This window comes from Stagnihabitans lacustris, assembly GCF_025950525.1.
Classification (GTDB): Bacteria; Pseudomonadota; Alphaproteobacteria; order Rhodobacterales; family Rhodobacteraceae; genus Stagnihabitans.
Map to the genome: position 1 here is coordinate 731,317 of NZ_JAPDGS010000001.1, position 225,449 is coordinate 956,765.

212 protein-coding genes and 2 tRNA genes (2 of these 214 only partly in view) are annotated in these 225,449 nt (G+C 65.1%); 122 read left to right on the forward strand and 92 right to left on the reverse strand.

What is annotated here, in order from left to right; genetic code table 11:
* Window positions 1–367: the final stretch of a trimethylamine methyltransferase family protein gene (locus tag NX862_RS03515; protein WP_264492479.1), read on the forward strand. The gene continues 1,178 nt to the left of window position 1, outside the view; only the last 367 of its 1,545 coding nucleotides appear in the window; the start codon falls outside the window, past its left edge; the stop codon is at window positions 365–367.
* Window positions 368–515: 148 nt separating this feature from the next.
* On the opposite strand, the gene NX862_RS03520 is transcribed toward NX862_RS03515, so the two are convergent.
* Entirely contained in the window at window positions 516–824 is a 309-nt protein-coding gene (locus tag NX862_RS03520) for a DUF6477 family protein (RefSeq protein ID WP_264492480.1), read from the reverse strand.
* A gap of 228 nt (window positions 825–1,052) precedes the next feature.
* Between NX862_RS03520 and NX862_RS03525 the strand changes: the two genes are divergently transcribed.
* Window positions 1,053–2,165 (forward strand): DUF6456 domain-containing protein, encoded by a 1,113-nt coding sequence (locus tag NX862_RS03525; protein ID WP_264492723.1) that lies wholly within the window; start codon window positions 1,053–1,055, stop codon window positions 2,163–2,165.
* Between the two features lie 173 nt (window positions 2,166–2,338).
* Here NX862_RS03525 and NX862_RS03530 read toward each other — a convergent pair whose 3' ends face one another.
* Window positions 2,339–3,274, reverse strand: a complete 936-nt coding sequence (locus NX862_RS03530) for a hypothetical protein (RefSeq protein WP_264492481.1) — start codon at window positions 3,272–3,274, stop codon at window positions 2,339–2,341.
* Between the two features lie 120 nt (window positions 3,275–3,394).
* Between NX862_RS03530 and lipA the strand changes: the two genes are divergently transcribed.
* A complete protein-coding gene (gene lipA / locus NX862_RS03535; protein WP_413694530.1) occupies window positions 3,395–4,342 on the forward strand; it encodes a lipoyl synthase in 948 nt (315 codons plus the stop codon).
* On the opposite strand, the gene NX862_RS03540 is transcribed toward lipA, so the two are convergent.
* The 6 genes from NX862_RS03540 to hpt form a co-directional block, all read right to left on the reverse strand.
* Complete coding sequence (locus NX862_RS03540; RefSeq protein ID WP_264492482.1) at window positions 4,339–5,022, reverse strand: hypothetical protein; 684 nt, start codon at window positions 5,020–5,022, stop codon at window positions 4,339–4,341. The two genes, lipA and NX862_RS03540, sit on opposite strands and share 4 nt — an antisense overlap.
* Window positions 5,023–5,138: 116 nt before the next feature.
* The gene (locus NX862_RS03545) at window positions 5,139–5,621 is read right to left on the reverse strand and encodes a c-type cytochrome (RefSeq protein ID WP_264492483.1); all 483 of its coding nucleotides are present in this window, start codon (window positions 5,619–5,621) and stop codon (window positions 5,139–5,141) included.
* 122 nt (window positions 5,622–5,743) lie between these two features.
* Window positions 5,744–6,337: a glutathione S-transferase family protein gene (locus tag NX862_RS03550; RefSeq protein ID WP_264492484.1), complete on the reverse strand. Its 594-nt coding sequence runs from the start codon at window positions 6,335–6,337 to the stop codon at window positions 5,744–5,746.
* Window positions 6,334–7,221, reverse strand: coding sequence for a cytochrome c (locus NX862_RS03555; RefSeq protein ID WP_264492485.1), 888 nt, complete (start codon window positions 7,219–7,221; stop codon window positions 6,334–6,336). The genes NX862_RS03550 and NX862_RS03555 overlap by 4 nt, the downstream gene beginning before the upstream one ends.
* A gap of 202 nt (window positions 7,222–7,423) precedes the next feature.
* Window positions 7,424–7,588 carry a hypothetical protein gene (locus NX862_RS03560; protein ID WP_264492486.1) on the reverse strand — a complete coding sequence of 55 codons (165 nt, stop codon included), beginning with the start codon at window positions 7,586–7,588 and terminating at the stop codon, window positions 7,424–7,426.
* On the reverse strand, window positions 7,585–8,124 hold the full coding sequence (hpt, locus tag NX862_RS03565) for a hypoxanthine phosphoribosyltransferase (protein ID WP_264492487.1): 540 nt from the start codon (window positions 8,122–8,124) through the stop codon (window positions 7,585–7,587). Before hpt ends, NX862_RS03560 begins: the two co-directional genes overlap by 4 nt.
* Before the next feature lie 80 nt (window positions 8,125–8,204).
* Here hpt and NX862_RS03570 point away from each other — a divergent pair, with 80 nt between their 5' ends.
* Window positions 8,205–8,645, forward strand: a complete 441-nt coding sequence (locus tag NX862_RS03570) for a type II toxin-antitoxin system RatA family toxin (protein WP_264492488.1) — start codon at window positions 8,205–8,207, stop codon at window positions 8,643–8,645.
* A gap of 160 nt (window positions 8,646–8,805) precedes the next feature.
* Window positions 8,806–9,465 (forward strand): VPLPA-CTERM sorting domain-containing protein, encoded by a 660-nt coding sequence (locus NX862_RS03575; protein WP_264492489.1) that lies wholly within the window; start codon window positions 8,806–8,808, stop codon window positions 9,463–9,465.
* A 36-nt stretch (window positions 9,466–9,501) separates the two neighbouring features.
* On the opposite strand, the gene NX862_RS03580 is transcribed toward NX862_RS03575, so the two are convergent.
* Window positions 9,502–10,578 carry an anhydro-N-acetylmuramic acid kinase gene (locus NX862_RS03580; protein ID WP_264492725.1) on the reverse strand — a complete coding sequence of 359 codons (1,077 nt, stop codon included), beginning with the start codon at window positions 10,576–10,578 and terminating at the stop codon, window positions 9,502–9,504.
* 82 nt (window positions 10,579–10,660) lie between these two features.
* On the opposite strand from NX862_RS03580, the gene tyrS reads away from it, so the two are divergent.
* Window positions 10,661–11,911, forward strand: a complete 1,251-nt coding sequence (gene tyrS, locus NX862_RS03585) for a tyrosine--tRNA ligase (RefSeq protein ID WP_264492490.1) — start codon at window positions 10,661–10,663, stop codon at window positions 11,909–11,911.
* A 361-nt stretch (window positions 11,912–12,272) separates the two neighbouring features.
* Here the strand turns inward: tyrS and NX862_RS03590 are convergent, their stop codons facing one another.
* Window positions 12,273–12,713, reverse strand: coding sequence for an iron-sulfur cluster assembly scaffold protein (locus tag NX862_RS03590; protein ID WP_264492491.1), 441 nt, complete (start codon window positions 12,711–12,713; stop codon window positions 12,273–12,275).
* A 237-nt stretch (window positions 12,714–12,950) separates the two neighbouring features.
* Here NX862_RS03590 and hisI point away from each other — a divergent pair, with 237 nt between their 5' ends.
* Window positions 12,951–13,316 (forward strand): phosphoribosyl-AMP cyclohydrolase, encoded by a 366-nt coding sequence (hisI, locus tag NX862_RS03595; RefSeq protein WP_264492492.1) that lies wholly within the window; start codon window positions 12,951–12,953, stop codon window positions 13,314–13,316.
* On the opposite strand, the gene NX862_RS03600 is transcribed toward hisI, so the two are convergent.
* Window positions 13,262–13,507, reverse strand: a complete 246-nt coding sequence (locus NX862_RS03600; protein WP_264492493.1) for a hypothetical protein — start codon at window positions 13,505–13,507, stop codon at window positions 13,262–13,264. The genes hisI and NX862_RS03600 overlap by 55 nt on opposite strands.
* A 318-nt stretch (window positions 13,508–13,825) precedes the next feature.
* Between NX862_RS03600 and NX862_RS03605 the strand changes: the two genes are divergently transcribed.
* From NX862_RS03605 to NX862_RS03615, 3 genes are all read left to right on the forward strand, one after another.
* Window positions 13,826–14,461, forward strand: coding sequence for a protein-L-isoaspartate O-methyltransferase family protein (locus tag NX862_RS03605; protein WP_264492494.1), 636 nt, complete (start codon window positions 13,826–13,828; stop codon window positions 14,459–14,461).
* 83 nt (window positions 14,462–14,544) lie between these two features.
* Complete coding sequence (locus tag NX862_RS03610; protein ID WP_264492495.1) at window positions 14,545–15,927, forward strand: TolC family outer membrane protein; 1,383 nt, start codon at window positions 14,545–14,547, stop codon at window positions 15,925–15,927.
* 122 nt (window positions 15,928–16,049) lie between these two features.
* On the forward strand, window positions 16,050–17,006 hold the full coding sequence (locus tag NX862_RS03615) for a hypothetical protein (RefSeq protein WP_264492496.1): 957 nt from the start codon (window positions 16,050–16,052) through the stop codon (window positions 17,004–17,006).
* Between the two features lie 272 nt (window positions 17,007–17,278).
* Here NX862_RS03615 and NX862_RS03620 read toward each other — a convergent pair whose 3' ends face one another.
* Window positions 17,279–17,605 (reverse strand): DUF6280 family protein, encoded by a 327-nt coding sequence (locus NX862_RS03620; RefSeq protein ID WP_264492497.1) that lies wholly within the window; start codon window positions 17,603–17,605, stop codon window positions 17,279–17,281.
* 254 nt (window positions 17,606–17,859) lie between these two features.
* On the opposite strand from NX862_RS03620, the gene NX862_RS03625 reads away from it, so the two are divergent.
* A complete protein-coding gene (locus NX862_RS03625) occupies window positions 17,860–18,672 on the forward strand; it encodes an inositol monophosphatase family protein (protein ID WP_264492498.1) in 813 nt (270 codons plus the stop codon).
* 8 nt (window positions 18,673–18,680) lie between these two features.
* On the opposite strand, the gene NX862_RS03630 is transcribed toward NX862_RS03625, so the two are convergent.
* Entirely contained in the window at window positions 18,681–19,460 is a 780-nt protein-coding gene (locus NX862_RS03630) for a gamma-glutamyl-gamma-aminobutyrate hydrolase family protein (protein WP_264492499.1), read from the reverse strand.
* Between the two features lie 144 nt (window positions 19,461–19,604).
* On the opposite strand from NX862_RS03630, the gene NX862_RS03635 reads away from it, so the two are divergent.
* Window positions 19,605–20,672, forward strand: a complete 1,068-nt coding sequence (locus NX862_RS03635) for a DmpA family aminopeptidase (protein ID WP_264492500.1) — start codon at window positions 19,605–19,607, stop codon at window positions 20,670–20,672.
* Here the strand turns inward: NX862_RS03635 and NX862_RS03640 are convergent.
* Window positions 20,655–21,842 carry a pyridoxal-phosphate-dependent aminotransferase family protein gene (locus NX862_RS03640; protein ID WP_264492501.1) on the reverse strand — a complete coding sequence of 396 codons (1,188 nt, stop codon included), beginning with the start codon at window positions 21,840–21,842 and terminating at the stop codon, window positions 20,655–20,657. The genes NX862_RS03635 and NX862_RS03640 overlap by 18 nt on opposite strands.
* A gap of 111 nt (window positions 21,843–21,953) precedes the next feature.
* Here NX862_RS03640 and NX862_RS03645 point away from each other — a divergent pair, with 111 nt between their 5' ends.
* The gene (locus tag NX862_RS03645; protein ID WP_264492502.1) at window positions 21,954–22,640 is read left to right on the forward strand and encodes a fused DSP-PTPase phosphatase/NAD kinase-like protein; all 687 of its coding nucleotides are present in this window, start codon (window positions 21,954–21,956) and stop codon (window positions 22,638–22,640) included.
* A 9-nt stretch (window positions 22,641–22,649) separates the two neighbouring features.
* Window positions 22,650–23,396 (forward strand): CAF17-like 4Fe-4S cluster assembly/insertion protein YgfZ, encoded by a 747-nt coding sequence (gene ygfZ / locus NX862_RS03650; protein ID WP_264492503.1) that lies wholly within the window; start codon window positions 22,650–22,652, stop codon window positions 23,394–23,396.
* Window positions 23,397–23,573: 177 nt separating this feature from the next.
* On the opposite strand, the gene NX862_RS03655 is transcribed toward ygfZ, so the two are convergent.
* From NX862_RS03655 to NX862_RS03685, 7 genes are all read right to left on the reverse strand, one after another.
* Window positions 23,574–24,242 carry an SDR family NAD(P)-dependent oxidoreductase gene (locus NX862_RS03655; protein WP_264492504.1) on the reverse strand — a complete coding sequence of 223 codons (669 nt, stop codon included), beginning with the start codon at window positions 24,240–24,242 and terminating at the stop codon, window positions 23,574–23,576.
* Between the two features lie 247 nt (window positions 24,243–24,489).
* Window positions 24,490–24,855 carry an iron chaperone gene (locus NX862_RS03660; RefSeq protein WP_264492505.1) on the reverse strand — a complete coding sequence of 122 codons (366 nt, stop codon included), beginning with the start codon at window positions 24,853–24,855 and terminating at the stop codon, window positions 24,490–24,492.
* Window positions 24,856–24,904: 49 nt separating this feature from the next.
* Complete coding sequence (purF, locus tag NX862_RS03665; protein WP_264492506.1) at window positions 24,905–26,386, reverse strand: amidophosphoribosyltransferase; 1,482 nt, start codon at window positions 26,384–26,386, stop codon at window positions 24,905–24,907.
* A gap of 76 nt (window positions 26,387–26,462) precedes the next feature.
* Window positions 26,463–27,056 carry a CvpA family protein gene (locus NX862_RS03670; RefSeq protein ID WP_264492507.1) on the reverse strand — a complete coding sequence of 198 codons (594 nt, stop codon included), beginning with the start codon at window positions 27,054–27,056 and terminating at the stop codon, window positions 26,463–26,465.
* A gap of 11 nt (window positions 27,057–27,067) precedes the next feature.
* Window positions 27,068–28,426: a DNA repair protein RadA gene (gene radA / locus NX862_RS03675; RefSeq protein ID WP_264492508.1), complete on the reverse strand. Its 1,359-nt coding sequence runs from the start codon at window positions 28,424–28,426 to the stop codon at window positions 27,068–27,070.
* On the reverse strand, window positions 28,423–28,851 hold the full coding sequence (locus NX862_RS03680; RefSeq protein WP_264492509.1) for a paraquat-inducible protein A: 429 nt from the start codon (window positions 28,849–28,851) through the stop codon (window positions 28,423–28,425). Before NX862_RS03680 ends, radA begins: the two co-directional genes overlap by 4 nt.
* 63 nt (window positions 28,852–28,914) lie before the next feature.
* Window positions 28,915–29,700 (reverse strand): DNA repair protein, encoded by a 786-nt coding sequence (locus tag NX862_RS03685; protein ID WP_264492510.1) that lies wholly within the window; start codon window positions 29,698–29,700, stop codon window positions 28,915–28,917.
* Between the two features lie 221 nt (window positions 29,701–29,921).
* Between NX862_RS03685 and NX862_RS03690 the strand changes: the two genes are divergently transcribed.
* A complete protein-coding gene (locus tag NX862_RS03690; protein WP_264492511.1) occupies window positions 29,922–30,542 on the forward strand; it encodes a hypothetical protein in 621 nt (206 codons plus the stop codon).
* Here the strand turns inward: NX862_RS03690 and NX862_RS03695 are convergent.
* The 4 genes from NX862_RS03695 to NX862_RS03710 all read right to left on the reverse strand — a co-directional run bounded on the left by NX862_RS03695 (window position 30,539) and on the right by NX862_RS03710 (window position 35,235).
* On the reverse strand, window positions 30,539–31,285 hold the full coding sequence (locus tag NX862_RS03695) for an ABC transporter ATP-binding protein (RefSeq protein WP_264492512.1): 747 nt from the start codon (window positions 31,283–31,285) through the stop codon (window positions 30,539–30,541). The two genes, NX862_RS03690 and NX862_RS03695, sit on opposite strands and share 4 nt — an antisense overlap.
* A complete protein-coding gene (locus tag NX862_RS03700) occupies window positions 31,282–32,058 on the reverse strand; it encodes an MlaE family ABC transporter permease (protein ID WP_264492513.1) in 777 nt (258 codons plus the stop codon). Before NX862_RS03700 ends, NX862_RS03695 begins: the two co-directional genes overlap by 4 nt.
* On the reverse strand, window positions 32,055–33,101 hold the full coding sequence (gene alr / locus NX862_RS03705) for an alanine racemase (protein WP_264492514.1): 1,047 nt from the start codon (window positions 33,099–33,101) through the stop codon (window positions 32,055–32,057). The genes NX862_RS03700 and alr overlap by 4 nt, the downstream gene beginning before the upstream one ends.
* Before the next feature lie 91 nt (window positions 33,102–33,192).
* Window positions 33,193–35,235, reverse strand: a complete 2,043-nt coding sequence (locus NX862_RS03710) for an OmpA family protein (RefSeq protein ID WP_264492515.1) — start codon at window positions 35,233–35,235, stop codon at window positions 33,193–33,195.
* Between the two features lie 159 nt (window positions 35,236–35,394).
* Here NX862_RS03710 and NX862_RS03715 point away from each other — a divergent pair, with 159 nt between their 5' ends.
* A complete protein-coding gene (locus NX862_RS03715) occupies window positions 35,395–36,390 on the forward strand; it encodes a glycosyltransferase family 2 protein (protein WP_264492516.1) in 996 nt (331 codons plus the stop codon).
* A 161-nt stretch (window positions 36,391–36,551) separates the two neighbouring features.
* Window positions 36,552–37,481, forward strand: a complete 930-nt coding sequence (locus NX862_RS03720) for a phosphoadenosine phosphosulfate reductase (RefSeq protein ID WP_264492517.1) — start codon at window positions 36,552–36,554, stop codon at window positions 37,479–37,481.
* Window positions 37,482–37,506: 25 nt separating this feature from the next.
* Here the strand turns inward: NX862_RS03720 and NX862_RS03725 are convergent, their stop codons facing one another.
* The gene (locus NX862_RS03725) at window positions 37,507–37,887 is read right to left on the reverse strand and encodes a lysozyme inhibitor LprI family protein (RefSeq protein WP_264492518.1); all 381 of its coding nucleotides are present in this window, start codon (window positions 37,885–37,887) and stop codon (window positions 37,507–37,509) included.
* A 101-nt stretch (window positions 37,888–37,988) separates the two neighbouring features.
* Here NX862_RS03725 and pyrC point away from each other — a divergent pair, with 101 nt between their 5' ends.
* Window positions 37,989–39,014 carry a dihydroorotase gene (pyrC, locus tag NX862_RS03730; protein ID WP_264492519.1) on the forward strand — a complete coding sequence of 342 codons (1,026 nt, stop codon included), beginning with the start codon at window positions 37,989–37,991 and terminating at the stop codon, window positions 39,012–39,014.
* A gap of 78 nt (window positions 39,015–39,092) precedes the next feature.
* Window positions 39,093–39,767 (forward strand): orotate phosphoribosyltransferase, encoded by a 675-nt coding sequence (locus tag NX862_RS03735; protein ID WP_264492520.1) that lies wholly within the window; start codon window positions 39,093–39,095, stop codon window positions 39,765–39,767.
* A gap of 104 nt (window positions 39,768–39,871) precedes the next feature.
* On the opposite strand, the gene NX862_RS03740 is transcribed toward NX862_RS03735, so the two are convergent.
* Both NX862_RS03740 and NX862_RS03745 read right to left on the reverse strand, forming a co-directional pair.
* Window positions 39,872–40,489, reverse strand: coding sequence for a VPLPA-CTERM sorting domain-containing protein (locus NX862_RS03740; RefSeq protein WP_264492521.1), 618 nt, complete (start codon window positions 40,487–40,489; stop codon window positions 39,872–39,874).
* Between the two features lie 306 nt (window positions 40,490–40,795).
* Entirely contained in the window at window positions 40,796–43,810 is a 3,015-nt protein-coding gene (locus NX862_RS03745) for a valine--tRNA ligase (protein WP_264492522.1), read from the reverse strand.
* Between the two features lie 281 nt (window positions 43,811–44,091).
* Here NX862_RS03745 and NX862_RS03750 point away from each other — a divergent pair, with 281 nt between their 5' ends.
* Window positions 44,092–44,718, forward strand: coding sequence for a winged helix-turn-helix transcriptional regulator (locus NX862_RS03750; RefSeq protein WP_264492523.1), 627 nt, complete (start codon window positions 44,092–44,094; stop codon window positions 44,716–44,718).
* A gap of 59 nt (window positions 44,719–44,777) precedes the next feature.
* On the opposite strand, the gene NX862_RS03755 is transcribed toward NX862_RS03750, so the two are convergent.
* Entirely contained in the window at window positions 44,778–45,209 is a 432-nt protein-coding gene (locus tag NX862_RS03755; protein WP_264492524.1) for an Lrp/AsnC family transcriptional regulator, read from the reverse strand.
* A 223-nt stretch (window positions 45,210–45,432) separates the two neighbouring features.
* Between NX862_RS03755 and NX862_RS03760 the strand changes: the two genes are divergently transcribed.
* Window positions 45,433–46,593, forward strand: coding sequence for a type III PLP-dependent enzyme (locus NX862_RS03760; protein WP_264492525.1), 1,161 nt, complete (start codon window positions 45,433–45,435; stop codon window positions 46,591–46,593).
* Window positions 46,594–46,609: 16 nt separating this feature from the next.
* Here NX862_RS03760 and NX862_RS03765 read toward each other — a convergent pair whose 3' ends face one another.
* The 3 genes from NX862_RS03765 to gltX form a co-directional block, all read right to left on the reverse strand.
* A complete protein-coding gene (locus NX862_RS03765; protein WP_264492526.1) occupies window positions 46,610–47,797 on the reverse strand; it encodes a hypothetical protein in 1,188 nt (395 codons plus the stop codon).
* Window positions 47,798–47,861: 64 nt separating this feature from the next.
* A complete protein-coding gene (locus NX862_RS03770; RefSeq protein ID WP_264492527.1) occupies window positions 47,862–49,148 on the reverse strand; it encodes a citrate synthase in 1,287 nt (428 codons plus the stop codon).
* An 85-nt stretch (window positions 49,149–49,233) separates the two neighbouring features.
* A complete protein-coding gene (gene gltX / locus NX862_RS03775) occupies window positions 49,234–50,622 on the reverse strand; it encodes a glutamate--tRNA ligase (protein WP_264492528.1) in 1,389 nt (462 codons plus the stop codon).
* Between the two features lie 95 nt (window positions 50,623–50,717).
* On the opposite strand from gltX, the gene NX862_RS03780 reads away from it, so the two are divergent.
* Window positions 50,718–52,868: a ComEC/Rec2 family competence protein gene (locus tag NX862_RS03780; protein ID WP_264492529.1), complete on the forward strand. Its 2,151-nt coding sequence runs from the start codon at window positions 50,718–50,720 to the stop codon at window positions 52,866–52,868.
* 279 nt (window positions 52,869–53,147) lie between these two features.
* Here NX862_RS03780 and lexA read toward each other — a convergent pair whose 3' ends face one another.
* The 6 genes from lexA to NX862_RS03810 all read right to left on the reverse strand — a co-directional run bounded on the left by lexA (window position 53,148) and on the right by NX862_RS03810 (window position 59,166).
* Window positions 53,148–53,849 (reverse strand): transcriptional repressor LexA, encoded by a 702-nt coding sequence (gene lexA / locus NX862_RS03785; RefSeq protein WP_264492530.1) that lies wholly within the window; start codon window positions 53,847–53,849, stop codon window positions 53,148–53,150.
* A gap of 162 nt (window positions 53,850–54,011) precedes the next feature.
* The gene (locus NX862_RS03790) at window positions 54,012–55,178 is read right to left on the reverse strand and encodes a molybdopterin molybdotransferase MoeA (protein WP_264492531.1); all 1,167 of its coding nucleotides are present in this window, start codon (window positions 55,176–55,178) and stop codon (window positions 54,012–54,014) included.
* Complete coding sequence (moaC, locus tag NX862_RS03795) at window positions 55,175–55,648, reverse strand: cyclic pyranopterin monophosphate synthase MoaC (protein ID WP_264492532.1); 474 nt, start codon at window positions 55,646–55,648, stop codon at window positions 55,175–55,177. The genes NX862_RS03790 and moaC overlap by 4 nt, the downstream gene beginning before the upstream one ends.
* A complete protein-coding gene (gene trpC / locus NX862_RS03800) occupies window positions 55,645–56,466 on the reverse strand; it encodes an indole-3-glycerol phosphate synthase TrpC (protein ID WP_264492533.1) in 822 nt (273 codons plus the stop codon). Before trpC ends, moaC begins: the two co-directional genes overlap by 4 nt.
* Entirely contained in the window at window positions 56,463–58,013 is a 1,551-nt protein-coding gene (locus NX862_RS03805) for an ABC transporter permease family protein (RefSeq protein WP_264492534.1), read from the reverse strand. Before NX862_RS03805 ends, trpC begins: the two co-directional genes overlap by 4 nt.
* Window positions 58,000–59,166, reverse strand: a complete 1,167-nt coding sequence (locus NX862_RS03810; protein WP_264492535.1) for an ABC transporter substrate-binding protein — start codon at window positions 59,164–59,166, stop codon at window positions 58,000–58,002. Before NX862_RS03810 ends, NX862_RS03805 begins: the two co-directional genes overlap by 14 nt.
* A 198-nt stretch (window positions 59,167–59,364) precedes the next feature.
* On the opposite strand from NX862_RS03810, the gene NX862_RS03815 reads away from it, so the two are divergent.
* The 3 genes from NX862_RS03815 to clpX all read left to right on the forward strand — a co-directional run bounded on the left by NX862_RS03815 (window position 59,365) and on the right by clpX (window position 62,158).
* Entirely contained in the window at window positions 59,365–59,961 is a 597-nt protein-coding gene (locus tag NX862_RS03815) for a CDP-alcohol phosphatidyltransferase family protein (protein ID WP_264492536.1), read from the forward strand.
* A 182-nt stretch (window positions 59,962–60,143) separates the two neighbouring features.
* Window positions 60,144–60,776: an ATP-dependent Clp protease proteolytic subunit gene (locus tag NX862_RS03820; RefSeq protein ID WP_264492537.1), complete on the forward strand. Its 633-nt coding sequence runs from the start codon at window positions 60,144–60,146 to the stop codon at window positions 60,774–60,776.
* A gap of 116 nt (window positions 60,777–60,892) precedes the next feature.
* On the forward strand, window positions 60,893–62,158 hold the full coding sequence (gene clpX / locus NX862_RS03825) for an ATP-dependent Clp protease ATP-binding subunit ClpX (protein ID WP_264492538.1): 1,266 nt from the start codon (window positions 60,893–60,895) through the stop codon (window positions 62,156–62,158).
* A 405-nt stretch (window positions 62,159–62,563) separates the two neighbouring features.
* Here the strand turns inward: clpX and NX862_RS03830 are convergent, their stop codons facing one another.
* The 3 genes from NX862_RS03830 to mazG all read right to left on the reverse strand — a co-directional run bounded on the left by NX862_RS03830 (window position 62,564) and on the right by mazG (window position 65,769).
* Entirely contained in the window at window positions 62,564–63,511 is a 948-nt protein-coding gene (locus tag NX862_RS03830; protein ID WP_264492539.1) for a nucleoside hydrolase, read from the reverse strand.
* Between the two features lie 236 nt (window positions 63,512–63,747).
* A complete protein-coding gene (locus NX862_RS03835) occupies window positions 63,748–64,743 on the reverse strand; it encodes a Fe(3+) ABC transporter substrate-binding protein (RefSeq protein ID WP_264492540.1) in 996 nt (331 codons plus the stop codon).
* A 228-nt stretch (window positions 64,744–64,971) separates the two neighbouring features.
* On the reverse strand, window positions 64,972–65,769 hold the full coding sequence (mazG, locus tag NX862_RS03840) for a nucleoside triphosphate pyrophosphohydrolase (RefSeq protein ID WP_264492541.1): 798 nt from the start codon (window positions 65,767–65,769) through the stop codon (window positions 64,972–64,974).
* Between the two features lie 51 nt (window positions 65,770–65,820).
* On the opposite strand from mazG, the gene NX862_RS03845 reads away from it, so the two are divergent.
* Both NX862_RS03845 and NX862_RS03850 read left to right on the forward strand, forming a co-directional pair.
* Window positions 65,821–66,984: a M20 aminoacylase family protein gene (locus tag NX862_RS03845; RefSeq protein ID WP_264492542.1), complete on the forward strand. Its 1,164-nt coding sequence runs from the start codon at window positions 65,821–65,823 to the stop codon at window positions 66,982–66,984.
* Window positions 66,984–67,742 (forward strand): DUF6636 domain-containing protein, encoded by a 759-nt coding sequence (locus tag NX862_RS03850; RefSeq protein ID WP_264492543.1) that lies wholly within the window; start codon window positions 66,984–66,986, stop codon window positions 67,740–67,742. Before NX862_RS03845 ends, NX862_RS03850 begins: the two co-directional genes overlap by 1 nt.
* Here NX862_RS03850 and NX862_RS03855 read toward each other — a convergent pair.
* The 3 genes from NX862_RS03855 to kynU all read right to left on the reverse strand — a co-directional run bounded on the left by NX862_RS03855 (window position 67,739) and on the right by kynU (window position 71,305).
* On the reverse strand, window positions 67,739–69,169 hold the full coding sequence (locus NX862_RS03855) for a calcium-binding protein (RefSeq protein ID WP_264492544.1): 1,431 nt from the start codon (window positions 69,167–69,169) through the stop codon (window positions 67,739–67,741). The genes NX862_RS03850 and NX862_RS03855 overlap by 4 nt on opposite strands.
* Before the next feature lie 85 nt (window positions 69,170–69,254).
* Window positions 69,255–69,983 (reverse strand): L,D-transpeptidase, encoded by a 729-nt coding sequence (locus NX862_RS03860; RefSeq protein WP_264492545.1) that lies wholly within the window; start codon window positions 69,981–69,983, stop codon window positions 69,255–69,257.
* 131 nt (window positions 69,984–70,114) lie between these two features.
* The gene (gene kynU / locus NX862_RS03865; RefSeq protein ID WP_264492546.1) at window positions 70,115–71,305 is read right to left on the reverse strand and encodes a kynureninase; all 1,191 of its coding nucleotides are present in this window, start codon (window positions 71,303–71,305) and stop codon (window positions 70,115–70,117) included.
* Between the two features lie 235 nt (window positions 71,306–71,540).
* Between kynU and NX862_RS03870 the strand changes: the two genes are divergently transcribed.
* Window positions 71,541–73,115 carry a Re/Si-specific NAD(P)(+) transhydrogenase subunit alpha gene (locus NX862_RS03870; RefSeq protein ID WP_264492547.1) on the forward strand — a complete coding sequence of 525 codons (1,575 nt, stop codon included), beginning with the start codon at window positions 71,541–71,543 and terminating at the stop codon, window positions 73,113–73,115.
* Between the two features lie 12 nt (window positions 73,116–73,127).
* On the forward strand, window positions 73,128–74,564 hold the full coding sequence (locus NX862_RS03875; RefSeq protein WP_264492548.1) for an NAD(P)(+) transhydrogenase (Re/Si-specific) subunit beta: 1,437 nt from the start codon (window positions 73,128–73,130) through the stop codon (window positions 74,562–74,564).
* Window positions 74,565–74,656: 92 nt separating this feature from the next.
* Here NX862_RS03875 and NX862_RS03880 read toward each other — a convergent pair whose 3' ends face one another.
* Window positions 74,657–75,253 (reverse strand): VPLPA-CTERM sorting domain-containing protein, encoded by a 597-nt coding sequence (locus NX862_RS03880; protein WP_264492549.1) that lies wholly within the window; start codon window positions 75,251–75,253, stop codon window positions 74,657–74,659.
* A gap of 197 nt (window positions 75,254–75,450) precedes the next feature.
* On the opposite strand from NX862_RS03880, the gene NX862_RS03885 reads away from it, so the two are divergent.
* Both NX862_RS03885 and NX862_RS03890 read left to right on the forward strand, forming a co-directional pair.
* Window positions 75,451–76,731, forward strand: coding sequence for a DUF3422 family protein (locus tag NX862_RS03885; RefSeq protein ID WP_264492550.1), 1,281 nt, complete (start codon window positions 75,451–75,453; stop codon window positions 76,729–76,731).
* Window positions 76,732–76,789: 58 nt separating this feature from the next.
* Entirely contained in the window at window positions 76,790–78,568 is a 1,779-nt protein-coding gene (locus tag NX862_RS03890) for a calcium-binding protein (protein ID WP_264492551.1), read from the forward strand.
* A 56-nt stretch (window positions 78,569–78,624) separates the two neighbouring features.
* On the opposite strand, the gene NX862_RS03895 is transcribed toward NX862_RS03890, so the two are convergent.
* The 5 genes from NX862_RS03895 to NX862_RS03915 are packed head-to-tail and all read right to left on the reverse strand — an operon-like array spanning window position 78,625 to window position 84,296.
* Entirely contained in the window at window positions 78,625–79,539 is a 915-nt protein-coding gene (locus NX862_RS03895; RefSeq protein WP_264492552.1) for an ABC transporter permease, read from the reverse strand.
* Window positions 79,532–80,539, reverse strand: a complete 1,008-nt coding sequence (locus tag NX862_RS03900) for an ABC transporter permease (RefSeq protein WP_264492553.1) — start codon at window positions 80,537–80,539, stop codon at window positions 79,532–79,534. Before NX862_RS03900 ends, NX862_RS03895 begins: the two co-directional genes overlap by 8 nt.
* Window positions 80,540–80,594: 55 nt before the next feature.
* A complete protein-coding gene (locus NX862_RS03905) occupies window positions 80,595–82,292 on the reverse strand; it encodes a peptide ABC transporter substrate-binding protein (protein ID WP_264492554.1) in 1,698 nt (565 codons plus the stop codon).
* Window positions 82,289–83,314: an ABC transporter ATP-binding protein gene (locus NX862_RS03910; protein ID WP_264492555.1), complete on the reverse strand. Its 1,026-nt coding sequence runs from the start codon at window positions 83,312–83,314 to the stop codon at window positions 82,289–82,291. Before NX862_RS03910 ends, NX862_RS03905 begins: the two co-directional genes overlap by 4 nt.
* The gene (locus NX862_RS03915) at window positions 83,307–84,296 is read right to left on the reverse strand and encodes an ABC transporter ATP-binding protein (protein WP_264492556.1); all 990 of its coding nucleotides are present in this window, start codon (window positions 84,294–84,296) and stop codon (window positions 83,307–83,309) included. Before NX862_RS03915 ends, NX862_RS03910 begins: the two co-directional genes overlap by 8 nt.
* A gap of 233 nt (window positions 84,297–84,529) precedes the next feature.
* Between NX862_RS03915 and NX862_RS03920 the strand changes: the two genes are divergently transcribed.
* The 3 genes from NX862_RS03920 (at window position 84,530) to NX862_RS03930 (ending at window position 87,670) form a co-directional block, all read left to right on the forward strand.
* Window positions 84,530–85,876 carry an NAD(P)/FAD-dependent oxidoreductase gene (locus tag NX862_RS03920; protein ID WP_264492557.1) on the forward strand — a complete coding sequence of 449 codons (1,347 nt, stop codon included), beginning with the start codon at window positions 84,530–84,532 and terminating at the stop codon, window positions 85,874–85,876.
* Window positions 85,877–86,124: 248 nt separating this feature from the next.
* Window positions 86,125–87,276 carry a M20 aminoacylase family protein gene (locus NX862_RS03925; protein ID WP_264492558.1) on the forward strand — a complete coding sequence of 384 codons (1,152 nt, stop codon included), beginning with the start codon at window positions 86,125–86,127 and terminating at the stop codon, window positions 87,274–87,276.
* 52 nt (window positions 87,277–87,328) lie between these two features.
* Window positions 87,329–87,670, forward strand: coding sequence for a DUF1304 domain-containing protein (locus NX862_RS03930; protein WP_264492559.1), 342 nt, complete (start codon window positions 87,329–87,331; stop codon window positions 87,668–87,670).
* 7 nt (window positions 87,671–87,677) lie between these two features.
* Here the strand turns inward: NX862_RS03930 and NX862_RS03935 are convergent, their stop codons facing one another.
* From NX862_RS03935 to rocF, 3 genes are all read right to left on the reverse strand, one after another.
* Window positions 87,678–88,193: a hypothetical protein gene (locus NX862_RS03935; protein WP_264492560.1), complete on the reverse strand. Its 516-nt coding sequence runs from the start codon at window positions 88,191–88,193 to the stop codon at window positions 87,678–87,680.
* A gap of 1 nt (window position 88,194) precedes the next feature.
* A complete protein-coding gene (gene moaA, locus NX862_RS03940; protein ID WP_264492561.1) occupies window positions 88,195–89,187 on the reverse strand; it encodes a GTP 3',8-cyclase MoaA in 993 nt (330 codons plus the stop codon).
* A gap of 301 nt (window positions 89,188–89,488) precedes the next feature.
* On the reverse strand, window positions 89,489–90,403 hold the full coding sequence (gene rocF / locus NX862_RS03945) for an arginase (RefSeq protein WP_264492562.1): 915 nt from the start codon (window positions 90,401–90,403) through the stop codon (window positions 89,489–89,491).
* A gap of 527 nt (window positions 90,404–90,930) precedes the next feature.
* Between rocF and NX862_RS03950 the strand changes: the two genes are divergently transcribed.
* A complete protein-coding gene (locus NX862_RS03950; RefSeq protein ID WP_264492563.1) occupies window positions 90,931–92,898 on the forward strand; it encodes a heme lyase CcmF/NrfE family subunit in 1,968 nt (655 codons plus the stop codon).
* Window positions 92,899–92,924: 26 nt separating this feature from the next.
* On the forward strand, window positions 92,925–93,386 hold the full coding sequence (locus NX862_RS03955; protein ID WP_264492564.1) for a cytochrome c-type biogenesis protein: 462 nt from the start codon (window positions 92,925–92,927) through the stop codon (window positions 93,384–93,386).
* On the opposite strand, the gene NX862_RS03960 is transcribed toward NX862_RS03955, so the two are convergent.
* From NX862_RS03960 to NX862_RS04000, 9 genes are all read right to left on the reverse strand, one after another.
* Complete coding sequence (locus tag NX862_RS03960; protein ID WP_264492565.1) at window positions 93,375–94,427, reverse strand: DUF1513 domain-containing protein; 1,053 nt, start codon at window positions 94,425–94,427, stop codon at window positions 93,375–93,377. The two genes, NX862_RS03955 and NX862_RS03960, sit on opposite strands and share 12 nt — an antisense overlap.
* Window position 94,428: 1 nt before the next feature.
* Window positions 94,429–95,391 carry an imelysin family protein gene (locus tag NX862_RS03965; protein WP_264492566.1) on the reverse strand — a complete coding sequence of 321 codons (963 nt, stop codon included), beginning with the start codon at window positions 95,389–95,391 and terminating at the stop codon, window positions 94,429–94,431.
* Window positions 95,391–96,902 carry a di-heme oxidoreductase family protein gene (locus tag NX862_RS03970; RefSeq protein ID WP_264492567.1) on the reverse strand — a complete coding sequence of 504 codons (1,512 nt, stop codon included), beginning with the start codon at window positions 96,900–96,902 and terminating at the stop codon, window positions 95,391–95,393. Before NX862_RS03970 ends, NX862_RS03965 begins: the two co-directional genes overlap by 1 nt.
* 88 nt (window positions 96,903–96,990) lie before the next feature.
* Window positions 96,991–98,238 (reverse strand): imelysin family protein, encoded by a 1,248-nt coding sequence (locus NX862_RS03975; protein WP_264492568.1) that lies wholly within the window; start codon window positions 98,236–98,238, stop codon window positions 96,991–96,993.
* Between the two features lie 199 nt (window positions 98,239–98,437).
* Entirely contained in the window at window positions 98,438–99,229 is a 792-nt protein-coding gene (locus NX862_RS03980) for an inositol monophosphatase family protein (protein WP_264492569.1), read from the reverse strand.
* A 2-nt stretch (window positions 99,230–99,231) separates the two neighbouring features.
* Window positions 99,232–100,125, reverse strand: coding sequence for an ROK family protein (locus NX862_RS03985; protein WP_264492570.1), 894 nt, complete (start codon window positions 100,123–100,125; stop codon window positions 99,232–99,234).
* Window positions 100,125–101,162, reverse strand: coding sequence for a ligand-gated ion channel (locus NX862_RS03990; RefSeq protein ID WP_264492571.1), 1,038 nt, complete (start codon window positions 101,160–101,162; stop codon window positions 100,125–100,127). Before NX862_RS03990 ends, NX862_RS03985 begins: the two co-directional genes overlap by 1 nt.
* Before the next feature lie 82 nt (window positions 101,163–101,244).
* Window positions 101,245–102,699 carry a caspase family protein gene (locus NX862_RS03995; protein ID WP_264492572.1) on the reverse strand — a complete coding sequence of 485 codons (1,455 nt, stop codon included), beginning with the start codon at window positions 102,697–102,699 and terminating at the stop codon, window positions 101,245–101,247.
* A 121-nt stretch (window positions 102,700–102,820) separates the two neighbouring features.
* Window positions 102,821–103,357 carry a VPLPA-CTERM sorting domain-containing protein gene (locus tag NX862_RS04000; RefSeq protein WP_264492573.1) on the reverse strand — a complete coding sequence of 179 codons (537 nt, stop codon included), beginning with the start codon at window positions 103,355–103,357 and terminating at the stop codon, window positions 102,821–102,823.
* Window positions 103,358–103,440: 83 nt separating this feature from the next.
* Between NX862_RS04000 and NX862_RS04005 the strand changes: the two genes are divergently transcribed.
* The 21 genes from NX862_RS04005 to NX862_RS04105 all read left to right on the forward strand — a co-directional run bounded on the left by NX862_RS04005 (window position 103,441) and on the right by NX862_RS04105 (window position 129,876).
* Entirely contained in the window at window positions 103,441–103,644 is a 204-nt protein-coding gene (locus tag NX862_RS04005) for a hypothetical protein (protein WP_264492574.1), read from the forward strand.
* A 161-nt stretch (window positions 103,645–103,805) separates the two neighbouring features.
* Window positions 103,806–104,831, forward strand: a complete 1,026-nt coding sequence (gene tssA / locus NX862_RS04010) for a type VI secretion system protein TssA (RefSeq protein ID WP_264492575.1) — start codon at window positions 103,806–103,808, stop codon at window positions 104,829–104,831.
* Window positions 104,832–104,891: 60 nt separating this feature from the next.
* Window positions 104,892–105,395, forward strand: coding sequence for a type VI secretion system contractile sheath small subunit (gene tssB / locus NX862_RS04015; protein WP_264492576.1), 504 nt, complete (start codon window positions 104,892–104,894; stop codon window positions 105,393–105,395).
* A gap of 3 nt (window positions 105,396–105,398) precedes the next feature.
* A complete protein-coding gene (gene tssC, locus NX862_RS04020) occupies window positions 105,399–106,886 on the forward strand; it encodes a type VI secretion system contractile sheath large subunit (protein ID WP_264492577.1) in 1,488 nt (495 codons plus the stop codon).
* 89 nt (window positions 106,887–106,975) lie between these two features.
* Complete coding sequence (locus tag NX862_RS04025) at window positions 106,976–107,467, forward strand: Hcp family type VI secretion system effector (protein ID WP_264492578.1); 492 nt, start codon at window positions 106,976–106,978, stop codon at window positions 107,465–107,467.
* A gap of 69 nt (window positions 107,468–107,536) precedes the next feature.
* On the forward strand, window positions 107,537–108,325 hold the full coding sequence (locus NX862_RS04030) for a type VI secretion system accessory protein TagJ (RefSeq protein WP_264492579.1): 789 nt from the start codon (window positions 107,537–107,539) through the stop codon (window positions 108,323–108,325).
* Window positions 108,326–108,328: 3 nt separating this feature from the next.
* Window positions 108,329–108,826: a type VI secretion system baseplate subunit TssE gene (tssE, locus tag NX862_RS04035; RefSeq protein WP_264492580.1), complete on the forward strand. Its 498-nt coding sequence runs from the start codon at window positions 108,329–108,331 to the stop codon at window positions 108,824–108,826.
* A complete protein-coding gene (tssF, locus tag NX862_RS04040; protein WP_264492581.1) occupies window positions 108,826–110,703 on the forward strand; it encodes a type VI secretion system baseplate subunit TssF in 1,878 nt (625 codons plus the stop codon). Before tssE ends, tssF begins: the two co-directional genes overlap by 1 nt.
* Window positions 110,667–111,734 (forward strand): type VI secretion system baseplate subunit TssG, encoded by a 1,068-nt coding sequence (gene tssG / locus NX862_RS04045; protein ID WP_264492582.1) that lies wholly within the window; start codon window positions 110,667–110,669, stop codon window positions 111,732–111,734. The genes tssF and tssG overlap by 37 nt, the downstream gene beginning before the upstream one ends.
* Window positions 111,731–114,451, forward strand: a complete 2,721-nt coding sequence (tssH, locus tag NX862_RS04050; RefSeq protein ID WP_264492583.1) for a type VI secretion system ATPase TssH — start codon at window positions 111,731–111,733, stop codon at window positions 114,449–114,451. The genes tssG and tssH overlap by 4 nt, the downstream gene beginning before the upstream one ends.
* A gap of 59 nt (window positions 114,452–114,510) precedes the next feature.
* On the forward strand, window positions 114,511–115,149 hold the full coding sequence (locus NX862_RS04055) for a hypothetical protein (RefSeq protein WP_264492584.1): 639 nt from the start codon (window positions 114,511–114,513) through the stop codon (window positions 115,147–115,149).
* Window positions 115,150–115,194: 45 nt separating this feature from the next.
* Window positions 115,195–116,925, forward strand: a complete 1,731-nt coding sequence (locus tag NX862_RS04060; RefSeq protein ID WP_264492585.1) for a type VI secretion system contractile sheath domain-containing protein — start codon at window positions 115,195–115,197, stop codon at window positions 116,923–116,925.
* Window positions 116,926–117,032: 107 nt separating this feature from the next.
* A complete protein-coding gene (locus NX862_RS04065; RefSeq protein WP_264492586.1) occupies window positions 117,033–119,375 on the forward strand; it encodes a type VI secretion system Vgr family protein in 2,343 nt (780 codons plus the stop codon).
* An 8-nt stretch (window positions 119,376–119,383) separates the two neighbouring features.
* Window positions 119,384–119,980, forward strand: a complete 597-nt coding sequence (locus tag NX862_RS04070) for a DUF6931 family protein (protein ID WP_264492587.1) — start codon at window positions 119,384–119,386, stop codon at window positions 119,978–119,980.
* Complete coding sequence (locus NX862_RS04075; protein ID WP_264492588.1) at window positions 119,980–120,264, forward strand: PAAR domain-containing contractile injection system baseplate protein; 285 nt, start codon at window positions 119,980–119,982, stop codon at window positions 120,262–120,264. The genes NX862_RS04070 and NX862_RS04075 overlap by 1 nt, the downstream gene beginning before the upstream one ends.
* 10 nt (window positions 120,265–120,274) lie before the next feature.
* On the forward strand, window positions 120,275–121,900 hold the full coding sequence (gene tagH, locus NX862_RS04080) for a type VI secretion system-associated FHA domain protein TagH (protein ID WP_264492589.1): 1,626 nt from the start codon (window positions 120,275–120,277) through the stop codon (window positions 121,898–121,900).
* Between the two features lie 18 nt (window positions 121,901–121,918).
* Window positions 121,919–123,259, forward strand: a complete 1,341-nt coding sequence (tssK, locus tag NX862_RS04085; protein WP_264492590.1) for a type VI secretion system baseplate subunit TssK — start codon at window positions 121,919–121,921, stop codon at window positions 123,257–123,259.
* Between the two features lie 12 nt (window positions 123,260–123,271).
* On the forward strand, window positions 123,272–124,759 hold the full coding sequence (icmH, locus tag NX862_RS04090) for a type IVB secretion system protein IcmH/DotU (protein ID WP_264492591.1): 1,488 nt from the start codon (window positions 123,272–123,274) through the stop codon (window positions 124,757–124,759).
* 1 nt (window position 124,760) lies between these two features.
* Window positions 124,761–128,360, forward strand: coding sequence for a type VI secretion system membrane subunit TssM (tssM, locus tag NX862_RS04095; protein WP_264492592.1), 3,600 nt, complete (start codon window positions 124,761–124,763; stop codon window positions 128,358–128,360).
* Window positions 128,342–129,169, forward strand: a complete 828-nt coding sequence (gene tagF, locus NX862_RS04100; RefSeq protein ID WP_264492593.1) for a type VI secretion system-associated protein TagF — start codon at window positions 128,342–128,344, stop codon at window positions 129,167–129,169. Before tssM ends, tagF begins: the two co-directional genes overlap by 19 nt.
* Window positions 129,166–129,876: a PP2C family protein-serine/threonine phosphatase gene (locus tag NX862_RS04105; protein ID WP_264492594.1), complete on the forward strand. Its 711-nt coding sequence runs from the start codon at window positions 129,166–129,168 to the stop codon at window positions 129,874–129,876. Before tagF ends, NX862_RS04105 begins: the two co-directional genes overlap by 4 nt.
* Before the next feature lie 57 nt (window positions 129,877–129,933).
* On the opposite strand, the gene NX862_RS04110 is transcribed toward NX862_RS04105, so the two are convergent.
* Window positions 129,934–132,306 (reverse strand): serine/threonine protein kinase, encoded by a 2,373-nt coding sequence (locus NX862_RS04110; protein ID WP_264492595.1) that lies wholly within the window; start codon window positions 132,304–132,306, stop codon window positions 129,934–129,936.
* Window positions 132,307–132,329: 23 nt separating this feature from the next.
* Window positions 132,330–132,914, reverse strand: a complete 585-nt coding sequence (locus NX862_RS04115; RefSeq protein WP_264492596.1) for an OmpA family protein — start codon at window positions 132,912–132,914, stop codon at window positions 132,330–132,332.
* A gap of 162 nt (window positions 132,915–133,076) precedes the next feature.
* On the opposite strand from NX862_RS04115, the gene NX862_RS04120 reads away from it, so the two are divergent.
* Window positions 133,077–133,934 carry a M15 family metallopeptidase gene (locus NX862_RS04120; protein WP_264492597.1) on the forward strand — a complete coding sequence of 286 codons (858 nt, stop codon included), beginning with the start codon at window positions 133,077–133,079 and terminating at the stop codon, window positions 133,932–133,934.
* The gene (locus tag NX862_RS04125) at window positions 133,931–134,536 is read left to right on the forward strand and encodes a YdeI/OmpD-associated family protein (RefSeq protein WP_264492598.1); all 606 of its coding nucleotides are present in this window, start codon (window positions 133,931–133,933) and stop codon (window positions 134,534–134,536) included. Before NX862_RS04120 ends, NX862_RS04125 begins: the two co-directional genes overlap by 4 nt.
* A gap of 7 nt (window positions 134,537–134,543) precedes the next feature.
* Here the strand turns inward: NX862_RS04125 and NX862_RS04130 are convergent, their stop codons facing one another.
* Window positions 134,544–135,536 (reverse strand): aldo/keto reductase, encoded by a 993-nt coding sequence (locus tag NX862_RS04130; protein WP_264492599.1) that lies wholly within the window; start codon window positions 135,534–135,536, stop codon window positions 134,544–134,546.
* Between the two features lie 92 nt (window positions 135,537–135,628).
* On the opposite strand from NX862_RS04130, the gene NX862_RS04135 reads away from it, so the two are divergent.
* Window positions 135,629–136,525, forward strand: a complete 897-nt coding sequence (locus NX862_RS04135; protein WP_264492600.1) for a LysR family transcriptional regulator — start codon at window positions 135,629–135,631, stop codon at window positions 136,523–136,525.
* Here the strand turns inward: NX862_RS04135 and NX862_RS04140 are convergent.
* Window positions 136,512–137,228: a siderophore-interacting protein gene (locus NX862_RS04140; protein WP_264492601.1), complete on the reverse strand. Its 717-nt coding sequence runs from the start codon at window positions 137,226–137,228 to the stop codon at window positions 136,512–136,514. The genes NX862_RS04135 and NX862_RS04140 overlap by 14 nt on opposite strands.
* Before the next feature lie 167 nt (window positions 137,229–137,395).
* Between NX862_RS04140 and NX862_RS04145 the strand changes: the two genes are divergently transcribed.
* Window positions 137,396–139,045: a subtype B tannase gene (locus NX862_RS04145; RefSeq protein WP_264492602.1), complete on the forward strand. Its 1,650-nt coding sequence runs from the start codon at window positions 137,396–137,398 to the stop codon at window positions 139,043–139,045.
* A 6-nt stretch (window positions 139,046–139,051) separates the two neighbouring features.
* Here the strand turns inward: NX862_RS04145 and NX862_RS04150 are convergent, their stop codons facing one another.
* The 3 genes from NX862_RS04150 to NX862_RS04160 form a co-directional block, all read right to left on the reverse strand.
* Window positions 139,052–139,999, reverse strand: coding sequence for a nucleoside hydrolase (locus tag NX862_RS04150; RefSeq protein ID WP_264492603.1), 948 nt, complete (start codon window positions 139,997–139,999; stop codon window positions 139,052–139,054).
* A gap of 101 nt (window positions 140,000–140,100) precedes the next feature.
* Window positions 140,101–141,099, reverse strand: coding sequence for a Gfo/Idh/MocA family protein (locus tag NX862_RS04155; protein WP_264492604.1), 999 nt, complete (start codon window positions 141,097–141,099; stop codon window positions 140,101–140,103).
* 109 nt (window positions 141,100–141,208) lie between these two features.
* Window positions 141,209–141,281, reverse strand: a tRNA-Ile gene (locus NX862_RS04160).
* A 98-nt stretch (window positions 141,282–141,379) separates the two neighbouring features.
* On the opposite strand from NX862_RS04160, the gene purM reads away from it, so the two are divergent.
* Complete coding sequence (gene purM, locus NX862_RS04165) at window positions 141,380–142,438, forward strand: phosphoribosylformylglycinamidine cyclo-ligase (protein WP_264492605.1); 1,059 nt, start codon at window positions 141,380–141,382, stop codon at window positions 142,436–142,438.
* On the forward strand, window positions 142,438–143,025 hold the full coding sequence (gene purN / locus NX862_RS04170) for a phosphoribosylglycinamide formyltransferase (RefSeq protein ID WP_264492606.1): 588 nt from the start codon (window positions 142,438–142,440) through the stop codon (window positions 143,023–143,025). The genes purM and purN overlap by 1 nt, the downstream gene beginning before the upstream one ends.
* 257 nt (window positions 143,026–143,282) lie before the next feature.
* Here the strand turns inward: purN and NX862_RS04175 are convergent, their stop codons facing one another.
* On the reverse strand, window positions 143,283–144,176 hold the full coding sequence (locus NX862_RS04175; RefSeq protein WP_264492726.1) for a LysR family transcriptional regulator: 894 nt from the start codon (window positions 144,174–144,176) through the stop codon (window positions 143,283–143,285).
* A gap of 152 nt (window positions 144,177–144,328) precedes the next feature.
* Here NX862_RS04175 and NX862_RS04180 point away from each other — a divergent pair, with 152 nt between their 5' ends.
* From NX862_RS04180 to NX862_RS04245, 14 genes are all read left to right on the forward strand, one after another.
* A complete protein-coding gene (locus NX862_RS04180) occupies window positions 144,329–145,141 on the forward strand; it encodes a glutamate racemase (protein WP_264492607.1) in 813 nt (270 codons plus the stop codon).
* Between the two features lie 63 nt (window positions 145,142–145,204).
* A complete protein-coding gene (locus NX862_RS04185; RefSeq protein WP_264492608.1) occupies window positions 145,205–145,795 on the forward strand; it encodes a dual specificity protein phosphatase family protein in 591 nt (196 codons plus the stop codon).
* Window positions 145,792–146,535, forward strand: a complete 744-nt coding sequence (locus NX862_RS04190; RefSeq protein ID WP_264492609.1) for a DUF1684 domain-containing protein — start codon at window positions 145,792–145,794, stop codon at window positions 146,533–146,535. The genes NX862_RS04185 and NX862_RS04190 overlap by 4 nt, the downstream gene beginning before the upstream one ends.
* Window positions 146,536–146,774: 239 nt before the next feature.
* A complete protein-coding gene (argC, locus tag NX862_RS04195) occupies window positions 146,775–147,803 on the forward strand; it encodes an N-acetyl-gamma-glutamyl-phosphate reductase (protein ID WP_264492610.1) in 1,029 nt (342 codons plus the stop codon).
* A 49-nt stretch (window positions 147,804–147,852) separates the two neighbouring features.
* Window positions 147,853–148,302, forward strand: a complete 450-nt coding sequence (ccmE, locus tag NX862_RS04200) for a cytochrome c maturation protein CcmE (RefSeq protein ID WP_264492727.1) — start codon at window positions 147,853–147,855, stop codon at window positions 148,300–148,302.
* A gap of 67 nt (window positions 148,303–148,369) precedes the next feature.
* Window positions 148,370–148,981, forward strand: a complete 612-nt coding sequence (locus NX862_RS04205; RefSeq protein WP_264492611.1) for a holin-associated N-acetylmuramidase — start codon at window positions 148,370–148,372, stop codon at window positions 148,979–148,981.
* Window positions 148,982–148,992: 11 nt separating this feature from the next.
* The gene (locus NX862_RS04210) at window positions 148,993–149,436 is read left to right on the forward strand and encodes a 3TM-type holin (RefSeq protein WP_264492612.1); all 444 of its coding nucleotides are present in this window, start codon (window positions 148,993–148,995) and stop codon (window positions 149,434–149,436) included.
* Between the two features lie 356 nt (window positions 149,437–149,792).
* Window positions 149,793–151,535: an arginine--tRNA ligase gene (gene argS / locus NX862_RS04215; RefSeq protein WP_264492613.1), complete on the forward strand. Its 1,743-nt coding sequence runs from the start codon at window positions 149,793–149,795 to the stop codon at window positions 151,533–151,535.
* A 90-nt stretch (window positions 151,536–151,625) separates the two neighbouring features.
* Complete coding sequence (locus NX862_RS04220; protein ID WP_264492614.1) at window positions 151,626–152,567, forward strand: SPOR domain-containing protein; 942 nt, start codon at window positions 151,626–151,628, stop codon at window positions 152,565–152,567.
* Window positions 152,564–153,580 carry a glycoside hydrolase family 3 N-terminal domain-containing protein gene (locus NX862_RS04225; protein WP_264492615.1) on the forward strand — a complete coding sequence of 339 codons (1,017 nt, stop codon included), beginning with the start codon at window positions 152,564–152,566 and terminating at the stop codon, window positions 153,578–153,580. The genes NX862_RS04220 and NX862_RS04225 overlap by 4 nt, the downstream gene beginning before the upstream one ends.
* Entirely contained in the window at window positions 153,567–154,334 is a 768-nt protein-coding gene (locus NX862_RS04230) for a segregation and condensation protein A (protein ID WP_264492616.1), read from the forward strand. The genes NX862_RS04225 and NX862_RS04230 overlap by 14 nt, the downstream gene beginning before the upstream one ends.
* Window positions 154,331–154,981, forward strand: coding sequence for an SMC-Scp complex subunit ScpB (gene scpB, locus NX862_RS04235; protein WP_264492617.1), 651 nt, complete (start codon window positions 154,331–154,333; stop codon window positions 154,979–154,981). Before NX862_RS04230 ends, scpB begins: the two co-directional genes overlap by 4 nt.
* Before the next feature lies 1 nt (window position 154,982).
* Window positions 154,983–155,177 (forward strand): hypothetical protein, encoded by a 195-nt coding sequence (locus NX862_RS04240; protein WP_264492618.1) that lies wholly within the window; start codon window positions 154,983–154,985, stop codon window positions 155,175–155,177.
* Complete coding sequence (locus tag NX862_RS04245; protein WP_264492619.1) at window positions 155,174–156,274, forward strand: cystathionine gamma-lyase; 1,101 nt, start codon at window positions 155,174–155,176, stop codon at window positions 156,272–156,274. The genes NX862_RS04240 and NX862_RS04245 overlap by 4 nt, the downstream gene beginning before the upstream one ends.
* A gap of 398 nt (window positions 156,275–156,672) precedes the next feature.
* On the opposite strand, the gene NX862_RS04250 is transcribed toward NX862_RS04245, so the two are convergent.
* Window positions 156,673–158,523 (reverse strand): ABC-F family ATP-binding cassette domain-containing protein, encoded by a 1,851-nt coding sequence (locus NX862_RS04250; protein ID WP_264492620.1) that lies wholly within the window; start codon window positions 158,521–158,523, stop codon window positions 156,673–156,675.
* Window positions 158,524–159,216: 693 nt separating this feature from the next.
* On the opposite strand from NX862_RS04250, the gene NX862_RS04255 reads away from it, so the two are divergent.
* The 5 genes from NX862_RS04255 (at window position 159,217) to NX862_RS04275 (ending at window position 165,116) form a co-directional block, all read left to right on the forward strand.
* A complete protein-coding gene (locus NX862_RS04255) occupies window positions 159,217–161,964 on the forward strand; it encodes a [protein-PII] uridylyltransferase family protein (RefSeq protein ID WP_264492621.1) in 2,748 nt (915 codons plus the stop codon).
* The gene (locus tag NX862_RS04260; RefSeq protein ID WP_264492622.1) at window positions 161,954–162,247 is read left to right on the forward strand and encodes a hypothetical protein; all 294 of its coding nucleotides are present in this window, start codon (window positions 161,954–161,956) and stop codon (window positions 162,245–162,247) included. The genes NX862_RS04255 and NX862_RS04260 overlap by 11 nt, the downstream gene beginning before the upstream one ends.
* 263 nt (window positions 162,248–162,510) lie before the next feature.
* A complete protein-coding gene (locus NX862_RS04265; RefSeq protein WP_264492623.1) occupies window positions 162,511–162,960 on the forward strand; it encodes a hypothetical protein in 450 nt (149 codons plus the stop codon).
* Window positions 162,961–162,976: 16 nt separating this feature from the next.
* Window positions 162,977–163,465, forward strand: a complete 489-nt coding sequence (locus NX862_RS04270) for a hypothetical protein (RefSeq protein WP_264492624.1) — start codon at window positions 162,977–162,979, stop codon at window positions 163,463–163,465.
* 364 nt (window positions 163,466–163,829) lie between these two features.
* Window positions 163,830–165,116 carry a PAS domain-containing protein gene (locus NX862_RS04275; protein ID WP_264492625.1) on the forward strand — a complete coding sequence of 429 codons (1,287 nt, stop codon included), beginning with the start codon at window positions 163,830–163,832 and terminating at the stop codon, window positions 165,114–165,116.
* A gap of 494 nt (window positions 165,117–165,610) precedes the next feature.
* Here NX862_RS04275 and NX862_RS04280 read toward each other — a convergent pair whose 3' ends face one another.
* Genes NX862_RS04280 through ccmI form a run of 3 tightly spaced genes read right to left on the reverse strand, consistent with a single transcriptional unit; the run spans window position 165,611 to window position 167,521 of the window.
* Window positions 165,611–165,841, reverse strand: a complete 231-nt coding sequence (locus NX862_RS04280; protein WP_264492626.1) for a DUF1289 domain-containing protein — start codon at window positions 165,839–165,841, stop codon at window positions 165,611–165,613.
* Window positions 165,834–166,334 carry a Holliday junction resolvase RuvX gene (gene ruvX / locus NX862_RS04285; protein ID WP_264492627.1) on the reverse strand — a complete coding sequence of 167 codons (501 nt, stop codon included), beginning with the start codon at window positions 166,332–166,334 and terminating at the stop codon, window positions 165,834–165,836. Before ruvX ends, NX862_RS04280 begins: the two co-directional genes overlap by 8 nt.
* Window positions 166,331–167,521, reverse strand: coding sequence for a c-type cytochrome biogenesis protein CcmI (ccmI, locus tag NX862_RS04290; protein WP_264492628.1), 1,191 nt, complete (start codon window positions 167,519–167,521; stop codon window positions 166,331–166,333). Before ccmI ends, ruvX begins: the two co-directional genes overlap by 4 nt.
* Before the next feature lie 216 nt (window positions 167,522–167,737).
* Between ccmI and NX862_RS04295 the strand changes: the two genes are divergently transcribed.
* The 7 genes from NX862_RS04295 to rarD all read left to right on the forward strand — a co-directional run bounded on the left by NX862_RS04295 (window position 167,738) and on the right by rarD (window position 175,257).
* Complete coding sequence (locus NX862_RS04295) at window positions 167,738–169,006, forward strand: sarcosine oxidase subunit beta family protein (RefSeq protein WP_264492629.1); 1,269 nt, start codon at window positions 167,738–167,740, stop codon at window positions 169,004–169,006.
* A gap of 76 nt (window positions 169,007–169,082) precedes the next feature.
* The gene (locus tag NX862_RS04300; protein WP_264492630.1) at window positions 169,083–169,406 is read left to right on the forward strand and encodes a sarcosine oxidase subunit delta; all 324 of its coding nucleotides are present in this window, start codon (window positions 169,083–169,085) and stop codon (window positions 169,404–169,406) included.
* Window positions 169,403–172,402, forward strand: a complete 3,000-nt coding sequence (locus tag NX862_RS04305) for a sarcosine oxidase subunit alpha family protein (protein ID WP_264492631.1) — start codon at window positions 169,403–169,405, stop codon at window positions 172,400–172,402. Before NX862_RS04300 ends, NX862_RS04305 begins: the two co-directional genes overlap by 4 nt.
* A complete protein-coding gene (locus NX862_RS04310; RefSeq protein WP_264492632.1) occupies window positions 172,395–172,943 on the forward strand; it encodes a sarcosine oxidase subunit gamma in 549 nt (182 codons plus the stop codon). The genes NX862_RS04305 and NX862_RS04310 overlap by 8 nt, the downstream gene beginning before the upstream one ends.
* Before the next feature lie 83 nt (window positions 172,944–173,026).
* Entirely contained in the window at window positions 173,027–173,461 is a 435-nt protein-coding gene (locus NX862_RS04315; RefSeq protein ID WP_264492633.1) for a hypothetical protein, read from the forward strand.
* A gap of 120 nt (window positions 173,462–173,581) precedes the next feature.
* Window positions 173,582–174,181, forward strand: coding sequence for a superoxide dismutase (locus NX862_RS04320; protein ID WP_264492634.1), 600 nt, complete (start codon window positions 173,582–173,584; stop codon window positions 174,179–174,181).
* Between the two features lie 212 nt (window positions 174,182–174,393).
* A complete protein-coding gene (rarD, locus tag NX862_RS04325) occupies window positions 174,394–175,257 on the forward strand; it encodes an EamA family transporter RarD (protein WP_264492635.1) in 864 nt (287 codons plus the stop codon).
* On the opposite strand, the gene NX862_RS04330 is transcribed toward rarD, so the two are convergent.
* Window positions 175,212–175,769: an LOG family protein gene (locus NX862_RS04330; protein ID WP_264492636.1), complete on the reverse strand. Its 558-nt coding sequence runs from the start codon at window positions 175,767–175,769 to the stop codon at window positions 175,212–175,214. The genes rarD and NX862_RS04330 overlap by 46 nt on opposite strands.
* A 103-nt stretch (window positions 175,770–175,872) precedes the next feature.
* Between NX862_RS04330 and NX862_RS04335 the strand changes: the two genes are divergently transcribed.
* From NX862_RS04335 to der, 5 genes are all read left to right on the forward strand, one after another.
* Window positions 175,873–177,633 carry a LysM peptidoglycan-binding domain-containing protein gene (locus NX862_RS04335; RefSeq protein WP_264492637.1) on the forward strand — a complete coding sequence of 587 codons (1,761 nt, stop codon included), beginning with the start codon at window positions 175,873–175,875 and terminating at the stop codon, window positions 177,631–177,633.
* Window positions 177,634–178,177: 544 nt separating this feature from the next.
* Window positions 178,178–180,001, forward strand: a complete 1,824-nt coding sequence (locus NX862_RS04340; RefSeq protein WP_264492638.1) for an ABCB family ABC transporter ATP-binding protein/permease — start codon at window positions 178,178–178,180, stop codon at window positions 179,999–180,001.
* Between the two features lie 77 nt (window positions 180,002–180,078).
* The gene (locus NX862_RS04345) at window positions 180,079–180,759 is read left to right on the forward strand and encodes a tetratricopeptide repeat protein (RefSeq protein WP_264492639.1); all 681 of its coding nucleotides are present in this window, start codon (window positions 180,079–180,081) and stop codon (window positions 180,757–180,759) included.
* A 9-nt stretch (window positions 180,760–180,768) separates the two neighbouring features.
* Window positions 180,769–182,115: an outer membrane protein assembly factor BamB family protein gene (locus NX862_RS04350; protein ID WP_264492640.1), complete on the forward strand. Its 1,347-nt coding sequence runs from the start codon at window positions 180,769–180,771 to the stop codon at window positions 182,113–182,115.
* A gap of 44 nt (window positions 182,116–182,159) precedes the next feature.
* The gene (der, locus tag NX862_RS04355; RefSeq protein WP_264492641.1) at window positions 182,160–183,617 is read left to right on the forward strand and encodes a ribosome biogenesis GTPase Der; all 1,458 of its coding nucleotides are present in this window, start codon (window positions 182,160–182,162) and stop codon (window positions 183,615–183,617) included.
* A gap of 634 nt (window positions 183,618–184,251) precedes the next feature.
* Here der and NX862_RS04360 read toward each other — a convergent pair.
* From NX862_RS04360 to dddP, 3 genes are all read right to left on the reverse strand, one after another.
* Window positions 184,252–185,313 (reverse strand): flagellar motor switch protein FliG, encoded by a 1,062-nt coding sequence (locus NX862_RS04360; protein WP_264492728.1) that lies wholly within the window; start codon window positions 185,311–185,313, stop codon window positions 184,252–184,254.
* Window positions 185,314–185,487: 174 nt separating this feature from the next.
* Complete coding sequence (gene purB / locus NX862_RS04365) at window positions 185,488–186,789, reverse strand: adenylosuccinate lyase (RefSeq protein WP_264492642.1); 1,302 nt, start codon at window positions 186,787–186,789, stop codon at window positions 185,488–185,490.
* A gap of 263 nt (window positions 186,790–187,052) precedes the next feature.
* Window positions 187,053–188,384, reverse strand: a complete 1,332-nt coding sequence (dddP, locus tag NX862_RS04370; protein ID WP_264492643.1) for a dimethylsulfonioproprionate lyase DddP — start codon at window positions 188,382–188,384, stop codon at window positions 187,053–187,055.
* Window positions 188,385–188,491: 107 nt separating this feature from the next.
* On the opposite strand from dddP, the gene NX862_RS04375 reads away from it, so the two are divergent.
* Window positions 188,492–189,253 carry a heme-dependent oxidative N-demethylase family protein gene (locus NX862_RS04375; RefSeq protein ID WP_264492644.1) on the forward strand — a complete coding sequence of 254 codons (762 nt, stop codon included), beginning with the start codon at window positions 188,492–188,494 and terminating at the stop codon, window positions 189,251–189,253.
* Here NX862_RS04375 and NX862_RS04380 read toward each other — a convergent pair.
* From NX862_RS04380 to NX862_RS04390, 3 genes are all read right to left on the reverse strand, one after another.
* On the reverse strand, window positions 189,250–189,945 hold the full coding sequence (locus tag NX862_RS04380) for a hypothetical protein (protein ID WP_264492645.1): 696 nt from the start codon (window positions 189,943–189,945) through the stop codon (window positions 189,250–189,252). The genes NX862_RS04375 and NX862_RS04380 overlap by 4 nt on opposite strands.
* Window positions 189,946–190,403: 458 nt before the next feature.
* On the reverse strand, window positions 190,404–191,813 hold the full coding sequence (glnA, locus tag NX862_RS04385) for a type I glutamate--ammonia ligase (protein WP_264492646.1): 1,410 nt from the start codon (window positions 191,811–191,813) through the stop codon (window positions 190,404–190,406).
* Between the two features lie 110 nt (window positions 191,814–191,923).
* On the reverse strand, window positions 191,924–192,262 hold the full coding sequence (locus tag NX862_RS04390; protein ID WP_264492647.1) for a P-II family nitrogen regulator: 339 nt from the start codon (window positions 192,260–192,262) through the stop codon (window positions 191,924–191,926).
* A 252-nt stretch (window positions 192,263–192,514) separates the two neighbouring features.
* On the opposite strand from NX862_RS04390, the gene NX862_RS04395 reads away from it, so the two are divergent.
* Complete coding sequence (locus NX862_RS04395) at window positions 192,515–194,026, forward strand: NAD(P)H-hydrate dehydratase (RefSeq protein ID WP_264492729.1); 1,512 nt, start codon at window positions 192,515–192,517, stop codon at window positions 194,024–194,026.
* Window positions 194,027–194,353: 327 nt separating this feature from the next.
* Here NX862_RS04395 and NX862_RS04400 read toward each other — a convergent pair whose 3' ends face one another.
* Window positions 194,354–194,830 (reverse strand): Hint domain-containing protein, encoded by a 477-nt coding sequence (locus NX862_RS04400; protein WP_264492648.1) that lies wholly within the window; start codon window positions 194,828–194,830, stop codon window positions 194,354–194,356.
* Between the two features lie 322 nt (window positions 194,831–195,152).
* On the opposite strand from NX862_RS04400, the gene NX862_RS04405 reads away from it, so the two are divergent.
* The 3 genes from NX862_RS04405 to NX862_RS04415 all read left to right on the forward strand — a co-directional run bounded on the left by NX862_RS04405 (window position 195,153) and on the right by NX862_RS04415 (window position 197,314).
* Window positions 195,153–195,237: transfer RNA gene (locus NX862_RS04405), tRNA-Leu, on the forward strand.
* Between the two features lie 25 nt (window positions 195,238–195,262).
* Complete coding sequence (gene tig / locus NX862_RS04410; protein WP_264492649.1) at window positions 195,263–196,597, forward strand: trigger factor; 1,335 nt, start codon at window positions 195,263–195,265, stop codon at window positions 196,595–196,597.
* 192 nt (window positions 196,598–196,789) lie between these two features.
* Window positions 196,790–197,314, forward strand: coding sequence for an HD domain-containing protein (locus NX862_RS04415; protein WP_264492650.1), 525 nt, complete (start codon window positions 196,790–196,792; stop codon window positions 197,312–197,314).
* On the opposite strand, the gene NX862_RS04420 is transcribed toward NX862_RS04415, so the two are convergent.
* The 6 genes from NX862_RS04420 to NX862_RS04445 all read right to left on the reverse strand — a co-directional run bounded on the left by NX862_RS04420 (window position 197,311) and on the right by NX862_RS04445 (window position 201,533).
* A complete protein-coding gene (locus NX862_RS04420; RefSeq protein WP_264492651.1) occupies window positions 197,311–198,225 on the reverse strand; it encodes a DMT family transporter in 915 nt (304 codons plus the stop codon). The two genes, NX862_RS04415 and NX862_RS04420, sit on opposite strands and share 4 nt — an antisense overlap.
* A 73-nt stretch (window positions 198,226–198,298) precedes the next feature.
* Window positions 198,299–199,189, reverse strand: coding sequence for a M10 family metallopeptidase C-terminal domain-containing protein (locus NX862_RS04425; protein WP_264492652.1), 891 nt, complete (start codon window positions 199,187–199,189; stop codon window positions 198,299–198,301).
* A gap of 107 nt (window positions 199,190–199,296) precedes the next feature.
* On the reverse strand, window positions 199,297–199,881 hold the full coding sequence (gene rplI, locus NX862_RS04430) for a 50S ribosomal protein L9 (protein WP_264492653.1): 585 nt from the start codon (window positions 199,879–199,881) through the stop codon (window positions 199,297–199,299).
* 10 nt (window positions 199,882–199,891) lie between these two features.
* Window positions 199,892–200,119: a 30S ribosomal protein S18 gene (gene rpsR / locus NX862_RS04435; protein ID WP_002720283.1), complete on the reverse strand. Its 228-nt coding sequence runs from the start codon at window positions 200,117–200,119 to the stop codon at window positions 199,892–199,894.
* Window positions 200,120–200,134: 15 nt separating this feature from the next.
* The gene (gene rpsF, locus NX862_RS04440; RefSeq protein WP_264492654.1) at window positions 200,135–200,590 is read right to left on the reverse strand and encodes a 30S ribosomal protein S6; all 456 of its coding nucleotides are present in this window, start codon (window positions 200,588–200,590) and stop codon (window positions 200,135–200,137) included.
* Window positions 200,591–201,104: 514 nt separating this feature from the next.
* On the reverse strand, window positions 201,105–201,533 hold the full coding sequence (locus NX862_RS04445) for a PACE efflux transporter (RefSeq protein WP_264492655.1): 429 nt from the start codon (window positions 201,531–201,533) through the stop codon (window positions 201,105–201,107).
* Between the two features lie 221 nt (window positions 201,534–201,754).
* Between NX862_RS04445 and fabD the strand changes: the two genes are divergently transcribed.
* The 5 genes from fabD (at window position 201,755) to NX862_RS04470 (ending at window position 205,693) form a co-directional block, all read left to right on the forward strand.
* Window positions 201,755–202,687, forward strand: coding sequence for an ACP S-malonyltransferase (gene fabD, locus NX862_RS04450; RefSeq protein WP_264492656.1), 933 nt, complete (start codon window positions 201,755–201,757; stop codon window positions 202,685–202,687).
* A gap of 108 nt (window positions 202,688–202,795) precedes the next feature.
* Window positions 202,796–203,311: a hypothetical protein gene (locus tag NX862_RS04455; protein ID WP_264492657.1), complete on the forward strand. Its 516-nt coding sequence runs from the start codon at window positions 202,796–202,798 to the stop codon at window positions 203,309–203,311.
* Between the two features lie 137 nt (window positions 203,312–203,448).
* Window positions 203,449–204,186, forward strand: coding sequence for a 3-oxoacyl-ACP reductase FabG (gene fabG, locus NX862_RS04460; protein WP_264492658.1), 738 nt, complete (start codon window positions 203,449–203,451; stop codon window positions 204,184–204,186).
* A gap of 185 nt (window positions 204,187–204,371) precedes the next feature.
* Window positions 204,372–204,605 (forward strand): acyl carrier protein, encoded by a 234-nt coding sequence (locus NX862_RS04465; protein WP_168772853.1) that lies wholly within the window; start codon window positions 204,372–204,374, stop codon window positions 204,603–204,605.
* Window positions 204,606–204,754: 149 nt separating this feature from the next.
* Window positions 204,755–205,693, forward strand: a complete 939-nt coding sequence (locus NX862_RS04470; protein ID WP_264492659.1) for an arginase family protein — start codon at window positions 204,755–204,757, stop codon at window positions 205,691–205,693.
* Here the strand turns inward: NX862_RS04470 and NX862_RS04475 are convergent.
* The 4 genes from NX862_RS04475 to NX862_RS04490 form a co-directional block, all read right to left on the reverse strand.
* Window positions 205,690–207,390, reverse strand: a complete 1,701-nt coding sequence (locus NX862_RS04475; RefSeq protein ID WP_264492660.1) for a M10 family metallopeptidase C-terminal domain-containing protein — start codon at window positions 207,388–207,390, stop codon at window positions 205,690–205,692. The genes NX862_RS04470 and NX862_RS04475 overlap by 4 nt on opposite strands.
* 212 nt (window positions 207,391–207,602) lie before the next feature.
* Window positions 207,603–210,881: an efflux RND transporter permease subunit gene (locus NX862_RS04480; protein WP_264492661.1), complete on the reverse strand. Its 3,279-nt coding sequence runs from the start codon at window positions 210,879–210,881 to the stop codon at window positions 207,603–207,605.
* Window positions 210,882–210,889: 8 nt separating this feature from the next.
* Window positions 210,890–211,972, reverse strand: coding sequence for an efflux RND transporter periplasmic adaptor subunit (locus tag NX862_RS04485; RefSeq protein ID WP_264492662.1), 1,083 nt, complete (start codon window positions 211,970–211,972; stop codon window positions 210,890–210,892).
* Between the two features lie 67 nt (window positions 211,973–212,039).
* On the reverse strand, window positions 212,040–212,678 hold the full coding sequence (locus tag NX862_RS04490) for a TetR/AcrR family transcriptional regulator (protein WP_264492663.1): 639 nt from the start codon (window positions 212,676–212,678) through the stop codon (window positions 212,040–212,042).
* 273 nt (window positions 212,679–212,951) lie between these two features.
* Between NX862_RS04490 and fabF the strand changes: the two genes are divergently transcribed.
* From fabF to NX862_RS04580, 18 genes are all read left to right on the forward strand, one after another.
* Window positions 212,952–214,208, forward strand: a complete 1,257-nt coding sequence (gene fabF / locus NX862_RS04495; RefSeq protein WP_264492664.1) for a beta-ketoacyl-ACP synthase II — start codon at window positions 212,952–212,954, stop codon at window positions 214,206–214,208.
* Entirely contained in the window at window positions 214,208–215,365 is a 1,158-nt protein-coding gene (gene mltG, locus NX862_RS04500; RefSeq protein WP_264492665.1) for an endolytic transglycosylase MltG, read from the forward strand. The genes fabF and mltG overlap by 1 nt, the downstream gene beginning before the upstream one ends.
* A gap of 252 nt (window positions 215,366–215,617) precedes the next feature.
* Window positions 215,618–215,890, forward strand: coding sequence for a hypothetical protein (locus tag NX862_RS04505; RefSeq protein WP_264492666.1), 273 nt, complete (start codon window positions 215,618–215,620; stop codon window positions 215,888–215,890).
* Window positions 215,829–217,184, forward strand: a complete 1,356-nt coding sequence (locus NX862_RS04510) for a DNA-packaging protein (protein ID WP_264492730.1) — start codon at window positions 215,829–215,831, stop codon at window positions 217,182–217,184. Before NX862_RS04505 ends, NX862_RS04510 begins: the two co-directional genes overlap by 62 nt.
* Window positions 217,185–217,481: 297 nt before the next feature.
* The gene (locus NX862_RS04515; protein WP_264492667.1) at window positions 217,482–218,666 is read left to right on the forward strand and encodes a phage portal protein; all 1,185 of its coding nucleotides are present in this window, start codon (window positions 217,482–217,484) and stop codon (window positions 218,664–218,666) included.
* On the forward strand, window positions 218,663–218,908 hold the full coding sequence (locus tag NX862_RS04520) for a GTA head formation protein, RCAP_rcc01685 family (RefSeq protein ID WP_264492668.1): 246 nt from the start codon (window positions 218,663–218,665) through the stop codon (window positions 218,906–218,908). The genes NX862_RS04515 and NX862_RS04520 overlap by 4 nt, the downstream gene beginning before the upstream one ends.
* Window positions 218,909–218,917: 9 nt before the next feature.
* On the forward strand, window positions 218,918–219,478 hold the full coding sequence (locus NX862_RS04525; protein WP_264492669.1) for an HK97 family phage prohead protease: 561 nt from the start codon (window positions 218,918–218,920) through the stop codon (window positions 219,476–219,478).
* Window positions 219,479–219,515: 37 nt separating this feature from the next.
* Window positions 219,516–220,709: a phage major capsid protein gene (locus NX862_RS04530; RefSeq protein ID WP_264492670.1), complete on the forward strand. Its 1,194-nt coding sequence runs from the start codon at window positions 219,516–219,518 to the stop codon at window positions 220,707–220,709.
* A gap of 72 nt (window positions 220,710–220,781) precedes the next feature.
* Window positions 220,782–221,381 (forward strand): head-tail connector protein, encoded by a 600-nt coding sequence (locus tag NX862_RS04535; protein WP_264492671.1) that lies wholly within the window; start codon window positions 220,782–220,784, stop codon window positions 221,379–221,381.
* Window positions 221,378–221,713: a head-tail adaptor protein gene (locus NX862_RS04540; protein WP_264492672.1), complete on the forward strand. Its 336-nt coding sequence runs from the start codon at window positions 221,378–221,380 to the stop codon at window positions 221,711–221,713. Before NX862_RS04535 ends, NX862_RS04540 begins: the two co-directional genes overlap by 4 nt.
* Window positions 221,710–222,108, forward strand: coding sequence for a DUF3168 domain-containing protein (locus NX862_RS04545; RefSeq protein ID WP_264492673.1), 399 nt, complete (start codon window positions 221,710–221,712; stop codon window positions 222,106–222,108). The genes NX862_RS04540 and NX862_RS04545 overlap by 4 nt, the downstream gene beginning before the upstream one ends.
* A gap of 24 nt (window positions 222,109–222,132) precedes the next feature.
* Window positions 222,133–222,546 (forward strand): phage major tail protein, TP901-1 family, encoded by a 414-nt coding sequence (locus NX862_RS04550; protein WP_264492674.1) that lies wholly within the window; start codon window positions 222,133–222,135, stop codon window positions 222,544–222,546.
* On the forward strand, window positions 222,546–222,866 hold the full coding sequence (locus NX862_RS04555; RefSeq protein ID WP_264492675.1) for a gene transfer agent family protein: 321 nt from the start codon (window positions 222,546–222,548) through the stop codon (window positions 222,864–222,866). The genes NX862_RS04550 and NX862_RS04555 overlap by 1 nt, the downstream gene beginning before the upstream one ends.
* Complete coding sequence (locus NX862_RS04560) at window positions 222,866–223,087, forward strand: rcc01693 family protein (RefSeq protein ID WP_264492676.1); 222 nt, start codon at window positions 222,866–222,868, stop codon at window positions 223,085–223,087. Before NX862_RS04555 ends, NX862_RS04560 begins: the two co-directional genes overlap by 1 nt.
* Window positions 223,044–223,691: an RcGTA-type gene transfer agent tail tape measure protein gene (locus NX862_RS04565; protein ID WP_264492677.1), complete on the forward strand. Its 648-nt coding sequence runs from the start codon at window positions 223,044–223,046 to the stop codon at window positions 223,689–223,691. The genes NX862_RS04560 and NX862_RS04565 overlap by 44 nt, the downstream gene beginning before the upstream one ends.
* Window positions 223,692–223,698: 7 nt before the next feature.
* Window positions 223,699–224,331, forward strand: a complete 633-nt coding sequence (locus NX862_RS04570; protein ID WP_264492678.1) for a DUF2460 domain-containing protein — start codon at window positions 223,699–223,701, stop codon at window positions 224,329–224,331.
* Window positions 224,328–225,215 (forward strand): phage/gene transfer agent baseplate hub protein, encoded by an 888-nt coding sequence (locus NX862_RS04575; protein WP_264492679.1) that lies wholly within the window; start codon window positions 224,328–224,330, stop codon window positions 225,213–225,215. The genes NX862_RS04570 and NX862_RS04575 overlap by 4 nt, the downstream gene beginning before the upstream one ends.
* A protein-coding gene (locus tag NX862_RS04580) for a C40 family peptidase (protein WP_264492680.1) crosses the window boundary here: on the forward strand, window positions 225,212–225,449 show its 5' portion. The gene runs 212 nt beyond the window's last position; only the first 238 of its 450 coding nucleotides appear in the window; the start codon lies at window positions 225,212–225,214; its stop codon lies beyond the right edge, outside the window. The genes NX862_RS04575 and NX862_RS04580 overlap by 4 nt, the downstream gene beginning before the upstream one ends.

Here is a 225,449-nt window from a genome sequence, read left to right on the forward strand (position 1 = left end):
TGAGAAGTTCGTGATGGATGCCGACCAACTGGGCACGCTGCACCACATGGCCAAGGGCATCATCATGGATGAGAACGGTCAGGGCATGGACGCCATCCGCGAAGTGGGTCCGGGCGGTCACTACCTTGGCTGCGAACACACGCAAGCCAACTTCAAGACCGCGTTCTGGCGCACCGACCTTCTGGACTACAAGCCCTTCGAGACCTGGGCCGAGGAAGGCTCTCGCGATACGATGCAGCTGGCGAATGAGCGCGTGAAGAAGATGCTGAACGACTATGTCCAGCCCGAGCTGGACGTGGCCAAGGCCGAGGCGCTGGAGGCTTTTGTGGCCGAGCGCAAGGCGTCGGAGCCCGACGCCTTTATCTGAGGCGGAATGTCGTGAAATGGAAAGGCCCGCGGGATCGGTGATCCGGCGGGCCTTTTGCTTTTCGAACCTTGGACTGTCGCCAGGCTGGCGACAGTCCTTGGCGGCTGATTGTTGCCTTGGTCGGGACAATCAGACCCGCTGGGCCAGGTCAAACAAGGCGCAGATCGGGCGGATTGCGCGGCAGAAGGCTGACCTCGGCCATCAGGGCGATCATGACCTCGATATGACGGGCCACCGAATAACCGGCGTCGCCGCGCTGGCGGGTGGCCTCCATCCGCTCTTCTTCCGACAAAAGTCGGGGGACAGACCGGTCAGGCGCCGGTTGCCCGTCGATCAACCGCTTCAAATCGCGGTCACGGCGGTATTCCACAAGGCCCAGACGGGCGGCGCGAATCAGCAGCTGCGGCCGGCGCAGGTCAGCCAAGAGGGTGCGGAAATCGGTGCGGTTCGCAGACATGGGCAACACTCCGTTTCGATTCTGGATACAATCACCATGCCACAACTCAACCGGGCGTTGCGCAACCGCCGTTTCAACCGTGCGATGGTTACTAAGTTGTTTAAGATTTCGAAACAATTATAGCGATTGTCTTGGATTTTAACTCTTGGGTAACCAATGCCACTCACGGTTGCAGAAGTGCACAAATCGAACATGCGGTTGGAAGGGCCCATGCCGGAAATGATCCCCATGCAAAATCCGAGCCTCCGTTCCGACCTGCCTGCCTGGGTGCCAGGGGCCGTGCGCCTCTACCTGGACCACACCGAACAGGGCCTCTCGTTGCGCGCCATTGCCCGCCGCGACGGGTGCCATGCCTCGACGGTCCTGCGCCAGGTGCGCCGCTATGAGGGAAGACGCGACGATCCTTTGCTGGATGAAGCGCTGTCCTCCCTGGTTTGCCGGGACGGGGAAAGCCCCCATTCATCCACGAAGGAAGATCCCATGTCCGCTCCGATCCGCCACCAGATCCTTGACGACAAGCAAATCGCCCGCGAGGGGCTGCGCGTGCTGCGCCGCCTGGCGGAACCCGGCGCGGTCCTGGCCGTGGCGCCCGATATGGAAAAGGCCGTCGTCATGCGCGAATTCCCCGATGGGCGTTCGGCGCGCACCGGGGTCGTTGACCGCGCCTTTGCCCAGGCCTTTGCGCTGAAAGACTGGATCTCGATCCGCAAGGCGGGGCGGGTCACAAGCTATGAGCTGTCCACGGTGGGGCGCATGGCCTTGAAGCGGATGCTGGAGACGGAGGAGGGCCACAAGCAGGGCCTGGCGCAGGGGATGGCCGAGGCGCCCATGGTCTTTGGCCACCAGCACCGCGAATGGGCCACGCGTGAGATCGCGACCGAGGAGGGTCCGCGGCGGATGCGGTATAATCTGGCGGAAAGCCCGGTGGCGGTGCTGGGGCGGCGGCGTGACAAGGATGGCAAGGTGTTCTTGCCGCCCGAACTGGTTGATGCGGCCGAACGCCTGCGCGAGGATTACGAGCTGGCCCAGATGGGCCCCCGCGTGGCGCAGAACTGGGAGCGGTTCCTGACCGGCTCTGACCGCGGCGGCTTTCGCAGCGATGGCCTGGCCGAGGGTCCGCGGGCGGCGCGCGACCGGGTGGCGGCGGCTTTGCGCGACCTTGGTCCGGGCTTGGGCGATGTGGCGCTGCGGGTCTGCTGTTTCCTGGAGGGCATCGAGGCGGCGGAGCGGCGGATGGGTTGGGCGGCGCGGTCGGGCAAGATCGTCTTGCGCATCGCCCTGCAACGCCTGCGCCGCCACTATGACGAGACCTATGGCCGCTCTGGCCCGCTGATCGGGTAGGGCCAAAGGGGGGGGGAGGATCAGCCCCCCCGCTATCCGCTCCCCGGATCAGCCCCCCGCGTCGCACACCCCCGCCATGCCTGACCGGCCCGTCTCCGGTCGAAGAATTGGCCATCATCCCCCGCGTCGCACACCCCGCCATGCCTGACGCCAGACGTCTCCGGTCATGCCTGCTATTTCTTCTTGGACATCGCCGCCTTGAAATCATCCGCGATGGTCTTGAAGTCGGCCCCCGCGCCCTCGGAGATTTCGGCCACCTCTTTCAAATAGCCCTGCAAAGTCTTCGCATCCTTGGCGGCGGCTATCTCTTTCTTCTTCTTCTCGCCCAAGGCTTTGACTTCGGCCGCGAATTTCTTGATCTTGGCCAGCTCGGACTGACCCTGCTTGACGAAATCAGCCGCCTTTTTCAGGTCGGTTTCAAAGGCCTCTTGGGCGGCCATCAGCGGCTTTTCCATCTTGAGCCGCATCTTTTCGATGGTCGCCACCGCAGCCTTCAGGCTTTTATCGTCGATCCCCGCGACGGCCGCCGCCTTCTCGGCCTCTTTCGCGGCCCCCGCCTTGCCGCCCTTGACGGCCTCGGTCACGATCAGCTTGATCCAGGCCGGATATTGCTTGGGCAATTCCCGCAAAAAGGCATCGACCTTGAAATGCAGGTCCGCGGATTCGCCCAGCTCTTTGCGCTTGGTCTCGATGGTCTCGAACAGCTTTTTCGCCTTGTCGCGTTCGGCTGATTTTTCCTTGGTCGACTTGATCGCCTTGCCCATGGCATCGGTCAGCTTGTCGATGGGCTTGAACAGCGCGTCGCACTCTTTGCAATAAAGGTTGACCTCGTTGACCTCTTGGGCGACCAGCCGGACGTCCTCGTCCAACAGCGCCTTGGCCTGGGGGACGCCCTTCTTGCCCTCAAAGGCCTTGTAGTCGGTGCCCGCGGCGCCCGCCTCGACCGCGGCCTTCAGCACGGCGCGAAAGTCTTTTTCGTGCTTTTCCAACAGCTTGTCGCGGGCCTTCAGAATATCAAGCAGCTTTCTGCCCCGCGCCAGTGTCAGGTTGCGCGTCTTGGGCTCGATCTTGTCCCATTCCTTTTGCCACTTGCCCCAATCTTCGGCCATCGCTGTGGTCCCCCCTGAAATGCATGGCAGCCAACCATCTTTACGGAACACCTTTTCGTCTCATGGGTCAAAGGCTATGTAACGGGGAATAATCGCGAGGCTTCGGCCCAAGGAGTGGCGATGCGTGACCTGAAGAACCCCGAAGAGCGTCACCCCGAAAAGGCGCATCGTGCCGACAATCCGCAGCCGAAAAAGCCCGAATGGATCAGGGTCAAGGCGCCGACCTCCGAGGGCTACAAGAAGACCCGCGACATCCTGCGCGAGAAAAAGCTGGTGACGGTCTGCGAAGAGGCCGGTTGCCCCAATGTCGGCGAGTGCTGGAGCCAGGGCCACGCGACCATGATGATCATGGGCGAGATCTGCACGCGGGGTTGCACCTTTTGCAACATCGCGACCGGCAAGCCCGCGTCGCTGGATGCCTTCGAACCCGGCCGCGTCGCCCATGCGGTGGCGGAACTGGGGTTGAACCATGTGGTTGTGACGTCCGTTGACCGCGACGACCTTGCGGATGGTGGGGCCGATCACTTCGCCCAGACGATCCGTGCGATCCGCCATCGCTCCCCTTCGACCACGATCGAGGTCCTGACCCCCGATTTCCTGAAATGCCCGCCCTCCGCGCTGGAAGCGGTCGTCGAGGCCCGCCCCGATGTCTTCAATCACAACCTGGAAACCGTCCCCGGCCTTTACGCCGAGGTCCGCCCCGGCGCGCGCTATTTCCACTCGCTGCGGCTGTTGCAGCGGGTCAAGGAGCTGGACCCGTCGATCTTCACCAAATCCGGCATCATGGTGGGTCTGGGAGAGGATGCGGCGGGGGTGAAACAGGTCATGGACGACATGCGATCCGCCGATGTCGATTTCCTGACCGTGGGGCAATATCTGCAACCGACGCCGAAACACCATGCGGTGGCGCGGTTTGTCACGCCTGACGAGTTCAAGGCCTATGAGACGGCGGCTTGGGGCAAGGGCTTCCTGATGGTCTCGGCCACACCTTTGACGCGGTCGAGCTACCATGCTGGCGACGACTTTGCGCGGCTGCGGGCGAACCGTCTGGCAGCCTTGGGGCGTTAAGTCCCCGGGCCGCTGCGGCTGATCATATAAAACATCATCGCGGCCTTCTCGCCAATAGGACCGGGAACAACGCCGACGTCCAGCGTCAGGATTTGCCCTTGGGGTCCGGGCTTGCCCCCCTGAAACTGTGCTTGGAACAGCGACGGAGCCTTGGTTTCGAAGTCCGGCGCGAGGCGGGTCACAAGATAGTCGATCGCCCCGTCTGTCGTGTCGATTGGCTGGCTCAGGGTGCATTGCATCAAGATACCGCCCTCGGCCCCATGGCGGCGCGCCAAGCCCCCCAAAAGGCGCAGGGTGTCATCATCTTCGGGCAGGTCCGGTGCCGAGCCTGTCCCATTGGCATCGACATCGGAGAATCCTTCGAACCTGCCACCGGCCCGCATCAGGGCAAGGCCCTGGGGGCCAATCCGGGTGCAATCCAGCGAGCTGATACCCTCCCCAGTGTCGCGCGCGGCCGAGAGGGAGAGGAAAGCGGGGTCGACCAGTTCGGGAAACAGGCTGCGGTAAAGCCAGCCCCCCTGGGTCTGGCCGTCCCAAATGCGCGCCTGATATCCCTCCGCCGTGCTGGAGAAATCCAGCGCCGTGGCGCGGGCGATCTGCCAGGCGCGGTCGATGTCAGGTCGGTCTTCGGCCAGGGCAGGGGAGGCGACGAGAAGGGCGGCAAGAACGAGGCGGCGCAAGGGATGTCTTTCGCAAGTTGGCTTTGGCCGCAGGTAGCGATCCGGGCGCTGCCCCGTCAAGGCCGGGCCAAGAAAAAGGGCGCCCGAAGGCGCCCCGTCACCGACAAGAACGCGGCTTAGCCCTCGGGTTGGCGATAGGTTTCGTGGCAGGCGGCGCAGGCCTTGCCGACCATGCCAAGGCCGGCCTTGGCCGTATCCAGATCGGTGCCTGCGCCCGCCACCAGCGTGGCTGCGGCGGTGTTCAGATCGGCCAGCTTGCCCAGGAAATCATCGGGCGTCGCCCAAAGTTCGGCCTTGGCGAAGCTGTCGGCCGATTTGCCGACTTCCGATCCGGCCGGGAATTGCTCCAGCGAGATGACAGAGGCCACGGCTGCGACATTGGCCGCGGCTTTGGCTGCGGCGGCGGAGTCATAAGCCACCTCGCCCTTCACCATGGCGCCGATCTTGCCAAGGTCCGAGGCCATCTGCAGCATCAGCCCATGACGGGTTTCCACCGCATCGGCAAAGGGGTCCTCTTGCGCCCAAAGGCCGGAGGTCGACAACAGCAGGGCCACGGCGGCACCGGTCAGCTTCAGGGGAGTCAGTTTCAGACGTGTCATGGCGAATCCTTTCGCAGTCTCGCGGTGCTTGCACAAGGCACCCGGGCCGGCCCCATGGCCAGAGCCATTTTGCGCGCGATTCTAACCTTATGCCGCGGGTTTAGCAGGCCTATCAGCTTTGCTTACGGCGCCTGGAAGGGTTGGCATATCTCGGCAAAGACCGGCAGGGCCTCGGCCCGGATGGAAAAGGCCGCGAGGCCCGGCGGCAGGGTCATGCCATGCGCCTCGGTCACGAAGCGCAGGGCGCAGGCGACCGCGATATCGGCATGGCCAAGCGCGCCGAACCACCAGGCGGCGGGACATTCGGACTCTAGCGCGGCAAGGACCTGACCGATCTGACGCGCACAGCGCGCCTCCCAATCGGGTGCTGTCACCTCATGCAAGCGGCGTTCGTAAAACAGGCTGACCGCCTTTTCGGCAAGCCCGGTGCCCAACGTGGCCAGCCTCAGGGCCCGCGTCCGCGCCATGCCCGTGCGGGGGAAAAGCGGCGCATCGACCAGCCGGTCCAGGTGGTCCAGCATCATGTGGCTGTCGGTCAGGACCAAGCCGTCCTCCAGCACCAGGGTCGGCACCCGCATCAGGGGGTTCAGCGCCGCCACCTGATCGGCCTGGCCAAAGACCGACCAGGGCCGATGGTCGAAGCCCATCCCGTAAAGCCGCAGCGCAATGCCGACGCGGCGGACAAAGGGGCTGTCGTATTGGCCGATCAGGATCATGGGCTGACCGGAGGCACCGCCTTGAGATAGGCCACCAGCGCCCGGACGTCGCTTTCGGGCAGGTGGCCCATATTGTCCACGACATGGGCCATGGCGCCGCCAACAAAGTCGAAATCGGGCGTGGCCCCGGTGGTGAGGTAGTTCAGGATATCGGCCTCGGACCAGTCAAGGCCGCCCGGCGTGACATTGGGCACTTTGGCCGTCCCGTCGATCACCCCGCCGCCCAGCCATTTCGCGGTATCAAGGCCCCCCAGCGCATTGCGCGGCGTGTGACATTCGCCGCAATGGGCCATGGCTTCGGCGATATAGCGGCCGCGCTCGACCTCGGGGGTCATGGTGCCGGTCAGGACATAGGCCGGATTGCCGAACAACAGCTTCCAGCCGCCCAGGCTGCGGCGGATGTTGAAGGGAAAGCCCACGTCATGGGGCAGGCTGGCCACATCCGAGGGCGGCAAACCGTCGATAAAGGCTTTGAGGTCGACGATGTCCTGATCCGACATCTTGGCATAGGCCACATAGGGCATGGCGGGGTATTCGTGGCTGCCATCGGGCAGGACGCCATCCTGGACCGCATGGATGAACTGCGCCGTGGTCCAGTCGCCGATGCCTTCCTTGGAGGGCGAGATATTCGGCGCCAGGAAGGTCCCGAAGGCGGTCGCGAATTTCTGACCGCCCGACAAGAGCTTGGCATCCTCGCCCTTGGCCCCCGCCGCCGCATGGCACGAGGCGCAGCCCGAGGCCCAGAAGATCGTCTCGCCATGGACCGGATCGGGGGTCAGCGCCTCGGCCGCCTGGGTGTCGCGGAGGGTGGGAGCGGTCAGGAACCAACCGGCGGCTGCGGCGAAAATGCCCAAGGCAAGCAGGCGACGAAAGAAACGGCCCATGCGAAACTCCTCTTTGCGCCAACCTGACACGGGGCGCGGCTTCGGGCAAGCGGGGGACACGCGCCCGTGAAGGGGGCCGTGAAGCAGGGGGTGTGAAGGGTGCGACGGCAGCGGCGCAGGGTTGCGACACAAGGGCGGGTGGGCGCCGCTTCGGGCTGAAGCGGCAAGGGGGGCGGACCGTGACGGGGCGGCGTTCTGCGGCTCAGGGCCGCAGGCGGCCGTTCACCCTCAGCCACTCGGGCCAGCCCCACAGGTGCTCGGCCCCCGCGATCAAGGCGCAGGCCGCGACCACGACCAGCACCAGCCGCACCCGCGACGGCGAGGGCGGATGTCGCAACCACCAGACCATCCGCAAGAACAGGTTCATTCGGCGAAACGGACCTTGCCGATATGGGGCAGGTTGCGGTTTCGTTGCGCGAAGTCGATGCCATAGCCCACGACGAATTCGTCGGGGATCTCGAATCCGGTCCAGTCGGCCTTGATCTCGACCTCGCGGCGCGAGGGCTTGTCCAACAGCGCGCAGACCTTCAGCCTTTTCGGCTCACGCGACAGAAGCAGGCGTTTGACATGGGACAGCGTAAAGCCCGTGTCGATGATATCCTCGACCACCAGCACATCGCGCCCCGCGATCTCGCCGCGCAGGTCCTTCAGGATCTTGACCTCGCGCGAGGAGTGCATGGCGTCGCCGTAAGAGGAGGCCTCCAGGAAATCGACCTCGCAGGGCAGGGGGATTTCCCGGATCAGGTCGGCGATAAAGATGAAGGACCCGCGCAACAGCCCCACGACGACCAGCTTTTCGGTGCCGTGGAAATGCTCGGTGATCTCGCGGGCCAGTTCCTCGACTCGGGCGGCGATGGTCTTGGCGCTGATCATCTGGTCGATCACATAGGGGCGCTCTTGCATGTTCGGTCCTTGGTGGGGCTTGATTTTTGGGCAGCCCCAAGACAAATGCGCCTTGTGCCCCCTTTGGCAAGGAAAAACCGATGCGCCACGCCGAGGAGAAGTTTCTCCCCCATACGCCCGACCAGATGTTCGCTTTGGTCGCCGATGTGGCGCAGTATCCGCAGTTCCTGCCCTGGACCGCCGCCGCCCGGATCAGGTCTCGGCGCCCGGTCGAGGGCGGCGAGGTGATGGAAGCGGATCTGGTGATCTCCTTCAAACTGTTCCGCGAGAAATTCGGCTCGCGCGTGACGCTCTTGCCCGGGGAAAGCCGCATCCTGACGGAATATATCGACGGCCCCTTTCGGCATCTGAAGTCGGAATGGCGCTTTGCCCCGGCCGAGGGTGGCTGCAAGGTCGCCTTCGAGGTGGATTTCGAGTTCCGCAACGCGATCCTGGCCGGTGTCATCGGGCTTGTGTTCAACGAGGCCATGACCCGCGTGGTGCGCGCCTTCGAGGCAAGGGCCAAGGTGCTTTACGGCTGAGGCCCGATTTTCCTTAGGCCCTATGTTTCCAATCCGGGCCCTATGTTGCCGAATCTGGCCAATGTTTCCAATTCCGGAACGAAAGGTTTCGTTCACCGTATTTGCTTGGGTTGATCATCTTTTGGTTGTAGGGGGAACTCCTGCAGTTGTGGAGTGACCCATGAAACTTTTGACTTCCCTGGCCTTCGGCCTCGCCTTGACGGCGGGGGCTCAGGCATCGACCGTTTATACGAATGATTTCTCGATGGGCGACGGCGGTTTTACCGGCGCCGCGGTGACGACTTATGGCACCTATGGCGCGTTTTACGGCATCCTGACCCAGGGGGCGACGGCGACGCTGAGCCTGACGGGGTTTGCGGCCAACCAGGCGCTGGAACTGACCTTTGACCTTTATACGCTGCAGTCGCTGGACGGCGACAATGCCACGTGGGGGCCGGACACCTTCGCCGTGGCCTTCAACGGGTCGACGGTCTTTGACTATTCCTTCTCGAATTGGCCGGGCAGCCTCGATGCGGCGTCGGACTTCCCGCAAAGCTATGGCGGGGTCGGGTCAAGTGCCGGCACCGGCGCCGTCGCAAGCATCGAAAGTTCAGGCTGGGCGGGGGCAACGGAATACACCTATGGGCTGATCCTGTCCGGTCTGGCCGATGCCAATGGCGATTTCCAGATCAGCTTCCTCGGCAATTCGGGCCAGGAGGCCTATGACGAGGGCTTCGGCATCGACAATGTGACGGTTGCGACCGTGCCGCTGCCGGCGGGCTTGCCGCTTTTGGCGGCGGGGATCGGCGCCCTTGGTCTGCTTCGCCGCCGTAAGGCTTGAGCTTGACAAAGCCCGGGGGCGCGCCCCCGGGCTTTGTCAGTCCGGCTGGCTGATCTGCCCGCCGCCCACATGGGCACGAACCCCGGTTGTCGCAGGACCAGAGGTGGCCAATCCGCGCCGCACCCTTGCCGCCAGATAGGCAAAGGCCTGGGCCTCCAGCATGTCGCCATTCAAGCCCGTGGCGTCGATATCCTCGACCGCGCCGTGCGACATCCCCGGCAGTCTTTGCCGCAAGGCCGCCATCAGGGCCTGGTTGTGGCGGCCCCCTCCGGCGACCAGAAGGCGCGAGATGGCTTGCGGGAAATGCTCGGCGCCCCGCGCCACGGCCGCCGCCGCCGCATGGGTCAGGGTGGCGCAGGCGTCAGCGTCCGACAGATGGGCCACGCCGGGCAACAGGTCGTGAAAGGCGTTGCGGTCCAGCGACTTGGGCGGCATGCGGTGGAAATAGGACTGGCGCAGGAAGCCTGCGATGACCGCCTCATCCACCGCGCCTTGCAGGGCCAAAGCGCCGCCCTCGTCCTGCGCCAGGCAAAGGCGCGCCTGCATCAGGTCATTGATCGGCGCATTGGCGGGGCCGGTGTCAAAGGCCAAAAGCGCCCCCGGTGCCTCGGGGGAAAGGCGGCCCGGATCGACCCAGGTCAGATTGCCCACCCCGCCCAGGTTCAAAAAGGCCAGGGGTGCTTCGGCCCCCAGCCGCCGGGCCAGCGCATGGTGGAAAAACGGCACCAAAGGCGCGCCCTGGCCGCCAAGCGCCACATCGGCGCTGCGGAAATCCCAGACCACCGGCAGGCCAAGGGCCTCGGCCAGGACCGCGCCATCCCCCGCCTGATGCGTGCCCCGCCCGCCCGGATCATGGGCCAGCGTTTGGCCGTGAAAGCCCACCAGCGCCACATCGGAAAACCGCGAGGCAAGCTCGATATGGGCGCCCTCCACCACTTCGGCGGCGGCGCGCACGCCCGGATCCCCCGGCCAACGCCCAAAGCCCGCCGCGATCACCGCGCGTTCCGCGGCCGTATAGGGGCGGAACCCATGCGGGCCGAAATCCAGCACCCGGACCCCATCGGTCAGCACCATGGCCGCATCGACCCCATCCAAAGAGGTCCCCGACATCATCCCCAGAACCCAGAGCGGTTCTTCCTTTTCCTTCACCGGCGCCCCCGCTATACGATCCCGGTCAATAATGCATGGGGATGCCATGACCTACCACCCGAAATCCGAATTTCTGCGCGTGATGTTCGAGCGCGGCTTTGTGGCCGATTGCACCGACTATCAGGCGCTGGACGAGGCGTTGATTGCCGGAGTGGTGCCCGCCTATATCGGCTATGACGCCACGGCGGCCAGCCTGCATGTGGGCCATCTGATGAACATCATGGTGCTGCGCTGGCTGCAAAAGACCGGGCACAAGCCGATCACGCTGATGGGCGGGGGGACGACCAAGGTGGGCGATCCGTCCTTCCGGTCCGAGGAGCGTCCGTTGCTGACCTCTGAGGCGATCGACCGCAACATCGCGGGTCTGGGCCGGGTGTTTTCGCGGTATCTGTCCTATGGCGAGGGCGCGACGGATGCCGTCATGCTGAACAATGCCGAGTGGCTGGACAATCTGAACTACCTGGAATTCCTGCGCGACATCGGGCGGCATTTCTCGGTCAACCGGATGCTGTCGTTCGAAAGCGTCAAGTCGCGGCTGGACCGGGAGCAGAGCCTTTCCTTCCTCGAATTCAACTACATGATCCTGCAGGCCTATGATTTCCTTGAGATCAATCGCCGCTATGGCTGTCTGTTGCAGATGGGCGGGTCGGATCAGTGGGGCAATATCATCAACGGCATCGACCTGACGCACCGCGTGATCGACAAGCAGATCTATGGGTTGACGACGCCTTTGCTGACCACGTCCGATGGGCGCAAGATGGGGAAATCGGCAAGCGGGGCGGTTTGGCTTTCGGGTGACATGCTGTCGCCTTACGAGTTCTGGCAGTTCTGGCGCAACACGACCGATGCCGATGTGGGCCGCTTCCTGAAGATTTTCACCGAGCTGCCGGTGGCGGAATGTGACCGCCTTGGCGCGCTGCAAGGGGCCGAGATCAACCAGGCCAAGATCCTTTTGGCCAATCTGGCGACCACGCTTTTGCATGGGGCAGAGGCGGCGCAAGCGGCCGAGGCCACGGCGCGCGAGGTCTTTGAAAAGGGCGGGGTGGGCGATGACCTGCCGACCTTGCAGCTGAGCGCCGCCGAGGTGGCCGAGGGGATCACGCTGGCGCAGCTTTTCGTGCGCGCGGGGCTTGCGCCCTCGGGCAAGGAGGCCAAGCGGCTGATCCTGGACGGTGGCGCGCGGGTCAATGACGAGGTGGCCACGGATGCCGGCCTGAGGATCGGGGCGGGGGAACTGGCCGCGCCGCTGAAGCTGACTGCGGGCAAGAAGCGTCACGCGTTGGTGATGCTGGGGTAGGGGGGCTTTCGCCTTTGGCGTTGGACTCGGGCAGGGGTGGGCTTTGATGGTTGGCCAAGGGGGCGCGGTCTTTGGCGCCTTTGTCGGCCAAGGGGGGACCTTGCGGCAAACCCCGAGAGGGTTTCACACCCTCCCCGATCACTTTTGGAACGCCCGGGAGGGTTTCACACCCTCCCCGATTCCTTGGGGCAAGCCCCGGGAGGGTTTCACACCCTCCCCGATTCCTTGGGGCAAGCCCCGGGAGGGTTTCACACCCTCCCGGACCCTCCCGTGGAGTATTTGAGCCAGTATGAAAGACCGGAAAGGACGCGAGGCCATTGCCCTGCGCGCTGCGGTCTGACGGGGAAGCGGTCGGAACCTGTCAGGCGGCGGTGGCCGTGTTCATCGCAGCGATCGTGGCCTCCAGCGCCAAAAGGATCGAGGCGTGGCGGTTGCGGTAATCGCGCGCGGGGAGAAGGACCTCATAGCCCTGGAACGGGGCCTCGGGGATGGGGCCTGCCGTTTTCAGCATGGCGGCAAGCTGGTCGCGGGCGGTCTCCAGCTCGGCACGGGTCCGGCCAATGATCGCGGCCCCAAGGATCGCAGCCGAGGCCTGACCCAAAGCGCAGGCCCGCACGTCCTGGGCGAAATCGGTGATCTTGCCGTCTTGGGTTTGCACATCCACCGAGACCGTCGACCCGCAAAGCGGCGAGCGCTTCTTGGCGCTGCCCTGGGGCGCGGCCAACTTGCCCAGATGCGGGATGTCAGCCGCCAGCGCGAGGATGCGGCCGGAATAGAGGGAAACGAGGTCGGTATCGCTCATCGCGGGCTCCGGCTGGAAGCGGCCCCTTTGGCCAGATGGGGGGCCAAAGGGACCATTGGATTGCGTGTGGCCTTGGCGGCCGCGTCATTGGCAGCGGCCTGGACGGCCACCGGAGAGGGCGTGGCATTAGTGGCCACGGGAGGCGGGTATGGCTTTGACGGCCGCAGCAGGGGTTGTGGTCAACCTGGCCACAAATGGTTAGATAGCCCTCGCCGCAGCCCCCGCCAAGGAGTCCTCATGTCCAATTCCTTCGATCCCGCCACTTTGCGCTATGATGATCGCGGGCTGATCCCCTGCATCGCGCAGGATCAGGCCTCGGGCCAGGTGCTGATGTTCGCCTGGATGAACGCCGCCGCGGTCGCCCGCACGCTGGAAACCGGCCGCGTCACCTATTGGAGCCGGTCTCGCCAGGCCTTCTGGGTCAAGGGCGAAAGCTCGGGCCACCATCAGGTCCTGGTCGAGCTGCGCCTTGATTGCGACCGCGACTGCCTTTTGGCGCTGGTCACGCAAGAGGGACCGGCCTGCCACACCAACCGGCGGTCGTGCTTTTACACCGCGATCCGCGCGGGTGCGGAAGTCGAGATCATGGCGCCCATCGCCTGAAGCCTTTGCATCGGCCAGCCGGGGCGCGGCTCTGCCCTGGCCAAATCTGGATTGGCCAAATCTGCTCTGGCCAGGATCTGCGCCTCGCGGCGTTGCAGCCGGGCCATGTCGCGCCGGATCGCGGCCAGTTCGGCGGCCATCTGTCGGGCCGTGCTGGTGGTCATGTCGGAATGGGGGGCAGGGTCGGGCATCAGGATTCTCCGGTATGGGCCAAGTTCGGCGCGGCTTCCGTTCTGGATATGTTCAGGTTGCCTCAGAAGGGTTAACCAAAGATTTCGCCCCGTTTCTCCCGCCCTGTCCGCTGCCTGCGGCCCGGAAGCCTCCCCCCTGTCCGCCCCGAAATTCCGCCATTTTGCGGGATGTTGGCGGGCAAACCGCGGCCATGCCCTGTTGCCCCTGTCCGGCACTTGTGGCAAGACAAGTCCAGCGGGTCGGGCGGCCCTTGGTTCGGCCTGACCCTTCCCGTGTCGCAAACCCTTCCCGTGTCGCAAACCTTCCGGATGCCCCAGATGACCGATTTTGCTTCCCGCCGCGTGACGATGGTCGATACCCAGGTCCGGCCGCAGGACGTGACCAAATTCCCGATCATCGCCGCCATGCTCGCGGTCCCGCGTGAGGCCTATGTGCCCGCGGCCGCGCGCGAAGCGGCCTATGTCGGGCAGAATGTCACTCTGGCACCGGGACGCGTCGCGCTGGAACCGCGGTCGCTGGCGAAACTGTTGGACGCGCTGGATGTGAACCAGGGCGAGACCGCCCTCGTTATCGCGGCAGGCTATGGCTATGCTGCCGCGGTCCTGGCCGATATGGGCGCCAAGGTCACGGCGCTGGAATCCGACGCCACCATGGCCGAGGCCGCGCGCGCCAACCTTGGGGCCTTGGCCCAAGTTGTGACTGGCCCGCTGGCCGAAGGCGTCAAGGGCGGCTTCGACCTGATCCTGATCGAGGGCGCAATCGAGGCTTTGCCCCCGGCGATTGCCGCACAATTGAACGAAGGCGGCCGCATCGGCGCAATCTTCATGGAAGGCCCCCTTGGCATCGGCCGGATCGCACATAAGTTGGACGGCAAGATCGGCTGGCGGCAGGTGTTCAATGCGACCGCCCCGGTTCTGCCCGGATTCGAAGCTCCCCGCGCTTTCGTGCTTTAAGGGCTTCGTGGTTTAAACATGGGCCAAAAGGCCCGGATGGCGCCACGACGGGTCCCCGCCGGACGCTCGCAATGAGGTGGATGATGCGGAAACTCGTGGCAAGACTGATGACGGGGGCGGCGCTTCTGGCCCCCATGGCCTCTTGGTCGGAAACCCTGAGCGACGCTTTGGTCGCGGCCTATCGCAATTCGAACCTGCTGCAGCAAAATCAGGCGGTTCTGCGCGCGGCGGATGAAGATGTGGCCACCGCGGTCGGCACGCTTTTGCCGGTGCTGAGCTTTCAGGGCAAGGTCGGCTATGCCTACAACACCCAGCCGGGGCTGTTTTCCTCATCGGAAACCAACAGCGGCAGCCTGACCCTGGCCCTGTCCCAGACGCTTCTGGATTTCGGTCGCGGGCGCCTGGGCATCGACATCAAGAATGAACTGGTGCTGGCGACGCGGGCGTCGCTGGTCAATGTCGAACAGCAAGTGCTTCTGGACGCGATTTCGGCTTATGTGGACATGTCTTTGCAGACCGAATTGGTCGCGGCGCAGCAATCCAACGTCCGCCTGATCACCGAAGACCTGAAGGCCGCGCAAGACAAGTTCGACGTGGGCGAAGTGACCAAGACCGACGTTGCCCTGGCCGAAGCGCAACTGGCCTCGGCCCGGGCGGGGCTTGCTGCTGCGCAGGGCAATTTCAACGCCGCGCGCGAGCGGTATAATGCCGCCATCGGCCATTATCCGGCGGCGCTTTCGGCCGTGCCCAATCCCAAGATCGCGGTCCGCAAGGTCGAAGAGGCGCGGGCGCTGGCCCTGTCGAATCACCCGGTGATCTCGCAGGCCGAACATCAGGCCAAGGCCGCCGATATCGGGATCGAGCTGGCCAAGGCGCAGTTCCGCCCCGAGCTTTCGGGCACGGTCACGATCACGCAGGGCTTTGACGAGGGTGGGTTCAACGGTGAAAACCTGAACAAATCCGTGGGCTTGACGCTGGATCAGACGATCTATGCCGGCGGGCGGCTGTCGTCGGCGCTGCGCTCGGCGGTGGCCTCGTCGCAACAGGCCCATGCGGCGCAGTTGCAAACCGGGGTTCAGGTGTCGGAATCGGTGGGCAAGGCGTGGTCGAATATCCTTGTGGCCAATGCTTCGCTTTCGGCCAACCGCGAGCAGATCCGCGCGGCCCAGGCGGCCTATGACGGCGTGAAACAAGAGGCCGACTTGGGCAGCCGCACGACGCTGGACGTGCTGCAGGCCGAACAGACGCTGTTGTCGGCCAAGGCGGCCGCGCTGCAGGCCCAGGCGAATCTGTCGATCAGCCAATATGCGCTTTTGTCCGCCATGGGCCTGTTGACGGCCGAAGATTTGCAGCTTGGTATCCCGACTTTCGACCCCGAGGCCTATTACAACGCGGTCAAATCGGCGCCCTCGACCTCGACCCGCGGGGCAAAGCTGGACAAAATTCTTGCGACCTTGGGCAAATAAGGCGCAATCTGCGTAGAATATTAACCAAACCCGGGCTTTGCTTGAAGGCAAGGCCCGGGTGTCTTAATCTCGGATCAGGCCCCAGAGTGGGCGTTTGAACAGGCGAGCGGCGAGGCGGAACCATGTCGGATGCAAAGACGGCGGCAGAGATCGAGGACATCCTTTCTTCGATCCGGCGACTCGTCTCGCAGGACCGCAAGGCTGCGGCCACTGCGCCGCGTCCACAGATATTGTCGCGCCTGGTGGTCGAAGATCGCCTGATCCTGACGCCGGCCCAGCGGATTGCGCCGGACCATCGCCCCTCGGCAACGGTGACGCCCTTGAAACGGCCGGAGCCTTCTGCGGCGCAGTCCTGGCCCGAAGCCGAAGAGGCTTTTCATCGCCCCGCCAGGCAGGAGGAGCGCGCGCCCGGACCGTCTGCGACACCTCCGCCTGCGTCCGGTGCCTTGCCCCAGGACGCGGCCTTCGCTGCCGGGTCCGTTTCTCCGCTGCCTTTGACCGCGGCGCTTCCCCCGAAGTCCGTCTCGCAAAGGTCCGTGGTCCAGTCGGCAGGGCAGGAGCCCGGCGTTGCAGAGCCCAAGGCGCAGTCGGCAGAGCCCGGCCGCCTGCATCTTGCCACCCCCGGTCTGACGCCCACGACCCTTGGCGCCGATGCGCTCGCCTGGGAATCAGAGACCGGCGATGCCTCGCCCGATCTGTCCAGCCTCGACTGGTCCAGTTTTACCTTCGCCCGCCGCCCCATGGCCGAAACCTACGCCGCCCGCTCTCGCGCGGCAGAGCGTTTGACGGCGCCGTCCGCATCGCAGCCAATCCCCGCGCCTGAAATCCTGCGCGCCCCCGCGCCGCAACCCGCAGCCGAACCCTTGGATCTTGGCGCGGAAACCCCCGAGGCCGAGCCGGTCCAACCGATCCTGCAACAAGAAGACAGTATCTTTTCCGAAGATGTCCTGCGCGAATTGGTCCGCGACCTGATCCGCGAGCAGCTGCAAGGCGACCTGGGTGAGCGGATCACCCGCAACATCCGAAAACTCGTCAAGGCCGAGATCGCCCGCGCCATCTCGGTTCAAGCCCTGGAATAGGCCGGACCTGTCCCGGCCTGCCGCGCGAAACCGGCCTGTCGTGCGAAACCGGCCTGTCGTGCGAAACCGGCCTGTCGTGCGAAACCGGCCTGTCGTGCGAACACCCAAAGCGCCCTGCGGGGCGCTTTTTCTTGGCGCGCCCCAAGCCGACAAACCCCCAAAGAAAAACGCGCCCCGAAGGGCGCGTCAAGACGGCACGGCGTATTCCAAACTGGGCCTTGGCAAACTCAGGCTTGGCAAACTCAGGCTTGGCAAACTCAGGCTTGGCAAACTCAGGCGGCGTCGGCCTGCTCTGCTTCCAGCGCATGGCGGCGCTCGCTCTCTTCGCGCGACAGCGCGACAGAGGTGCGAATCCCCTTGGCCACGAATTCCATCAGACCTTTCACGACACGCTCGTTCGGGTCGATCCCGGCACAGGACAAAACCTCGCGGCCATCGCGCGAACGGGCCCAACGGGCGATCTGATCCGGCCCATTGCCGTATTTTTTGTCATCCGCGATGGCATCATCCAACGCAGCCAGCACAACAGCGGCAAAAAGCTTGCGCGCGCGCTGACCTTGTTCGAAGTTAAAGGCGGTGCTGTCAACGAAATCGGCCATGGCGGTTCCAGTTCTTCTTTGTCTTGTCTTTCCCGACGTTCCGCGCTTGTAACGGTTTGGCGACGATTCGTCATACCGGTCAGCACAAGCCCGCCTTGCGTCTGGTGCATGGCTCAGGATGTGTTAACCACAATCTGGTTGCCAAGCGGGCATGGAACCCACGATATATGGGGCGCGGCCCAAGTCTTTCAAGATTGCGCCGCATTTTTGCCATTATCCGGATTGCGCCGATGTCAGAGCCCAAAGCTCCCCCCTTGACGATTCCAAAGCAGGCCATCCTTGCGGCGGTCCGTGACGCCGCCCGCACCGCCATCCTGCCGCGTTTTCGCAACCTGCAAGCCGGGCAGATCGCGGCCAAGACCGGCCCGCAAGACATCGTCACCGCCGCCGACCTTGAGTCCGAGGCGCTGATCACCGCCTCCCTGGCCGAGGTCTGGCCCGATGTGCCGCTGTTCGGCGAAGAGGGCGTGGCGCGCGACCCCGCTTTGCGCGACAGAATGGGAGCCGAGACCTGCGTGATCCTTGACCCCGTCGATGGCACCTGGAATTTCGCGGCCGGCCTGGGGCTTTTCGCCGTGCTTTTGGCCGTTGTGCAGGCGGGGCGCCCGGTTTGGGGGGTGAATTACGACCCGATCCTGGACGACTGGATCGAAGCGGATGCCGAAACCGCGCTTTGGACCAGCGCCGCGGGTCCACGTCGCCTGAAGACCGCCGCGCCCAAGCCTGCCGCGCAATTGGTGGGCTATGTGCCGCATGGGCTGTTCACCGGCCCCAAGCGGCGCCACGCCTTGCTGGCCGGTGAGGGTTACGCCCGCGTGACATCGCTGCGCTGTGCGGCGCATGAATACCGGATGCTGATTTCGGGACAGGTGGATTTCATGCTGTCGGCCCCCGTGGCGCATCCTTGGGACCATGCGGCGGGGGTCCTGGCGACCCAGGCCGCGGGCGGTGTCGCGCGCTTTTTGGACGGGCAGGACTATACCACAACCCGGCGTGAGGGCGTGCTTCTGGCCGCCAGCAGCGCCGAGGTCTGGGAGCAGGTCGCCCGGGATTACGCCGGACTTTGAAGGGGGCTTTAGGCGCTCATCTTCAGGGGCGTGCCGGCGGTCCAGGCGCGGGCGGCCTCGCCAAAGGCCGCAAACAGCGGCCGCGAGACCGGGTCATCGGCGGCGTTCCATTCGGGATGCCATTGCACGGCCAGGGTAAAGCCCGGCGCGTCGCGCACCAGGATCGCTTCGGGCGTGCCGTCGGTGGCGTGACCCTCGATCACGATGCGGGCGCCGGGGCGGTCAATGCCCTGGCCATGCAGCGTGTTGGTCATCACCTGCGTCGCGCCCATCAGGCGGTGAAACACACCGCCTTCGGTCAGATGCACGGCATGGCGCAGGGCGAATTGTTCGTGCAACTGGCCATCGGGCGGCATCCGGTGGTTCATCCGCCCCGGAAGCTCGCGGATTTCGGGGTGCAAAGAGCCGCCCATCGCCACGTTGACCTCTTGGAACCCGCGGCAGATACCAAGGAAGGGTTGGCCGCGTTCGACACAGGCCCGGATCAGCGGCAGGGTGATGGCATCGCGGGCGCGGTCAAAGGCGCCATGGGCGGGGGTTTCGGGCTCGCCATATTCGGAAGGATGCACATTGGGCCGCCCCCCGGTCAAAAGGAAGCCGTCACAGGTCGCCAGCAATTCCTCGACCGAGACGAAGGCCGGGTCAGAGGGGATGATCAGCGGCATCGCCCCCGCCACATCGGCCACGGCGGATGCGTTCATCGTGCCGCTCGAATGGATCGGGTAGCGGTCGTTGAACAGGGCGTAATTGCCGATGATGCCGATGATGGGGCGTTTTTTGCGGTTCATGATGATTTCGTGACGGTTTCAGCGAATCTAGGTCAGGAAGTCTGGAACGGAAAGCCTTGAAATTGCGCAAATGGGTCAAGGTCGCTTGATCATGGGCGCGCAATGCCTGCAAATCGGGCGGAGACCCCTTGATAAGGCCGCGCCATGCCCAAACCCCGTGCCCGTGATCTTGGTTTGCCCTTTCCGGGGCGGCCCGGGCCCTTTAACGCGATCACCGATGTGGCCGGCGTGCAGGTCGGCTTTTGCACCCTGACCGATCCGGCCCGCGGGATGCGGACCGGTGTGACCGCGATCTTGCCCCGACGTGAGACCTCGCCCAGCCCGGTCTGGGCCGGGCAATTCACGCTGAATGGCAATGGCGAGATGACGGGGACGCATTGGATCAACGATGCGGGCTATTTCGTCGGACCCATCTGCCTGACCAACACGCATGGGGTGGGGGCGGTTCATCACGGCGTGACCGAATGGATGATCGAGACCTATGCCGACTGGTTCGGCCGCGAACACGCCTGGGCCATGCCGGTCGTGGCCGAGACCTATGACGGCATCCTGAACGACATCAACGCTCTGCATGTGGCACCGCAGGATGCGCGCGCGGCGATCGAGGCGGCCAAGGGCGGCTTTGTCGCCGAGGGCTCGACCGGGGGTGGCAACGGGATGATCGCCTATGAATGGAAGGCGGGGACGGGGACGGCCTCACGCGGGGTCACGCTGGCGGGGCAGGAGTTTACGGTGGGGGTGCTGGTGCAGGCCAACCACGGGCGGCGCGACTGGTTTCAGGTGCTGGGGCGGCCGGTGGGGCGGCTGATGCCCGAAGGCGCCTGGCGCGACAGGGAACAGGGCTCGATCATCGTGGTGGTGGCGACCGATGCGCCTCTGTCGGCCCTGACGCTGCGGCACCTGGCGCGGAGGGCTGCGATGGGGGTGGCGCGGGGCGGCACGCCGGGGGGCAATTCCTCGGGCGATATCTTTCTGGCGTTTTCGACGGCCCATCCGGGGCCGATGCCCCAGGCGGCCTGGCCCTTGATTTCGCGGTCAGAGCTGAACCAGGAGATCGTCGATCCGCTATACCTTGCGGCGGCCGAGGCGACCGAAGAGGCCGTGGTCAATGCCATTGTCGCAGGGGTCGATGTGGCGGCGGTCAAGCCGCGGGGGCTGGTGGTCAAGGGCATCGACACCGCGGCGCTGGCGGCGCTATTTGCCGGGGCCTGACAGCGCCGCGGCAGCCGCCTCCAGCGCGCCCTTGCCATGCGGCACGCCAAGCGCCTGCAACCCCGCCTCGATCACCGCCAGCGCCCCCAGCGTCATATGGGCGTTCACATGGCCCATATGGGCGATGCGCAGCCAGCCCGAGGCCTTGGGGTCCTGTTCGGTGCCCATGCCCAGCCCGACGCCCAGGGTCAACCCGTGCGGCGTCACCCAATCGCGCAGCGCCGCCGCATGGGGCGCGCCGAAATGCACCGAGGTGACAGACCGCCCCCGCGCCGCAGGATCGGCCACATTCAGCCTGATCGCGGGATTGCCCTGGCCCCAGGCCTGAACCGCGGCCCAGACGGCGCTTGCCAGCCTTTCGTGGCGCGACCACAGCGCGGTCAGCCCCTCTTCGCGCAGGATCATGGTCAGGGATTCCCGCAGGGCATAAAGGTGATGGGTGGGCGCGGTGCCGAACCAATAGTGCCAGAACTCGGCCGGGTTCGCGCGCAAGGTCCAATCCCAATAGGGCGTGCGCAGACCGGCCGAAAGCCCCGCCACCCGCGCCCGTTCCGAGAACCAGACAAAGCCCATGCCGGGCGGCGCCATCAGCCCCTTTTGACTGGCGCCAAGCAGCACATCGACGCCCCAATCGTCCATCCGAACCTCGTCACAACCCAAAGAGGCCACGCAATCCAGCGCCAGCAGCGCCTCTGACCCCGCCGCATCCATCGCCGCCCGGATCGCCGCCACATCGGACCGGACAGAGGTCGCCGTATCGACATGGGTCACAAGCACGGCCCTGATCCCGGGGCCCGCAAGTGCTGCCCGAACCGCCGCAGGATCGGCCGGCGTGTTGCGGCCAAAGTCGATCAGCTGGACCTCGACCCCCAACCCCCGCAGCACGCCCGCCCAGCCATGGCCAAAGGTCCCGCAAGCCAACAAAAGCACCCGGTCGCCGCGGGAAAACAGGTTGGTCGCCATCGCCTCCCAGGTGCCATGGCCGTTGCACAGATACATCGCCAGATGCGCCTTGGTCCCGGCCAGCGTCTTCAGGTCGGCGGCAAGGTCTGCCGCCATGGCCTCGATCTCGGGCGCATAGATATCGGGTGCGGCGCGGTGCATCGCGGCCAACACGCGGTCAGGCAGGACCGAGGGTCCGGGAATGGCGGTGTAATGGCGTCCGGTCATGGGGGGCTCCTTTGGCCATAGGGGTAGAGTTGCAGGCCAGCGGGGTCAACTCGGCTTGCGGGGGGGCGTCAAAATCCCTAAGTCCTTGCGTGACGGACAAGAGGGCGAAAGATGGGATTGCGCGACAGGCTTCGGGCCTTGCAAGACAGGCTGACCGAGGCCTATGGCCGCGACATCTCGACGCCCGAGGCCCGGCGCGCGGCCTGGTGGCATTTCCAGCTGAACGATCACGCCTTCTTGCGGGTTTGGTGGACGAACCTGGATCAGATCGCGCCGGGGGTCTGGCGGTCGAACCAGCCCTCTCCGGGGCGGCTGGCGGACTGGGCGCGGCGGCTTGGGTTGCGGACGGTCTTGAACCTGCGGGGCCAGCCGCGCGAGGGGTTCTTTCTGTTCGAGAAAGAGGCCACCGAGGCGCTGGGTCTGACCCGGATCGACCTGCCCTTTGGCGCGCGCCGTGCGCCACAGCGGGACGAGCTGTTGACCCTGATCGACACGATGACCCAGATGGAAAAGCCCGCGCTGATCCATTGCAAAAGCGGGGCGGACCGCACGGGCATGGCTGCGGCCATCTATCTGGTGGCGATTGCGGGGCGTCCCTTGGCGGATGCCATGCGGCAGCTGTCGTTGCGCTATCTGCATCTGAGCCGGTCGAAAACCGGCATCATGGACGAGGTGCTTTTGTGTTATGGCGAAGAGGCGCAGGGCCGCAGCTTTCGCCAATGGGTCGAAGAGGATTACGACGCGGCGCGGATCTCGGCCAGTTTCATCAAACGGCTGGGCGGGCCGCCGAAGTATTAGGGGGTAGGGATGGAACGGCGGATCGTGGGTCTTGACGGGGCAGAGGCCCTGAAGTTTCTGCAAGGCCTTGTGACCAATGACGTCCTGCGGCTGGAGAAGGGCCCGGGCCTGATCTGGACCGCGCTTTTGACGCCGCAGGGCAAGTATCTGGCGGATTTCTTTGTCGGTCGCGATGGGGCGGGGCTGTTTCTGGACCTGCCCGAGGCCTTGGCGGAGGGCGTCTTGCGCCGGCTGACGCTGTATCGCTTGCGCGCCGATGTGCGCTTTGTGCCGCGTGCGGGCGGTGTGGTGCGGGGGATTGGGGCGGCCCCGGAGGGTGCCTTGGAGGACCCGCGCCATGACGCTATGGGCTGGCGGTTCTATGGTTCCGGGCAAGAGGCCCCGGTGGATTGGGACGCGCTGCGGGTGGCGCATCTGATCCCCGAAACCGGCATCGAGCTGATCCCGGAGGAGAGCTATCCACTGGAACTGGGGTTCGAGCGGCTGCACGGCGTCGACTTCCGCAAGGGCTGTTACGTCGGTCAGGAAGTCACCGCCCGGATGAAGCACAAGACCGAGCTGAAGAAGGGCCTCGTGCGGGTCGCGCTGGAGGCTCCGGTGCCGGTGGGGACCCTGCTGATGGCGGGCGGCAAGGAGGCGGGTTCGGTCTATACCCAGTCGGGCGGGCGGGGTCTGGCCTGGGTGCGCTTTGACCGGGCCTTGGGCGATATGGAAGCGGATGGCGTGCGGGTCCGCCAGGATACGGATTTTTCGTAGAAAAATCCGTATCCTGGCGGAGGGGGCCGCTTTTGCCCAAGGGCAAAAGCGGCCTTGGCGCCCATCCTGACAGGTTTGGATTGCCGAGTTCGGGTGCCCGAGTTTGGGTGCCGGGAGAGAAGCGACGGGATGGAAACGGCGGCTGCGGCGCACGTGTGCGGCCAGATTGACCCAGCCTCAGCCCTTGAGGATTTCCGACAAGAGCCTTGCGGCCTCGGCCTTGGGGGCGGCGAGTTTGCTGCGGTCCTCGCCCGGGAAGAACCGGGCGCGGGTGGCGCTGGCCAGCGCACGCGGTGTGGCGATCACCACGCGGGGGCCGATCTTGACCGTCTCGGCCTGCCAGGAGGAGGCCAGCGCGATCTGGGCGGCCTTTGACGCCCCATAGGCGCCAAAGAACTTCTGCCCGGCGCGGGGGTCATCGAAAAACACCGCGGTGCCCTGGCCCACTTTCAACAGCGGCTCGATCATCGGGATCAACTGGCCCGTGGCGCGGATGTTGGTGGCCAAGGCCTTGTCCCAGTCCTTTTGCGCCAAGGAGCCCGCCGGAGCCATCGGCGTCGCATGGATCGCCGTATGGGCCCAAAGCTGCAAGCCGCCCCAGCGCTGGTGGATCGACAGACACAGGTGGCGCATGGCGTCGTCGTTGGTGACATCCATCGGCGCCAGCGTCAGCCCGCCCGCGCCCGGAAGCGCCAGCGCCTTGACGCGGTCGTCCAGCTCTTCAAGGCCGCCCACGGTGCGCGCCACGGCCACGACATGCCAGCCCTGGGCCGCCAATTGCTCAGCCAGGGCTGCGCCCAAACCGCGGGAGGCTCCGGTGACGAGGGCAAGCTTGGGTTGGGTCATCTGGGGCCTCGTCCTTTGGGTGCTTTTTGGCTTTGGGCGTTTTCTGGCTTTGGGCGTTTTTCTGGCGGATAGCGCCCGGGGGTTTCACACCCCCCGCGCCGGTTGGTTCTCGGACCCATGGCGCACCAACCGGCGCACCCTATGGAGTATTTGGGCCAGTATGAAAGGAATTAGGATGCAGACGCAGAAAGCGCAAGCGGGCTTGCAAGGGCTTGATCCCGCGCGCCCAAATTTGCGCCTGTGGCGTTCATTTGCCGGTTTGGGTGATTTCGGCCAGGCGGGCCTGGATCAGGGCCTGGATCAGGGGCTCGGGCAGGGGATGGGCGGGGGTGAAAGAGATCGCGCCGGGGGTGGTCTTGAAGCCCTGGGTCAGATCGCCGAGTTGGCCAATGATATTGCCGGAATGGGGGTAATAGCCGCAATTGCGTGCAAAGGCCGCGTAGCCCGCCACCATGCGGCCTTTGGACCCCGGTTGGCGAAAGCCGGGCATCTTGTAGGAGATGACCTCCAGGTGGTCGGGCAGGCGGGATTTGATCACAGCGCGCAGCCAGGTCAGGGCCTGGGCCTGATCCGGGGGCAGGGCGGAGATATAGGCATCGACTTCGGCGGACATGGGACCCCCTTTGGCGAAGGGAAACCCGGCAGGCGCCGCAGATCAAGGCCTATTCGGCGGCCTTCATCTCGAAACCCTCTTCGACCTTGTCGGAGGGGATGATCGGATAGTCGCCCGAGAAGCAGGCGTCGCAGAACTTGGGCGCCTTGGGGTCGCGGCCATTCGCCTCGCCGGTGGCGCGGTAAAGCCCATCCAGCGAGATGAACTTCAGGCTGTCGACCCCGATCCAGTCGCGCATCTCGTCTTCGGACATGGTGGCGGCCAGGAGTTTGGACCGCTCCGGCGTGTCGACACCGTAAAAGCACGGCCAGGCGGTGGGGGGGCTTGCGATGCGGAAGTGGACCTCGGCCGCGCCCGCGTCCAGGATCATGTCCTTGATCTTGCGGGACGTCGTGCCGCGGACGACCGAGTCGTCGACCAGGATCACACGTTTGCCTTTGATCAGCGCGCGGTTGACGTTCAGCTTCAGCCTTACGCCCATGTTGCGGATCGACTCGGACGGCTCGATGAAGGTCCGGCCCATATATTGATTGCGGATGATGCCCATGCCGAAGGGGATGCCGCTTTCGTGCGCAAAGCCGATGGCGGCGGGGGTGCCCGAATCGGGGACCGGGCAGACCAGGTCGGCATCCACCGGCGCCTCACGCGCCAGTTCGACGCCGATCTGACGCCGGGTCTCATAGACGCTGCGGCCGCCGATGATCGAATCGGGGCGGCTGAAGTAAACCTGCTCAAAGATGCAGAACCGCGAGGCCGGGGCGCCGAAGGGACGGGTCGAGGTGATCTTGCCGTCCTCGATCACCACCATCTCGCCGGGGTCGATTTCGCGGACGAATTCTGCGCCGACGATGTCCAGCGCGCAGGTTTCCGACGACAGGGCCCAGGCGCTGTCACCCAGGCGGCCCAGCACCAGGGGCCGCACGCCCAGGGGGTCGCGCACGCCGATCAGCTTGGTCCGGGTCATGGCGACGACAGAGAACGCGCCCTCGACGCGGCGCAGCGCGTCCTTCATGCGTTCCGGAATCGTCTTCTGGATCGAACGCGCCATCAGGTGGATGATACATTCCGAGTCCGAAGAGGACTGGAAGATCGAGCCGCGCTCGATCAGCTCGCGCCGAAGGGCTGCCGCATTGGTCAGGTTGCCGTTGTGGGCAATGGCCGCGCCGCCCATCGAGAATTCGCCAAAAAAGGGCTGGACGTCGCGGATCGCGGTGGCCCCCTTGGACCCGGCGGTCGAATAGCGCACATGACCGATGGCCAAGGGCCCCGGCAGGGTGTCCATCACATCGGGCTTGGTGAAATTGTCGCGGACATAGCCAAAGCGGCGGGCCGAGTTGAAGCCGTGGCTGGCGTCATGGGACACGATGCCGCCGGCCTCTTGCCCCCGATGCTGCAGCGCATGAAGGCCAAGCGCCACGAAGTTGGCCGCATCGCCAACCCCGATCACACCGAAAATCCCACACTCTTCCTTCAGCTTGTCCCCAGTCAACGGATCGGCGTCGAACGGATGGGCGAGGGGGGGGCGCTTCATGGAACCTCCTAGGCTGGCGTGGGGTTCACTTATGCCTTTGCAGCGGCCATGTCACCCCCAGAACGACAGGAAGCGGTCAGCCGCCGGTGGTGGTGCCGGTTTGCGGGGCGGTCGTGCCGCCAGCGCCGCGGCAAACGCCGGTCAGCTGTTCGTATTGGCCCTGGATCGTGGCCATCAGGTTGGTCGGAACCAGGCCCTGGACATCGCCCGTCACGCCGGCAAAGACCTGAGCCGAGCGGGACTTGTCCACCATCTCGACCTCTTGCTGGGCCATGCCATAGACGACAAAGGCGGCTGCGACCAAGAGGATGCCGCGCGCGGCGCCGAAGAAGAAGCCAAGCGCCTGATCCAGCCCCCCCAGAACCGAACGCTGCACGACCGAGGAAAACAGCGGCGTGAACAGCGAGGCCAAGATCAGGCCGACGGCAAAGACCGCGAGGAAAGCCGCGATGATCGACAATTCGCAATTCTCGCCGATCATCTTGTTCAGGACCGGGATTTCCTTGACCAGCGGCTGCGCCGCGCCGGCAAAGACATAGGCCAGCACTGCGGCGCCGACCCATCCGGCAATCGCCATGATCTCGCGGACCACGCCGCGCGAATAGGCGAGGATCGCCGACAGAAGGATCACACCGGCCACGACGCCGTCGACGATGGTAAAACTGTCCATAACTCTCTCCGTCAGCCTGCGCCGAACATTTCCCCCACGAAGGCCGTCAGATCCGACATCTCGCGCAGGGTCATTCCCGCCTGAGATTGGACCTTGGCCGCCCGTGGTGCAACCGCTTGGGTGAAACCAAGTTTCGCCGCCTCTTTCAACCGGTTTTCCATCTGAGACACCGGCCGCAGCGCGCCCGACAGGCTGATTTCGCCGAAAAGCACCATGTCTGGCGGAATTGCCACATCCTCGCGGGCCGAAAGAATCGCCCCCGCGATGGCGAGGTCAGCCGCCGGTTCATTCACCCGCATCCCCCCCGCGACGTTCAGGAACACGTCCAGACCGGCGAAGGTGATGCCCACACGCGCCTCCAGCACGGCCAGGATGGTCGACAGCCGGGCGCCGTCGATGCCCACCACGGTGCGGCGCGGGCTGGCGAGGGTGGAGGGCGCCACAAGGGCCTGGATCTCCATCAACATGGGGCGCGTGCCCTCGATCCCGGCGAAAACCGCGCTGCCGGCGGTGGCTTTCTCGCGGTCGGACAGGAAAAGCGCCGAGGGGTTGGTGACTTCGGACAGGCCCCCGCCGGTCATTTCGAACACGCCGATTTCGTCGGCCGCGCCAAAGCGGTTCTTGACCGCGCGCAGGATGCGGAACTGGTGGCCGCGCTCGCCCTCGAAATACAGGACCGTGTCGACCATGTGTTCGACGACGCGGGGCCCCGCGATCTGGCCCTCTTTCGTTACATGGCCCACCAGAATGACCGAGACGCCCTTCTTTTTGGCAAACGTCACCAGTTCATGCGCCGCCGCCCGCACCTGAGAGACCGATCCCGGTGCGGCCTCGATCGTGTCCAGCCACATGGTCTGGATCGAATCGATCACCGCAAGATCGGGCCGTTCCCGGTCCAGCGTCGTCAGGATGTCGCGCAGGTTGGTTTCCGCGCCAAGCCCCACCGGAGCCTTCGTCAGCCCCAGCCTTTCGGCCCGCATCTGAACCTGGGCCGCCGCCTCTTCGCCCGAGATATACAGGCATTTCAGGCCCTTGTTGGCAAAGGCTGACACGGCTTGCAACAAAAGCGTGGATTTCCCGATCCCCGGATCGCCGCCGACCAATATGGCAGAGGCCGCCACCAGCCCGCCGCCCAGCACGCGGTCCAATTCCGATATGCCGGACGAGGCGCGGGGCGGAGCGGCGCCTTGCGTGGCGAGGTCAGTCAGCGGGATCGACCGCCCCTTGGCCAGCGACCCCTTGGGACCCGAGGACAAGGCGCCCTCTTCGACGATGGTGTTCCAGCCGCCGCAGGCCTCGCATTGGCCGTTCCATTTGCGATGCGCGGCCCCGCAGGCGGTGCAGGTGAAAGACGAGGTGTTCTTGCTCATGCGCCCTTATCCTTGAACGACAGGCCTGCCACCAGCCCCGCCAGCACGCAGGCGGTGAAAAGCCAAAGCCCCCAGGCGGTTTCCACGGTGGCCAGGCCCACGCCCTTTGCCAGCACGATGTAAAGCGCGGCCAGAAAGATGTCGGCCATGGCCAGGCGGCCCAGAATATGCAGCACCGGCGCGACCTTGGGCGACAAAAGCCCGGCTTGGGTCAGCGCAAGGCCGATGACCTTGGCATAGGGCACAAAGACCGCAAGGCAGGTGACAAGCAGCGCCAGCCCCGGATCGGTGCCCCACAGCGAGGCCAGCCCCGAGACGACCGAGATTTCCTCCATGCCAAAGATCGGCAGGACAGAGGCCCGCATCAGGGGCGCGAACCAGGCGATGGGGTAAAGGATCAGCAGGGCGTAAGGGATCAGGCGCATGGCCGCCAAGATGATGCCATAGTGCCCCCGGCGTCAACGGCCCGGGCTCCGCTTCGGCTGCGGTCAGACGGGCTTGGGCTTGTTCAAGCTGACCACATTGTCCGGCACCAGATCCCCAGAGACGGGCTCATCGTGGTCCAGCATATAGCCGATCTCGGGCAGGACCTCGCGCAGGTCGGCTTCCAGACGTGCGATCTGCGCCTCGGCCTGGCGCTCTTCGGCCTCGACATCGGACAGCCAGCGTTTGAGGTCGGCACAGACGCGCCGCGCGGTGGCGATGCGCTCGCCCACCATGTGGATTTCCTCTTGCCGCTGGGTCAGGAAGCCTTGCGCGCGGGCCACCTTGTCCTCGGCATAGGTCCGGGCCAGGTCGCGGGAGACATGGCTCATCTTGGCGGCCAGTTCCAGAAGGTCGGGCTCCAGATCGGCCAGGTCGGGATGGGTCCGCAGGTGGTCGAACCGCGTCTTGACGGATTCGAACTCCCCCGACAGCGCAAAGACCCCTTTGCGGTCGGCGGCATGGGCGCGGACATAGGCCCTGGCCACGTCATCCAGGCTGATGGCAAAGCTGCGATGAGAGCGTTCCAGCGCCGCCATGCGCCGATTGGCGGGCAGATGAAAGCACAGCGCGAGGAAAAGCCCCGTCAGCCCCAGTTGCGCCCAGACCCCCGCCTGGGGCAGGGGCGTCCCGCCAAAGGATAGGCTCAGCTCGGGCCAGGGCAAAAGGCCGAAAACCGCCGCCAGGCTGGCCGCAACCAGGCCCAGGGCCGCCGTCACAATCGCCCCCTGCGCCAATATGCGCGAGGCCCCGCCCATCGACCGCAGGGTCTCTGTCATCGAAATCGCCATTCACACCCCCGTGTATGGGGCCATTCACGGCAAGTTTTCCTTAAAGTCCATGTTTTTCATGGGTTGGGTGGCAAGAGACGGAAAATCTGCGGCGGCTCTGCGGATTGTTTCCCTGTCAGGGCCAATGATTCGCGTTGCGGTGTCGGGGTGCCCGGATTTCCCCGTGTTTTTCCGCCCCTTTGGGTTAGCATCCCCTTAATAAATTCCTGAAGGAGAAGGCAATGGCTGTTGGTTCCGCAGAGGTGAAGAAGCAGGTCGCGTCCTATAAAAAGGCGCTGAGCACAGCCGATGGTCATATCAAGGCCTTGTCGCAGATCGGCGCGGATGCGCTGAAAGACTACGGCCATCTGGCGCAAGAGGCCGCGGACATTGTGGCGGCGATGGCGCAGGTCAAGATCCACTTGGACGCCAGGTTGTCCGGGCTGAAGAGCGTGCCCGCCGATTTCAAGCGCATCAAGTCAGATGCCGAGATGGCCTTGGCCCGGTTCGAAGATGACAACAAGACCGTGACGGAGCTTTTCGACAGGATGGAAGAGGCCAAGAAAGCGCTTGCCAAGAACAAGATGGACAAGTCGCTGAAACAAAAGGCCGAAATCGCAGAACTGGCCTATGTGAAGGCCAGTCGGAACAGCGCCAAGGTCAACTCCGATGCGATGGAGATGCTTCGGCTGGGCGAGACCTATTGTGACGGGGTCGAATTCCAATACGACATCATGTCGGACCTGAGCGCCCAATTGAAGGCGCGCGTCAAGGAGTTCAAGACCATCTCGGATCAGGCAGACAAGCTGGCCGCAGCGGCCGAGAAAGCCCAAAAAGCAGCCGCTAAAGTCACAGGGATTTAGCGCACCGACTCGATGGGGCCGTCCGCGCGGCCATGGATGAACTGCTGCAAATAGGGGTCTGCGGCCTGGTCCATCTCGGCCACCGGCCCGGTCCAGCGGATCATCCCGTCGTGCAGCATGGCCACCCGGTCGGCAATCGCGCGGACCGAGGTCATGTCATGGGTGATCGTCATGGCGGTCACGCCCATTTCGACCACGATGTCGCGGATCAAGGTGTTGATGACGCCCGACATGATCGGGTCAAGGCCGGTCGTGGGCTCGTCGAAAAAGATGATCTCGGGGTTGGCGGCAATCGCCCGGGCCAGTCCCACGCGCTTTTGCATCCCGCCCGACAGTTCGGCGGGGTAAAGGTCGGCCACCTGCGGCTTCAGACCCACGCGGCGCAGCTTTTCCACCGCGATCTCACGCGCCTGATCCTTGGGCAGGCGCCCCGGGCCGCGCAGCAGGCGGAAGGCCACATTCTCCCAGACGCGCATGGAATCAAACAGCGCCGCGCCCTGGAACAGCATCCCGAACCGCGCAAGGAAGGCATCGCGATCGCCTGTCGTGACGTCCTGGCCGTCCACGGTGATGCGCCCCTGATCGGGCACCACCAGCCCCAGCACGCATTTCAAAAGCACCGATTTGCCGGTGCCCGACCCGCCGATGATCACCATGGACTGGCCTTTGGGCAGCGACAGATCCACCCCCCGCAGCACCCGGTTGGCCCCAAAGGCCTTATGCACGCCGCTCAGGTCTATCATGATGTGAAAAACACCGCCGTCAGCAGGTAATTCGCCGCCAGGATCAGGACCGAGGCCGAAACGACGGCAGATTTGGTCGCCGCCCCCACGCCCTGCGCGCCACGCCCCGAGTTCATCCCGAAATAGCAGCCCATCAAGGCGACGATAAAGCCAAAGACCGCGCCCTTCACCAGGCCAGAGCCCACATCCCAGGCCTCCAGGAAGTCGCGCGTATTGGCGAGGTAAGTGGCCGAGTTGAAATCCAGCTTGGCCGTCCCCACCAGCCAGCCGCCCGCGATGCCGATGCTGTCGCCGACCGCCACCAGGACCGGCACGGCCAGCGTCGCCGCCAACACGCGCGGCAGGGTCAGATATTTCATCGGGTTGGTCGACAGGGTGGTCAGGGCGTCGATCTGCTCGGTCACTTTCATCGTCCCGATCTCGGCCGCGATGCTGGAGGCCACCCGCGCCGCCACCATCAACCCGCCCAGCACGGGGCCAAGTTCGCGCGCCATGCCGATGGCCACGATCTGCGGCACCACGGCTTCGGCGTTGAACCGCGACCCGCCGGAATAGATCTGCAAGGCCAGCGCGCCACCGGTGAAAAAGGCGGTCATCGCGACCATGGGCAAGGAAAACCAGCCGATCTGCAACAGGGCCTGACCGAATTCGCGCAGGTAGAACGGCGGAGTGAAAAGGTGGCGCAGGGTTTCGGCCGCAAACAGCGTCACCCGGCCAAACGCCGCGAGGACGGCCAGCACGGGGCGGCCTAGACTTGCCAGAAAGCGGCTCATTTCGCCCCCAAAAGCACGCGGTTCAACCGCGGCGCCATGCGGGTCAAAAGCTCATACCCGATGGTGCCCGCGATATCGGCCAGGCGGTCGATGCCCTGATGCGGGCCGATCAGGTCCAAAGTCTCGGGGACAGTCTCCAGATGCGTCACATCCACCGTGATCAGGTCCATCGAGACGCGACCGACCAAGGGGCAGGGGACATCGCCCGCCCAAAGCGTCGCCCGCCCCGAAAGCGAACGGATGATCCCGTCGGCATAGCCGCCCTGGACCGTGGCGATCAGCGAAGGCTTGTCCGCGATCCAGCCGCAGGAATAGCCCACCGGCTCGCCTGTCGCGACCGGGCGGGTCTGGATCACCGGCAAAGACAGGCGCACCACCGGGGCCGCGCCCTCATAGGGACGGCCGCCATAAAGGCCGATGCCGGGGCGGGTCAGGTCGAAGTGATAGCTGGGCCCCAACAGGATGCCCCCGGTCGCGGCAAACGACCGCGGCACCTCGGTTCCATCGGTCATGGCGCGGAAATTGGCCAATTGCACCTCGTTCAACCCGTGGTCGGGGTCATCGGCGCAGGCCAGATGCGACATCAGAAGTTCCGGCGAGGCTTCCAGCACAAAGGGGGCCGCGGCCTCCCATTCGGCCTCTTCCATGCCAAGACGGTTCATACCCGTGTCCAGCTGGATGCCAAAAGGATGGCCGGGGAGTGTCTCAAGATGCCGCGTGACCTGATCCAGCGAGTTCAGCATTGGCGTCAGGTCGTGGTTGCGGATCAAGGCCGCATCGCCCGCCATATGGCCGGACAGGACGTTGATTTGCGGGCCGGGGCCAAGGGCGCGGCGGACGGCAACGCCTTCCTCGGCGGCTGCGACAAAGAACCGGCGCGCTCCGGCTTCGGCCAGGCGGCGCACGACCGGGGCGACGCCCAGGCCGTAAGCGTCGGCCTTGACCACGGCGGCGGTTTGCACGCCCGAGGCAGAGGCCCGGTCCAACGCCCGCCAATTGGCGGCGATGGCGTCAAGGTCGATGGTGAGGGATGCGGTTGCCATGGGGTCGGGTTTTGACCGATGGGCCTGCGGGGTCAAGCGAAAAGAAGGGGGCGCGCCCTTGTCAGGCGCGCCCCCTTGGGTCTTTGGGCGGTTACTGGCGCAGGATCGGCGTCACGATGCGCACCGAAACCCGGCGGTTGGCGCGTTCATCCTTCAGCGTCGGCACCAGAAGCTCGCTTTCGCCATAGCCCTGGACGACCATGTTTTCGGGCGGGACGCCGAAATACTCGGTCAGAGCCTTGGCCACAGTCTCGGCGCGGCGGTCCGACAGGGTCAGGTTGGACGCGGCAGAGCCCACGGCGTCGGTATGGCCTTCGATCAGGAAGACTTCGCCGGGATTGGTCGCGATCATCTGCGAGATGAACTTGCCCAGGCCGTTCAGGGATTTCGCCTGGTCAGAGTCCAAAGCGGCAGAGCCCGAGGTAAACGTGATCTCCTGGACATTGATCGTCGGCGCAAGGTGGCGGACTTCCGGGATGGTGCGGATCTGGCGCAGCGAGTATTTCGCGCCAAAATCCTCGGCCTCGGCGGCGGCCAAGGCCGCACGCATCGCCGCATCATCCTGGGTGATGTCGATCACCCGGGCGCGGGGGCGCGGCAACTCGCTGATGATGATCGGCTGTTCGGGTTTCAGGTCGTCGATCAGCACGGTGCCGCGGCCCTTGGTGTCATAGGCGATGCGCTGCAGCACACGGCCCGAGGCATCGCGGATCGTGGCGATCTGGCTGCCATCGGTGCGCGCGACGATCGTGCGGGTCGAGCCGTCCTGGAAGGTCTGGGTCGTGACCTTGGACCCCGGTTCCCGCAACAGCGCATTGTCGTCCTTGTAGATCTGATAGGACCCATCGTCCTGACGCACCACAACCCGGTCGCCGGTGTTCTGGACGACCTGTTTCTGGCTGTTGTTCAGGATCGTGCCGATGGTCAGCGCGCCAAGGGCGAGAAGACCGGCCTTTTCCAGATCGGACAGGCCCGATTTGCGGCCAGGGGCCACGGTCACGGGGGCGGCGGCGAATTCCTGCGCGGCAGAGCGGGTGTCGGCGGCGGCCACGGTTTCGGTCGTCACGGTGGCGGTTTCCGGCACGGGCTGTTCAGCAGGCGGCGCGGTCGGGTCGATGGCTGCGGCTGCGGCCTCCGTTACCGGGGGGGCCACGGTGGTATCGGTCGCGGCTGCTTCGGGGGCTGCGTCCAGCACCGAGGTCAGGCCCTCGGCGGCCTGTTCTTCGACCACCGGCGCCTCGACGGGCTGGAGGTTGGGATCGGCAAGGGCCACGGCTGCGGCTTCGGCCTCTTTGGCCTGCGCGGCCTCGATGGCGGCCTGGTCCTGAGCGGCCTGCTCGGTCACTTGCGCTTCGGTCAAGGGAACGGGCTCGGGTTCGGGGGCGGGTTCGGGGGCGGCCTCTTCGGCGGGTGCGGCCTCAGGGGCGACTTCCTCGGCGGGAGCGGCTTCGGGGGCGACTTCCTCGGCGGGAGCGGCTTCGGGGGCGACTTCTTCGGCGGGAGCGGGTTCAGGAGCGACTTCCTCTGCCGGGGCTGCTTCGGGAGCAACCTCTTCGGCGGGAGCGGCCTCGGGGGCGACTTCCTCGGCAGGGGCTGCTTCGGGGGCGACTTCCTCTGCCGGGGCTGCTTCGGGGGCGGCCTCTTCGGCCGGAGCGGCCTCGGGGGCGACTTCCTCGGCAGGGGCTGCTTCGGGGGCGGCCTCTTCGGCGGGAGCAGCCTCGGGGGCGACTTCCTCGGCGGGAGCGGGTTCAGGAGCGACTTCCTCGGCCGGAGCCGCCTCGGGAGCTACCTCCTCGGCCGGGGCTGCTTCGGGGGCGACCTCTTCGGCGGGGGCGGCCTCAGGCGCTACTTCCTCGGCGGGCGCGGGCTCGGGAACAACCTCGGGAACAACCTCCGGCACCACTTCCGGCGCAATCGCGACCGGGGCGCCAAACAGGGCGTCGGCGGCGGCTTGGCAATCGGGGCCCGCGGCGATCACGCAGGCCGCGCCATCGGGGCAGGCGGCCTGATCATCGGGCAGGCACATGACGCTTAGTCCGCCGACGTCGACGAAGTCCTGGGCCTGGGCCGCAAAGGGGGGAACGATATAAAGTGTCAGCGACAGAATCGCCGTGGAATTGATGAGAACCTTCATGTCTCGCCTTTCGTGACGCAACAGGCGGCGAATCCGCCCCCTTGGCCTTGTGCTTAGCCCGAATGACCGCCGCTATGCGATAGCAAGCGTCAGTCAGGCCACGACAAAGGCCGAATCCCCCCGCTTGCCAGGCTTCCAAGGCCGGGCTAGCACTGGACCATGCGCGCCACCCTGGTCACGACCCTGAAGAACGAGGCCTCGTTCCTGCTGGAATGGGTGGCCCATCACCGCACGATCGGCTTCACCGACCTGGTGATCTTTACCAACGATTGCAGCGATGGCACCGATCTGATGGCGGATCGGCTGCAGGCGATGGGGCTGGCGCGGCATATCCCCAATCCGGGACCCTGGGCCGAGGGGCCGCAATGGGCCGCGCTGAAACAGGCCGAACGGCTGGCCGAGGTCCGCGAGGCCGATTGGGTCCTGGTCGGTGATGTCGATGAATTCGTCAACATCCATGCCGGGGCGGGGCAGCTTTCGGACCTGCTGGCGGCTCTGCCCGAGACAGAGGCGATTGCCCTGACCTGGCGGATGTTCGGCAATGCGGGCCAGGTGAGCCATGCGCCGGGGCCTGTGACGCGGCGCTTTTTCCGCGCGGCGCCGGCGGTTCTGTCCTGGCCTTGGCGGGCGCAGATGATCAAGACGCTGTTTCGCCCGTCCGCCTTTGGCAAGCTGGGGGTGCATCGGCCAAAGCAGCCCCTTGGCACCCCGCGCTGGTGCGACGGCTCGGGGCGCGCGGTTGACCTGGGCGGCCGGCTGTTCAGCGACTACCGGCAGGACAATTACGGCTTGGTGCAGTTGAACCACTATGCGCTGGGCTCGACTGAAGGGTTTCTGGTCAAGGCCGACCGGGGGCGGGCCAACCGTGAGGCGGGGGCCTTTGACATGGGCTATTGGGTTGAACGCAACCTGAACCAGGTCGAGGACCGCTCGATCCTGCGGGTCGCGATCGAGGCGCCCTTGGCCGCCCTTCTGGCCGATCCGGTGCTTGCGGGGCTGCAGGTCAAGGCCGAGGCCTGGCGGCGGGCGCGCATCACCGCGCTGATGGCCGAGGAAAGCTGGCGCCAGTTCTTTGGCCGGCTGTTGATGGCGGGCCCCTCGCGGCTGCCCTCGCCTGCGGAAGTTGCGCTGATCCATGGGGTGCGCAACTCCTGATTGTGACGTGAAAACCGCATCCGGCAACAATCGCCGCGGATTATGCGCCAAACCGCCTTAATTTCGCACCCGTTTTGCTTGATCCTTAACCGACCCGGGCGATAATGCCGCAACGGGTCCGGCCTTGGTCGAGGCCCGGCTTTGCTCACGGATGGCGCTTGATGACTGATCTGGAAGATGACCTGCTCGACGCCTCTTCGGCAACCACGGCCGAGGACTGGGTGGAGCGGATGGCCGAGATCGGGCAGGCGGGGGGCTGGTTTCGCGCGGTGGCCAATGACCACCAGGCGCTGTTCCTGGACAATGGCCGCAGCCTTCTGGTGACGTTCGACACGCATCGCACCGCCTTTGAGCGGCCGCGCAAACTGCCGGTTGGCATGGACCTGGCCGATGAATGTGACTGGTCGCATCTGTGCATCCTGGCGCGCAAACATCCCTGGTTCCGGTCCGATGCGGTCTATGCGCTGTTCGATCAGCTGATCGACGAGGGCTTTTTTGACGGCTTTGACCGCGTGCTGTTTTACGGCGGCGGCCCCTTGGGCTATGCGGCGGCGGCCTTTTCGGTGGCGGCGCCGGGGGCGCGGGTGCTGCTGCTCAATCCGATCGCCACGCAAAGCCCCGGCCTCGCCGGCTGGGACGACCGCTTTCGCGAGGCCAAGCGGATGGACTTCGCCACCCGCTATGGCTTTGCCCCCGACATGGTCGAGGCGGCCTCGGATGTCACGGTCATCGCCGACCCGTGTCAAAAGATGGACGCGATGCATTCCGCGCTGTTCACCGGCCCCCATATCCGGCATTTCACCGCCCGCCGCGGCGGCAGCGACCTTGAGGCGCAGTTCTCGCGGATGGGGATACTGAATCACCTGCTGGCCGCCGCGATGGAGGGCAGCTTGACGCTAAGCCGCTTTGCCACGCTGTGGCGGCGGCGGCGCAGCGACGGCACCTATCTGCGCCACCTGCAAATGAGCGCCGCGGCCCATCCGGCGCGCGAAATTGCGATCTGCCGCAATGTCGTGGCGCGGCTGGATCAAAAGCGATTTCGACGCCGCCTCGCCGAACTGGTCCCGGGCGAGGGCGAGGCTGGCACTTAACCGCGGCCAAAAACTTCGGGGCGGATCACTCGCCCTCGGCGATGGCGCGGATCTCTTCGGTCCGGGCGCGGGTCATGCGTTCCAGGCAATAGGCCTGAACCATCGGCTCCATCGTGCCGCCCTTGTAGAAAAACGCCTCGTTTGCGCAGGTCGCATCGCGGTAGGGCAGCCAGGCGCGCTGGGCCGCACGCAAGGCCGCCTCGGCGCCGCGTTCGGCCTTGGGAAGATCGGCATCCCATTGCGACATGACCTTCACGGCCATGCGGTAAGTGGCGTTCAGATCCTCGTCCGCCGCCTGAAAGGCCAGGCCCGCGCAGCGCGTCATCTCGGTCTGGGTCTGGGGATCGGCGCAATCGGCAAAGGCAGGCGCGGCAAGCAGGATCACAGCAAAAGGGAAATGGCGCATGGGACCTCCGGTGGTTTGGCGCAGGATTGCGGGGCGCGGGGGGCATGTCCAGCCGGAAATGGGCTGGAATTGAGGCGGGTTTTCCGCTAGGGCCGGGTCTCATGACCCAGATCACCATCCGCCGCCCCGACGACATGCATTTGCACCTGCGCGATGGCGCGATGCTGCAAGCCGTTGCCCCCGAAAGCGCCCGCGATTTCGCCCGCGCCATCATCATGCCGAACCTTGTGCCGCCGGTTGTGACCGGGGCGCAGGCCCTGGCCTACCGGGACCGCATCCTGGCGGCCGCGCCGGGCTTTATGCCGCTGATGACGCTTTACCTGACCGAAACGACCGACCCGGCCGATGTCGCGGCCGCCGCGGCAAGCGGGCTGGTCAAGGCGGTCAAGCTTTACCCCGCCGGCGCCACGACGAATTCCCATGGCGGGGTGCGTGACCTGGACCGCGTCATGCCCGTGCTGGAGAAAATGGCCGAGATCGGCTTGCCGCTTTGCACCCATGGCGAGGTCACGACGCCCGAGGTCGATATCTTTGACCGCGAGGCGGTGTTCATCGACACGGTCCTGGACCCTTTGCGCCGCCGTATCCCCGAACTGCGCGTGGTGATGGAACATATCACGACCGAAGAGGGCGTGGCCTATGCCGCACAGGGGGGAAACCTGGCGGCGACGATCACCACCCATCACCTGATCATCAACCGCAACCATATCCTCGTGGGCGGGATCAAGCCGCATTACTACTGCCTGCCGGTGGCCAAGCGGGAAAAGCACCGCCTGGCGCTGCGCCGGGCGGCGACCTCGGGCCATCCGGCCTATTTCCTCGGCACCGACAGCGCGCCCCATGTCGATGCGCTGAAGGAACATGCCTGCGGCTGCGCGGGCTGCTTTACGGCCACCAACACCATGCCGCTGCTGGCCCATGTCTTTGACGAAGACGGCGCCTTGGACCGGCTGGAGGCGTTCACCGCGCTGAACGGCGCAGCGTTTTACGGCCTGACGCCCAATGAAGACCGCCTGACCTTGGTGAAAGAGACCACTCCGGTGGCCTTCCCGCCCAAGATCGAGACCGGCGCCGGCCCCGTGACGGTCTTTGACCCCGGCTTCGCGGTCCATTGGCGCGTTCTTTGAATTCACATTGATCCAAATATTCCCGCCGGAGGCTCCCCCTCTGTCCCCGGCGCCCCGCTGCCCTGCAAGGAGCCTCGCATGATCCCCTCGTCCTTCCCGCCCCGCGAAGACATCGCCCGCCTGACCGCCCGCGCCCTGCTGGAGATCAAGGCCGTGCATTTCAACGCCGAAACGCCCTTTACCCTGGCAAGCGGTTTGCCCTCCCCGACCTATATCGACTGCCGCAAGCTGATCTCTTATCCGCGCATCCGGTCGGTCTTGATGGATTTCCTGACCGTGACGGTCTTGCGCGATGCCGGGCTTGAGGCCTTTGACAATATCGCGGGCGGCGAGACGGCGGGCATCCCCTTTGCGGCGCTGGTGGCCGAGCGCATGGCCCTGCCGATGACCTATGTGCGCAAAAAGCCGAAAGGTTATGGGCGCAATGCCAGGATCGAGGGGGTGATGACCGAAGGCCAGCGCGTGCTTCTGGTCGAGGATCTGACGACGGATGGCGGGTCGAAACTGTCCTTTGTCGATGCGATCCGCGAGACGGGGGCGACCTGCGCCCATACCGCAGTGATCTTTTACTACGGCATCTTCCCGGAAACGACGCAGCGTCTGGCCGATCACGGCGTGGCTTTGCATCACCTTTGCACCTGGTGGGATGTGCTGGCCGAGGCGCGGGCGCAGGGCGCCTTTGATGTGGCAACCCTGTCCGAGGTCGAAAGCTTTTTGGCCGATCCGCGCGCCTGGCAAGCCGCGCGCGCGTGACAAGCAGGGGGGCTCGCCCCCCTGACCCCCGAGAATATTTGGGTCAGTATGAAAGCGAAAGGGGCGCAGCCAGACCGGCCGCGCCCCTTCGTTTGTGCTCGTGATCAGGCGCGCTTGCGGCGACGCATCGCAGCCAGACCGCCCAAGGCGCTGACCAACATCAGACCAGCCGCGGGAACCGGAACCGTCGGAACGATGCTGACCGCATCGACCAGACCGCCCAGCGATTCGCTGTTGCCGGCGCCGACGAACTGCAGCGTATAGGTCCCGGCCGTGGCGACGTTGAACGACGCGGTCACAGTGGTCCAACCGCCCGAGGGCAACGAGCTGCTCGACCCAGTGACCGAGCCGACAACCAGGCTGCCAAGGCTGTAGTCGACGATGTTGGTGTTCGCGTCAGCTTCACGCGGCTGATAGGCGAAGGACAACACATAGGCGCCGACCGAAAGCACCACATCCTGCCAGAGGCTGTAGTTGTTGTTGCCGTCCAGCTCGACATAGCGATTGCCGTCAAAGGCAGTCACGCCGGGCAGGGTGCCGGTGGTCTGAACTTCGACCCCACCAGCGGTGTGGGACCAATAGTCCACTTCACCGATCCACCAGCTGCCGCCGCCGGGGGTCGGGCCGTCTTCGAAGCTTCCGTTCTGCACGATGGTCGCGGCCGAAGCAGCGCCCGCCAGGCCAAGAACCAAAGCCGTGGTCGTCATTATTTTGGAAATCATGTTACACCTTCAAACCATAAGACTTCTGCGGAACCTGCCACAATTTTGCCTTTAATGCAAATTGGTTCATCGCTGTTAACCCCGTCTTGTGTGCTTTGACACAAGTTGCGGGAATCCCATGGCATTGTTTCGGGGTCGGAAATCAGGGTGCAATCTGGGGTTGTATATGCCCTGCGCCCTCAGCCTGACCGGTGCGAATCGGCCGGGCGAAAACGGGGTCAGACCGCAAGAGGCCGGGGCAGAAATGCACGCGCGCAAGGCCGGGCGGGGCCTTGCGCGCTTGGGTCTTGCGGTGCCGCAAGCGGCTTAGCCGAGCTCGGCCAGGCGCGTCATGGCGGCCTCCAGCTTGGCGGCCTCGTCTTCGCGGGCGGCGAGGTTGGCCTTCGCTTCTTCGACGACGTCTTCGGGCGCCGAGGCTGCGAAGTTGGGGTTGTTCAGCCGCCCTTTGAGCCCGCCGATTTCCTTGGCGAGCTTCTCCAGCGACTTCTTCAGCCGCGCCTTTTCCTCGGCGATGTCGATGAGCCCCGCCAGCGGGATGGCAAAGGTCGCCCCGGGAGCGGCCAGCGTGATGGCGCCCTTGGGGGCCGCGCCTTCGGCAAAGCCATCGACCCGGGCCAGGCGTTTGATCAGCGCCTCGTTGCGGGTCCAGGCCGCGCGGGCCTCGTCACTCAGGCTCATGGCCACCAGGTCGATCTTCAGCCCTGCGGGGACATGGACCTGCGCCCGGGCCGAGCGGATTTCGTCGATGAGCCCGGTGACGAATTCCATTTCCGTGTCGGAGGCCGCGTCCGAAAGGTCGGAGAGCGCGGGCCAGTCGGTATGGACCAAGAGTTTCGCCCGCGTGCCGGTGTTGCCCCAAAGGTCTTCGGTGATGAAGGGCATGAAGGGATGCAGCAGGATCATCGACTGATCCAGCACCCAGGCCATCGTCTGACGGGTCTCGGCGGCGTCTTCGCCGTCAAACAGCGGTTTGGCGAATTCGACATACCAGTCGCAGACCTTGCCCCAGACGAATTTGTAAAGCGTGTCGGCGGCGAAGTCGAAGCGGAATTCGGCCAGCGCCTGTTGCACCTCGGCCGCCGCACGGGCGGTCTCGCCGATGATCCAGCGGTTGGCCGTCGCCTTGGCCGTGGGGGGCGCGGCTTGGGTCGCGTGACCCTCCCAGACGCCGTTCATCTCGGCGAAACGGCAGGCGTTCCAGAGCTTGGTGCCGAAATTGCGATAGCCGGCAATGCGCTGCGGGTCGAACTTCAGAACGCCGCCCAAGGAGGCCATGGCCGCATTGGCGAACCGCAGGGCATCGGCGCCGTATTCGTCGATGACCTCCAAGGGGTCCACGACGTTGCCGAGGCTCTTGGACATCTTCTTGCCCTTGGCGTCTCGGACGAGGCCATGCAGGTAGACGGTGTGGAAGGGGATATCCTCGACGACCGCCAGCTGCATCATCATCATCCGGGCGACCCAGAAGAAGATGATATCGGCCCCGGTCACCAGGACCGAGGTGGGGAAGTATTTCTGCAGCTCGGGCGTCTGCTCCGGCCAGCCCAGCGTCCCGATCGGCCAGAGGCCGGAGGAGAACCAGGTGTCGAGGACGTCGGGGTCGCGGTAGAGCTCAACATGCTCGTCAATCGAGACTTTTTCAGGTGAAGCATAGAAATCAAAGCCGCCCTTCGCAGAGACGGTCACGCGAACGTCTTTGCCATAATAGGCTTTCGCGAGGTCAATCGCCTCTGCCTCGGTCGCTCCGCAAAATGGTATGTAAGTAACCTGAGACCGAACAAAGGGATCGGGCAATGGCAGTTTCGGCCCATACCAAACCGGGATCTGGTGGCCCCACCACAGTTGCCGCGAGATGCACCAGGGTTCGATATTCTCCAGCCAGTGGAAATAGGTCTTCTCGCCCGATTCCGGCATGATCCGGGTGCGGCCCGAGCGGACGGCCTCCAAGGCGGGCTCCACGATCTTGGCAGTGTCCACGAACCATTGGTCTGTCAGCATCGGCTCGATGACGACCTTGGAGCGGTCGCCATGGGGCTGCATGATCAGCTTGTCCTCGACCACCGGGACAAGGCGGAGGTGTTCGGAATGGGTCTCTTCGTCGATCTCGGAGACCATGACGGTCACCGCCAGCCCCGCCGCGTTGATATCGGCGATGACCAGTTTCCGCGCCTCGAAGCGGTCGAGGCCACGGTATTTCTCGGGCACCAGGTTTAGGCTGTCGACTTCGTTTTCATCCGTCGGAGAGCCCGCCGCGATCTCTCGCGCCCGCGCCACGCAGGCCTCATAGGAGGCCCCATCGGCGCGCATCCGGCCTTGGGTGTCCATCAGGCGATACATCGGCAGGTTCGCGCGCTTGGCCACCTGATAGTCGTTGAAGTCATGCGCGCCGGTGATCTTGACCGCCCCGCTCCCAAAGGTCGGATCGGGATATTCGTCGGTGATGATCGGGATAAGCCGGTCACACAAAGGCAGGTGGACCATCTTGCCCACGATGGGCGCATAACGCGCGTCGGAGGGATGCACGGCCACCGCGCCATCGCCCAGCATCGTTTCGGGCCGGGTCGTGGCAATCGAGATGTAATCGCGGGTCTCGCGGAAAGTCACCGCGCCCTCGGCGTCCTTTTCGACATATTCATAGGTCTCACCGCCCGCCAGACGGTATTTGAAGTGCCACATATGGCCCTTGACCTCGATATTCTCGACCTCAAGGTCGGAAATCGCGGTCTCGAAATGGGGGTCCCAGTTGACCAGTCGCTTGCCGCGATAGATCAAGCCCTTGTTATACATATCCACAAAGACCTTGATGACGGCATCGTGGAAATTGCCCGCCTCACCCTCGGGCGCGCCCGGAGCGCCTGACATGGTGAAAGCCTCGCGGTCCCAGTCGCAGGACGCGCCAAGCCGCTGCAACTGGCCGATGATCGTCCCGCGCGAGGCCTTCTTCTGCTCCCAGACCTTCAGCGTAAAGGCCTCGCGGCCCATCTCGCGGCGGCCGGGCAGGCCGGCCTTGGCCATCTCGCGCTCTGTCACCATCTGGGTCGCGATGCCGGCATGGTCGGTGCCGGGCTGCCACAACACGTCATGGCCCTGCATCCGGTGCCAGCGGATCAAGATGTCCTGCAGCGTGTTGTTGAACGCATGGCCCATATGCAGCGACCCCGTGACATTGGGCGGCGGGATCATGATGGAAAAGGCCTCGGCGCGCGATCCATCAGACTTGGGCCGCGCATTGGCCCCGGCTGCCCCTACCTTCCGCTCCAGCCAGAGCTGAGAGATGCGGGCTTCCGCCTCGGCGGGGTTGAAGGTCTTTTCCATGGGCATCGGAGTGTTCCTGGCTGGTTTCACAGGCCTCTTACCCAAATGCGGCGGATTGGAAAAGCCTTATGCGGGAAATCGCGGGCCAAGCCATGGGGGGGCAGGGGATTTGTTGGGTTGAACAACAAGGGTTGCTCTTTCGCCACCCCTTTTGTCAGATTTCGGCCTATACGAATGGAAAGTTCCGATTGGCGCGCCAATTGGTTAATGTCATTCTTCAGACTTGCGTCTTTTGCCCTGCTGCCTGTCATGTTGACGACCCTCATTTGATCTCGAACGGTTCCACGATGCCCTCACTTGCCGATACCGCCCCAGACCGCCGCCGCTATGACATGTCCTGCCCGATTGCCTGCGCGCTTGATTTGGTCGGAGAGCGCTGGACCCTGTTGATTTTACGCGAACTTTTGCCCGGCCCTCTGCGGTTCTCCGAGATCAAGGGGGCGGTGCCGGGGATCAATGCGACGATCCTGTCGCGGCGGCTGGACCAGATGGCCTCCGAGGGGCTGGTGGGCCTGGCCGAGATGGGCAGCACCACGGGCTATGCCGCGACCGCGCGGGCCCTGACGCTGTGGCCGCTGCTGTTCACGCTGGCCGTCTTTGGCCTGCAGACCCCGGCCCAGGCCACGACCGGCGGTCTGACCCCGGTGGCCGCCGTGACCGCCTTCATCGCCAATCGTCCGGCCAAGGCCCCGCGCCTGACCATCGGCTTTTCGCTGGGCGGCCCCCGGCTGGAATGGCAGCCCGATCACCGCGCGCCCCTGCTGCGCAAGCCCGGCCGCGCCGCGCTGGAGATCACGACGGCGCCCGATCTGCTTTACGGCCTTGTCACCGGGCAAAACCGCTGGGCCGAGGTGCAAGACCGCCTGACGCTGGAGGGCGAGGCCGGGGCCTTCCTGGACCACCTTCCGGGTTGAACCGGTTGGCCGCAGACCTGAGGCGCGGCAAAGGACCTGCGCCGTCAAACTGCGCCTCATCAAACTGCCCGGTCGATGCGGGTCGACAGGTGGATCAGGCTTTCCGAACTTTTCACCCCGGTCAGCGCGCCGATCTGGTCCAGCACGCCGTCCAGAACCGTCGTATTGGGCGCTGCCACCTGCAACAGCAGGTCAAACCGCCCCGAGGTCGTATGCACCCTTTCGACCTCGGCAATCGCCTTCAGCCGCGAGAGAATCCCCGCCTGCGCCCGCGGCTCGATCGTCAGCAGAACCGAGGCCCGAAGCCGCCCCTCCCGCGCGGCCTCCCCCAGTTTCAGCGTATAGCCCGCGATGATGCCGCCGGTCTCCAGCCGCTCCAGCCGGGCCTGGATGGTCGACCGCGCCACCTTCAGCCGCCGCGCCAGGGTGGCCACCGACATCCGCGCATCGGCCCCCAAAAGCCCCAGGATGCTCCGATCCAGTTCGTCCATGCAATCTGCCTTCCCGTTTCGTCATTATGCCGGTCAATTGCTGCAATTATATAGTTTTGTTCGGTGAAGTTGTCACCCATATGCAGCATCCTCTGTTGCAGGAAAAGGGCGGCTCATACGCACCTGGCCTGGTTGGAAAAACCATGCTTGTGCCAAGGCCGATGCTCCCTTTTCAGGGCAACGGGGAGGGACATGCATCTTGTTGGCTGAAAGGATCACGCTGATGGGACTGTCCAAGACGATCTGGACCAATCCGACCGAATTCCTGCGCAACCAGCAGCCGGAAAACCCGGTGCTGTTCTTTGCGCCCCAGGTTCTGCAGGCCACGGCGCGCCGTTTTCTCTCTGGTTTTCCGGGGCTTGTGACCTATGCGGTCAAGTCGAACCCTTCGGAAGAGGTGGTCGAGAATCTGATGGCCGCGGGCGTGCGCGGCTTTGACTGCGCGTCCAGCGTGGAAATCGACATGATCCGCCGTTTGGACCCCGATGCTGCGATCCATTACCACAATCCCGTCCGCTCGCGGGCCGAAATCGCCCATGCGGTTGCCCGCGGCGTGACCTCGTGGTCGGTGGACAGCGGGTCAGAGCTGGCCAAGCTGATCGAGATGGTCCCGACAGTGTCAAAAAGCGGGGCCGGTTGCGAAATCTCGGTCCGGTTCAAGCTGCCGGTGGCGGGTGCGGCCTATGACTTTGGCGCCAAATTCGGCGCGACCTCTGCGGTGGCCTCTGATCTGCTGGCGCGCGTCGCCGCGGCCGGTTTCACCTCCTCGCTGACCTTCCACCCCGGCACGCAATGCACCGATGCCAGCCCCTGGGTCGCCTATATCCGCGAGGCCGCCGTGATCGCCGCCCGCGCCGGCGTGCGCATCGCGCGGCTGAATGTCGGCGGCGGCTTCCCCTCGGCCCGCCACAAGGGGCAGGTCATCGACCTTGAGGCGATTTTCGCCGCCATCGACACCACGACGACCGAGGCCTTCGGTGCCGACCGCCCCGCGCTGGTCTGCGAGCCCGGCCGCGGCCTGTGCGGCGAGGCCTTTGCGCTGGCCGCCCGCGTCAAGGCGATCCGCGACGACGCCCATGTCTTTCTGAACGACGGGATCTATGGCTCCATGCTGGAGTTCAGCCAGATCGGCCTGATCGACCGCCTGACCGTGCTGGACCACGAGGCGCAGCCGCGCCGGGGTGCCACGGTCGCGCGCATCTGCTTTGGCCCGACCTGCGATTCGGTGGACCGCCTGCCCGGAGAGATCGCCCTTCCCGCCGACCTGGCCGAGGGCGACTTCATGATCTTTCACGGCATGGGCGCCTATACGACCGTGACCAACAGCCGCTTCAACGGCTTTGGCGACCTGGGGCTTTGCACCGTGCTGGCGCTGAAGCTTTAACCCTCAGACCCCGGCGTCAATCCTCGTCGGCGTCGGAATAATCAGTCAGGGGTGAGGCGCGCCCCGACTTGATGAAGGCCTCCAACTCGGCCTGCATCGCCCACATGACCTTGGCCTTGGGGCGTTGCGCCAAGGCCGCCTCGACCAGCCGCAGGGCGCGATGCGGTTCGGTCTGGGCCAGGGCCTGCGCCGCCGCCCGCAGATCGGCATAGGTGGGCATGGCCGTTTCATGCGTCATGCGCGCCAGGGTGGTGATGGCGCCGCGCATGGCCCGGGTGAACTCTTCGTCGGTCCAGTCCGAAGGGGCGACATCGGGCAGGTCGTCGAAATCGTCGGGGAACAGCTCTGGCAGGTCGTTCACCTTCAGCCAGGCGTTCAGCTGGGCATTGCTGGCCCGGTAGGGCGCCAGAAAAGCCCGCGCCTCGGCCTTGGTCGGGCGCAACAAGGCCTCGGTGTTCTTGGTCGACACCAACAGCGTCCGCGTCAGGATCTCGCGCCCGCCGATGACATTGGCCATATGCCCCATCCGCGACTTGACCCGATCAAGAGAGGTGTTGACGTCCTTGGACTTGGTGCAATCGGTCCTGTCGATGCCCATCACTTGCGTGAAATCGGCAACGATATCTCCGTTCACCAGATGGTTGCGGTCAAAGACCCTGACGACCAGGGATTCGGCGCCGAACTGGTCGGCCCACATCTTCATGCGGTTGAAATAGTTCAGATACAGCGGCTGATAGCTGTTGCGCTCGGGCAGGGCCTTGAAGCCATGGCCCCACAGCTCCCATTCCGTGCGGCGGTCGGCGCGGGCGCCCTCCATATGATGAGAGGCGGCCTGGCGGTCCTGGCGGCGCAGGTAGCACACCACGGAGACCTTGTCGAACATCGGCTTGACGGTATCGGCCAGGGTCTTGATCGTCTCGGGGTCAAGGAAGAACGAAAAGTTTTCCGAGCTGACGACGACCGTGTCCTGGGGAAGTTCGCTCAGGGCTTCGGCGAATTTCTGGGGGTTGTGCACGCGATGGCCGCCGGGCAGGGACCTTTCCGGGTCGACCTGCGACAAAAGACGATGGGCATGGGGTTCGCCGCCAGCGCGCAGATAGCCCAGCCCGCGACTGGCCAGGATCGCGGCATTGCCGCCAAGCCATTGTTGCAGCGCGGTCGTCCCGGTCTTGTGCGACCCGATGTGAAGAATGAGATGCCGCATGGTCCCGTCCGAAATGGCACAACCGAACCCCGAAAGGTCCGGCTGTGCTTGCGATTTGGCCGCCTTAGCGGTGGTTCAGGTCGATATAGTCACGCCGTGCGGGCCCGACATACAGTTGGCGCGGACGGCCGATCTTGCCATTTTCGGCGATCATCTCTTTCCACTGCGAAATCCAGCCCACGGTCCGCGAAATCGCAAAGATCGGCGTGAACATCGAAGTGGGGAAGCCCATGGCCTCCAGGATGATGCCCGAATAGAAATCGACGTTCGGATACAGCTTTTTCGAGATGAAATACTCATCCGACAGTGCGATCCGCTCCAGCTCTTTGGCGACCTGCAACAGCGGGTTGTCATGGACGCCCAGAAGTTCCAGCACCTCGTCGGCCGATTCCTTCATCACCGTCGCGCGCGGGTCGAAGTTTTTATAGACGCGGTGGCCGAAGCCCATCAGGCGGAAGCCCGAATTCTTGTCCTTGGCCTTGGCGATATACTCGGGGATGCGGTCGACGGTGCCGATTTCCTTGAGCATTTCCAGGCAGGCCTGGTTGGCGCCGCCATGCGCAGGCCCCCAAAGACAGGCGATCCCGGCCGCGATGCAGGCGAAGGGATTGGCCCCCGAAGAGCCCGCCAGACGCACGGTCGAGGTGGAGGCGTTCTGTTCGTGGTCGGCATGGAGCATCATGATGCGGTCCATGGCCTTTTCCAGGATCGGGTTGACCTCATATTCCTCGGCCGGCACGGCAAAGCACATGCGCAGGAAGTTGCCGGCGTAGGACAGCGAGTTCTTGGGGTAAACGAAGGGCTGGCCGACCGAATACTTGTAGGCCATGGCGGCGATCGTCGGCAGTTTCGCGATCATGCGAATGGCCGAGACTTCGCGCTGCCAGGGGTCGTTGATGTCCAGGGAGTCATGGTAGAACGCCGACATCGCGCCGACCACGCCCACCATCGTGGCCATGGGATGCGCGTCGCGACGGAAGCCGCGGAAGAAGTTGTGCATCTGTTCGTGCACCATCGTGTGCTTGGTCACACGATTGGTGAAATCCGCCAGCTGCGCCGCGGTCGGCAATTCGCCGTAAAGCAGCAGATAGCAGGTTTCCAGATGGCTGGATTCCTTGGCCAATTGTTCGATCGGATAGCCGCGATAAAGCAGCTCCCCCTTGTCGCCATCAATGAAGGTGATGGAGGATTTGCAAGACGCGGTCGAGGTGAAGCCGGGGTCAAAGGTGAAGACATCGGCTTCGTCATAGAGTTTGCGGATGTCCAGCACGTCGGGGCCGGCGACAGGGGACATGACGGTCAGGTTGAATTCCTTGCCGTCCAGGTTCAGCGTGGCTTTACGTTCAGTCATTTTTACCCCCGTTTGGCCTTTCATGGCAGCGAAAGGCATATCGCCGCAGGTCGCGGCAGGCATCTTAGGGGGCCGAGTTGGGCGGTCAGTCCGCCGCCTCGCTCAGCCTCGCAATCGTCTCATCCCGGCCGATGACAAGCATCATGTCATAGACGCTGGGGGTCGCCGTCCGTCCCGCCAGAGCCGCCCGCAAAGGCTGCGCCAGCTTGCCGAATCCGATCCCCGCCTCGGTCGCAGCAGCGGTCAGGATAGACTCCAGTTCCGCCTTTTCCCAAGTAGCATTTTGCAGCTGCAGCGTCAACGATTTCAGTATACCACGGGATACCGTATCCAGCGCAGCCGCCGAAGCCTCGTCGCGGCCAATCGGGCGCGAGATCAGCGCAAAGCGTGCCTTTTCAAGAAGTTCCGGCAAGGTCTTCGCACGTTCCTTCAGGCAATACATGCCCTTCAGCATCCGCGCATGTTGACCCTGCGTCAGGGCAGGTTCCCCACGGGCGACCAGAAATGCCTCAATCTCTTGCAACAGTGCAGCATCGGGCGTCATGGCGATATGCTGGCCGCAGACATGTTCCAGCTTCTTGAAGTCGAGTCGCGCCGGAGCCCGCCCGATCCCCGCAAGGTCGAACATCGCCTTGGCCTCGTCCGAGGTAAAGATCTCGGCATCGCCATGCGCCCAACCCAGCCGCGTCAGGTAGTTGCGCATCCCTGCGGCAGGATAACCCATGGCCTGATATTCCTCGACCCCCAGGGCGCCGTGGCGTTTCGACAGTTTTTTGCCGTCCGGCCCATGGATCAGCGGGATATGCGCCCAGACCGGCACCGTCCAGCCCATGGCGTCATAGACCATCGTTTGCCGTGCGGCATTGGCCAGGTGGTCATCCCCCCGGATCACATGGGTCACGCCCATATCGTGGTCATCCACCACCACAGCCAGCATATAAGTCGGGGTCCCATCCGAACGAAGAACGATCATGTCGTCCAATTGATCGTTCTGAAAGGTAACGATTCCCTGAACCTCGTCGGAAATAACCGTGGCCCCTTCGCGCGGGGCCTTCATGCGGATCACATAGGGCAGGGCGGGATAGCTGGCGGGATCGGCGTCGCGCCAGGGGGATTGGAACACGGCATAGGAGTCGTGCGCCGCGCGAAAGGCCTCGATTTCCTCTTTGGTGGCAAAGCATTTATAGGCCGTGCCGCGGGTCAGCATTTCATGGGCGACCTCGGCGTGGCGGTCCTTGCGGTCGAACTGGCTGACGACATCGCCATCCCAATCCAGGCCCAACCAAGTCAGGCCGCGCAGGATTGCCGCGGTGGCCTCCGGGGTCGAGCGTTCGCGGTCGGTGTCCTCGATCCGCAAAAGGAACTTGCCGCCGCGGCCCCGGGCGTAAAGCCAGTTGAACAGCGCCGTGCGGCCGCCGCCGATATGCAGGTAGCCGGTGGGCGAGGGGGCGAAGCGGGTGACGACCTGGGACATGGGGAACCTTGCTGCGGCGGGTGTTTCAGGAGGCGTTAACGTTTGGGAAACCATGTTCGGCCATGCTGGGCCGAAGGGTTGAAGTGGGTTTAGTCTTGGACATCAGCACTGGCAAGGTGGCGCCTGTTTTCGCGCCCTGGGGATGGCCCCTGCGGGCGGCAGAGGCTTTGGCCGCGGCGCCCGTCGATCTGTTCCTGTTCTTGCCGATCTGTACCGCCTTTGGCATCGGCGGCTGGTTCGGGCTGAAACATGAACCGGCGCTGTGGGTTTATGGCGTCATGGTGCTGGCGGTGGTCGCCCTGATCTGGGTCGTCTGGCGCGGGCCCTGGGTCTGGCATGCCCCGGCGCTGGCCCTGGGGGCGGTCCTTGTGGGGGTCTTGGCCTGCGCGGTCCGGGTCTGGGTCGTGGCCTCGCCCATGCTGGCGGTGCCCTATTACGGCCCGATCCAGGGCCGCATCATCGAGATCGACCGCAGCCAGACCGACGCCATGCGCCTGACGCTGGACAGGGTGGTCCTGCTGGACCTTGGCCCGGACCAGACGCCGCTGACCGTGCGCGTCAGTCTGAAGGGCGCGCCGCGGGTCTATGATCCGGGGGCGACGGTTCTGGTGACGGCGCGCATCGCCGCCCCCGAATCGGCGACAGAGCCGACGGGCTTCGACTTTCGCCGCATGGCCTGGTTTCAACAATTGGGCGCGGTGGGCTATACCGCCAGCCCCGTCGTGGTCTGGGCAGAGCCCGGGCCCTATGAGGCCTGGATCAACCGCATCCGCGCCAGCCTGTCGCGCGCGGTGACGGACGCCGTGCCGGGCGATGCCGGGGCCTTTGCCTCGGGCGCGCTGACCGGGGACCGCTCGGGGATCTCGGCGCAGGTGGTGGCCGATCTGCGCAACTCGTCGCTGGCGCATTTGCTGGCGATTTCGGGGATGAACATGGCCTTCATCGTGGCCTTTGTCTTTGGCATGATCCGCTATGGCCTGGCCCTGGTGCCGGTCGTGGCCCTGCGGGTCGAGGCCAAGAAGGTCGCAGCCGTCCTGGCCTTTGGCGTGGCGGGGTTCTATCTGGCGCTCTCGGGGGCCAATGTGGCGACGACGCGGGCCTTTTTGATGGTGACGATCATGCTGGGGGCGGTGCTGCTGGACCGCCGCGCCATCACGCTGCGGTCCGTGGCGCTGGCGGCCATGGCCCTGATGCTATGGGAACCCGAGAGCCTGTTGAACCCCGGCTTCCAGCTGTCCTTTGCCGCTACCGTGGCGCTGATTGCGGGCTTTGGCCCGGTCGAGGCCTGGATGAAGGCGCGCCGCTGGCCAAGGCTGGCCGAGGCCTTCGGGCTGTTGGTTGCGACCTCGGTGCTGGCGGGGCTGGCCACCACACCCTTTGCGGCGGCGACCTTCAACCGGACGGCGCCCTGGGGGCTGGTGGCCAACCTGATGACCGTGCCGGTGATGAGCGTCGTGATGGGGGCGGGGGTCGTGGCGCTGTGCCTGGCGCCCCTGGGCCTTGCGGGGCCGGCGCTGTGGGTCATGGGCAAGGCCTCGGCCTGGATCTTGTGGGTGGCGCATTGGGTCTCGGGCTGGGAGGGCGCGGTGACGCCCGTGGCGCAGCCGGGGCCCTTGGTCGTGCCGCTGATCGCGCTGGGGGGGCTTTGGGTCGTGATCTGGGTCGGACGGGCGCGGCTTTGGGGCCTGGTGCCGGTGGGTCTGGCCTTGGTGATGTGGGCAATGGTGGAGCGGCCGGTGCTGCTGATCTCGTCGGACGGGGTGCTTGCGGGGGTCATGGGGCAGGAGGGCCGGGCGCTGAGCACCTCACGCGGGGCGGGGTTTGCGGCGGAGTCCTGGCTGGCCAATGACGGCGACCTGACCCCGCCGAAAGAGGCCGCCTTGCGGGCGGGGGTGGTGGGCAAGAAGGGCGGCGACCGGCGGTTCCAGGTCGGTGCGGTGACGGGGGTGATCCTGGCCGGCAAGGGGGCGGCGGGGCGGGTGGCCGAGGCCTGCGCCGGGGCGGACCTGGTGATCCTGCCGGTGGATTTCGGAGCGGCGGACTTTGGAGCGGTGGATGGGGGCGAGGCGACCGGTGGTGGCGGCTGCACGCTGCTTGACAAGGCGCTGTTCGCCCATAGCGGCGCCCTCGCCGGGCATGTGGTCAAGGGCGGGTTGGTCCTGGTCCCGGTGCGCGCCCAGGCCCGACCCTGGACCGGCAACAGCGTTGCGGTCGAGGATGTCTTTGTGCCCCATGTGACACGGTAAGGGATTTCGGTCCCTCGGCTTCGGGCTGGCGCCCGAAAGAGAGGGACCGACCCAAGGCGGGGGGCTGCCGCCCCCCTGACCCCCCAAAGGCGCCGCGCGTCAGCTTGCTCCAAACCGGAGATGGTTGGCCGCAGGCCAGAGGCGAGGCAAAAACCAGAGGCTCGGCCAACCAGAGGTGAGGCAAAAACATAGCGCGCGCCTTGGGGCGCGCGCTATGGGATCAGGGATTGGCACACAATCAGAGGTCAGGACCACACCAACGGGCGCGCGGGAAGCCCCTTAATAGGTGCGGATCAGGCCGACCAGCTTGCCCTGGACCTTGACCATGTGATCGGGAAACACCCGCGTCTCATAGGCCGGGTTCGCGGCCTCGAGTGCGATCATGCTGCCTCTGCGGCGGAACCGCTTCAGCGTCGCTTCCAGGTCCTCGACCAAAGCCACCACGATATCGCCATTCTCGGCCGAGACCTGCTCGCGGATGATCACCACGTCGCCGTCGTTGATCCCCGCCTCGATCATCGAGTCGCCCTTGACCTCCAGCGCGTAATGCGCGCCGCGCCCCGCCACCATGGAGTTCGGCACCGTGATATGGTCGCTGACATGGGCAATCGCCTCGATCGGCACGCCGGCCGCGATCCGCCCCATCAGCGGGATCGTCATGGCATTGGCGGCACTTTCGGTCTCTACTGGCAGGGCCGAGGCCGGACGCGGGGCCGGATCGACCCGGGAACCCTCGACCACGCGGGGCTTGAAGCCACGTTCCGCGGCCTCGGGGTATTTCACGATCTCCAGCGCGCGGGCGCGGTGGGCCAGACGGCGGATGAAGCCGCGTTCCTCCAGTGCCGTGATCAGACGGTGGATGCCGGATTTCGACTTCAGCTCCAGCGCGTCCTTCATTTCGTCAAAGGATGGCGGGACGCCCTCGGCATCAACACGGCCACGGATGAATTCCAGAAGCTCCAACTGCTTGCGTGTCAGCATCTGCCTACCCCAAGTTATAGTCTGTTTATCCGACAGGCGCGTCCACCCCGGGCGCACCCCTCTTGTTTGAGGAATGTTCTGCCCGTGTTCCCGGTTTGTGTCAAGACTTTTACCGAATTGCAGCGCGTCGAACTGCAACGCGCCAAACTGCAACGCGCCAAACTACAACGCGAGATAGCGCGCGATGTCGCCTTTGCGCTGCGGCCCGTCGTCGCGCGGGCGGATCAACAGCGCGTTGGCCTCGGTCAGGATGCCGATCAGGGCGCTGTCTTGCCGATCAAAGGGCGTGATCACGCCGCCCGCCACCCGCGCCCGCATGTAATGGGTGCGGGGGCCTGTGGGGCCGATATCGGCGCCCAGAGCCGCGGTGAATTCGGGCGGGGCGACATCGGGGCGGCCCTGCATCGCGCGCAGCATCGGCAACAGGAACAGATGGGCGCAGACGATCGACGAGACCGGATTGCCCGGCAGGCCCAGCATCGGGCGGCCCAGCACGCGGCCCGCCATCAGGGGCTTGCCCGGGCGCATCGCGATTTTCCAGAAGGCGCGGGTCAGGCCCAGGCTCTCGGCCACGGGGCCCACAAGGTCATGATCGCCGACCGAGGCCCCGCCGATGGTGACGATCAAATCGGCCTCTGCGGCCAGGTGGAAGGCGGCCTTCAGCTCTTCGGTCCGGTCGCGGGCGATGGGCAGGATGCGGGCCGTGGCGCCCTCGGCCTCGGCCAGGGCGGCCAGGGCAAAGGCGTTCGAGCAGATGATCTGGTCGGGCCCGGGCGTATCGCCGGGCATCACCAGTTCATCCCCCGTGGCCAATATCGCCACCACGGGTTTGCGCGCGACCTGCAGATGGGGCAGGTTCATCGCAGCAAACAGCGCCAGGTCATGCGGGCGGATGCGGCGCGCGGACACCTGGTCGCCTTCGGCGAAATCCTGACCGCGCGGGCGGATGTTGGTGCCGGTGCCCAGGTTGGCGCCCAGGGTGATCCGGTCGCCGTCGCGGGTGACATCCTCTTGGATCACAACGGCTTGCGCGCCTTCGGGCACCGGGGCGCCGGTGAAGATCCGCACGGCCTGACCCGGGTGCAGGGCGCCCCCGTGGCTTTGCCCGGCCTGCGCCTGACCCACCACCTGAAAGCTGGCCCCCGGTTGAACCGCCCCCATCACGGCGTAACCATCCATGGCCGAGGCGGCAAAGGGCGGCTGATCAAAGCCCGCCACCACAGGCCCCGCCATCATCCGCCCGACGGCCAAACGCAGCGGCACGCTTTCAGCCGGCAGCGGCGTCACCAGGGCCAGACAGCGGGCAAAGGCCTCTTCGACCGGGATCATTCCGCCTCCCAGGTGCCCGATTTGCCGCCCTCTTTGTGCAAGAGGCGGATGCCCTCGATCCGCATCCCCTTTTCGGCGGCCTTCAGCATGTCATAGATCGTCAGACAGGCGACGGTGACGGCGGTCAGCGCCTCCATCTCGACCCCGGTCTGGCCCGAGGTCTTGACGGTCGCCACGACCCGCACGCCGGGCAGGCCATCATCCGGGGTCAGGTCCAAAGACACTTTGGTCAGGGCCAGCGGATGACACAGCGGGATCAGATCGGCGGTCCGCTTGGCCCCCATGATGCCCGCCAGCCGCGCGACGCCCAGGACATCGCCCTTTTTCGCCGTGCCTTGCGTGACCAAGGCCAGGGTCGCTTCGGTCATCACCACCGCGCCCGCCGCCACCGCGACCCGCGCCGTATGGGCCTTGTCCCCCACATCGACCATATGGGCCCGGCCCTCTGTGTCGAAATGGGTCAGGGTCATGCGCCGCCCCCCATGTCGCCGCGCAAGGGATTGGCCAGGATCGCCTTGGTCGCCGCGGTCACATCGGCCTGACGCATCAGGCTTTCGCCGATCAGGAAACACCGGGCGCCGTAGCGCGCCATTTCGGCCAGGTCCTCGGGGGTGTAAAGCCCGGATTCGGACACGATCATCCGGCCTTCGGGCACATGGCGGGCCAGGGTCTTGGTCGTTTCCAGCGTCACGTCAAAGCTGTGCAGGTTGCGGTTGTTGATCCCGATCAGGGGGGATTTCAACAAGACGGCGCGGTCAAGCTCTTCGCGGTCATGGACCTCGATCAGGACATCCATGCCAAGGCCAAGGGCTGCGTCCTCAAGCTCGGTCGCCTGGGCATCCGAGACCGAGGCCATGATGATCAGGATGGCATCGGCATGAAGCGCGCGGGCTTCGACCACCTGATAGGTGTCATACAGGAAATCCTTGCGGATACAGGGCAGTTTCACCGCCTGATGCGCGGCCAGAAGATAGGCGTCGGCGCCCTGAAAGGACGGCCCATCGGTCAGGACCGACAGGCAGGTCGCCCCCCCGGCCTCATAGGCGCGGGCCAAGGCGGGCGGGTCGAAATCGGCGCGGATCAACCCTTTGGAGGGCGAGGCCTTCTTGATTTCGGCAATCAGCCCATAGCCTTGGGCTGCGGCCTCGGACAGGGCACGCGCAAAGCCGCGGGGCGCGGGGGCGGCGGAGGCGGCCTCTTGGACAGCGGACAGGGGGCGCAGGGCCTTGCGGGCTGCGACCTCTTCCAGCTTGTAGGCCTTGATCTGGTTCAGGATTGTAGCGGTCATGGTGTCCTTTTACGGCTTTGGCCCGGGGAAGGGAAGGCTTTCACGCGGGCGGCCAGGGCAAAGGCCAGCAGGGGGAGGGCTGCTTGCGCCAGGGCCAGGCCCGCCACAAGCGCCCGGTCCGGCCCCGAGGCCAGGGCCACGGCCTCGGTCGTCAGCGTGGCGATCCGCCCGCCCGAGATCAGCAAGGTCGCCAGATACTGCCCGACCGAGGCCGCCACCCCCACCGCCAGCGCCGCCGCCAGCGCGGGCCGCATCAGCCCAAGGTGCAACAGCGCCAAGCGCAGCCCCCCGGCGCCCAGGCTGCGGGCGGCCAGGGTCAACGGCGCGGGCAGGGCGCGCCAGGGGCCTGCGATCACCAGCCAGACATAGGGAAAGACCAGCACGACATGGGCCATCAAGGTCAGGGGCCAGGGACCCAGGCCCAGCGGGATCAGCCCCCGCGCCAGGCCCGGCAAAAAGGCCACCTGCGGCAGGATCAGGGGCAGCCAGATCAGCGCCTCCAGCCGCGAGGCAGGGGCCTGCAGCGCCACCAGCGCCAAGGCCAGCGCGGCCAGCGCCGCGGCCAGCGCCAGGGCCAGCGTCGTCAGCCCAAGCGCCCAAAGCCCCGCGGGCAGCTGCGGCGCGACATGCGGCACCAGGTCCGGGAAAGGCCAGCGCCCGCCTTGCGACAGGACCGCAAGCAGCGCCAGGCAGATCAACGGCAGGGTCAGCAGCGCCAAGGCCATCTGCGCAAGGCGCGCGGCATCGGGGGGGATCGGCGCGGCCGCGGCCAGGCGTTCGACCCCGCGCCAGATCAGCAGTGCCAGCCCGGTCAGCCCCAGTTGCAACAGCGCCAAAGATGCCGCAAGCCCCGCGCCGCCCAGGTCGGGGCGCAGAGCCGCCCGCGTGACCTCGACCGACAGGGGGGCGGGCAGGCCGGGGCCCAGGATCGCGCCCATGTCGACCGTGGTCATGCCATAGGTCAGGACCGCCAGGATCGGCAGGCGCAGGCTGGGGTAAAGCGCCGGCCACTCGACCCGGATCATCCGCGCCATGCGCCCTTGGCCCAGGGTCGCTGCGACCTCGACCCGCCGGGCGATGGCGGGTGTCCGGGCGGCCAGGGCAAGGAACAACAGGAACGGCGTCTCTTTCAGCACCAGGCCCAGGGTCAGGCCGATGCCCCAGCGGTCTTGCAAGGTCATCAGGTCGGGCGGCGCGTCCCAGCCCATCAGCGGCGCCAAGGCCCGCGCGATCAGGCCAGAGGGCGCAATCAGCAAGGCCAGCCCCAGGGCCAGCGCCGCATGGGGCAGGGCGAGGCCAAGCGGCAAAAGTCGGAACAGCCGGGCATCCGGCGGCACATGGGCCAGGATCAGCACGGTCAGGCCCGTGGCGATCAGCGTGGCGGCCAGGCCCGGCCCCAGCGACAGCGCCACGGCGCGCCACAGGCCGGGATGCTGCAGCAGGTCCGCAAAGGGCCCGGCTGTGGTCAGCGTATGGTCCAGCCCCAGCGCGATGGGGGCCAGGATCAGGACAAGCGGCAGCCGCGCCAGTGGCTTAGCCAGCGCCATAACGCGCGGCCCAGGCCTCGGCGATGGCCGTCATCCACGAGGCATGGGGCTCCAGCAGCGTCGGCCCCAGCGCCAAGGGCGACAGGGTGGCCGGTCCCAGCGGCAGGGCGTCGAACAGGGCGCGGTCCTCGGGCGTCAGGGCGGCCATGTTCAGCACGGTCTGAAAGCCCAGCACGCCCGGGTCTTGGGCGCGGGCCTGAACCAGGGGCGACAGGATCAGGTTGGCCACGACCTGCGCCGCCTGCACCGCGCTGGCATTGACCGGGATGGCCACGAAAGAGGCATTGGCGATGGTCCCGCCCTCCAGGACAAAGGTGCGCACCGTGTCTTGCAACCGCCCTGCCGCGATTTCCGCACTGGCACGCCCGGGGTTGAAGGCCAGCGAAATCCGCGTCTCGCCATCGGCCAGCAAAAGCCCAAGCGCGGGCTCGTCCTTGGGGAAGGCGCGACCCTGACGCCACAGATGCGGGTGCAGCGCGTCCAGAAAGGGCCAAAGCGCCGCATCCAGGCCCGGCGCATGGGGGGATTGCAGCACGGCAGGGTCGGGCAGCAGGGCATAAAGCGCCTGTTTCAGAAAGGTCATCCCCAGGTAATCGGGCGGCTGGGGATAGGTAAAGCGCCCGGGGTTCGTCGCCGCCCAGTCCGCCAGGGCCGCAATTGACCGGGGCGGAGTGTTCACGCCGTCCTGTTCAAAGACCAGCTGCGCCATCGCCCAGGGGCTTTCGTAACCCCCCGTGGGTTCGGTGAAATCGGTGACGGTCGCGGGCTTGCCCTGGGTGTCGACACGTGGCCAGTTCGGCAGGGATTCCGTAAAGGGGCCGAAAAGCAGGCCCTCGCGCTTCATCGTGGCAAAGTTCTCGCCGTTGATCCAGATCAGGTCGACGGCGCCCTTGGTGGTGCCCGCTGCGATCTCGGTCCGGACGCGGGCCACGGCGTCGGCAGTGGCGGCCAGCTTCACATGGGTCAGCGTGATGCCAAGGCCCGCCGCCTGATCGCCCAGCCAGGCGATGAAGTCGTTGATCTTGGGATCGCCGCCCCAGGCGTGGAAAAACACCTCTTGGCCGCGGGCCTGGTCCAGCAGGGCCCAGGTTTCGGCCCAGGCGCGAGAGGGCAACAGGGCTGCAAGCAGGGCAAGGGTCTGGCGGCGGTTCATGGGGTCTCCTTTTTCGGGGAAGCTGGGGCAAAGGGGCGCGGGTTGCAAGGGGGGGGGCGGGGCCCCGGGTCACGCAAAAGGCGCATCCGGACGCCTTGGCGCTTTGGTCCCGCTGCGTAGCCCGGGGTATACCCCGGGTCTTTGGGGGGCTTGCCCCGGACGCGGGTCCGCGCCACCTATGCGCAAAGGAGTGTGTGGATGCTGGATGGATGGATCAGGCCAAGGATCGACCCGGGGCTGAACCGGGCCGGGGCCTGGCTTGCGGCGCGGGGGGTCTCGGCCAACCAGGTCACGGGGATCGGGCTGGCGCTGGGGCTTGGGGCCGCGGGCGCGGTGGCGCTTGGCGCCTTTGGGCTGGCGGCGGTTCTGGTCGTGCTGGGGCGGCTGGCCGATGGGCTGGATGGCGCGGTGGCCAGGGCGAGGGCGCGCACCGACCTTGGCGGCTATTACGACATCGTGGCGGATTTCGCCTTTTACGCAGCCCTTCCGCTGGGATTCGCCTTTTCCGGCCCGGCGTTGCCCGCGGCCTTCTTGCTCGCGGCGTTCTATATCAACGGGGCCAGCTTTCTGGCCTATGCGATCCTGGCCGAGAAACGCGGGCTGAAGACCCGGGCGCAGGGGGAAAAGTCGCTGTTCTATTCGGCCGGGTTGATGGAGGGCACCGAAACCGTGGCCTTTTTCCTGGCCATGTGTCTGTTTCCCGCGGCTTTCGCCCCCTTGGCCTGGGTCTTTGGCGCGCTATGTCTGGTCACGGCGGCAGGTCGTGTGGCCGAGGCGCGGCGGCAGTTTGGATGAGGGTTTGCCGGCTTGGGGCGGCGGCGCGGCGCAGCCCGCACGGCACGTCGGACCAGGCGTCTCCCCTTTCGGATGAGCCAGGGACACATTTTTCCCGTGCCCTTGCAGCTTGCGGCGCGGCTCACTAAGACTCTGCTAATACTCCGTGGTTAAAGCTCGGGCGACAGAAGGCAGGATAGCACATGCGTGACCCCATCGACACTTACATGAATACCCTTGTCCCCATGGTGGTCGAACAGACCTCGCGGGGCGAAAGGGCCTATGACATCTATTCGCGCCTCTTGAAGGAGCGGATCATCTTTCTGGCGGGGCCGGTGCATGACGGCATGTCCTCGCTGATCTGTGCGCAGCTTTTGTTCCTTGAAGCCGAGAATCCCTCGAAAGAGATCTCGATGTATATCAACTCGCCCGGTGGCGTGGTGACGTCGGGTCTGTCGATCTATGACACGATGCAGTATATCCGGCCCAAGGTGTCGACCATCGTCATGGGGCAGGCGGCCTCGATGGGGTCGCTGCTGCTCTGTGCCGGCGAAAAGGGGATGCGCTATTCGCTGCCCAACAGCCGCGTCATGGTTCACCAGCCCTCGGGCGGGTATCAGGGTCAGGCGACCGATATCATGATCCATGCCCAGGAAACGCAAAAGCTGAAGGATCGGCTGAACTCGATCTATGTGCGTCACACCGGCCGCAGCATGGAAGAGGTCGTGGCGGGTCTTGAGCGGGACAATTTCATGTCGGCCGAGGATGCAAAAGCCTGGGGCCTGATCGACGAGATCGTGCAGGCCCGCGGCAAGGCGGATGACGCTGCCAAGTAAGTAACCACGGTTCCGGGCGCAGCCGCGCCCGGGCCGATTTCGGATTGTGGCGGCTTTGGCCTTGACCTAAGCTGCCCCCCATGCGCCCGAAACGGTGCGGAAGGCAGAGGATCACGATGGCGACCAATTCGGGAAGTGACAGCAAGAACACCCTCTATTGCTCGTTCTGCGGCAAGAGCCAGCATGAGGTGCGCAAGCTGATCGCGGGTCCGACCGTGTTCATCTGCGATGAATGCGTCGAACTCTGCATGGATATCATCCGCGAGGAAACCAAGTCCTCGGGGCTGAAATCGACGGAAGGCGTGCCCACGCCGCGCGACATCTGCAAGGTGCTGGACGATTACGTGATCGGCCAGATGCATGCGAAACGCGTGCTTTCGGTGGCGGTGCACAACCATTATAAACGGCTGAACAATGCGTCCAAACAGGACGTGGAGCTGGCCAAGTCCAACATCCTGCTGATCGGCCCGACGGGCTGCGGCAAGACTTTGCTGGCGCAGACCCTGGCGCGCATCCTGGATGTGCCCTTCACCATGGCCGATGCGACGACCCTGACCGAAGCGGGTTACGTGGGCGAGGATGTGGAAAACATCATCCTCAAGCTGTTGCAGGCCAGCGAATACAATGTCGAACGCGCGCAACGCGGCATCGTCTATATCGACGAGGTCGACAAGATCACCCGCAAGAGCGATAATCCGTCGATCACGCGGGACGTGTCGGGCGAGGGCGTGCAACAGGCCCTGCTGAAGATCATGGAGGGCACGATCGCCTCCGTGCCGCCGCAGGGCGGGCGCAAGCATCCGCAGCAAGAGTTCCTGCAGGTGGATACGACGAATATCCTGTTCATCTGCGGCGGGGCCTTTGCGGGTCTGGAAAAGATCATCGCGCAGCGCAACAAGGGCACGGCGATGGGGTTTGGCGCTGACGTCAAGGACCCCGAGGCGCGCGGCGCGGGCGAGCTGTTCAAGGAGCTGGAGCCCGAGGACCTGTTGAAGTTCGGCCTGATCCCGGAATTCGTTGGCCGTCTGCCGGTTCTGGCGACGTTGGAGGACTTGGACGAGGCGGCTTTGGTCACGATCCTGACCGAACCGAAGAATGCGCTGGTGAAACAGTATCAGCGGCTGTTTGACATCGAGGGCGTGAAGCTGAGCTTCACGGGCGATGCCTTGTCGGCGATTGCCAAGCGGGCGATCAAGCGCAAGACGGGCGCGCGGGGTCTGCGGTCGATCATGGAAGATATCCTGCTGGACACGATGTTCGAATTGCCGGGCATGGAGGGCATCCAGGAGGTTGTGGTGAACGAGGAATCGGTGGGCGCCAAGGGCCAGCCGCTGATCGTCCATTCCGAGAAGAAAGAGAAAAAGCCGGCCTCTGCCGGCTGAGGCTCTGGCGGGAGGGGGCTTCGGTAGACCGCCGTGGCTCCCTCCATTCCAGAGGGCCAAGACGGCGTTGCGCAACAGGTTGTGGCGCTTTTCCATGAGAGGGTCGTTTGCCAAGAGAAAAGGGCGCGCCAGAGGCGCGCCCTTTTCTCTTGGCGGTGGCAATTTTCCGCAGGAAAATTGCCACCCCTCCCGGGGAGCGGGTGCATTTTGCGGCGAAGCCGCAAAATGCACCCGCCTTCTGGCCCTAGGGCCATGCAGAGCGCAGGGCGAATGCCCTGCGCTCTGCATGGCCGGGGTCCCATCGGAAACGGCGCCCCCTGCGGGGGCGCCGTTTCCGATGGGAGGGGGCCGTTTTCCTGCGGAAAACGGCCCCCGACGGAGGTCAGTGCGGCAGGGACGCGCCGTTCAAAGCCGGGCCAGGCGCTCGGTCAGAAGGTCAAAGAAGCCCTGAGCGTCGACATCGCCCACGAAATAGGCATTCGCCTTGCGATCCGTCACGCCCCACCAATCGGCCACCGTCATGCCAAGGGTCAGAGCGGACTGCGTTTCGATCTCGACATTAATCAACCGGCCCGAGAACAGCTCGGGCTTCAACAGATAGGCCACCACGCAGGGGTCATGCAGCGGCCCGCCCTCGGTGCCATATTTCGCCACGTCAAACCGTTCAAAGAAATCCGCCCATTCCGCCGCGACCTGCCCGACTCGGCTGCCAAGCGCCCGGATCCGTTCGACCCGCGCCCGCGTTGTCAGGACCTTGTGCGTCACATCCAGCGGCATGACCACGATCGGCACGCCCGCGGCAAAGACCTCGGCCGCCGCCTCGGGATCGACATAGATGTTGAACTCCGCCGCCGGAGTGATGTTGCCGACCTCGAAATAGGCCCCGCCCATCAAGACGATCTCGGCCACGCGGCCCACCACATCGGGCGCCTTGCGAAAGGCGCTGGCGATATTGGTCAGCGGCCCCAGCGGGCACAGCGTCACGCTCCCCGGCGCCTCGGCGCGCAGCGTCTCGATCAGGAAATCGACCGCATGGGCCTCTTGCAGCGCCATGGTCGGCTCGATCATTTCGGGCCCGTCCAGCCCGGTCTTGCCATGGACATGTTCGGCCGTCACCAGAGGCCGCACCAGGGGCCGGTCACAGCCGGCAAAGACCTTGACGTCGTGGCGCCCCGCCAATTCGCAGACGATGCGCGCGTTTCGTTCGGTCAGCGCCAGGGGCACATTGCCGGCCACCGCGGTGATGCCCAGAACCTCCAGATCTTCGGGGCTGGCCAGGGCAAGCAGGATCGCAAAGGCGTCGTCCTGCCCGGGGTCTGTGTCGATGATGATCTTGCGCGGGGCCTTGGACATGCGGAATTCCTGTGGATTTTTTGTTCGCATGCCAACTGAACAGCTTCTGGTTGATTTGTCCATCCGGTCAGGAAATTTAACCCGAAAACCTGTCCAAAGACACAGGGCGGAAAGGAAAGGGGCGAGGGTTTCCGCCCGCCCCTGAAGGCCAAACGTGGAAAGGGCAGGCGCGGGACCCCGTGCCGCGGCCTCTCGGCCCGAAAGGTCCGAGCGCCCCAGGACCCGAGCCCCCAGGCTCAGTTGTCGAAATCGACCTCTTCGATCAGCTTGACGGCGGCGGGGCGGGCGGCGGCGATATCGGCCAGCGACAGCGTGTCGGGCGTGAAAGGCCCCCAGGACTGGACCAGCGCCGAGGCCTCTACCCCCGGCTCGACCGGGAATTCGTGGTTCGTCTCGGCATAGATCTTTTGCGCCTCATCCGAGGCCAGCCATTCCATCAGCTTCAGCGCGGCGTCCTTGTTCGGCGCCGATTTGGTCATCGCCATGCCCGAGATGTTCATATGGCTGCCGCCGCCCGCAAAGGTCGGGAAGACGACGTTGACCGCATTGGCCCACTCCTTCTGCTCCGGATCGGCCAGCATCTGCCCCATGTAATAGGTGTTGCCCAGGGCGATGTCACATTCGCCAGCCCAGATCGCCTTGGCCTGATCGCGGTCGCCGCCCTGGGGCTTGCGCGCCAGATTGGCCTTCAGACCTTCGACCCAGGCCTTCGTTTCGGCCGCGTCATGGTGCAGCGAATAGGCGGCGACCAGCGCCACGTTGTAGTCGTTCAGGCCCGAACGCACGCAAAGCCGGCCCTTCCATTTCGGGTCGGCCAGGTCCTCATAGGTCGTGACCTCGCCCGCCGCGACACGGTCCTTGGCGGCATAGACGACGCGCGACCGCGAGGTCAGGCCGAACCACAGGTCGCCCGGATCGCGGAAGGCGGCCGGGATATTGGCCTCCAGCACGCCCGAATCCACCGGTTGCAGCACATCGGCGTTCACCAGCTCCATCAGCCGGCCGATGTCGACCGTCAGCACCAGATCGGCGGGCGAGCGGTCGCCCTCGGCCTTCAGACGCTCGGCCATGCCTTTGTCGACAAAGGCCACGTTGACCGCGATCCCGGTTTCGGCGGTGAAAGCGTCGACCAGCGGCTGGATCAGCTCGGGCTGGCGGTGGGAATAGATATTGACCTCATCAGCCAGGGCGGGCGTGGCGAAGGCGAGGGCAAGAAGGGCGATGCGGTTCATTGGGAGAGTCCTTTTGTCAGGAATACCCCGCTATGGCGCGATCCGGGCGCGCGGTCAATAGTTGAGTGTTTCACTTTTTCCGGCGCGAGGACATTCTCACGGGAAAAATTTGCAGCCGGGGTCGGGATCACGTCGGCCCAGTCGGGAGGCACGCTGCCCAGTCAATCAAAGGTTCGGCGAAAATTTTCGGCGGGCGCGCTTGGTCAAGGCGCCTGACCTGCGGCGCTTCTAACGCGCCTTGTCTTCGGCCTTGGCGCGGTTCCACAGCGCGTCCATTTCCTCCAGCGTGCTGTCCGAGGGTGTGCGCCCCGCCTCCGCCAACCAATCCTCGATCCGCCCGAACCGCCGGGTGAATTTCGCATTGGCCCCGCGCAAGGCCGCCTCGGGGTCGACATTCATATGCCGCGCCAGGTTGGCCATGACAAAGAGCAGGTCGCCGAATTCTTCCTCGACCTCCTGCGGCCCAAGGGTCTCCCGCGCTTCGACCAGCTCTTCCATCTCTTCGCGGAGTTTCTCCAGCACCTGATCCGTCGAGGGCCAGTCAAACCCCACCCGGGCCGCGCGCTTTTGCAGTTTGACCGCGCGCATCAGGGCGGGAAGCCCCATGGCGACGCCGTCCAGCACCCGGGCCGAACCGCGCTCTGCCGACTTCACCGCCTCCCAATCGCGGGTCTGCTGCTCTGCCGTTTTCTGGTTCGACTCGGACCCAAAGACATGCGGATGACGCGCGATCATCTTGGCGTTGATCGCCGCCACCACATCGTCAAAGGTGAAAAGCCCGGCCTCCTCGGCCATTTGCGCATGAAAGACCGATTGGAACAGCAGGTCGCCCAGTTCCCCCGGCAGTTCCCCCCAAGCTTCGCGCTGGATCGCATCGGCGACCTCATGGGCCTCTTCGATCGTATAGGGCGCGATGGTGGCGAAGGTCTGTTCCAAGTCCCAGGGACAGCCCGTCACCGGGTGCCGCAAGGCCGCCATGATCGCCCGCAGTTTCGCCAATCCGTCCAAGTCATCCAAGCCTGCCATTGCCCTCGCCCCGGATTTGAGATTTGATCAAAGGCCAAAGAGGAGACCCCCATGCCCGTTCTGAACCGTATCGCCGCTTATGCGGAAGAAATGAAGACCTGGCGTCGGCATCTGCATCAGCATCCCGAACTTTCCTTTGATTGCGTCCAAACCGCGGCTTTCATCGCGGACCGCCTGCGCGAAATCGGTGTGGATGAGATCCACGAGGGCATCGCCCAAACCGGCATCGTCGCGGTGATCAATGGCACGGGGGCAGGGCCGACGATTGGCCTGCGCGCCGATATGGATGCGCTTCCGATTGAGGAGACGACGGGGGCGGAATACACCTCTACCGTTCCAGGCAAGATGCACGCCTGCGGTCATGACGGCCATGTCACCATGCTGCTGGGCGCGGCGAAATACCTGGCCGAGACGCGGCGTTTCACGGGCCGCGTCGCGCTGATCTTCCAACCCGCCGAAGAGGATGGCGCGGGCGGCATGGTCATGGTCAACGAAGGCATCATGGACCGCTTTGCCATCACCCAGGTCTATGGCATCCACAACGCGCCGAACCTGCCGTTCGGGCATTTCTTCACCACGCCCGGCGCGCTGATGGCCTCGGTCGATACGGCGTTTGTCTATATCACCGGCAAGGGCGGCCATGGCGCCACGCCGCATGACTGCATCGACCCGGTCGTGGCCACCGTCGCCATGGTGCAGGCCGTGCAGACCATCATCCCGCGCAATGTCTATGCCTTGGACGAGGCGGTGATTTCGGTCACGCAGATCCACACTGGGACCGCGTCGAATATCATCCCCGAAGAGGCGATGTTCTGCGCCACGATCCGCAGTTTCAAACCCGATGTCCGGGCGCTGTTGAAAAAGCGCTTCCACGAGATTGTCGAGGGCACTGCGCTGGCCTTCAACGTCACGGCGCGGGTCGATTACGACTGGGGCTATCCCGCGACGATCAACACGCCGGACGAGGCGGCCTTTGCCAGTGCCGTGGCCGCCGAAGTCGCGGGCGACGAGGCCAGCCATCCCAATTCCAACCGCGAAATGGGCTCCGAGGATTTCAGCTATATGCTGGAGGCGCGCCCCGGCGCCTATCTCTTCCTGGGCACCGGCCCCGGCGCGGGCCTGCACCATTCCGCCTTTGATTTCAACGACGAGGCCGCCCCCATCGGCGCCTCCTTCTTTGCGCGGCTTGTGGAACGCGCCCAACCGGTGTCCTGATGAAAGCTCTTGCCCTTCTGCTTCTGGCCACGCCCTGCATGGCCGATCCCTTTGAAACCGTCATGACCAATGACCAGGGCGCGATCCTGGATATCTATGGCGTCACCGATGGGGGCTTCAACTTCACCCTGTCTTCGGCGCCTTGCCCCGAGGGCGAAACGACCTGTCTGGTGATCGAGGGTCAGGCGCTGGCGACGGCCAAGGGTTACACCTGGTCCGATGGCAACTCGCGGATCTTCTTTGCCGATACGGCCGAAGGGGTGACGATCCTGCAAACTGCCGGCGATCTGGGGGCGGGCACGGCCAACCGCGCGGCAAAGCTGGCTTTCCCGGGCGACTATGTCCCGGATGCCGAGGCGGCCGAGCAGATGGGCGACCCCGGCGATGGCGACATGGGGGTTCCGCCCTCTTTCAGCCTGTTCCAGACCCCCACCGGCAATATCGGCTGCCAGTTCATCGCGGCCGAGGCGACGGAAGTGCGCTGCGACCTGGGCGAATACACCGCCAGCTATCCGAACCAGCCGAATTCCTGCGAATTCGACTGGGGCGGGGCCTTTGGCGTGACCTCATGGTCCGACGTCGGCGAGGTCCTGTGTTACTCGGACACCGTCCGCGACCCCGGCGCCGAGGTGCTGGATTACGGTGCCAAGATCACGGTCGGCGACGTCACCTGTTGGTCGGAAAAGACCGGTGTGATCTGCGAGAACTCCATGGGCCACGGCTTTCAGATCTCGCGCCGGGCGCAAGAGGTCTATTAAAGCCAGAAGTCCGCTTCGGTCAGGGCGTGAAGGCCGGTCAAAACCACCGCGCCATCGGCCTGACCGTCGCCGTTGATGTCCCAGCGGATCAGCGTGTCCGTGCCTTGCGTCACCACGACCTGAGCCGCGGCGGTGAAGGCCGTGGCAAGGGTCAGCTCGCCCGGCAGCAAAGACAGGTCGATCCGGTCGCCGGTGGTGAAATCGGTGATCAGGTCGGGGGTTCCGGCCAGGCTTTGCCCGGGGGCAAAGACGAAGCTGTCCTCTCCTGCGCCGCCGGTCAGCACATCGCGGCCCATCCCGCCGTTGATCCGGTCATCGCCCGCGCCGCCGTAAATCCGGTCTTCCTGCCGGCCCCCGTGCAGCGTGTCGGCGCCGTCCGCGCCCACCAAAGTGTCGCGCCCCAGACCTCCGGTCAGCAGGTTGCGCCCCGCGTTGCCGGTCATCGCATTGGCCAGGTCATTGCCACCGCCGCGCAGGTCGCCCGCCCCCTTCAGCACCAGAACCTCCAGCCCCGAGGCCAGATCGAACGAGGTCCAGGCCTCGACCGTGTCACGCCCCAGGCCACTGTCCAGGATCGTCACCGCCGCGTTGACGCGGTAGACATCCGCGCCCCCCGTGTCGCGGATCAGGCCAACCCCGCCCCGCGCATCGACCAGGTCATTGCCCAGCCCCATGTCCAGCGTGCCCGTCAAGCGGCCCTCGAACCGGTCATTGCCCGACCCCAACGAGACATTTCCGGTGACAAGCCCTTGGCCCGTCACGATATCTGTGCTGGCGCCCGTGGTCACATTCCCCGTCACCGCCCCCGCGTTGACCAGCCAGAATTGTGAGCCGCTCTCGGTCAGCCCCACGACGACATCGCCCAGGATGCGGCCCTGGTTGGCCACCTGCACCGTGGCCGGCATCCCACCATCGCCACCGACCCGCAGGCCCCCGGTGATCGTGCCCGCATTGGTCAGGTTGGCCGCGCCGCCGCCCAGATCGACGCCCAGAAGGCTGCCCGTCACCGACCCCGTCAGCGTCAGATGCGCATTGCGCCCCGTGACCGCGATCCCGGTTTCGGCGGTGATCGCCCCCGACAGCGTCAGCCCCGCGCCCGCGCCCATCAAGGCCACCCCGGTCCCGCGTGCGGCCGTCACCGTCCCCGTCACCGTGGCAAAACCGGCCGCGCCCAGGCCTATGGCGTAATTCTCGGTATCAGACAGGACCCCGCCCGACACGGTCAGCGTCGTGGGCCAATCGACCGCCAGGTGATCCAGCCAGGCATAGCCCGCGATGACAACCGAGGCCGCGCCGGTGCCGCGCAGGTCAAAACCGGTGTCGGGCAAAAGCAGCGCGCCGGTCCCGGTGACGGCCAGACGGTCCCCCTGGGCCAGGGTCTGAAACCCGACCCAGGTGGCGGTGGTGTCGATCACATAGGTGGTCATGGCAAGTCCCCTCAAATTCGCGTGGCGAAGTTAAGGGGTTATTAATCCAACCGGGGAACAGAACAAGAAAATCCTGAGGACTTCGTTAACCGGCGGGGGTGGGCGCAGGGGAAGCCGCAACCGGGGCGGGCACAACGGGGGCGGGCGCCAGATCCACCGTCTGTCCGGGCAGATACAGCGCGTCCGGCGTGGTGCCATCGGCGTTCAGGACCACAACCTTGGCCCCATCGGCCACACGGGTGTAAAGGTCGATGACATCCTGGTTCAGCATCCGGAAACAGCCCGACGAGGCGTCCTTGCCGATGCTCTCCCATTCCGGCGTGCCGTGGATTCGATAGCCGTAATCGACGCCGTTGGTCTTCAGATACAGCGCCCGCGCGCCCAGCGGATTGGTCGGCCCGCCTGCCTGACCGGTCCGGTAACGCTCCAGCTCCGGCCGGCGGGCGATCATCTCGGGCGGGGGGGTCCAGCGCGGCCAGGTGGTGCGGCCGGTGACGGTGGCGACGCCCGACCAGCCAAAGCCCTCGCGGCCGACCGCGATGCCGTAGCGCAGCGCCCGGCCCGGGGCCGTGACCAGGTAAAGATGCTTGGCCTGGGGGTCGATGATCACGGTGCCCGCGGGCTCTGCGCTGCGATAGACGACCTCTTGGCGCAGGAATTCGGGCGGGACTTCCTCGGTCGGGACGGGTTTGATGCGGAAGCCCTGGTCGGTGGAGGCGCCATAGCGGGCGGGGTCGGGGGCCTCTAGCACGCCGCCGGGGCCTGCGTTCATCGCGGCCATCGTGGCCTCGTCACAGGCGGTCAGACCCAACATCAACAACGGCAGACAAAGGCGCGCGAGCAAAGACATTTCTGTTCCCCCAAAGGATGATCACAGACTAGTCCCGCCGCGCGCCAAGGTCAAAGGGTTCAAGTCACTTTGGGGGTTCACGTCACTTTGGGGGTTCAGGTCACTTTGGCGCGGGTCTTGAACTGCGGTTGATCCCAGGCGCCGGTCGTCATGATCCGCGCCAGGATCGCCACCGCCGCATCGACCTCGTCAAAGGTGGTGTAAAGCGGGGTAAAGCCAAAGCGCAGGATATCGGGGGCGCGGAAGTCGCCCACAACGCCCGCCGCAATCAGCGCCTGCATGATCGCATAGCCCTCGGGGTGGGCGAAGGACACTTGGCTACCCCGGGCCTGAGGGTCGCGCGGGGTCACAAGCGTCAGCATCGGGCAGGCGGCCTCGACGCCCGCGATGAAGCGGTCGGTCAGGTCAAGGCTGCGGGCGCGCAGATCGTCCAGGTCGACCGCGTCCCAGATGTCCAGCGCGGCCTCCAAAGCGGCCAATTGCAGGACGGGCGGGGTGCCGACGCGCATCCGCTCGATCCCGCGACCGGGGCGGTAATCGCGGTCAAAGGCAAAGGGCGCCTCATGGCCCAGCCAGCCCGAAAGCGCGGGGGGGGCCGTTTCGGCATGGCGCGGGGCCACATAGATGAAGGCCGGGCCGCCGGGGCCAGAGTTCAGGTATTTATAGCTGCAGCCGACCGCGAAATCGGCGCCGCCTTTGGCCACATCGACCCGGAAGGCGCCCGCGCTATGGGCCAGGTCCCAGATGATCAGCGCGCCCTTGTCATGCGCCCGCGCCGACAGCGCCGCCATGTCATGCCGCCGCCCGGTGCGGTAATCGACCTCTGTCACCAGAACCACGGCGACGGTTTCGTCGATCGCCTCCAGCAGCGCTTCGGGCGCGACCGTCACCAGGTCCCGGTCGCCCAGCGTCTGACACAGCCCCTGCGCCATATACAGATCCGAGGGGAAATTGCCGGTGTCCGACAAGATCACGCGGCGCGGATTCATCTGCAGGCTCGACGCCAGCGCCTGATAGACCTTGATCGACAGCGTGTCGCCCATGACGACATGGCCCGGCTCTGCCCCGATCAGCCGCGCGATCCGGTCCCCCACGCGTGAGGGTTGGTCCATCCACCCCGCCTTGTTCCAGCCGCCGATCAGCATCTGGCCCCATTCCGCCGTCACGGTTTGCGCCACCCGCAGGGCCGCCGCCCGCGGCAGCGGCCCCAGCGAATTGCCATCCAGATAGATCACCCCTGGGGGCAGGTCGAACATCGCGCGGGTCTTGGTGAAATCTGTGGTCATGTGGCTCTCCTTGGGCCGCGATCCTAGGGGCTTGCCCGCGGCCTGTCCAGATGCTTCAAGCTTGAAATACCACCCTGTTTCCTGCCGGTAAACGACGCTTCATGTGGCATAACCGAAATATATGGCGCGGGCTTTGCTGCGGCGCAGGAAGCGGTTGCATCGCTTGATTTTGCTGATATGCGGGAAATATGAGTTAACGGCCCTCTGGTCCGGGCCGGCAAAAGGGGGGGAGAGCGTGAAGATAGGCGCTTTGACAGAGGTTTTTCCGGGCGAAAATCGCGTGGCGATGACGCCGGACTCGGCCTTGCAGCTGATCAAGCTGGGGCATGTTTGCGCGGTTCAGGCGGGAGCGGGCGCCAAGGCTGGCTTTTCGGACGAGGCTTACCGCGCGGCAGGGGTCGAGGTTCTGGCCTCGGCGGCCGATGTGGTGGCCGCGGCCGATGTGCTGGTCAAGGTCCGCGGGCCAGAGCCCGCCGAGGCGCAGGCTTTGCGCGAGGGGCAGACGCTGATTTCCTTCTTCTGGCCGGCGCAGAACCCCGAGCTTTTGGAGACGGTCAAGGCGCGCGGGGCGACCGCGATTGCCATGGACATGGTGCCGCGGATTTCGCGCGCGCAAAAGATGGACGCGCTGTCGTCGATGGCCAATATCGCGGGCTATCGGTCGGTGATCGAGGCCGCCAACAACTTTGGCCGGTTCCTGACCGGTCAGGTGACGGCGGCGGGCAAGGTGCCTCCGGCCAAGGTGCTGGTTGTGGGCGCGGGCGTGGCCGGTCTGGCCGCGACGGGGACGGCGGTGTCTTTGGGCGCCATCGTCAACGCCTTTGACGTGCGCCCCGAAGTGGCCGAGCAGATCGAGTCCATGGGCGCGAATTTCGTCTTTCTGGACTTCGCAGAAAAGGCGCAGGACGGGGCGGCCACGGGCGGCTATGCGGCGCCCTCGTCCCCGGAATTCCGCGAAGCGCAGCTGAAGAAGTTCCGCGAACTGGCGCCCGAAATGGACATCGTCATCACGACCGCGCTGATCCCGGGGCGGCCTGCGCCGAAACTGTGGCTGGCCGATATGGTCGCCGCGATGAAGCCGGGCTCGGTTGTGATCGACCTTGCGGCCGAGCGGGGCGGCAATTGCGACCTGACGGTGCCGGATCAAAAGGTGGTCTCGCCCAATGGGGTGACGATTGTCGGTTATACCGATTTCCCCAGCCGGATGGCGACCCAGGCGTCGACGCTTTATTCCAACAATATCCGTCACATGCTGGCCGATCTTACACCCAAGAAAGACGGCGTGATCTTTCAGAATATGGAAGATGACGTGATCCGCGGAGCGACCGTGGCCCATGCGGGGGCGATCACCTTCCCCCCGCCGCCGCCGAAAATCGCCGCGATTGCCGCCCAAAAGCCGAAGGAAAAGGCCCGCGAACTGACGGCCGAGGAAAAGCGCGCCGCCGAGGTCGCAGCCTTCCAGGCCCAGACCCGCAGCCAGGTCGGGCTTCTGGTCGTGGGCGGTGGGCTGTTGCTGTTGGCCGGGCTTTACGCCCCCGCCAGTTTCATGAGCCATTTCATCGTCTTTGTCCTGTCGGTCTATGTCGGCATCCAGGTGATCTGGAACGTCGCGCACAGCCTGCACACGCCCTTGATGGCCGTGACCAATGCGATTTCGTCGATCATCATTCTGGGGGCGCTGATGCAGATCGGCTCGGGCTCTTGGTTGGTGATCGTGCTGGCCGCGGCCTCGGTCTTTATGGCCGGGATCAATATTTTCGGCGGGTTCATGGTGACGCGGCGGATGCTCGCCATGTTCCAGAAGTCGTAAGGGAGAGGGAAAATGGGTTTCACAACAGCGGCCTATGTCGTCGCAGCGGTTCTCTTCATCCTTTCCTTGGGCGGGCTTTCGGGTCAGGAAAGCGCCAAGCGGGCGGTTTGGTATGGCATCGCGGGCATGGCGCTTGCGGTGGCGGCCACGCTGATCGGGCAAGCGGCTTCGGGGACGTTCTTTACCGTCCTGTCGGTCGTCATGTTGGCGGGCGGCGGTGTTCTGGGTGCCTTTGCCGCCAAGCGCGTGCAAATGACCGAGATGCCGCAGCTCGTCGCGGCCATGCATTCGCTGGTCGGTCTGGCGGCGGTCTTCATCGGCTTCAACGCCGATATCGAGGCGGCGCGGGTGCTGGCCATGGACGAGGCCGGGCGCAAGGGTCTGACGGGCTTTGCCGCCATCCTGGCCCACAAGGACGCGGTCGAACTGACCATCCTGCGGGTCGAGACCTTCCTTGGCGTCTTTATCGGCGCCGTGACCTTTACCGGGTCGGTCATTGCCTATGGCAAGCTGGCGGGCAAGGTCGACGGCAAAGCGAAAAAGCTGCCGGGCGGGCATCTGCTGAACGCAAGCGCCGCGCTGATCAGCCTGGTCCTGCTGGCGGTCTATCTGCAAAGCGGGTCCTCGTTGGCCCTGCTGGGCATGACGCTGGCCGCGCTGTTCATCGGCTATCACCTGATCATGGGGATCGGCGGGGCGGATATGCCCGTCGTCGTGTCCATGCTGAACAGCTATTCCGGCTGGGCGGCGGCGGCGATCGGCTTTTCGCTGTCCAATGACCTGCTGATCGTGGTCGGCGCCTTGGTCGGCTCTTCGGGCGCGATCCTGTCCTATATCATGTGCAAGGCGATGAACCGCAGCTTTGTCAGCGTGATCCTGGGCGGCTTTGGCGGCACGACGGGCCCCGCGATGGAGATCACGGGCGAACAGGTGGCCATCGACACCGATGGCGTGGCCTCTGCCCTGAACGAGGCCGATAGTGTCATCATCATCCCGGGCTATGGGATGGCGGTGGCACAGGCGCAGCAGGCGGTTTCCGAATTGACCCGGAAACTGCGCGCCAAGGGCAAGACGGTGCGCTTTGCCATCCACCCGGTTGCGGGCCGTCTGCCGGGCCATATGAACGTGCTGCTGGCCGAGGCGAAGGTGCCCTATGACATCGTGCTGGAGATGGACGAGATCAACGAGGACTTCCCCTCGACCGACGTGGCCATCGTGATCGGGTCGAACGACATCGTGAACCCCGCCGCCCAAGAGGACCCGAATTCGCCCATCGCGGGGATGCCGGTCTTGGAGTGCTGGAAGGCCAAACTGGTGATCGTGTCCAAGCGCGGGCAGGGGACGGGCTATTCGGGCATCGAGAACCCCTTGTTCTACAAGGAAAACACCCGGATGTTCTATGGCGACGCCAAGAAGTCGCTGGATGCGCTTTTGCCCTTGATCGCCTGAACCCGGGCTATCCCCCGGACGACGCAAGCGGAAACAGATCGCCAAAGGCCCCGGGGGAAACCTCGGGGCCTTTGGTCTTCATGGGGCTGTGATCAGGCCTTGCGGCGCTTCAAGGCGACCAGCCCACCGATCCCGGCCAGCAAAAGCGGCAAGGCGGCAGGCACCGGCACCGCAGGGACCTCGTTCACCTTGACGTTGTCCAGCGTAAAGCCCGTGGCATAGAAGGCCCCCGAATTGCCCGACGCGAAGGTCAGGCTGACAAGGTTGGAAAACCCGCTCAGCGTGAAATCGGCAAAGGCGGTGCCAAGAGTCAAGGTGGTCGAGACCATGCCGCCGCCCTGTTGGACGCCCAAAAGCTGCAGCGTGTTGGTGGCGTAAAGATACGAGCTGGCCGCCGACAGGCTTTGGACGGAAAACACGCCGCCGCTGGACTGGGTCATCGTGGTGCGGGGCGTGCCATTTTGGTCGCCCGCAGCCACGAGCGCCCCGGTGCCATTCGTCACCATGTTGGGAAAATAGGTGATGTAGCTTGCGGTCAAGATACCCCAGCCGGAGGCCGAGAAGGCCCAGTCATAGCCTTCGGAGGTGATGGTGGTGTCGAAAGCGTTCGTCCCCTCAAAGGTCAGAGTGGCCGCCGAGGCCGTTCCGGCGGCAAGGACGAAGGCGGTGGTAAGCAAGAAACGTTGCATGATGATCTCCTGAGCAGACGATGACACCGCCTAGCAATCGGTTTGGGGCGATTTCGGGCAATCATCCTGAACCGCGCCAAGTTTCGCGCGGGCATGCATTATGGCAACACTCGGCTGGCATACGCCGGTATCCCGTGGTTCCAGATTGCTCCGCCGGGGTGGGGCCCTACTTCTAGGGCCAGACCCATGAGGTGCCCATGTCCGACCACCCCCTGCGTTATGCCCTTGTCAACGAGTTGCACGCCCGGCCCTTTCCGGTGCTGCAGGCGCCAGCCACGGCGGTCTTCATGGCGCTGATGCCGCCCGAGGGCGCCGCGCGCGACAAGGGGCAGGACCTGGCCCATCTGCTGGACCTGCTGGACCGTCACGGCGCGGCACATCCGCAGCCCAACGCCAACCATTTCTCGGGCCCCATCGGGCGGTCGGAACTGAAATGGGAAAGCCACACCGAATTCGTCACCTTCAGCGCCTTTACCCCCGGCGTGTCAGCCCGGCCCTTTGATCCGTTCGAGGCCGAGGTTTTCCCCGAAAGCTGGCTGGCTGCGGCCTCGGGCTTGCGCGCGACCTCGGTCCTTGTGCGTGTCCTGCCCGAACCCGCGTCCGAGGCCGAGATGCTGGCGCTTTTGGACGGCTGGATGGTGCGCGAAAGCCTGGCCGTCGCCCGCGTCGTCGATGGCGCCGCCGTCATTGCCGGGGATTTCCGCATTGACCCGGCCGGGCACATGCGCTTTGCCGTCTTTGTCCGCCCCGGCACCGGCGAGCGCCGTGTGGGCCGCATCGTTCAGCGCCTGTGCGAGATCGAGACCTACCGCGCCATGTCGATGCTGGGCCTGATCCAGGCGCGCGAGCTGACGACCAAGCTGAACGCGCTGGACCCGCGGCTGTCGACGCTGATTGCCGAACTGGACCGCGGCGACCGCCCCGCCGAAGCCGCCCTGCACGAGCTGTTGACCATCGCGTCCGAGCTGGAGAGCCTCGCCGTCCAAAGCTCGTTCCGCTTTGGGGCCAGCGGCGCCTATGAGGCCATCGTGACCCAGCGCATCGCGGCGCTGCGCGAGGAACGCATCGGCGGGCGCCAGACCTTTGGCGAATTCATGATGCGGCGCTATGATCCCGCCATGCGGACGGTGAAATCGACCGAAAGCCGCTTGCGGTCGATGTCGGAACGGGCGCAGCGCGCGGCCGAACTCTTGCGCACGCGGGTCGATGTCGAACGCAGCGCGCAAAACCAGAAGCTGTTGGAAAGCATGGACGCCCGCGCCGATCTGCAATTGCGCCTGCAACACACGGTCGAGGGCCTGTCGGTCGTGGCAATCAGTTATTACGCGGTCAGCCTCGGGGCCTATCTGGTCCATCCGATGGCCGAGCATTTCCATTTGGCCGAGGGTGTCGACAAGGCGTTGCTGACTCCGCTGGTAATCCTGGGGGTTTGGCTGGGATTGCGTCGGATCAGGGCGGGAATGACCCATCCGACTTGACCATCGGCCGACCTTGCCACAATCTTGGCGCAATTGGTAATGCGCATTGGAGAGTTGCATGGCGATCAAGAATTTGACCTCGGGCAATGATGCTTACACCATCGCGACCTCGCCCGAGACGGTCTATGGATTGGCCGGAAATGACACGATCTGGGGCAATACCGGCGCCGATGTGATTTACGGCGGCTTTGGCAATGACTCGGTCGTCGGTGCCTTGGGCGATGACACGCTTTATGGCGGGGCCGGCAATGACACGATCACGGGCTGGACGGGGCTGGATCAGCTTTATGGCGGGGATGGCAATGACATCCTGCAGGTCGGGGCGGGGGATCTGGCCGATGGCGGCTTGGGCATTGATATCGCCCAGATGGACCTGACCGAGATCACGGCGGCAGTGACCTTGACGCTTGGCGCCGATGTCTGGGCCAAGGTGGCGGGGGCCAATTCGGTGCATCTGCTGGGGATCGAGCGGCTTGACCTCGCGCTGGGGGCGGGCAGCGACACCGTCACGGGCGGCGCGCTGGACGATACGATCCGGGGCGGCGGCGGGTTCGACCATATCTTCGCCGGCGCGGGCAATGATGTGGTCGAGGTCAATGGCCTGGCCTTCGAGGCGCATGGCGGGGCAGGCGCCGACGTTCTGGTCCTGAACTACGGGGCGACCACAGGCGCGACTGTTGTCGTCGACATGCCCCTGAATTGCTTCCGCATCAATGGCACGGCTCAGGTCGTCGACGGCTTCGAGGCGCTGCAATTCCGTGGCAACAGCGTCAACCTGACCCTGACGGGCAGCGCCTTGGCGGACCGGGTCGATATCTTTGGCGGCAGCCTGATCGCGGATGCGGGGGCGGGCAATGACACGCTGACCATGCATGATACACCCAGCATCACCGCCCATGCCGAACTGCAGGGCGGGAACGGGGATGACTTCCTGTGGCTGGACGGGACCACGGGTTTTGCACATGGGGGCGCGGGGAACGACAGGCTGCAAAGCTCTGACTCCGGAGAGGTCCACACGCTTTACGGCGACGCTGGCGATGACAGTATCTCTGCCGATGGGCATGGTGGGGGCTCTGCCTATGGCGGTTCGGGCAATGACACGATCATCGGGCAGTATCACGGCGGGGCGCAGGTCTTTGACGGCGGGTTGGGCAATGACACGCTGGTCCTGAGATGGGCGGCGGATGCCACGCCGGTGGTCTGGAAGTCGGCCGTCACCGCCCAAGGGGTCGAGATCACCAAGGCTGGCGTCGTGACGCGCTTTGCGGGCTTTGAGGCCTATGCCTTCACCAGCGATCAACTGGATGACAGCCTGACGGGCGGGGCGGGCAATGACACCTTGGTTGGCGATGCGCTGTTCGAGTATGTCTCCCTTGACGGCGGCAAGGACACGCTGACCGGCGGGGCGGGCGATGATAACCTCTTGGGGCTTGGCGGGGCGGATGTGCTGTTCGGCGGCGATGGCAATGACACGCTGACCGGCGGCAACGGGGCCGATACGCTGACGGGCGGCGCCGGGGCGGATACGTTCAAATTCTCCTACTGGCAGGCCAGCGCCATGGGCAATTCGACACGCGACCTGATCTTGGACTTCACCGATGGCCTCGACCGCATCGACCTGTCGGATGTGGGCCGCTATCCCTATGGCCAAGGGGACGAATCAACCTTTACCTTCATCGGCAGCGGGGTCTTTACCGGTCACGCCTGGGAACTGCGGACCTTCCAATCGGGCGGCTTCACCTATCTGCGGGCCGATGTGAATGGCGATATGGTGGCCGACATGTCGATCCAGATCAAGGGATTGCATGTGATCACCGCCACCGACATCAGCCTGTAAGGGGACATCAGCCTGTAAAGACAGCCTGATGAAAAAGGGGGGCAGCGCCCCCCTTTTTATCGCCCCCTGATCCGCGGGTCCAAAGCGTCGCGCAAGCCGTCGCCGATGTAATTCACCGCCAGCACGGTCAGCGAGATCGCGACCCCCGGGATGATCACCCGCGCCGGATAAAGCTGCATCGTGCCGACGCCATCATACAACAACCGCCCCCAGGTCGGGAAATCTGGCGGAAAGCCCTGGCCCAGAAACGACAGCACCGACTCCGTGATGATCGCATTGGCCACGCCAAGCGCCGCCGCCACCATGACCGGCGAAATGACGTTGGGCAGGATGTGCCGCGTGATCATCCGATGCGAGGGCGTGCCGATCGACCGCGCCGCCAGCACGAATTCCCGCTCTTTCAAGGCCAGGACCTGACCCCGCACGATCCGCGCCGAGGACATCCAGGACGTCACCCCGATGGCAAGGACCACCAGCACAAAGGCGCCGAGGGCCGGCCCGATGACGCCCGAGACCGCGTCCTTGAACAGGAACATCAGCACCAGCAACAGGGGCAACAGCGGCAGCGACAGAAACAGGTCGGTCAGCCGCATCAACAGCCCGTCCAGCCTGCGGTAAAACCCCGCCAGCACGCCGATCAGCGTGCCGAGGAACACCGACAGCACCATGGCCACCGCTCCCACCGCCAAAGAGATGCGGCCGCCGAACATCATCCGCGCCAGCACGTCGCGCGCCAGTTGGTCGGTGCCCAGCGGATGCGCCCAGCTTGGCGGCTTGTTGCGCAGCTTCATCATCTGGACCTTGTCGGGGTTCACAAAGCCCGGGTCGATGGTCCAGATCAGCGGCCCGATCAGCACGAAGACCGTCAGCCCGATCAGGACCCAAAGCCCGATCATCGCCCCCTTGTGGCTTTTGAACTGGTCCCAGATGTCGCGCGCCTGGGAGCGGGGCGGTGCCAAAGTCTCAGTCATAGCGGATCCGGGGGTCAAGAAGGCCGTAAAGCACATCGGCGATCAGGTTGAAGAGCACGATAAGCATCGCGAAGATGAAGGTCAGGGTCTGGATCATCGGCAGGTCATTGGCATGGATGGCGCCGATCAGGGCCGAGCCGATGCCATTCACCTTGAAGACGTTTTCCGTGATGATCGCCCCGCCAAAGATCGAGGGAACGCCAAGCGCAATCACCGTCACCACCGGGATCAGCGAATTGCGCAGCACATGTTTCAGCACCACGGGACGCTCGCGCAGGCCCTTGGCGCGGGCGGTGCGGACATAGTCCTGGCTCAGGTTTTCCAGCATCGAGGCGCGGGTATAGCGCGACAGTTCGGAGGCATTGGCCAGGCCCAGCACCATGACCGGAAGCACCATCTGCCGCACCTGAGCCCAGAAGGTCGTCCAGTCCACGACCTTCAACGAGGTGTTGTAGATCGAGGGGAACCACTGCAGCCAGCTGGAGAAGATCACGATGAACAGCACGCCGGTAAAGAAGGTCGGCACCGAATAGCCCAGCATGGCGACAAAGGTCCCGGCCTGGTCGAACCAGGAATACTGGCGATAGGCGGAATAGATGCCGATGGGCAGGGCGATCAACACGCCCACCAGATAGGCCGTGCCTATGACGGTCAGGGTCTGGGGGATGCGCTCTCCGATCAGGGCAAAGACCGGGCCGCGGGTCTGATAGCTGATGATCCGCTGTGCGCCATCGGCGAGGTTGGTGCCGAACCAGCCATCCAGCATATAGGCGGGCTCGACCCAGAAAAACTGTTTCAGCCACAGGACATAGCGCACCAGAACCGGCTGATCGGCGCCCATGGCCTCGATCATCTTCTGGCGGGTCTCGGGCGGGATGGTCAGGGGGATTTCGGACAAAGGCGAGCCCGGGGCCAGATCGACCAGAAGGAAGATCGCCGCCGAAATCAGCAAAAGGGTGGGGATGGCCAGCAAGAGGCGGCGCAGGATGAAGGTCAGCATCGGGTCCCCGAGGCAAGAGGGGCAGGGGGCGAAGCTGTCGCCCCCTGCGTTCAGATCACTTCAGACGGGTCCAGTTCTGGACGTTCCACATCTCGGAATCCCAGGTGTTCAGGACCACGCCGCCCAGGGTGTTCGAGGCAGCCGACAGGCGACCCCGATCCACCAGCGGCAGAACGGTGTAGCTGTCCTTGGTCAGCATCTCGTTCATCTTCTTGGCCAGCTCGGTGCGCTTGGCGATGTCGGCGGTCGACGACATCTCGACGGCCAGGGCATCATAGGCCGGGTCGCAGAAGCGGTTGATGTTCTCGCCCTGCCACTGGGTTTCCGGCGCGGGGATCTTGTCGCATTTGTATTGCGCCAGATAGGCTTCCGGATCGGTGCCGTCGAAGTTGTTGGCGAACATTTCCACGTCGGCATAGAACTTCTGGTAGGTGTCCGGCGACGCCGCATCCCCGCCAAAGAAGACCGAAGCGTCGATGGCCTTCAGCTCGACCTGAACGCCCAGCTCGGTCCACCACGACTTCACAAGGTCCTGGAAGTCCTGACGCACGGGGTTGACGGTCGATTGATACAGGATCGCCAGCTTCTTGCCGTCCTTTTCGCGGATGCCATCGGCGCCCACGGTCCAACCGGCCTCGTCCAGCAGCGCCTTGGCGCCTTCCATGTCCTGCGCGATGCAATCGGTGTTGGCCGAGGCATAGGCTTCGGGGGCGGGCACGATATTGCAGGTCGGACGACCGGCGGTGCCATAGCCCACGTCAACCAGAAGCTGACGGTCGATCGCCATCGACAGGGCCTTGCGGACCTTGATGTCGGACAGGATCGGGTGGGGATGCTTGACGGTCGAACGCTCGCCCTCGGCCAGATCGGGCGACGGGTCGGTCAGGTTGATTTCGATCCGCTCGACCAGGGTGCCGAAGCCGTTGACGAAGGCGCCCTTGCCGCCGGCCGCCATCGCGGTCTGCAGTTCGGGGTTCACTTGGGTGTTCCAGGCGTAGTCGATCTCACCGGTTTCCAGAACGGCGCGGGCTGCGGCCTCGGCATCGCCACCGCCCTTGACGGTCATCGTGGCAAAGGCGGGAAGGGCCGCGTCGCGGTAGTTCGGGTTGGCTTCCAGTTCGACCGTGTCATTGGTCTTGAAGGTCGTGACCTTGAAGGGACCGGTGCCGATGGGGGCATTGTTCTGGTCGGTGCAGGTCGAGGCGGCGGCGCCCAGGCAATTGGCGAACTGCGCCTTTTGCAGGATGGGCGAGGTCGAGCCGACGAAGGCGGTATAGGGATTGGGCTTCGGCGCGCCGAACGTGACCTTGATGGTCAGCGGGTCGATGGCTTCGACATTGGTCACGCCTTCGTATTTCGAGGCCTGGGCGCAGCCGCCATCGGGGGCGGTGCAATACTGCCAGGTAAAGACCGCGTCGTCGGCCGTCACCGCGGTGCCATCGGACCACAACAGGCCCTCTTTCAGCTTCCAGGTGATCGAGGTCAGGTCAGCAGCCACGCCGCCATTTTCGACCGTGGGCACATCGACGGCCAGACGCGGGAAGACCACGCCCTTTTCGTCAAAGCCCGCCAGGGCTTCGATCACCATCGAGGCGACTTCGATTTCCTTGGTTCCGCCCGACAGATAGGGGTTCATCGAGGAGGGCGCCTGCCAATACAGCACATTGACATGGCCATCCGCGCCACGCTCGGCAAAGGCCTGCGAGGCGCAAAGGACCGAGACAGCGCCCAAAAGGGCCGCTTTCAGTTTCATGATGTCACTCCTTGTTGCAAGTTTATGGTTGCGGGGGCTTGCGCGCCCGACGGGGTGGAAAACAAATGGCAGGCAACCTGGCGGCCCGGTTCGACCTCGGTCAAAACGGGGCGGGTGCTGCGGCACAGATCGAAGGCCCGGGGGCAGCGCGTGCAAAAGGCGCAGCCCTTGGGCGGATTGGCGGGCGAGGGGACATCGCCCTTCAAGATGATGCGTTGGCCCTGGTTTTCGGGGTCGGCCTCGGGGACGGCCGACAACAGCGCCTCGGCGTAGGGATGCAGGGGCCGGGCGTAAAGGTCGTCACGCGGCGAGAGTTCCACGATGCGGCCCAGATACATGACCGCCACCCGGTCCGCGATATGGCGCACCATCGACAGGTCATGGCTGATGAACAGATAGGTCAGGCCAAGCCGGTCCTGCAGGTCCTCCAGCAGGTTGACGACCTGAGCCTGGATCGACACATCCAGCGCCGCAATCGGCTCGTCACAAACGATGAACTTGGGGTTCAGGGCCAGCGCGCGGGCGATGCCGATGCGCTGGCGCTGTCCGCCCGAGAATTCATGCGGATAGCGGTTGGCAAAGCGGCGGTTCAGGCCGACCTGGTCCATCAGCTCATAGATGCGGTCCAGCTGGGCGGCTTTGGACAGGCCGGAATGTTCCACCAAAGGCTCGCCGATGATCTGCGCAAGGGTCATGCGCGGGTTCAGCGAGGCCTGAGGGTCTTGAAAGACCATCTGCATCTGGGGCCGCTTTTTGCGCAGGGCCTCGGGGGGCAGGGTGGTGATTTCGTCGCCGGCAATCGTCACGGTGCCTGCGGTGGGCTCATACAGCCGGATCAGCGCGCGGCCAACGGTCGACTTGCCGCAACCCGATTCGCCCACCAGCCCCAGAGTCTCGCCGGGCTGGATGTCGAAAGAGATATCGTCCACCGCCTTCACATCGCCGGTGTGGCGGCGGAACAGCCCGGTGTGGATCGGGAAATACATCTTCAGCCCGCGGACCTTGACCAAAGCATCACGCATGGGGCGCCTCCCAATGGCAGGCGACATCATGGCCCGGACCCAGATCGCGGCGCAAAGGGTTCTGGGCGCGGCAGCGGTCGAAAGCATGGGCGCAGCGCGGCGCAAAGGAACAGGAGGCGGGCTCGGCCATCAGGATCGGCGGTTGGCCCTCGATGGCCATCAGCCGGTCGGCCCTTGGCCCATGCAGCGCGGGCACGGTTTTCAGCAAAGCGCGGGTATAGGGATGGGCGGGGTGCTTGAAGACCTCGCGCACGGCGCCCTGTTCGACAACCTGGCCGCCATACATCACCATGACCCGGTCGGCGATGCCTGCGATGACGCCAAGGTCATGGGTGATCCAGATGATCGCCATGCCCAGCTTTTGACGCAGCTCTTTCACCAGCTCCAGGATTTGCGCCTGAATCGTGACATCCAGCGCGGTCGTGGGCTCATCCGCAATCAGCACATCAGGGTCGCAGGCCAGCGCAATCGCGATCATCACGCGTTGGCGCATCCCCCCCGAGAATTGATGCGGATAGGCTTTCATCCGCGCCTCGGCGTCGGGTATGCCCACCAGCTCCAGCAGTTCGATGGCCCGCGCCCGCGCCTGGGGCTTGGTCATGCCCATGTGACGGCGCAGCGGCTCCATGATCTGATCGCCCAGCTTGAAGACCGGGTTCAACGAGGTCATCGGGTCTTGGAACACGAAACCCACCTTGGCGCCGCGGACATCCTGCAATTCGTGCAGCGGGATTTTCAGCAGGTCGCGCGACCCCAGCATGACCTGGCCGCCGCGGATTTCGGCGGGCGGCTGCGGCAACAGGCCCACCAGCGACATCATCGTCACCGACTTGCCCGAGCCGCTTTCGCCGACGACGCCCAAAAGCTCGCCCTTTTTCAGGTTGAAACTGACATGATTGACCGCATGCACCTCGCCAGAGCGGGTGCGGAAAACGGTCTTCAGGCCCCGGACGTCAAGCACGGGTGCGGCCCCATCGGGCATATGTCTTCCCCCACGACCTTGTTTTTTCGGTCTGATTGTCTTGCCGAGGCCTTCGAGGGCCCCGTGCCATTGCCCTTAGATTGACGATTTTGTCCTTTCGATCAACCTAGAATCTTTTGCGGCGACATGGCGTCTTTTCGGGCAGAATGTAGGGTCGGCGCTGCAGTATGCCGAAAGCGGGGCTTGCGGTCGCGGCTTGGGGCGGGAATGATCGGGCGAAAAAGGAGAGCGTCATGGCGTCAGGTCCGGTCACAGCAGGCAGCCCGCTGCACCATGTCGGGCCGCCGCCCAAGTCCTGTGACGTCGTCGTGGTGGGCGGCGGGATCATCGGCGTGATGTCGGGCTGGTTCCTGCAGCAGCGCGGGTTGAAGGCCGTCGTGCTGGAAAAGGGCCGCGTCGCGGGCGAACAATCCAGCCGCAACTGGGGCTGGATAAGGCAACAGGGCCGCGATTTCGCCGAATTGCCGATCATGATGGAGTCTTTGCGGCTGTGGCAGGGGTTCTCGCTGCGTCTGCCGGGGCTGGGGTTCCGCCAAGAGGGGGTCATGTATCTGGCCCGCACCGCCGCCGAAATGCGCGGCTTCGAGGCCTGGTCCGAGGTGGCTGCGGGCGAATACGGGCTGGATGTGCGGTTGCGTTCACAGGGGCAGGTGGCCGAGGCGATGCCTCAGGCCGGGGCGCCTTGGGTGGGCGGGCTTTGGACCTCCAGCGACGCGCGGGCCGAGCCCTGGGTGGCGCTGCCGATTCTGGCGCAGGCGGCGGCGGCCGAGGGTCTGGCCGTGGTGGAAAATTGTGCGGTGCGCCGTCTGGATGTGCAGGGCGGAAAGGTGGCGGGGGTTTTCACCGAACAGGGGCGGATTGCCTGCGATCAGGTCGTGGTGGCGGGCGGGGCCTGGTCCTCGCTGTTTTTGGCCGCGCATGGGGTGAAGATCCCGCAACTGTCGGTCCTGGCCTCGGTGGCGGCAACCGGGCCTTTGCCGGATGTCTTTGCCGGCAATGCGGCGGATGACCGGTTCGCCTTTCGCCGGCGTGAGGATGGTGGCTATACGCTGGCGCCCGGGGCGCATCACGACTTTTACATCGGGCCGGATGCGTTCCGGCATTTTTGGCCCTTTGTGCGGATGCTGAAGGCCGATTTCCGCAAGACCTCTTTTCGGCTGCGGGCGCCTGCGGGCTATCCCGACGCCTGGGGGGTGGACCGGGTCTGGGGGGGGGACGAGGTCTCGCCCTTTGAACAGGTCCGCGTGCTGGAGCCCGCGCCCAACATGAAGGCGCTGACCCGGGTGCAGGACGCCTTTGCCGCGGCCTTTCCGCAGGTCGGGCGGCCGCAGATCGTCAAGGCCTGGGCCGGGATGATCGACACGATCCCCGATGTCGTGCCGGTGATCGACCGGGTGCAAAGCCTGCCGGGGCTGGTGATCGCCACCGGCATGTGTGGCCATGGTTTTGGCATCGGGCCCGGCGTGGGGCGCGTGGTGGCCGATCTGGTGGCGGGCAACAAGGTGGGCCATGACTTGTCGCGGTTCCGTCTGTCGCGGTTTTCGGATGGGACCCGGCTGGTGCCCGGACCGTCCTTATAGGGGGTCTTCGCTGCAAGGTCGGCATCTTCTGGTAGCGGGGGGCCTTCAGCCCCCCGCACCCCCCTATTAAAGCGGCCTTCTTGCCGGGTGTCTCTTGACCCCGCAGCTTTCCTGACCCCGCAGCTTTCCTGACCACGCCGCGCACCAAGTGGCAAACCCTTGAAAATCCCCGCGCGTATCGGGGCCGGTCTGAAAGGGGTTGCGGGTCCCCGGGCTTTGCGAGACCCTTGGGCCAAAGGAGATCCCCCATGCCCGTCAAGAACCGTTTCGCCGAGATGCTGCCTGAAATCACCGCCTGGCGCCGGGATTTTCATGCCCATCCAGAGCTGTTGTTCGATGTGCATCGCACCGCCGCCAAGGTGACGGACCTTTGCCGCAGTTTCGGTTGTGACGAGGTGGTCGAAGGCATCGGCCGCACCGGTGTTGTGGCGGTGATCAAGGGCCGGGGGCCAGGCCGCGTCATTGGCCTGCGCGCCGATATGGACGCCTTGCCGATCCACGAGCAGACCGGCTTGGACTATGCCTCGACCGTGCCGGGCAAGATGCATGCCTGCGGCCATGACGGCCACACCGCGATGCTCTTGGGCGCCGCGAAATACCTGGCCGAGACGCGGAACTTCGACGGCACCGCCGTCTGTATCTTTCAACCCGCCGAAGAAGGCGGCGGTGGGGGCCGCGAGATGGTGGCCGATGGCATGATGACCCGTTGGGGGGTGCAAGAGGTCTACGGCATGCACAACATGCCGGGGATTCCGGTCGGCACCTTTGCGATCCGCGAAGGCGCGATGATGGCCGCGGCCGATCAGTTCGACGTCGTGCTGACCGGCAAGGGCGGTCATGCCGCCAAGCCTCAGGACTGCGTCGACACGGTGGTCGTGGCGGCCCATGTGATCACCGCTTTGCAGACGATTGCCTCGCGCAATGTCGATCCCTTGGGCCAGGTCGTGGTTTCGGTCTGCGTGGTCGAGACGGATTCGACCGCCTATAACGTCATCCCTCAGGTCGTGCGCCTGAAGGGGACGGTGCGCACCATGGACCCGAAGGTGCAGGATTTCGTCGAACGCCGCCTATCAGAGGTGATCGAGGGCACGGCGCTGGCCTTGGGCGCGCGGGCGGTCGTGGATTACCAGCGCGGCTATCCGGTGACGATGAACGCGCCCGAGAACACGGGATTTGCGGTCGAAGTCGCGCGGGCGATCTCGGGTCAGGTCGATGAGGACGTGGCGCCGATGATGGGGGCCGAGGATTTCAGCTATATGCTGAACGAGCGCCCGGGGGCCTATATCTTCGTCGGCAATGGCGACACGGCCATGGTCCATCACCCGGCCTATAACTTCGACGACAATGCGATCCCCTTTGGGTCCAGCTGGTATGCGGCCATGGTTGAGGCGCGGGGGTGAGGGGGGGATTCAGAGTCCGGTGCGTGCAAGCACACACCCTACGGAGGATTGGATGATCGGCAATGTTCTCATAGCGGCCATCGCCGCGCTGCATGCCTATATCCTCGTGCTGGAGATGTTCCTCTGGACCACGCCGCGCGCCCGCCGCGCCTTTGGCACCACGGCAGAGTTCGCCGCGGCGACCCGGACCCTGGCCGGGAACCAGGGGCTCTACAACGGCTTCCTGGCGGCGGGGCTGGTTTGGGGCCTCTGGCGCATGGATGTCGCGGTGTTTTTTCTCGCTTGCGTGCTGGTGGCCGGGGTTTACGGCGCGGCGACGGCCTCGCGGAAGATCCTTTTCATCCAGGCGGTTCCTGCGGCCTTGGCGTTGGTGGCGGTGGGTTTGGGGATATAAGCCCGACCTAGCGCGCGGCCCAAGCTTCCCGCAGACTTTGTGCAGCCATAACCGGGGCGATTGCAAAGAAGGGTGCGCAGAGGGTTGAAAGGACCAAGTGGGGATAGCCGATCAGAACCCAGTTGTGACGACCGGACCCTGGTGAGGCAAAGACAAGGAACCCGAGCATCGCAATTAGGCCAATCGCCAACCACCCAGTTGAGATTGGCCGCACCTGCGGCTTGCCCGGAGCAAGCCATGCGAAGAGAGGGGCAAAAACCGTAAAATGGCCCGCCAGATAGGCGAGAGCGATGAGGTAGAGGCTGCCGCAGCCCGTGCAAGCCCTCTCCGATTGCGCAACGCGCACAGCGACATGGGGCAGGTTGTCCGACATCCATGCACCGACCGGCGCCAGGCCTGCGTCAAGGATTTGGCTATGACGCAAGATCGCGACCAGCGGCACGAAGAGCAGCTTACTAGCCAGAAAAACAACACCGACGGCGTTCGCAAAGCGGGCGCTTGGTCCGGTGGGCGTATCGTTCACCCTACCCCCCCGTGTGGCTCATGTGCCGCGACATCTTGCCGGCCACACCGCGCGAATAGTCGAAGTCATGCCCCTTGGGCTTTCGTGAAATCGCGGCCCGGATCGCCGCCTCCAGCCCCGCATCCTCCGCACTCGCCCGCAAAGGCGCGCGCAAATCCGCCATGTCTTCCTGGCCGAGGCACATATACAATTCGCCCGTGCAAGTCACCCGCACCCGGTTGCAGCTTTCGCAGAAGTTATGGCTCAGCGGCGTGATGAAACCGACCTTTTGCCCGGTCTCCTCCAGCCGCACATAACGCGCGGGGCCGCCAGAGCGTTCCGCCAGGTCGGTCAGCGTGTAACGCTCCGAAAGCCGCGCGCGGAGGTCCTTGAGGCTCCAGAACTGGTCCAGCCGGTCGGCCTCCATCTCGCCCATCGGCATGACCTCGATCCAGGTCATGTCATGGCCTTCCTTCGCGGCCCATTCGGTCAGGGAGAAAAGCTCGCCCTCGTTCACGCCCTTCAGCGCCACCGCGTTGATCTTGACCCGCAAGCCCGCCTCGCGCGCGGCGGCGATCCCGTCCAGCACCTGCGAAAGCCGACCCCAGCGGGTCACTTCGGCAAATTTCGCGTCATCCAGCGTGTCCAGTGACACATTGATCCGCTTGACCCCGACCGCCGCCAGCTCCCGCGCATATTTGCGCAGCTGCGACCCGTTGGTTGTCACGGTCAGCTCCTTGAGTCCCGCCCCCAGCTGCTTCCCCATCGCCTCGAAGAAGGTCATGATGCCCTTGCGCACCAAGGGCTCGCCCCCAGTGATCCGCAGCTTTTCGACGCCCAGCCGGACGAAGGTCGAACAAAGCCGCGTCAGCTCCTCAAGGCTCAGAAGCTCTGCCTTGGGCAGGAAGGTCATGTGCTCGGTCATGCAATAGGCGCAGCGAAAGTCGCAGCGATCCGTCACCGAAACGCGCAGGTAAGAGATCGGGCGGGCGAAAGGGTCGATGAGGGGTGCCATGCTGCCAAGATAGGCCTGAACCCGGCCGATACAATCCCGAAACCGCCGCTTGGGACCTTGGTCGCGGCAAGATCGGGGGACTGCCGCCCCTCGCCTCAGGGGGCGCAGGCTCCCCTTGAGAAACCCCGTGTGTGTTTGGGCCGGTGTAAAAGCGGAAGAGATGAGTATTTGGGTCAGTATGAAACCTCCAAGGTCCGGCCTTTCATACTGGCCCAAATATCCCGGGGGAGGTCTGGAGGGGCCCCGCGGGTCCCTTCAGCTGGGGGTGCGGGGGAGAGGTCCCCCGCTTCCTTGCCCCCCGCTACCGTGTCGGCCGGTCAAAGACCTTGCGGCCCATGAGGCTTCCCACCAGCTCGACCATCAGTTTCGCGGTCATGCCGCGCTTGTCCAGGAAAGGGTTCAGCTCCACCAGGTCCAGCGAAGTCACCAGACGGCTTTCGTGCAGCAGTTCGCAGACCAGATGCGCTTCGCGAAAGGTCGTTCCGCCTGGCACGGTCGTGCCCACTGCGGGCGCGATCGAAGGGTCAAGGAAATCGACATCCAGCGAGACATGCAGCATCCCCCCCGCCGCCCGGACGCTGTCGAGGAACTCGCGCAGGGGGGCCACGATGCCGCGCTCGTCCAGGACGCGCATGTCGTTGATGGCGATATCATGGGTCAAAAGCGCCGCATGTTCGGCCGGATCGACCGAGCGGATGCCGTAAAGGCAGATGCGCTCGGGCGGGATGACGCCGGGGAAGGGGCCAAAGGCGTCGAACCCCTCGCGGCCGGCGATCCAGGCGACGGGCGTGCCATGCAGGTTGCCCGAAGTCGTGGTCAAGGGCGTGTGGAAATCGGAATGGGCATCCAGCCACAACAGGAACAGCGGCCGCCCCGCGCGGGCCGCATGTTCCGCCGCCCCCGCGACCGAGCCCAGCGCCAAAGAGTGGTCCCCGCCCAGCACGACCGGCATCCGGCCCCGGTCCAGCACCTCTGCCACCTGCCGGCGCAGGGCGCGGGTCCAGCCCACGACCGTCGCCAAGTCATGCACGGCCGGGTTGGGGCAACTGACCCCCTCGACCGCATCGGGGCGCAGGTCGCCCAGGTCCTCGACCCCGTGCCCCAGTTCGGCCATGGCCGCCCCCAGCCCCGCGACACGGTAAGCCGCAGGTCCCATGACGCAGCCCGCCCGCCTTTGCCCCTCGTCGACCGGAGCCCCAATCAAACTGCAATCCATAAGACCCTCCATTTCCCCCCTTATCCCGCGCCCGCCCGCCCCGGTCCACCACCATTCTGCCCGAACCCGGGCCCCAAAGGCTGCACTTTGCCTTTCATGCTTGCGCAAACACGCAAGCGGAGGTCTTCCGTGCGCGGGCTCTGGGGGGCAGGGGTTTTGAGGGCACGAGACGGTCCACCAGCCGCCGCGACGGCGAGGACGTCTTTTCGCCAATGGGTCATGACACCAGAAGCACCCGCGGTAGCGCCCATGTGCAGGGGGTTTCCAAAGGGGCGCCTGCGCCCCTTTGGTCGGGGGGGCCGGGGGGCGGAAGCCCCCCGGTTCCGCCCGTAGGGCCCAAGGCATTTCATGCCGCGGGGCCCGAGAGGCCCGATCATGCCGCCAGCCCCCCCAATCACGCCCCCCCAATCACGCCCCCCAATCACGCCCCCCAATCACGGGCCCCCAATCACGCCCCCCCAATCACGGGCCCGTGCCTTCCCTATGCCCCTGAAACGTCCTATGTTCCCGAAAACCCCGGAGGCCCCATGATCACCGAACTCGGCCATTTTGCCCTGATCCTCGCGCTCGTCACCGCCTTGATCCAGATGAGCCTTCCCCTGATCGGCGCGCAAAGGGCCAACCGCAGGCTTATGGCCTTGGCGGGACCCGCGGCCACGGTGCAATTCGCGCTGATCGCCACGGCCTTTGGTGCGCTGACCTATGCTTTCGTGACCTCGGACTTCTCCGTGGCCCTGGTCGTCGCCCATTCCCACACCGAAAAGCCGATGCTTTACAAGGTCGCGGGGGTCTGGGGCAATCACGAGGGGTCATTGCTGCTGTGGGTGCTGGCGCTGTCGCTGTTCGGGGCCTGCGCGCATTGGTTCGGCCAGAACCTGCCCTTGCGGCTGAAGGCGCGGGTGCTGGCGGTTCAGGGCGCGATCGGGGCGGCGTTTCTGGCCTTTACGCTTTTCACCTCGAACCCTTTCCTGCGCCTGGCCGTGCCGCCGATGAACGGCAACGACATGAACCCGATCCTGCAGGACCCCGGATTGGCCTTCCACCCGCCCTTCCTTTACCTTGGCTATGTCGGGCTTTCGATGTCCTTTGCCTTTGCCGTGGCCGCCCTGCTGGAGGGGCGGGTGGATGCCGCCTGGGGCCGCTGGGTCCGGCCTTGGACCCTGGCCGCCTGGATGTTCCTGACCATCGGCATCATCATGGGCTCACTTTGGGCCTATTACGAGCTGGGCTGGGGCGGGTTCTGGTTTTGGGACCCGGTGGAAAACGCCTCCTTCATGCCCTGGCTGATTGCCACGGCCCTCCTCCACTCCGCCATCGTGGTCGAAAAGCGTGAGGCGTTGAAGTCCTGGACCATCCTTCTGGCGATCTTTGCCTTTGGCTTCTCGCTGATCGGGACCTTTATCGTGCGGTCGGGCGTCATCACCTCGGTCCACAGCTTTGCTTCGGACCCGACGCGGGGGATGGCGGTGCTGGCGATCCTTGGCGTCTTTATGGGCGGCGCCCTGACGCTTTATGCCGCCAAGGCCGGCGATCTGGAGGCCAAGGGCGTCTTCGCCATGATCTCACGCGAAAGCGGGCTGGTGTTGAACAACCTGCTGCTGACCGTGGCGGCCTTTGTCGTCTTTGTTGGCACGATCTGGCCCCTGGTGGCCGAGGTCCTGTTGGGCCGCGCCGTGTCGGTCGGCGCGCCGTTTTTTGATGCGGCCTTCACGCCCTTTGCCGTGGCCTTGGGGCTTGCGTTGCCCATCGGCGCGGTTCTGCCGTGGAAACGGGCAGAGCTGGGCCGGGCGCTGCGCCCCTTTGCCCCGGCGCTGATCCTGGCTGTGGCCGCAGCCCTTCTGGCCTATGCGCTGGGGTCGGGGCGGTCGACCCTTGGGCCCCTGGGGATTGCGCTGGCGGCCTGGCTTGTGGCGGGATCGGCCACCGACATCTGGGCGCGTTGCGGGCGGGGTGCTGTCTCGGCTCGCCTGTCGCGCCTGACAAGGCTGCCGCGCGCCGATTGGGGCCGCGTCACCGCCCATGCCGGCCTTGGCCTGACCATCTTTGGCGTCGTCACCCTGACCTCTTACAGCCAGGAGGATATCCGCGTCGTCCAACTGGGAGAGACATTCACCATGGGCGCCTATGACATCACGCTGCAGGATATCCGCGAGGAACAGGGGTCGAACTACACCGCCCAAGTCGCGGATGTTGTTGTGCAAAAGGGCGGGGTGATGATTGCGACCCTGCATCCGGCCAAAAGGTCCTATCCCTTTGCGCAGATGAACACGACCGAGGCCGCGATCCGCCCCGGCCTGACCCAAGACCTGTATGTCGTCGTCGGCGATGCCCAAGAGGGCGGCGGCTATGCCTTGCGGTCCTATATCAAACCCTTTGCGCTTTGGCTTTGGGTTGGTGGGGTGATGATGGGTCTGGGTGGGCTTTTGTCGCTGTCCGACCGCCGCTACCGCGTCGCCGCCGGGGCCGCCAAACTGCGCGGGGTGCCCGCAGAATGAAGGACCGCAGATTGAAAAACCGCCGCATGAAAAACCGCGGACTGAAACGCCTGCTCCTTGCCCTGTGCCTGCTGGCCAGCCCGGCCCTGGCCGTCCAGCCTGACGAGATCCTGGCCGACCCTGCACAAGAGGCCCGCGCAAGGACTCTCTCGCGCGAGTTGCGCTGCCTGGTCTGCCAGAACGAGAATATCGACGACAGCGATGCGCAATTGGCCCGCGACCTGCGGCTTTTGTTGCGCGAAAGGATCGTGGCGGGGGATACGGATGCGCAGGCGATGGCGTTCATCACAGCGCGGTATGGCGAATTCGTCCTGCTGAACCCGCCCGCCACCGGGGCAAATCTGGTGCTGTGGCTGGCCGGTCCTGCCGCATTGCTGGCAGGTGGCGCGCTGGCCTTTGCTGTGATGCGGCGGCGGTCGCGGTCCTCCGAGGCCGAAAGCCTGTCCGCAGAGGAAAAGGCCCGGCTGGAGACCCTGTTAAAGGATTAGCGCGACCATGTGGTTGTCCCAGGCGGCCTCGTGATGGGCCAGGGGCGTGACCTGTTGGTCCAGCGCACAGATGCCGCCATTGCCATCCGAGGTCACAAACCCCGCCCCCAAGGCCGACAGCCCGCAGACATCGGCGCGTGCATGGGTGGCCAGGAAGGTCCCGTCGGGTGCAAAGACCTGCACCGCGCCGCCCTTGGGACTGCTGATTGCCAGCCGCCCATCCCGGGCCCGCGCGATCGAGCCCGCATAGCCCTGCATCCGATGCGCCTCGCCCTCGGGGGCAGCAAACAAAACCGGCGCCGACCCCGGGACCCAATGGCCCAACAAGGGGACGACCTCGGCGGGGTCGCCCTCCCATTGCATGGCAAAGGCCACGCCCGTTTCGGTCAGCACCAGATGGCGGATCGAGGCCTGGGGCAGGTCGGGCAAGCTCACCTGATCCAGGATGCTGCCGCCTTTGGACAGCAGGGTCAGGTTGGGCGCCATGGTGTCGATGTTCAGCTTGGTGCGGTCGCCGGGGTCGGTCTGGATGCCGCCATTGGCGACGATCAGCCCGGCCTTGGTCAGCTTGATGTCATGCGGCCCGATGCCGCCGCTGATCCATTCGCCCATCCGGGTGAAGCCCTCGGTCTCCCAGATGCCGATGCGGCCTTCGGACCCTTCGGCCACGACTTCCGAGGTATACAGCACCCGGCCATCCGAGGCGAAGGCGCCATGGCCGTTGAACTGGCGGCCCGGGGGCGGGGTCAGCCGGTGGGTCTGCGCGCCCGTCACGCAGTCGATGACCAAGGCGTAAGTCCCCGGACGGCGGGCAAAGGCCACGGCCAGCGGCCGCGTCGGATGGGCGGCCGCCGCATGGCCGCGCGCGGGCAGGGGCAGGGCGAACAGGCTTTCGCCGGTTTCCGACAGGCCATGCAGCCGGTAATCCTCGCCCTCTTTGGCCGCGGCAAGCCAGGCGGGCGACCCCGCATCGGCCCAGGACGGGCGCGCCACGGCAAGGGCCGCAAGGCTGGACAGGAACAGGCGGCGAGAGGGGCGCAAGTCAGTCTCCGTCGGCAGAGTTAAAGCCGATGCCCACGTCCATTTCGGGGGCCACCTCGGCCAGGACAAGGTCACGGATCGCTGTGACCGTCTGCCCCAGGATTTCCAGTTTCAGCCGCCCGCCGGGTGTGGCGATGCCGTCAAGGACCGGATCGCTGTCGGCCAGGGCCTGCGCCTGGCCGATGGCCTTGTCAAAGGCGGCCAGCGTCAGGGGTGCATCGGGTGTCAGGGTCGCGGTGAAGGCGCGCAGGGCCTGCAGCGCCAAAAGGATATTGCGCGCGCTGCGCCCCGAGGCGCGGGCCTCGGCCCGGTCCGGGTGGGGGGCGTCAAAGCTGCCCAGCGGGCGGCCGATGCGCTGATCGGACAGGCTTTCCAATCCGGTGGCCAGTTGGGTGAACAGCGCCTGGCGCGCCTCGGCCCGGGTCAGGAAGGCGGTGTTGCCCGGCTCTGCCGCCGTGGTCAGAAGGCGGGCGTAATCCTGCCAGCCGGTGTCGATTTCATGGGCCACGCGGGCCAGGTCGGCGGTGGTGGCGGCGATCAGCGGGCAGGGATCGGCGGGCAAGGTATCGGCGGGCCAAATCAGCCGCTCCAGCGCCAAGAGCCCCCGGGCGGCCACCGATTGTTGGGCAAAGGCCTCGGGCGCAAGTTTGGCCGGGTCGCCGGCCAAGAGCGCCTTTTGCGCCTTGGCCCCCATGCCTTTGGGGTCGGGCCAATACAGCACCGATAGCGCGCGGCCCGCGTCCTCGCCCGGACCCAGATGCAGATGCTGCACCGCCATCCAGGCATCATACGTCAGGTGAAAGTCGGCCTGCAAAGCCCTGACGTCGCAGGTCTTTCCGACTGCGGCCAGGCTGTCCGAGGCGCGGGCAAAGGCGGCATAGCCCGGCAGGATGTGATCCTGCACGGCTTCAGGAATATCAGCCAGCGCCGGGCTGGCCAGAAGGCAAAACAGGATGGCGCGCATCACAGGCTCCCAAGATAGGCGATCAGGGCATCACGGTCGGCGGCCGGCAGGGCCACCACCGCATCGCGCGCGGCTTGCGCCTCGCCTCCATGCCATAGCACGGCTTCCAGCAGACTGCCCGCCCTTCCGTCGTGCAAAAAGCGCGCTTGGCCGGACACCTGCGCGGTCAGCCCGATGCCCCACAAAGGCGCGGTCCGCCACTCAGACCCCGAGGCGCGACCCTCGGGGCGGTTGTCGGCCAGGCCCGGCCCCATGTCGTGCAACAGCAGGTCGGTAAAGGGCCAGATCAGCTGAAAGCTTTGCTCGGGCTGGCCCTGCAGCCGGTTGGTCACGAATTTCGGCACATGGCAGGATTGGCAGCCGGTTTCGTAAAACACCTGCTTGCCGGCCAGGACCAGGGGGTCATCCACGCCGCGACGGGCGGGCACGGCCAGGTTGCGGGAATAGAACGTCACCAGGTCCAGGCTTTTGCCGTCGACCTCCAGCCCGTCACGGATGCCGGGTTCCTGACCATCTGGCGCGCTGCGGCAGGCGGTTTGCGCGTCAGAACATTCGCCCCAGGATTCCGGATGCAGGGGCGTCGAAAGCCCCATATCGCCGGAAAAGGCCCCGGCTGATTGCGCCTTGATCGTCGGCGCCCCGGCCTTCAGCCCGAACCGCCCCAGCATGGGCACGCCATATTCGACCGAAGGAACGATCTGCGCCCGGCCCGAAATGCCGTCGCCATTGGCGTCATCCTCGTCGGCATGGGCCAGGATATCGGCGGCGGGGATCGCCTCCAAGAGGCCTAGCCCGATCATCTGCGGGGCGATGCGGGGGGAAAGCTGGACCTCGCCCGGATCGCCCATCAGGGGCGTGAACCCATAGACGGGCTGTTGCAGCGTCACCACGGTGCCATCGGCCAGGGTCAAGGGCAGGGGAGTATAGGCGATCTCCATCCGGCCTTCGGGGGTCTGGCCCGGGGTGGCCAGGTCCTGCATCTGGCCGCCATACAGAGGGTGGTTCTGCGTCGCATGCCAGCCCGGGATGGCCGGGCTTTCCCCCCCCGGCACCGACAGGCGCAGGAACAGCCCCGTGCGCGGCCCGTCGCCTTCGGGCGGATGGGCGCGGCCGTCCTTCAGGTGGCAATCCTGGCAGGCCCGCGCGTTGAAAAGCGGCCCCAGCCCGTCGGAGGCCAGGGTGGAGGAGGGCGCGGCAATCCAGGCCTTGCGAAACAGCGCATTGCCCAGTTTGAAGGTCATCTCGCCCTCGAAGGGCATATTGGCCGAATGTTGCGAAAAGGCGTCGGCGGTATCGGAGGCCCGCACGGTGGCGGCGCCGCCGGGCTTGTCCTCGAACTTCTCGGGCTTGGAGAAATCGGTGGGCACGGCCAGGACCGCCGCGATGCGCGCCGCTTCGGCCTTGGTGCGCGGCACGACCTTCAGATGCAGGTCCTCCAGCCCCTGGGCCGCGGCCCAAAAGGGGACCAGCGACAGGGCGCCGATGGCCACAGACAGATATCCGACACGCATCCTGGTCCTTACCGGCGGCCTGCCCGCCCTTGGCTGAGGCGGCAGCGCCGCCATGGCTTTACATCTGTGGCGCCGACAGAAACCGGCGTTACTGGAAAATCGCGTCGGGGTTGTCCAGGCTGTCAGAGCCCTCGAAGGCGATCTGATCCAGACCCAGCGCCGTCACCGCCCGTTCGATCGTCTTGGTCTGATCGACCAGCGCATCGACCGCGCCCATGATCAACGCCTCGCCCTCGGCATTGCCGGCCTCGATCATCTGGTCATAGGCCATGCCCGATTCCGCCCGCGCCTTGACCGCCCCCAGGGCCGCAACCGAAGCGTCCAGCTTGGCGCGCAGTTCTGCATCCACCGCAGGGTCGGCGGCCTGCACCAGATCGGCCAGCGCGGGGCCTTGCAGCACCGTGCCATCGACCCGCGTATAGGCGCCGGTATAGACGTTGCGGATGCCGATCCCGTCGTAATAATGGCTGTTCTGCGTGTTGTCCGAGAAGCAATCCTGCTCTTCCTCGGGGTCGTTCAACAAGAGCCCCAGCTTCATCCGCTCGCCGCCCAACTCGCCATAAGACAGCGAGCCCATGCCGGTCAGGATCGCCATGACGCCCTTGGTCGGGTCATCGGTCACGACCTTGCGGGCGGCGCCTTCGGGGCCCCAGTTGCCGACCATCTCGGTCAGGTCATCGACCAGAAGTTGGGTCGCGGCCACGAGGTAAGCCGCGCGGCGGTCGCAATTGCCGCCCGTGCAATCCGTGGCGGAAAAGTCGGTCCAGGGCCGGGCGCCCGCACCGGGCCCGGTGCCGTTCAGGTCCTGACCCCACAGCATGAATTCCACCGCATGATAGCCCGAGGCGACATTGGCTTCGATGCCTTCGGCCTCGTGCAGCCGGGTCGCGATCAGGTCCGGCGTGATCGTGGTGGCATCGACTTCCGCCCCCGACAGCACGAACTTCGGCGTGGCAATGACGTTCAACCCGGCCTGGGCGTTTTCCTCGTTCAGCGCCGAGCCCGCCTCGACATAGTCGATCAGCCCTTCGTCCAGGGGCCAAGAGTTCACGCGGCCCTCCCAATCATCCACCACCGGATTGCCGAAACGGAAGGCCTCGGATTGCTGATAGGGCACGCGGGCGGCCTTCCAGGCGTCGCGGGCGGCCTGAAGCGTCGCCTCGGACGGGGTGGCCACCAGCGCGGCCACCGCCTGTTGCAGGGCCTGCGCCGTGGTCAGGGCGTCGGAATAGGTGGCCAGGCCGATATCGGCGTAATGGGCCACGACCTCGGTCTTTTCGACGGCAAGGGCGGGCAGGGCCAGGGTGCAAAGGGCGGTCGTCAGAAACAGGCGCATGGCGGTCCTTTCGATGGGCGCCAGAGCGGGTCTGGCTGGAAAGGGCCGCAGGGCGCGGCCTTGGCCGTTATTTCCGACAAAAACGCTTGGATGTAAAGCCTGATTCTTTTCCTTGGGAAATGCGGTGTCTGAATTTGGCGGCACCTGTCCACCTGCGCGGAGCCGAAGCGTCAGCGCAGGCGACAGATCGGCTTGCGCGTCAGCGCTCCGCTTGGAAGCCGTTCAGCCGCATCAGCTCCGGGAAGACCTCTGGCACCCCGGCCACGATGGGGCCACCCTTGTGCAGACCCTCGCCCACCAGGAAGTCGTTGACCCGCAGCCCCGCCGCCTCGATCACCGCGATCGCCCCCAGGCAGTCCCAAGAGTTGATATGCGGCTCCATATAGCCCAGGAACCGCCCCGCCGCGACATAAGCCAGGTTCAAGGCGCCCGAACCGTCGCGAAAGAACATGCCGCCCTGCTCCAGAAGCCCGGTGAAAGGCCCCAGGAACTGCGCCCCCGACACGCGAGGGCTATAGCCGGTGGCCACCAGACCCTCCCGCAGGGACCGCCCGGGATGGCGCTTGACCGGCTTGCCGTTCAGCGTGGCGGGAAAGCCGCGCCCGCCTGCAAACAGCTCTCCGCGCACCGGGGCAAAGACCGTGCCGAATTGCAGCACCCCATCCAGCACGAAGGCAATCGACACGCACCAGGACGAGAGCCCCGACAAAAACGGCTGCGTCCCGTCGATCGGATCGACCACCCAGACACCCTGGCCCGGCACTATCGCCATCGCGCCGGTCTCTTCGCCGAAAAACGCATCTTCCGGGAAAGCCTCGGCCAGCCGCGCCTTGATCCGCAGTTCGGTGTTCAGATCGGCTTCCGAGGCCATGTCCTGCAGCCCCTTGGACTGCACGGTCAGGCTCTCCAGGTCGTTGAAATAGCCAAGCGCCAGGGCGCCGGCCTCTTGCACCAGGGTCAGGGCAAAGTCGAAACGAGGTTTCAGGTCCATCTTCATTTCCAAAGCCAGGCGGCACCGCGCACGCCCGAGGCATCACCATGCACATTCCGTTTGACGGGCGTGTGAAACACGGTCGAAAAGGTCCGCCGCGCCAAGGCCGGGGGCAGATCGGTGTAAAGCTCGTCGACATTGGACATGCCGCCGCCCATGACCAGCACATCGGGGTCCAGCGTGTTGACCACGGTGGCAAGGCCCCGCGCGACGCGGTCGATATACCGCTCCCACAGCATCCCGGCCAGCCGGTCGCCTTGGCGTTTCAACGCGATGATCTCGCGGGCCTTCAGCGCGCGTCCGGTATGCTTCGTCCATTCCGCCTCGAAGGCGCGGCCCGAAACCCAAGTCTCCAGGCAACCATGCCGCCCACAATAGCAGGGCGCCCCGGGGATTTCGGTCGTATCGGGAAAGGGCAGGGGGTTGTGCCCCCATTCCCCGCCCGAGTTGTTGGGCCCATGATGCGCACGGCCCCCGACCGCGATCCCGGCCCCGGCACCCGACCCCAGGATCACCGCGAAGACGACGTTATGCCCCGCCCCCGCGCCATCCACCGCTTCGGACGCCGCAAAACAATCGGCGTCGTTTTCAACCCGGATCTCTCGGCCAATCGCGGCGCGCAAATCGGCCTCGACCGGCTGGCCCAGAAGCCAGGTCGACGAGGCCCCCTTGCCCAAGCGGCTGACCGGCTCCAGTGAGCCGGGGATGCCGATCCCCACCGAGCCGCGCTGGCCGGTGTCTGCCTCCAGCCGGGCGATCATCGCCACGATGTCCGCAAGGCAAGCGGCATAGTCGCCCCGCGGCGTATCGACCCGGTGGCGGGCAAGCTCTGCGCCCGAGGGCGTCAAAGCCACGCCCTCGATCTTGGTGCCGCCCCAGTCGATACCGATCAGCATCAGCCGACGATCCCGTTCAGATCGACGGCCATCACCAGCACGTTCAAGGCGATATAGATGCCGCCCAGCACCCACATGGCGCGGCGGTCCAGCGCCAGGCTGTCCGCCTCGCGGTCCTGATAGCGCAGGCGCAGCGACCAGATCGACACAAAGACCGCGATAAAGATGATGGCCACCGCGATCAGGTTGATCTGTTCGGCCAGGGTCACGGCGGTGGTGGGCGGCAGCGACCCGGTGATCACGAAGGTGTTCGCGCTGGCCGCAAAGATCGAGCCGACGCCCATCCCGAAGCGCGCATCCAGGTCATCGGCCTTGATCAGAAAGGCCAAAAGCCCCAGCAGCACCGACAGGGCCGAAATCCAGAACGACTTGAACAAGGGCGCCCAGGAGGTGCGATCCAGCCCGACATAGAAGGTCAGGCGGGAATAATCGCTGGCGGCCTCCCCGGCCTCGCGCAGGCCGTAGTTGGTGGCGTATTTATGAACCTCGACCGTGGGGGTGTTCATCGCGACATTCCAGCCCGCGACCTCGACCGAGGGGTCCAGCGCGATGCCCTCGTCGGCGGTATAGGACAGGTCACGGTCGATGGCCGCGCCGTCCTCGATCTCGATCGGCAGGATGTGGTTGTCCAAGGGAAATCGGCGGACGTCGAAATCGTGGAACACCGTCGCCTGGACGCGCACCGTGGCATAATTCGCCCCGGCATCGGTCTGCACCTGCGCCTCGGACCGCGACGAGATCACGCCGTTGACGATTTCAAAGCTTTCATAGGGTTTGATGGCGTCGCCCTGCCAGCGGAACCACAGCCACATGTCGACGTCAAAGGACCCCGATTGCGGCGAGACATTGGACATCCGCAAAATATAGGCGCCGACCGCGACATCGGTATGGGCCGGGGCAACGGCCGTTTCCGTTGCCGTTTCTGTGGTGGTTGCCGTCGTCGTTGCCGTCGTCGTTTCTGTGGCAGTCTGGGCCAGGCTCAGGCCGGGCCACAGCAAGGAGAGGGCCAAAATCCCCCGGGTCAGGAAAGCGCGCATGTCTGGTTCCGCTATTGAAAATCTGGCAACAGACTGCGGCGAAGCCTTTCAACTTGCAAGCGTTTTGCGGCCCATCAGCCGGTCAGCCGGTCAACCCATAGGCCAGGCGGATCGCCGAAATCGCCGAAGGCCCGAATTGCCCATCTGCCTTGCCCTTCAGGAAATCGCGCTTTTGCAGGATCTTTTGCAGCTCGACCCGGGTCTTGGCCGAAAAAGCATCGGCATTGGTGGTCAGCTGGTCCAGCACATCCTGGCTGCCGGCGCGCAAGGCGTCATACAGATAGGCGGCGGCCTGCGCGGGACCCTGACCCTTGATGAAACCGGCGTCGATCATGCCGGCCATGTTGAACATCGCCTCGGGCTGGCGTTGATCGGCGGCCTTCTGGAAGTATTCGATCCCCAGCGCCTGGTCGGGGGCAAGGCCAAGCCCGCCCTGGAAATGCAAAAAGCCCAGGTCGTTCAGCGCGTCGGGCAAGCCCTGATCGGCTGCGGCCTGATACAGCTCTAGCGCGCGGGTCGGATCGGGGGCCACGCCAAGGCCGCGCTCATAGATCTGCGCCAGTTCGAATTGCGCCACGGCCTCTCCGGCCTTGGCCGCACGGCTCATGTAGTCGAAGGCCAGCTTGGGGTCATAGCGGCTGTCGTCGGGGTTCTGCGCCATATAGGCGAGGCCAATCATCGACCGCGTGTCGCCCTCTTCGGCCAGGGCCCGCATCCGGGTTTCGGTATCGGCGGGGGCTGCGGCCCAGGCCAGGCGCGGATCATCGGCAGCCTCTGGCGCGGCCGCCGAAGTCCCGGCAAGATAGAAGGGCTCACCCGAGAGGGACCCATCCGTCCAGGGCAACTGCTTGTTTTCGGTGGCGGCAAGCACCTCGTCGCGCACCCGGCGAAACATCAGGCCAATTTCCAGGTTGGGCTGAACCACGGCCTCCATCAGCGCGGTCGCATAGGGCGAGTTTTCGCCGCGCCCATCCATCGCCACCTGACCCTGGCTGGCGGCAAAGGCCACAAGCGTGCCCTGTTCCGGATTGACCGCCGCCAGCCCTTGGGCCTTGGGCGCGTCATTCAACCCCTCGACCGGAAGCAGTTTGCCAAAGGGATTGTTGCGGCAGGCGTCGATGATCACGATCCGCATCTTGCGGGCGTGATCCACCGTCTTGAGGATCTGATTGACCGAGATCGAGACCCGCGCCACATCCAGGATATTGGCGACCTTGGCATCGACCGGGATCAGGAAGTTTTCGCCCGAGACCTCGACCCCATGGCCCGCGAAATAGACCAGCGCCACATCGGCGGTTTCCGATTCGAAGCTGAAGCGGTCCATCAACTGCAGCAACTGCGCCTGGGTCGCGTCGATGGCATAGGTGACTTTGAAGCCCACCTGTTCCAGCTTTTGGCCAACGCGGTTGGCGTCGTTGATCGTGTTCTTCAGCCCCGGAACGTTCTGATAGGCCCCCATGCCGATGACCATGGCGACCTTTTCGGCCAGGGCCGGGGAGGAGAGGCAAAAGAGCAGGGCAAGGACAAGAAAGCGCATGACGGACCTGGGTTTGATGTGCGGCGACTATGCGCCTTTGCACCCATAAATCAACCGGATCGCGCAAAAGTCAGGGGGAGAGCGCGGCGCGCCCTCCCCCTGCAGGACATGGCCCCAAAGATCAGCCGCGCTTGCGGCGCAGCGCCACCAGGGCGCCGATGCCCGCCAGCACCAAGGGCGCCGAAGCGGGCAGGGGGACGGGAGCGGGGGCCGCGACCTGGGTCAAGCGCCAGGTGGCGGGGGTGAAGGCCCCGCTGGTCAAAGCCGCGCCGGCAAATCCATAGGTGGCCCGGACCGGAAAATTCTTCACCATGTGAAACCGAAAGACGGGGTCAGAGGAACTGTAAGCCTGAATATCCATGGTGCTGCCGTCAAAGGTCACGAGCCCCAGGCTTCCAGTCCTCAGGTAGCTGCCGCCAAGAGAGAACTCGGTGATATCTGCCACCACGGTCGCCCCGGTCGACGCGTTGACCCCAAAGCTTGTGATGAAGGCCCCAAGGACCTTGTTGGAATCGTCTTGCGCAACAGTCCCGGTCAAGGTGCCGTGCAAGACATTGCCCGTCGAAAGGCCATAGGTGAAGGTGAAGGTCGCGGCCTGGGCCACGGTCGTCACGCACAGCGCCAAAAGGCCGGCCAGTGCGGTCAGTTTCAAAGTCATGGGTTGTCCTGTTCGCGGAAGGGCATCTGCGGCATGGCTAGCTGCTTTCGCAAAGCTTTCCAAGACTTGGACCAAGACTTGGCGTGAAAACCGGTGAAGTTCCCGCCGCGCAAGGCTTCGTCATGGTCAATCCCGGGACGGCGCGTGCCATTGTTTCCGGCCCATGTCGAATCGCAAAGTGGACCGCCGCACCCAAGGGGGGAAAAAGCCCGCGCTTTTCACCTGACCCGGGGGAAAGCATTCTGGCAAAACAGGTTCCAGACGATGACGGCGCAACTGACGATTGACAGACGGGGACGACCTGACGTCATATCAAAGCGCCGCAGGTGGGGACTGGCGGATGTTTCAGCACGCCGTCAGGCCAGGACAGGGGGGAACCGGCGCACCCTCTGCGACTTTTTCAGCCGGAAAACGACGTCCGTCATAGACCGGGCGCGGGGAGGTTGTGATGGATCTGGACGCGCTTTTGGCCGACCGTGAAGGTGAGGCTCCGTCCGGGGAGAATTTGGAATACGACTTCGACTTCATGGAGCTGCAGCGCTTGGCCTCGCCGGGTGAGGAAAAGCAGATGGGGTCGACGATCGTGGCGGGCGAAGAGCCCGATTTCAAAGCCGTCGAAGCCGCAGCCCTGGGCATCCTGGGCCGGGCCCATGACATCCGCGCCGCCGTCATTCTGGGCGAGGCGCGGTTGAACACCAAGGGCCTGACCGGGTTTGCCGATGTCACGACCTATATCCGCCGCGTCCTGGAAGAGCGTTGGGAGACCTGCCATCCCGAACTTGACGCCGATGACGACAACGACCCGACGATGCGGATCAACGCGATCCGCGACCTGACCAATGCAACGCGGACGCTGAAATATGCGCGCCGGGTGCCGCTGGCCAACAGCCGGACCTTTGGCCGCGCCTCGATCCTGCAGATCCAGCAGGCTTATGGCGAAGTGCCGATGGGCGAGGATCAGGAGGCCGAGTTCAACCGCTCGACCATCGGGGCGGCGTTCCAGGACACGGCGCCCGAGGTTCTGACGGCGACGCTGGAAGCGGCGCGGACGGTTGTGGCCGACCTTAAGGCCATCGACCGCAAGGTGATGGATGCGGGCGGCGGGCTGGACCTGTCGGATTTGCAAAAGCTGGCCGCCGCCATGGTGCGCCATGTCCAGGAATTCGCGGCCGGCGATGCGCCAGAGGCCGTCGAGGAAGATGAAGATGAAGCCGATGCTCCGGTGGCCACTGCGCGGCCGGTGCGCGGCGGGGGGTCTGGTTCGGTGGAAAGTGCCGCCGACGCCAAGGCCGCCTTGGACCGGGTGATCGACTATTTCAAGCGCCACGAGCCCTCCAGCCCGGTGCCGATCATTCTGGAACGCGCCAAGCGCCTGGTGGGCGCCGATTTTCTGACCATCGTCCGGGACATGGCGCCCGAGGGGATGGAAATGGTCCGCACGGTGGGCGGGCTGAAGGACGAAGACGACGACTGAACAACAACCGCGGGAAAATCGACCCCGGACGCGGGGTCCGTCTCAACAAGGAGCCTTTAGATGAGCACGAGTTCGCAGAAATTCATCGCGCGCAATCGGGCGCCCCGGGTCCAGATCGAATATGATGTGGAACTTTACGGCGCCGAAAAGAAGGTGCAATTGCCCTTCGTCATGGGTGTGATGTCCGATCTGTCGGGTAAATCCGAAGAGCCCCTTCCGGCGGTCGCCGACCGCAAGTTCCTGGAAATCGACGTCGACAATTTTGACGACCGGATGAAGTCGATGAAACCGCGGGCCGCGTTTTCGGTGCCCAATACGCTGACCGGCGAAGGCAACCTGGCCGTGGATATCACTTTCGAGTCGATGGATGATTTCACCCCCGGCGCCATTGCCAAAAAGGTCGAGCCGCTGGCCAAATTGCTGGATGCCCGGACGCAATTGTCCAACCTGATGACCTATATGGACGGCAAGACCGGCGCCGAAGAGCTGATCGCCAAGGTGATGCAGGACCCGTCCTTGTTGAAATCGCTTGCGGCCTCGCCCAAGCCCGAAGCGGAGGAGTAAAACATGGCTGAACTGCAAAGCTCCGCAATTGGCGCGGTCGGCACGACGGAACTGTCGGATTTCTCCTCGCTGTTGAACAAGGAATTCCGTCCGAAATCGGATGCGGCGAAATCGGCGGTGGAAACCGCGGTCAAGACGCTTGCGGAACAGGCCCTGGCCAATACCGCGCTGATTTCCGATGATGCGCTGAAGTCGATCCAGGGGCTGATTGCCGAGATTGACAAGAAGCTGACCGAGCAGATCAATCAGATCCTGCACCACCCGGATTTTCAACAGCTGGAATCGGCCTGGCGCGGGTTGCACTACCTGGTGAACAACACCGAGACCGACGAAAACCTGAAGATCCGGGTCATGAACATCTCCAAAAAGGACATGTCCAAGACGCTGCGGAAATTCAAGGGCACGGCTTGGGATCAGTCACCGATTTTCAAGAAGCTGTATGAAGAAGAGTTCGGCCAATTGGGCGGTCAGCCCTATGGCACGCTGGTGGCGGACTATTACTTTGACCACTCGCCGCCCGATGTCGAATTGCTGGGCGAGATGGCCAAGATTGCCGCCGCAGCTCATGCGCCGTTGATCACCGGGGCGGAACCGACGCTGTTCCAGATGGACAGCTGGACCGAGTTGGCCAATCCGCGCGACCTGACCAAGATTTTCCAGACGCCGGAATATGCGGCCTGGAATTCGCTGCGGGAGTCCGAGGATTCGAAATATGTCGGCCTCGCAATGCCGCGCTTCCTGGGCCGGTTGCCCTATGGAGCGAAAACCGACCCGGTTGATGCCTTTGCCTTTGAAGAAGACACCGACGGCAAGGATCACGACGCCTATGGCTGGGTCAATGCGGCCTATGGGATGGCGGTCAATATCAACCGCTCGTTCAAGGAATACGGCTGGTGCTCGCGTATTCGCGGGGTGGAATCTGGCGGTGCGGTGCCGAACCTGCCGTCGCATACCTTCCCTTCGGATGATGGTGGCGTCGACCAGAAATGCCCGACGGAAATTGCGATCTCCGATCGGCGCGAGGCGGAATTGGCCAAGAATGGCATGATGCCGCTGATTCACCGGAAGAATACCGACGTGGCGGCTTTCATCGGCGCGCAATCGCTGCACAAGCCTGCCGAATATGACGACCCGGACGCCAGCGCCAATGCCAATTTGGGCGCCCGTCTGCCCTATCTCTTCGCGACCTGCCGCTTTGCACATTATCTGAAGTGCATGGTTCGCGACAAAGTGGGCTCGTTCAAGAGCCGCACCGCGATGCAGTCCTGGCTTCAGGACTGGATCAACAAATACGTCGACTTCAACGCCGAAATTTCGTCCGAATCGGAAAAGGCTCGCAAACCGCTGGCCGCTGCCGAAGTCGTTGTCGAAGAGGTCGAAGGCAATCCGGGGTATTACACCTCGAAATTCTTCCTTCGTCCGCATTACCAACTGGAAGGCCTCAGTGTTTCGCTGCGGCTGGTCTCCAAATTGCCCTCTGAAAAGGGCTAATGCCGATTGCCGACCCGGCGTTCGGGTCGGCCCCCCTTTCAAGCGTGCCCTTGCCCCCGCCAGGGCCTTTCACCAAGAGGAACTAAGACATGGCCAATACGCTTTTTGTGCAGATCGACGGTATCGTGGGTGATGCGGTCGAAAAGAACCACAAGGATTGGATCGAAGTCGACACCGTTGGCTTTGGCCTGGAGCGTCACTCCGAGCAGGAAGGTGGCGTCGTGACCCGTGGTTTCGGCAAGGCCGTCTTCAAGGACGTGTCTTTCACCTCGGAATTCGGTCGCCACACCATCGACCTGATGTATCACGTCGCTGGCGGCAAGCGTCTGAAGAAGGTCATCATTCACCAGACCAAGGCGAATGAAGACGCCGCTGTGGCGCTGGAGCCCTATATCATCTGGACGCTGGAAGATGCCCAAGTGAACACCTATACCGTCAATGCTTCGTCGGATGACATTCCGAAAGAAGACTGGGCGATCCGCGCGGCCAAGATCGACATCGAATACAAATATCCGAAGGGCGGCAAGTTGCAGACCTTCAAGAACTTCAAGTGGGATGTTGGCGCCGGCGTTATGGGCTGATCCATCTGACATATTTCCGGCGCGGGGGCAATTCTCCGCGCCGGTTTTCGCATTTTGAAGGGGAAGAGCATGACGCCCGAAGAGCTTCTGAAATCCGGCGATGCGGCAGGCGCTTTGGCTGCGCTTTCCGACCAAGTTCGGACCAATCCGGGCGACAACCGCTTGCGCATCTTCCTCTTTCAATTGATGTGCGTTTTGGGCCAATGGGATCGCGCAATCCGGCAACTCAAGATTTGCGGAGAGAAAGATCCGTCAGCCTTGCCCATGGCGCAGACTTACCGAGAGGCGATCATTTGTGAAGTCTATCGCGAGAAGGTCTTTGCCGGAGAGAAATCGCCCCTCGTGATGGGTCAACCGCAGGATTGGTTGGCGCAAGTGATTGAATCATCGAGGCTTCTTGCCAAGGGCGAAGCGCAGGCCGCCGCTGATCTGCGCGCCGGTGCCTTCGACGCTGCGCCGGGTTCGAAGGGAATTGCGGATGGGGTGCCGTTTGAGTGGATTGCAGATGCGGATATGCGTTTGGGGCCGGTCCTGGAAGCCATCGTGAATGGCAAATATTATTGGGTCCCTTTCAATCAACTACGGGAGATCACCTTCGATCCTCCGACGGATCTGCGTGATTCCGTTTGGACTGCAGCGCATTTGACGTTGGTAACTGAGGGTAAAGTGGTTGCGTTGATTCCATCACGCTATCCGCTCTCTGGACAAAAAGGTGAATCGCTGGAGAAATTGGGACGCGCGACCTCTTTCGCGGATGCGGGAGCAGATACATTTATCGGACTTGGTCAAAAGATTTTGGCAACCGATCAGGGCGATATTGCTTTGTTGGACGCCAGAACCATTTCGTTCTCGGAGTAACGTATGGCTGACAGGATGATGGCGGAGAGGCTGCAACCCTCCCTGCTGGACCGACTTACGGATGATGATCCTACGAACCCTGCGGAGAGCCGCGAGGCACGTGTGATTGATATTCGTCGGTTGCGTGAAATCGTTCAACGTGATCTGTCCTGGCTCTTGAACACGAACAATTCCGAGACGTGGATTGATCCGGAACGTTATCCATTGGCTTCGAAATCCGTGTTGAATTATGGCGTTCGCGAGGTCGCCGGAGACTTCGCCGCTAAAGACCGCGCTCAATTGATACGGAAATCTATTGCTGGTGCCATCGAAGCCTTTGAGCCGCGTATTCGTCGTGGATCGGCGCAGGTTGAGATTCGCAGTGAGAATGTTGCAAGGCAGACCGTGATTTCATTTGATATACGAGCCGATATGTGGGCCGAGCCGATTCCGATCGAACTGTATCTGCGCTCCTCGGTTGATGTGACGACCGGGGAAGTGTCGTTGGAAAGGGCGGGATAATGGATACGCGGCTCCTCGCGCATTACGAGTCGGAATTGGCTTTTCTGCGCGACATGGGCGCCGAATTTGCCGCTGCCTATCCCAAGGTTGCTTCTCGGCTTGGGATGGAAGGCATGGAGGTCCTTGATCCCTATGTCGAACGTTTGCTGGAGGGGGTCGCCTTTCTTTCGGCCCGCGTTCAACTCTCTTTGGAAATGCAGTTTCCGGCATTTACGTCGAATTTACTTGAGATCATCTATCCGCATTTCCTCGCGCCGACGCCTTCCATGATGATCGTGCAGATGGCGCCTGATCTGGGAAATGCTGCGGTGAAGGACGGTTATGTCTTGAAGCGCGGCACGAAGTTGCGGTCGCGCCAGATTGATGGCGAGCAGACGGCATGTATTTTCCGCACCTCTGCCGATTTGGCCCTTTGGCCGATTGAAGTGTCTGAAGTTGAATATATCGACAGCCGTGGCGGTCTCGTTGCGGCGGGTGTTAGCCGTGATACGCCCGCGCGTGCGGGAATTCGGGTTCGCTTGAAACGTATTGACGGGGCTCCGATCAAAGAACTGCCGCTCGATTCGCTGATGCTCCACTTGTCTGGTCCTGCGGGTGAAGCCTGGGTCTTGCATGAAGCGCTCTGCACGCGCGTGACGGGGATGACCGGGCGTTCGACGGATCGCCGTTCGGATTGGACTTTGCCGCTGAATGCGAAGGCGCGGGCGCGTGGATTTGATCGTGAAGAAGCGCTCTTGCCCAATCCGCGTCGCTCATTTGACGGCTATCGTCTGCTGCAAGAATATTTTGCAATGCCAGAGCGGTTTCATTTCGTGGAACTCACCGGCCTTCGCCCCGCTTTGGCGCGGGCGATGGGGGATGATGTCGACCTTTATATCCTCTTTTCAGAGCCGCTGCCTGACAAAGGCGCTTGCGTTCGGCGGGAGAGTTTCGTTTTGAACGCCATACCGGCGGTCAATCTCTTTGAGCGCCCCTTTGATCGTGTCCATATTACCCACTCGGATGTCGAGCAATATATTACGCCGATCCGAACGGCACCTTTGGATTTCGAGATCTATGCCATCACCAAGGTGACAGGGATTTCGACAAAGACCAATGAAGAGACCGAGTTTCGCCCTTTCTATTCCGCCACGGATATAACTTCGGCGGGTGAGAGCCATCACACTTATTACACGATCCATCGTCGCATGCGACAGCGGACCGAGAAAGAACGACTGCGTGGTGTGCGCACCTCTTATCTGGGGTCAGAGGTCTATCTTTCCCTCGTTGACGCGCGGCAGGCGCCCTATTCGGCGGAACTCACGCAATTGGCCGTTACCGGCCTTTGCACAAATCGGGACCTGCCGCTTTTGCTGTCGTCAGCCGGCAAGGATGCCTTTCACTTGCCGGATGGGGGCCCGGTTTTGGCAATTACACCCGTGGTCGCGCCAACGCGGCCGCGGCCGACCATTGCGCAGGGCGAGACGGCTTGGCGGCTCATCAGCCATCTGAGTTTGAACTATCTTTCGATCAATGACCGCGAAGGCGGCCAGGGCGGCGCAGAGGCCCTGCGCGAGCTTTTGGGTCTCTATGCCCCGACCGGAGATCGCGTGATTGCCAAGCAGATGGAGGCTCTGCGCGGCGTTTCGACTCGTCCGATCGTGCGGCGGATGACGGATGAAGTCCTGTCCACTGCGGTCCGCGGCCTGGAAATCAAGCTGGACTTTGACGAGTCTTTCTTTGACGGATCAGGGGTTTATGTGCTCGCCTCGGTCCTGGAACGCTTCTTCCGCAAGTATGTAACCATCAATTCGTTTACCGAAACCGTCCTTTCAACCCAACAGCGCGGAGAGATCACAAGGTGGCGACCGGAAAGCGGGCTCGGTCGGATGATCTGACGCATATCGCGCAGCTCCGGGACGATCCGACGGATTATCACATTTTCCACGCCCTGCGCGTGCTAGAGGCGCACAACGCCGACCGGCCGCGCTTTGGTCAGTCGCGGCGGGCGGCACAGGATGCGGTTCGGTTGGAGCAAGAGGCCGAATTGGCCTTTCCGACCTCGACCATTGCCGATTACATCGAGGCACCGGGCAAGCCTGCGCGTCTGGTCAATCGGTTCTTTGGCCTTTTCGGTCCGATGGGGCCGCTGCCATTGCACATGACGGAATATGCCCGCGAAAGGCGGCGCAATTTCCGCGATACAACACTGATCGCATTTGCCAATACTTTCACCCATCGGATCATGGGTCTGTTTTATCGGGCTTGGGCTGCTGGACAGCCGGCGCCGCAATTTGACCGCAAGGGCGACGACAGTTTCGAGCCGAAAGTGGCCGCCCTGACGGGTCATATGGGGCCGGGGCTTCAGGCGCGTGATCTGATGCCGGACCTCGCCAAGCGTTATTTTGCGGGGCATATGGCTTCGGGGACGCGCACGGCTGAGGGTCTTGTGACGTTGTTGCAAAGCTTCTTCAAGGTGCCGGTTCACCTGCAGGAATTCGTCGGGTGCTGGCTGGATTTGGAACCGGATGATCGGTGGCAATTGGGCATGGGTGCCCTCGGGCTTTCGACGTCAATTGGCACGCGGGTATGGTCCCGCGCCTCGAAGTTCCGGATCATGATCGGTCCCCTGTCGATGGAGGATTACCGTCGCTTTTTGCCCAATGCCGACCCCAATCATGAGGGCGCCATTGAACGGCTTGAAGCGGTGGTTCGCAATTACCTTGGTGATGCGCTGGATTGGGATGTGAATGTCATCCTGAAAGCGCGCGAAGTGCCCAGAGTGGCTTTGGGCGGCCGCAATGCCGCGCTTGGCCATACGACCTGGCTTGGGGCGCGCCGCGACCAAGCCCATGATGCCGCTGACCTTTTCCTTTCCCCCCCGCATGTGCTGCACCGCCAGCGCCAGAATACCGGAGCCCAAAGATGAGCGAAATTTCCCGCGTCGCCCTGTTCGGCAAGCTGAACCGACTGGCTTATCAGGCCATCGAGGGCGCCACCGTTTTCTGTAAATTGCGCGGCAACCCCTATGTCGAATTGATCCATTGGCTGCACCAAATCCTGCAGCAGCCCAATTCCGACATCCACCGCATTGCCGAGCATTTCAAATTGGACCCGGCCAAGCTTGTGGCCGACATGCAGCGCGCTTTGGATCAACTGCCGCGCGGCGCCTCCAGCATTTCCGACCTGTCCGAACATCTGGAGGATGCCACCGAACGCGGCTGGGTCTGGGGGTCGCTGCTGTTCAACGCCTCTCAGGTGCGGACGGGTTTCCTGATCCTGGGCATGGTCAAGACCCCGGCTCTGCGCAACATTCTTTACGCGATCTCGGCCGAGTTCAAAAAGGTGAAACCGGACGATCTGGCCGAGAATTTCGCCGCCGCGGTCAATGGCTCGCCCGAAGAAGGGCAGGGGGCGACGGATGGGTCGCATGTCGGCTCTGGTGCACCGGGTGAGGATTCGGGGGCCATGGCGCCGGCCGCGATGGGCAAGGAAGAGGCGCTGAAGAAATTCTGCACCGACATGACCCAGCAGGCGCGTGACGGCAAGATCGACCCCATCGTCGGGCGCGACGAGGAAATCCGCCAAGTCGTTGATATCCTGATGCGTCGTCGGCAGAACAACCCGATCCTGACGGGTGAGGCGGGGGTGGGCAAGACCTCGGTCGTCGAAGGCTTCGCGCTGCGGATTGCGCGCGGCGACGTGCCCCCCGCGCTGAAGGAAGCCCGCATCCTGGCGCTGGACGTGGGCCTGTTGCAGGCCGGGGCCTCGATGAAGGGCGAGTTTGAAAACCGCCTGAAGGCCGTGATCGAAGAGGTCCAGGCCTCGACCACGCCGATCATCATGTTCATCGACGAGACGCATACTCTGGTTGGTGCGGGCGGTGCGGCGGGCACCGGCGATGCGGCCAACCTGTTGAAGCCGGCTTTGGCGCGCGGCACGTTGCGGACGATTGGCGCGACCACCTGGGCCGAATACAAGAAGCACATCGAGAAAGACCCGGCGCTGACCCGCCGCTTTCAGACCGTCGTTGTGGATGAACCCAGCCCGACCAAAGCCATCCTGATGATGCGCGGTATTGCCTCCATGCTGGAAAAGCACCACCGCGTGCAGATCCTGGACGAGGCGATCGAGGCGGCGGTGAACCTGTCGGCCCGCTATATCCCCGCCCGGCAATTGCCCGACAAATCGGTCAGCGTCCTTGATACCGCTTGCGCCCGTGTGGCCGTGTCCCAGCACGCCGTTCCGGCCGAGGTCGACGACAGCCGCCGCCGCATCGAGGCGTTGGAGACCGAGCTTGGCATCATCGCCCGCGACGAAACCGCAGGCTATGAGGTGGGCGAGCGTCGCAAGGCCGTCTTGAACCTGCGCATGAACGAAGAGGCGCGGTTGAATGGTCTGACCGCGCGGTGGGAGGCCGAAAAGGCCGTGGTCGAACAGATCCTCGCGATCCGCGCCAAGCTGCGCGAGGGCGCGTCGCCTGTCGATGGCCCCACCGGTCCGACCGGGGCAGAGGCTCCGGCGCCGGAGGGTCATTCGCCCCTGGATGACGCCGCCCGCATCGACCTGACCACGGAACTGCGCGCCAAGAATGACGAGTTGGCGGCACTTCAGGGGGAAAGCCCGCTGATCCTTCCCATTGTGGACGCGGTGGCGGTTGGGACAATCATTGGGGACTGGACCGGCATCCCCGTCGGCCGGATGCTGAAAGACGAGCTGCAAACCGTGATCGACCTGGCGGATCATCTGGCGAAACGCGTCATCGGGCAGGACCATGCCATGAAGATGATCGCGAAACGCATCCAGACCGCGCGGGCGGGTCTGGACAATCCGCAAAAGCCGATTGGCGTCTTCATGCTGGCCGGGACCTCGGGCGTGGGTAAAACCGAAACCGCGCTGGCCTTGGCCGAGGTCATGTATGGCGGCGAACAGAATGTCATCACCATCAACATGAGCGAATACCAAGAGGCCCATACCGTCAGCTCGCTGAAAGGCGCGCCTCCCGGTTATATCGGCTATGGTGAGGGTGGCGTTCTGACCGAAGCCGTGCGGCGCAAACCCTATTCGGTCGTGCTGCTGGACGAGGTCGAAAAGGCCCACCCCGATGTGCACGAGATCTTCTTTCAGGTCTTTGACAAAGGGATCATGGAGGACGGCGAGGGCCGCTCCATCGACTTCCGCAACACCATGATTTTGCTGACCACCAACGCCGGCACCGACAAGATCATGGACCTCTGCGCCGACCCCGACCTGATGCCCGACCCCGAGGCGATTGCGAAAGAACTGCGCGAGCCGCTGTTGAAGATCTTCCCGCCCGCTTTGCTGGGCCGTCTGGTCGTGATCCCCTATTACCCGCTGTCGCCCGATATGGTCGGCAAGATCACTCGGTTGCAGCTGAACCGCATCAAAAAACGGGTCGAGGCCGCTCATTCCGTGCCCTTCACCTATTCCGATGCGGTCATCGACCTGATCGTCGCCCGCTGCCAAGAGGTCGAATCGGGCGGCCGGATGATCGACGCCATCGTGACCAACACGATGCTGCCCGACATCTCGGGCGAATTCCTGCGCCGGATGATTGCCGGCAAGGACGTGGCCAAGGTCGAACTGGACGCGAAAGACGGCCAGTTCACCTATGCGTTTGACTGATGATTGCGGGCGTGCCGGGCAACCGGCGCGCCCGACACGAAAGCTTATGGAAGGCAAGAATGGCGAAGGCGGAATTCAGCGCGGCTTGGTGGACCAAGAACAAGGCGAAGACTTTGATGGACAAGGGCGATACGGTGGAAAAGGCGTTCAAGGTGATGGAGACGGCCCGGACCATCGTGGTCAAGGATTTCGACAGCGCCAAGCTGAAATCCTATGAACAGGCGCTGTCGAAACTGGAAGATGCGGTGACGGCCCTGACCAAAAAAGCCAATGCGACGCTGCACAAGGAAACGATCGGCTATCTGGCCGATTACAAGAAAGAGGCCGCCGAACGGATCAAGGTCAATGCGCCCCTGATCAAGGCCGCGGCCAAGCAGGAAGACTACGACTTCAACGACATGATGGCCCATCGCGACTTTCAGGCCTGGGCCAAGAAGCAAAGCATTGCGGGCGACGTGGCGTTCTATCTTTTGATGATCCGCAACGGCGAAAAGGGCAACGAGAAGATCTATAACGAATTCATCCCGGAAACGGCCCGGTTTTCGGTCAATTTGCCGTCCGATATCCGCGCCAAGCTGAAGCCGGATGGCACAGGGCCTTGGAGCGCGGCTGTGGACGACGTGATGCAGGTTCTGGCGCATCGGGCAGAAGCCTGGCGGCAGGAGCTGGCCAACGAGATGAGCAAGCGCGTCAGGTAAACGCAGGGCCTTATGGCAGGCCGGACAGGGAAAACGGGGAAGACCATGGCGGGACTGGGATTTTCGATGAACTTCGGCACGATGAGCGCGGCGCCCGTCGGCGGCCCGGCGCCTGCGCGCTTTCGCATCGCGTTGATGGGCGACTTCTCGGGCCGCGCGGCCAAGGGCGAGCTGGAGACCGGCGCGGCCCTGGCCAAGCGCCGCCCGATCAAGCTGGACATCGACACGGTCGAAAAGGTGATCGCGGGCTTTGCCACGGAACTGGTGTTGCCCATCGGCAAGAAGGGCGCGGGGATCGCGGTCACTCTGCGGGGCCTGGACGATCTGCATCCGGACGAGCTGTTCGGCAGCATCGAGATGTTCGAAGAGTTGGTCGCGCTGAAGCGCCGCCTTGCCACGGGATCAACCGCCAAGGGCGCTGTGAGCGAGCTGCGCGAATGGGGCCGCGAGTTTGGCCGCAAGGTCAATCCTCCGGCGCGGAAATCGGCGGGCAATGCGGTGCCCTCGGATCGCAAGCTGTCGGATTTCGCGCGGCTTTCGGGACGCAAGACGGCGCAGGTCAAGGCCTCTGCGACCGATGAGCTGCTGGCCCGCGTCGTGGGCCCCCATATCCAGGCGCTGCCCGATCCCAATGCCGCCGCCATGCAAGAGGCGGTCGAGGAAAGCCTTGCCGAGGCGATGCGCCTTGTCCTGCATCACCCCGAATTCCAGTCGGTCGAGGCCCAGTGGCGCATGCTGGACCTGATCGCGCGGTCGGTCGAAACCGATGCAAAGCTGGACATCGTGCTTTACGACATTTCGGCCGAGGAACTGGCCGCCGATCTGGCCGCCCAAGACGATCTGACGGAATCGGGCTTTTGCCAGTTGCTGGTGGAATCCACCCCCGATGGGCGCGGGCCGTTCAGCGCGGTTTGCGGGCTTTATACTTTCGAGGAAACCCCGCCCCATGCCGAACTGGTGGCCCGCATCGCCAAAGTGGCGGCCCATGTCCGCGCGCCCTTCTTTGCCGCCATCACGCCGACCTTCCTGGACACCAAACCCGAGGACCGTCACCCCATGGTGGCCGAGGCCTGGGACAGTCTGCGCGCCCAACCCGAGGCGGGCTATGTGGGCCTTGTGTCGCCGCGCTTTTTGTTGCGCAGGCCTTACGGGGCCAAGTCCGAGCCGATCTATGAATTCGACTTCGAGGAATTCACGGAAACCGAGGGCCTTTCGGGGATGCTTTGGGCCAATCCGGTGGCGCTGGTGGCCATCCTTCTGGCGCAAAGCTACCGCAAGAACGGGCCGTCGCTGGGGCTTGGCAAGATCATGTCGCTGGGCGGGATGCCGTATCACTATGTCAAGGACCGCCATGGCGATCAGGTGGCGCTTCCCTGCACCGAACGCAACCTGACCCAGGCCAAGACGCAAGCCACGGTGGCGCGCGGCTATATGCCGGTGATTTCGGTCAAGGGCCGCGACGAGGTGCGGCTTGGGTCCTTCAACGCGCTGAACGGGTCGCCGGTGCTGGGCTTCTGGGCCGATGTGCCGCCCTTTGTGGCGAAAGAGGCCGCCAGCTTTGCAGGGACAGCCAGCGTTGCAGGGGCCGCCGCGGCGCCTGTGGCCGAAGACAGCACGGATGCGGCGTCCGACGAGGATACCTCGCTGGACGATCTGCTGGCGGGCTTTGGCGATGACTTCGGGTCGTCGGATGACACGTCAGAGGCCCCCCCCGACTCTGCGGGGAACGACGACGAGATGGACGCAGACCTGGCCGCCCTGTTGGCCAGCCTTTAGGCGCCTGTAATAGCTCTGGTCCGGCGGGCTTTGGCCGGGCATGATGGCGCAAGGGGCTCTGGCCCTTTGCGTCGCCCCGCAAGGGGATGGTTGAAAGGGTGATGGTTATGCCGGAAATCAGGCAGATCGAAAATCTCTTCATCACGCTTTCGGGCGATGGGGCGACGGATCTCATTTGTGTGGGCGCGCAGGCCGAAGAGGCCTTGTCGGAAATCCCGCGGATGCGGATGGAATTCGTGTCCAAGGATGCGAAGTTCGATCCCGGGTCGATCATCGGCAAACGCATCAAGCTGGAGACCGAGCAGGGCTTTTCCTGGTCGGGCCTGGTGGTGCAGGTCGAGGATCTGGGGCTGATGGCGGGGGGCGATGTCTATGCCGCCGAACTGCGGCCCTGGCTGTGGGTTTCCACCATCGGCGAGGAGAACCGCATCTACCAGAACCTGACCACGGCGCAGATCGTCGAGGATGTGTTGAAACCGCTGGGTGGCACGATCGACGTGGGTGTCACCACGCCGACGCGCGAATATTGCGTGCAATACAAGGAAAGCGACTTCGCCTTCATCTCGCGCCTGCTGGAGGAAGACGGGGTCCATTACTATTTCGACTATTCGGGCGCGGTCGAAAAGATGGTCCTGTCGACCGATATCATGACCGGGATCGACAAGGGCACGATCCCCTTCACCGAGGCCAATATCTCGGCCTATTCGCGGGCCGACCGCGACACGATCTATGAATGGTCGACGCGCGACCGGGCGGCCTCGGGCAAGGTCACGGTCTGGGATTACGACTTCACCAAGTCGAACACGCCGCTGTCTGCGACCTCTGCCACCGCGGCCCAGCCCCATGGCCAGATCGAGCGCTATCAGTCGGGCGGCCATTTCACGACCTCGGATGCCGGCACGACGCTGGCGCGCATCGCCGCCGAAGGCCATGCGGCCGAGGTGAAACGGGCGACCGGCCTGACCAACCATGCCGATGTGCGGGTGGGTCACCGCTTCAAGCTGAAATATCCTGACCGGCAGGCGGTCGAGGGCACCTATGCCGTGATCAAGGCGCGCCATTACGTGCGGTTTGACGACGGCGCCGAGGGCACCGAGCTGTCGCGCATCAACCGCAACGCCCAGTCGATCCATTTCCCCGAAGGCATGAAGCTTTATGAGACCGAATTCGAGGTCCAGCCCGCCGAAATCGCCTATCAGCCGCCCAAAAAGACTCCCTGGCCCGAGGTCCCCGCGCTGTTGACGGCCCTGGTCACAGGCCCCTCGGGTGAGGAAATCCACACCGACAAATACGGTCGGATCAAGGTGCAGTTCCCCTGGGACCGCAAGGGCAAGAAGGACGAAAAGACAACCTGCTGGGTGCGCACCGTCATGCCTTGGACCGGCAAGGGCTATGGCATCGTGGCCATCCCGCGGATGGGGATGGAAGTCGTCATCCAGTTCGAACGCGGCAACATCGACCGGCCGATCTGCACGGGGATGCTGTATAACTCGGCCAACATGCCGCCCTATGGCCTGCCGGGCGAAATGAACCGCTTTGTGATCCGCACCCAATCGACCAAGCAGGGCGGCGCGTCGAATTTCCACGAATTGTCCTTTGACGACACCAAGGGCAAGGAACTGACCTATTTCCAGTCGGAAAAGAACTACAAGGAATTGGTCAAGGCCAATGCCCAGATCAACATCGGCGGCAGCCTGACGCAGGTCGTCCATGTCAACACCTCGGAAACCGTCGAGACGGGGGAAAGGACCCTGGACGTTCAGGCGGGGTCGGAAACGACTACGATTGCCAAAGACCAGAACCACACGATCGGCGAAAACCGCATCTGGGAGGTCGGCATCGACGACAACCTGAAGGTGGGGGCCAACCGGACGCAGGAAATCGGCGGCAATCATTCCGAAACCATCGGCGGCGATTCGTCCAAGACCATCGGTGGCGCGCTGAGCGTGACGGTCGGTTCTGATGTCACCGTCAACCACGGCGCCAACGAGACCACCGCGATTTCGGGCGACCGGGTTCATTCGGTCGGCGGGGCTCATGCGCAGACGGTGGGCGGCGATCAATCCGTCGCGATCGGCGCCAAGCAACAGGTCGATGTCAGCGACAGCCAGACCGTGGTCATCGGCTCCAGCCAAGAGCTTACCGTGGGCTCGACCCAGGACATCGCGGTGGGCTCCAGCTCGGTGCTGGATATCGGTTCCAGCTATGGCGTCACCACCGGGACAAGCACGAAGATCAAGGCCGGGACCTCGATCACACTGGAGGCCAATGTGTCCATCGAGTTGAAAGTGGGCGCCAGCAAGATCAAGATCGACCCCTCGGGCGTCACGATCGAGGGGCCGATGATCCAGGTCAAGGGGACGGCCATGCTGATGGCCGAGGCGCCATTGGTGCAGACGAAGGCCTCGGGGATCTTGATCCTCAAGGGCGGCGTCACGATGATCAACTAGGGGGCGCCATGGATCGTTTTGCCAATCTGATCAAGATCCCGCCTCAGCCGGCCGCAAGGCTTCTGGCGGCCGACAGTGTCGAGCTGGATACGCCGATTGCGGCGCCTGCGGCCTCGCCGGTCGAGGTCGTCTTGCGCGAGCTGGACAGCAAGGAAGCCTGGGTCGACATGGTGCGCCTGCTGGCCGTGGCGCTGCCTGCGCGCGAAAGGGTCTGGTGGGCCTGTATCGCGGCGCGCGACATGCTGGCGGCGGGCGCCCGGGTGCCGCCGCCCCTGGCCGCCGCCGAGGCCTGGGTGTTCAAGCCGACCGAGGAAAACCGCGCCTTGGCCCATCACGCCTTTCAACAGGCCGCGATGAAGGACGACAGCAAGTTTTGCGCCATGGCGGTGCAGTTTCATGACGGGACCCTGGGGCCGGGCGATCTGGCCAAGCATCCCGCGCCGCCCGGCGGGTCCTCAATGGCGGCTTTTGCGATGAACATCACCGCACTTCCCCATTCCGGCCTGCCGTTCGAGGTGGCCATCGGCCTGGTCATCGAACGCGGCCTGGATATCGGGCGCGGCGGGTCGGGCCAGGTCAAGAAACCCGTGCTGGAGGGCGTGTGATGCTGGCATCCCGCATATCCGACCCCCATGTCTGCCCGATGTTCACCGGCCCCGTGCCCCATGTCGGCGGTCCGATCGTGCTGGGCTGTTTCACGGTGCTGACGGGGATGTTGCCGCAAGCGACGGTGTCAAACATGTGCGTTTGTGTCGGTCCGCCCGACTCTATCGTAAAAGGTTCGGCCACAGTGCTTGTCGGGGGCTTGCCTGCGGCGCGGTTGGGCGACATGACTGCCCATGGGGGCACGATCGTTATGGGCTGCCCCACGGTTCTGATCGGGGGCTAAGAAGGCGACGATGGCGGTCACGCTGAAATTCCAATCCTCTGGCGCGGTGCCCGGCGACGGGCGCCCGGTTTCCATGCGTGGTCCCTCGTTGTCCATCGGGCGGGGGCCGGACAATGACCTGGTGTTGCCAGACCCGGACCGGATGATTTCCAAGACCCATTGCGTGATCGAAAATCAGGGCGGCAGTGTCGTGGTGGTCGATACCTCGACCAATGGCACCTTCCTGAACTATGGCAAGCAGGCCCTGGGCCGGGTGGCGACGCCCTTGTCGGATGGCGATGTCCTGATCCTGGGTCCTTACGAGCTGATCGTGCAGGTCACGCCCGATCAGCATTGGTCCGAGCCGATGGCGCCTTTGGGCGAGGGTCCGGCCTCGCATGGTCAGGCGGGCAGGGCGCCTGATCCCTACAAGCTGATCGACGACGCGGCGCCGGGTGGGGATTTTCTGGACAGCCTTCTGGGGCCCTCGACCCCGGTCGGCCCCAAGGCCTTCAAAAAGCCCGAAGACCAGGTCGACCTTCTGCCGCCCATCGGTGCGGATGGGCCCCTGCTGGCCCCCCGCCCCGAGATGCCGATGGGGCCTGCGATGCGCGACCATGCCGCCTCGGTCAGCGACAGTTTCCGCGTCTCCGCCCCGCCCACCATGTCCAAGCCGGTGATCCCGGATGACTGGGACGACCTGCTGGCGCCGACACCCGCGGCACCACAGGCCCAGGCCATTCCGCCCGGCGCCGACCTGCACAGCCACAGGACGGACCCTTTCGCCGACGCTTTCGCGGACCCGTTCGGGGCCGATCCTTTCGCCCCCCCTCCTGTCGCATCCCCCCCCGCGCCCGAGCCGGTCGAGGACCCTTTTGCCGCGCTCCTCGCGCCTCCCGCGCCCGTTGCGGTGCCCGTGGCGCCCCCCGTTCCACCCCCGGCGCCCCCAGTGGCGGCCCCGATTGCGCCTGCCGCTGATCCCTTCATCACCGACCCGAATTTGCAGCGCCCCACCCCGGTTGCGCCCCCCGCCTCTGCTCCCACCCCCACTCCCGCCCCCGCCTTGCCCTCTGACGCCTCCCGCGCCTTCCTTGCGGCCCTTGGTGCCGAAGAGGTCAAGCTTTCGGATGCCGAACTGCCCGCCACCATGGCGCGGCTGGGCAAGACGCTGGGCGCCATGATCACCGGCTTGCGGGAAATCCTGATGACCCGGACGTCGATCAAATCCGAGTTCCGCATCGAACAGACCATGGTGAACTCGGGCGGCAACAACCCGTTGAAGTTCTCGGTCTCGCCCGAACAGGCGATCGAGGCCATGGTGAAGCCCATGGCGCGCGGCTATCTGCCCGCCGATCAGGCCGCCTCGCAGGCGCTGGAGGATATCAAGGCCCATGAAATCGCCATGGTCACTGGCATGGAAGCCGCGTTGAAAGGCGTGCTGCGCAAGCTGGACCCCGCCTCGCTGACCCAAAAGATCGAGGCCAAGGGCGGCGTCGGTTTCCTGAAAAACCGCAAGGCCCAGTATTGGGAAACCTACGAAACCATGTATGCCGAGATCAGCGATCAGGCGGAAAACGACTTCCAAGAGCTTTTTGCCACGGAATTCGCCAATGCCTACCGCGCGCAGCTCGCCAAGTTGAAAGCGGCCAAGGAATAGGCCGATAAGGGAGACAGTATGTCCTGGGACAGCAAGGTATTGTGGACCGAAGGGCTTTTCCTTCAGCCGCATCACTTCCAGCAGGCCGACCGCTACCACGAGGCGCTGATCGCAGGATTGGCGGGCAGGGTGGCGCCCTATGTCTGGGGACTGTCCGGGTTGGAACTGGATGATGCCGCGCTGAAGGTGGGGCAGATCGCGATCAAATCGGCCAGCGGCTTGACGCAGGACGGCACGGTCTTTCGTGTGCCTGCCGCGGAAAGCCATCCGCCGGCACTCGAGGTCCCGCCCAATATCAAGGACTGTGTGGTCATGCTGACCGTGCCGCAGCGCAGGCAGGGCGCGGCCGAAGTTGACCTGACCGGGGCCGAACAATCCGCCAGCCGCCTGCGTCCGGCCGAGGTCGAAGTGACCGATGTCATGAGCCTTGACCGCAAGGGCGTCACGCTGGGCGTCGGCAAGATGCGGTTGCAATTCGCGCTGGCGGTCGATGACCTGGCCGACAAGCTGGCCATCCCGATCGCCCGCATCATCGAGGTGCGCCCCGACCGCGAAGTGGTGCTGGACACGTCCTTTATCGCCTCTTGCCTGGATGTGCGGGCGGCCTTTCCGCTGGGGTCTTTCGTGCGGGAATTGGACGGGCTTTTGAACCACCGCGTGACCGCGCTGGCCGGTCGGTTGGCCGAAAGCGGCACGGCGCGGGGTGTGGCGGAAATCCAGGACTTCCTGCTGTTGCAGGTCTGCAACCGCGCTTTGCCGCTGATGCGGCTGATCGGGGCGCAAGAAAACCTGCATCCGATCACGCTCTATGCCCATCTGGTGCAGCTGGCCGGAGAGCTTGCGACCTTCATGGCGGCCGAACGTCGCCCGCCGGATTTCCCGGCCTATCAGCATGACGATCTGAACCGCACCTTTGCCCCGGTGATCCGCACCCTGCGGCAGTATCTGTCGGCCGTGCTGGAACAAAACGCGGTCATGATCCCGCTGGAGGCGCGCAAATACGGCATTTCGGTGGGGCTTATCGCCGACCGGAAACTTCTGTCCACCGCGGGCTTTGTCTTGGCCGTCAAGGCCGATATCCCCGATGAGACCGTGCGCCGCCATTTCTCTGGCCAGGTCAAGATCGGCCCGGTGGAGGAGATCCGCCAGCTGGTGAACTCTGCCCTGCCGGGCATCGGGCTGCGGCCCCTGCCGGTCGCGCCCCGTCAGATCCCCTATCACGCGGGCGTCGTCTATTTCGCGATGGAAGAGGGCAGCCCCTATTGGGCCAAGATGACCACGACGGGCGGCATCGCTGTTCATGTCTCGGGCGAATATCCGGGGCTTGTCATGGAACTCTGGGCGATCCGCCAAACTTAACAGGAGGCTTCGATGGCCAAAGACCCCTTTGCCGAGCCCGATGACCATGAACGCACCGTCATTCGCCCCAATCCGGGCGGACGGCGCGGGGCGGCGCCTGCGGCCCCCTCTTATGCGCCACCCGCCTATGAGCCGGGCGCACCCAATCCCTTTGGCGCCTCGGCGCCCTATGGGTCAGCGCCCGGCGCCTCGCCTTTGGGCGTGCCGCAATCCGCCGCGCGGGGGCCTGCCGAACCTGATGCCATCGCGCTGACCGGGGTCAATCAGCTTGTGGCGCTGGGGACGCCTTTGTTCGCGCTGTTGGGCCGTATCCGCAACCGCGCCCAGCACCCCGATCCGGAGAAGCTTCGCCAATCCGTTATGGCCGAGGTGCGCAATTTTGAAAACGCCGCGCTAAAGGCTGGCGAGGATGCGCAGAAGGTCAAGGTCGCCCGCTATGCGCTTTGTGCGACGCTGGATGACGTGGTGCTGAACACCCCCTGGGGCGAGCAATCGGGCTGGGCCATGCAGTCGATGGTGGGCACCTTCCACCGCGAGACGGTGGGCGGCGACCGCTTCTTTGACCTTTTGGCGCGGCTGGAACAGGACCCGGGCACCAATATCGACCTTCTGGAATTCCTGTATATGTGCCTGTCGCTGGGGTTTGAGGGGCGTTTGCGCGTCGAACAGGGCGGGATGGACAAACACGGCCAGATCCGCGTGGCCTTGGCCCGCATCATCCGGGGCCAGCGCGGAGAGTTCGAACGCGACCTCTCGCCGCGTTGGAAAGGGTTGGAAAAGCCCTATCGCATCCTGTCGGTCTGGAAGCCGGTCTGGATCACCGTCGGCGCCATGGCCTTGATCCTGGCGATGATTTTCGGCGGCCTGTCTTATCTGTTGAACCAGCGGCAGGGTCTGGCCCTGACCGCCATTGCCACGGTCGAGGCCGCAGAGGCGCCCAAGCTGTTGCGCCGCGCCCCGCCGCCCCCCCCGCCGCCGCCGCAAAAGGTCGAGGTCGACAAGATCGCCAAGCTGACGACCTTTCTTGCGCCCGAGATCAACGACAAGGTGGTCACGATCCTGACCGAAAAGAACGCGATCATCATTCGCCTGTCCGGTGTCGGCATGTTCAAATCGGGATCGGACAAGATGAACGCCGAGTTCGAAAAGCCGATCAACCGCGTCGCCGAGGCCTTGACCGAGGAAAAGGGCCATATCCTGATTGTGGGCCATTCGGATTCTTCGCCTGTGGGCTCAGGCCGCTTCAAGTCGAACGAGGAACTGTCCCAGGCCCGCGCCGATGCCGTGCTGAAGATGGTGGCGCCGGTGGTGGGCGACCCTTCCCGCCTGCTGGCCGAAGGGCGCGGCGCCAAAGAGCCCATCGCCGACAACGAGACCCGCGAGGGCCGCGCGGCCAACCGCCGGATCGAGATCATGTTGGTCAAGGGCGACGCGCCCACGCCGGCCGCCGATCCTGCGGCGGACCCTGCCGAACCTGCTCCTGCGACCGGAGGCAACTGACATGCGCGTGATCCTCGCCATCTGGCGCTTTTTGACCTCGGTCTATTTCGTCTTGCCGGTCGTGACCCTGATCCTGTCGGTCTGCGTCTGGTTCTTTTCGCCCTTCATCGGCACCGACGCCTTCCGCCCCTTTGACGAACCCTTCGGCCGCTGGATCTTTATCGCCGTGCTGTGGGGCCTGTGCTTCATCACGTTGCTGATCGTCTGGCTGGTGCGCAAGTTCGACGAAAAGGCGGTCGAGACCAAGATCGTCGAAAGCGTCGCCGAGACGCCGGAAAACGAAGCCGTCGCCGAAGAGATGAAAGAGCTGAAGGACAAGCTGAAGCTGGCCATCGCCAAGTTGCGCACCAAGGGCCGCAAAAGCCTGTATGAGCTGCCGTGGTATATCATCATCGGCCCCCCCGGCTCTGGCAAGACGACGGCGATTGCCAATTCCGGGCTGAACTTCCCCCTGGCCGACGAGTTCGGCAAAGAGGCCATCGGCGGCGTCGGTGGCACGCGTAATTGCGACTGGTGGTTCACCGACGAAGCCGTCCTGATCGACACCGCGGGCCGCTATACGACCCAGGAAAGCGACGCCGAAAGCGACAACCTTGGATGGCAGGGCTTCCTTGGGATGCTGAAAAAACACCGCATCCGGCAGCCGATCAACGGGGCCATGGTGGCGATTTCCTTGTCCGATCTGTCGATGCAGGACGAGACGACGCAAAAGGCCCACGGCCGCGCGATCCGCAGGCGTCTGGCCGAACTGCGTGAGAAGTTGGGCGTGCGGTTCCCGGTCTATGTGCTGTTCACCAAGGCCGACATGATCGCCGGTTTCGCCGAATTCTTTGACAACCTGGGCAAAGAGGAACGCGAGCAGGTCTGGGGTTTCACCCTGCCGATCCCCAAGCAAAAGGATCAACCGCTGGCGGCCTTTGACGGCGAGTTCGCGGCTTTGCTCACGCGGTTGAACGCGCAACAGCTGGAGCGCATGCAGACCGAGACCGACCCGCAGCGCCGCGCCTTAATCGCGGGCTTTCCGGCGCAGTTGGCCTCGGTCCGTGAGACGGCCAAGACCTTCCTGAACGAGGTCTTTACCGAAAACGCCTATGACAAGCGCCAGCTGTGGCGCGGGGTTTATTTCACCTCTGGCACCCAAGAGGGCACGCCGATCGACCGTCTGATGATGGGCATGGCGCGCACCTTTGGCATTGGGCGTCAGGCGATTGGTTCGGGTCGCGGCACGGGGCGCAGCTATTTCCTGACCCGCCTGTTTGGCGAGGTGCTGTTCCCCGAAGCGGGCCTGGTGTCGTCCGATGACAAGGTCGAACGCCGCTATCGTGCGATGAAATGGGGCGGGGTCATGGCCACGCTTCTGGTGTCGCTGGCCATGGGCGGGCTTTGGGCGCGCAGCTATTTCGGCAATGTCGACCTGTTGGCCTCGGTCGAAAAGTCGGTGGCCGATTATCAGGTGGCCCTGGCCCAGGTGCCGGGCAATCCCATCGCGGACATCGACCCTTCGATCACCCTGCCTGCGCTGAACATCCTGCGCGCCATGCCGGTGAACCCGATCCCGCCGACGGTCGATCCGGCCGCGGCCTCGCCCTATGATCCCGAAAGCCGGTTGGAATGGGGCCTGTATCAGGGCGCGGGCCTGGCGAACGAGACGGGGATTTCCTATCGCGACAGCCTGAACACGATCTTCTTGCCGCGGCTTTTGCTGCGTCTGGAAACGCTGATGCAATCCTCGATCAACGCGCCTGAAACGCTGTATGACACGTTGAAGGTCTATCTGATGCTGGGTCTGCAAGGCCCGCTGAACGCCGAGGAAATCCACGCCTTCATGGAGGCGGATTGGTCGCTGATGTATCCGGGTTCCGAAAACGCCGCCCTGCGCGCCGATCTGAGGTTCCATCTGGATGCGCTGATTTCCCAACCCATGCAGGACATCGGGCTGAACGGTCCCTTGGTCGAACAGGTTCAGGGGATACTGGCGCAAATGCCGGTGGCGACGCGGGTTTACAACTCGATCATCAACTCGCCCGAGGCGATTTCGATCCCGCAATGGCGGCTTTCGGATATTGGCGGGCCGAACCTGGACAAGGCCTTTGTGCGCACCAGCGGCAAGCCGATGAACGAGGGGATCGACGGCATCTTCACCTATGACGGCTTTAACAAGGTCTTCAAGGAACAGGCGCTTTCGGTGTCCGAGACGATCCAGAAAGAGGGCTGGGTTCTGGGGCCCAAGGTCAAGATGGACCAAAGCCCCCAGGCGCTGAACGCCATCACCCGCGACGTTCTGGACCTGTATTACAACGACTTCATCGCGCGCTATGACGGGGTTTTGGGGGATCTGGACGTCATCCCCATGGCCTCGATCAAGCAGGCGGTCGAGGTGACGAATATCCTGTCCGGTCCGACCTCGCCCATTGTCAACATCCTGAACGCGGTGGACAAGGAAACCACGCTGACCCAGGACCATTCGGCCGTGAAGGTCGATACCGGGGTTCTGCAGCAAGAGGCCGGGCAGACCATCGGCGAGGATCTGATCGAGGATGTCTTCTCGATCCGCCAGCGCCAGCTGATTTCGGCGCTGAATTCGGCCGCCGAGGCCGCGGGCCAGCCGCCGCCGAAGCCCCCGGGTTCCATCGTCGAGGAACGCTTTGCCTGGCTGCATGACCTGGTGCGGCGCGAGGAAAACCAGCCCTCGCAGCTGGACAACCTGATCGCCTCGCTGGTGCAGGTCTATCAGGACCTGAACAAGATCGCCTTCCGCGGCGCCTCTGCCGATCCCAATGCCGGGTCCGACAGCCTGGCCGCGCTGCAACAGGCGGCGCAGCAGGTCCAGGGGCCCCTGGCGCGGTGGGCGTCGCAAATCACCACGGGCGGGGCGGGCATCACCGCCGAGGGCACAAGAGCCGCCATCAACACGGCCTGGGTGTCGAACGTGCTGCCGTTCTGCACGCAGGTCACGGGGACGACCTATCCCTTTGTGCGCTCGGCCGCGGCCGATACCGGGATGGCCGATTTCGCCAAGCTGTTTGGCACGGGCGGGCTGATCGACGCTTTCATGACCGACAATCTGAAGGACATGATCGACACCTCGACCAAGCCCTGGAAGTGGAAGACGGTGAACGGCGTCGATCTGGGGATTTCGCCCGATGTCCTGGCCAAGCTTGAGGCCGCTTCCGAGATCAAGGGGGCCTTCTTTGGCACCAATCCGACGCCGGCGGTGAATTTCCAGATCACCCCGGTGGCGCTGGACCCCAATGCGCAAAGCGTGTCCCTGACCATCGACGACAAGACGCTGGAGTTTGCGCAAGACACCGGCCAACCCCTGCCCACGGCTGTGACTTGGCCGGGGTCGGTCGGCGTGGCGCAGATCGTCTTTGGCCCGCCTTTGAACGGCGCCGAAAGCGGCATCCGCAAGGACGGGCCCTGGGGCTGGTTCCGGCTTCTGGACGGGGCAGAGGTGCGGTCCACCAATGCGCCCGACCGGCGGCGGATCATCTTCAACGTCGGCGGGCGGATCGCGATCTTTGAAATGCAGATGTCTTCGGTCAACAATGCCTTCGCGCTGCCCGCGATGAAGGCCTTCTCTTGCCCGCAGTCGTTCTGATGGCCTGGGGCGCCTTTGGCAAGATGCCGGCCCTGGGGGATTTCTTCCGCATGGGGGTGGCGGCGGATTTCGTTTCCGCCTGGGATGGCTGGCTGCAATCCATGATCCTGGGCGGTAAATCCGCCCTAGGCCCGGCCTGGACCGAGGCCTATTTCTCGGCCCCGATCTGGCGCTTTGCGCTGGCGCCCGGGGTGGCGGGGGCAGGGGCTGTGGCGGGGGTTCTGATGCCCTCGGTCGACCGGGTGGGGCGGCAGTTTCCGCTGACCCTGGTGGCGCCGGTGTCGGGTGATCCGGTCTTGGGCGGGCCCATGGCGATCCTGGCCGGCCCCCATGCGCTTTGGGCCGCGGTCGAGGATCTGGCGCTGGATTGCCTGGAGGATGGCATGACCCGCGACACGCTGGAGGCGCGGCTTGCCGCCCTGCCGGACTTGGTCGCGCCGCCTGGCCTGGTGACACCGCAAGGCGCGGTCACTCTGGCACAGGGCGCGGGGATCGAGGGCGCGCTTGCGGCCCTTGCCGCGCGCCCGGTGGCGGTGGGCTTTGCCTGCGAGGTCGAGGGCGTGGGGCGGCTCTTGCTGTCGCCGACCTTGCCCGGCCCCGACATGGCGCGGGGGTTGTTTGACATGGCCCAGTTTCAGGCGGCCCAGTTTCAGGTGGCCCCCTTTGACATGGCCGATTTTGATGTGGCCCCGTTTGATATGGCCGAGATTGGTGGGGCCGACCCTGACATGGCCGACCCTGGCATGGCCGACTTTGAAGCGGCCGAGGTTCCAACGGCCGAGATTGCCCAGGAAGGAGGTCTTCCATGACCGCGGTGCGTTTCAATGCCAAGACCCATGTCGGACGGGTGCGCAAGTTGAACGAGGACGCGATCCTGGCGCTTGGCGATGCGCGGATCTTTGTGGTCTCGGATGGGATGGGCGGGCATGAGGGCGGCGATTGGGCCAGCCGGACGGTGGTTGACGCCATCGCCGTCCTGCCGCCCGATCTGGAACCCGCCGAAAAGCTGGGCGGCTTGCGGCGCGCCCTGCAAGAGGCCCATGCGACGATCTACGCCGAGGCCTTGCAGCGCGGCGCGGTCATGGGGGCGACGGTGGTGGCCTTGGTCCTCTCCGAGGGTCATTTCGGCGCGCTTTGGGCGGGGGACAGCCGGCTTTATCGCCTGCGCTCCGGTCAGGTCGAACTGTTGACCGCCGATCACTCGCTGGTGGCGGCCTTTGTCGAATCCGGTCAGATGACCTGGGACGAGGCGGGCAAGCATCCGCAGTCCAATGCGATCACCCGGGCTGTCGGCGTGGGCGAAGAGCTGGAGTTGGACAAGATCCGCGGCGAGATCGCGCGGGGCGACCGGTTCCTTCTGTGCTCGGATGGGCTGTCGAAATACATGGGCGTGGCCGAGATCGGCAACGCGCTGCGCGCCGCGCCACTGGAGATGGTGACGGATGGGCTGATCCAGGTCGCCCTGGACCGCGGCGGGGCGGACAATGTCTCGGTCATCGTGGTGGATGTGGTCTGAAGGGGGGCGCCGGGGCCTGGCCAAAGGCCCGCCCCCGACTCACGGCCTCACCGGGCTTTACTGCGCGACCGAGGTCAGCACCCGACTGGTGATCGACAGCACATCCAGGCTTCCCGCCGCCACGCCCGCCTTGAGCGCCGCCGCATAGCCCCCAACCGATTCCGTCGTCGGCCGCATCTCGGGGAACAGCGGCCCCGGCGATTGCAGTACCACGACCTTGGATTTGCCCAAGGCGCTGGCATCCACGGTAAAGGCCACATGCGACGGATCGGCATTGTCCGACAGCGGATAGGCGATGCGGACCCGCAGATCGCCGGTCTGGCCCGCCCGCAGCTGTTCCACCGCATTCTCTGGCCGGTTCAGGTTCGGCAGCAGGTGATAGACATTGCCCGACACATCCACGATCGAGACCGAGACATGGCCCGTCGTCACCTCGGCCGGGATCACCAGGTCGATCACCGGGTTTTCGCCCACGAAATAGCGGCCGGATTCGTTGGCTTCGGGCCGGTCGCCAAAGCCGAAGTCAAAGCGGAAAGGCCCCTCATGGGCGGCGGGAAGCGCGGTTTCGATCTGGCACAGGGCGGGGTTCAACAGCTCGACCCCTAGGTCGATCTCGCGCCCCGGGGCCGCGGCCTGCAGCGCCTCGAACAGCGCGACCCGGGTTTGCGAACCGGCCAGCCGACCCGAGACGGTGATCTTGTCCGCAGGCCCATAGCCGAGCGCGGGCGGCCCCACCAGGCCCAGGTCGCCGCAATCGGCCAGCTTGGCCAGGACCGGCACCAGGTCCGAGGCGGCAAGGATCGGCAAAGGCTTGGCCAACAGATCAACCGCGCCCTTGCCCTGCAGCACGCCGGGCAATTGGCCCACCACCGCCATGGCCGCGCTTTGCAAGGCGGGATCGGTCGTGGCGCCGCTGACTTCGGCCTGGTTGTCCGTCACCGTCAGCTGATAGCGGTCCAGCTTTTGCAGCCCCGCCACGACAGTCAGCACATCCGCCCCCCAGGTCTCGCCGATGGCGCCCGAGGCCAGCGACAGGGTCACGCTGCCGCCCTGGCCCTCGACCGTGGCCTTCAGCGCCGCCAGAACCTCGGCTGAGGGCACGACGCCGATGGCCTTGGGGCGGCCGTCCTCGCCCTTTTCGACGATCAGCTGATAGGGCGCGGCGACGGGCAGGGCGGCGGCGCTGCCGCGTGTGCCCTTGTCCGCGTTGGCCTTCAGGGCCGCAGCCTTGGCCGCAGCATCCGCTTCGGCGGAAGCATCGGGTGCAGACGTGTCAGGTGCAGACGTGTCAGGTTCGGCCGCCGCCTGGCTGTCAGAGGGCGGTGGCGGCAGGGCGTCGGGGGCCTTCACAGCGCTTGCCTCTTCCGACGTCACGGGCCCTGGCGAAAAGACACCCGCGGCCCAAAGCCCCGCCCCGCCGCCGCCCAAAGCCAAAAGCGCCAGCCCGACCCAAAGCCCCGCCCGCGACGGAGTCGGGGTCGGAATCGGCGGCACGGGAACCGCAGCCCGGGGCGCCGTCGGCGGGGCCACCGTGTCGGTCGAAAGCCGCGGTGCCGTCGGCAGGACGGTTTGCGGCCGCAAGCGCGGCGCCACCTGGGTCCGGTCGCTTTGCGCGTCGATGTAATCCAGCACCTCTTCGGCGGATTGAAAGCGGTCGGCGGGCAAGGGGGCGGCCAGGCGGTCGATCAGCGTCTTCAGCGGTTCGGCCACGCCTTCGGTGTCCAGCGCCTCGCCCTTTTTGCGCAGCACCTCCATCGGATTGGCGCCGGGGTCGGGCCTCTTGCCGCGGTGAACCGCCAGCAGCAGCGCCCCCAGCGCATAAAGATCGGATCGCGCATCGGTATGACCCGCCAGCTGTTCGGGCGCGGCATAGGCGTATTTGCCAGCGAATTCATTGCCCACGATGGTCTGGGCGCCAGGATTGGCGTCCTTGGCGATGCCGAAGTCGATGATCACCGCCTGATCGGGGCGCCCGGCCCGCAAGATGATGTTGTCGGGCGACAGGTCGCGGTGGATGATCCGCCGTCCATGCGCCACCGACAGCCCATCGGCCACGCGGCGCGCCACCTGCATCAGGTCTTCGGCCGACATGCCGCCCGCCTTCAGGATCGCATCCAGCCCCGGGCCGTCGACATGGTCCATGACCAGGTAAACCAGCCCCTCGGGCGTGCGGTGGTTCTCGCTGTAGCGGACCACGGCGTCGTGGCGGATCTCGCGGATTTCCTCTTCGCGGCGCATCAGGGTCAGGAAGGCTTCGTCGCCGGAAAACTCGCTTTTCAGCACCTTGATGGCGACAAACCGCCCCGAGATGTCGTTGCGCGCCTTATAGACCTCGGACGTGCCGCCCCGCCCCAGGACGCTTTCGATCCGGTAGGTGTTGTTCAGCAGATCCCCCGGTTGGAAGATGTCGCCGGGCTTTGGTTCCGCCATGCCTGTCCCCTTTGCGTCGCCGCCTAGCTGCCGACCTGGAATTCCACGCGGCGGTTCGCATCGGCCTTGGGATCGCTGGCATCGGCCGGAAAGGCCTCGCCCACGCCCTCGGCCAGCAGTTTGGCCCCGTCGATGCCACAATCCTCGACCAGGTGGCGCTTGACCTCTTCGGCCCGCAGCTTGGACAGGTTCTGGTTGTAGCTTTCGGTCCCCGAGGCATCGGTATGGCCGATGATCTTGAAGGCCGGGATATCCGAGGCCTTGATCACCTGACACAGCGTTGTCAGCTTTTCGTTCTGCCCCGCACCGATGGCGGCGCTGTCAAAGGCGAATTCGATCTGGATGTTGACCTGGGCCGCGGGATCGACGGCGACATAGGTCGTGTCGGGGGGCAGGGCGGCTGCGGCCTCGGCCGAGGCGGGTTCGGCCGTCGTGGGCGCAATGACCAGCCCCCGCGTCAGCTGTTCGGACTGGGCCTGAAAGCGCAGGGCCAGTTCTTCGGCCGACAGGTCGCTGTCGTCTTGGGCAAAGGCGGCTGGCGCAAGGGTGACGCCTGCGGAAAAGATCATCAGGGCGCCAAAGGCCACCCGGGCTACTGCACGCGTCATGAAAACCCCCGGAAATGTTTGCTGACACGGACCTTAGCCCGGCCCCGGGGCTTTGCCAACGGTTATGGATGGGCCATCGTTCCCCCCAAACCCCGCAAAATGCCTTGCCTTTCATGCAATCCCCGGGTTCAGATGCGCCATTCCCAGCCGAGGTTTCCCGCTTTGCGCCTGCTTCCTGCCATCCTGCTGTCGGTCTCGGTCCTGATCGCGGCCATGATCGTCGTGTCGATCCCGCTGTTCTTTCCCACGACCAGTGCGGGCGGGGGCGGTTCGGTCGACAACCAGGCCCGCATCGACATCGAGCTTTTGCACGGCGACATGACCGCGCTGAACGACACGGTCAACGAATTGCGCGACCAGGTCGATTCGCTGGAAGACCGGGTCAACCAGATCGAGGTCGCGGCCCAGCCTCAGGCGCTGGATGGCAGCAACGGGCTGCAGATCATCACGCCCGACGGTGACAACGGGATTTCCGGCAATTACGCCCAGGTCGTGCTGGTCGCGGCGCGGCGGGGCTTGAATTCGGGGCTGAAGGTGCCGACCTCGTCCTTCATGGTGGGGCAGTTCGGCTTGCCGGCCGAAAACCTGAACGACGATTGCCAACCGATCACCAATCCGCGCCTGGCCACCCTGCTGGAGGAACGCCAGGTTGGGCCCATCCAGGCCAAGATGCTGAAACCGGCGCTGGACAGCCTGCAGGTGATCTTTGACAAGATCCAGCGCGCCGATCCCGATCTTTACGCCCGCATCAACACCGCCGGCACGATCTGCGCCCGCTGGATCAGGGGCTCGACGACCTCGGTGTCGTCGCACAGCTTCGGCACGGCGATTGACCTGAACATCGACGGGGTGCTGGACACTTTGGGCGACGGGCGGACGCAACTTGGCCTGACCATCATGTCGGATTTCTTCAACGCCGATGGCTGGGTCTGGGGCGCGGCCTATGGGCGCGAGGATTCGATGCACTTCGAGGTTTCCGAAGACAAGATCAAGGAATGGGTCGCGGCGGGCCTGTTGTGAGCCTCAATCCCACCCATGACCCCGACCACGGGCTGAATTCGGATGCGCGGGTGACGGCCTTTGTCGCGCGGCAAAAGGAGTGGGCCGCGGCCATGGCGGCGGCGCGCGACATCCTTTTGGCGCAGGGCCTGACCGAGACAATCAAATGGGGTCAGCCCTGCTACACCGAGGGCGGCAATATCGCGATCCTGGGCGGGTTCAAGACCGGGCTGCGGCTGGCGTTTTTCAAGGGCGCCTTGCTGGACGACCCTTTGTTGCTGTCGCCCGGCGAGAATTCGCGGGCCGGGCGTTACCTGAACTTCCTGACCGCCGCCGATGTGGAAACCGCGGCCCCCCGCATCCGGCAGTTGATCGCCCAGGCCCGGCGGCTGGAGGCCGAGGGCGCGCGGATCGACCCTGCCGAGGCGCCCGATTGGCCCGAAGAGCTGGCCCATATCTGCGACGAAGACCCCGACTATGCCGAGGCCTTCCGCGCCCTGACCCCGGGCCGCCAGCGCTATTGGATCATCCATTTCAGCGAGGCCAAGCAGGTGAAGACCCGCCTGACCCGCATCACGAAATCGCGCGACAGGGTCATGGCGGGCCGCGGCGTCAACGACTGATCCCGACTTATAATCCCGTCATGGCCAGCACCGCCTGGGGCAGGCGCGCGCCTTCGGGGGTGAAATCTGCAAGCGCGGTCTCGATCCGGGTCAGATCCTCGGGCGATAGCGACAGCGCGGCGGCCCCCAGGTTCTCGATCAGGCGATGGGGCTTGGTCGTCCCCGGAATGGGCGAGATCGCGGGGCGGCGCTGCAAAAGCCAAGCCAGCGCCACCTGGGCGGGCGTGGCCCCCAGCCCTTGCGCCAGGTCTTGCACCAAGGCCACCAGCGCCATATTGGCCCGCCGCGCCTCGGGCGCCAGACGCGGCACCAGGTTGCGGAAATCATCGGCGGCAAAGGTCGTCGCTTCGGTGATGGCCCCGGTCAGGAACCCGGCCCCCAGCGGTGAAAACGGGACAAAACCTATGCCCAATGCGTCCAACAGCGGCAAGAGCGCGGCTTCGGGCTCGCGCCAGAACAGAGAGTATTCGCTTTGCACCGCGGCGATGGGCTGGACGGCATGGGCGCGGCGGATCGTGGCCAACCCGGCCTCGGACAGGCCGAAATGGCCCACCTTGCCTTCGTGGATCAGGTCGCGGACCGTGCCTGCGACCTCTTCTATCGGCACGGCGGGGTCGACGCGGTGCTGATAGAACAGGTCGATCCGATCACGCTTCAGGCGTCGCAAACTGGCTTCGGCCACGCGGCGGATCTGGTCGGGGCGGCTGTTGGTGCCCGCCGGTCCGCGGGCGCCCGTCACCGGGTCGATGTCAAAGCCGAATTTCGTCGCTACCACGACCTGATCGCGGATCGGCGCCAGGGCCTCGCCCAGAAGGCTTTCGTTGGCAAAGGGGCCATAGGCCTCGGCCGTGTCGAAATGCGTGACGCCAAGGTCATGGGCCTGGCGGATCAGCCGGGCCATCGCCGCAGGCTCGCCCGCGGGCCCATAGGCCGAGGTCATCCCCATGCAACCCAGACCCAGGGCCGATACCATCAGCCCGCCCAAATTCCGCTGTTCCATGCCGCTCTCCTTGCTGTTGCCCGCTTGTAGCGCTTTGCGTTCCCCGGGTTTATCCGGCATTATCCGCATCTACTTGTTAGAGGGGCTTCACAATGATCCGCCCAAGCCTGGATGACCTGGCGGCCTTTGCCCAGGTGGCCCGCGCGCGCAGCTTTACCCGGGCGGCGGCAGAACTGGGCCTGTCGCCCTCGGCGCTTAGCCAGAAGCTGCGCCAGCTTGAAGAGACCCTGGGCCTGCGGTTGCTGACGCGGACCACGCGCGCCGTGTCGCCCACCGCGGCAGGAGAGCGGCTTTTGGCGACGCTGGCGCCGCGTCTGGCAGAGATCGCGGCCGAACTGGCGCAGTTGACCGCGCTGCGCGACCGGCCTGCGGGTCGGGTGCGGCTGACGGCCAGCGCGGTGGCGGCCGAGCAGGTGATCTGGCCGCGCCTGATGCCCGCCCTGCGCGCCTATCCCGACATCGAACTGGATCTGTCGATCGACGACGGGTTTCGCGACATCGCGGCCGAGGGCTTTGATGCCGGGGTGCGGCTGGGGGATGCGGTGGAAAAGGACATGGTGGCGGTGCGGATCGGGCCGGATGGGCGGCTGATCGCGGTGGCCTCGCCCGATTATCTGGCCGCCCATCCCGCGCCGCAAAGCCCGCGCGACCTGGTGGGCCACCGCTGCATCAACCTGCGCCTGGTGGCCAGTGGCGCGCTTTACGCCTGGGAGTTCGCCAGGGCGGGCGAAAGCCTGCGCGTCAAGGTTCAGGGTCAGGTGACGTTCAACGCGGTCGCCCCCTGTTTGTGGGCCGCGCGTGAGGGCTTTGGCCTGGCCTTCCTGCCCGAAGCGCTGGTGGGCGCCGATCTGGCCTTGGGGCGGCTGGTGCAGGTGCTGGACGACTGGACGCAGCCCTTTGCGGGCTTTCACCTGTATTACCCCAGCCGCCGCCAGACCTCACCGGCGCTGCGGGTGGTGATCGAGGCCCTGGCGGTCAAAGCTCTTTGACCGCCGCATCCGCCTGACCGGCCAACCAATAGCCCGCGGCGCGCAGCCATTCGGGCGGAACCTGGGGCAGCGCGTCGCGCGCCGCCCGCGCCACGCCCGCCTCGGCTGCGATCCAGACAAAGGTTTCGGGCGCAAGCTGCAGGGTCGCCAGCACCTGTAGCAGGCCGCTGGCATCGGTGGGGTCGGCGCGGTGGACCCAAAAGGCGCGGTGCGTCGCGGTTGTGGCGATTTGCTGCACATCCTGCGGCCCGGGCACGGCCACGACGGATGTGACCTGAACGCCCGCGGGCAGCTCTTCGATGCGGCGAGCGATGGCGGGCAGGGCGGTTTCATCGCCGATCAACAGCCAGCTTTGGACCCCGCCGATGACCAAAGAGCCCCGGGGCCCGCCGATCACCGCCGCGTCCCCCACCTGCGCGCCAAGCGCCCACAGCGTCGCGGGCCCCGCCTCATGCAGGGCAAAGTCGATCTCCAGCCAGCCCGCCGCCGCGTCGAACCTGCGCGGGGTATAGTCGCGCATCACCTCGGCCCCGCCAGTGGGAACGAACAGCTTGATATGATCCCCCGGCGAGGCCGAGACAAAGTCGCCAAGGTCGCCCTCCAGCCGCAGGCGCAGCATATTGGGCGTCAGGCGGTGGGTCTGGGTGACGGTCAGGCTGCGGCGCCGGGTGTCATGGCGCAGGCGTTGGGTCGTGGGGGTCATGGTGGCTCCTTTGCGGCTTGAACGCCGGGTGCCGGGCTTTCCGTCGCCCCCGTTTTCGGTTGCGGCGGTTTTTTCACGGCGCTTTTTTTACGGCTGAGCGACGGAAAACCATAAGGCCCGCGTTGAAACCGCAAGCGATACAGATTGCCGACAAGATGGGGCGAAAGATGATCAAGCGTTTGATGGGTGCCACGGTTTTGGCGGGCGTTGCGGGGGCGGGCGTTGCGGGGGCCGCGCTGGCCGAGGGGGCCTTTGACGCCCAATTGCGGCTGGACCCCGCCGCCTTTACCACGCTTCAGGTGACGGTGGATGGCGCGCCCCTGACGTTGCGCCGCTATGAGGCGGTCTATGTGGCCAAGCCCGTCGCCATGGCGGCCCAGCAGCCCGCCCGCCAGATGGGGCCGGGCGGCAGTCCCACGGCCGCCAAGACCCAGGTCCTGACCGATCCGCTGGCCTATCAAAAGCTGGTGGTCTTTGTCCCCGACACCGCGACCGAGGCGTCGGCCATGATCTTGAACGTCAACAACGGCGGCTGGTTTGCCAGCGAGCTGAAAGAGGGGATCGCTGCGGGCGGGGCCTATACCTCGTCCGATGACCGCGACAAGGTCGGGGCGGCGCTGGCGGCGGGTCATGTCTATGTCGATCTGGGCAGCCGGGGGCGGGGGATCGTGGCGGCCGACGACAGCTTGCCCGGCAAGGCGCCGGCGGCGGTCGTCGATGCCAAGGCCGCGATCCGCTATCTGCGGCTGAACGATGCGGTTTTGGCGGGGTCGGCCGAGCGGATCGTGATCACCGGCACCTCGGGCGGGGGTGGGCTTTCGGCGGTGGTGGGGGCCAGCGGCAACAGCGCCGACTTCCTGCCCTTTCTTGCTGAAATCGGGGCGGCGGGGGTGGGTTTGGATGGGTCCAGCACCTTGGCCGACGATGTCTTTGCCGTCATCGCCTATTGCCCGATCACCGACCTTGGCCATGCCGATATGGCCTATGAATGGCAGTATCAGGGCATCCGCAGCGCCGGGAACACGGCGATGGGCCATTGGGGCGCGCCTGCGCAAGAGGCCTCGGCCGCGCTGGCTTTGGCCTATCCGGACTATCTGGCCTCATTGGGCCTGACGCTGACGCCCGATACGATGCGGGCCGAGATCATGGCCGAGGTCGTGGCCGAAGTCGCCCGCCATATCGCGGCCGGTGGCACGGTGCCGGACTTGGGCGCGGAATTCGTGATAACTCAGCGCGGCCGCGATGGCAGCACGACAGAGTTGCGGGTGGTCAATGACTGGCTGACCCTGTCAGAAGGCAAGCCCCAGGTCGATCTTCCGGCCTTTTTGGGGTTTGTGGCCCGGACCTCGGCCTTGAAGAATGTCCCCGCCTTTGACCGCACCGCCAATACCGGCAATCAGGGCGCGGATGGCGAGAATTCGTTGTTCGGCACCGGAACCCAGGCCTATTCCAACTTCACCCCCTGGGGCTGGAATCATAACGAGGTCGAAGGCGACGGCGTGGGGCGCGATGACACGGGGACGGATTGGGCGACCTGGACGGCGGGCGAGGGCGCGGGCCTGGCCGCCCAAGTCGCCATGATCAACCCGCTGACCTATCTGGGGTCGGGTGCCACCACCGCGCCGCATTGGTATCTCCGCCACGGGATGATCGACCGCGACACGTCCTTTGCGGTCGAACTGACGCTGGCCCGGGCGGTGGCTGCGGATACAGACGTTCAGGGCGTCGATTTCCGCTTGCCCTGGATGACGGCCCATTCGGGGGATTACGACGTGACCGAGGCCTATGGCTGGCTGAGGGGCGTCTTGGCCCCGTAAACCGTCTTAGGAACTCAGCACCTCGGCCACCAAAGCCATGACCTGATCGGCCTGCACCCCGGTGACGGCCGATTGGACGGGCAGGTCGTCCCACTCCCCCGGCGGGAAGGGGCGGCCCTGGGGTTTCAGGATGGTCTGGCCGGTGGCGATGCCTTGGCAGACGACGCGCATGGCGCCCTCGGTCCGGGTGAACAGGTCGGGCCGCACCAGATGGACACAGGCGCAGGTGTCATGCACCAACATGGCATCGGGGATCAGCCGGTCGTAAAAGTCGATATAGCGTTGCGACAGCGCATCCAGAAGCGTCAGCGCCGGTGACTTGGGCGCCAGCGCGCGCAGCTCGGCCCGGGTCATCTGCGTTTGGCCGGTCACATCCAGCCCCACGACATGAACCTTCCAGGGCGCGGTCAAGACCAGATCGGCGGCCTCGGGGTCGCCGTGGATATTGGCCTCGGCCGCCGGAGAGATATTGCCGGGCACAAAGAAGGCCCCGCCCATGATCGTCACATCCTTGACCAGCGCGGCAATCCCCGGATCGCGGGCCAGGGCCAGCGCCAGGTTGGTCATCCGCCCCACGGCAACAATCGAGACCTGACCAGGGTTCGCCCGCACCGTGTCGATGATGAAGCCCACAGCGTCCAGGTGATCCAGCGGGCGCAGATGAGCGGGGTCGGGCAATGCGATATCGCCCAGGCCATTGGCGCCGTGGATGAAATCGGGGAAGCCCCCGGTCTCGCGGGCGGGGTCGAAACAGACCCCGGCGCCTTGGGCCACCGGGGCGTCAAAGCCGAAAGCCTCACGCAGGAACAGGGCGTTGCGGGTCGTCATCGATATGGCGGCATTGCCAAAGACGGTGGTGACGCCCAGAAGGTCGACCTGCGGGTGACGGGCCAGGAACAGCAAGGCCATGGCGTCGTCCACGCCGGGATCGGTGTCGAAAATGACCTTGTGCATGGGCGCTCCTTTGGGGTTTGGGCGGGTCTACCGGGTCCTGCGGCCCCGTCAAGCCGTCCTGCAGGTTCCCCCGCCGCCGGGCCAGGGCTGGCGCCGGTTTGTCACGCCCCCTCGGACGGATAGCGCAGGCCGATCTGGCGGCGGATCTCGTCCAGCGTCGCCATGATGGCCACCGATTGCCGCGGCGGCATGATCGTCGACACCCCGCCCGTGGCGATCAGCGCCTCGACCTCGGCCGCCTGGAACTGCATCCCGCGCCCGCCGACACTGCCGTCAAAGCTGTGGATCACCTGGTTGTCCGTGTCATAGACCCGGAAGGCGGTCGGCGCATACCAGGTCCGGTCGATCTCGATCCGGCCCTTGGTGCCGACGATGGCCGCCCGGTTCGGCCCGGCGCTGTCCGAGGACGACAGCGTCGTGGCCAGCGCGCCCGAGCCATAGCCAAACACCGTCGCCACCTGCCGATCCGCCCCCGTCGCATGAAAGCTGGCCTGCGCCGCGATGGTCTGCGGCGCCCCCAGGATGTCCCAGGCGAAAGAGATCGGATAGATGCCAAGGTCCAACAGCGCCCCGCCGCCCAGGTCCAGCGCGTTCAGCCTATGAGCCGGATCGTCGGGCAGCTTTTGCCGGTGATCGGCGGTCAAAGAGCGGACCTCGCCGATCATGCCCTGGGCAATGACCGCGCGCAGGGCGACCATATGGGGCAAAAATCGCGTCCACATCGCCTCCAGGAGGACAAGGCCCCGCGCCTCGGCCAGGGCGACGATCTCTTCGGCCTGGGCGGCGTTCAGGGTGAAGGCCTTTTCCACCAGCACATGTTTGCCCGCGTTCAAGGCCAGCTTTGCGGCCTCGGCGTGCTGGGGATGGGGGGTGGCCACATAGACCACATCGACCGCCGGATCAGCGACCAGATCAGCATAGCTGCCATGGGCGCGGGCGATGCCATGGGTGGCGGCGAACCGGTCGGCGCCCGCCTGCGTGCGCGAACCCACGGCCGCGACCCTGTGGCCGGCCAGGATCAGGTCTTTGGTGAACAGCTCGGCAATCCAGCCGGTTGCAAGGATGCCCCAGCCGATGGTCTTCTGCGCCTTGTCCGTCATGACGTCCCCCCCAGTGGGCCCCAATCGCCCCAAGTCCCGTCCAAAGCCTATCGGCCCGCGAGGTCGGGCGAAAGCCCCCTCCGCCCTGCGTCGCATCTGTCGGGAACGGTAGGCCCGGAGGGACTCGAACCCCCAACCAAGGCGTTATGAGCGCCCGGCTCTAACCATTGAGCTACAGGCCCACCGTAGCGTCTGCATAAGCAGGGTCAGGCAAAGCGTCAAGGTTGCGGGGCGCCCCCCTTTGCGCTAAGGGGGCGGCAAAGCGCAAAAGGGGATCCTCATGGCCGGACAAGCGGGGCATAATGGCGGCGGGCTGACCTACGCCGCCGCAGGTGTCGATATCGACGCGGGCAACGAACTGGTGGAACGCATCAAGCCCGCGGCCAAGCGGACCAACCGGACCGGCACCATGGGGGGCCTCGGCGGCTTTGGCGCGCTGTTTGACTTGAAGGCTGCGGGTTACAACGATCCGATCCTGGTGGCTGCGACCGACGGGGTGGGCACCAAGCTGCGCATCGCCATCGACACCGGGCTTTATGACACGATCGGCATCGACCTTGTCGCCATGTGCGTCAACGATCTGGTCTGCCAGGGTGCGGAACCCCTGCTTTTCCTGGACTATTTCGCCACCGGCAAGCTGGTGGTCGAGGATGCCACCCGCATCATCACCGGCATCGCCAAGGGCTGCGAGCTGTCGGGTTGCGCGCTTGTGGGCGGCGAGACGGCGGAAATGCCGGGCATGTATCACGGCGGTGACTTCGACCTTGCGGGCTTTGCGGTCGGCGCGATGGAGCGCGGGACCGAACTGCCGCGCGGGGTCGTGGCGGGGGATGTGATCCTGGGCCTTGCCTCGGATGGGGTCCATTCCAACGGCTATTCCTTTGTGCGCAAGGTGGTCGAACTGGCGGGGCTTGGCTGGCAAGATGCCTCGCCCTTCAGCGAAGGCACGGTCGGCCAGGCGCTGCTGACGCCGACGCGGCTTTATGTGAAACAGGCGCTGGCGGCGATCCGGGCGGGCGGCGTGCATGGGCTGGCCCATATCACCGGCGGCGGCATCACCGAAAACCCGCCGCGGCTGTGCCCCGAGGGTCTGGGCTGTGCCATCGACCTGTCGGCTTGGGAATTGCCGCCGGTCTTCCGTTGGCTGGCGACGACCGCCAACATGACACAGGCGGAATTGCTGAAAACCTTCAACTGCGGCATCGGCATGATGATCGTGGTGGCCCCCGACCAGGCCGAGGCCACCGCCGCGCTGTTGCGCGACATGGGCGAGACGGTCTGCACCCTGGGGACCATCGTCGAGGGCGAGGGCGTGCATTACACGGGCAAGCTGCTGTGATGCGGGTGGCGCTCCTGATCTCGGGGGGCGGGTCGAACATGAAGGCGCTGGTGGCGGATATGGCGGGGGATCACCCCTGCCGCCCCTGCCTTGTCGCCAGCAATGACCCTGCGGCGGGGGGGATCGCTTGGGCTGCAGGGCAGGGGATTGCGACCGCCGTGGTGGATCACCGCCCCTATGGACGCGACCGGGCCGGGTTTGAAACCGCGCTGCGCGACCGGATCGACGCCACGCAACCCGATCTGATCTGTCTGGCCGGCTTCATGCGCATCCTGACGCCGGATTTCATCCGGGCCTATGCGGGGCGGATGCTGAACATCCATCCCTCGCTTTTGCCGAAATATCCCGGGCTGCATACTCATGCCCGCGCGCTGCAGGCCGGCGACACCCAGGCCGGCTGCACGGTCCACGAGGTCACGGCTGACCTGGACGCGGGCCCGATCCTTGGCCAGGCGCGGGTGCCCGTGCTGCCGGGCGACACCGAAGAAACCCTGGCCGCCCGCATCCTGGTGCAGGAACACCGGCTTTACCCGGCCGTGCTGCGCCGCGTGGCCCAAGGCGACCGGGCGCGGCTGGACCTGGGCTAAACCCGGGGTCTACCCCGGGCTACACGGCGGGGGTCTTGGCGGAAAGGGCAGAGGGGGGCGCTGCCCCCCGCTTCGCCCCCCCGGGATATTTGTGAAAAGATGAAGGGGAGGGCGCGCCTGTCCTCCGCTTGTCTTTCATACTGACCCAAATATCCCCGCCGGAGGCGCAGCGTTCCGCGCAAAGCGATGGGGCGCCCAATCCGACGCCCCTTTCATAATTGCCCAAATACGCCCTTGCGCCCGAAGCCCCTGAGGACTCAGTCCGGCATCTTGGCGCGGAAACTTGCGATCTCTTCCATGACGAAATCGCGGAAGGCCGCGACGCGCTTGGAGTGGCGCAGTTCCTCGGGATAGGCCAGAAACACCGGCACGTCATTGCTTTCGAAATCCGGGAGCACGCGGACCAGATGCGGGCTGTCGGCCGCCACGTAATCAGGCAGCACCCCGATGCCAAGGTGGTTCAAAACCGCCTGCAGGACGCCGAAATAATTGTTCACCGTCAGCGTCGAGGGGATGTCGTGGCTCATCAATTCCGCCACCATCAGCGCGCCGGCCGCGACCTGCGCGGTCCCGGCGTTCTGGCAGATCAGCCGGTGGTTCGCCATGTCGTCCATGCTTTGCGGCGTGCCATGTTCCTCAAGATACTTCGGCGTCGCAAACAGCCGCATGCGGATGTTCATCAGCCTTTTGCGGATCAGGTCGGCCTGGGTCGGCTCTTTCATGCGGATCGCCACATCGGCCTCGCGCATCGGCAGGTCAAGCACGCGCTCTTCCAGCATCAGGTCGATCTTCAGCGCCGGGTATTTCTTGTAAAGGTTCGCCAGACGCGGGGCCAGCCACAGGGTCCCGAACCCGGTCGCCGTCGTCACCCGCAACTCACCGAAAACCTCGTCCTCCGAGTCGCGAATCCGCGCCGCGGCCGCCTCCAGCCTGCGCACCATCTGGCTGGTCGCATCAAACAGCAACTCGCCCTGTTCGGTCAGGATCAGCCCCCGCGCATGGCGATGAAAGAGCGTCACGGAAAGGCTTTCCTCCAGCGCACGAATTTGCCGGGACACCGCCGATTGCGACAGATGCAGAACCTCGCCCGCATGGGTCAGGCTGCCCTTGTCGGCCACCGCATGAAATATGCGCAGCTTGTCCCAGTCCATCATGGCGGCCTCCCGTGTCTTGCCCTTTGTGGCCCAAGGCCAGCACCCGTGTAAAGCGACAAGGCGCCGCAATTGGCAAATCACGTCCCCGACAGGCGCCTTTTACTTCCCGCGCGGGTTGATTACAGTGCAACCCAACAAAGGGGCATATCATGGCAGTTGGCATTTTCGATTCCGGTCTGGGCGGATTGACGGTTCTGGATGCCGTGGCGCGGCGTCTGCCTCAGGTGCCCTTTGTCTATTTCGGCGACAACAAACATGCCCCCTACGGCGTGCGCACGGCCGATGACATCTTTGACCTGACCTGCCAGGCGACCGAACGGCTTTGGGCCGAGGGCTGCGACCTGGTGATCCTGGCCTGCAACACCGCCTCTGCCGCCGCGCTCAAACGCATGCAGGACACCTGGATTCCGCCGGGCAAGCGCGTGCTGGGCGTCTTTGTCCCCCTGATCGAGGCCTTGACCGAACGACAATGGGGCGACAACTCTCCGCCGCGTGAGGTGGCCGTGAAACATGTCGCGCTCTTTGCCACCCCCGCCACCGTGGCAAGCCGCGCCTTTCAGCGCGAATTGGCCTTCCGTGCGATCGGGGTGGATGTCGAGGCGCAACCCTGCGCCGGTGTCGTCGATGCGATCGAACAGGGCGACGAGATCCTGGCCGAAGCCCTGGTGCGCAGCCATGTCGAGGCGCTGAAACGCCGGATGCCGCATCCCGAGGCCGCCGTGCTGGGCTGCACCCATTACCCGCTGATGGAAAAGGCCTTTCAGGATGCCTTGGGGGCGGGCGTCAAAGTCTATTCCCAGGCCAACCTGGTGGCCGAGAGCCTGACCGATTACCTGACCCGCCGCCCCGAGTTTCACGGGCCCGGCCAGGTGTCGAAATTCCTGACGACAGGCGATCCGTCCAACGTCTCTTCGAAGGCCACCCAGTTCCTGCGCCGCAAGATCAGCTTTCAGGCCGCCTGAGCCGCAGCGCCCCCGGTTGCCAAATTGCTGCAACTGCGGCATCCTGCCCCAAAGGAGCCGCCGATGACCGCCAGCAGCCTGGCCTTTGCCCTGACCCGTCGCGCGCTGATGGTGGCGCTGCCGGCCTCTTTCTTCCCCTTGCCTGGCCTGGGGAAAGAGGCCCGGCCGGCGCATTGGGCGGCCCCTTTGGCCTCGGCCTTGCCCAATCTGCACCGCGTGACGCCTTTGCTTTACCGCTCGGCCCAGCCGGACGGGGCGGGTTTTGAAGCTGCGGCCGAGTTGGGCATCCGCACCGTGATCAACCTGCGCCAGACCGTCCGGGACCAAAGCCTGACCGCCAATCCCGCCCTGACTCTGATCCGCGTGCCGATGAAGGCGCGGCATGTGGCGGAACGGGATGGGGCGCAGGTCGTGGCGGCGCTGCAAGTCCTGCGCCAGGCCAAGGGGCCGGTTCTGGTCCACTGCCACCATGGCGCCGACCGGACTGGGGTGATCTGCGCGCTGTACCGGATGCTGTATCAGGGCTGGTCGCGCGACGAGGCCATGGCAGAGCTGACGCTTGGCGGCTTTGGCTATCACCCGGTCTGGGCCAATATCCCGCGCTATCTGGCCGAGGTCGATATCGTGCGGCTGCGCGACAGGATCGAGGCATGACCCATACCGAATGGCAGGCCGCGCGTCTGGCTGCACTGACGGCCGAGGACGGCTGGCTGAACCTGACCGACCGGGTCGAGATCCCGCCCGGCCCGCAGCGCGTCGGGCGGGCTGCGGACAACGACCTGATCCTGTCCTGCGGCCCCGATCACCTGGGGGTGATTGCGGCGACCGCGGTGGATGCGGCGCTGGACGGGGTGGCCTTTGTCGCCGCGGGCGGAAATCCGATGCTGCGGGCGGGCGGTCTGCTCCTGGAGCTTCACAGCGTCGAGGGGCAAGCCGCGCTGCGCGTCCGCGATCCCGCCTTGCCGCGTCAGGTGAAGATCGCGTCCTATCCCTTTGATCCTGCTTGGGTTATCCAGGCAGAGTGGTTGACCCTGCCACCGCGTCCCCAGGCCGTCGAACAAAAGGGCGCGGGTCCGACCGAAGTGACCCTGACCCATGCCGCCCGCTTCACCCATGACGGGGTCCAGGTCACGCTTCTGGCCACGCATTGGAAGGCGGGCCAGCCGATGTTCGTGATCCGTGACGCGACCTCGGGCAAGGAAACCTACGCCGCCTCCCGCTTTCTGATCGCCGATGCGCCGGCGCCGGATGGGCCGCAGGTCATCACGCTGGACTTCAACCGCGCCCACAATCCGCCCTGCGCCTTTACCGATTTCGCCATCTGCCCCTTGCCGCCGCGCGAAAACCGCCTCCCCTTCGCCATCCGCGCCGGAGAGCTGAAGCCCCAAGCCTGACCCAAGTTCGGGGGGCGGCAAGCCCCCCGAGCCCCCCACCCGGTGAAGGCCAGGGCCTCCCCCGGACCCCCACCTTTCATACTGGCCCAAATACTCACGGGGTTTCCAAAGGGGGCCGTGGCCCCCTTTGGGCAGGGGTGCGGGGGCGGCAGCCCCCGCTTTGTCCGAAACCCCAAGAATAGGCTTGCATTGCAGGGCCTTCGGGGCCACATGAGAGCCCAAAGCGCAAAGGAGCCGACATGACCCATCGCATCGCCATCCTCGGCGCCTCGGGCTATACCGGGGCAGAGCTGGTCCGGCTGATCGCCACCCATCCCGACATGACGATCACCGCCCTGTCCGCCGACCGCAAAGCAGGGATGGCGATGGCCGAGGTCTTTCCCTTCCTGCGCCACCTTTCCTTGCCGCGGCTTTGCAAGATCGACGAGATCGACTTTTCCCAGGTCGACCTGTGCTTTTGCGCCCTGCCGCATGGCACGACCCAAGAGGTCATTTCGGCTCTGCCGCGCAACCTGAAGATCGTGGACCTTTCCGCCGACTTCCGGCTTCGGGACGCTGCGGCCTATGAGGCCTGGTATGGCGCGCCACACAAGGCGATGGATCTGCAGGCCGAGGCGGTTTACGGCCTGACCGAATTCTACCGCGACCAGATCGCCAAAGCGCGTCTGGTGGCGGGCACGGGCTGCAACGCGGCGACCGGGCAATTCGCGCTGCGGCCGCTGATTGCGGCGGGGGTGATCGACCTGGATGACATCCTGATCGACCTCAAGGCGGGCGTCTCGGGCGCGGGCCGCACGCCCAAGGAAAACCTGCTGCACGCAGAGCTTGCGGGCGGCACCCACACCTATTCCGCCGGCGGCAAGCACCGCCACCTGGGCGAGTTCGACCAAGAGTTCAGCTTGATCGCGGGCCGGCCCGTGCAGGTGCAATTCACCCCGCATCTTTTGCCGATGAACCGCGGCATCCTGGCGACGGTCTATGTCAGGGGGGACGCCAAGACCGTGTATCAAACGCTTGAAAAGGCTTACGCTTCTGAACCCTTCTTGCAGGTGCTGCCCTTTGGTCAACTGCCCTCGACCCGCGATATCGCAGGCTCGAACTATTGCCACCTGGGCGTGATCGGCGACCGCATCCCGGGGCGTGCGGTGGTGGTCTCGGTGCTGGACAACCTGAACAAAGGGTCGTCAGGCCAGGCCTTGCAGAACGCCAACCTGATGCTGGGCCTGCCCGAAACCACGGGCCTGACCCTCGCCCCGATTTTCCCGTGAGGCCCGATCTTCCCGTGAACGCGCATTACAGGAGCCCGAAATGGCAGGCATGAAGGGGCTGAAGAAGACCCGTCGCATCCAGATCATCTTGGTCACCCTGGGCGCGCTGATCCTCTCCACGGGGCTGATTGGCTATGCGATGAAAGACGGGATCAACCTCTTCCGCTCGCCTTCCCAGGTGCAAAGCGACCCGCCCGCGGAGGGCGAAATTTTCCGTTTAGGCGGTCTGGTTGAAGTCGGTTCGCTCGTTCGTGGTCAAGGTGACAAGATCACCTTCACGATTACGGACTCAAGCCAGACTGTTCCGGTCGTTTATCAGGGAGTTCTGCCTGATCTGTTCGCAGAAGGAGCGGGTGTTGTGGCACTCGGTCAAATGGAGGGCAATGTGTTCGTAGCCGCTCCAGATGGAATCCTCGCCAAACACGATGAGACCTACATGCCGAAGGAAGTTGTAGACGCACTGAAGGAACAGGGCGTCTACGTCGAACCCACGCAATAGCGCGCGCATCGGTTAACGCAAATTAACCCCTGACAGGCAGGCTCTTGGAAACCGAAAGGGGACCGAGATGCTGACCATTCAGGATATTGCCCAAGAGATCGTCGCCCGCGAAGGCGGCTATGTGAACGACCCCGACGACCCGGGCGGGGCGACCAAATATGGCGTGACCATCCATACAATGCGGGCCTTGGGGCGCGACCTCAACCACGATGGCCGCATCGACCCCGCCGATGTCCGCCTGTTGGACAAGGCCGAGGCGGTGGAGATTTTCCTCACCCGCTATTTCGACCGCCCGGGGCTGGGGACATTGCCGCCCGCGCTGCAACCCTCCGTCTTCGACATGTATGTGAACGCGGGCGTGATGGCGGTGAAGCTGTTGCAACGTGTCCTGAAGGCGCGCGGCCACCAGATCACGGATGACGGGCTTTTGGGCCCGCGCACGCTGGCCGCCACCCGGGCCGAGATGGCCAAGGGCGCCACCGCTTTCACCGATGCCTATGCGGTCGCCCGGCGCGACTTCTATTACGCGCTCGCCGATGCCCGCCCCGCCAGCCGCAAATACGCCCGTCGCAAAGACGGCGGCAAGGGCGGCTGGATCACCAGGGCAGAGGAGTTCATGTCTCCCGCCCTCCACCTTAGCCCCGACCAGCACCGCGCGCGCATCGCGCAATGGCATTGAAGGAGACCGAAATGGACCTGTCCACCCTCGCCACCAAGGCCGAAGGCCTGACGACAAAGGCCGAAGGCCTGGCCGCCAAGACCGCAAGCCTCGGCCAAAAGGCGCAAGACGTCGCCGCCACGATCGAGACGACGGCCGAGATGCTGTCGGCCCAGCTGGACGGCGCCATCTCCTCGGGCGCCTTGCCGCCCTTGCCCGAACCCAAGGTTGGCCCCAAGGCCAAGCCGGGCTATGACCACCTGATCGACGCGCTGAACCGCCTGCCGCGCCCGATGATCGCCCTGACCACCGTCGCGCTGTTCCTGGTGGCCGCGATCAATCCGACCTGGTTCGAGGCCCGGATGGAGGCACTTTCCGCCATCCCCGAGCCGCTGTGGTGGCTGGCCGGCGCGGTGATCACGTTGTTCTTCGGCTCACGAGAGGCGTTTTACCGCCGCCAGACCCCGCCGAAGTGAAGCCCCGGGGTATACCCCGGGCTAGGCTGCGCAAACAAAGCTCTCCCGCGCCAAACGCCCCGATCTCCCCCCGATCCCCCAAGGCGCGCCCCAACTCCGGCGCGCCTCTTTCCGTTCATCTTTTCATAAATATCCCACGGGAGGGTCCGGGAGGGTGTGAAACCCTCCCGGGGCTTGCCCCAAGAGATCGGGGAGGGTGTGAAACCCTCCCGGGGCTTGCCCCAAGAGATCGGGGAGGGTGTGAAACCCACCCGGGGCTTGCCACAACCACCACGGCGGAAGGCAAAACCCTGCCTGTCCTTGACCTCTTGCCCCGCCTCTGGCATCCCGGGGCCAAGAGAACAGGACTTGATCAAATGAACCTCTTTGCCGATCTCCGCGCCCTCGTCGTGGCTGAACTGACCGCGATGACCTCGGAAGGCGCTTTGCCCCCGGGCCTTGACTTTGCCAATGTGGCGGTCGAGCCGCCCCGTGATCCCGCCCATGGCGACATGGCGACCAATGCGGCCATGGTGCTGGCCAAGCCCGCAGGCCTTGCCCCCCGCGCCATCGCCGATGCGCTGGCCGCCCGCCTTGCCCGCGATCCGCGCATCAAGGAAGCCGCCGTCGCAGGCCCCGGTTTCCTGAACCTGCGGCTTTCGGACTTGGTGTGGCAAAAGATCATCCATGCCGCCCTGACCCAAGGCGCCGACTTCGGCCGCTCTTCGCTTGGCGCGGGTCGCAAAGTCAATGTCGAATTCGTTTCGGCCAACCCCACGGGGCCGATGCATGTGGGCCATGTCCGCGGCGCGGTGGTGGGCGATGCGCTGTCCAACCTTTTGGCCTTTTCGGGCCATATTGTGACCCGCGAATACTATATCAACGACGCCGGCGCCCAGGTCGATGTGCTGGCGCGGTCCGCCTATGAGCGTTACCGCGAGGCCAATGGCCTGTCGCCGGAAATCCGCGAGGGTCTTTACCCCGGCGATTACCTGATCCCGGTGGGCGAGGCCCTGAAGGCGCGCTTTGGCGACAGCCTGTTGAACCAGCCCGAAGAGGTCTGGCTCATGCAGATCCGCGAAATCGCGACCGAGCTGATGATGGCGGAAATCCGCGGCGACCTGGCGGCGCTTGGCGTGCGGATGGATGTCTATTCCAGTGAAAAGGCGCTTTACGGCACGGGGCAGATCGAAAGCGCAATCAACAGCTTGCGCGATGCAGGCCTGATCTATGAAGGCGTGCTGGAGCCGCCCAAGGGCAAGACCCCCGAGGATTGGGAGCCCCGCATCCAGACGCTTTTCCGGTCGACCGCGCATGGCGATGACGTCGACCGTCCGGTGATGAAATCGGATGGCTCCTGGACCTATTTCGCGCCCGATATCGCCTATCACTTCGACAAGGTGAACCGCGGCTTTGACGAGCTGATCGACATTTTCGGCGCCGACCATGCCGGTTATGTGAAGCGCATGAAGGCGGCTGTGTCGGCCCTGTCGGGGGGCCGCGTGCCCTTGGACATCAAGCTGATCCAGCTGGTGAAGCTGTATAAGAACGGCGAGCCCTTCAAGATGTCCAAGCGGGCAGGGACCTTTGTCACCCTGCGCGATGTGGTCGAACAGGCGGGCGCCGATGTCACCCGCTTCATGATGCTGACGCGCAAGAACGACGTGGCCTTGGATTTCGACTTTGCCAAGGTGCTGGAACAGTCCAAGGACAACCCGGTCTTTTACGTGCAATACGCCAATGCCCGCATCAACTCGGTCCTGCGCAAGGCGGCAGAGGCCGGGATCGACGTGTCCGACGCCACTTTGGCCGCGGCCGACCTGTCCATCCTGACCCATCCGGCCGAAATCGACATGGCGCAAGCCATCGCCGAATTCCCGCGTGAGATCGAGATTGCCGCAAGGGGCAACGAACCCCACCGCATCGCCTTTTACCTTTACGAGCTGGCCTCGGAGTTCCATGGCCTGTGGAACAAGGGCAATGACGAGACCACGCTTCGCTTCGTGCAGGACGACAAAGCCACAACCCAGGCGAAAATCGCACTCGCCCGCGCGACAGGCGTTGTGATTTCCAACGGTCTCGCTATCCTTGGCGTCAAACCGGTCGAGGAAATGCGGTAACAAGCCGCCCCGATTGGAAAAAGGCCCCCAGGCAAGGGGGAGAGCAGTCAGACAGGGGGCGGCGCGCATCGCCCCCGCGAGGTGAGGCATATGGCGGATTACGATTTCGACCAGTTCGAAGGCTATGACCAGGCGCAGGGCCCGGGGCTTGGCTTTGGCGTGCGGGCGCAGGCCTGGATGAACATCGCGGGGGCGGTGTCTTCGGTGGCGCTGATCCTGGGGCTTGGCATCTGGGGCTATCAACTGGCGGTGCGCGATGTGACAGGGGTTCCGGTCATGCGGGCCATGGCGGGCGCCATGCGGATATCGCCCGCCGATCCGGGCGGGCAACAGGCGCTGAACCAGGGGCTGACGGTCAATGCGGTCGCCGCCATGGGCTCGGCCCTGCCTGCGGCCGATCAGATCACCCTGGCCCCCACCGCCGCCGCGCTGTCGCCCGAAGATGCGCCCGTGGTTGCCGATGAGGTGCTGGCCGCCGATGCGGCCGCGCTGGTGCCTCCGGCGCTGATGCTGGCCGATCCCGAAGCCGCCCCCGCGACCGAGACCGCGATGATCGAAAGCGCGATGATCGAAAACGCCGTGGCCGAGGCCACCGAGGACTGGATGCGCCCTGATCAGACGGTGCTGGAAAACCCCAATGTGATCCGCGTGTCGCTGCGCCCGGCCTCGCGTCCGGCAGCGCTGGGGGGGGGCTTGCAATTGCGCGCCGTGCAGACGGTCGCCGGTGAGACCTCGACCCCGCCCGCCGATGTGCAGACCATCGACGCCGCCACGATCCCTTCGGGCACGCCCCTGGTTCAGTTCGGCGTCTTTGAAACCCCCGAGGCCGCGCGCGAACGTTACGGCGTGCTGATGGCCTCTTTCCCCGAGGTCATGGGCAGCCTGACCCCGATGATCGAGGCCGCGCAATCCGGGGGCCGCAACTTTTACCGTTTGCGCGCCGAGGGTTACGCCTCGCTGGATGAGGCGCGTGAGTTCTGCAAGGGCCTGCCGTCGAATGTCACCGACTGCATCCCGGTGGTGAAAAAGTGAGCCCGGGCAAGGGCGCCGCGATCTTTGGGTGTCAGGGGCTGACCCTTGGTGCCAATGAGGCGGCCTTCTTCCGCGACTATGATCCCTTTGGCTTTATCCTGTTCGCCCGCAATGTCGAAAGCCCCGACCAGCTGCGCCGTCTGACCGGGGCCCTGCGTGACGCCGTGGGCCGCGAAGCGCCGATCCTGGTGGACCAAGAGGGCGGCCGCGTCCAGCGCCTGCGCGCCCCCCATTGGCGCGAATGGACCCCGCCTTTGGATTTCGTGACCAAGGCGGGCGACCTTGCCGAACAGGCCTTGCGCCTGCGCTATGCGATCCTGGGCGCCGAACTGCTGGAGGTCGGCATCGACGCCGATTGCGCGCCGGTGGGCGATCTGATCACTGACCGCACCCATCCCTTTCTGCGCAACCGCTGCTATGGCTCGGACCCTGCCACTGTGGCGCGTCTGGGGCGTGCCGTGGCCGACGGGCTTTTGTCGGCGGGCGTCATGCCGGTGATGAAACACCTGCCGGGCCATGGCCGGTCAGAGGTTGACACCCATCACGACCTGCCCACCGTGACCGCCTCGCGGCCCGAGGTCATTGCCCATGATTTCGCCCCCTTCAAGGCCTGGGCCGATCTGCCCATGGCCATGACCGCGCATCTGGTCTTTACCGCCTGGGACGCGGACCGCCCGGCCACTCAATCCCCCGCGGTGATCCAGGCCATCCGCCATGACATCGGTTTCGACGGCCTTCTGATGACCGACGATCTGAACATGCAGGCGCTGAATGGCGACCTGGCCTCACGCACCCGGGCCAGCATGGATGCCGGCTGCGACATCGCGTTGCATTGCAAGGGCGACCTTGGGGAAATGCAGGCCGTCGCCGCCGAGGCCGGGCAGCTGACCCCTGCCGCTCGGCTGCGTGCGCAAAGGGTTCTGGCCCATCGTCCCAAGGCCACGGTTGACATCCGTCAGGCAGAGCGCGACCTTTGCGCGATCATGCCGGATGCGTTCCATGGCCCCAACTGACGACCTTTTCGCCGATCCGCCCGAAGAGGCTTTTCTCGTCGATGTCGAGGGCTTTGAGGGCCCCTTGGACCTTCTGCTGACGCTGTCGCGCAGCCAGAAGGTCGATCTGCGCCGGGTCTCGGTCCTGGGGTTGGCCGAACAATACCTGGCCTTTGTCGAAAAGGCCCGGGCTTTGCGCATCGAATTGGCGGCCGATTACCTGGTCATGGCGGCCTGGCTTGCCTATCTGAAATCGCGGCTTCTTTTGCCGCCTGACCCGACCGAGGAAGGCCCAAGCGCCGAGGACCTCGCCCTTCACCTCGCCTTTCAGTTGGAACGCCTGCAAGCCATGCGCGAGGCCGCAGCAAGGCTGATGGCGCGCGACCAGAAGGGCCGCGACTTCTTTCCCCGCGGCGCGCCCGAAGCCCTGGCCCATCTGCGCACCGTGAAATGGGAGGCCTCGCTTCTGGACCTGATGCGCGCCTATGCCCGCATCCGCACCAAGGACGAATTCCGCCCCTATGCCTTTGATCGCCATAACGTCTACACGATGGAACAGGCGCTGGACCGGATGCGCGGGCTGATTGGGTATATGGGGGCCTGGGCCGACCTGACCTCTTTCCTGCCCGAGGGTTGGGGCGAGGACCCCTCGCGCCGCCGTTCTGCCATGGCCGCCCATTTCGCGGCGATATTGGAGATGGCCAAGCGCGGTCAGGTTGACCTGCGCCAGGGCGACATCTTTGCGCCCATCTATTTGAAGCGGAAAGCCGAATGAAGGAGCCCTCAAAAGAGCCCATCGAGAAAAGCCTGTTCGAGGCCCCGCCCATCGCCGAACAGGAACGCATGATCGAGGCGATCCTCTTTGCCGTGGCGGAACCCCTGACCATGGCGGAACTCTCGGCAAGGTTGCCCGAGGGCTGCGATGCGCCCGAGGCGATGGCCTATCTGCGCAAACGTTATGAGGGGCGCGGGGTGCAGGTGGTGCGGGTGGGCGACGCTTACGCCTTTCGCACCGCGCCCGACCTGGGCCATCTGATGCGCAAAGAGACGGTCGAGCCGCGCAAACTCTCGCGCGCGGCGATCGAGACGCTGGCCATCGTCGCCTATCACCAGCCGGTGACGCGGGCGGAAATCGAGGAGATCCGCGGCGTCGCCGTCAGCCGCGGCACGGTGGACTTGCTGTTGGAGCTGGACTGGATCAGGCTGGGTCGTCGCCGGATGACCCCGGGGCGGCCCGTGACCTTCGTGGTGACGGAAGCCTTTTTGGACCATTTCGGCCTGGAATCCGCCCGCGATCTGCCCGGCGTCAAAGAGCTGCGCGCGGCGGGTCTTCTGGACAGCCGCCCCTTGCCTGGCGCAAATGCGACCCCAGATGAAGACGACGAAGAAACCCCCGGCCAAACCGAACTTTTCGAGGACTAAGATGGACGCCATCATCCGCATGATCTTTAACCGCCTTTTGGGGCATCTGATGAACCGGGGCATCGACCATATGGCCCGCGGCGGGCGTGATCCCGCCACCATGTCTCCCGAAGAGCGCCGCAGCTACCGCGAGGCCAAGCAGAACGGCCGCAAGGCGCGGCAGATGACCTCGATTGCGCGACGGTTCCTGAAATGACCAAGGGGCACCGTTTCGCCGACATGCTGCATCACCGCGGGCATCGGCTGGGGCAGGGCGACCCGGTCTCGCCGCCCTTGGTGTCGGCCACGACCTATCACCTGGCGGGGCTGGAGGGCGCGGCCTTCAAATATGGTCGGATGTCGATGCCGACCTGGGAAGAGGTCGAAGAGCAGCTGGCGATCCTGGAAGGCGCTTCGGTCGTGGGCTTCCCCTCGGGGATGGCGGCGATTTCGGCGGCGCTGTTCGCCTGTCTGAAGGCGGGGGATGTGGTGATCCTGCCCGAGGATGGCTATTACACGACGCGGCTTTTGGCAGATCGGTTTCTGGCGGGGTTTGGTGTGACGGCGCGCTATGTGGCGACCGAGCAGATGGAGGTGGCGGATTTCACCGGGGCCGCGGTGGTGTTCCTGGAGACGCCGTCGAACCCGGGGCTGGATGTCGCCGATATCGCGGTGGTGGCACGGCGGGCCCATGCGGCGGGGGCGAAGCTGATCGTGGACAACACGACGATGACGGCCCTGTTGCAGCGGCCGCTGGACCTTGGGGCGGACCTGGTGGTCGCGGCCGATACCAAGGCGCCAGGCGGCCATTCGGATGTGCTGTATGGCCATGTGGCGGGGCGCGATGCGGCGGTGATGGCCCGCGTGGCGGAGTGGCGCAAGCTGGCGGGCGTGGTGCCGGGCGCCTTCGAGGCCTGGCTCTTGCACCGCGGGCTGGAGACGCTGGAAGTGCGCCTGTCGCGGATGTGTGCCAGCGCCATGGTGGTGGCCGAAAGGCTGGCAGCCCATCCGAGGGTCAAGGCCTTGCGCTATCCGGGATTGCCCGCGGATGCCTCCTACAAGGTCGCCAAGGCCCAGATGTCCGATTTCGGCTTTCTGATCAGCTTCGAGCTGGAGGGGGAGGCCGAGGCCGAAGCCTTCCTGGATCGGTGCCGCTATTTGACGCAGACGACCTCTTTCGGCGGCACCCATTCGGCGGGTGAGCGTCGGGCGCGCTGGGGCGACGCCGTGGCGCCGGGCTTCATCCGCCTGTCGGTGGGGATCGAGCCGGTGGAGTCGCTGTGGCAGGCTTTGTCCGAGGCGCTTGAGGCTTGATCCAGTCGCCGCGCTGCCTGTTCTGAAGTCTGGGGGTCCAATCGGTTTCGGATGACCAAAGGTCATCCGAAACCGATTGGACGGGGCCGATGACCTTTGGTCATCGGCCCCGTGGCGCCCCGCGCGGGGTCCCATGGAAAAGCCCGTATGCGTTGCATACGGGCTTTTCCATGGGAGGGGGCCGCTCTGCAGGCAGAGCGGCCTTGCTGTGGACCGGTCCGGTGGGGCGGGGTCCGCGAGGACTTGGATTTTCAAAGAAAATCCAAGTCCTCGCGGAGGGGGCGCCGAGGTCCTGCGGACCTCGGCGCCCGGCGCCTCATTTGGGTTGCATCGCTTGGGGCAAGGGGGCAGCCAAGAAGCAGCGGCGGAAGGAAAGTCCTTGGCCCCGACAGCTGCCCTCAGGTCTCGGCCTTCTCCAGCTTTTCGGTGGCGGCAAGCCACAGCTCTTCGGCGCGGTCCAAGGCGCCCATGACTTCGGCATATTTCCCGTTCCAGACCGCCAGATCGCCCTTGCGGGTGTCTTCATACAACTCGGGATTGGCCAGTTTCGTCGCCAGCTTGTCGCGCATGTCGTTCAGTTTCGCCAACCGCTCTTCGGCCTTGCGGACCTCGGAGCGGAGCGCCAGGACCTCTTCGCGGCTGGCCTTTTTCGGCTTTTCCTTCTCGGGCTTGGCCGGCTTGTCCGACCCATCGCCGGCCAGAAGTTCCGCCCGATAGGCGTCCAAGTCCGCGCCATAGGGCGCCACCGCGCCATCCTTGACCAGCCACAGGCGATCCGCCACCAGGCTCAGCAAATGCATATCATGGCTGACCAGCACCACGGCGCCCTTATAGGCGGTCAGGGCCTCCACCAGGCCTTCGCGGCTTTCGATGTCCAGGTGGTTGGTCGGTTCGTCCAGAATGAGCAGGTGGGGTGCGTCAATCGTGGCCAGCAGCAGCGACAACCGCGCCTTTTGCCCGCCCGACAGCCTGCCCACCACCGTCTCGGCCTGTTCCGCCATCAGGCCAAAGCCCGCCAGCCTTGCCCGCAGCCGCGGCGGCGCCTCGGCCGGGCGGAGCGCCTGGACATGCTGCAAAGGCGTCTCGTCCAGGTGCAATTCATCGACCTGGTGCTGGGCGAAATAGCCGATCCGCAGTTTCGACGACCGCGTCATCTTGCCCTCGGAGGCCTGCAGCTTGCCCGCCAAGAGCTTGGACAGCGTCGATTTCCCCTGACCGTTCCGCCCCAGCAAAGCAATCCTGTCATCCTGGTCGATGCGCAACGACAGGCGCTTCAGGATCGGCGGGCCGCCATAGCCCACCGAGGCGCCATCCAGGTTGATGATCGGCGGCGCCAGTTCCTCGGGCTCGGGGAAGGAGAAAACCACCTGCTTCGCCTCTTCGGGCGGGGTGATCAGGGTCATCTTCTCCAGCATCTTGACCCGGCTTTGCGCCTGGGCGGCCTTGGACGCCTTGGCCTTGAAGCGGTCGACAAAGGCCTGCAGGTGGTCGCGCCTGGCCTCTTGCTTGCGCGCCTCGGCCATCAACCCGGCGCGGCGCTCGGCCACTTGGCGGGCGAATTGGTCATAGCCGCCGGCCCACAGCGTCAGCTTCTTGCTGTCCAGATGCAGGATCGAGGTCACGGCGCGGTTCAACAGCCCGCGGTCGTGGGAGATGATCAGCACGGTATGGGGGTATTTCTGAAGATAACTCTCCAGCCAAAGCGCGCCTTCAAGGTCGAGGTAGTTGGTCGGTTCGTCCAGAAGCAGGTAATCGGGCTGGGCAAACAGCACGCCGGCCAAAGCCACCCGCATCCGCCAGCCGCCCGAGAAATCCGAACAGGGCCGTTGCTGCGCTGCGTTGTCAAAGCCCAAGCCACGCAGGATCGAGGCCGCGCGCCCCTCGGCACTCCAGGCGTCGATGTCCGACAGTCGCGCCTGAATGTCGGCGATGCGGCCCGGGTCGGTGGCGTGTTCCGCCTCGTCCAGCAGACTTGCGCGCTCGGTGTCGGCGGCCAGAACCGTGTCGATCAGCGAGGTGGAGGACGAGGGCACTTCCTGCGCCACCCCCCCGATCCGGGCGCGCTGCGGGATGGTGATCGCCCCGCCCTCCAACGCCAGGTCGCCCCGGATCAGCCGGAAGAGCGTGGTTTTCCCCGCCCCGTTGCGCCCGACGATGCCAACCTTGTGGCCGGTGGGAATGGTGGCGGTCGCGCCCTCGAACAGGGGGCGGCCTTCGACGGAATAGTTGAGGTCATCAATTTTCAGCATGGGCTGTCGCTTGCCCCATGGGCGCGCGCGGGTCAAGGCCCGATCAAGCACAGTTGAGGCTTTGCGCCGCTTGCCCGGCGTCGCCCCCAATCGGGGGGATTGCCATCCCCCCCCCAGTCCCCAATCGGGGGGATTGCCATCCCCCCGACCCCCCCAGCCCGGAGAGGGGCTCGCCCCTCCCCGGACCCCACCGGGAGTATTTGGGTCAATGTGAAAGCACGGGTGCGGGGTGCGGTTGCTGCGTGGTGTCACGGTCTCGGCCTTGGTGGTGGCAGGTTCTTGGCTTTGACCGCAACTCACCCCACCCTCAACCTTAGTCACGGTGTTGCTCTTGGCCTTGGCCTAAGCCCAAGTCCATGGCTCCGCCCTGGCCGGACTTGCCGCAGCGTAAAAGCTGCAAAGGTCGCCTCGTCTTGCAAACCCCACCGCCTAAACCCCACCGCCTACACTGCACCGTCCAAACCCCGCCAGTCAGGCCCGCTTCCCCAGCGCGCCCATCCCAAACCCTCGCCCCCCCAACCGTCCCCCAGCTTTCACACTGGCCCAAATACTCACGGGGGTTCCCAGGGGGAGCGTGCTCCCCCTGGGTCGGGGGGCTCGGGGGGCGGAAGCCCCCCGATTGGGCGACGCCGACAGGCGGCGCAATCCCTCCTCCCCGGTTGACCTCCCGCGCGCCAGGCCCCACAAAACCCCATGTCCTTCGCATCCCGCATCACCCGCCAGCCCCTTGTGTTCGACCTTCAGACGGCCGACGACCTGCGTCCCCGCTTTGCCGGACCTGCCGCAGATCTGATCGCGGCCAGCGCCTCTTGCGCGCCCTTTCTCCGCGACCTGATCACGCGGGAGGGCGCCTGGCTGACCCCGGCGCTTGACCTTGACCCCGAGGTGGCCTTTGACCGGCTGATGGCGGACCTCTCCCAGGCCCCCGGCGACCAGCTTGGGGCCCTTTTGCGTCAGGCCAAGCGGCGGGTCGCCTTGCTCACGGGCTTGGCCGATCTGGGCGGGGTCTGGGACCTGACCCAAGTCACCACACACCTGACCCATTTCGCCGATCGCGCGGTTCAGGCCTGCCTGGATCACCTGATCGCCGAAGAGATCCGCCGCGGCAAGCTGCCGGACGCGCCCCACGGAATGGTCGTCCTTGCGATGGGCAAGATGGGCGCGTTTGAGCTGAATTATTCCTCGGATATCGACCTCATCTGCCTGTTCGACGAGACCAAACACCCCGGCACCGAGATGGAGGCCCGTCAGGCCTTCATCCGCGTCACCCGGAAGATGACCGGGCTTCTGTCGGATATCACCGCAGAAGGCTATGTCTTTCGCACCGATCTGCGCCTGCGCCCCGATGCTTCGGTCATGCCGGTCTGCCTGTCGATGGCCTCGGCCTTGGCCTATTATGAGGCCGAGGGCCGCACCTGGGAACGTGCCGCCCATATCAAGGCCAGGCCCTGCGCGGGGGATATCGCGGCGGGTCAGGCCTATCTGAAGGCCTTGACGCCCTTTGTCTGGCGCCGCCATCTGGATTATGCGGCGATCCAGGATGCCCATGACATGCGGTTGCGCATCCGCGACCACAAGGGGCTGAACGGGCCGGTCAAGGTCGAGGGCCATAACGTGAAACTTGGCCCCGGTGGCATCCGGGAAATCGAGTTCTTTGCCCAGACCCGCCAGCTGATTGCAGGCGGCCGCGACCCCTCTTTGCGCGCCACGGGGACCGAGGCCGCCTTGGCCGCCCTGACCGCAAAGGGCTGGCTGCCCCAGGATGTCACAGCCGACCTGACGACAGCCTATCGCATCTGGCGCGAGGTGGAACACCGGCTGCAGATGGTGTTGGACGAACAGACCCAGACCATGCCCGCCACCCCCGAAGGCATCGCCCGCATCGCGGCCTTTTGCGGGATGGCGGAACCCACCTTCCGCCGCGACTTCCTGACCCGGGTGGCCCATGTCGAAAGCCTGACCGAGGGCTTCTTTGCCCCCAGCGCGCCCAAGGAGACCTCCCCCGACCTGACCCCGCAGATGGAGACCATCGTTCAGGCCTGGTCGAATTACCCGGCGCTGCGGTCGGACCGCGCCCAGGCGATCTTTGCGCGGATCAAACCCGGTCTTCTGTCGCGGCTGATGCGGGCGCAGGCACCGCAAGAGGCTTTGGTGGCGCTGGACGGGTTCCTGTCGGGCCTGCCCGCGGGGGTGCAGCTTTTCGCGCTGTTCGAGGCCAACCCGGCCCTCGTCGATCTGATCGTCGATATCTGTGCGACGGCCCCCAGCCTGGCGCTATACCTCTCGCGCAATGCCCGCGTGCTGGATGCGGTGATCGGCGGGTCGTTCTTTGCGCCTTGGCCGGGGCGTGAGGGGCTGGCGCAGGACCTGCATCACCGCCTGAATGGGGCGGATTACGAACAGGTCCTTGGCCTGTCGCGCATTTGGCTGAAGGAATGGCATTTCCGGGTCGGCGTACATCACCTGCGCGGCCTGATCGACGGGTTCGAGGCGGGCAAGGCCTATGCCGATCTGGCCGAGGTCGTGGTGGCCGCGCTTTGGCCGCGTGTGACAGCCGAGGTCGCGCGCCGTCACGGTCCGCCGCCTGGGCGGGGGGCGGTGGTTCTGGGGATGGGGTCGCTGGGCGCGGCGCGGTTGAACGCGGGGTCCGACCTGGATCTGATCGTGATCTATGACGCGGATGGCGCCGAGATGTCCGAAGGCCCCAAGCCCTTGGCCACGCGGCCCTATTACGCCAAACTGACCCAGGCGATGATCACGGCCCTGACCGCCCAGACGCCCGAGGGCCGTTTGTATGAGGTCGACATGCGGCTGCGGCCCTCGGGTCGGCAGGGGCCGGTGGCCACGGGGATCGCCTCATTTGCGGCCTATCAGCGCGACGAGGCCTGGACCTGGGAACACCTTGCCCTGACCCGCGCCCGCGTGCTGGCCGGGCCTGTGGAGTTGGCCGCCGAGGTCGAGGGCCTGCGCCGTCAGGTCCTGGCCGAAAAGGGGCAGGGCGCCCGCGTCCGCGCCGATGTGGCCGAGATGCGCGCCCGCCTGGCCGAGGCGAAACCCGCCCAGGGCCCCTGGGAGGCCAAGAACGGCCCCGGCCGGCTGATGGACATCGAGCTTTGCGCCCAGACCCTTGCCCTGATGGCCGCAAGCCCGGCCCGCAGCCTGGATCGGCAACTGGCGTCAGATCGGGGCCGCCACCTGTCGCAAACGGAGAAGCAGGGCCTGGAAGAAGCGGCCAGGCTTTTCTGGCAGTTGCAGGCGGCGGGGCGGCTTTTGTCGGACCGCGCGCTGGACCCGGGCGCATTGGGAGAGGGCGCCCGCGCCTTTGTCCTGCGCGAAACGGGGGCGGCGGATGCGGCGGGTTTGACGCAGGCGCTGCAAGAAGCGGCGGCGCGGGCCGCGGCGGTGATTGACCGGGTGATGGAGGCGCGAGATGACCCATGAAGAGGCCGACCCCAAGGGGCTGGTGCGCGAAAGCTACCGGATCGAGGGGATCACGGCGGGCGAATGTCGGTCGATCTTCATGGATTGGGCGCTGAGCGTGAAGGTCGATGCCGATCACCCGGCGGCGATCCGGGTGCTTTTGGACCATTACGGGGCGGGCGCGCCCGATCACCCGATGACGGCGACCCTGCGCGCGGGCCTGACCGCGCCCGAGGCGCCGCGTCGACGGGGCGGACGGATCGGCCGTGTCGGCGACCAGACGCCGCTGGGGCGCGAAATCTGATCCCAGGGTAAATCGCCCACCGCAGGGGCTCTGGCGGGCCAAGCCCCTGATGCGCAAGGCATCCGGGGCCTTGGACCCCCTTGCGCGCCCCCGTGCCCCTTGCGCGCCCCCGTGCCCCCTTGCGCGCCAAGAGCAGCACAAAGAAGCAAACGGCTGCCGATTCGCTTGAAAGCTTGACGATTGGCCCATTCCATGGCCTCATTATTCCTTGTTTAACTACTTTGGAGTTTGTCATGCGTCATTCGATTTTGGCGGCCCTTGCTATGGGAACTGCCTTCCTGGGCCAGACGGCTGCGTCGCCGGCTGCGGCCGATCCGGTGGTGGGCCTGGGATTGACCTTCTGGTTTGGCTCGGGTCAGACCCAGACCGGGGTCGGTCTGCGGGTCTTTTCCGATGATCAGAACGAAAGCGTCGTGGGCTCGGTCGGGGTGGATTACATCCTGCAGGGCGGCGCGATCCGCCCGACGCTGGGCATCGCCTATCTGCAGGACAATGCCTATGTCGGCGCCGATCTGGGCTTTGACATGGCGGGCGGGCCGATCCAGTTCGGCGCGGGGATTGGCGTGACCAATACGGCCGAAGACCCGGTGGCCGCGCCGGTCGTGACGCCTCCGATCCTGACGCAAGAGCCGGTGGAAGTGCCGCCGACCGAAGAGCTTCCGGCGGATGGCGAAAAGGCCGTCGTGCTGGACACCATTCCTGAACCTGTTTGATCCGAGGGAGACAGACATGCGCAAGATGACGAAGATGGCTGCGGTTGTGGCGACGATGGCTGCGGCGCCGGTGGCGGCCGATCCGGTGGTGGGCCTGGGATTGACCTTCTGGTTTGGCTCGGGTCAGACCCAGACCGGGGTCGGTCTGCGGGTCTTTTCCGATGATCAGAACGAAAGCGTCGTGGGCTCGGTCGGGGTGGATTACATCCTGCAGGGCGGCGCGATCCGCCCGACGCTGGGCATCGCCTATCTGCAGGACAATGCCTATGTCGGCGCCGATCTGGGCTTTGACATGGCGGGCGGGCCGATCCAGTTCGGCGCGGGGATTGGCGTGACCAATACGGCCGAAGAAGATCCGGTGATCGCGACAACCCCGCCGCTGCTGACCGACGCCCCCGAGGTCCCGCCGGACGACACCGGCAATGACGGGCTGGGCAATGACAGCCTTGGCGGCGGTGAGGGCGATGTGGCTTGCCTGGTCGCCTGCGACGGGCTTGCCGGCTAAGCCTTTCGGGCAGGACGGTGACTTGGGGCCCCCTTTGTCGGGGGCCCTTTCCTGTGCGGCCGCCGACTCGTTTGGTTGGCGATTTCCGGGGCAGGGCGGCCTTGGGACGCAGGAGGGGTGGCGCGGCGGCGCATCCGTCCTTGCGGACGAAAGCGCCGCCGCGCGGAAGCGGGGGGAGGCAGAGCCTCCCCCCGCACCCCCCTCCGGCTCTGCACCCCCCTCCGGCCCCGCACCCCCCTCCGGCTCTGCCCCCCCTCCGGCTCTGCGCTGCCTGGCCGCAGTTTGGCGGGACAGACGGCGTTCACCTGCGGTTTACGGTTGATCTGCTAACGTTCGCAGAACCACAGCTGCAGGACCCCAGACCATGGACGGAGGCGCATCGACCACGCCGGTGGCAGAGGGGGAAGAGGTCCCCTTCGGCATCGAAGAGCTGTTTTATTCGCGCACCGATGGGCGCGGGGTGATCCTGGCCGGCAACCAGGTGTTTCAGCGCGTCTCGTGCTACCCTTGGGCCAGGCTGATCGGCGCGCCGCACAAGATCATCCGCAATCCGGTGACGCCCAAGGCGGTGTTCCGCATCCTGTGGAAGACGATCGAGGCCGGGGAACCCGCCGTGGCCTATGTCTGCAACCGGGCAGAGGATGGGCGGCCCTATTGGGTGCTGGCCACGATCCTGCCCTTTGATGGCGGCTATCTGTCGATCCGCATCAAGCCCTCGTCGACGCTGTTTCCCGTGGTCAAGACGCTTTACGCCGAACTGTGCGCGGCCGAATTGGCGGGCGCCTCGATCGAGGAGGGGGTGGCCGAGATCGGGCGGGTCCTGGCGCTGCACGGCTTTGCCGATTACCCCGCCTTCATGCGCGCGGCCCTGCGGTCCGAATATATCGCCCGGGCCGCAGCGACGCGCCTGGCCTCGCCCCTGCCCGAAGAGGTGATTGCCGCGATCAGTCAGGGGCTTGGCGATGCCAAGGCCAGCCAGCACCGGCTTCGCACCGAGTTCGAGGGGATGAAGATCCTGCCGACCAACCTGTCGATCCTGGCCGCGCGGCTGGAGCCCGAGGGCGGGCCGCTGGGCGCGGTGGCGGGGCTTTACATGTCCGGCACACTAGAGACGCTGGCGCAGATCAGCGCCTTTACCTCGGGCGAAGCGAGCCTGTGCAACCGGATGTCGGAAAGGTTCGACCGCGCGGTTTTCATGGTGACTTGCGCCGAGTTGCAGCGCGAAATGGGGGTTCAGGTCGGGCACGAGGATTGGGGCGGCTCTGGCCTTGATCCGGCCGAGGAGACGCGCCACCTGGAGGCGCTGGGGCGGCGCTATGAGCAGGCTGCGATGGAAGCCATCGACCAGGCCTGCGACCTGGCCAAGGTGATCGAGCGGGCAGGGGCAGAGCTGCGCCGGTCGATGCTGAGCCTGGAGACGGTGACGGTGATGGGCAAGGTCGAGGGCGCGCGGCTGGGCACCGAGGGCGACCGGATTCGCACGACGATCGAATCGCTTCATGTGCTGAACTCCGAGATTTCCGCGGTTCTGGCGCGGATCGGGGATCTGTCGGCGATGATCGACCGCGGCATGGGCGAGATCCGCGACGGTTTCCGCGATGGCGGACGGCGCCGGGGACGCAACAGAGCGGTGGCGGTGGCGGCGGCGTGAGCGGGGGGCGTGGCCGACGGGACCGGTGCGCCGCCGAGGCGCCGCGTGATCGCCCGCCGGCTGCGGGGCCCAAGGCTGTGGGGCCAGAGGCTGTGGGGCCTCTGCCGAGGGGTGATCCTCTGCGGCCAGTGATCCTCTTGTCCGTTCGGAACGCGCCTTTGGGGCCTGAGACTGCGGGGCCTGCAGAGGCCTTTTCTTCGCCAGCCGAAGGCACTCCCCAGGCGAGGCACCACATCCCATCGCCGCCGCAAGCCGCAAGAGGGGGGAGACCGCAGGCCCTAGGCGGGGAACAAAAGCCATGTCTCGGCCCTGCGGTGTCCCTTGAGAGAGACTAGCACGGTTCGGCTCTTCTCTGGCCGTCCAGCCAGGCCAAGCCATTCCGGCAGGCCACCCTTACGGCCAAGGCCCACCCTGAGCGGCGAGGCCTACCCCCCAGGGCAAGGCCCACCCGCCTTCCCCCATCCCTGACGCCATGGCCGGCGCAAGCCCTGGCCTCAGTCGGCCAGGCGGCCCATCCGCCCGCCGCGGCGTTTGGTCAGGCCGGATGCCCGCCCCGGCAGGTCGGCCATGACCGAAGCCCGCTCGGCCGAGGTCATCCGGCCCCAGCCCGAGATCTCCTCGATCGACCGAAAGCAGCCGACGCAAAGCCGGGCCGCGGGGTGGATCACGCAGACCTTGACGCAGGGGCTTTCGACCTCGGCGCGTTTCCAGACCTCGTCACTCATCGCTTGGCCCCCGGGTTGCGGCCAGACGGGTTTGCGTCTCCATCCGGTCCAGTGCACCTTGCAGGATATAGCCCGCCGCCACCTGGTCGATCACCTGATCGCGACGCTTGCGCGACGTATCCGCCTCCAACAGCACGCGTTCGGCCGCCACCGTCGACAGCCTTTCGTCCCAATAGGTGATCGGCAGCGCGGTCAGCTTTTCAAGGTTGCGCGCGAAGGCCTCGGTCGATTGCACCCGTGGCCCCCGTGAGCCATCCATGTTCAAGGGCAGGCCCAGCACCAGCCCCACGACCTCGCGCTTTTGGCACATCTCCAGCAGGGCCGCCGCATCGGCCTGGAACTTGACCCGCTTGATGACGGAAAAGGGCGAGGCCACCTGGCGCCGCGTGTCCGAAATCGCCACACCAATCGTCACGGTCCCCAGGTCCAGCCCGGCCAAGGCGCCATGCCGGGGCAAGATCGCGGCAAATTCCGTGATGTCGGTGAAGATCAAGGCGCCACCTCGTTCAGCGTCTTTAGTGCGGCGGGGTCGGCGGCAAAGGCCGCGCGTGCCGCGTCATAGGCCGCCTTTTGCCGATCCACCGCCCCCAGAACCTTCAGCGCATTCAACAGCTTGACCCAGTCTTCCAAGGGCCCGCCCTCGGACAGAAGCCGGTCCTCCAGCCCCGCCACCATGGTCTCGATCATCGCCTGACGGTCCTCGCCCGACATCTCGGCCGCCGCCGCCATATCCGAGGCCGAGGGGCCGCCCTGTGGCAGGCTAAAGGGCACGCCCGCCGCCGCGGCGATGGCCTCGATCCGCTCGCGGATGGGGGCAATCCAGGGCGCATCCGGCGGACCCTCCGTCAACAGCGGCTCCCACATCTGGAAGGCGCGGTCGGGCCGGTCGACCTGGGCCGCCATCAGCCCGATCCAGAAGCGCGCCGCGCCATTGGCGGGATCGCGGGTCAGGACCTCGCCAAGCGCCGCTTCGGCCTCGGGGGTGATCTGCCCCCCCGCGGCATAGATCGCAAGCTCTGCCGCCTTCAGCCAGTCTTCGGCCCCCGCCGCAGCCCCTTTCAGCCGCACGACCGCCTCTTGTGCCTGTCGCGCGCCGACAAAGTTGCCAAAGGCGGCCTCGTTTTCCACCAGCAATTCCTGACCCTGCAGATCATCGGGCCGCCCCGCCACCGCCGCCCGCAGCTTGTTCAGCAGGTCCAGACTTGCGGGGTCAGAGCCCTCTGGCGCCACCCAAGGGCCCCGCGCCGCCTCGGCTTCGGTTTGGCTGGGCCGCCCCGCATAGGCCGCCTCGGAGGCCGCAAGCCGCGCCACCAGGGGCAAATCGTCGTAGCCCGGCGCACCAAGCCCCTCCCAGGGGCCAATGCCGCGATAGATCCCCAGGGCCAGGACCAGAGCCGCCACGACCACCGCCACCGGACCCCAACCGCCGGTGCCCACGGTGGCCAACTCGCCGCGCTGATCGGCCTCCAGCAGCCGGCGTGAGACCTCGATGCGCATCCGCCCGGCCTCTTCCTCGGCCAGGATGCCGCGGGCCTGGTCGCGGGCGATTTCGGCCAGTTGGTCGCGGTAGATGGCGACATCGGCCGCGCCCTCGCTCTCGGCGCCGCGCCGCAGCGCCTGCACCAGAACCAGCGCCACCATCAGCCCCATCGCCGCGGCCGAAATCCAGAAGGTGATCATGTCCCGCCCTTTTCGCCAAATCCCCCCCTGATTACCCGGCCATGCCCCCCGACAAAAGGGCAAACCGGGGCGACCCACGGCCCTGTGAGGGGGGGCAACCTTGGTTTCTCCGACATTGTGTCGCAATTTTCCCCATTGTGACGCTGGGGGGCTCAGATAAAACCGGATCGACTGCCATGGATAGACCATCGCGCCCGCCAGATAGAGGCCCAAGCCATGACCGCCCAACCGCGCCCCTCCAAACGCTATTCCGTCTTCGCCCTCGCCAAGGAAGCCCTGTCCTGGCACATGGGCTGGGAAAAGGCCTGGGCCTCGCCCGCGCCGAAAAAGGAATATGACGTCATCATCGTGGGGGCCGGCGGACATGGCCTTGCCACCGCCTATTACCTGGGGAAAAACCACGGCATCACCAATGTCGCGGTGATCGAAAAGGGCTGGCTGGGCGGCGGCAACACCGGGCGCAACACGACGATCATCCGGTCGAACTATTTGCAGGACCCCTCGGCCGCGATCTATGAAAAGGCGCGCAGCCTGTATGAAAACCTGTCGCAGGACCTGAATTACAACGTCATGTTCTCGCCGCGCGGGCTTTTGATGCTGGGCCAGACCCATCACGAGGTCCGGGGCTATCTGCGCACCGTCCATGCCAACACGCTGCAAGGCGTTGAAACCTCGTGGATTTCGCCGCAAAAGGTGAAAGAGCTGGTGCCGATCATCAACATCGACGGGCCGCGCTATCCGATCCTGGGCGCTTTGTATCAAAAGCGCGGCGGCACGGCACGCCATGACGCGGTGGCCTGGGGCTATGCCCGCGCCTGTTCTGCCATGGGCATGGACATCATCCAGCAATGCGAGGTCAAGGGCGTGACCTCGGCGGGTGGCGTGGTGACGGGGATCGAGACGACCAAGGGCTATATCGGCGCCAAGAAGGTCGGCTTCGTGGTCGCGGGCCATTCGGGCCAGCTGGCCGAAATGGCGGGCTTCCGCCTGCCGATCGAGGCGGTTGCGCTGCAAGCCCTGGTGTCCGAGCCGATCAAACCCTGCATGGATGTGGTCGTCATGGCCAACACCGTCCACGGCTATATGTCGCAATCGGACAAGGGCGAAATGGTGATCGGCGGTGGCACCGACGGGTTCAACAACTACACCCAGCGCGGCAGCTTCCACCACATCGAGGAAACCCTGCGCGCCCTGATCGAGACCTTCCCGATGATCTCGCGCCTGAAGATGCTGCGCCAATGGGGCGGGATCGTGGACATGACCGGCGACCGCTCGCCGCTGATCTCGAAGACCCCGCTTGGCAATTGCTTCATCAACTGCGGCTGGGGCACGGGCGGCTTCAAGGCCATTCCGGGGTCGGGCTGGGCCATGGCCGACCTGATGGCCAAGGGCGAACCCGGGCCCCTTGCCGCCGAATTCGACATGTGGCGCTTCAAGGAAGGCCGCTTCATCGACGAAAGCGTCGCGGCGGGGGTGGCCCACTGATGTCCTTTCATACTGATCCAAATACTCCCTTGCGCGCTGTCGGCTGCGATGCGCGCTCCCTTGCAGGAGGCACCACATGCTGATCCTTGAATGCCCCTGCTGCGGGGTCATGGCTGACGAAACCGAACTTTCCCCCGGCGGCGAAGCGCATCTGAAGCGCTTCGGTCCTGGTTCGACCGACCAGGAGTTCGAGGCCTATATGTTCGCCCGCAAGAACCCCAAGGGCGTGCATTTCGAACGTTGGCGCCATGCCTATGGCTGCGGCAAGTGGTTCCTGGCCGCGCGCTGCACCGCCACTTTGGAGGTCTTTGGCACCTATCCGGCGCAAGTGGGTGCGCCCCCGCAAGACCTGCAAGACAAGATCAAGGCCAAGCGGCCGGAGTGGAAGGGTTTCCAATGAGCACCCGTCTGTCGAAAGGGGGCCGTCTTCTGGACCGCTCCAAGGCGCTGGATTTCGCCTTCAATGGCAAGCGTTTGCGTGGCTATCAGGGCGATACGCTGGCCTCCGCACTTTTGGGTGCCGACCAGATGCTTCTGGGCCGCAGCTTCAAGTATCACCGCCCGCGGGGTCTGGTGGCAAGCGGCGCCGAAGAGCCGAATGCGCTGGTCCATCTGGGCACCGGTGGCCGCATGGAACCCAACCAGCGCGTCACTACGACAGAGCTGTTTTCCGGCGCCGAGATGACCTCGCAGAACCATTGGCCAAGCTTGGAATTCGACGTCGGCGCGGTGAACAACAGCTTCGCGCGCTTTCTGGTGGGGGGGTTCTATTACAAGACCTTCATCCACCCGCGTTTCGCCTGGAAGCATATCTTTGAGCCGGTGATCCGTCAGTCCGCGGGCCTCGGCAAGGCACCCAAGGATGCCGATGCCGATCACTACGAACAGGCCTATGACTTCTGCGATGTGCTGGTGGCAGGCGGCGGCATCGCTGGTCTGCAGGCGGCGTTGGCTGCGGCAAGCGGCGGCGCCCGCGTCATCCTGCTTGAGCAGACCCCGCATTGGGGCGGCCGCGCTCCGGTCGATGGGGATGTGATCGAAGGCCAGCCGGCCGAGGTCTGGATCAAGGCCACCGTGGCGGCTCTCTCCGCCATGCCGAACGTCACCCTGCGCATCCGCACCATGGCGGCAGGCGTCTATGACCACGGCTATATCCTCGCCGAAGAGCGTGTGGCCGACCATACCCCCGGCGATGGCCGCCCGAAAAAGCGTCTGTGGCGGATTCGCGCGACCCGCATCGTGGCCGCAACCGGAGCGCTGGAACGTCCGCTGTCTTTCGCGGGCAACGATATCCCCGGCGTGATGTTGGCAAGCGCCGTGCGCGATTACGTCATCAACTGGGCGGTGTCTCCGGGCGACCGCACGGTGGTCGTGACGAACAATGACGACGCCTATCGCACGGCGATTGCGCTGAAAGAGGCAGGGCTTGCGGTCCCGGTGATCCTGGATGCCCGGGCCCAAGCCAATGGCCCGCTGCCCACCAAGGCCCGCGCGATGGGCATCCGGGTCGAGACCGGCAAAGGCATCGCCAAGGTCAAGGGCGGCAAGCGCGTCACCGGCGTTGCGATCTGCCTGCAAGCTGGCGAAGGCGCCGTCCTGGAAGAGATCGCCTGCGACGCCGTCGCCATGTCGGGCGGCTGGTCCCCCGTCGTCCACCTCTGGTCCCATTGCGGCGGCAAGCTCACCTGGGACGCGGCGGGCGCCATGTTCCGCCCCGATGCGACCCGTCCGCCGACCAGCCATGACGGCCAGGCGATGGTCTATCCGGCAGGCGCGGCCAATGGCCATCTGACCCCCGCCAAGGTGTTGGAGGACGCGGCGCAAAGCGGCGCCGCTGCCGCAGGCGTGACCCCTTCAGGGGTCGCAGCCCAGGCAGCGCCCTCGGAGGAAGCCCCGCTGGAGCCCGTCTGGACCATGCCGCAAGGCGCGCCGATCCAGCTGCGGTCGAAAATGTGGCTGGACTATCAGAACGACGTCAAGGTCGCCGATGTGCAACTCGCCGCCCGTGAGGGCTATGAGTCTGTCGAACACACCAAGCGTTACACCACGCTGGGTATGGCGACCGATCAGGGGAAACTGTCCAATATCAACGGCCTCGCGGTTCTGGCGGGCGCCTTGAACGACGATATCCCCAATGTCGGCACCACGACCTTCCGCCCGCCCTATACGCCCGTGACCCTGGGCGCCCTGGCTGGCGAATCCCGTGGTGATATCTTCCAGCCGCTGCGCAAGACGCCGATCACCGATTGGCACCTGGCGCATAACGCCTATATGGAGCCCGTGGGCCTCTGGCGCCGCGCCTATTGCTATCCCAAGGGCGGCGAGACCCATGGCCAGGCCGTCGACCGTGAGATCCTCGCGGTGCGGGGTGGCGTGGGGCTTCTGGATGCCTCGACCCTGGGCAAGATCATCGTCAAGGGTCCGGATGCCGGCAAGTTCCTGGATATGCTTTACACCAATGTCATGTCGAACCTTGGCGTCGGCAAATGCCGTTACGGGCTGATGTGCCAGGAATCGGGCTTCCTTTCCGATGACGGCGTGGTGATCCGCCTGTCCGACGACACCTGGCTTTGCCACACGACCACCGGCGGGGCCGAGCGTATCCACGCCCATATGGAAGACTGGCTGCAATGCGAATGGTGGGATTGGCAGGTCTATACCGCCAATGTCACCGAGCAATATGCCCAGATCGCCGTGGCCGGTCCCAAGGCGCGCAAAGTGCTGGAAAAGCTGGGCGGCATGGATGTCTCCAAAGAGGCCATGCCCTTCATGACCTTTGCCGATGGCACCCTGGGTGGCCTGCCGGTGCGGGTGCATCGCATCTCCTTCTCCGGTGAGCTGTCCTATGAAATCGCGGTCCCGGCCGGTCACGGCCTGGCGCTGTGGGAAAAGCTGATGGAGGCCGGGGCCGAATTCGGCGTCGTGCCTTACGGGACCGAGGCCATGCATATCATGCGGGCCGAGAAGGGTTTCATCATGATCGGCGACGAGACCGATGGCACGGTCATCCCGCAAGACCTCAACCTGGGTTGGGCGATCAGCAAGAAGAAGGCGGATTACCTGGGCAAACGCGGGCAGGAACGCACCTTCCTCGCCTCGCCCGACCGCTGGAAACTGGCGGGCTTTGAAACCCTGGATGGGTCTGTCATTCCGGATGGCGCCTATATCATCGCCCCGGGCGTCAATGCCAATGGCCAGGGCAATGTCCAGGGCCGCGTGACCTCGACCTATTTCAGCCCGACGCTGAAGAAGGGCATCGCCATGGGCCTGATCAAGGGCGGTCTGACCCGGATGGGCGAGGTTGTCACCTTCAACACCGTCTCGGGCAAGGGCGTCCAGGCGCGGATCGTCGATCCGGTCTTCTATGACAAGGAAGGGGAGATGCAGAATGTCTAATGCTGTCAGCGCCTTGCAGGGCGCCTCTTTCGAAGGTTTCGTGACCGTCCGCGAGATCGGGCCCTTGGGCATGATCTCACTCCGCGCCAAGGCGGATGTCACGGGGCTGGAGGCTGCCTTTGCCGCCCTTGGCCTTACGCTGCCCGCCCATCGCCAGATGACCGGCACGACGGATAAGGGTGCGGGCTGGATGAGCCCGGATGAATACCTGATCCTGGTGCCTTACGCGGAGGTGGCCTCTGCCTTGGCCAGCCTTGGCCAGTCGCTGGAGGGCCAGCATCACCTGGCCGTCGATGTCTCGGATGCCCGGGCGATCTTTCGCATCGAGGGCGCCAAGGCGGGCCAAGTGGTGCAAAAGCTTGGGCCGATCGACGTGGCGCGTCTGGGGCCGAACGAACTCCGCCGTTCGCGCGCCGCGCAAGTCGCCGCCGCGATCTGGGTCGAGGGCGAGGGCTATACGCTGGTCTGCTTCCGCTCGGTGGCGGCGTATGTGATGGGAATCCTTAAGGCTTCGGCCGCAAATGGGGCAGAATTGGGGTGATTGCCCCCAAGTCGTCCCGTTAACTGGACCTGCAAACGAAAAGGGAACAGGCTGAACCCCGGGTGTGACTTCGGGGTTTCGTCATGTTGCGATTGTGGGGACGCGTGTCAGTGCGGCTGGCCTGGGGCCTGTCGCTGGGGCTTTTGTCGGGCGTGATGCTGGGGCTTGGCATGGGCACGGCCCAGGCCGCCATCATCGAGTGTCGCTTGCGCCGGGGGCAGGGGGCCGAGGGGCTGATCGCGCCGCAATACCTGTTCGACCATGCCCCGGGTTCTGTCACGGCCCAGGTCTATGACGGGCTGATCAAGGCCCGCATGTCGCGCCCCCAGGTGGCCCGTGTCGCCGAGGAAGTCACCCGCCTGACCTTCCGCTGGGAAGTGCGGACCTCCGACACCTGGGGCAACCCTGTCGATGTCAGCTTTCGCGCTAGGCTGGATCTGTCCGGAGCGATCAGCCTTGAGGCGCGCATCGCAGGCGATCTGCAAGCCGAGGGCGAGGGGTTCTGCGCCGCGCATTGACGCCCCGTCCTTTGCCTCCCATCCTTTGCCCTCCCCAGATGGCGATTTCTGCCCGCCCGCCCTTGACCTTGCCCCCTGCCGTAAGCTTATTGAGGCAGAACCCGCCAACAGGAGTTTCCCATGGCCTTCACCCTCCCCGATCTGCCCTATGCCCATGACGCGCTGGCTTCGCTTGGCATGTCGAAAGAGACCTTCGAATATCACCACGACATCCACCACAAGGCCTATGTCGACAATGGCAACAAGCTGATTGCCGGCACCGAATGGGAGTCGAAGTCGGTCGAAGAGATCGTCGTGGGCACCTATAACGCCACTTCGGTCGCGCAGAACGGCATCTTCAACAATGCCTCGCAGCACTGGAACCATGCTCTGTTCTGGGAGATCATGGGCACGGGTGGCAAGGTGATGCCGACCGAGCTGGAAAAGGCCTTGGTCGAGGCTTTCGGGTCTGTCGCCAAGTTCAAGGAAGACTTCGCCGCCGCTGGCGCCGGCCAGTTCGGTTCGGGCTGGGCTTGGCTGGTCAAGGACGCATCGGGTGCCCTGAAAGTCACCAAGACCGAAAACGGCGTGAACCCGCTGTGCTTTGGTCAGACCGCTTTGCTGGGCTGCGATGTGTGGGAACATTCCTATTACATCGACTTCCGCAACAAACGCCCGGCTTACCTGACCAACTTCCTGGACAAGCTGGTCGATTGGGAAAAGGTCGCAGCCAAGCTGTGATCTGACCCCGTTGCGCATCAATCAGCCCGCCCTTGCAGGCGGGCTTTTTGATGCGCGGTGGCCAGGGGGCTCATGCCACTTGTTTCTCGAACCAGTGGCGAACCAAGTGGCATACCCATCGGACCCCCCATCGGGGGACTGCCGTCCCCCGACCCCCCTGCCCAAAGGGGCATACATGCCCCTTTGGAAACCCCGTGGATATTTGTGAAAAGATGAAATCAGAGCGGGTGGGGGTTTGGGCGATTGTGGCGGCTTGTGCCGTCTGGGGCTTTGCGCCGCTGTATTATCACGCCATGCCCGAGGTGCCGCCCTTTGAAATGATGGCGCATCGGTCGATCTGGACGGCGGTGCTGTTCGGGGTCTGGCTGGGGCTGCGCGGCGAGCTTGGGGCCCTGCGCGCCCTTTGGCCGCAGCGGGGGCGGGTTCTGCTGGCGGCGGGGCTGATCGGGTTCAACTGGCTTTTGTTCATCTGGGCCGTGGCAGGGGGGCGGGCGGTCGAGGCCTCCTTGGGCTATTACATCTATCCGCTGGTCTCGGCCGGGCTTGGCGCCCTGGTCTTTCACGAAAGGCTGCGGGGGGGACAGGTCTGGGCCATCGGGCTGGCGGCCGTCGCGGTGGGGCTTTTGACCTGGGGCCTGGGCGTCGTGCCGGTCGTCTCTCTGGCCCTGGCGCTGAGCTTTGCGGCCTATGCGGCGGTCAAGCGCGGGGTCCGCGGCGCGGCCCTGATCACCGTCCTGGCCGAGGTGCTGATCATCGCGCCGCCTTTGCTGGTCTGGTTGGCCTGGCAGGGGGGCGGCCTTTTCGGCCATGACCTTTACCATACGCTGATGTTGCCCGTGGCGGGGCCGATTTCCGGCTTGCCGCTGGTGCTGTTTTCTTATGGCGCGGCGCGGGTCTCGATGGCCACCACGGGGCTGGTGCAATACCTCAACCCCAGTCTGCAGTTCCTTTCGGCCTGGGTGATCATGGGCGAGGTCGTCTCCCCCTGGCATGGGATCGCGCTGGCGCTGATCTGGGCCGCCATCGCGCTTTATTTCTCCAGTCGCGCCAGGGCCTCGTCCAGCGTCAGCACCTGAAACAGGTCGCGCAGCGAGGCCGCGGCAAAGCCCTGGTCGATGACATGATCCAGCAGGGCCAGCAGCGGCCCCCAATAGCCCGCCACGTCGATCAGCCAGATCGGTTTGCGGTGCAAGCCGATCTGCGCCCAGGTCAGGACCTCGAAGAACTCGTCCAGCGAGCCCGCGCCGCCGGGCAGCATCGCGATCACATCGGCGTTCATGAACATGACCTTCTTGCGTTCATGCATCGTTTCGGTGACGACAAAAGTGGACAGGTCGCGCTTGCCCACTTCCATCTGCATCAGATGCACCGGTATGACGCCAAAGGTCGCGCCGCCCGCCTCTTGGACGGCCCGCGCCAGGGCCCCCATCAGCCCGACATCCCCCGCGCCGTAAACCAGCCGCCAGCCCTGGGCCGCGATGGCCTGGCCAAGGCTGCGGGCGGCCTGCTCATGGGCCGGGTTCGTCCCCATCCGCGCGCCACAAAAGACACAAAGCGAACGGGGGCTGGGGTTTTGGGCGCTGTTCATGGGAAAACTCTGGATTCCTGCTGTGGGCCGGGCATAACCGTATCCAAGGTCAAAGGAAAGCGCGAGGGCGGCGGAGAATGCGCCCCGGGCAAAGGGGGATGGGATGGCGTTGAAGGATATGGGGACCGGGACCAAGGCGGCCTTGGGGGCCATCGTGGCGATCCTTTTGGGGCTGGGGTCGTATCAGCTTTTCGGGGCCAAACCCGCGCCCGAGGCACCAGACCTTGCGGCGGCGCCCGAGGGAGAGGGGACGGCTGGGGCAGAGGGGACGGGTGCGGTTTCGGCAGAAGCGCCGGCGGCCGCGCCGACCAAGGCGCCTGCCGCCGATGCGGAGGCGGGTTCTGGAGAGGCGGCGGCGACGCAGGCCCCTCAGACTGTTCCCGAAACTGCCCCCGAATTGGCCCCCGAATTGGCCCCCGAATTGGCCCCCGAATTGGCTCCGGCCTCTGCTGCCGAAAGCCGCTTTGACATCGTCCGCGTCGAGCCCGATGGCCAGACGGTCGTGGCCGGTCAGGTGGCGCCCGGTGCCAAGGTTGCCCTGCTGCTGGATGGCGCCAGAGTGGCCGAGGCCCAGGCCGATGCCGATGGCAAGTTCGTGGCGCTGTTTGCGCTGACCCCCGGTGGCGCAGGACGCCTGATGACCATGGAGGCAACCTTGCCCGATGGCTCGGTCAAGGCCCTTGGCGGCGCGGTCGCCATCGCCCAGACGGCGATGCAGCAGACGGCGATGCAGCAAGAGCCCGCACCGGAGCAGGCGGCCTCTCAAACCAGCGCCGAAACGGCCAGTGCCGATGGCGCGGGAGAGCAGGCCCCAGCCTCCGCACCAGCCTCCGCCCCAGACTCCGCACCAGACTCTGCCCCGGCCTCCGCGCCGACCACTGCCCCGGCCGCGGTCGCTGTGACCGAAGAGGGGGCGCAGGTCCTGCAGGCTCCTGCGGCGCCTCAGGTCACGGGCAATGTGACGCTGGAGACGATCGCCTATCCTTCGCCCCAGATCGTGCAACTGGGCGGCAAGGGCAGTCCCGGCAACCGCGTCCAGACCTATATGGACAACCAGCCCCTTGGGGCGCCCGTCGTGATCGGGGCGGATGGCGCCTGGAACCTGACGCAAGAGGGCATGGCCGAGGGCGTCCATACGCTGCGCGTCGACGAGATCGACGGGGCCGGCAAGGTCGTGTCGCGGTATGAGACGCCCTTCAAACGGGAATCCGTGGCGGCCCTGGCAGCGGTCCAGGCCGTGACTTCGGGTGACGCCGCCTCGGCCACGGCCCCGTCGGCGGAGCCCGCCTCCGATGCGGAGACTGCGACGACGGCGACAGTGACGACGGAGGGCACCGCAGGCACCACATTGAGCACCGCCGGGGACACAACGGGGGATACTCTTTCGCCAGAAGAGACCACCTCGGGCGCGGCGTCCTTGGCAGAGCCCGGCCCGACAGAACCGGCCACCGCGCAGACGGATACGGGGACAGATACGGGGACTGCGGAGGGGACTGCTACAACGGTGGATACGGGAACCGATACGGCCGCGGATACGGGGACAGATACGGGGGCAGATACGGGGGCAGATACGGGGGCAGATACGGGGACGGCGGAGGGGACTTCCGCAGAGGCTCCCCCAGACGCTGCCCCAGACGCTGCCCCAGACGCTGCCCCAGACGCTGCCCCAGACGCTGCCCCAGACGCTCCCCAAGTCAAGCCGGTCACTGTGACGGTCCAGCCCGGCTATACGCTGTGGGGCATCGCCAATCAGCAGCTTGGCGACGGCTATCTTTACGTCCAGGTCTGGGAGGCCAACAAGGACAAGATCCGAGACCCGGACCTGATCTATCCCGGCCAGGTCTTCGCCATCCCGCAGGAATAGGCGCCAAAGCCTCGCCGATCGGGCGCGACCCCAGGCGGGCCGCGCCCTTTTGCATCGCCGCGCGCTTTTGCCTGGCCGCGCCCTTTTGCGTCACCGCGCGCTCTTGCCTCCAGGCCCGTCGCAAGGCGGGGCAGAGGGCCTATGCCCGACCAGCCCCCCTCCGACCCGTTCCCCCTCCCCGACCTGACGCCCCGACCTGACGCCCGGACCTGACGCCAACACCGGACCGAGTCCTGAACGGCACCAGACCCGGACCCAGACGAGAGATCGCACCCGACACCGGACCCCGAGCCAAACCCGACACCAGACCCGACACCAGGCGCGGACCCAAGACAGAGGCCGCACCCGGCACCCGTCCCGCACCCGACACCGGACCCCGAGCCAAACCCAAACCCAAACCCAAACCCAAACCCCCTCTTTCCGCCTTCCATCACAGAATTAGATTCCCCGAATCCCGGGCTTGGGGCTTTACATCGCCTCCCGCCTGTCACACCTAAAGCCCCGGGCCGCCCTTTTGCATCTTTGGCCCCGCCAAGGAGCCCCCATGCGCCGTGTCACCACCTCTGCGACCTCTGAAGACATGGCCAAGGCCCCGGCGAACGGCTGGCAGACCATGAAACGCGTCGCGCCCTATTTGTGGCCCGAGGGCGAGCCTTGGGTGAAGCGCCGCGTCGTCTTTGCGCTGGTTCTCTTGCTGATTTCCAAGCTTGTCTCGGTCTATACCCCCTGGCTTTACAAGGTCGCCGTCGATGCGCTGACCGGGCAGACCTCACGCGATGGCGTGTTGTTGTTCGGGGCAGTCGGCCTGACCGTGGCCTATGGCATCGCCCGCATGGGCAGCGTCTTTTTCGGCGAGATGCGGGACTGGGTCTTTGTCCGCGTCGGCCAACGCGCCCTGCGCAAACTGGCCTACGAGACCTTCACCCATATCCACCGCCTGTCCCTGCGCTATCACATCACCCGCAAGACCGGCGGCCTGTCGCGCATCATCGAGCGCGGGGTGAAGGGCGTCGATTTCCTGCTGCGCTTCATGCTGTTTTCGATCATCCCGCTGATCCTGGAACTGACCATGGTGTCGGTGATCTTTGCGATCTATTACGGGCTGACCTATATGGTCGTCGTCCTGGCCACGATCGGGCTTTACGTGTTCTACACGTTCAAGGTCACCGAATGGCGGGTCAAGATCCGCAAGGCGATGAACGATCAGGACACCGACGCCAACCAAAAGGCGGTCGACAGCCTGTTGAATTATGAAACCGTCAAGTATTTCAGCGCCGAGGCCCGTGAGGCCGCGCGCTATGACCGTGCCATGGGGCTTTATGAACAGGCCGCGGTCAAGACCGGGCAGTCGTTGTCGATGCTGAACATCGGGCAGAATGTCATCATCACCACGGGCCTGATTGCGGTCATGGTCATGTCGGCCATGGGCGTGCAGCAGGGCCGCTTTACCGTGGGCGATTTCGTCATGGTCAACGCCTATATGATGCAGATCACGCTTCCGCTGGGCTTCCTTGGCACGGTCTACCGCGAAATCCGTCAGGCGCTGGTCGATATGGGCGAGATGTTCGGCCTTCTGGGCCAACCGGCCGAAATCACCGATATCGCCAATGCGCCCGAACTGAAGGTTCCGGCTGGTGAGATCACCTTTGACAACGTCCGCTTTGCCTATGACGCCAATCGGCCGATCCTGAAGGGGGTCAGCTTCACCGTCAAACCGGGCTCCAAGGTGGCCTTGGTCGGCCCCTCGGGTTCGGGGAAATCGACCATCGGGCGGCTGTTGTTCCGGTTTTACGACATCACCGGCGGGGCGATCCGCATCGACGGCCAGGACATCCGCGAGGTCACGCAGACCTCTTTGCACCGCGCCATCGGGGTCGTGCCGCAGGATACGGTTCTGTTCAACGACACGGTCGAATACAACATCGCCTATGGCAACCCGGACGAAGGCCATGCGGGCGTGATCCGCGCGGCCAAGGCGGCGCGCATCCATGACTTTGTGACCTCTTTGCCGGATGGCTATCAGGCCAAAGTCGGTGAACGCGGCCTGAAACTGTCGGGCGGGGAAAAGCAGCGCGTCGGCATCGCCCGCACCTTGCTGAAGAACCCGCCGATCCTGGTGCTGGACGAGGCAACCAGCGCCTTGGACACCCAGACCGAACGCGACATTCAGGAAAGCCTGAACGCCATGGGGCAGGGGCGGTCGGTCATCACCATCGCGCACCGCCTGTCGACCATCGCCGACAGCGACCTGATCCTGGTGCTGGAGGCCGGTGAGGTCGTCGAACGCGGCACGCATGACGAGTTGATCGCGCTGGGCGGCCGTTACACCGCCATGTGGGAACGCCAGTCGGCCGAAGAGACCGAATGAGGCCCGCCGGATTTTCTGATGGGCTTGGCAGTCGCGCGGGCGCAGGGTAAGACGGGATCAAAGCGCAGGGAGGCCTTATGAGCACGCCGGACAGTTTCGTCGATGAAGTCACCGAAGAATTGCGTCGGGACAAGCTTTATGCGGCCTTCCGTCGCTATGGCTGGATCGGTGGGGTCGTGGTTCTGGGGATCGTCGGCGGCGCGGCCTATAGCGAATGGACCAAGGCCAAGGCCGAGGCTCGGGCCGAGGGTTTTGGCGACGCGGTCCAGACCGCCCTGGCGCTGACGGATGCCAAGGCACGGGATGCGGCGCTGGCCGCCATTCCGGTCGATGGCGGGCAAGGCGTTGTCGTGGCCCTGTTGCGTGCGGCCGATGCCGAGGGCGACCGTGCGGCGCGTCTGGCCGCGCTGGATGCCCTGGCCGCCGACACCACCCAGCCGCAGATTTACCGCGACATGGCCATGCTGAAGCGCGTGGGGATTGCCGGGGCCGAAACGCCGTTGGCCGACCGCCGCGCCGCGCTGACCGCTTTGGTCGTGCCGGGCCGCGCCATGCGGACCCTGGCCGAAGAACAGCTCGCCTATCTGCTGATCGAAGAGGGCAAAACGCCCGAGGCCCTGACAGCACTTCTTGCGCTGTATCAGGACCAGGAGGCGCCGCAGGGTTTGAAACAGCGCGCCGCCCAAACCATCACCGCGCTTGGCGGCACGGTGCCGGAAAAGATCGCGCCCGAGGGTGCCATGCCCGAAGCGGGCTAAGGGGGCGTCATGCGGTATCTGGCTTTCGGTCTGATGATCTCGACCTTGGCGCTTGCGGCTTGCGAGCGGGACCGGGTGCTGGAGGGGACGCGGTTTCCGCTGCGGGGGGGGCTTGATGCCTCGGTTCCGTCCGAGGCCGACCCCGATCCGCAGCCGGCGCCGGATCGTCCGGCCAATGTGGCGGCGGGGATTTCGCTGCCCGGTCAGGTCAGCAATGCCGACTGGGGTCAGCGCGGCGGCAATGCCAGCCATACCGGCGTGCATGGCGCGCTGTCGGCGCAACCGGCGCTGGTCTGGGCCGTGGATATCGGCGCCGGGTCGGGCAAACGGTCGCGCATCACGGCGGCGCCCGTCGTGGCGGGTGGCCGGGTTTTCGCCATGGACGGCGCATCCAAAGTGACGGCGGTGTCCGTCGGCGGAGAGCGGCTTTGGTCGGCCTCGGTCAAGGCCGATTTCGACAAGGGCGGCGCGCTTTCGGGCGGATCGCTGGCCGCGGATGGCGCGCGGGCCTATGCGGTGACGGGCTACGGCGAGGTTGTGGCTTTGGACGCGGGCACCGGCGCGGTCATCTGGCGGCAACGCTTGGGGGCTGCGGCTTCGGGCGCGCCCTTGCTGGCGGATGGGCGGGTCTATGTCGCGGGCAATGACGGCACGGCCTGGGCCATCGACGCGGGCACTGGCCGCGTGGTCTGGACCGCGGTTGGCGCGGGCAACGTGCAGGGCCTGCATTTCGACGGCGGCGCGGCGCCGGCCGCTGCCGGGTCTTTGGTCGTTTTCCCCTTTGCCTCGGGCGCCATGGTCGCGGTCGAGACCTCGACCGGGCAGCCGGTCTGGACCGCCTATGCCACCGGGGAACGTCTGGGCCGCGCCTTTGCCAATTCGGGCGATGTGACGGGCGATCCGGTGGTTTCGGGCGGGATGCTTTATGCGGGCACCGAGGCGGGGCGGACGGGGGCCTGGTCCCTGGCCCAAGGCGCCGTGATCTGGGGCGCGGTCGAGGGCGCCTTGAACGCGCCGCTGGTCGTGGGCGGGTCCGTCTTTGTCGTCAACGACGAGGCGACTTTGGTGCGGCTGGATGCGCAGACCGGCGCGCAAATCTGGGCCAGCGGTCTGCCCTATTTCGACCAGACCAAGCCCAAGAAACAGGGCGCCATCACCGCAAGCTATGGCCCCTTGCTGGCCGGTGGTCGGGTCTGGGTCGCCTCGTCGGATGGCAAGCTGCGGGGCTTCTCGCCGCAGGACGGCTCGCTTGGCGCCGAAGTGGCGCTTCCGGGCGGGGCGGCTGCGGTTCCGGCCTTGGCGCAGGGCATGATGTTTGTCGTTTCCGCGCGCGGGCAACTTCTGGCTTTCCGCTGAAGGAAAGCTGATGTAAGGGACGGGTTCCTTCGAAGGGATTCCGGATGTCTTTTACGCTCGCCATTGTGGGCCGCCCGAATGTGGGCAAGTCGACGCTGTTCAACCGCCTTGTGGGGCGCAAGCTGGCTTTGGTCGATGACCAGCCCGGCGTCACCCGCGACCTGCGCGAGGGCGATGCGAAACTCTTCGACCTGCGCTTTACCGTGATCGACACGGCCGGTCTGGAAGAGGTCACGGACGACAGCCTTCAGGGCCGGATGCGCCGCCTGACCGAACGCGCGGTCGATATGGCCGATATCAGCCTGTTCCTGATCGACGGTCGGGTGGGGGTGACGCCTTCGGACGAGACCTTTGCCGAAATCCTGCGCAAAAAGGGCAAGACCGTCATCGTCGGCGTGAACAAGGCCGAGGGCAAGGCGGGCGACAGTGGCGCCATCGAGGCCTGGTCGCTGGGCCTGGGCGAGCCGATCCGCCTGTCGGCCGAACATGGCGAGGGGATCGACGACCTTTACCGCGCGCTTCTGCCCTTTGAAGAGCAGTTCGCCGCCCGGGCGATTGAAAACGCTCCGGTGGTCGAGGTCGATATTTCCGAGGAAGAGGCCGAAAGCGAAGAAGAGGACCTGTCCTGGACGCCCTCGGACAAGCACCCGCTGCAAATCGCGGTGATTGGCCGGCCCAATGCCGGGAAATCGACGCTGATCAACAAGATCCTGGGGTTTGACCGGCTGTTGACCGGCCCCGAGGCGGGGATCACGCGGGATGCCATCTCGGTTCGGACCGATTGGCATGGCACGCCGACGCGGATTTTCGACACGGCCGGGATGCGCAAAAAGGGCAAGGTGGTCGAAAAGCTGGAGAAGCTTTCGGTCGCCGACGGGTTGCGCGCCGTGCGCTTTGCCGAAGTGGTGGTCGTGCTGCTGGACGTGGAAATCCCCTTTGAAACCCAAGACTTGCGCATCTGCGACTTTGCCGAGACCGAAGGTCGGGCGGTGGTCGTGGCGGTCAACAAATGGGACCTTGAAGAGGAAAAACAGGACAAGCTGGCCGAGCTGAAAGAGATGTTCGAACGGCTTCTGCCGCAGCTGCGCGGGGCGCCCTTGGTCACGATCTCGGGCAAGACCGGGCGGGGGTTGGACCGGCTGCACGAGGCGATCTTGAAGGCGCATGCGGTGTGGAACCGCCGCGTGTCGACCGCGCGGCTGAACACCTGGCTGGGCGCGATGACCGAGGCGCACCCGCCGCCCGCGCCTGGCGGCAAGCGCATCAAGCTGCGCTACATGACCCAGGTCAAGACGCGGCCTCCGGGCTTTGTGGCGATGTGCAGCCATCCCGAGGATATGCCCGACAGCTATCGCCGCTATCTGGTGAATGGCTTGCGCGACCATTTCGACATGCCGGGGACGCCGATCCGGCTGACGCTGCGGTCTCAGGGCGACAAGAACCCGTTCAAGAACCCGAAGTTCAACACCCCCTCGCGGCTGCGCAAGCACCTGGACAAGTAAGGGTCAGCTGGACAAGTCAGGGGCAACTGGACAAGGAAATCGAGCGGCTGCGCCGCAAGAGCTTGTCTCGCCTCTGGGGCTGTGCCCCAACCGGCTTGGGAAAAAAGGGCGGCCCAGGGGCCGCCCTTTGGCATGAAAGCAGAACGGCTGTGACCTAACCGCTGTCTTGGGGTGGGGGCAGGAAAGGGGCTTGAAGGTGCGATCACGCTGGCGAGCGTCAGCGTCAGCGTCAGCGTCAGCATCAGCATCAGCATCAGCATCAGCATCAGGATCCGGTTTTGGCCCGATCCAAGGTTGGGTGCCGGGTCCAGTTCCAATCCCGTTCCCGGGTCAGGATCAGCGGCCAAGTCATTCGCGCCAAATCATCCCGGCCGGCGACGGTGCGCACTTGCCGCAGGTTGTCCACCCGCAGCATGTCCCACACCTGACCACGGGGTCAGGTGCCGCTTGACCACCTGATGTCTGGCCCCTCCCGCCTTGGTTGGCACTGGCCCGCCCGACCAAGCCCATACCTCCACAGGTCGCGGGAGGACCGGAGGGCCCGGCACGGGTCCTTCGGCGGGGTGGGTGCGGGAAGGGCTGGCCCCTCCCGCTTCCGCAGCCAAGGCTTTGCCGCTGCGGCGCCTGACCGCCATCACTGTTCGGGTTCGACCAGCACCACTTCGCCCGAGCCTTCCAGCTGGCGGATCGCCATGACAATTGCCGTCATCGCCTCTTCGGCGTCTTTTTCCTTGATCTTGCCGCGGCCCGCCATTTCCTCTTTCAGGGTCTGGGTCAGGCGCTGCGACAGGTTGGCCAGCACATGTTCGGCCGAGGGCACCAGGTCGGGCACGCCCATTGCATAGGCCAGGGCCGTGACGATCAGGTTCTGATCCACCAGACGCACCACTTTGGGCACATCCCGCGGCGCCAGCCGCGCCTTGACATGTTCAAAGGTGAAGATGTTCTTTTTCACGACCTCGGCGAAGTCCTTGTCGGCTTCGATCAGGCCTTTCAGCACATCATCCCGTGTCGTGGCCGCAGCCACGTTCAAGATCGCGCCCACCCTTTCGCCCGGGCCCGCGTCAAAGGCCTTCAGCGGCTGGCTGTCCAACTGCGTGGCCAAGGACAGGCCGATGCGATGCACCGTGTCGGGATCGACATTTCCGGTCAGCGACACCGCATAGGCCACCGCCCGCGCCCTTTCGCCGGGCAGTTTCGCCAGCAGTTCCGCCGCACGCGGCACCGGCAGCTTTGACAGGACCACGGCGCAGACCTCGATGCTTTCTTCTTCCAGCACGGGGACGATGCGTTCCAGCGACATGCCGTTGATCCGCTCCCAGGGGTCGACCGAGGCATTGCCCCCCGACAGCCTGCGCAGCCGCGAGGCGGCATTGGCCGACATATGCCCATCCATCAGCGAGAGCGCGCCTTCAAGCCCGCCCGGAAAGGACAGGCCGACCTGCTCCAGCTCGCCCAGGAATTCTTCGACCACGGCCTTTAGCGTTTCGCGGCTGACGCGGCGCATCTTGCCCAGCTGCTGCGTCAATTCGGTCTGCATATCCTCGGGCAGGGATGTCACCTTCAGCGGCGCCCCCTCGGACAACATCAGGCGCACGATGATCGCGGCCTTTTCCTTGGGTTTGATCTTGGGGCGTGCGTGATCGACCACGGCCGGGGCGCCAAAGCCCTCGGTATTGGTCAAGGAGGCCAGCATTGCGGGGTTGAAAGCCATGGACCACTCCGATTCTTCAGACTTTCCCACCATGGCGCCCCCCGGTTAATCCGAGGTTTAGCCGCAAAGATTTCGCAGCCCATGCAAAAGGCGCCAGGGTTTCCCCCGGCGCCCCGTGACCTGCCGCGTGACCTGCCGCGTGACCTGCCGCGCGCCTTAGCCGAAAACGCGCTTGAAGATCGTGTCGACATGTTTGGTGTGATAGCCCAGATCGAATTTCTCTTCGATCTGGGCGGGCGACAGCGCCGCGGTCACTTCCGGATCGGCCAGAAGCTCGGTCTTGAAATCGGCGCCCTTTTCCCAGACCTTCATGGCATTGCGTTGCACAAGGCGGTAGCTGTCCTCACGCGAGACGCCGGCCTGGGTCAACGCCAGAAGCACGCGCTGCGACATGACCAAGCCTTTGAACTTGTTCATGTTGCGGAGCATGTTTTCCGGATAGACCACCAGCTTTTCAACGACGCCCGCCAGACGGTGCAGCGCGAAATCCAGCGTCACCGTCGTATCGGGACCAATCGCGCGTTCGACGCTGGAATGGCTGATGTCGCGTTCATGCCACAGCGCGACATTCTCCAGCGCGGGCGTCACGGCCATGCGCACCAGACGGGCCAGGCCGGTCAGGTTTTCGGTCAGGACGGGGTTGCGCTTGTGGGGCATCGCACTGGAGCCCTTTTGACCGGGCGAGAAGAACTCTTCCGCCTCCAGCACCTCGGTGCGCTGCATGTGGCGGATTTCGGTGGCGACGTTTTCGATCGACGACGCGATCACGCCCAAAGTCGCAAAGAACATCGCATGACGGTCGCGCGGGACGACTTGGGTGGAAATCGGCTCGGGCGTCAGGCCCAGCATCTTGCAGACATGCTCTTCGACCGAGGGGTCGATATTGGCGAACGTGCCCACCGCGCCAGAGATTGCGCCCGTGGCGATCTCGGCCCGGGCGGCGACCAGACGCGCGCGGCCGCGTGACATTTCGGCATAGAACCGCGCGAAAGTCAGGCCCATCGTGGTCGGCTCGGCATGGATGCCATGGCTGCGGCCGATGCGGACCGTGTCCTTGTGCTCAAACGCGCGGGTCTTCAGCGCGGCCAGAACCCGGTCCATGGCGACCAACAAAAGGTCGCTTGCGCGCACGAGTTGCACGTTGAAGGTCGTGTCCAGAACGTCGGAGGAGGTCATGCCCTGATGCACAAACCGCGCCTCGTCATTGCCGATGATCTCGGCCAGATGGGTCAGAAAGGCGATGACGTCATGCTTGGTCACGGCCTCGATCTCGTCGATGCGGGCGACGTTGAACTCGGCGTCGCGGGCCTTCCAGACGGCCTCGGCATTGGCCTTGGGGATCACGCCAATGGCGGCCTGGGCGTCGCAGGCATGGGCCTCAATCTCGAACCAGATCTTGAAGCGGGTCTCGGGGGACCAGATTGAGACCATCTCGGGGCGGGAATAGCGCGGGATCATGCGAAGGCCTCCAATTGCGATGCCGCCCCTTAGCGCGCGCCCCGCCCGGAGTCCAGCGGAGCGCCTGCGGCGCAAGGTTTTTCTCTCACCTCTGGCGCGGCGCGCCAACCGGCTCGGGCGTGCCTCCGGCGGGAGTATTTGCGCAAGTGTGAAAGGCAATCGCTGCGGCCAAGCAGGCCTCTTCCCTTTCATCTTTTCATATATATCCCACGGGGAGGTCTGGAGGGGTGTGAAACCCCTCCAGCGCTGTCCGCCAGCGCACCCTATCCAACAAGTCGCGGGTCCATCGGATAGGTCGTCAGGTTCTCCACCCCCGTCTCGGTCACAAGAACCTGTTCCTCCAGCTTGATCGAGAAATCGCCGCCCTCTGGGGAAACCAGGGCCTCGACGCAAAGCACCATGCCGGGTTCGATCACATGGTCGAAGCTGCCTTCCACCCAACCATCCGGATAGGGCACATAGGGCCATTCGTCGCAAAGCCCCACACCATGCATTTTGCAGGAGTATTTCTGCGCCCAGTATTGCGGGGCCAGTTGGTGGCCCTGATGCACCAGATCCCGGATGCGGGCGCCGGGTTTCAGCAGGGTCATGTTTTCGGCGATATGGTCCAGCCCGTGGCGATAGGCCGAGATCATGTCGGGGCGCGGCTTTTGGTCGCCCACCCACCAGGTGCGGGAAATGTCGATGCAGATGCCATAGACCCCGATCAGGTCGGTGTCGAAAGCCACGATCTCGTTGTTGCCCACCAGGCGGGGGCCACATTCCTGAAACCAGGGATTGGTGCGCGGACCCGAGGCCAGAAGCCGCGTCTCGATCCATTCGCCACCGCGGCGGATATTGCCGCGGTGCAGCTCGGCCCAGATCGCATCCTCCGATACGCCGCCCTTGGGGACGTTTTGGCGGGTGAAAGCCTCCATCTCGGCGATGGCCTGGTTGCAAGACACCATGGCGCAGCGCATCGCGGCGATGTCTTCGGGCCCCTTGATCGACCTGACCCGTTCGGTCAGCTCTTCGCCCTCCATCACCTGAAACCCCGCGCGGTCCAGCGCCCGCAGCCCGTGGATCATGATCTTGTCGACGGCAAGGCGGCGGTTCTCTCCGGCATGGGCGCGCAAAACCTCATCGACCTGGGCGGCGAAATTCTGCGCGTCATGGGGCGAGGTATCCCCCGTCACCGAATAAAAGAAGCTCGCCCCGGTCCGCAGTTCAGCCACCAGCGGGTTGAAGGTCACAAGGAAGGGGGCGTTCTTGTATTCCCACATCACCATATGGCCATCGGCGCAGATCAGGCAGGCGCGGAAGGGATTGTGTGCGTTCCACAGCTGCATGTTGGTCGTGTCGGTGGCGTAACGGATGTTCATCGGGTCGAACATCAAAAGGCCCGCATAATCCCGCGCCTGGATGCCCGCCACCAGGGCCGCCCAGCGGTCGTGGCGCATTTGCGCAAGGTCAGGCGGGCGCACCCCAGCCGCCGCCCATTCGGCAAAGGCCAATTGCGTCGGGCCGATCTCGATCCGGTCATTGTCGTTGGGGCTGCCATCGGCGAGGTGCTCACCGCGGGTCGGGTCGATCTTGCGCAGGGGCGGGCGAGTCATCTTCGGTCCTCCTGGGGATCAGAGTGAACCGCGGCGTGGCGGTTTCTGGTCCAAATGCGACACCGCATGCGGTTGCAGGCGGATTTTGGGCATGGCACTTCTGCGGCATGATCTTGCAAAGCCGCCTTATCCGCCGCCCCTGGACCAATCCCGCGCTGTGGCGCCTGCCGGGGATCTTGCCCTGTGACTTTGCCGATTGGCTGGAGGTCGATGACGCCTATGGCGCGCAGATGGCCGAGCGCGCGCGGCTGATGGCGACGGCCCCGGTCCATGCGCTTTTGCCCGAGGCGATGCCGGCCGCGCAGGAGCTTTATGACACCGCGCTGACCCATGCGCCGGCGGGGTTCCGCTTTGGGGCGACCGAGGCGCTGCGGCCCGATGGGGTCACGGTTGCGCTGGACCGGGATCAGCCTTTGCTGACGCTGGGGCGATTGTTTCAGCAGGACTTCTGCCTGATGGAGAAACGGGGCGCCGAACATGTGCTGACCGGGGCGATCCTGTGCTTTCCGGCCTCCTGGACGCTGGCGGAAAAGATCGGCCGGCCGCTGCTGGGCATCCATATCCCGGTCGCGGCCTATGATGCGGGCCTGGCCACGCGGGTGCAGCGGTTGTTTGACGGCATCCGGGCCGAGCAGCCGCTTTACCGGATGAACGCCCTGCTTTACGCCGATCCGACCCTGCATCAGCCGAAATCCGAGGACGAGGCCCGCCCGCGGACCGGCGCGCGGCGCTTCATGCGCTCAGAGCGGCAATGTCTGGTCCGTTTGCCGCAGACCGGCGCCGTGGTCTTTTCGATCCATACCACGGTCGTCGCCGCCGAGATCCTCGCGCCCGAGGATCTGGCGATGTTGCGGGCGGCGGGGCATTAGGGCGCGGTGAGGCTGGTTTGCGCCTCGGCGGTCTGGCCCAAGGGGCCCTGGACCAGGCCAAGGGCAAAAAGGATCAGCGCCAGCGCCCGGACCGTCGGGCGCATGGGGGCCAGCTGGGGCAGGCTGAAGCGGCGCCAGAAGCCCTTGGCAAGCGTCGGCGCGGTGCTTTTGCGGTCGGGCGTGCTGGCCTTGGCGCGGCGCCACATGGCATCGACCAGCGTATCGACCGGCGCCAGGGCGGGCAGGGCGCCTTGCAGCGGCTCGGCCAGGATCGCCATGGCCTCGTCCTCCAGCGTGACGATGGCCGGGTCGGGAGCGAAGGCGGGATAGCGCATCTCGATGGTGCGCAAGATCAGGCGGCTGAGCGCCCGGGCGATTTCGGCCGCGTTCTCGCCCTCGAAGACCACCCCCAGCGCCAGCCCCGCCGCCCCCGGCACATCGGCATCGGCCAGGGACAAGAGCACGCGCGCCTCGGGCAGTTCGAAGCGGATCGTCTCTTCGGTCTCCCACAGGATGGTGGGGCTTTCCTCCAGCGCGTCCTGGATCGTGGCGTCGATCACCGCAACCAGCCGGGCCGGCGCAAGGCCAAGCGCGCGCGGATTGATCAGCCGTCCCAGAACAACAGCGCGGGCAGGCCGCGTCAAAGCGTGGAAAACACCGTCACTCGCAAACCGATTTTCATCACGACCCATGGTCAGTCTCCCGGTTTTCTGACCTTGGGTATGGTTAACGATTGTGGAGGGAAACTGGGCAAATCTGGGTGAAAGAAAGGTATTGTTAACCTTTCCGCCGTGTTTCCGCCGCAATGACAATCGGGGGGGATTGTTGCGGCGCAAGCGACGGTGGTTCCGCTGGCGCGAGCGGCCCCCCCGGGGCGCGCTGCCCCGAACCCCGGCACCCCCGGGGCGCGCTGCCCCGAACCCCGGCACCCCCGGAGCAGTGCCCCGGACTCTGGCACGCCCGGGGCACTGCTCCGAACACTGGCACCCCCGGGGCGCTGCCCCGAACACTGGCACCCCCGGGGCGCTGCCCCGGACCCCGGAATATTTGTGTCAGTATGAAAGGGAAGGGCGGCCTTGGGCCCGAGGTGGCCTGGTCTTTTCATGCAAAAGGGCGCCCGAAGGCGCCCTTTCCTGTCACTGCCTGCCGATCAGCAGGAGTAATACATCTGATATTCGACCGGGTGCGGCGTGTGTTCGAAGTTATACACTTCCTGCCACTTCAGCTCGATATAGGCTTCCAGCATCTCGCGGGTGAAAACGCCACCCTGCAGCAGGAAGTCCATGTTCTTGGTCAGCTCTTCCAGAGCCTCGCGCAGGCTGCCGCAGACCGTCGGGATCGCCGCCAGCTCTTCGGGCGGCAGATCATACAGGTCCTTGTCCGAGGCCGGGCCCGGGTCGATCTTGTTCTTGATCCCGTCAAGGCCGGCCATCATCAGGGCGGCGAAGGCCAGGTAGGGGTTGGCCGAGGGATCGGGAAAGCGGGCTTCGACGCGCTTGGCCTTGGGCGATTCGGTCCACGGAATACGGACGCAGCCCGACCGGTTGCGGGCCGAGAACGCGCGCAGCACCGGGGCTTCAAAGCCCGGGATCAGGCGCTTGTAGCTGTTGGTGGACGGGTTGGTGATCGCGTTCAGCGCCTTGGCGTGCTTCAGGATGCCGCCGATGAAATACAGCGCCTCCTGCGACAGGTCGGCATATTTGTCGCCTGCGAACAGCGGCTTGCCGTCCTTCCAGATCGACATGTTCACATGCATCCCCGACCCGTTGTCGCCCTTCATGGGCTTGGGCATGAAGGTCACGGTCTTGCCATAGGCGGCCGCGACGTTGTGGATGACATATTTGTATTTCTGGATGTTGTCGGCTTGACCCACCAACCCGCCGAAGACCATGCCCAGTTCGTGCTGGCAGGTTGCGACTTCGTGGTGGTGCTTGTCGACCTTGATCCCCATGCGCTTCATGGTGGACAGCATCTCGCCGCGCAGGTCATGGGCCTCATCGACCGGGTTCACCGGGAAATAGCCGCCCTTGTAGCCGGCGCGGTGGCCAAGGTTGCCGCCCTCGAAGGAGGCATCGGTGTTCCAGGCGGCCGCTTCGGCGTCCAGCTGGAAGGACACCTTGTTCGGCTGAACCGAATAGCGCACGTCGTCAAAGATGAAGAATTCGGCCTCGGGGCCGAAATAGGCGGTGTCGCCCACGCCCGAAGACTTCAGGTAGGCTTCGGCCTTCTTGGCGATCTGACGCGGGCAGCGGTCATAGGCCTCGCCGGTGTCGGGCTCGACCACGTCGCAATGCACGCAAAGCGTCTTTTCGGCATAGAAGGGGTCGATATAGACCGAGGTCGCATCGGGGATCAGCTTCATGTCGGACTGGTCAATCGACTTCCAGCCGGCAATGGACGAGCCGTCGAACATGAAGCCTTCTTCGAAGAAGTCCTCGTTCACTTCGTCCACAATGACGGTGACGTGCTGAAGCTTGCCTTTGGGATCGGTGAAGCGAACATCGACGTATTCGACTTCCTCGTCCTTGATAAGCTTCAGAGCATCCTTGATCGCGCTCATCTTTTAGCCTTTCAGGGTTGGTGTTTACAGTCGGGCTTGCAGTTCGGCCCGGTGTGGGTGTCGGGGTCGCCCCCGGAATTCAGACGGCAAAGGGTCGGGCGGCGCGGGCCTTAAACGGCGTCGTCGCCGGTTTCGCCGGTGCGGATGCGGATCGCCTGTTCGACCGGGGAGACAAAGATTTTGCCGTCGCCGATCTTGTCGGTGCGCGCGGCCGAGATGATGGCCTCGATGGCGGTGTCGACCATGTCATCGGTCAAGACGACTTCGATCTTCACCTTGGGCAGGAAGTCGACGACATATTCGGCGCCGCGATACAGCTCGGTATGGCCCTTTTGGCGGCCAAATCCCTTGACCTCGGTGACCGAAAGCCCCTGGATGCCAGCCTCTTGCAGCGCCTCTTTGACCTCGTCCAGCTTGAACGGCTTGATGATGGCCTCGATCTTCTTCATGCGACTCCCCCTGGGCACAGCGCGGCTCCTTGGCTTCTCTGACCACTTGCCGCGGGCGGGGACAATGGGGCAGGCTGAGGCTTGCGGCCCAAGCGCCAGGGATTTTGGCGGATGCGCATAAATTTTGCGCGTGACGTCTAAAAAATAGGCTAAATGAAAACTGGAAATGTCATGAGTGACGACAAGACTCCCTTGGCCGCGCAAAAACCGGGCGCAGGGACCTGGCCGCGCCAGATTCTGACCGCGGCCCAGATGCGCGCGGTGGAGAGGCAGGCGATTGCCTCCGGCCAGGTCACAGGTCTGGAGCTGATGGAGCGGGCAGGGGCCGGGGTCGTCGAGGCGGTGCTGGCGGAGTGGCCTGAGCTGAGGTCGGGCCGCGCCGTGGTGCTCTGCGGCCCCGGAAACAACGGCGGGGACGGGTTTGTGGTGGCGCGGCTGCTGAAGGGGCTCGGTTGGGAGGTCGAGGTCTTCCTCTACGGCGACCCGGAAAAGCTGCCGCCTGATGCGCGGGTGAATCATGGGCGGTGGGGAGGGGAGGTCGCGCCCTTCAGGAACTTCGACGGTTTCATCTTTGAGGGGACGGATATTGTCTTTGACGCCCTCTTTGGGACCGGCCTGACCCGCACAACCAATGTTGCCCGGGGATTGTGGAACGCGGCCAAGGGCTTTGGCTGTCGCTTGGTCGCCGTCGACATTGTATCCGGGATCTGCGCCGACAGTGGACGCTATATTCTTGACGATGCATCTGATTATTTTGTGCCGCCGTTTGATCTGACGGTGACATTTCATTGCGCAAAACCTGGTCACTTCCTCGCAGACGGACCCATGATTTGTGGCAAATTGCGTGTGGTCGATATCGGATTGCAGCGGGCCAGGGCCGATCTGTGGCTTTGTTCCACGCCACGCGGTCTGGAAAAGGACATCGGCCACAAGTTCACCTACGGCCACGCGCTTATCCTTTCCGGCCCTGCGGGGGCTTGCGGCGCGGCCCGCATGACCGCCCGCGCCGCCCTTCGGGTGGGGGCAGGGCTGGTGACGCTTGCCTGTCCGCCCGAGGCCCTGTCCGAGAACGCCGCCCGTCTGGATGCGGTGATGCTGAAGGCTTTGGCCGGGGCAGAGGCGCTGACCGCGCTGCTGTCCGACCCGCGCATCAACGCGCTCTGTCTGGGGCCGGGTCTGGGGCTGGATGATCGCGCGGTGGGCTTGGTCAGGGCGGCGCTGGAGGCGTCGAGGCCCCGGGGAGCGTCGGAGCGTCCGGGGCTGTCGTTGGTCCTTGATGCCGACGCGCTGACGCTGCTGGCGCGCGACCCGGGACTTTTCGCCCTCTTGCATGCGGGCTGCATCCTCACCCCCCATGGCGGCGAGTTCGCCCGGCTTTTCCCTGACCTCGCCACCAAGTTGGAGGCCCCCGCCGTGAAGGGCCCCGCCTTCTCCAAGGTCGATGCCACCCGCGAAGCCGCGACCCGCGCCGGCTGCACCTTGCTTTACAAAGGCCCCGACACGGTCATCGCCTCACCGGGTGGCATCTGCGCCATCCACGCCGCAGTTTACGACCGCGCCGCCCCCTGGCTGGCCACCGCAGGCTCTGGCGATGTGCTGGCGGGGTTGATCACCGGCCTCATGGCGCGCGGCTTCATGCCCCAGCATGCCGCCGAGACCGGCGCCTGGCTGCATGTCGAGGCCGCCCGCGCCTTCGGCCCCGGCCTCATCGCCGAGGATCTGCCCGAGATGATCCCGCAGGTCTTCCGCACTCTGGGGCTCTGACGCTTCTCAGGCGCGGCGGACGATGTCTTTGCCTGCCTGCCCAGTTTTTTGCGCCCCACTGCCCCCAAAGACGCTTCCGTCATTGGCACGACCTCGACTGACGCACAAAGAAACCGAGCCCTCACCAACCCTGCCGCCTCCTGCTTTGATTTCATGCCTGCGCATATATGCACGCGGATTTTCAAGGGTTTGCCACTTGGTTCGCCGCTGGTTCAAGAAACAAGTGGCATGGTGCGCCCCTTGAAGCGGGGGCGGCAGCCCCCGCTTCCTCCAATGGAAATAGGCGCCCCGAGGGGCGCCTATTTCCATTGGACACAGGCTCCAATTTCAGGCCGGGACCGCCACGCCTTCGCAAGCAAGCTCCAGCCCGCCCGCATAAATCACTTCCGGGCTTTCCAGCACCAGGGTGAAAAGCCGCGCCTCGGCAACCACTTCGGCCCGGATATATTCGCCATCGCACAGCCGCGCGGCCGGAACCACGGCTTGCGCCTGGCCATACAGGGCCTTGGCGCGCCAGTCGCGGATGAAGACGCCCTGATCCTCGGCCAGCATCACGGCTTCTGCCGGACGCCCGACGCCAAGCGCATCGCCCGAGACCCGCACCATCCGCGCATGGGCCACCACCGTCACCTCGACCCGTGCCACCCGCCGCGAGCCCGCGCGGGTCAGCACCCGATCCCCCGGCGACAGGAATTCCACCGGCAGCGCGCCATCCAGCGTCAGGACCGGCGTCCCCGCCCCCATGCCGCGGCTCACGGCGCCGTCATGCGCTGCATCCGTCTTGAACCCGGTCTGAACCGCCATGAGATCTGCTCCTGCATCACTGCCTCTGCTCTTTTGTTTTTCCCGATGAATATGGCAAGAATGGGTTAACGGCGAGACCCTTTGGCGACAAAGCCCCGGGTTTTTGCCCCCTATCCCCCGGAAAATGCGGCTCATTCCGCGAAAATTGTTTCCAATCCCCCGCCAAACTGCCGCCACCCCGCCCAAAAACCGGGCCATCCCCGCGCAATCCCCCGCCTGGCGCCTGCGAAATTTTCCTCTCGCATCCCGGTCTGTCCTTTGCTAGAAGGGCGCGGATTTTGCGGGTTGGGTTTTCCGTGTCGGAAGACCTCTCGTATGAATTGCGGGTGTGGCGGAACTGGCAGACGCACTGGATTTAGGTTCCAGCGCCGCAAGGCGTGGGGGTTCAAGTCCCTTCACCCGCACCAGATTTTGGGATGAGAAGGACGAAAGATGCAGGTCATCGAGACCCTGAAGGACGGGCTGAAGCGCGCCTATACGATCACCGTGACGGCGGCCGAGCTTGAAGCCAAGGTCACTGAAAAGCTGGTCGAAGCGCAGCCCGACGTCGAAATCAAAGGCTTCCGCAAGGGTAAGGTTCCCCTGGCCATCCTGCGCAAGCAGTTCGGCCAGCGCATCTTCGGCGATGCCATGCAAGAGTCGATCGACACGGCGATGAAGGATCACTTCGACGCCACCGGCGACCGTCCGGCCCTGCAGCCCGACGTCAAGATGGTGAACGGTGAGGCCTGGGCCGAAGGTCAGGACGTCGTGGTCGAGATGACCTACGAAGCCCTGCCGCCGATCCCGGAATTCGACGCCGCCTCGCTGACCCTGGAAAAGGTCGCCGTCAAGGCCTCGGACGCCGATATCGAAGAGGCGATCAAGAACCTGGCCTCCTCGGCCAAGTCCTTTGAGGACCGCAAAAAAGGCGTGAAGGCCAAGGATGGCGACCAAGTCACCATCGACTTCAAGGGCTCGATCGACGGCGTGCCGTTTGATGGCGGCGCTGGCGAGGATTACCCGCTGGTTCTGGGTTCGAACTCCTTCATCCCGGGCTTTGAAGCCCAGCTGGTCGGCCATGCCGCGGAAGAATCGGTCGATGTGACCGTCTCCTTCCCGGAGAACTATGGCGCGGCGCATCTGGCCGGCAAGGAAGCCGTCTTTGCCTGCACGATCAAGGCAGTCAAAAAGCCGGTCGAAGCCAAGATCGACGACGAACTGGCCAAGAAGTTCGGTGCCGATGACCTCGCAGCGCTCAAGGGCCAGGTTTCGACCCGTCTTGAGGCCGAATATGCCGGCGCCGCCCGTGCGGTGCTGAAGCGCGCCCTGCTGGACCAGCTGGACGCCGCGGTGAAGTTCGACCTGCCGCCCGCTTTGGTCGAAGCCGAAGCCGGCCAGATCGCGCATCAGCTCTATCATGAGGAAAACCCCCATGATCACGGCCACAACCACGGCGCCATCGAGACCACCGACGAGCACAAGAAGCTTGCCGAGCGTCGCGTGCGTCTGGGCCTGCTGCTTGCCGAAATCGGTCGCAAGGCCGAAGTCACCGTCTCGGATGCCGAGATGACCCAGGCCGTGCTGACCGCCGCCCGTCAATACCCGGGCCAGGAACGCGCTTACTTCGAGTTCGTCCAGAAGAATGTGCAAGTGCAACAGCAGCTGCGCGCGCCGATCTTCGAAGACAAGGTCGTGGATCACCTCGTCGCTGGCGCCAAGGTCACCGACAAGGAAATCTCGAAGGACGAGCTGCAAAAGTTGGTCGACGCTTTGGACGAGATGTAATCCAACCCGGATCGCCATTCGGATCGCCATTCGGATCGCCACAGGGGGCCGCGCATTGCGCGGCCCTTTTTGTTTGACTTGGGCGTGAACCTCGGGTTCAATGGCGTCAGAGCAAGGCTCTATTCCCCTAAACTGATGACGACGGACACCGCGCAATCTGCGCGGCATTTCGTGTTGAGAAAGGTTTGCAAGATGTTGATTGAAAAGGCGAAAGCCTTCGCAGAGGTGGCGCATGAGGGCCAGTTCCGCAAGGGGGCCGCGCGGGAACCCTATGTCACCCACCTCGCCGAAGTGGCGGCGCTGACGGCGGAATTTGGCGGCTCGCCCGAGGCCATTGCGGCGGCTTGGCTGCATGACACGGTCGAGGATTGCGATGTCCTGCCCGCGCAGATCGAGGCGCTTTTTGGCCCCGACGTGGCGCTGATGGTCGCCCAACTGACCGACGACAAGACCGTGGACAAGGCCGAGCGCAAGCGGCTGCAAGTGGTCAATGCGCCCCACAAGGTCCCGGGTGCGGCCTTGGTGAAACTCTGTGACAAGATCAGCAATGTCGGCGCCCTCGCCTCCAGCCCGCCCGAGGATTGGCCCCGCGCCCGCCGCCTGACCTATGTGGATTGGGCCGAAACCGTGGTCCAGGCCCTGCCGGGGCTTCCGGCGCCGGGGCTGCATCGCTTTGCCGCGGTGGCCAGGGCCGCCCGGCAGGCCAATGCCACTTAGGCCTCGGGCCGTTCGGTCGTCACGACATAGGTCCCGGCCGCGATGATGACCGCGATGCCGACCCAGCCCCAGGCATCGGGCAGTTGATCAAAGAAGAGCCAGCCCCACAGCACGCCCCAAAAGGCGAAGGTGAACTCGAAAGGCGCCACCATGGCGGAGGACCCGATCCGGTAGGCTTGGGTCAAAAGCGTCAGCCCGACGGCCGCGATAAGCCCGCAAAGCGCCATCAGCCCGGCATCCAGCCCGCTTGGCCAGACCCAGGCCCGGGTCAGGAAGGACAGCGAGGGATGCAAGCCCTCCTCCATCGTGCCCCGGCCAAAGGCCAGAGCCAGTCCCAGCGAACAGCCGAGGAAGGCCAGGTTGCCCCAGAACGCCATGGCGGCGGCGCTGTCTTGCTGCCCCATCCGCCGCGCCATAACCATGGACACCGCATAGGCCAGACCGCAAAACACCGGCAAAAGCGCGGCCCAGTCGAACTCGGTCCCGCCAGGGCGCACCATGATGACCACGCCCAAGAAGCCCAGCCCCAAGGCCAGCCAGCGGTGCAGCGCCACGCGCTCTCCCAGCCATAGAACGGCCAGCAGCGTGATGAACAGCGGCGCGGTGAAGTAAAGCGCAACGGTGGTCGCGATGGGCAGGGTGGCCAGCGCCAGGTAATAGGCGGTATAGGCCAGGAAATTCAGGAACCCGCGCCACAGCATCATCGGCCATGAGGCCGAGACCAGCCCCAAGAACCCGCCGTCAAAGACCCGGACCAGGACCAGCAGGCAGGGGATGGCGGCCAAGGACCGCAGCACCATGGCCTCGGACAGCGGATAGCGGTCCGAGAGCAGTTTCAGGATCAGGTCCTGCACGGAAAAGATGGCGATTCCGGCACAGAGGCACAGGATGGCAAGGACAGAGGCTTTCATGGCCCCATCTGTGGCCCTTGGCCCTGTCAGGTCGCGTCTGGAGGCGACCTGACAGGGCGTGGATCTGTCGTCCTCAGACCAGCAGGATGTCGGAGGCGGAAAGGCTGTCGCCATAACCGACTTGCAGGATCAGGGTCGCCGCCTTGCTGCCGATGCCATCCTGATCATACCAAAGGAGAATACCATCCAAGACGAATTGCGCGGCGCTGCCCTCGGCAAAGCTATGGGACAGGATCACATCCTGCCCGGAATTCTGCAGCGCCTTGGCCGCGATCTCTATCTGGTCGATGCCGGACTCGAAGTGGGTAATGGTGTCGCCGAACTCTACCGCACGGTTGAAGCGGAACGTATCTGCACCTGACTGGGCGTCGATGTAGTCGGCCCCAGCGCCGCCCACGATCAGGTCGTCGCCCGCCCCGTCAAAGATATAGTCGTCGCCCGCCCCCCCAAAGAGGCTATCGTTCCAGGCCGCGCCGTGAAGCGTGTCATTGCCCTGGCCGCCGTGAAATTCGACCCTAAGCGCATGGTAGGTCTCCCGCGCGCTAAGCGCGCTGATCACATCGTCGCCGCCACGGCCAAAGACCCTGGCAATGCTTTGTGGCCCGTCCGGCGGATCGTTGCGCCAATTTTGAACGTAAAGATAGTCACTGCCACCGGTCGCGCCAAGGCGGAATTCGTGGCCGCTGTTGACCGTGACAAAGACCGTCGAGGTCCAGCCCTGTTGTGGCTTCGAGGTCACAAGTTGAAGTTTGAAATCCGCCGCCATGTTGACCTGAACGACGGCCTCGTCGCCGGTCAACATCATCTTCGCGGTGACTGGTGTGTCATGCGTGAGGGCATTGCGGCGCATGAGGCCGCGCTCAGAGCTTTCGCAATAGGCGATGAAACCCGTCCACCCGTCACGGGACACGGTGCCAAACGTGGCGGAAGTTCCAGTTCCCCGCAGGAAAATGGGGTCTGTCATGATTTGGTCTCCTTCAATTGACGCCGCTCAAGGGCGGATGAAATCGGTGCAGGGCAAAAAGAAACCCCGCGCATCCTGCGATGCGCGGGGGTCCAAAGGCCTGAGGCTTAGCGTGCGTCGCGCGGGTCGAAGTCGTTGGCGGCACCGATATCGTCGAACAGCTCGGCGATTTCGAATTCCGCGGCGGCTTCGGCTTCGGCAGCCAGTTCCTGGATCGACTTGCCCGAAGCTTGCAGCTCGGCCTCTTCGACCGAACGGGCGACGTTCAGCTTGATCTTGGACGACACTTCCGGGTGCAGCGTGACCGTCACCGGGTGGACGCCCAGTTCCTTGATCGGGCGATCCAGCACGATCTGGCCACGGTTGACTTCGAAGCCGCCTGCGGTCGCCACTTCGGAGACGTCACGGGCCGTGACCGAACCGTAAAGCGCGCCGGCATCCGAGGCGGAACGGATCAGAACAAAGATCTGACCATCCAGCTTGGCGGCAACCGCTTCGGCTTCCTTCTTGGTCTCAAGGTTGTTGGCCTCAAGATGGGCCTTCTTGGCCTCGAAGGATTTGATGTTGGCTTGGCTTGCGCGCAGCGCCTTGCCTTGCGGCAGCAGGAAGTTACGGGCGTAACCATCCTTGACGTTGACGACTTCGCCCATCTGGCCAAGCTTGGCCACGCGCTGAAGGAGAATGACTTGCATGTTTATCTCCTCACTTCACGGCATAGGGAAGCAGGGCGAGGAAACGCGCGCGCTTGATGGCGGCGGCGAGTTCGCGTTGCTTCTTGGCCGAGACGGCGGTGATGCGGGACGGGACGATCTTGCCGCGTTCAGAGATGTAACGCTGCAGCAGACGGGTGTCCTTGTAGTCGATTGCCGGAGCATTGTCGCCCGAGAAGGGGCAGACCTTGCGGCGACGGAAGAAGGGCTTGTTGGCCATGGGTCAGATCCTTTCTCAGCGACGCGGTGCGGAGGAACGTTCGGGACGATCGCCGCCGAACGAACGCTCGGGACGGTCACCGAAGGACCGCTCGCGACGCTCACCACCGCCGAAACCACCCTCGGGGCGGTCGCCGCGTTCACGGTCGTCACGCTTTTGCATCTGGACCGAGGGGCCCTCGGCATGGGTGTCGACCTTGATGGTCAGAACGCGCATGACGTCATCATGCAGGCGCATCAGGCGTTCCATTTCCAAGACGGCCGAAGAGGGCGCATTGGAACGCAGGAAGGCATAGTGGCCCTTGCGGTTCTTGTTGATCTTGTAGGCCATCGTCTTGACGCCCCAGTATTCGCGTTCGACGACAGAGCCGCCGTTGTCCGCGAGAACCGTTGCGAAATGTTCGATGAGACCTTCAGCCTGCGCGTTGGACAAGTCCTGACGCGCGATGAAGACATGCTCGTAAAGCGGCATGTGAACTCCGGTGTTCAAGGCGCACTTCATAGGACGGACAAGATCCCCGCGGCCCGTCCACGAGAGGCTGCGCCGGTTCATGGGTATGCGAGGATTGGGGGCTTATAGCGGGGATGCCCAAGAACGCAAGGGGAAATGCGCTTTCCTCGGGTGCGCTGGGGGGAGGGGCGGTCTTCGGGCTCCGGGCCAAAGCCGGGGGGCTGCCGCCCCCCGGACCCCCCGCCGGTCGGAGGGCTGCCGCCCCCCGAGCCCCCCGCCCAAAGGGGCCCACGGGCCCCTTTGGAAACCCCGTGGATATTTGGGAAAAGATGAAATTTGGGGCGCAGTATAGGAGGGCGTGTGGTCAGTCAGTTAGGTTCGATCTTGGACATGCGCAAATTCGGATATCACTTTTGGCCCATTACGCCGCCTTGCGGGTCCAAACCCCCCTTCATACCTGCCCAAATATCCACGGGGATTTTCAAGGGGGCCGTGGCCCCCTTGAAGCGGGGGTGCGGGGGGCGGCAGCCCCCCGCTACTTCGCGCTTTCCGGCAGGCCGAAGATGCGGTCGAAGCCCCAGGTGAAGACCCAGGCAAAGCCCATGTAAAACAGGATCAGCCCCAGTTCATAGACAAAGGCCCTCCAGAGGTCGACCGACAGGAACCAGGCGGTGACGGGCAAAAGGAACACCGTCATGCCACATTCGAAGAGGAAGGCATGGGCGATGCGGCGCTTGACCGAGCGGCCCTTGACGCTTTGGCGCGCCTCCCAGGCCTCAAACAGCGAGTTGAAGCCATAGGACCAGCCGAGCGCGATGACGGCTCCGGTGATCGACAGGGCGAGGGTCGCCTCGGCGGGCGCGCCGGAGAACAGGCGCAGGACGGCGGCCCCCATCAGGATGGCAAGGGTTTCGAAGCTGATCGCATAGACGATCTTGCGGCGGCGGGGGGACATCTGGAACATGGAAAGGCCTGTCAGGGCGGCGCCGTCCTTGTCCTGCGGCGCGACAGGTGGGGTCCGGCGTCTCCGGCCCCGCAATGGGCATAGGTTAGGATATTCCGGGGGGCGGGGGAAGGGCCCGACGTGCATGGCCGATTTGCAGGGCGGACTTGCCGCCACTGGGGGGGGGCTGTATGCCCTTGGGCCAAGCCCGGGTAAGGCCCGGTCACAGCATGGGGGATCAGATGCGCGCATTCGTGTTTCCGGGGCAGGGCGCCCAGACCATCGGCATGGGGCGGGCCCTGGCCGAAGCCTATCCGGCCGCCGCAGCCGTTTTTGCCGAGGTGGACGAGGCGCTTGGCGAAAAGCTGTCCGCTCTGATCTGGGCGGGCGAGATCGAGGCGCTGACCCTGACCGCCAATGCCCAGCCCGCCTTGATGGCGACCTCGCTTGCGGCTTATCGCGCGCTGGAGGCCGAGGGGCTGGCGGCCTGCGACTATGTGGCCGGTCACTCCTTGGGCGAGTATTCCGCGCTTTGTGCGGCGGGGGTTTTTGGGGTTTCCGATGCCGCGCGGCTCTTGCGCATCCGCGGCCGGGCCATGCAAGAGGCCGTTCCGGTGGGCGTCGGTGCCATGGCGGCGCTGTTGGGGCTGGATTTCGCCCAGGCCAGCGAAGTGGCCGCCGAGGCCGCCGCCCAAGCTGGGGGGGGGCAGGTCTGCCAGGCCGCCAATGACAATGACCCGGCCCAGGTCGTCGTCTCGGGCCATCGCGGCGCCGTGGAACGCGCGCTGGAGATCGCCAAGGCCAAGGGGGCCAAGCGGGCTTTGCTGCTTCCGGTCTCGGCGCCCTTCCACTGCGCGCTGATGCAGCCCGCAGCCGAGGTCATGGCCGAGGCTCTGGCGGGGGTGGCTTTCGCAGCCCCAAGCGTGCCCGTCGTGGCCAATGTGCGGGCTGAGGCCGTCAGCGATCCGGCGGTGCTGAAGGCGCTGTTGGTCGAACAAGTCACCGGATCGGTGCGCTGGCGTGAGTCGGTCGCATGGATGGCCGCGGCCGGTGTCACCGACTTCTGGGAGGTCGGCGCCGGCAAGGCACTGTCCGGCATGATCAAGCGCATCGCCAAAGAGGCCACGACCCGGGCCATCGGCACGCCGGAAGATGTCGCGGCGGCAAAGGCTTGACACGCCACATTTCGCGCCCGGGTTGAATTCCGGGCGCCGAAGTAAACCATTGGTGATCTGCGGCCTTTGTGGTAAACTTTTTGGATTGTGTAACCAGGGAGTCCCAAAATGACGCTTCAACGATTTGGCTTTGCGGTGGCCCTTGCGGCTTTGCCCGCGCTGACACCCACGATCTCGGCGGCGGCGCCGATCAACGCGCCGGTTCCGACGACGAATTATGCGACGATCGGCAGCCTGGATTGGGCTTGGGCCGCGCCCTGCGATGCTTTCGGCAACAGCTGCGGCGTCGTCGACATGACCTATCAGTCGACCCAAGGGTGGCGCATCGCCTCCATGGCCGAGGTCAGCACTTATATTCTGCCGAACATCCAGGGGTTTTTGGCAAACTTCGGCACCTCGGGCAATTTCAAATGTGCTTCGGCCTGGTTCTCGACCGTTCACAGCCATTGCGACTGGTCTGATGCTTCGGCAGGTAACATCTATAATGGTGCCATGGGGAACTTTGGCGCTATGGAATCCTTCGCTTTGCGCGATGCGATCCCGACAGTGCCGGTGCCCGCGGCGGGGCTTTTGCTGGCCTCTTTGGTGGCGGGCGGCCTGGCGGTGCGGCGTCGCAAGTCCTGAGGCTTTGATCTTGCGAAAGGGGGCGGTCCTGCGGGGCCGCCCCTTTGCGTTGGCCCCCCCGCAACAGTCCTTTGCCATGTGGCGCGGGGCGGCGGTCTTTGCTATGACAGCGGCAAAGCGAAAGCCAAGGAGTGGGCATGTTCGATCTGACGGGGAAGACGGCGCTGATCACCGGCGCTTCGGGGGGCATTGGCGCAGAGATCGCGCGGGCCTTGCACAAGGCGGGGGCCAAGGTGGCGCTCTCGGGGACGCGGGTCGAACCGCTGGAGGCCTTGGCCGCTGAACTTGGCGCGGGGGCCTTTGTCTGCCCGGCCAATCTCGGTGACGCTGCCAGCGTGGAGGCCCTGCCCAAGACCGCCTCGGAGGCGATGGGGGGCTTGGATATCCTTGTCAACAACGCCGGCGTGACCAAGGACAACCTGTTCATGCGGATGTCGGATGAGGAATGGGCGCAGGTCATCGACGTCAACCTGACCTCGACCTTCCGTCTGTGCCGCGCCGTTTTGCGCCCGATGATGAAGGCGCGCTGGGGGCGGATCGTCAATATCTCCTCGGTCGTGGGGGCCACGGGCAATCCGGGGCAGGGCAACTATGCGGCCTCGAAGGCGGGGATGGTGGGGATGTCGAAAAGCCTGGCCGCCGAAGTGGCCAGCCGCAACATCACGGTCAACTGCGTGGCGCCGGGCTTCATCGCCACGGCGATGACCGACAAGCTGAACGACGAGCAAAAGGGCCGCATCCTGACGCAGATCCCGGCGGGGCGGATGGGTTCGCCTGAGGATATCGCGGCGGCGGTTCTGTATCTGGCGAGCCCTCAGGCCGGTTATGTGACCGGGGCCACGCTGCATGTGAACGGCGGCATGGCGATGATCTGAGGCTTTTGGGCCTTGGATGATTAAGCTTCGGGAAAGAGTTTGCCTTGCGCGCCCGGTCTTGCTATAGGCGCGCAAGGTGGTCTGGCCTTTGGGTCACAGCCTGCGAAGTCATTGCCCGCTAGGGGCGCCGCGCCGTCAAGGTGCATCATGCGAACGGGGGCAACCCCAACGACAGAGGAATGGATATGAGCGACATCGCTGATCGCGTGAAGAAGATCGTGGTCGAACATCTGGGCGTGGAGGCCGAGAAGGTCACTGAAACCGCCTCGTTCATCGACGACCTCGGGGCGGACAGCCTCGACACCGTCGAACTGGTCATGGCCTTCGAAGAAGAGTTCGGCATCGAGATCCCGGACGACGCTGCCGAGACGATCCAGACCTTCGGCGACGCGGTGGGCTTCATCACCAAGGCGCAATAAGTCTTTCAGGCTTTGGCCTGGGATTTTGGCGGGGCTCCCTTCGGGGAGCCTTTTGCTTTGCGGGGGGGCTCTGCCGCCCGGCGGCCGCGATTGCCGCTTGCCCTTCGCCCGCGGCCTTGTCACCCTGCGGCAAAACCGTGGAGAGACCGATGGCCAACCTGGGTGAGATGTTCGGCGCAAGCAGTGCGGCGACGTTCTTTGACCTGCCCGAAGCCGGGTGGACCGCGCTTGACGCCGATATCGTGCTGTTTGGCGCTGCGGGGGCCACGCCTTACCCCTCGGTTGGGTTCTATTGCGCCGGGGGGCCTCAGGCGATCCGGGCCGCGGGGCTGGCCTATGGGGCGGCCTTTGCCCATCACCATTTCGACCTGGGCGGCCCTGTCCTGCCGCCAGGGGTCCGGGCCGTCGATGCGGGCGACCTGGATCAGGACCCCGCCGATCCTGCCGCCAACCGTGGCCGCATCCGCGCCGCCACCGAAGCCATCCTGGCCGCCCATGCCGTGCCCATCCTGGTCGGCGGAGATGATTCCCTGCCCATCCCCCTGCTGCAGGGCCTGGCCGCCTTGGGGCGTCCCCTGACCATCCTGCAGATCGACGCCCATATCGACTGGCGCGACGAGGTGGGGGGCGAGGCCCTTGGCCTGTCCTCGACCATGCGGCGCGCCAGTGAAATGGCCCATGTCGCGGGCATTGTGCAGGTCGGTCAACGCGGCCTTGGGTCGGCCCGGCCCGGCGATGTCGTCGATGCCCTGGCTTGGGGCGTGACCTTTGTCCCCGCGCGTGAGGTGGCCACCACGGGCCTGGCCCGCGCCATCGCCGCCATCCCCGAGGGCGCCGATGTCGTCCTCTGCCTGGATGTCGACGCGCTGGACCCCGGGATCATGCCCGCGGTGATCGGCCGCACGGCGGGGGGGCTGACCTATTGGCAGGTCATGGAATTGATCGAAGGCGTGGCTGCCCGCGCCCGGATCGCGGCCTTTGACATGGTGGAATTCATGCCCGAGCGCGATATCGACGGCCAAGGCGCGCTTTTGGCGGCGCAGCTTTTGGCGGGCGTGACCGGGATCATCGCCCGCCAGCGCGGTTAAAGCAGGAAGTCCGAGGCCGTCAGCGCCACCGAGGCCGCCAGCTTGATGTTGAAATCGGTGAACCCGTCACCGTTCACATCGCCGCGGATGAAGGTCTCTCCCCCCGCGATGCCAAAGCGCAATTGCCCCGCCACGCCGGTAAAATTGGCGCTGCCGATAAAGACGAAACCGTCGTCGGCCAGCATATTGGTCACATTGGCGTCGATCAGGGTCAGGTCGATCAGATCCTCGCCCCGGGAGAAGTCCAAGATCGTGTCGGGCGCCTCTTTGACGGAATGACCGCGGGCAAAGACAAAACGGTCGGCCCCCGCGCCGCCATGCAGTTGGTCGATGCCAAAGCCGCCGATCAGGACGTCATCACCCTGGCCGCCGTAAAGCTGGTCATTGCCCACCCCGCCTTCCAGCGTATCATCGCCGGAATTGCCGTAAAGCATGTCATTGCCGACCGCGCCCTTCAGCCGGTTCTCGCCGGTGTTGCCGGTGATCACATTGTCCAGATTGTTGCCCGAGCCATTGAGGTCGGCGCCCTCCAGCAGGGTCAGGTTTTCGATGTTCTGGCGCAGGCGGAAGCTGGCGGCGGAAAAGACGGTGTCAGTGCCGGCCTCGGCCGCCTCGACGATATGGGCGGCGGTGTTGTCGATGTAATAGCTGTCGTTGTCCGTCCCACCCGAGGCGCCCAGCGTGCCGATGACCCGCCCGCCGCGCAGGTCCAACAGGTCGTCGCCGCCCCCCATGTCGATGCCGCCGCGGATCGTGCCGGCGTTGATCAGCGTATCCGCCCCGCCGCCCAAGGTGATCGCCCCGCGGATCAGCCCGTCGATGTTCGAGACCGTGACCGTGCCGCCCATCGACTTGATCGCGCCGCTGATCGTGCCGCTGTTTTCCACCGTGGCGCTGTCCAGGTCCAGATAGATCGCCCGTCCGCGGCCGTCGATCGTGCCGCTGTTGACGATATCCACCGTCGCATCAAGGCTGGCCCCGCGTGAGACGGAAAGGGCTGCGTTCTGGACCGAAGCCCCGATGCGGCCGGTATAGGTCAGGGTGCCGGTGTTGTCGACCGTGGGGGCAAAGCTGCCGGTGTCGGCGCCAAACAGCCGGACCACGGCCTGGCCGCTGGCGGTCATCACGCCGGTGTTCAGGATGACATCGGCGGCGCCAGAGGCCTCGACCGCGATGGTGCCGCTGATCGTGCCGTCGTTTTCGACCTGGCCCGAGGCCTGCGCGCCGTTGGTGGCGCCGGACAGGCGGACGCCGATCCCCCGGGCCTCGATCAGGCCGGTGTTCAGGATCGAAACGGCCTGGCCCTCGGCGGTCATGGCGCCGGCAAGTTCGACCGTCACGCCTCGCGCCATGGCGCCCATGCCGGAATAGAGGCTGCCGGCGTTGACGAAGCGCGTCTGGCCCAGGGCAAGGTCGGTGGTCAGATGAACGCCGTCCAGCGATTCCAGGATCATCGTGGCGGTCGCGGTGTTGACCAGGCGGTCGCCGCCGTAAAGATGGATGAATTCAACCGACAGCGTGCCCGCGATGGTGACAGAGACCCCGCCGGCCCCCGCCACACCAAAAATCCCGGTGTCATAGATGTCGGACCAGGAAATGAAGCTGACATTCGGCAGCAGGATCAGGGCATCCCCGGCGGTGAGGTCATACCAGATGTTCGCGCCAATCATGTTGTTGTTCAGGACATGGGTCGTCATCACGGCCTCCACCGTTAAAATACAGTGAAAGAATATGCCTTTCGTGGACCCGCGCAAGTTGGATGGACGGCAACCTTGGGGCGAAACGGGCCAAAATGATCAATTATTGTGACTGAGGGGCAGCGGGGCAAGGTTAACGACCAACCGCTTGAAATGACTGAGGGCGGGCCCGGATGCCCCGGCCCGCCCTCGGATGGTGCTTTGGGGACGACCTATTCGGCCGCCATGCCCGGACGCAAGCGCGGCGTGGTCGCCTCTGCCAGCTTTTCGCGCAAGTCGGCTTGTTCGGCGGCCAGAAGCGCGATGCGCTCGGCCAGGATCTCGTTGCCCTCGACAGGCTGTTCCTTTTCGCCCTTGCCGAAGACGCCGCCAAAGACCTTGCCCAACAGCCAGGAGAGGTCGTCCATGATCAGGTAGAAGGAGGGCACCACGACCAGCGACAGCACGGTCGACACGATGATGCCGCCGATCACGGCCGTGGCCATGGGCGCGCGGAAGGCACCGCCCTCGCCCACGCCAAGCGCCGAGGGCAACATGCCCGCCGACATGGCAATCGAGGTCATGACGATGGGCTGGGCGCGCTTGTGGCCCGCCTCGATCACCGCCTTGACCCGGTCCATGCCGCGCGCCCGCATCTCGATCGCGAAGTCGATCAGCAGGATGGCGTTCTTGGCCACGATCCCCATCAGCATCAGGATGCCGATCAGCACCGGCATCGACAGGGCCGAGCCCGTGACGATCAGCGCCACCGCCACGCCCCCCACCGAAAGAAGCAGCGAGAAGAGGATGGTGAAGGGCTGGATGATCGAGCCGAACAGCAAGATCAGCACCGAGAGCATCAGAAGAAGCCCCAGAAGCATGGCATTGCCGAAGGAGGCCGACATCTCGGCCTGGACCTCGGCATCGCCCGAGGCCACCAGACGCGCGGTGCCGGGCAGTTGCAGCCCCTCGGTCGCCTTGGTGAAGTCTTCGGTCGCGGTGCCAAGCGCCACGCCCAGCGGCAGGTTGGCCGCGATCAGCACCAGCCGCTGACGGTTGAAGCGTTTGACCGTGGCCGGGCCTTCGCCCAGTTTCACATCGGCCACGGTGGACAGCGGCACCATGGCGCCGGTCTTGGTCTGGACTTTCAGGTTGGAAATCCGCGCCACATCCTCGCGGCTGACCTGCGACAGCTGCACCCGGATCGGGATCTGCTTGTCGTCCAGGCTGACCTTGGGAAGGGCCGCGTCGAAATCGCCCACCGTGGCCACGCGGACGGTGGCGGCGATGGCCTGCGCCGTGACGCCAAGGCGGGCGGCCTCGTCGGCGCGGGGGGTGATCTGCAGTTCGGGGCGCGGAAGGGCGCCGTCGGCGATCACGTCGTCCAGGGTCTGAACCGGGCGCAGGGCATCGACGACCATGCGCGCGGCGGCGTTCAAGTCATCCTCGTTGTCGGCCAAAAGCGAATACGAGAACTCGGGGCTGCCGCGGTCATCCAGTTTGCGGACCCGGATGTCGGGGATCTGGGCCAGGCGTTTAAAGACCTCGGCCGAGATCTGATCCTGCGGCACGGGGCGGCCGTGGTTCTCAACCTGGGGCAGCAGCGGACCGATGAGCGGAATACGCGAGGCCACCTGGCTGAGTTTCAGCAGCAAGGAATGGTCCAGCGGTTCCAGGATCACGTTGATCGTGGCGTTGCGCACATCCAGGTCGCCGGTCGGCGAGGTGCCGCCCATAATCAGGATGTTCTGGATATGGGGGATGTCCTTGAGGCTGGCGTAGATCTGGTCGGTCGCCTTGCGGGTATCTTCCAGCCGCGAGCCGGGGGGCAGCTGGGCAAAGACCGTGACGCGGCCATTGTCTTCGGGCGGCAGGAAAGAGCCCGGGACGGTCAGCATCAGCATGATCGACATGATGACGGTGACGACGGCGGCGGCAAAGGTCGCGTAATACCAGCGTTTGGAGGTCGAGGCGGTGACAAAGCGCATATAGGCGCGGGTGATGGCGCCGTCGGCGTGGTCATGTTCGGTTCCGCCATCCGACGACCGCATCAGATAGGCCGCCATCATTGGTGTGATCAATCGCGCCACGATCAGCGAGAAAAACACCGCGACGGCCACTGTGATGCCGAATTGCCGGAAATACTGACCCGGGATGCCCGGCATGAAGGACACCGGCACAAAGACCGCGATGATCGTGGATGTGGTGGCGATAACGGCCAGACCGATTTCGTCGGCGGCCTCCATCGCGGCCTTGAAGGGCGATTTGCCCATGCGGATGTGGCGGGCGATGTTCTCGATTTCGACGATGGCATCGTCCACCAGGATACCGGTGGCCAGGGTCAGCGACAGGAAGGACACCAGGTTCAGCGAAAAGCCCAGCATGTCCATGACCCAGAAGGTCGGGATGGCCGACAAGGGCAGGGCCACGGCCGAAATCAGCGTGGCGCGCCAGTTTTTCAGGAAGATGAACACCACGATAACGGCCAGAAGCGCGCCTTCCAGCAGGGTCGAAAGCGCGGCCTCGTAGTTGCCATAGGTGAATTTCACCATGTCATCGACCTTGGTGATCTGCACCTCCGGGTGGGCGGCGATGATGCGGTCGACTTCCTTGAAGGCGGTTTCGGCGGCGGAGACCTCTGAGGCGCCCTTGGAGCGGTAGATGCCGAAGGTCACGACCGGGGTGTCACCCGACATGGCATAGGACCGCAGTTCGCGCGTGGTGTCAGAGATGGTGCCAAGGTGGTCCAGGCGCACCTGGGTTCCCGAGGGCAGGGCGATGGGGGTGGCGGCAAGGCGGGCGACGTCCTGGGTGTCGCCCATGGTGCGGATCGCCTGTTCGCCGGCGCCAAACTCGGCCCGGCCACCGCCCACGTTGGTGTTCGTGATCTTCAGCTGACCAGAGACCGCTTGCGCCGTGATGCCATAGCTGTCCAGCCGCACCGGATCAAGCGCGATCAGGATCTCGCGGTCGGCCCCGCCTGCGATATCGACGCGGCCAATGCCGGGCTTGCCCTGCAAGGACCGCTTGATCTCGTCATCGACGAAGATCGACAGTTCCTGATAGGTCATCGACGTCGACGAAACGGCATAGGTCAGGATGGCCTGACCCTCGATGTCCAGCTGGACGATGTTGGGGGTTTCGACATCAGCGGGAAGGTCGGCGATGATGCGGTCGACCGCGTCCTTGGTGTCTTGCAAGGCCTTGGCGGTTTCGACCTCCATCCGGTATTCGACCAGGATCGTCGCATTGCCGTCCGAGATGTTGGTGGTGATGTTCTTCACCCCCGCGACGCCTGCGAGGGCGTCTTCGATCACCTTGGCGACCTGGCCTTCCAGTTCAGCAGGGGCGGCGCCCGGCTGGCTGGCCGAGACGACGATGATCGGCACGTCGATGTTCGGGAAACGGGTGATGGGCAAGGCGAAAAAGCTTTGGATGCCAACCAGAAGCAGCATCGCAAAGGCAAGGAGGGGGGCAACGGGGTTGCGGATCGACCAGGCGGAGAAATTCATCGTTTGCCTCAATTCGTCGCAAGAACAGGGTTGATGCGGTCGCCGTCCGCCACGAAAGAGCCGGCGCGGGTCACGATCTGGGCGCCCACGTCAAGGCCGCCGGTGATCTCGACCCAGCCGCCTTCGCGGATGCCGGTGGTGACGGGGGTGCGGTGGATCACGCCATCCTTGACGGCCATGACGGTGGTTTGGCCATCCTCGGAGCCGATGGCGGTGACGGGGACCGAGGGGCCCTCGGTCGTGGCCACCAGGATATTCGCTTCGGCATACATGCCGGGATGGACGCCGGGGGCGGCGTCGATGGCGATGCGGGCGCGGCCCATGCGGGTCGTGGCATCAACGCCGGGTTCGACAAGGCGCACGGTGCCGGGCAGGGCCGCGACATTGGCGGCCAGCTGCACCTTGGCCGCCAGATCCCGCGTGACGCGGGGAATATCGGCTTCGGCGACATCGGCGCGCAGTTCCAGCGCACCGTCTTTGACGATGACGAACATCGGCTGACCGGCGGCAGAGGCCACGGCGCCGACCTGGGCATTACGTGTCAGGATCAGGCCGCCGACCGGGGCCTTGATTTCGGTCCGGTCCAGCATCAGTTCGACATTGGCCAGCTGGGCGGTCAGGCTGTCGACCTGGGCCTGGGCCGCGATGGCCGAGGCCTGGGCCTGGTCATTGGCCGCAGCCGAGGTGGCGCCCTGTTTGAACAGCGCGGCCGAGCGGGTCGCGGTCTTTTGCGCCTCCAGCCCCTGTGACTGGGCCGAGGCGAGCGCGGCCCTCAGCTGGCTTTGCTGCAGCACCCAAGTCGCGGTGGACAGCGTCGCCAGGACCTGACCGGCCTGCACCGTGTCGCCGACATCGACGGCCAGGGTCTCGATCGGTTGGCCTTCGACCAGGGGGACGACGGAGACTTCTTCGACCGCGGCGATCAGGCCCGAGGCCAGAACGTGGTCCGACAGTTTGCGGGTTTCGACGGCGGAAACGGTGATGGCGGGAAGCGCCACTTCGACCGTCGCGGCGGGTGCCTCGGCCTCTTGGGCGAAGATCGGGGCGGCGGTCAACAGGAGGAGAGCCAAAAGCGGGGAGGAGCGGCGCATGGAAGGACTTTCGCGGTTCGGGTCGTTCGGGAACATGGTGAGAATACGGTGGCAGAGGCCTGCCGGATCAATCGGGCGGCGGTGTGGCGTGACGAAGGATTTCGTCCAGCCTTGCGTCCAGCGTTTCGGCAATCATGGCGCGCAGGGCGGGGATGTCGACGCCCAACATGGCATCGGCGCAGGCCGCGGCCTTGAAAAGCGTCAGCAGGAAGGCGGCATGGGTGGAAAAGCGGCGGTTCGCCTCGGCCAGGGGCAGGCCTGTGCCGGCGGCAAAGACGGCGATCAGCTGGCCGCGGACCTCGGATTCGATCATGCGGTGGGCTTCGGCCACTTCGGGCATCCGGCGGGCGGCGGCGTCGATCTCGGCCCAAAGCGCGGAGTCCTTGGCGCAGTCGGCGCCGAAAATACGCTCGCGCAGGCCGTGGCGCAGCGCGGTCAGGGGGCTGGGCGCGGCCAGGATGGCGGCAAAGTCGGCCCGGATTTCCTGCGCATCCATCAGCACCATGGCGCCGATGATCGCGGCCTTGGACGGGAAATAGCGGTAGAAGTTGCCCACCGACATGCCCGCCGCCCGGGCAAGGTCCTGCATCGAGGCGCCGTCAAAGCCCTTTTCGACAAAGGCTTGCCGCACCGCGCGCAGGATTTCGGCCTGACGGGGATGGATTACGGCGGTGGCCTCGGGGCAGGGCGGGGCGGTCAGGTTCATGGGGGCCAGATCTGGGAGTGAACGTTCATTCACTGATATGGGGCGCTGTGACAGTCTGTCAAGGATGATCACGCTGCAAGGCAGAAATGTTCCGTTCATTTACATGGATATCAAATAAAGGTCAAGCCTGCTGGCCCGGGGCTGGTTGGCGGTGTTGGCTTGGGTGTGGGTGTTGACCCGCCTGCCGATCTTGGCCCGGTTGCAGCGCAGGCGCGGCGCGTGTATCAGGCGGGAAAGGGCGCTTTCATGCGCCGGTTGACAGAGAGGGGCAGGATGCGTCGCGTTGTTGTCACGGGTTTGGGAATGGTGTCGCCTTTGGCCTGCGGGGTCGAGGAGACTTGGACGCGGCTTTTGGCCGGTCAATCGGCGGCGGGTCGGATCACCCGCTTTGATCCCGTGAATGTGCTGACGCAATATGCCTGCGAAATCCCGCGCGGCGATGGCACGAACGGGACCTTCAATCCGGATGACTGGATGGAGCCCAAGGAACAGCGCAAGGTCGACGACTTCATCATCTATGGCATGGCTGCGGCCGTGCAGGCGGTGCGGGATTCGGGCTGGGAGCCTGCGACCGAAGAGGACCGCTGCCGGACGGGCGTCATGCTGGGGTCGGGCATCGGCGGGTTGCAGAACATCGCGGAGACCGCGGTTCTGATCAAGGAAAAGGGGGCGCGGCGGGTCTCGCCCTTCTTTATTCCCGGGTCGCTGATCAATCTGATCTCGGGGCAGGTGTCGATCCGGTTCGGCTTCAAGGGGCCCAATCATGCGGTGGTCACGGCCTGTTCGACCGGCGCCCATGCGATTGGCGATGCGGCGCGGTTGATCCAGTGGGGCGATGCGGATGTGATGGTCGCGGGCGGCGCGGAAAGCCCGATCTGCGAAATCGGCATCGCGGGGTTCAACGCCTGTAAGGCCTTGTCCTCCAAGCGGGGCGATGAACCCGAAAAGGCCTCGCGCCCCTATGATGCGGACCGCGACGGGTTCGTCATGGGCGAGGGCGCGGGCGTCGTCGTGCTGGAGGAATACGAACACGCCGTGGCGCGGGGTGCCAAGATTTACGCCGAGGTTCTGGGCTATGGCCTGTCGGGCGATGCCTATCACATCACCGCGCCGTCGGAGGATGGCGATGGCGGCTTCCGGTCGATGCAGATGGCGTTGAAGCGCGCGGGGCTGGAGCCTTCGGCGGTCGATTACATCAACGCCCATGGCACAAGCACCATGGCCGATACGATTGAACTGGGTGCGGTCGAGCGGTTGTTGGGCGATGCGGCTGCGGGGGCCACGATGTCGTCGACCAAGTCGTCCATCGGGCATCTGCTGGGGGCTGCGGGCGCGGTCGAGGCGATCTTCTGCATCCTGGCGATCCGCGATCAGATTGCGCCGCCGACGATCAACCTGGACAATCCGGCGGTGACGCCCAAGCTGGACCTGGCGGCCAACAAGGCGGTCAAGCGCAAGATTGACATCGCCTTGTCGAACTCGTTCGGGTTCGGCGGGACCAATGCCAGCCTTGTGCTGGGGCGTGTGTGATGTGGAAGTCGGTCGCCTCCAATGCGCTGACGCTGTTCATCGTGGCGCTTTTGGGCCTTGGGGGGGTGATCCTTTGGGGGCAGAAGCAATATGCGGTGCCGGGGCCTTTGGCGCAGGCGGTGTGCTTCAAGGTCGAGCGCGGGGCCAGTTTGAGCGCGGTTTCGGCCGGGCTTGAGGCGCAGGGCGCGATTTCGGATGCGCGGATCTTTCGCATCGGCGCGACCTATGGCGGGATTGCGGGTCAGCTGAAGTTCGGCAGCTATCTGCTGGAGCCTGCGATTTCGATGGCTGCGGTGGCCGAGCGGCTGACGGTGGGCGGGCAATCGACCTGCGGGCAGGATGTGAACCTGCGCATCGGGGTGGCCGGGGCCGAGGTCGTCTTGCGGTCTTATGATGCTGCGAGTTCGGGTCTGATCGAGGTGGCGAAGTTCGATCCAGCGGGCGCGCAGCCGCAAGCCTATCAGGATGCGGTTCAGGACCCTGACCTGCGCTGGCGCGTGACGCTGGCCGAGGGGGTGACGTCGTGGAATATCGTCGAGGCCTTGAAGGCCGCCGATTTCCTGACCGGAGAGATCAAGGCGGTCCCGGCCGAAGGGATTTTGGCGCCCGATTCGTATGAAGTGACCAAGGGGGACGACCGGTCAGCGCTTTTGGCCAAGATGGAGGCCGCGCAGACTGCCGCTCTGGCCGAGGCCTGGGCGGGGCGTGCGGAGGGGCTTCCCTATGAAACGATGGAGGAGGCCTTGATCATGGCCTCTATCGTGGAGAAAGAGACCGGGGTGGCGGCCGAGCGGGCTCAGGTCGCCTCGGTCTTTCTGAACCGGTTGAAGGACGGGATGAAGCTGCAGACCGATCCGACGGTGATTTATGGGGTGACGGAAGGCAAGGGCGTCTTGGGCCGGGGCCTGCGCCAATCAGAGCTGCGCCGCGAGACGCCCTGGAATACCTATGTGATACAAGGGCTTCCCCAAACGCCGATCTGCAATCCGGGCCGTGACGCGATTGAGGCGGCCTTGCATCCCGATGCGACGGAATACCTGTATTTCGTCGCAGACGGCACGGGGGGGCATGCCTTTGCCACGACCCTGGAAGAGCATAACAAGAATGTCGCCAAGTGGCGCGCCATCGAGGCGGCTGCGGCGGAGGGCCAGAACTAGGGGCGGGTGTTGCGTCGAAGTGTTAACAAATCCTTAACGCAGCGCACGCTAAGCCTTTGATATAGTTTGATTTTTAGTTTGACTTTCCGAACGGCCCATGGCATATGTTTGGACATGATGGAAGAGGTGGGCAAGCGGCCCGGGTAACACGCCCGGCGCCGCTTTTCCTTTTCCGGCTATGGGAAGGCAGGTCCATCAGGCATGAGCATACATTTTACAGCCGGGGATGAAGACCCCGTTGATCTGGCAGAAGTGACCGAAACCCTTCTGAGGGAGGCGGCCGAGGAATTGGCCCGCGCCCTGAAGAAGGTGAAGGATGGCACCCTGGCAGATGTCAAGAAAACGCCAGCGCTGGCCCGCGATCTGCGGGACGCCTTCGAGTTGATGCAGGAAGAGAGGGGCCGTTTTGATAAACTCCGCAAACAGGCTGCCGGGACTGTCGGAACCCGCGCGCTCGACTTTTCTGCCGCAAGGGACGAGATCGGGCGCCGCCTGGCTTGCCTCCGCAACGCAGAGCCAGGTTGAAGAGTTTCTGGGCGGCCTGAGCGACAATGCGTTGTTGTCGCTGCCGTGGTTGTTCGAGTTCTGGGCGTTGCAGCATCAGTTGCCGCCTCCGGGGGCCTGGAAGACCTGGGTCATCATGGGAGGGCGTGGGGCAGGCAAAACGCGGGCCGGGGCGGAATGGGTGCGCTCGCAGGTCGAGGGGCCGGGGCCGATGGACCCGGGTCGGGCCAAGCGGGTGGCCCTGGTCGGCGAGACGGTCGATCAGGTGCGCGAAGTGATGATCATGGGGGACAGCGGGATTCTGGCCTGCTCGCCTCCGGATCGGCGGCCCGAATGGCAGGCCACGCGCAAGCGGCTGCTTTGGCCGAATGGGGCAGAGGCGATGGTGTTCAGCGCCCATGACCCGGACAGCCTTCGGGGGCCGCAGTTCGACGCGGCCTGGGTCGATGAGCTGGCCAAGTGGAAGAAGGCGCAGGAGACCTGGGACAATCTGCAGTTTGCGCTGCGGCTGGGGGAGCATCCTCAGCAGGTGGTAACGACGACGCCGCAGAATGTGCAGGTGCTGAAGGCGATCATGAAGAACCCGTCGACGGTCAGCACCCATGCGCCGACTTCGGCCAACAAGGCATATCTGGCGAAGTCGTTCCTGGAAGAGGTGACGGCGCGGTATGCGGGCCAGTCGATTGGCCGGCAAGAGCTGGAAGGGGAGCTGCTGGAGGATCTGGATGGCGCCTTGTGGAGCCATCTGCGCCTGGACGAAATGCGGGTCGATGAGGTGCCGCGGTTCAACCGGATCGTGGTGGCGGTGGACCCGCCCGTTACCTCGACCAAGGCGTCGGATGAATGTGGCATCGTCGTGGTGGGCGCCATGACCGAGGGGCCGGTGAACACCTGGAAGGCGGTGGTGCTGGAGGATGCCACGGTGAAGGGGGCCTCGCCCGATGGTTGGGCGCGGGCTGCGGTGGCGGCGATGGACCGGCATAACGCGGACCGTATGGTCGTCGAGACCAACCAGGGCGGCGAGATGGTCGAACAGGTGGTGCGGTCGATTGACCCGCTGGTGCCGTTTAAACGCGTGACGGCGACCAAGGGGAAATACCTGCGGGCGGAACCGATTGCGGCTTTGTATGAACAGGGGCGGGTGGCCCATGTTCGGGGACTTGGCGCCTTGGAAGAGCAGATGTGTTTGATGACCCATGCGGGCTATCAGGGCAAGGGCTCTCCGGATCGGTTGGATGCCCTGGTTTGGGCGCTGACCGAAGTGATGCTGGAGGCCCCGCGGCCGCCGGTGAAGCCACAGGTGCGGGGGCTTTGATCCGGTTGGTTTCAGAGGCATTTCATGCCTTTGAAACCAACCGGAGGAGGCCGGGGGGCTGCCGCCCCCCGGACCCCCCGCCCAAAGGGGCCCACGGGCCCCTTTGGAAACCCCGTGGATATTTTTGAACAGATGAAAGGGTTTGGGCTTTCGGGTCTTTGGGCGCTTTGGGGCGGCTGAGGAGGATTGTCCGGGCTTTGTCAGGGCCGCGTATCGGGGCCTTTGGGCCGTGCCTTTCGGGTGCGGCGCGGTGGAGGTTTGCCCTTTGGGCGGCCTTGGTCATAAAGGAGAGGCTGAATGGTCCTTGATTTCCTGCGGCGCGGGGCTGTGGCCCCTGTGCCTGAAACGAAGGCCTCCGCCGTGGGGCGGGTGGTGGCTTGGGGGTCCTCGGGGCGGGTCGCCTGGTCGCCTCGGGATGCGGTTTCCTTGATGAAAAGCGGCTTTCTGGGCAATCCGATCGGGTTCCGGGCGGTCAAGCTGATCTCGGAGGCGGCGGCGGCTTTGCCTTTGGTCCTGCAAGACCAGGGTCGGCGCTATGACCTGCATCCGGTCTCGGAACTGATCCGGCAGCCCAATGCCCATCAGGGGCGGGCAGAGCTGCTGGAGGCGCTTTATGGGCATTTGCTGTTGACCGGCAATGCCTATGTCGAGGCGGTTCCGGGGGCGGGCGCTTTGCCCGGCGAGCTGCATGTGCTGCGGTCTGACCGGATGAATGTGGTGCCGGGGGCGGATGGTTGGCCTGCGGCCTATGACTATGTGGTCAACGGGCGGACGCATCGGTTTGGCGTGACGGCAGAGTATCAGCCGATCTGCCATATCAAGAGCTTTCACCCGCAGGACGACCATTACGGGCTGTCGCCGATGCAGGCGGCGGCGGTTTCGGTGGATGTTCACTCCTCGGCTGCGACCTGGTCGAAGGCCTTGTTGGACAATGCCGCGCGGCCTTCGGGGGCGATGGTCTTCAAGGGCGCGGATGGGGCGGGGACGCTGACGACCGAGCAATATGAGCGGCTGGTGGGCGAGATCGAGGCGCATCACCAGGGCGCGCGGAATGCGGGGCGTCCGATGCTGCTGGAGGGCGGTTTGGATTGGAAGCCGATGGGGTTCTCTCCGTCCGACATGGAGTTCCATGAGACCAAGCTGTCGGCGGCGCGGGAGATTTGCATCGCCTTTGGCGTGCCGCCCATGCTGATCGGCATTCCCGGCGATGCGACCTATGCCAATTACCAGGAGGCCAATCGGGCGTTTTTCCGGTTGACGGTTCTGCCCCTGGCGACCCGGGTGACGGCGGCTTTGTCGTCCTGGCTTTCGGGCTTTACCGGGGAACAGGTCGAGCTGAAGCCGGACCTGGATCAGGTGCCGGCGCTGGCCGTCGAACGCGATCAGGTTTGGGCGCGGGTGGCTGCGGCGGATTTCCTGACGGCGGATGAGAAGCGCGCTTTGCTGGGTCTGCCGCCCCTGATGCCGGGGGGTGAAGGATGACCATCAAGCGTCCCGGGGATGGGTCGCGGTTTCTCTATGACAGTTTCGATGCGGCCCATGCCCGGATCGAAGCGAATGAACGGGTCGCCGATGAAAGATGGGCGGCTCTGGATTACCGGCTTCAGCAGATCGACCAAGTGCTTGAGCGGCTGGAGAAACGGATTTGGGTGGGGGTTTATGGCGTCGCGGCCTTCCTGCTCAGTCAGATGGCCGAGGCGATCATCGCGGCCGCAAACAAGTGAGGTGATAGGATGTGGACCATACCGGGGGCTCCGGAACGCAAGTTCCACCAGCCCGACAGCGGCAGCCTGAAAGTCACCGAAGGGTCGGTGATCGAGGGCTACGCCAGCCTTTTCGGGCTGAAGGACCAGGGCGGCGACGTGGTGCAGAAGGGGGCCTATGCGGCGTCCCTGAAGCGCGCGGCGGCGGCGGGGCGCGGCGTCAAGATGCTGTGGCAGCATGACCCGACCCAGCCCATCGGCATCTGGGATGAGGTTCGCGAGGATGGCACTGGCCTTTGGGTCAAGGGGCGCATCCTGACCGAGGTGGAGAAGGGGCGCGAGGCGGCGGCCCTTCTGGCGGCGGGGGCGATTGACGGTTTGTCGATCGGCTACAAGACCGTCAAGGCGGAACGCGATGGCAAGGGGCAGCGCCTTTTGTCGGAGCTGGAGCTGTGGGAGGTCTCTTTGGTGACTTTCCCCATGCTTCCCGAGGCGCGGGTGGCGGCGAAGGGCGACAGCCTGGACAGCGACATCTTTGCCGAACTGGCGCAGGCCTTCGACGAGGCGCGCCTTTCTTTGGCCAAGCGGTAACGCGGGCCTTTCACGACCAACCAGTAGGGAAACAACGATGACCGAGATCAAGGCTCGGGCCGGGGAAGATTTGTCCCCGACCCATCCCGGTGCGGAAGTGAAATCCGCGATGGCCGGATTTCTGAATGCCTTCAATGGCTTTCAGAGCGAAGTGAAAACCAATCTTCATCAACTGCAAGAGCGTCAGAATATGTTGGAGCGCAAGACCATGACCTATGCCCGTCCCGCCCTGTCGAACACCGCCGACCTGGATATGCCCCACAAGAAGGCGCTGGGCGCCTATCTCCGCTCGGGCGACGATGACGGCCTGCGTGGCCTGGTCCTGGAAGGCAAGGCCATGTCGACGGCCGTCAATGCCGATGGTGGCTTCCTTTTGAACCCGCAGATGGCGGAGCAGATCAACTCGATGCTGTCTTCGACCACCTCGCTGCGGTCGCTGTCCAATGTCGTGCAGATCGACGCCACGACCTATGACGTGATCATCGACAATTCTGACCCGGGTTCGGCCTGGCAGTCGGAAGTCGGCGCGGTGTCGGAATCGACCACGCCCAACATCAACCGCATCTCGATCAAGCTGAATGACCTGTCGGCCATGCCGAAGATCAGCCAGCGCCTGCTGGATGATGCGTCGTTCGATGTCGAGGGCTGGATCGCCTCGCGCATCGCCACCCGCTTTGTCCGCGCCGAGGCCTCGGCCTTTGTCAACGGCACGGGGGTGGATCAGCCGAAGGGCATCCTGCTGCCGGCCAAGGTCGCCAATGCGTCCTGGACCTGGGGCAACCTGGGTTACATTCCCACCGGTGCGGCGGCCGACTTTGCGGCGTCCAACCCGATCGACTGCCTGGTCACGCTGATCTATTCGCTGGGTGCCGATTACCGGGCCAATGCGGTCTTCCTGATGAACTCGAAGACGGCGGGTGCGGTCCGCAAGATCAAGGACTCGACCGGGCGCTTCATGTGGAATGACAGCATCTCGGCCGGTCAGCCGGCGACCCTGATGGGCTACCGCGTCGTGATCCTGGAGGACATGCCCGACATCGCCGCGAACTCTTATCCCATCGCGTTTGGCGACTTCCAGTCGGGCTATACCATCGCCGAGCGTCCGGACCTGCGCATCCTGCGTGATCCCTTCTCGGCCAAGCCCAACGTCCTGTTCTATGCGTCCAAGCGCGTGGGCGGCGACATCACCGACTATGCGGCCATCAAGCTGCTGAAGGTCGCCCTGTCCTAAGGGGTGACTTGGCGCGCCCGGGGGAAGGGCCCCGGGCGCGTGTTTCTGGCGCGCCAAGGATGGAGAGAGATCATGATGTTGACCGAAGAGACCAGTGTCGCCAGCGCCGCCTTGCCGGTGCAGGGGTTGAAGGATCACCTGCGGCTGGGAAGCGGATTTTCCGATGATGCGATGCAGGACAGCCTGATCGAAAGCTATCTTCGCGCCGCCATGTCGGCCATCGAGGGGCGGACGGGCAAGGCCTTGATGACGCGGCGGTTCAAGCTGGTGTTGAACGATTGGCGCGATGCGAGCGAGCAGGCTTTGCCGGTGGCGCCGGTGTCGGCGCTGGTGTCGGTGACGCTGGTGGACAGCGCCGGCGGGGCGACGGTTCTGGGAACGGATCGCTACCGGCTGGTGCAGGACGGGTCGCGGCCGAAGCTGGCCTCCAAGGGCTATCTTTTGCCGATGGTGCCCACTGAAGGCCGGGTCGAGATCCTGTTTGACGCGGGGTTCGGGGCGGCTTGGGGGCAGGTTCCGGCCGACCTTCAGCAGGCGGTCTTCCTGCTGGCGGCGCAATATTACGAGACCCGCAATGACTTTACCGGGACGGTGGCGGGGTTGCCCTATCCGGTCACGGCGCTGATCGAGCGTTGGCGGACGGTGCGGGTTCTGGGCGGGGGGGCAGCATGAAGGTCGAGCTGAAACGGCTTTTGACCCTGGAAACTCCGGTCAAGGTCAATGACGGCGCGGGGGGCTTTGCGATCAACTGGACGGTCGAGGGCACGTTGTGGGCCGAGGTGGTGCCCGGGGCGGGGTCGGAGACGGCAGGGGTCGAGGTGAGCCTGTCCAAAGTGCCCTATCGCATCACGGTGCGCGGGGCAGAGGTGGGGTCGGCGCGCAGGCCGCGCCCCGAACAGCGGCTGAAGGATGGGACGCGGGTCTTCACCATTCTGGCCGTCACGGAACGTGACAGCGACGGCCGCTTTCTGACCTGTTTCGCCCGAGAGGAGGAGCCGAAATGAGCTATGCTGCCAGTGCGGCGCTGCAGACGGCGGTCTATCAGCGGCTGACCGGTTGGGCGGGTCTGACCGGGGTGCAGGTGGCCGACGCGCTGCCTCCGGCCGATGTGGCGGGGACCTTTGTCATCCTGGGCCCCGAGACCGTGGCCGATCAATCCGACAAGACGGCGGCGGGGGCGGATCACGTCTTTACCGTGTCGATCATCAGCGACGCCAATGGCTTCATGACCGCCAAGACGGTGGCGGCAGAGGTCTCGGACGCGCTGGTGGGGGCGGACCTGGTGCTGAGCCGGGGGAGCCTGGTGGGGCTGTATTTCCTGCGCGCCAGTGCGAAGCGACTGAACACCGGGGATTCCCGGCGGATTGACCTGACCTTTCGGGCGCGGGTCGCCTTCTGATCATAACAACCTACGGAGCATGACATGGCTGTTCAAAGCGGCAAGGACCTGTTGATCAAGGTGGATCAGACGGGGAGCGGGAGCTATCAGACGCTGGCGGGGCTGCGGGCCACCCGGCTGACATTCAATGCGGAAACTGTGGATGTGACCACGCTGGAAAGCGCAGGCGGTTGGCGTGAGTTGCTGGCCGGGACCGGGGTGAAATCGGCCGCGCTGTCGGGGTCAGGCGTGTTTCGCGATGCGGGGACGGATGCCCGCGCCCGCCAGATCTTTTTCGATGGTGTGGTGCCGAATTTCCAGGTGGTGATCCCGTCGTTTGGCGTGGTTGAAGGCGCCTTCCAGATCACCTCGATCGAATATGCCGGCACCTATAACGGCGAGGCCACTTATGACATGTCGATGGCCTCGGCGGGTGCCCTGACTTTCACGGCAATCTGATGGGCAATCCATTCACCGGAGAGGTGACGTTGCACCTGGACGGCGTGCCCCATGTGGCCAAGCTGACTTTGGGTGCCCTGGCCGAGCTGGAGGACCAGTTGGGCGGGGGCAGCCTGATCGAGCTGATCGCGCGGTTCGAGAGCCACAAGTTCTCGACCCGTGATGTCCTGGCTTTGGTCGTGGCGGGGTTGCGCGGTGGCGGCTGGCAGGGCAACGCGGCGGACCTGTTGAAGGTCGACATCGGCGGCGGGCCACTGACCGCGGCCAAGGTGGCGGCGCTGCTTTTGGCGCGGGCTTTCTCGGTGCCGGGTGAGAGCTGATGGATTGGCCGGGCCTGATGCGGGCGGGGCTTTATGAGCTGCGGTTGACGCCGGAGGTCTTCTGGAAGCTGACCCCCATCGAATTGCGGATCATGCTCGGGGCGGACAAATCCGCCCCGATGCTTACGAGGGCGCGGCTGGAGGAACTGGCCGCCCAATTCCCCGATGGAGAGCCCAATGGCGGAAGTTACGGAACTGACGGACCAGATCGCGGCGCTTGAGACGGCGCTGACCGGGACGGTCGGCATGGTCTCGACCTTCGAGGCGGAGCTGTCGAAGATGCAAGAGAGCCTGGTGTTCACCGGGCGCGAAGTCAGCACGCTGGCCTCGGGGTTCAGCAGCGGGTTGAGCCGGGCCTTTGGCGACGTGGTCTTTGGCGGATCACGGCTGGATGACGCCCTGAAGGGCCTGGCGAAGTCGATGTCGCAGACGGTGTTCAACACAGCGATGAAGCCTGTCAGCAACGCGGTGGGTGGGTTTCTGGCGGGCGGGTTGAACTCGCTGTTTGGCGGCGCCTTTGCCAAGGGCGGGGCTTTCACCTCGGGGCAGGTGACGCCTTTTGCGCAGGGCGGCATCGTGAGTTCGCCCACGAATTTCGGCATGCGGGGCGGAATGGGGCTGATGGGCGAAGCGGGGCCGGAGGCGATCATGCCCTTGACCCGCGGCGCAGACGGCAAGTTGGGCGTGCGTGCGCAAGGGGGGGGGGGCGGCGTCACGGTGGTGATGAACATCTCGACCCCGGATGTGGCCGGCTTCCAGCGCAGCCAAAGCCAGATCGCGGCGCAGGCGATGCAGGCGCTTTCTCGCGGCAACCGCAATCGGTGAGGCAGACATGGCTTTTCATGAAGTGAGATATCCGACGAACCTGTCCTTGGGGTCGAGCGGCGGACCAGAGCGTCGGACCGAGATCGTGACCCTGGTCAACGGGTTCGAAGAGCGCAATTCGCCCTGGTCGGACAGCCGCCGCCGCTATGATGCGGGGGCGGGGATGCGGTCCCTGGATGATCTGGACACGCTGATCACCTTTTTCGAGGCGCGGCGCGGGCAGTTGCATGGGTTCCGCTGGAAAGATTGGGCGGATTTCAAGACCTGCAAGCCCTCGCTTGTCGTGGGGGCGACTGATCAGCTGATCGGGGCCGGGGATGGGGTCAAGACCGCCTTTCAGCTGGTCAAGGCCTATGGATCGGGTTCCGGGTCATGGACGCGGCGGATCACCAAGCCGGTGGCGGGGACGGTGAAGGTCGCGGTCAATGGCGCGCCCCGGGTGTTGGGGGCGGATTTCACGGTCGATGCGACGACCGGGATCGTGACCTTCAACCTGCCGCCGGCGGCGGGTGCCTCGGTCACGGCCGGCTGTGAATATGACGTGCCGGTGCGGTTTGACACCGACCGGATCGCGGTCACGATCGCCACGTTTCATGCGGGCGAGATCCCTCAGGTTCCGGTCATCGAGGTGCGGCTATGAGCGGCCGGGATGACCTTTTGACCCACCTCGGGACCGGGACTTCGACGGTTTCGACCTGTTGGGCGGTGACGCGGCGCGATGGGTTGGTGTTGGGGTTCACCGATCATGACCGGGACTTGACCTTTGAGGGCGTGACCTTCAAGGCGGCCTCGGGCATGACGGCGCGCAGCCTGCATCAGACCAACGGGCTTTCGGTCGACAATACCGAGGCCATGGGGGCGCTGTCGGATGCGGCGGTGACGGAGGACGATCTTCTGGCCGGACGTTTCGACGGGGCAGAGGTCGTGTCCTGGATCGTCAACTGGCAGGATGTCAGCCAGCGCATGAAGAGCTTTGCCGGGACATTTGGCGAGGTCGTGCGGTCGGCGGGGGCGTTTCGGGCGGAACTGCGAGGCTTGGCCGATCAGCTGAACCAGGTGCAGGGGCTAAGCTATCAGCGCTCTTGTTCCGCGGTGCTGGGGGATGGGCAGTGCAAGTTCAACCTGACCCTGCCGGGCTATTTCCTGGAAACGCCGATCCTGGGGATCGAGGCACCGGGGGTCTACCGCATCGCCCGCGAGGTCTCGATTGCCGAAGGGTGGTTTGACCGGGGGCGGGCGCGGATGATCTCGGGCGTGGCGGAGGGCGTGGTGGGGCTGGTGAAGTTCGACCGCGACGATGCGACCACGCGGCGGGTGGAGCTTTGGATCGACTTCGGGGTGACGCCGGTTGTGGGTGACATCCTGCGGCTGGAGGCGGGTTGCGACAAGATGGCCGGGACCTGCCAGGCAAAGTTCGGCAACTTCCTGAACTTCCGCGGCTTTCCGCATATTCCGGGCGAGGATTGGATGACCTCTTACCCGGTCTCCAGTGGGCAAAACAACGGGGAGAGCCTGTTTCGATGAGCGATGATCTGATGGGGCGGGCCGATGTTGTGGTGGTTGCGCGGGGCTGGATCGGGACGCCCTATCAGCATCAGGCCTCGCTGAAGGGCGTGGGTTCGGATTGCCTGGGGCTGTTGCGGGGGGTCTGGCGGGAGCTGTTGGGCGAAGAGCCCGAGGCGATGCCGCCCTATACCGTCGATTGGTCCGAGGCGCGGGGCGACGAGGTCATGTTGCAGGCCGCCCGGCGCTGGCTGA

Bases quoted from the DNA above. Each gene is read 5' to 3' on its own strand.
- NX862_RS03520 (WP_264492480.1), bottom strand. From the start codon at position 824: ATGTCTGCGAACCGCACCGATTTCCGCACCCTCTTGGCTGACCTGCGC.
- NX862_RS03525 (WP_264492723.1), top strand. From the start codon at position 1,053: ATGCAAAATCCGAGCCTCCGTTCCGACCTGCCTGCCTGGGTGCCAGGG.
- NX862_RS03530 (WP_264492481.1), bottom strand. From the start codon at position 3,274: ATGGCCGAAGATTGGGGCAAGTGGCAAAAGGAATGGGACAAGATCGAG.
- lipA (WP_413694530.1), top strand. From the start codon at position 3,395: ATGCGTGACCTGAAGAACCCCGAAGAGCGTCACCCCGAAAAGGCGCAT.
- NX862_RS03545 (WP_264492483.1), bottom strand. From the start codon at position 5,621: ATGACACGTCTGAAACTGACTCCCCTGAAGCTGACCGGTGCCGCCGTG.
- NX862_RS03550 (WP_264492484.1), bottom strand. From the start codon at position 6,337: ATGATCCTGATCGGCCAATACGACAGCCCCTTTGTCCGCCGCGTCGGC.
- NX862_RS03555 (WP_264492485.1), bottom strand. From the start codon at position 7,221: ATGGGCCGTTTCTTTCGTCGCCTGCTTGCCTTGGGCATTTTCGCCGCA.
- NX862_RS03560 (WP_264492486.1), bottom strand. From the start codon at position 7,588: ATGAACCTGTTCTTGCGGATGGTCTGGTGGTTGCGACATCCGCCCTCG.
- hpt (WP_264492487.1), bottom strand. From the start codon at position 8,124: ATGCAAGAGCGCCCCTATGTGATCGACCAGATGATCAGCGCCAAGACC.
- NX862_RS03570 (WP_264492488.1), top strand. From the start codon at position 8,205: ATGCGCCACGCCGAGGAGAAGTTTCTCCCCCATACGCCCGACCAGATG.
- NX862_RS03575 (WP_264492489.1), top strand. From the start codon at position 8,806: ATGAAACTTTTGACTTCCCTGGCCTTCGGCCTCGCCTTGACGGCGGGG.
- NX862_RS03580 (WP_264492725.1), bottom strand. From the start codon at position 10,578: ATGATGTCGGGGACCTCTTTGGATGGGGTCGATGCGGCCATGGTGCTG.
- tyrS (WP_264492490.1), top strand. From the start codon at position 10,661: ATGACCTACCACCCGAAATCCGAATTTCTGCGCGTGATGTTCGAGCGC.
- NX862_RS03590 (WP_264492491.1), bottom strand. From the start codon at position 12,713: ATGAGCGATACCGACCTCGTTTCCCTCTATTCCGGCCGCATCCTCGCG.
- hisI (WP_264492492.1), top strand. From the start codon at position 12,951: ATGTCCAATTCCTTCGATCCCGCCACTTTGCGCTATGATGATCGCGGG.
- NX862_RS03600 (WP_264492493.1), bottom strand. From the start codon at position 13,507: ATGCCCGACCCTGCCCCCCATTCCGACATGACCACCAGCACGGCCCGA.
- NX862_RS03605 (WP_264492494.1), top strand. From the start codon at position 13,826: ATGACCGATTTTGCTTCCCGCCGCGTGACGATGGTCGATACCCAGGTC.
- NX862_RS03610 (WP_264492495.1), top strand. From the start codon at position 14,545: ATGCGGAAACTCGTGGCAAGACTGATGACGGGGGCGGCGCTTCTGGCC.
- NX862_RS03615 (WP_264492496.1), top strand. From the start codon at position 16,050: ATGTCGGATGCAAAGACGGCGGCAGAGATCGAGGACATCCTTTCTTCG.
- NX862_RS03620 (WP_264492497.1), bottom strand. From the start codon at position 17,605: ATGGCCGATTTCGTTGACAGCACCGCCTTTAACTTCGAACAAGGTCAG.
- NX862_RS03630 (WP_264492499.1), bottom strand. From the start codon at position 19,460: ATGAACCGCAAAAAACGCCCCATCATCGGCATCATCGGCAATTACGCC.
- NX862_RS03635 (WP_264492500.1), top strand. From the start codon at position 19,605: ATGCCCAAACCCCGTGCCCGTGATCTTGGTTTGCCCTTTCCGGGGCGG.
- NX862_RS03640 (WP_264492501.1), bottom strand. From the start codon at position 21,842: ATGACCGGACGCCATTACACCGCCATTCCCGGACCCTCGGTCCTGCCT.
- NX862_RS03645 (WP_264492502.1), top strand. From the start codon at position 21,954: ATGGGATTGCGCGACAGGCTTCGGGCCTTGCAAGACAGGCTGACCGAG.
- ygfZ (WP_264492503.1), top strand. From the start codon at position 22,650: ATGGAACGGCGGATCGTGGGTCTTGACGGGGCAGAGGCCCTGAAGTTT.
- NX862_RS03655 (WP_264492504.1), bottom strand. From the start codon at position 24,242: ATGACCCAACCCAAGCTTGCCCTCGTCACCGGAGCCTCCCGCGGTTTG.
- NX862_RS03660 (WP_264492505.1), bottom strand. From the start codon at position 24,855: ATGTCCGCCGAAGTCGATGCCTATATCTCCGCCCTGCCCCCGGATCAG.
- purF (WP_264492506.1), bottom strand. From the start codon at position 26,386: ATGAAGCGCCCCCCCCTCGCCCATCCGTTCGACGCCGATCCGTTGACT.
- NX862_RS03670 (WP_264492507.1), bottom strand. From the start codon at position 27,056: ATGGACAGTTTTACCATCGTCGACGGCGTCGTGGCCGGTGTGATCCTT.
- radA (WP_264492508.1), bottom strand. From the start codon at position 28,426: ATGAGCAAGAACACCTCGTCTTTCACCTGCACCGCCTGCGGGGCCGCG.
- NX862_RS03680 (WP_264492509.1), bottom strand. From the start codon at position 28,851: ATGCGCCTGATCCCTTACGCCCTGCTGATCCTTTACCCCATCGCCTGG.
- NX862_RS03685 (WP_264492510.1), bottom strand. From the start codon at position 29,700: ATGGCGATTTCGATGACAGAGACCCTGCGGTCGATGGGCGGGGCCTCG.
- NX862_RS03690 (WP_264492511.1), top strand. From the start codon at position 29,922: ATGGCTGTTGGTTCCGCAGAGGTGAAGAAGCAGGTCGCGTCCTATAAA.
- NX862_RS03695 (WP_264492512.1), bottom strand. From the start codon at position 31,285: ATGATAGACCTGAGCGGCGTGCATAAGGCCTTTGGGGCCAACCGGGTG.
- NX862_RS03700 (WP_264492513.1), bottom strand. From the start codon at position 32,058: ATGAGCCGCTTTCTGGCAAGTCTAGGCCGCCCCGTGCTGGCCGTCCTC.
- alr (WP_264492514.1), bottom strand. From the start codon at position 33,101: ATGGCAACCGCATCCCTCACCATCGACCTTGACGCCATCGCCGCCAAT.
- NX862_RS03710 (WP_264492515.1), bottom strand. From the start codon at position 35,235: ATGAAGGTTCTCATCAATTCCACGGCGATTCTGTCGCTGACACTTTAT.
- NX862_RS03715 (WP_264492516.1), top strand. From the start codon at position 35,395: ATGCGCGCCACCCTGGTCACGACCCTGAAGAACGAGGCCTCGTTCCTG.
- NX862_RS03720 (WP_264492517.1), top strand. From the start codon at position 36,552: ATGACTGATCTGGAAGATGACCTGCTCGACGCCTCTTCGGCAACCACG.
- NX862_RS03725 (WP_264492518.1), bottom strand. From the start codon at position 37,887: ATGCGCCATTTCCCTTTTGCTGTGATCCTGCTTGCCGCGCCTGCCTTT.
- pyrC (WP_264492519.1), top strand. From the start codon at position 37,989: ATGACCCAGATCACCATCCGCCGCCCCGACGACATGCATTTGCACCTG.
- NX862_RS03735 (WP_264492520.1), top strand. From the start codon at position 39,093: ATGATCCCCTCGTCCTTCCCGCCCCGCGAAGACATCGCCCGCCTGACC.
- NX862_RS03740 (WP_264492521.1), bottom strand. From the start codon at position 40,489: ATGATTTCCAAAATAATGACGACCACGGCTTTGGTTCTTGGCCTGGCG.
- NX862_RS03745 (WP_264492522.1), bottom strand. From the start codon at position 43,810: ATGCCCATGGAAAAGACCTTCAACCCCGCCGAGGCGGAAGCCCGCATC.
- NX862_RS03750 (WP_264492523.1), top strand. From the start codon at position 44,092: ATGCCCTCACTTGCCGATACCGCCCCAGACCGCCGCCGCTATGACATG.
- NX862_RS03755 (WP_264492524.1), bottom strand. From the start codon at position 45,209: ATGGACGAACTGGATCGGAGCATCCTGGGGCTTTTGGGGGCCGATGCG.
- NX862_RS03760 (WP_264492525.1), top strand. From the start codon at position 45,433: ATGGGACTGTCCAAGACGATCTGGACCAATCCGACCGAATTCCTGCGC.
- NX862_RS03765 (WP_264492526.1), bottom strand. From the start codon at position 47,797: ATGCGGCATCTCATTCTTCACATCGGGTCGCACAAGACCGGGACGACC.
- NX862_RS03770 (WP_264492527.1), bottom strand. From the start codon at position 49,148: ATGACTGAACGTAAAGCCACGCTGAACCTGGACGGCAAGGAATTCAAC.
- gltX (WP_264492528.1), bottom strand. From the start codon at position 50,622: ATGTCCCAGGTCGTCACCCGCTTCGCCCCCTCGCCCACCGGCTACCTG.
- lexA (WP_264492530.1), bottom strand. From the start codon at position 53,849: ATGCTGACACGCAAGCAGTTGGAGCTTCTGGAATTCATCCGTGGCCGT.
- NX862_RS03790 (WP_264492531.1), bottom strand. From the start codon at position 55,178: ATGATCCCGGTCGAAGAGGCCTTTGCCCGCTGTCTGGCCCTGGTGACG.
- moaC (WP_264492532.1), bottom strand. From the start codon at position 55,648: ATGACCCTGACCCATTTCGACACAGAGGGCCGGGCCCATATGGTCGAT.
- trpC (WP_264492533.1), bottom strand. From the start codon at position 56,466: ATGACCGCTACAATCCTGAACCAGATCAAGGCCTACAAGCTGGAAGAG.
- NX862_RS03805 (WP_264492534.1), bottom strand. From the start codon at position 58,013: ATGGCGCTGGCTAAGCCACTGGCGCGGCTGCCGCTTGTCCTGATCCTG.
- NX862_RS03810 (WP_264492535.1), bottom strand. From the start codon at position 59,166: ATGAACCGCCGCCAGACCCTTGCCCTGCTTGCAGCCCTGTTGCCCTCT.
- NX862_RS03815 (WP_264492536.1), top strand. From the start codon at position 59,365: ATGCTGGATGGATGGATCAGGCCAAGGATCGACCCGGGGCTGAACCGG.
- NX862_RS03820 (WP_264492537.1), top strand. From the start codon at position 60,144: ATGCGTGACCCCATCGACACTTACATGAATACCCTTGTCCCCATGGTG.
- clpX (WP_264492538.1), top strand. From the start codon at position 60,893: ATGGCGACCAATTCGGGAAGTGACAGCAAGAACACCCTCTATTGCTCG.
- NX862_RS03830 (WP_264492539.1), bottom strand. From the start codon at position 63,511: ATGTCCAAGGCCCCGCGCAAGATCATCATCGACACAGACCCCGGGCAG.
- NX862_RS03835 (WP_264492540.1), bottom strand. From the start codon at position 64,743: ATGAACCGCATCGCCCTTCTTGCCCTCGCCTTCGCCACGCCCGCCCTG.
- mazG (WP_264492541.1), bottom strand. From the start codon at position 65,769: ATGGCAGGCTTGGATGACTTGGACGGATTGGCGAAACTGCGGGCGATC.
- NX862_RS03845 (WP_264492542.1), top strand. From the start codon at position 65,821: ATGCCCGTTCTGAACCGTATCGCCGCTTATGCGGAAGAAATGAAGACC.
- NX862_RS03850 (WP_264492543.1), top strand. From the start codon at position 66,984: ATGAAAGCTCTTGCCCTTCTGCTTCTGGCCACGCCCTGCATGGCCGAT.
- NX862_RS03855 (WP_264492544.1), bottom strand. From the start codon at position 69,169: ATGACCACCTATGTGATCGACACCACCGCCACCTGGGTCGGGTTTCAG.
- NX862_RS03860 (WP_264492545.1), bottom strand. From the start codon at position 69,983: ATGTTGGGTCTGACCGCCTGTGACGAGGCCACGATGGCCGCGATGAAC.
- kynU (WP_264492546.1), bottom strand. From the start codon at position 71,305: ATGACCACAGATTTCACCAAGACCCGCGCGATGTTCGACCTGCCCCCA.
- NX862_RS03875 (WP_264492548.1), top strand. From the start codon at position 73,128: ATGGGTTTCACAACAGCGGCCTATGTCGTCGCAGCGGTTCTCTTCATC.
- NX862_RS03880 (WP_264492549.1), bottom strand. From the start codon at position 75,253: ATGCAACGTTTCTTGCTTACCACCGCCTTCGTCCTTGCCGCCGGAACG.
- NX862_RS03885 (WP_264492550.1), top strand. From the start codon at position 75,451: ATGTCCGACCACCCCCTGCGTTATGCCCTTGTCAACGAGTTGCACGCC.
- NX862_RS03890 (WP_264492551.1), top strand. From the start codon at position 76,790: ATGGCGATCAAGAATTTGACCTCGGGCAATGATGCTTACACCATCGCG.
- NX862_RS03895 (WP_264492552.1), bottom strand. From the start codon at position 79,539: ATGACTGAGACTTTGGCACCGCCCCGCTCCCAGGCGCGCGACATCTGG.
- NX862_RS03900 (WP_264492553.1), bottom strand. From the start codon at position 80,539: ATGCTGACCTTCATCCTGCGCCGCCTCTTGCTGGCCATCCCCACCCTT.
- NX862_RS03905 (WP_264492554.1), bottom strand. From the start codon at position 82,292: ATGAAACTGAAAGCGGCCCTTTTGGGCGCTGTCTCGGTCCTTTGCGCC.
- NX862_RS03910 (WP_264492555.1), bottom strand. From the start codon at position 83,314: ATGCGTGATGCTTTGGTCAAGGTCCGCGGGCTGAAGATGTATTTCCCG.
- NX862_RS03915 (WP_264492556.1), bottom strand. From the start codon at position 84,296: ATGCCCGATGGGGCCGCACCCGTGCTTGACGTCCGGGGCCTGAAGACC.
- NX862_RS03920 (WP_264492557.1), top strand. From the start codon at position 84,530: ATGGCGTCAGGTCCGGTCACAGCAGGCAGCCCGCTGCACCATGTCGGG.
- NX862_RS03925 (WP_264492558.1), top strand. From the start codon at position 86,125: ATGCCCGTCAAGAACCGTTTCGCCGAGATGCTGCCTGAAATCACCGCC.
- NX862_RS03930 (WP_264492559.1), top strand. From the start codon at position 87,329: ATGATCGGCAATGTTCTCATAGCGGCCATCGCCGCGCTGCATGCCTAT.
- moaA (WP_264492561.1), bottom strand. From the start codon at position 89,187: ATGGCACCCCTCATCGACCCTTTCGCCCGCCCGATCTCTTACCTGCGC.
- rocF (WP_264492562.1), bottom strand. From the start codon at position 90,403: ATGGATTGCAGTTTGATTGGGGCTCCGGTCGACGAGGGGCAAAGGCGG.
- NX862_RS03950 (WP_264492563.1), top strand. From the start codon at position 90,931: ATGATCACCGAACTCGGCCATTTTGCCCTGATCCTCGCGCTCGTCACC.
- NX862_RS03955 (WP_264492564.1), top strand. From the start codon at position 92,925: ATGAAAAACCGCGGACTGAAACGCCTGCTCCTTGCCCTGTGCCTGCTG.
- NX862_RS03965 (WP_264492566.1), bottom strand. From the start codon at position 95,391: ATGCGCGCCATCCTGTTTTGCCTTCTGGCCAGCCCGGCGCTGGCTGAT.
- NX862_RS03970 (WP_264492567.1), bottom strand. From the start codon at position 96,902: ATGCGTGTCGGATATCTGTCTGTGGCCATCGGCGCCCTGTCGCTGGTC.
- NX862_RS03975 (WP_264492568.1), bottom strand. From the start codon at position 98,238: ATGCGCCTGTTTCTGACGACCGCCCTTTGCACCCTGGCCCTGCCCGCC.
- NX862_RS03980 (WP_264492569.1), bottom strand. From the start codon at position 99,229: ATGGACCTGAAACCTCGTTTCGACTTTGCCCTGACCCTGGTGCAAGAG.
- NX862_RS03985 (WP_264492570.1), bottom strand. From the start codon at position 100,125: ATGCTGATCGGTATCGACTGGGGCGGCACCAAGATCGAGGGCGTGGCT.
- NX862_RS03990 (WP_264492571.1), bottom strand. From the start codon at position 101,162: ATGCGCGCTTTCCTGACCCGGGGGATTTTGGCCCTCTCCTTGCTGTGG.
- NX862_RS03995 (WP_264492572.1), bottom strand. From the start codon at position 102,699: ATGCGCTTTCTTGTCCTTGCCCTGCTCTTTTGCCTCTCCTCCCCGGCC.
- NX862_RS04000 (WP_264492573.1), bottom strand. From the start codon at position 103,357: ATGACTTTGAAACTGACCGCACTGGCCGGCCTTTTGGCGCTGTGCGTG.
- tssA (WP_264492575.1), top strand. From the start codon at position 103,806: ATGGATCTGGACGCGCTTTTGGCCGACCGTGAAGGTGAGGCTCCGTCC.
- tssB (WP_264492576.1), top strand. From the start codon at position 104,892: ATGAGCACGAGTTCGCAGAAATTCATCGCGCGCAATCGGGCGCCCCGG.
- tssC (WP_264492577.1), top strand. From the start codon at position 105,399: ATGGCTGAACTGCAAAGCTCCGCAATTGGCGCGGTCGGCACGACGGAA.
- NX862_RS04025 (WP_264492578.1), top strand. From the start codon at position 106,976: ATGGCCAATACGCTTTTTGTGCAGATCGACGGTATCGTGGGTGATGCG.
- NX862_RS04030 (WP_264492579.1), top strand. From the start codon at position 107,537: ATGACGCCCGAAGAGCTTCTGAAATCCGGCGATGCGGCAGGCGCTTTG.
- tssE (WP_264492580.1), top strand. From the start codon at position 108,329: ATGGCTGACAGGATGATGGCGGAGAGGCTGCAACCCTCCCTGCTGGAC.
- tssF (WP_264492581.1), top strand. From the start codon at position 108,826: ATGGATACGCGGCTCCTCGCGCATTACGAGTCGGAATTGGCTTTTCTG.
- tssH (WP_264492583.1), top strand. From the start codon at position 111,731: ATGAGCGAAATTTCCCGCGTCGCCCTGTTCGGCAAGCTGAACCGACTG.
- NX862_RS04055 (WP_264492584.1), top strand. From the start codon at position 114,511: ATGGCGAAGGCGGAATTCAGCGCGGCTTGGTGGACCAAGAACAAGGCG.
- NX862_RS04060 (WP_264492585.1), top strand. From the start codon at position 115,195: ATGGCGGGACTGGGATTTTCGATGAACTTCGGCACGATGAGCGCGGCG.
- NX862_RS04065 (WP_264492586.1), top strand. From the start codon at position 117,033: ATGCCGGAAATCAGGCAGATCGAAAATCTCTTCATCACGCTTTCGGGC.
- NX862_RS04070 (WP_264492587.1), top strand. From the start codon at position 119,384: ATGGATCGTTTTGCCAATCTGATCAAGATCCCGCCTCAGCCGGCCGCA.
- NX862_RS04075 (WP_264492588.1), top strand. From the start codon at position 119,980: ATGCTGGCATCCCGCATATCCGACCCCCATGTCTGCCCGATGTTCACC.
- tagH (WP_264492589.1), top strand. From the start codon at position 120,275: ATGGCGGTCACGCTGAAATTCCAATCCTCTGGCGCGGTGCCCGGCGAC.
- tssK (WP_264492590.1), top strand. From the start codon at position 121,919: ATGTCCTGGGACAGCAAGGTATTGTGGACCGAAGGGCTTTTCCTTCAG.
- icmH (WP_264492591.1), top strand. From the start codon at position 123,272: ATGGCCAAAGACCCCTTTGCCGAGCCCGATGACCATGAACGCACCGTC.
- tssM (WP_264492592.1), top strand. From the start codon at position 124,761: ATGCGCGTGATCCTCGCCATCTGGCGCTTTTTGACCTCGGTCTATTTC.
- NX862_RS04105 (WP_264492594.1), top strand. From the start codon at position 129,166: ATGACCGCGGTGCGTTTCAATGCCAAGACCCATGTCGGACGGGTGCGC.
- NX862_RS04110 (WP_264492595.1), bottom strand. From the start codon at position 132,306: ATGGCGGAACCAAAGCCCGGCGACATCTTCCAACCGGGGGATCTGCTG.
- NX862_RS04115 (WP_264492596.1), bottom strand. From the start codon at position 132,914: ATGACGCGTGCAGTAGCCCGGGTGGCCTTTGGCGCCCTGATGATCTTT.
- NX862_RS04130 (WP_264492599.1), bottom strand. From the start codon at position 135,536: ATGGAACAGCGGAATTTGGGCGGGCTGATGGTATCGGCCCTGGGTCTG.
- NX862_RS04135 (WP_264492600.1), top strand. From the start codon at position 135,629: ATGATCCGCCCAAGCCTGGATGACCTGGCGGCCTTTGCCCAGGTGGCC.
- NX862_RS04140 (WP_264492601.1), bottom strand. From the start codon at position 137,228: ATGACCCCCACGACCCAACGCCTGCGCCATGACACCCGGCGCCGCAGC.
- NX862_RS04145 (WP_264492602.1), top strand. From the start codon at position 137,396: ATGATCAAGCGTTTGATGGGTGCCACGGTTTTGGCGGGCGTTGCGGGG.
- NX862_RS04150 (WP_264492603.1), bottom strand. From the start codon at position 139,999: ATGCACAAGGTCATTTTCGACACCGATCCCGGCGTGGACGACGCCATG.
- NX862_RS04155 (WP_264492604.1), bottom strand. From the start codon at position 141,099: ATGACGGACAAGGCGCAGAAGACCATCGGCTGGGGCATCCTTGCAACC.
- purM (WP_264492605.1), top strand. From the start codon at position 141,380: ATGGCCGGACAAGCGGGGCATAATGGCGGCGGGCTGACCTACGCCGCC.
- purN (WP_264492606.1), top strand. From the start codon at position 142,438: ATGCGGGTGGCGCTCCTGATCTCGGGGGGCGGGTCGAACATGAAGGCG.
- NX862_RS04175 (WP_264492726.1), bottom strand. From the start codon at position 144,176: ATGGACTGGGACAAGCTGCGCATATTTCATGCGGTGGCCGACAAGGGC.
- NX862_RS04180 (WP_264492607.1), top strand. From the start codon at position 144,329: ATGGCAGTTGGCATTTTCGATTCCGGTCTGGGCGGATTGACGGTTCTG.
- NX862_RS04185 (WP_264492608.1), top strand. From the start codon at position 145,205: ATGACCGCCAGCAGCCTGGCCTTTGCCCTGACCCGTCGCGCGCTGATG.
- NX862_RS04190 (WP_264492609.1), top strand. From the start codon at position 145,792: ATGACCCATACCGAATGGCAGGCCGCGCGTCTGGCTGCACTGACGGCC.
- argC (WP_264492610.1), top strand. From the start codon at position 146,775: ATGACCCATCGCATCGCCATCCTCGGCGCCTCGGGCTATACCGGGGCA.
- ccmE (WP_264492727.1), top strand. From the start codon at position 147,853: ATGAAGGGGCTGAAGAAGACCCGTCGCATCCAGATCATCTTGGTCACC.
- NX862_RS04205 (WP_264492611.1), top strand. From the start codon at position 148,370: ATGCTGACCATTCAGGATATTGCCCAAGAGATCGTCGCCCGCGAAGGC.
- NX862_RS04210 (WP_264492612.1), top strand. From the start codon at position 148,993: ATGGACCTGTCCACCCTCGCCACCAAGGCCGAAGGCCTGACGACAAAG.
- argS (WP_264492613.1), top strand. From the start codon at position 149,793: ATGAACCTCTTTGCCGATCTCCGCGCCCTCGTCGTGGCTGAACTGACC.
- NX862_RS04220 (WP_264492614.1), top strand. From the start codon at position 151,626: ATGGCGGATTACGATTTCGACCAGTTCGAAGGCTATGACCAGGCGCAG.
- NX862_RS04230 (WP_264492616.1), top strand. From the start codon at position 153,567: ATGGCCCCAACTGACGACCTTTTCGCCGATCCGCCCGAAGAGGCTTTT.
- scpB (WP_264492617.1), top strand. From the start codon at position 154,331: ATGAAGGAGCCCTCAAAAGAGCCCATCGAGAAAAGCCTGTTCGAGGCC.
- NX862_RS04240 (WP_264492618.1), top strand. From the start codon at position 154,983: ATGGACGCCATCATCCGCATGATCTTTAACCGCCTTTTGGGGCATCTG.
- NX862_RS04245 (WP_264492619.1), top strand. From the start codon at position 155,174: ATGACCAAGGGGCACCGTTTCGCCGACATGCTGCATCACCGCGGGCAT.
- NX862_RS04250 (WP_264492620.1), bottom strand. From the start codon at position 158,523: ATGCTGAAAATTGATGACCTCAACTATTCCGTCGAAGGCCGCCCCCTG.
- NX862_RS04255 (WP_264492621.1), top strand. From the start codon at position 159,217: ATGTCCTTCGCATCCCGCATCACCCGCCAGCCCCTTGTGTTCGACCTT.
- NX862_RS04260 (WP_264492622.1), top strand. From the start codon at position 161,954: ATGACCCATGAAGAGGCCGACCCCAAGGGGCTGGTGCGCGAAAGCTAC.
- NX862_RS04265 (WP_264492623.1), top strand. From the start codon at position 162,511: ATGGGAACTGCCTTCCTGGGCCAGACGGCTGCGTCGCCGGCTGCGGCC.
- NX862_RS04270 (WP_264492624.1), top strand. From the start codon at position 162,977: ATGCGCAAGATGACGAAGATGGCTGCGGTTGTGGCGACGATGGCTGCG.
- NX862_RS04275 (WP_264492625.1), top strand. From the start codon at position 163,830: ATGGACGGAGGCGCATCGACCACGCCGGTGGCAGAGGGGGAAGAGGTC.
- NX862_RS04280 (WP_264492626.1), bottom strand. From the start codon at position 165,841: ATGAGTGACGAGGTCTGGAAACGCGCCGAGGTCGAAAGCCCCTGCGTC.
- ccmI (WP_264492628.1), bottom strand. From the start codon at position 167,521: ATGATCACCTTCTGGATTTCGGCCGCGGCGATGGGGCTGATGGTGGCG.
- NX862_RS04295 (WP_264492629.1), top strand. From the start codon at position 167,738: ATGACCGCCCAACCGCGCCCCTCCAAACGCTATTCCGTCTTCGCCCTC.
- NX862_RS04300 (WP_264492630.1), top strand. From the start codon at position 169,083: ATGCTGATCCTTGAATGCCCCTGCTGCGGGGTCATGGCTGACGAAACC.
- NX862_RS04305 (WP_264492631.1), top strand. From the start codon at position 169,403: ATGAGCACCCGTCTGTCGAAAGGGGGCCGTCTTCTGGACCGCTCCAAG.
- NX862_RS04310 (WP_264492632.1), top strand. From the start codon at position 172,395: ATGTCTAATGCTGTCAGCGCCTTGCAGGGCGCCTCTTTCGAAGGTTTC.
- NX862_RS04315 (WP_264492633.1), top strand. From the start codon at position 173,027: ATGTTGCGATTGTGGGGACGCGTGTCAGTGCGGCTGGCCTGGGGCCTG.
- NX862_RS04320 (WP_264492634.1), top strand. From the start codon at position 173,582: ATGGCCTTCACCCTCCCCGATCTGCCCTATGCCCATGACGCGCTGGCT.
- rarD (WP_264492635.1), top strand. From the start codon at position 174,394: ATGAAATCAGAGCGGGTGGGGGTTTGGGCGATTGTGGCGGCTTGTGCC.
- NX862_RS04330 (WP_264492636.1), bottom strand. From the start codon at position 175,769: ATGAACAGCGCCCAAAACCCCAGCCCCCGTTCGCTTTGTGTCTTTTGT.
- NX862_RS04335 (WP_264492637.1), top strand. From the start codon at position 175,873: ATGGCGTTGAAGGATATGGGGACCGGGACCAAGGCGGCCTTGGGGGCC.
- NX862_RS04340 (WP_264492638.1), top strand. From the start codon at position 178,178: ATGCGCCGTGTCACCACCTCTGCGACCTCTGAAGACATGGCCAAGGCC.
- NX862_RS04345 (WP_264492639.1), top strand. From the start codon at position 180,079: ATGAGCACGCCGGACAGTTTCGTCGATGAAGTCACCGAAGAATTGCGT.
- NX862_RS04350 (WP_264492640.1), top strand. From the start codon at position 180,769: ATGCGGTATCTGGCTTTCGGTCTGATGATCTCGACCTTGGCGCTTGCG.
- der (WP_264492641.1), top strand. From the start codon at position 182,160: ATGTCTTTTACGCTCGCCATTGTGGGCCGCCCGAATGTGGGCAAGTCG.
- NX862_RS04360 (WP_264492728.1), bottom strand. From the start codon at position 185,313: ATGCTGGCCTCCTTGACCAATACCGAGGGCTTTGGCGCCCCGGCCGTG.
- purB (WP_264492642.1), bottom strand. From the start codon at position 186,789: ATGATCCCGCGCTATTCCCGCCCCGAGATGGTCTCAATCTGGTCCCCC.
- dddP (WP_264492643.1), bottom strand. From the start codon at position 188,384: ATGACTCGCCCGCCCCTGCGCAAGATCGACCCGACCCGCGGTGAGCAC.
- NX862_RS04375 (WP_264492644.1), top strand. From the start codon at position 188,492: ATGATCTTGCAAAGCCGCCTTATCCGCCGCCCCTGGACCAATCCCGCG.
- NX862_RS04380 (WP_264492645.1), bottom strand. From the start codon at position 189,945: ATGGGTCGTGATGAAAATCGGTTTGCGAGTGACGGTGTTTTCCACGCT.
- glnA (WP_264492646.1), bottom strand. From the start codon at position 191,813: ATGAGCGCGATCAAGGATGCTCTGAAGCTTATCAAGGACGAGGAAGTC.
- NX862_RS04390 (WP_264492647.1), bottom strand. From the start codon at position 192,262: ATGAAGAAGATCGAGGCCATCATCAAGCCGTTCAAGCTGGACGAGGTC.
- NX862_RS04395 (WP_264492729.1), top strand. From the start codon at position 192,515: ATGCGCGCGGTGGAGAGGCAGGCGATTGCCTCCGGCCAGGTCACAGGT.
- NX862_RS04400 (WP_264492648.1), bottom strand. From the start codon at position 194,830: ATGGCGGTTCAGACCGGGTTCAAGACGGATGCAGCGCATGACGGCGCC.
- tig (WP_264492649.1), top strand. From the start codon at position 195,263: ATGCAGGTCATCGAGACCCTGAAGGACGGGCTGAAGCGCGCCTATACG.
- NX862_RS04415 (WP_264492650.1), top strand. From the start codon at position 196,790: ATGTTGATTGAAAAGGCGAAAGCCTTCGCAGAGGTGGCGCATGAGGGC.
- NX862_RS04420 (WP_264492651.1), bottom strand. From the start codon at position 198,225: ATGAAAGCCTCTGTCCTTGCCATCCTGTGCCTCTGTGCCGGAATCGCC.
- NX862_RS04425 (WP_264492652.1), bottom strand. From the start codon at position 199,189: ATGACAGACCCCATTTTCCTGCGGGGAACTGGAACTTCCGCCACGTTT.
- rplI (WP_264492653.1), bottom strand. From the start codon at position 199,881: ATGCAAGTCATTCTCCTTCAGCGCGTGGCCAAGCTTGGCCAGATGGGC.
- rpsR (WP_002720283.1), bottom strand. From the start codon at position 200,119: ATGGCCAACAAGCCCTTCTTCCGTCGCCGCAAGGTCTGCCCCTTCTCG.
- rpsF (WP_264492654.1), bottom strand. From the start codon at position 200,590: ATGCCGCTTTACGAGCATGTCTTCATCGCGCGTCAGGACTTGTCCAAC.
- NX862_RS04445 (WP_264492655.1), bottom strand. From the start codon at position 201,533: ATGTTCCAGATGTCCCCCCGCCGCCGCAAGATCGTCTATGCGATCAGC.
- fabD (WP_264492656.1), top strand. From the start codon at position 201,755: ATGCGCGCATTCGTGTTTCCGGGGCAGGGCGCCCAGACCATCGGCATG.
- NX862_RS04455 (WP_264492657.1), top strand. From the start codon at position 202,796: ATGACGCTTCAACGATTTGGCTTTGCGGTGGCCCTTGCGGCTTTGCCC.
- fabG (WP_264492658.1), top strand. From the start codon at position 203,449: ATGTTCGATCTGACGGGGAAGACGGCGCTGATCACCGGCGCTTCGGGG.
- NX862_RS04465 (WP_168772853.1), top strand. From the start codon at position 204,372: ATGAGCGACATCGCTGATCGCGTGAAGAAGATCGTGGTCGAACATCTG.
- NX862_RS04470 (WP_264492659.1), top strand. From the start codon at position 204,755: ATGGCCAACCTGGGTGAGATGTTCGGCGCAAGCAGTGCGGCGACGTTC.
- NX862_RS04475 (WP_264492660.1), bottom strand. From the start codon at position 207,390: ATGACGACCCATGTCCTGAACAACAACATGATTGGCGCGAACATCTGG.
- NX862_RS04480 (WP_264492661.1), bottom strand. From the start codon at position 210,881: ATGAATTTCTCCGCCTGGTCGATCCGCAACCCCGTTGCCCCCCTCCTT.
- NX862_RS04485 (WP_264492662.1), bottom strand. From the start codon at position 211,972: ATGCGCCGCTCCTCCCCGCTTTTGGCTCTCCTCCTGTTGACCGCCGCC.
- NX862_RS04490 (WP_264492663.1), bottom strand. From the start codon at position 212,678: ATGAACCTGACCGCCCCGCCCTGCCCCGAGGCCACCGCCGTAATCCAT.
- fabF (WP_264492664.1), top strand. From the start codon at position 212,952: ATGCGTCGCGTTGTTGTCACGGGTTTGGGAATGGTGTCGCCTTTGGCC.
- mltG (WP_264492665.1), top strand. From the start codon at position 214,208: ATGTGGAAGTCGGTCGCCTCCAATGCGCTGACGCTGTTCATCGTGGCG.
- NX862_RS04515 (WP_264492667.1), top strand. From the start codon at position 217,482: ATGGTCCTTGATTTCCTGCGGCGCGGGGCTGTGGCCCCTGTGCCTGAA.
- NX862_RS04520 (WP_264492668.1), top strand. From the start codon at position 218,663: ATGACCATCAAGCGTCCCGGGGATGGGTCGCGGTTTCTCTATGACAGT.
- NX862_RS04525 (WP_264492669.1), top strand. From the start codon at position 218,918: ATGTGGACCATACCGGGGGCTCCGGAACGCAAGTTCCACCAGCCCGAC.
- NX862_RS04530 (WP_264492670.1), top strand. From the start codon at position 219,516: ATGACCGAGATCAAGGCTCGGGCCGGGGAAGATTTGTCCCCGACCCAT.
- NX862_RS04535 (WP_264492671.1), top strand. From the start codon at position 220,782: ATGATGTTGACCGAAGAGACCAGTGTCGCCAGCGCCGCCTTGCCGGTG.
- NX862_RS04540 (WP_264492672.1), top strand. From the start codon at position 221,378: ATGAAGGTCGAGCTGAAACGGCTTTTGACCCTGGAAACTCCGGTCAAG.
- NX862_RS04545 (WP_264492673.1), top strand. From the start codon at position 221,710: ATGAGCTATGCTGCCAGTGCGGCGCTGCAGACGGCGGTCTATCAGCGG.
- NX862_RS04550 (WP_264492674.1), top strand. From the start codon at position 222,133: ATGGCTGTTCAAAGCGGCAAGGACCTGTTGATCAAGGTGGATCAGACG.
- NX862_RS04555 (WP_264492675.1), top strand. From the start codon at position 222,546: ATGGGCAATCCATTCACCGGAGAGGTGACGTTGCACCTGGACGGCGTG.
- NX862_RS04560 (WP_264492676.1), top strand. From the start codon at position 222,866: ATGGATTGGCCGGGCCTGATGCGGGCGGGGCTTTATGAGCTGCGGTTG.
- NX862_RS04565 (WP_264492677.1), top strand. From the start codon at position 223,044: ATGGCGGAAGTTACGGAACTGACGGACCAGATCGCGGCGCTTGAGACG.
- NX862_RS04570 (WP_264492678.1), top strand. From the start codon at position 223,699: ATGGCTTTTCATGAAGTGAGATATCCGACGAACCTGTCCTTGGGGTCG.
- NX862_RS04575 (WP_264492679.1), top strand. From the start codon at position 224,328: ATGAGCGGCCGGGATGACCTTTTGACCCACCTCGGGACCGGGACTTCG.